The sequence below is a fragment of the Frigoribacterium sp. VKM Ac-2836 genome (assembly GCF_013248995.1).
Classification (GTDB): Bacteria; Actinomycetota; Actinomycetes; order Actinomycetales; family Microbacteriaceae; genus Frigoribacterium.
On sequence record NZ_JABRPK010000004.1, the window covers coordinates 1 to 217,709 of the forward strand.

Here is a 217,709-nt window from a genome sequence, read left to right on the forward strand (position 1 = left end):
GTGAAGGCGTTCATGGTGAAGCTCCTTGTCTGTTGGTCCCGGTGGGGATGTACAGGGTTCGCCACCGTCACCGAAAAGGATTGGAACGCATCGAATTCGTTACCCCGCCGTGACCTTCATCCCGGCGATCTTCCTCAGCCGGCGAGGAATTCGTCGGTGTCGTCGGCGATCCGTCTCGACTGCGTGTGGTGCAGGTAGTGCTCTCCGTCGAGTGCGACGACCTGGCCGCGGTCGACGCTCGCGGCCTGGATCTCGTGCAGCTCGAGCCAGCCGCCGGCGTCGGGGTCCGCCTCGTCCTGCGCGACGAAGAGGAGGACAGGCAGGTCCGCCGGGAACGTCTCCCCCCTGACCGAGGCGAAGTTGCTCGCGGTGGCGTCCATCTCGTCGAGCAGGGTCGGGGCGGTCGAGTTCTTCGTCGTCAGGAGGCGCATCTGCTCTTTGGTGGCCTCGTCGTACGGCAGTCCGGCGTAGGCGTCGCCGGCGACCGCGGACGCCACGCGGAGCAGACCGAGGTCGCGGAGCGCGACGAGCCCGTCGGTCGGCGTGGGCTCCTCGGCGCCGGGCTGGTCGGGGACGCTGCTGTCGATCCCGATGAACGCCGTGACCTCGCTCGCAAAGAGGTGGCTGTACGCGAGGGCGTAGATGCCCGAGATCGAGTGCCCCATGAGCGCGTAGCGGTCGATGCCCAGCTGTCGCAGCGCGTCGTGCACTTCGCCCGCGATGTTCTCCGCCGTGCGGGGGGAGTCGGTCTGGTCGCTCAGCCCGGTGCCGAACGGCTCCACGGCGACGACGCGATGGGTGTCGTCGAGCTCGGAGACGAGCGGCTGGAAGTCGAGGCCGGGAGCCGCCGTACCGAGACCCGGCAGCAGGACGATCGTGTCCGCTCCGGACCCGCTGACGACGACGTTCATCTCTTTGCCGTCGACGGACACGAGCTCGCCGTAGGACGTGATCTCCGCGAGATCCGACGTCGTGGCGACGACGTTCACGATCGACGTCGTCACCAGCGTCAGGGTGGGGAGGGCCACGAGGGCGCCGATCGTCCACAGGGTGATCTTCAGGGGTTTGCGCACGGCATCTTCTTTCCGGGGGTGCGGGTCGGGGCCGCACGGTCTCCCAGGATCACACCCGAGATCGGCGGCCTCGAGAAGTGCCGAGGTGTCACCTCCTCCCGTGACGGATGTCACGACGGAGTCGCCTCCGCCCCCTCGGCCGGCGTCCTCCGTTGCTTTCGTCGGGTGATGAACTCTCGTGGCGCCCGTTCGCTGGACAGCCGTGGACGGACGATGGTCGACCCAGCGGCGTGAGACGTACGACCGCGGAAACGGGGCGACGATCCTCCTGTTCGACCCGCGGCGCGGCACGATGGGGCGTACGCCGACCCGACCGGGTCGACGCACGCACACACGAGAAGGGCACGACCATGGCCGACGCCGGGTTCAGCACAGAAGAGAAGGCCGCCATGAAGCAGCGCGCCGCCGAGCTGCGGGCCGAGGCGAAGCGTCAGAAGCTGGCCGACAAGTCGGCCGCCGAGGCGCAGGACGCCGCGGACGCCATCGCGGCCATGACCGACGTCGAACGGCCGATCGCCCAGATGGTGCACGAGGTCGTCGCCGAGCACGCCCCGAACCTCGCCCCCAAGACCTGGTACGGCTTCCCCGCCTATGCGAAGGAGGACGGCAAGGCCGTGGTCTTCTTCCAGCCGGGCGCCAAGTTCGGCACGCGCTACTCGACCCTCGGGTTCCAGGACGGCGCCCGGCTCGACGACGGCACCCTCTGGCCCACCTCGTACGCCGTGACCAGCGACGACGACGCCACCCGCGCCTCCGTCGCCGCTCTCGTCCGGAAGGCCGCCGGGCTCTGACGCCGGCCGGGGGCGGCGCTATGATCGTCTCCACAACACACGGGAGTCCGGTGAGCCGGGCTGAGAGGAAGCGAACCACGCTTCGACCGTCGAACCTGATCTGGGTCATGCCAGCGCAGGGAGGAGAAGAACAGATGTCCACGTCCACGCCCGAAAACCGTTCCACGGCGGCTCGCGACAGCTCGACCGGCTTCACGCCGAAGGCCCGTACCACCCCGACCCGCCGGTGGCGGGTCGTCGACATCGTCGTCGCCAGCGTCATCGGCGTCGCCGCCGGCGTCGTCTTCTGGGCCTGGGGTCTGGCCTACACACCCATCGACAGCGTCCTGAGCTTCTCCGGCGGCTTCGAGGGCATCCTCAACGGCGGCTGGCTCTTCGCCGGCGTGCTCGGCGGCATCGTCATCCGCAAGCCCGGTGCCGCCGTCTACACCGAGGTCGTCGCGGCCGTCGTCTCGATGCTGATCGGCACCCAGTGGGGCTTCTCCGTGCTCATCTGGGGCATCGTCCAGGGCCTGGGCGCCGAGATCGTGCTCGCGCTCTTCCTCTACAAGTCGTGGCGGATCGGCACGGTGCTGCTCGCGGGCGCCGTCGCCGGCCTCGCCGTCGGCCTGATGGACACCAGCTTCGCCTCGGCCGCCGCCTATGCGAGCGGGTCCAAGACGATCTACATCGTGACCTCGGTCGTCTCGGGCACCGTCCTGGCCGGTCTGCTCTCGTGGCTCGCCGCCCGCGGCCTCGCCCGCACCGGGGCGCTCTCCCGGTTCGCCTCGGGGCGCTCGGCGGACGCCCGGATCTAGGCGCGCCTCCTCGTGTCCCACGCGATCAGGCGACCTCGCGACGGGGCCGGTGAGGCCGGCGCCGTGGGTGGTGCCCGGGTGACCGCTCGCGGCTGGGGATGGCGGCACGCCGGCCGCCGTCTGCCCGCCGTCTCCCAGCTCGACCTCGACGTCGCCCCCGGCGAGCGCGTGCTGCTGCTCGGCGCGTCCGGGGCCGGGAAATCGACCCTCCTCGCCGGTCTCGCGGGCGTGCTCGGCGGCGACGACGAGGGGGACGAGGCCGGCGACCTGCTGGTCGATGGTCGCGTACCCGCCGACCAGCGCGGCCGGGTCGGCCTCGTGCTGCAGGACCCCGACTCGCAGGTCGTCCTCGCCCGCGTGGGCGACGACGTCGCGTTCGGCTGCGAGAACCTCGGCGTGCCGCGCGACGAGATCTGGCGCCGTGTCGGGCACGCTCTCGAGGCCGTAGGTCTCGACCTGCCGCTGAGCCACCCGACCTCCGAGCTGAGCGGTGGCCAGAAGCAGCGGCTGGCGCTCGCCGGGGCCCTCGCCATGCGGCCGGGGCTGGTGCTGCTCGACGAGCCGACGGCCAACCTCGACCCCGCGGGCGTCGTCGAGGTACGCGACGCCGTGGCCCGGGTCGTCGCCGACACCGGGGCGACGCTCGTCGTCGTCGAGCACCGGATCTCGGTCTGGCTGCCCGTCGTCGACCGGGTCGTCGTGCTCGACGCGGGCGGGGGAGTCCTGGCCGACGGACGACCCGAGGACGTGCTGCGGGCCGAACGCGACCGCCTCGTCGACGCGGGGGTGTGGGTTCCCGGCGCCGCGCCTCCTGCGCCCGTCCGGTCGCGCGCGGCCGGTGACCTATTGCTCACGGCGTCGGGCCTCGAGGTGGGGCCCAAGGGGCCCGGGGGTCGCACGGTCGCCGCCGGCATCGACCTCGCCGTCACCGGAGGGCGCGCGCTCGCCGTCACGGGCACGAACGGTTCGGGCAAATCGACACTCGCCCTCACCGTCGCGGGACTGCTCGCGCCCGTCGGGGGATCACTCGAGGCCAGACCGGCGTTCGCCGCCGGTGCGGGCTCCTCGCCGATCCGCTGGAAGCCCCGCCAGCTGCTCACGCGCGTCGGCACGGTGTTCCAGGATCCCGAACACCAGTTCTTGACGGCGACCGTCCGCCGCGAACTCGCGGTGGGTCCGGAGGCGCTGGGCGCGCCGCCGACGGAGGTCGCATCACGCGTCGACCACCTCCTCGACCGGTTGCGGCTCGACCACCTCGTCGGGGCGAACCCGTTCACGCTCTCGGGAGGCGAGAAGCGCCGACTCTCGGTCGCGACGGTGCTCGCGTCACGCCCGTCGCTGCTCGTCCTCGACGAGCCGACCTTCGGGCAGGACGCCCGCACCTGGCGCGAGCTCGTCGCCCTGCTGGCCGACCTGCTCGACGAGGGGCGGGCGGTCGTCGCCGTGACCCACGACGCCGAGTTCGTGTCGGCCCTCGCCGACGACGTGCTCGACCTCAGCGCCCACGCCCGCCACTCCGACCCTGCCGTGGCGCGCCGATGAGCGTCCTGACCCCGATCGAGGCGACCGGCGCGGTCGGTCGCGTCAACCCGGTCGCGAAACTGCTCGCCGCCGTCGTGCTCGCCGTGGCCCTGCTGCTCTCCATCGACTGGGTGTCGGCCGGCACAGCGCTGGTGCTCGAGGCGTTGCTGCTGCCGTTCGCAGGGCTCTCGCCGCGGCAGCTGCTGGCGCGCACGGCACCGCTCTGGATCGCCGCCCCGACGTCGGTCGTCGCCATCGCCCTCTACGGACGCGACGACGGGGCGGCGGTGTTCGACCTGGGCGTGCTCTCGGTCACCGAGGGGTCGCTCGCCCTGGCCGGGGCGATCGGCCTGCGCATACTCGCCGTGGGGGTGCCGGGCATCGTGCTGTTCGCCACGACCGATCCGACCGACCTCGCCGACGGCCTCGGTCAGGTCCTGCGGCTGCCGGCGCGCTTCGTGCTGGGCGGCCTCGCCGGGTTGCGCCTGGTGGGGCTGTTCATGGACGACTGGCGGCAGCTCGCCCTGGCCCGCCGTGCCCGAGGCGTCGCGGACTCGGGCGGGCCGATCGGGGCGCTGAAGCGCTTCGGGCAGCAGGCCTTCTCGCTGCTGGTGCTGTCGGTCCGACGCGGCAGCAAGCTGGCCACCGCGATGGAGGCCAAGGGCTTCGGCAGCGACACCCCGCGCACGTGGGCCCGTCCGTCGTCGTTCGGGCTGCGCGACGGCGTGCTGGTCGGCCTCGGCGTCGTCGTCGCCGCCGCCGCGGTGACCACGGCCGTCCTGGCCGGCACGTGGGAGTTCGTCCTTGCCTGATCGCGTGGCCGTGGACGACGCAGTGACCGACCTGCTGCGCCGAGCAGAGGAGGCGCGGGTCGGGTCGCGTCGCGTCGTCCTGCTGATCGACGGCCGGTCGGGTTCGGGCAAGACCACGCTCGGTCGTGCGGTGGCCGCCGCGTGGCCCGTCGCTCGCCTCGGCCCGGTGCGTCTGGTCCACCTCGACGACGTCTACCCCGGCTGGCACGGCCTCGAGGCGGCGTCCCACGTCGTCGAGACGTCCGTGCTGTCGACCACGGCCCCCGGATGGCGGCGGTGGGACTGGCAACACGGTCGTGCGGGGTCGTGGGAGGCGCTCGACCCGGCCGTGTCGCTGATCGTCGAGGGGGCCGGGGCGTTGACCCGCGCCTCCTCGTCGCTCGCCGACGTGCGTGTCTGGCTCGAGCTCGACGCGGAGACCCGACGCAGGCGGGCCCTCGGCCGCGACGGCACCGCTTTCGAGCCGTGGTGGGAGGTCTGGGCCGCTCAAGAGGAACGGCACCTCGCCCGGTGGTCACCGAGGGGCCTCGCCGACGTGCTCGTCGAGGCCCGCTAGTCACCGCGGCCTCAGAGGACCCCCCGCGCTCGCAGCAGCTCGCCCAGCACGGGCGAGACGGCGACGGCGAACGCCATCGTGAGGTGCACGCGGTCTTGCTTGACGGGGACGTCGCCGACGAACGCGGGGCAGAGGTCGTCGACGCAGGTCAGCCTCCGCAGGTCGACGAACGTCCCTCCGACGGCCTCGAGGACCGTGCGGTCAGCCGCTGCGCGGTCGAGCCACGTGGGCGACGTCCGCGAGATGCAATCGACCGGGCTCCCCCCACGCCGGAAGCAGGACGCGATGTCGGCGTCGTCCGGAGGAGGCGTGAGGAGGACGACGGACCCGGTGGCTTCGGCCACCCGGCGGGCGTAGGCCCCGAACCCCTCGGCCCAGCGGTCGGGGGTGACGGGGCCCGAGCCGTCCTCGCTCATCTCCTGGTACGAGTTCGTGACGAGGACGACGTCGGGGTGTGTGCCCTCGATGAGCGCGAGGGTCTCGTCGTTGTGCGCCCGGCAGCTGTCGATGATGCCGGCGACGTCGTTCTGTACTCGGATGTCGACGAACGGGCAGGCGAACTTGGCCCGGTTGACGAGGGTGAAGCCGCCGTCGGGAGCCTCGGCCAGGGGGGTGAGGGCGTCGAGCTCGTGCATGGCCGTCGAGTCGCCGACGAGCATGACCGTCGTGGTCGCCGAAGGAGAGGTCCACGTGCACTCGTCCTGTGTCAGCCCCTTGGCCTCGGCGTCCCCGCAGGCGAGACGCGGACTGCCGCCGCTCGTCCCGTCGAGGACGGATTCGATGTCGGGGTCGAGGTCGGGCCACGACGTGGCGGAGAGGGCGCGGGCCACCTCGGTGGACCACTCGTCGAGCGCCGGGACGTCGGGACCGTCGGTGCCGTCCGACCCACCGGCGTCGTTCCCGTCGCCCTCCGACCCGTCGCCGGGGCGTCCGTCGGCCGCCGCAGGGGGCGGGACGGGAGGAACCGCCGTGGGCTGCACGGCGTCCGCGGCGAGGCCGGTGGCCGTGAGAGCGGCCACCGCGAGCAGCGCCACCCCGCCTCGTCGATAGGTCCGCCGGTGCTCTCGTCGCCATCGCCGCCAGGCGTGCCTGGCCGATCCCCGTTCGAGGAGGGGCGACGCGATGAACGGCCGCTCGATGAGGTGGTAGCTCAGAGCGGACAGGGCGAGCGTAATCGCGAACACGGCCGGCCAGAGCTTCGTCGGCTTGTCGCCCAGCAGGGACGTGCCGATCACGAGCACGACGAAGTGCCAGAGGTAGATCGAGTACGAGAGGTCGCCCACGATCGTCACGGGCCGGCTGGCGACGGGACCGAGCCAGGGAGTGCCCGTGCTCCCGGTGCCGGCCACGAGGACGAGCAGCGTGGCGATCACGGGCAGGAGTGCCCCCGGAGCCGGGAAAGGCACGGCGGTCGTCGTGATCCACGCCGACGCCACGACGCCGCCGAGGCCGGCCCATGACAGAACCGGCCGGAGCGCGGCGGGGAGTCGGCCGACCAGGGGCGATGCCGTCGCGAGGAGCGCCCCGAGGGCGAGCTCCCACGCGCGGGCGATGCTCGAGAAGTAGGCGACGGTCGGCATCGCCGTGGACTGCCGCCAGGCCACGGCGAACGACGCCGCCGCGACGATCGCGAGGAGAACGCCCATCGTCACCCGCGGGACGGGGCGCCCCCGCCGGGCGGCGACAGCGACGGCCGCGACGACCACGAGGGGCCAGACGAGGTAGAACTGCTCTTCGACGGCCAACGACCAGTAGTGCTGGAAGGGCGACTCGGGGCCCTGGGCCGCGAAGTAGTCGGTTCCGACGGCCGCGAAGTGCCAGTTGGCCAGGGACGCGACGGACCACAGGGCGTCCACGGCGGCCGAAGCCCCTCGGGCCCGACCGATGGCGAGCCAGGTGACGACAGTCCCCACCAGGAGGACCACGACGCTCGCCGGAACGATGCGCCGGATGCGCCGTCGCCAGAAGTCGAGGATCGAGACCCGACCGTGCCCCTCGGCCTCGCGCAGCAGCAACCCGGTGATCAGGAACCCGGACACCACGAAGAAGACGTCGACCCCGACGAAACCGCCGGCCGGTCGGCCGGTGACGTGCTCGACCACGACCATCGTCACGGCGAGGGCCCGGAGGGCCTGGACGTCCAGTCGAAGGCTGCGGGGTGGGCCCGGCGCACGGGCCGCAGCGCCGGCGCCGCTCACGGCCTCGGTGCGACGTGGGGGACTGATGGTCGTGACGATGATGTGCTTCCGATCTTCCGACGACATTGTACCGGGCATATATTACCCAGGTACGTGTACCCTGGGTTAATGGGTGAACGAACGTCCGGATCGTCGGCCGGGTCCCGGCGCGGATTCCTCCTCGTCGGAGCGGCGGGCATCGCGGCTGCCGGCGCTGCGGCGGTCACGCCCGGCGGCCATCGGGCTCACGCCGTCGAAGCGCCCGCTACCGGTCCGGAGGGTCAGGCACCTGGCGCGTCGGTGCCGCCCTCTCCGCGGGTGGGGGTCGACGTGCGTGACCACGGGGCGGTCGCCGACGGGGTGACCGACGACACCGCCGCGTTCGTGAGTGCCGTCGAGGCGGCCGGCGCGGTTCGCGGCCGGGTGCTGGTGCCGGCCGGCACGTACGTCGTCGACTCGATCACGGTGCCTCTTCTGGTCGCGATCGAGGGCCTGGGGGCGGACATCAGTCGGTACGGGGCGTCGACGGACGGGGGCGTGAACCTCCGGCACCTGCCGCGGTCGACGAAGCCCATGATCGTGGTCGACGGCAACGGGGTCACGCTCGAGGGGTTGACCCTGCAGGGCAACGGGTCCTCGGCGCCCCTCGTGCAGGTCGTCAACGGGTTCGAGTCACGATTCGAGCGGGTGCAGTTGGCCGGTGTGGCCGGGACGGCCCTCCTCGTCGAGCGGGTCAACAACAATCTCTGGTCGGATCTCTTCGTCAACGACTGCGGGTCGGTCGACGAGGCCGCGGTCGTCGTCCGGTCGCCGGCCTCGGGCGGCTCCAACACGAACACGTTCACCTGTGTGAACCTGCACATCGAGGGCAGCGCGAACGTCGCCCTCGAGCTGGCGTGGGGTGCCGGTGCCGAGTACTTCGTCGAGTTCGTCCGGTTGATCGCCCCGCACATCGAGACGCTGCAGCGGGCGGGCTCGGGCACCGACGCGACCGTGCGCATCGGCAACGTCCGGCAGGTCGAGTTCGTCGCCCCGACGATCTACGGGGGGCCGGGTCCGCTGATCGAGCACGACGAGAAGCGACGCCGCGGCGTCGACATCGACGGCGGCATCAGACTGCTCGGTGGTGCCCTGCTCGGAGCCGACCCCGCCCGGGTCGGGGCGTCGAGCGTGCTCGTGCGGCTGACCAAGGGTGATGACTTCGCTCTCGTGGGCACCCGCCTTGGTCGGTTCACGACGTCGGGGGTCGAGTTGGCCGAGGGATACGGCTCGCGGTTCGCCGTCGACCCGACGACGCGGATCGCCACGACCGGATCGGCCGTCGAGATCGTCGACCGTCGCGAGGTCGAGGCCCGGCCGCTCTGGTCCTGGGGAGGCGACATGGCCGTGGGCCGGCGCTTGCTGGGTGCCCGCGGCGGCCCGTCCCCCGTGGCGTCGGCCATGGGGCGGAACGGCGACGGCGCACCGTCTCCGACCCTGTCAGGTTCCGACCTGCGGGGGACGGTCGCCTTCGGTTCGGGACGTGCGCGTCGTCGAGGCACCCAGGTGAGGGTCCGCTACTCGACGCCGTTCGAGACGGCTCCGGTGGTCTCGATCTGCCCGGCGTCGAACGCGGCGGCGTCAGCCGAGTACTTCGTCGTCTCGCGTCCCGACGCGTTCGACATCGAGATGGTCGGCCAGCTGCCGGAGGGCCTCCCGGCCGACGCCTACCGTTTCACCTACCAGATCATCGGGTGACCGCGGCCTTCGTCAGGCCCAGCCGAGTTCGTGAAGTTGATCGTCGTCGAGACCGTAGAAGTGGGCGATCTCGTGGACGAGGGTGATGTGGATCTCGTCGGCGAGTTGGTCGAGGTCCTCCACAGCGGCGAGGTGCGGCTCGCGGTAGAGGATGATGCGGTCGGGCAGCTCGCCGAAGCCGTACTGGCCTCGTTCGGTGAGGGCGACGCCGTCGTAGAGGCCGAGCAAGGCCAGCGTGCCGTCCTCGGGGCGGTCCTCGGTCACGAACACGACGTTGTCGAGACCGTCGACCATGTCGTCGGGCAGCAGGTCGAGTTGGGCGACCACCATGGCGTCGAACGCCTCGGGGTCCACCTCGGAGGGGTCGATGCCCGTCGGCCCGCCGTCGGCGTCCTGCTCGTCGTCACCGTTCTCGGGGGAGTCGTCCACCCGTCAACTCTCGCACGCCGAGGCGAGCCACTCCTGGGCGCGCTCGCGCATCTCGGACCAGAAGATGCCGGAACCCAAAAATCCCCTGCCCATCGGAGGGCAGGGACCCCTTCGTGACGAGCGCAGCGAAGTCGGGAACCGCGACGTCCGGGATGCGCTCGCGCATCTCGGACCAGAGGATGCCGGAACCCAAAAATCCCCTGCCCATCGGAGGGCAGGGGATCTCATTTGGGTGAGTAACGGGGCTTGAACCCGCGGCCTCCTAGACCACAACCAGGCGCTCTACCAGCTGAGCTATACCCACCATGCGCGACTGCCGAGGCGATCGCAACGAGAAGACTCTACTACAGCCGGGGAGCCCATTCGTCCACGACGGCCTTCGAGATCGCCTGGACGTCTTCGGTGGTGGGGCCAGGGTCGGCGACGAAGCCGGCGCGACGGTAGTACTCGAGTTCGCGAATGGATTCGAGGATGTCGGCGAGGGCGCGGTGGCCGCCGTGCTTCTGGGGGGCGTTGAAGTACACGCGGGGGAACCAGCGACGGGCGAGTTCTTTGATCGACGAGACGTCGACGCTGCGGTAGTGCAGGTGGCCGTCGACACGGGGCATGTACTTGGCGAGGAAGGCCCGGTCGGTGCCGATGGTGTTGCCGGCCAAGGGGGCGTGCTGTTCGGCCGGCACGTACTTGAGGATGTACTCGAGCACCTCGAACTCGGCCTCGGCGAGGCTGACGCCGTTCGGGATCTCGTCGATGAGCCCCGACGACCGGTGCATCTCGGTGACGAACTCGCCCATGTTGTCGAGCGCCGACTGGTCGGGCTTGATCACGATGGTGAAGCCCGGGTGCACCGGGGTCAGGTCGAAGTCGGTCACGACCACGGCGACCTCGACGAGTTCGTCTACCGTGAGGTCGAGCCCGGTCATCTCGCAGTCGATCCAGACCAGTCGGTCGTTGCTCGTAGCCATTCCGCGAGTCTAGCCCGGTGCTCTTCCGGCACCGCGCCTCCTGAACCGAGACCTGTGTCGAGATCAGGAGGCGCGGGTGCGGTCGCGGAAGATGGCCGGGCCTACAGGGCCTCGCCGGCCCCGATGGCTTCGGCCTCGACACGAGCCGGTTCGGGGCCGTCGTCCACCCGGCGCAGAGCCTTCCGGGCGGCGACCACGACGACGAACGCCACGGCGACGCTGGCGGCCGCGAAGACGTAGGCGGCGCTCGGTGCGATGGTGTCGGCGAGCAGGGTCGCGACGGGCGGGGCCACGGCGCCGCCGAGGAAGCGCACGCCCGAGTACGCGCTGGACGCGACCGAGCGGGGCAGGTCGGTGGCCTCCATGACGGACTCGGTGAGGACCGTGTTGAGGACGCCGAGCACGAGGCCGCCGACCACGACGCAGACCACGAGGGCGGCCGGTGTCCCGACGACGACGGCCGCAGCCACCAGGTCGAGTGCCAGCAGGGGCAGGGCGATGCGCAGCACGGTGGTCCGGCGGAGGCGTGCGGTGAGCAGCGGAGCGACCCACACGGATGTGATGGCCAGGCCGACGCCCCAGCCGAAGAAGGTGAACCCGATGCCGAGCGCACCGAAACCGAGCGGGTACGGCGTGTAGGCGAGCAGGACGAAGAAACCGATGTTGTAGAAGAGCGCGGTCGCGGCGAGGGCGCCGAGCGCCGGGCGGCCCAGGGCACGGAACGGCGCCGAGACCCTGGTCGGCGTGGGCTTCTCGATCGTGTCGCCCTTGAGGAAGAGCACGATCGCGATGAAGGCGATCGCCATCAACGTGGTGACGCCGAAGAAGGGGCCCCGCCAGCTGACCGAGCCGAGCAGGCCGCCGATCAATGGCCCGATGGCGATGCCGAGGCCGAGGGCTGCTTCATAAAGAATGATCGCGGAGGCCGTGCCGCCGGCTGCCGCGCCCACGATGGTCGCGAGAGCCGTCGAGATGAACAGGGCGTTGCCGAGCCCCCACCCCGCACGGAACCCGATGATCGACCAGACGTCACCGCTCGTGGCCGCGAGCAGGGCGAAGAGGACGATCAGGGCGAGCCCGATCAGCAGGGTCCGTTTCGCGCCGAGTCGGCTCGACACCCAACTGGTGAAGAACATCGCGACGCCGGTGACGGCGAGGTAACTGGTGAAGAGCAACTCGGTCTGGGTCGGGCTGGCTTCGAGGGAGTCGGCGATGGCGGGAAGGATCGGGTCGACGAGCCCGATGCCCATGAACGCGACCACGCAGGCGAAGGCGATGGCCCACACGGCGGTCGGTTGCCGGAGGATGCTCGGCTTCGGTTCGTGCGCGGTGCTTCCGGCGGCGATCATGCCGACACCGCCTCGGCGTCGGCGCGGAGGTCGGAGCGGGTGCCGACGCGGGACGCCAGCAGGCGGGAGGCGTGCTCGAGCACGGTCCACTCGTCGTCGTCGAGGTCGGCGAACAGCCCGCCCAACGAGTCCGCGAGCCGGCCCCGCCACTCGGTGAGGGCGGCCGTTCCTCGGCCGGTGATGGAGATGAGCCAGGCCCGGGAGTCGTCCGTGTCGGCGATGCGCTTGACCAGCTCGTCCTCGGCGAGACCACGGACGAGCTTCGTCATGGTGGGCTGCGAGACACGGCTGGCTCGGGCGAGGTCGCCGACGCGAAGGTCACCGTCGGTGGTCAGGATCGAGAGCGTGCGCCAGACGGCGGGTGATGTGGTGCGGCCGGTCTCCTGCGCGGCGATGCGCGTCAGGCGATGGGTCGACGTCAGGAGGGATTCCAGGATGTCTGTCGGCTGGGAGATCATCGGTCAAGTATATAGCCAAGCTATATAGCCCGGCTATTCATCTCCGCCACGGGAAGCTGGGCACTGACTCCGCGCCTCCTGGTAGACCTGTGGACATGACAGACAGCAAGCCCACCGTGGCCGAGGGTTCCGAGTACGTCGTCTTCTTCGACGGCGGTCCGAGCGACGGCTCCACCGACACCCGCATCAGCACCGACGGATCGTACGACGAGCAAATCACCGACTTCGTGCTGATCGACGGCATGGAGACCGGCATCGTCTACACCGCCACCGAGGCGAAGATGGTCGGTGAGCAGCTGCAGGTGCACTATTCGCTCGACGCGAAGGACAGCGACCCGGTCGACGACCCCGAAGACCGCAACGACGACCGCGACAACTGACGCCAGCGGCCCCGGCCGCGACGACGCACGAGACCGCAGGAGGCGCGGGGGAAGTTTCCCCCGCGCCTCCTCGTTGTGCACGACATGATGCTCGAGCTGTACACGTCCGCCTTCTGCGGTCCCTGCCACGCGGCTCGGGCGGTCGTGGCCGAGGCCAGGGCGCTCGTCCCCTCCCTCGTGGTCGACGAATCCGACGTCGCCACTCGACCGGAGGCGGCCGAACGACGGGACGTCCGCAGCACACCGACCATCGTCGTCACGAGGGACGACGGCGAGGTCGTCTTCCGCTCGCCGGGAGTGCCGACGCTCGATCGCCTGCTCGGGGCCCTCGCGCTCGCGGTCTGATCGTGGCACCCCCGTCATGGAGAGCTCATAGGACCTCTGCGGCTTTGCCATCGGCAGATGCGAGGCCGCTGATGGGCGGGCGATCGATCGTGGTCGCATGCCTGACACCGACATCTTGCGTCTCGACATCGTGGTACCCGTCTTCGACGAGGCGGCCACCCTCGAGGCCAGCATCACGAGCCTTCACGACCACCTGACCCGCCACGTCGCCGATACCTGGCGCATCACCGTGGCCGACAACGCCAGCACCGACGGCACCGCAGCGCTCGCCGACCGCCTCGCGCGACGCCTGGAGGGCGTGACCGCCGTCCACCTCGACGAGAAGGGCCGCGGCCGTGCCCTCAAGCAGGTCTGGGCGGCTTCACCCGCCGAGGTCCTGGTGTACCTCGACGAGGACCTCTCCACCGACCTCTCGGCACTCGGCCCGCTCGTGGCGCCGCTGCTCTCCGGCCACTCCGACCTCGCCATCGGCACCCGGCTCAGTCGCTCGTCGCGGGTGGTCCGCGGCGGCACGCGCGAGTTCGTCTCGCGCAGCTACAACTTCCTGCTGCGCCGCACGATGGGCGTCGGCTTCAGCGACGCCCAGTGCGGCTTCAAGGCGATCCGGCGCGAGGCCGCCGAGCGACTGCTGCCCCTCGTCGAGGACACCGGCTGGTTCTTCGACACCGAGCTGCTGATCCTGGCCGAACGTTCCGGCCTGCGCATCCACGAGGTGCCGGTCGACTGGGTCGACGACCCCGACAGCTCGGTCGACATCGTCTCGACGGCCGCCGCCGACCTCAAGGGGATGCTGCGGGTGGGCACGGGCATCGCCCGGGGCACCATCCCGGTCCAGGCGGTGTACGACGCGATCGGGAGGCGTCCGTTCGAGCCGCCTGCGCCTCCGACGTTCTTCTCGCAGGTCGTGCGGTTCGGCGTGGTCGGGGTCGCCTCGACCGCGGCGTACGCGTTGCTCTACCTCGTCGCTCAGCAGGTGATGTCGGCCCAGGCGGCGAACTCCGCGTCATTGCTCGTCACGGCCGTGCTCAACACGGCCGCCAACCGGCGCTTCACGTTCGGGGTGCGCGGAGCATCGGGCGTGGCTCGACACCAGCTGCAGGGGTTGATGGTCTTCGTGCTCGCCTGGGTGCTGACGTCGGGGTCGCTCGTCGCGCTGCACGCGGCGGCTACCGCGGCCGGAGCACACGCGGAGCTGCTGGTCCTGACCGTGGCGAACCTCGTCGCGACCGTGCTGCGCTTCGTCCTGCTGCGCGTCTGGGTCTTCCGCTCACAAGCGACGCACGTGACGCCGGGGCTGGCGGACGATCGGGTTTCCGCGGACGGGCGAGGTCCCGCCCCCGACCCCGTGTCCGACCTCACCACCCGCTTCGCCGCCGTGTCCGGCGACGACGACGTCGCGGCTGCCCGGCGATGAGCGCGGGCACGACGCCGGCGGCGCTGACCGACCGACACTCGCCGTCCGTCTCGGCCGGCCAGCGCCTCCGTGCGCTCGGTCACCGTCTGGTACGCGGGCGCGAGGACGCGGCACGGTGGGAGCGGCCGGCGTTCCTCGCCCTGCTGGTCGCCACGGGGGTGTTCTACCTGGTGAACCTCTCGGCGAACGGCTGGGCGAACTCGTTCTACTCGGCCGCGGTGCAGGCAGGTTCTCAGAACTGGGAGGCGTTCCTCTACGGCTCGTCCGACGCCGCGAACTCGATCACGGTCGACAAGCCGCCCGCGAGCCTGTGGGTCATGGCGCTGTCGGTCCGGCTGTTGGGGCTGTCCTCGTTCAGCATCCTGCTGCCCGAGGCCCTCATGGGCGTCGCGACGGTCGGCCTCGTCTGGGCGACGGTGCGGCGTCACTTCTCGGCAGTCGCGGCGTTCGTGGCCGGGGGAGTGCTGGCCCTGACCCCCGTCGCCGTGCTGATGTTCCGATTCAACAACCCCGACGCGCTGCTCGTGCTGTTGCTGACCCTCGCCACGTACCTGACCCTGCGGGGCATCGAGACGGGCCGCGTCCGCTGGGTCGTCTGGGCCGGCGTGGCGATCGGCTTCGGCTTCCTCACCAAGCAACTGCAGGCGTTCGTCATCCTGCCCGTGCTGGCCGGGGTGTACCTCGTCGCGGCGCCCGTCCTGCTCCGCACGAGGGTGCTGCACCTGCTGGCGGCGCTCGGGGCGGTCGTGGTGTCGGCCGGCTGGTGGGTCGCCCTCGTCGAACTGGTGCCGTCGAGCATGCGGCCGTACGTCGGCGGCTCGCAGACGAACTCGTTCCTCGAGTTGACCTTCGGTTACAACGGCCTCGGGCGGCTCACGGGTGACGAGACCGGCAGCGTGACGGGCGGCGGTGGCGGCACCGGTGCGGCCACGACGGGCATGTGGGGCGAGACCGGCATCACCCGGCTCTTCACGGGCGAATTCGGCGGACAGATCACCTGGCTGCTTCCCGCCACCCTCGTCATCGGTGTCTCGGCGCTCGTGCTGTTCGGCTGGCGACACCGGACCTCGGCCCGTCGAGCGACCCTGCTGCTGTTCGGTGGCTGGACGGTGCTGACCGCCCTCGTCTTCAGCTTCATGTCGGGGATCTTCCACGCTTACTACACGGTGGCGCTCGCCCCGGCGATCGCGGTCACCCTCGGGACCGCGGCCGACGTGCTGTGGCGGCGCCGGGCCCGGCTGTGGGTGCGGATCGTCCTGGCGGCGTCGGCCCTGCTCACGGGCGTCTGGGCCTGGGTCCTTCTCGGTCGGGCGGAGTCCTGGCAACCGTGGCTTCGGTACGTCGTGGTCGCGTTCGCCGTGACGGGCGCCGTGCTCGTGGTGCTGCCGCGACGGGGACGCGCGCTGACGGCGGCCACGCTCGCCGTGCTGGTCACGGGCGGGTTGTTGGCTCCGGCGGCCTACTCGATCGAAACCGTGTCGACGGCCCACAGCGGCTCGATCGTCACGGCCGGGCCGACCGTGTCGAGTGGCGCGGGCGGCATGGGTGGCTTCGGCGGCGGCGGCGGCGGCGGCGGCGGTGCCGGTGGGACCGGTGGGTTCGGCGGTACACCTGGGGCGGCCGGTGGCGGGCCCGGTGGCACTGGTGGCGGCACGCTCCCGCAGCTGCCGGGCGGCACCGGCGGGGCCGCGGGCAACGGCAGCGGCGCGGGGACGGGAACCGCAGGAGGCGCGGGTGCGGCCTCGACGGGACGCCCCGGTGGCGGGGGCGGAGCCGGCTCGTTGCTCGGCTCGGGCTCGGTCAGCGACGAGCTCGCCGCCATGGTGGGGGCGGACGCCGACCGGTACACCTGGGTCGCCGCGGCGGTCGGATCGAACGGCGCCGCGGGCTACCAGCTCGCGACCGGCGACCCGGTCATGGCGGTCGGTGGATTCAACGGCAGCGACCCGTCTCCGACTCTTGCGCAGTTCGAGCAGTACGTCACCGACGGGCAGATCCACTGGTTCGTCGGCGGTACCGTCGGGCAGTCGAACGGCGGCAGCTCGTCCTCGAGCGAGATCGCGGCCTGGGTCGAGGCCAACTTCTCTTCGACCGAGGTCGACGGGGTCACGCTGTACGACCTGACCAGCCCGGTGGGGTGAGCGGTGCCGTGCCCGACCCGGCTCGACGGGCCGGGCACGGTATCGTGGACGGGTCCGCCCCCGTAGCTCAGCGGATAGAGCAGGAGCCTTCTAATCTCTTGGTCGCAGGTTCGATTCCTGCCGGGGGCACCCTATTCATCCCCCCACCGTCCCGACATGACGAAGCGCCCCCGGCCGAGGCCGGGGGCGCTTCGTCGTCAGGGCGTCAGCCGTCCGTGCCGGCGGGGGCCGTGCGACGGCGGACCTGACTCGCACTCACCGGTTGCTCGAAGCGCTCGTCGTCCATGGGGTCGTCACGGGTGTCTGCCTCGGACGAGTCGTCCTCTGGGGCGGGCGCCTCGGGTGCGGACACGGGCGACGGTCCAGCGAGAGGGGCCGAGGCCTCGGGTGCGCGGTACGCCTCGTCGCCACGGACGACGGTCTCGTCGAGTGCTGCGGGTCGGAGGGTCGCCGAGGGGGTCGTCGTCTCGAGCCGCATCGACTGGGCGGGTCGGCGCTCGGCCGCTGCCGATGCGCGCTGTTCGGCTTCCCACGCTTTCTGCTTCGCGTCCGTGTCGCGGTCGACGTCCGCCTCTTCGTACTTCCATCTGGCGAGATCGTCGCGGAACAGCTTCTTGGCGCGGTTCGGGCGGTTCTGCCACTCGATCAGACGGTCGCGCAGTTCACCCAACGTCTGCTCGGCCTGGAAGCTGAAGGATGCCGAGTTGCGCTTGATCTCGGCCATCTGGTGGGCCGCCCAGTCCGCGGCGAGAGTGCTACCGGTCGCGGGCAGCAGGCGGAGGCGGACGTCGGCCTCGTGACCGAGGTGGTCGGCGTAGGCACGCTCCTCGACGCCGAGCGAGCTGTGGACGGCAGCCTTGCGAGCGGCCGAGACGAGGGCCGCGACCGCTGCCGCCTTGGCCTCGTCCTCGTGTGACGTCACGGCCCGCCGCGTGCTCGCGCGCCCGATGAGGGCTGCGACGACGCCGGCCACGACGATGGCGATGAAAGGGATGACCGCATCGGTGACGACGCGCCATCCGTTGTCGGACGAGAGCCATTCGATGAAACTGTTCCACCACTGCATGGGGCGAACACTACAGCCGAGGTCGAAGGTTGCACTGCTGCGACATGCCTGCCGAGGCGGGAGCGGTCGGTGGGCCGTCACCCGCCGCCGGGCAGCTCACGATCAGGCGAAGCGGAAGCAGTCGGTGGCGTCGTCGCGGCTCCAGAACTCGCCGATCTCGACGAACCGACGTTGGCGGGGCAGGAATCTCTTGGCGCGGTAGCGATCACCCTGCGGGTCGTCGAAGCGTTCGACATAGCCCACGATCTCGCCGCCGGGTCGCGTCACGCGAGCGAGGTCGTCGTGCACCTGCACGAGCTGGAGGCCGCCGCGGGTCGATCGCAGCGCGGGCAGCGGGATGGCCGTGTGCGCGTGGGGGGTAGAGGGGACGATCGCGTGGTCGATGGTGCTGCTGGTCATGAGGTGCTCCTGAGGTCATCCGGCCGATGCTGTCGAGAACACCCCCGACGCTAGGTCCGACCACCGACATCCCCGCCGGACGTCCTCGGAGGGCGCGGCGCCGGTGAGGTCCGGCACCGCGCCGTCCGCTCAGCGCCCGGTGCCGTCGACCGCCAGCGGCTCGATGGCCGCGAGTTCGTCCTCGGTCAGGTCGGCACCGTCGAGCGCGTCGAGGCTGTCGTCCAGCTGGGCCACGGAGGACGCACCGATCAGGGCGGTCGTCACGGCGGGCTGCCGCAGCACCCAGGTGAGCGAGAGCTGCGCGAGCGACTGGCCCCGCGCCTCCGCGATCTCGTTCAGTCCGCGGACGCGGGCGAGGTAGGTCTCGTCGAGGGCGTCCTCCGAGAACCATCGCCCCTCGGCCGCCCGCGAACCCGCGGGCGCCTTGCCCGAGAGGTAGCGGTTGGTCAACAGGCCACCGGCCAGGGGCGAGAACACGATCGAGCCGACGCCGCGGGCGAGCAGGGTGTCGAACAATCCGCGCTCGGGGCGACGGTCGAACATGTTGTAGCGCGGCTGGTGGATCAGCAGCGGCACGCCCTCGGCCTCCAGCGCGTCGATGGCGGCTTCCGTCTGCGCCGGGTCGTAGTTCGAGATGCCCGCATAGAGGGCCTTGCCCTGCCGGACGGCCGTGGCGAGCGCTCCCATCGTCTCGTCGATCGGGGTCTCGGGGTCGGGTCGGTGCGAGTAGAAGATGTCGACGTGGTCCATGCCGAGACGTCCCAGACTGGCCTCGAGCGAGTTGAGCAGGTACTTGCGCGAGCCACCGTCGCCGTACGGTCCGGGCGTCATGTCGTAGCCCGCCTTGGACGAGACGACGATCTCGTCGCGATAGGGGAGCAGGTTCGCCGCGGCGATGCGGCCGAACTGCTCTTCGGCCGAGCCGTAGGGCGGGCCGTAGTTGTTCGCCAGGTCGAAGTGGGTGACCCCGCGGTCGAACGCGCGCAGCACGATGTCGCGCTGGGTCTCGAGGCCGCGGTCCGAGCCGAAGTTGTTCCAGAAGCCGAGCGAGATGCGGGGCAGCTTGAGTCCACTCCGCCCCGTGCGGACGTAGTCGAGTCGTGAATACCGTGCGTCGTCGGCGACGTAGGGCGTGAAAGGTGATCTCATTCGGTCAGCCTAGGGGCGGCCGCGGGGACGGGAGTAGGTTCACGGGCATGACGACATTCGTTCTCGCCGGCGGTTGCTTCTGGTGCCTCGACGCGGTCTACCGCACCCTCGACGGCGTCACCGAGGTGGTCTCGGGCTACACGGGCGGAGACACGGTGGACCCCAGCTACGACGACGTCTGCTCGGGCCGCACGGGGCACGCCGAGGCGGTGGCGGTCACCTTCGATCCCGAGAAGATCCCGTCCGACGTCGTCCTCGACGTCTTCTTCACGCTGCACGACCCGCGCCAGCTGAACCGGCAGGGCGCCGACGTCGGCACCCAGTATCGCTCGGCGATGTTCTTCGCGGACGACGAGCAGAAGGTGCTCTTCCAGGCGGCGCGCGACCGAGCCTCCGAGGCCTGGGACGGCGGCGTCGTCACGACGATCGAGCCGCTGCCCACCTGGTACGACGCCGAGCAGTACCACCAGGACTTCTTCGCCAAGAACCCCGGCCAGGGCTACTGCACCGCCGTGGCCCTGCCGAAGGTCAACACGATCCGCAAGTCGTACGCGAAGTACGTGCTCGCCTCGTAGACGGGCCGCGCCGTCCGGCGCGGCCGACCGAGAAAGAGGAAAGGGGCGCTCGACGATGAGTGACCAGAACACCTTGCACCGACAGACCTGGGTGGCCGTGGGCCCGGCAGGCACGGTCGGCACCATCCTGCGGACCGACGGCGGCTTCACCGTGCGTCTGTCCGCGAAGGGCACCGACGGCGGCGTCTACCCGACCCTCGCGGTGGCCAAGAGCGCCCTGTTCGCGGCACTGGGGCCGGGAGCCGACTACCCCGAGTTCCACGAACACTGACGCACGGTCACCGGCGGACCCCCGTCCGTCGCCTCGTCCCCCGGGCGGCCCCCGTCGTCCTCTTCCACAAGGAGGCGCGGGGGCCGTCGTGACGTTCGCCCGCTTTCGCGAGACTCCCGTCATGACAGACACCATCACCCTCACAGGCATCATCGCGACCGACCCGCGGGCCCTCGTCACGCAGACCGGCCTCTCCATCACGAGTTTCCGACTCGCCTCGACGCAACGGCGCTACGACCGTGTCACCGGCGTGTGGGTCGACGGCGAGACGAACTGGTACACCGTCACGGCGTTCCGCCACCTCGCCGACAACGTCCTGGCCAGCCTCCGGAAAGGGCAACGCGTCGTCGTCACCGGGCGCGTGCGCATCCGGTCGTGGGAGTCGGGCGAGCGCAGCGGCATGACGGTCGAGGTCGACGCCGACGCGATCGGCCACGACCTCGTCTGGGGCAGGTCGATCTTCGAACGGCGGGTCGTGTCCTCCACGGCGGACCGTCAGGGGACGACGTCGGGCGCGGGCGTCGTCGATCCCGCGACGGCCCATGACCAGGGCGAGACGGCACCCGGGGCTCGGCCCGATGGCGGGGGTGCTGACGACGCCCCGTCGGACCCTTCCACGACGGACGCGTCCTCGTCGGACGCGGGCGGCTCGGCGACGCCGGCCGAGGCCGCGGACTGGGGGGCCCCTCCGGCGGTCGGCGCCGACGAGGTGCTCGCTCCGTTCTGACCGCCGCGGGCGTCGACGTGCTCCTGGTCCGTGGATCGGCACGCCCTAGACTCGACGCGGCTCGCCGACCCGCGGCCGCCGCCAGCGACGAAGGGCCCCCGTGATCGGTTCGAGACCCCCGCGAGGCCCGGCGCCCGCCGCGATCCTGGTGGCCCTGGCGGTCGCTCTCGTCGGGTGCACGTCGTCGCCCGACCCCGCGCCGACGACACCGCCGGCCACAGCGTCGACGGACGCGCCTCCGTTCTCGTCCGAGTCGACGACGCCCGAGGCGATGGCCCACTTCGACGAGGTGAACACCGCGACCGTCGCGGCGAACGCCCGGCCGGGTGGGCGTGCCGTCGTCGACGCGCTGGTGGGCGCGGGCTTCGACAAGTCGACCATGCAGGTCACCGCCGACACGACCTCGATCGGCCGCGACGCCGACAGCGTGCAGTTCTCGGTCCTCTGGGGTCAGGACTGCCTGATCGGGCAGGTGTCGGGCGCCGGCTACTCGAGTCAGACGGCACCGGTGCTCGGCACGGGGGCGTGCCTCGTGGGGTCGACCCGAGCCATCGACTGGTGACGTCGGGGGCGGGGCCCCGCCCGATAGACTCGCTCCCATGGCCGAATACATTTACTCGATGGTGCGCGCCCGCAAGGCGGTCGGCGACAAGCTGATCCTCGACGACGTCACCATGTCGTTCATCCCGGGGGCGAAGATCGGTGTCGTGGGGCCGAACGGCGCCGGCAAGTCGACGATCCTCAAGATCATGGCGGGTCTCGACACCCCCAGCAACGGCGAGGCGAAGCTCAGCCCCGGCTACTCGGTCGGCATCCTGATGCAAGAGCCCGAACTCGACGAGACGAAGACCGTCCTCGAGAACGTGCAAGAGGGCGTCGGCCCGATCAAGCAGAAGCTCGACCGCTTCAACGAGGTCTCGGCCGCGATGGCAGAGCCCGACGCCGACTTCGACGCGTTGCTCGCCGAGATGGGCACCCTGCAAGAAGAGATCGACGCCGCCGACGCGTGGGACCTCGACTCCCAGCTCGAGCAGGCCATGTCGGCCCTGCGCACGCCTCCGGGCGACGCCGAGGTCGCCAATCTCTCCGGTGGTGAGAAGCGCCGCGTCGCGCTGTGCAAGCTGCTGCTGCAGAAGCCCGACCTCTTGCTGCTCGACGAGCCCACCAACCACCTCGACGCCGAGAGCGTGCTGTGGCTCGAGCAGCACCTCAGCAAGTACCCCGGCGCCGTGCTCGCCGTGACACACGACCGGTACTTCCTCGACCACGTCGCCGAGTGGATCGCCGAGGTCGACCGCGGTCGCCTCTACCCCTACGAGGGCAACTACTCGACCTACCTCGAGAAGAAGGGCGAGCGTCTGCAGGTCCAGGGCAAGAAGGACGCCAAGCTCGCCAAGCGTCTCGCGTCCGAGCTCGAGTGGGTCCGCAGCAACGCGAAGGGCCGCCAGGCCAAGTCGAAGGCGCGTCTGGCCCGCTACGAAGAGATGGCGAACGAGGCCGAGCGCACGCGCACCCTCGACTTCGAAGAGATCGTGATCCCCGTGGGACCGCGTCTCGGTTCGCAGGTCATCGACGCGAAGAAGCTGCACAAGTCGTTCGGCGAACGGGTGCTCATCGACGACCTGTCGTTCACCTTGCCCCGCAATGGCATCGTCGGCGTGATCGGCCCGAACGGCGTCGGCAAGACCACCCTCTTCAAGACGGTCGTCGGCCTCGAGCCGCTCGACGGTGGCGAGTTGAAGGTCGGCGAGACCGTCGACATCTCGTACGTCGACCAGAGCCGCGGGGGCATCGACCCGAACAAGAACCTGTGGGAGGTCGTGTCCGAGGGGCACGACTACATCCAGGTGGGCAAGACCGAGATCCCGTCCCGCGCGTACGTGTCGCAGTTCGGCTTCAAGGGCCCCGACCAGCAGAAGAAGGCCGGTGTGCTGTCCGGTGGTGAGCGCAACCGTCTGAACCTGGCGTTGACCCTCAAGCAGGGCGGCAACCTGCTGCTGCTCGACGAGCCCACCAACGACCTCGACGTCGAGACCTTGGGCAGCCTCGAGAACGCGCTTCTCGAGTTCCCCGGCTGCGCCGTGGTCATCACCCACGATCGGTGGTTCCTCGACCGCATCGCGACGCACATCCTCTCGTGGGAGGGCCTGAACGACGACGGGACCCCCAACTGGTACTGGTTCGAGGGCAACTTCGAGGCATACGAAGAGAACAAGGTCGAGCGCCTCGGGGCCGACGCGGCGAAGCCGAGCTCGGCGACGTACCGCAAGCTCACGCGCGACTGACCGGCTCCGCACCGTCATGACCCGCCTGCACGTGCCGACCCGAGTCCGCTGGAGCGATCTCGACGGATACCGTCACGTGAACAACGCGTCGATGCTGCGCCTCCTCGAGGAGGCGCGCATCGACGCGTTCTGGTCGGCCGACGGGGCGATCGACGAACGGTCCTCGGCCGCCGTCCTCGACGGCAGCCCGAACGCCACGACGATGACGCTCATCGCGCGGCAAGAACTCGAGTACCTGATCCCCATCCCGTACCTGCGGGCACCACTCGACGTCCAGATCTGGGTCGGGCGTCTCGGCGGCGCGAGCCTCGAGGTCTGCTACGAGGTCTGGTCACCCGAGGGGGTCGACCCTCGGCAGCTGTTCACCAAAGCCGCCACGACCATCGTGCTGGTCGACTCCGCGACGAATCAGCCACGGCGCATCTCCGATGTCGAACGAGATGCCTGGTCGCCGTTCGTCGAGGAGCCACTGGCCTTCCGCCGCCGCTGACCAGAGGCGGTCGCTGTCGAGTCAGCCGCGCGGAACGCGCACCATGCCCTCTTGCGCCACGCTCGCCACGAGAATGCCGGCACGGTCGTAGATGCGTCCGAGCGACAGCCCGCGGCCACCGACCGCGTTGGGGCTCTCTTGCACGTAGAGCAGCCACTCGTCGACCCGAGCGGGGCGGTGCCACCACATGGCGTGGTCGAGGCTCGCGGCCTTGAGACCAGGGGTGACGAACGCCACACCGTGCCGGCGGTAGATCGGCTCGAGCAGCGTGTAGTCGCTGGCGTACAGCAGGGCGGCGCGGTGCAGGTCGGCGTCGTCAGGCAGCGGGCCGGTGGCCTTGAGCCACACGGCCTGGTGGGCGACGTGGTCGCCCTCGACGCTGAAGAAGACGGGCGAGGGCACGTGACGCATGTCGAACGGGCGCCGCGCCCACGACCGGGCCACGGGATTGTCGACGGCGGACAGCAACTCCGCGTCGCTCGGCACGTCCTCGGGTTCGGGCAGGCCGGTGGGCATGTCGACCTGGTGGTCGAGACCCTCGTCGGGGGTCTGGAACGAGGCGATCATCGAGAAGATCGGCACTCCGTCCTGTGAGGCCTGGGTGCGACGGGTCGCGAACGAGCGGCCGTCGTGGATGCGGTCGACCGTGAAGGTGATGGGGATCGTCAGGTCGCCCGGCCGAAGGAAGTACGAATGGAGCGAGTGGACGTCGCGTCCGGCACCGACGGTGCGCTGTGCGGCGACGAGGGCCTGGGCGGCGACCTGACCGCCGAACACCCGGCCGAGCGGCTCGGGTTGCGAGCCACCGGTGAAGACGTCCTGTCCGCCGACGTTACCCGCCGATGCCAGGTCGAGGGTGGACAGCAGGCTCTGCAGCGGATCGTCGGTCACCCGATGTAGTTTAGGGGGCCGATGAACGACGCATTCACCCTCCCTGACTCCCTGTCCCTCAGCGATCTCGCGACCTATCTCGGGCGCGCCGGCCGGGTGGAGGACGGCTCGGTCCGACTCATCGCCGGTTCGGGGGTGCTCGCCGTCTACGTCGCCGTGTTCTACCCGATGGGCCTGCTCGACTCGAGCCCGACGGTGCTCGGACTTCGAACGTTCCAACTCGACGACCGTCCCGAGTTCGACGCCGTGGTGCCGGTGCGGTCCTTGAAAGAGCGCCTCGTGCGACTCCAGAACGACGTCGTCGATCCGACGGCGTCGGTCACCGTCTCCGTCCCCGCCACGGTGAACACCGTGACCTGGGCCGCCATCTCCCCTCCACGGGGCGGCTGGGCGAGGCTCGAGCCGATCGAGGCCGCCCGGCTCCGCGCCACGGCCGAGTCCGGCATCGCCCGGGTCGCCGAGGCCATCCCGGAGGGCACCGGCGAGCAGATCGTGCACCGGGTGCGGGCCGACGTGTGGTCGGCCCCGGTCGAGGGTGCCGAGCAAGTCCCGGCCGGCGCAGGTTTCGGGGCCCTCAGCCTGGGCTTCCTTGACGGAGAGGACGAGGTCACGATCTTCGAGACCGGCACCTGGACGCGCCTGACGACACCCAAGGGGCACGTGCTGGTCAAGCGCCGCTCGTCCCTGCTCTGAGGCCGACCGTCAGCGGTCGAAGGTGTTGACCATGGCCTGGGCGGCCCGGTCGAGGTAGCCCCAGAGCATGGCATCGTCGAGCGGGGCGAGTTCGAGCTCGTCGACGGCGACCCGCATGTGCTGCAACCAGCGATCGCGTGCCTCCGGGGTCACACGGAACGGCATGTGACGCATCCGCAGACGCGGGTGCCCGCGCTCCTGGCTGTAGGTGGTGGGCCCACCCCAGTACTGCTCGAGGAATCCCGTCAACCGTTGAATGGCGCCCTCGAGATCAGCCTCGGGGTACATCGGCCAGAGCACGTCGTCGGTGCGGACGCCGTCGTAGAAACGGCGGACCAACTTCTCGAAGGTCGGCCGCCCACCGATCTGCTGCCAGAAATTGCCCTGGGCGGCGTCGTCGCCGAGCCCACGCCGGACGGTGACCGGCACGGCTCCGGGCGGAGGGGATGTGGGCTGCTCGCCCGTCGGTCGTGGCGTCAGCGGGATGTCGGTCACTTGCGCTTCCCTCGGGGGACGTGCGGCGTCGGGACGGTGCGTGGAGCCCGGGCGCCCTGGACCGAGGAGGCGCTGTCGAAGCCGGTCAGGACGACGCTCGTCAGCGACGGCAGCACGATGTCCATGCCGTCCAGGGTCTTCTTGAGGCGTGCCCGCAGTTCACGGTCGACGTTGTCGCGGTCGGACGATCTGGTCTTGGCCACGATGCGGATGACCACGTGCTCCTCGGCGATGGACTGGATGCCCCACACCTCGGGCTGATCGATCATCGCGCGCTTCCATTTGGGGATCGCCGCGAGCTCGTTGGCCGTGTTCAGCATGGCGTCCTGGACCCGGTCGACGTCGGCGGAGTACGGCACGGCGAGGTCGATGATCACGCGCGTCCAGCCCTGCGACATGTTGCCCACCCGCAGGATCTCGCCGTTGCGGACGAACCACAGCACGCCGTTCACGTCCCGGATCTGGGTGACCCGGATGCCGACCGCCTCGACCACACCGGCGGCGGGCCCGACGTCGACGACGTCGCCCACGCCCAGCTGGTCTTCGGCGACCATGAAGATGCCGTTGAGCATGTCTTTGACGATGTTCTGGGCACCGAAGGCGAGACCGGCCCCGACGACACCGGCCGCGCTGACGATGGCGACGATGTTGAACTTGAGCTCGCCCAGGATCAGCACGAGCGCGATGGCCGCCACGACGACGGTGACCACGTTGTTCAGCACGCTGCCGAGAGTGCGGGTGCGCTGGACGACCCGGACGGCTTGAAGGGGCGACGCCATGAGGGCTTGGGTGTCGTCCACGTTCTGCTTGCGCTTGATGCCGTTGACGACCTGGTCGACCACCCGGCGGATGGTGAAGTGGAGGGCGATGCGCAGCAACACCGCGACGAGCAGGATCGCGACGATGCGGATGGGAACCCGCCACATCGTCCAGAAGGCGTCCCAGTCGAAGGCGATCGGGGCGGCGGGGTCGGTGGCGGCAGCGAGGAGAAGGTCCATAGGAGCGACAAGTCAAGCACGCTCCCGCAAGCCCACCCGAGAGCGGCCTGGATGCCCGGACGGCGGGCCCTGTGAGAGGGCCCGCCATCGGGTCGGTCATCCGGTCGTCTCGCGACCTCGGGGCACCACTACCGCAGGTCGACCGCCTGCACTCGCAGGGCCCGCTCGACGCCCGCGACGCTCTCGCTGACGATGCGACGCAGCGCCGGTGTCTCGGGATTGGCCTCGAGCCACGCATACGACGCGTCGACGAGCGCCTGGTCGGCGAGACCGGCCGGGTAGAGCCCCGAGACGAGCGTGTCGGCGATGTGGTAGCTGCGGGACTCCCAGATGCCCGTGAGCGACGAGAAGTATCGCTCGACGAGCGGCTGCAGGATCGCCGGGTCGTTCGTGTGCTGGAACCCGAGGGTCGTCGCGCGCACGATGGCGTTGGGCTGCTCGGCGCTGTCGACGACCGATGCGAAGGCGGCGAGCTTGCCCTCGGTGGTCGAGATGGTGGCCCGGGCCCGCGCGGCCGCCTGGGCACCGTTCGCCGTGTTGTCCTCGGCCAGGGCGGCGTCGATCTCGGCCTCGCCGGCACCGCCGACGAGCACGAGGCCCTCGAGCAGCTGCCACCTCAGGTCGGTGTCGACGGTGAGGCCCTCGAGGGCGAGGGAACCGTCGAGCAGACCGGCCAGCGCCTCCTTGTGGGCCTCGGTCGACGCGATCGCGGCGAAGAAGGTCACGAACTGGAACTGTGCGTCCGACCCGGCTTCGGCGCCCTGGGCCAGGGCCCAGAGGCCGTCGCCGACCTCGGTGATCGTGGAGGCACGGCGTGCGGGGGCCACGTAGCTGCGGGCGGTCTGCAGCAGCTGCGACAGCGTGGTGCGGATCGTCGTCGACTCGGTCTCGGTCGTGATGTTGTCGAGCACGAGTCGCACGTAGTCCGAGGCCGAGGTCTCGGCGTCGCGCGTGGCGTCCCAGACCGAGCCCCAGACGAGGGCACGGGCGAGCGGGTTCGAGATCTTCGACAGGTGTGCGATGGCGGTGGCGAGTGAGACCTCGTCGAGGCGGATCTTCGCGTAGGCGAGGTCGTCGTCGTTGATCAGCACGAGGTCGCCGCGGTTCAGGCCGACCAGCTCGGGCACCTCGGTGCGGGTGCCGTCGACGTCGATCTCGACGCGCTGCGTGCGCACCAGGGAGTCGCCCTGCAAGGCGTAGAGGCCGATCGCGAGACGGTGCGGGCGGATCGTCGGGTAGTCGGCGGGGGCCTCTTGCAGGACGGCGAAGGACGTGATGACGCCCGCGTCGTCGACCTCGAGTTCGGGACGCAAGGTGTTGACGCCCGCGGTCTCGAGCCAGAGCTTCGACCAGCTGGTGAGCTCGCGACCCGAGGTCGCCTCGAGCTCGACGAGCAGGTCGCTCAGCTCGGTGTTCGAGTGGTGGTGCTTCTTGAAGTACGCCCCGACGCCCGCGTAGAAGGCGTCGATGCCGACCCAGGCCACGAGCTGCTTCAGCACCGAACCGCCCTTGGCGTAGGTGATGCCGTCGAAGTTGACCTGGACGTCCTCGAGGTCGTTGATCGTGGCGACGACGGGGTGCGTCGACGGCAGCTGGTCCTGGCGGTAGGCCCAGCTCTTCTCCATCGCCTGGAAGGTGGTCCAGGCCTCGGTCCACTCGGTCGCCTCGGCCGTCGAGATGGTCGACGCCCACTCGGCGAACGACTCGTTCAGCCAGAGGTCGTTCCACCACTTCATGGTGACGAGGTCGCCGAACCACATGTGGGCCAACTCGTGCAGGATCGTGACGACGCGGCGCTCCTTGATGGCGTCGGTCACCTTGCTGCGGAAGACGTAGGTCTCGACGAAGGTGACGGCACCCGCGTTCTCCATCGCGCCGGCGTTGAACTCGGGCACGAAGAGCTGGTCGTACTTCTCGAACGGGTAGGCGTAGTCGAACTTGTCCTCGTAGTACGCGAAGCCCTGACGGGTCTTCTCGAAGATGTAGTCGGCGTCGAGGTACTCGGTGAGCGAGCGGCGCGTGAAGATGCCCAGTGGGATCGTGCGGCCGTCGGAGCTGGTGAGGTCGCTGCGGACCACGTCGTACGGGCCGGCGATGATCGCCGTGACGTAGCTCGAGAGCACGGGCGTGGGGGAGAACGTCCAGGTGCCGGTCTCGCCGTCGACGACGGGCTCGGGGGTCGTCTGGTTGCTGACGACCTGCCAGCGGGCCGGCGCGGTGACCGTGAACCGGAAGGTCGCCTTGAGGTCGGGCTGCTCGAAGACCGCGAAGACGCGGCGGCTGTCGGGCACCTCGAACTGCGAGTAGAGGTAGACCTCGCCGTCGACCGGGTCGACGAAGCGGTGGAGGCCCTCGCCGGTGTTGGTGTACTCGGCGTCGGCGACGACCTCGAGCACGTTCGACTCGGCCAGGTCGGCGAGCTGGATGCGCACGCCGTCGTTCACCGCGGCGACGTCGAGCGCCGTGCCGTTGAGGGTGATCGAGTGGACCGTCCGGGTCAGCGCGTCGATGAAGGTCGACGCGCCGGGGGTGGCGGTGAAGCGCACGGTGGTCGAGCTGCCGAACACCTCGTCGCCGCGGGTCAGGTCGAGGGCGATCTCGTACGACTGCACGTCGACGACGTTCTTGCGCTCTTGCGCCTCGACGCGGGTGAGGTTCTCTCCGGGCACGCTGGCTCCATCCGTCTGGGGGGTGAGGGGGGACTCGTGGTCCGCTGAAAGCCTAGACCGGCTGTACGACACCGGGGTGTTGACTGTGGGCATGACCGACACCCCTGCCCCCGCGCCCCACACCGTCGTCGACTTCTGGTTCGACCCCTCGTGCCCCTGGGCCTGGATGACCAGTCGCTGGGTCGACGAGGTCGCGAAGCACCGCGACCTCGACGTCACCTTCCACGTCATGAGCCTCGCGGTGCTCAACGAGGACAACGACGTCAGCGACGAGTACAAGGCGAACTTCGCCCGCATGCTGCGCTACACACGCCTCGTCACGGCGGCCGGCGAGTTGCACGGCCAGCAGATCGTCAAGCCGCTCTACGACGCCCTCGGCACCCGCATCCACCACGAGGGCGAGAAGGACGGTGACGTCGTGATCGCCGGCGCGCTGGCCGAGGTGGGCCTGCCCGCCGACCTCGCGCGGCATGCCGACGGCGACGAGTACGACGAGCAGATGCGCGCCAGCCACTTCGACGGCATCGGTCGCGTCGGCCAGGACGTCGGGACCCCCGTCATCGCGGTCGACGGCGTGGCGTTCTTCGGTCCGGTCATCTCACCGGCGCCCAAGGGCGACGAGGCCGTCCGCCTGTGGGACGGCGTCGTGGCCGTGGCGTCGTACCCCGGCTTCTTCGAGATCAAGCGCACCCGCACGGTCGGGCCGATCTTCGACTGACCCGGCCGTAGGATCGATCTCATGCGCATCCACGTGGCGACCGATCACGCCGGCCTCGACTTCAGCACGACCGTCATCCAGCACCTCACGGACGCGGGCCACGACGTGACCGACCACGGTCCGGCGAGCTACGAGCCACTCGACGACTACCCGTCGTTCTGCATCGCGGCCGCCCGGGCGACCGTGCGCGATCAGCGTGCCGGCCACGACGCACTGGGTGTGGTCTTCGGCGGCTCGGGTAACGGCGAGCAGATCGCCGCGAACAAGGTCGAGGGCGTCCGAGCGGCGCTGGTCTGGAACGACTCGACCGCGAGGCTCGCCCGTCAGCACAACGACGCGAACGTCATCGCCATCGGTGCTCGTCAGCACACCGAGGCCGAGGCGCTCGCCTTCATCGACACCTTCGTCGCCGAGCCGTTCAGTCACGACGAACGCCACGTGCGCCGCATCGCGCAGGTCGGCGAGTACGAGACCACCGGTGCGATCGCCGGTCACCCGGTCGACTGACGACGTAACGTCGAGGGCGGCGAGATCCCGACGGGGGTCTCGCCGCTCCGTCGTCTCCGCCGCCGCCGCGCGAGATCGTCCCACCGACCACCGAGAGAGGTGCCGCCGTGCCCGAGGGCCATTCCGTCCACCGCATCGCCAACCAGTTCGAGCAGAGCTTCGTCGGCCATCGTGTCGAGGCGAGCTCGCCGCAGGGTCGGTTCGCCGACGGGGCCACCCGGCTCGACGGCGCCACGATGGTCGATGCCAAGGCCGTCGGCAAGCAGATGTTCCTCGAGTTCGACAACGGACTCTGGTTGCACGTGCACCTCGGGCTCTACGGTGCGTGGGATTTCGCCGGTGAGATCGCCACGGGCCACTCGATGGCCGAGTCGCGCACGCGCCGGTCGGCCACCCGCAAGGCCGAGAACGCCCCGGACGACGACGGCGAACACTCGATGTCGAGCATCGGAGCGCCCCGGCTGTCCCGTGTCCGCATGGCCGAGCAGGAGAAGACCGAGGACGACGTCGACTCGTTCCCACCCGAGCCCGTCGGTCAGGTCCGCGTCCGGCTGCTGACCGACACCGCCGTCGGCGACCTCCGCGGCCCGACCAAGTGCGAGGTCCTGGACGCGGCCGGGGTCGACCTGGCGATCTCGAAGCTCGGGCCCGACCCCTTGGTCGACTCGCCGAAGAAGGGCAGTGACCGCTTCGTCACCACCGTCCGCAAGAAGCGCACGCCGATCGGCCTGCTGCTGATGGACCAGAGCGTGGTCAGCGGCATCGGCAACATCTACCGCGCCGAGCTGTTGTTCCGGGCCCGGCTCGACCCGCACACGCCCGGCAACCAGGTGCCCGAGGACGTCCTGCGCTCCCTCTACAAGGACTGGACGAAACTGCTCAAGAGCGGCGTCGAGCTCGGTCAGATGATGACCATGGACGGCCTGACCAAGGCCCAGCACGCCAAAGCGCTGCGCAGCCGGGCCGATCGGCACTGGGTGTACCACCGTGAGGGTCTGCCCTGCCGGGTCTGCGGAACCAACATCGTGATGGAGATGGCAGCGGGTCGCAAGCTGTACTGGTGCCCGACCGACCAGACTTGAGCGCATGCGGCACACCCCCACGTTCGTCCTGTCCGACGTCGACGAGGTCAAGCGGCTGATCCGCGAGAACCCGTGGGCCACGATCGTCTCGCACACGTCCGACGGGCTCGTGGCGTCGCACTACCCCGTCGTGCTCGAGCCGGACGAGATCGACCCCGAGGCCATCGTGCTGGTCAGCCACGTCGGGCGCCCGGACGAGCGCTCGCACGAGCTGGGCCGGCACGAGGTCCTGGTGGTCGTCCAGGGCCCGCACGGCTACGTCTCTCCCGGCTGGTACCCGTCCGAGCAGATCATCCCCACCTGGAACCACGTCACGGCACACCTCTGGGGCACTCCCGAGATCCTCACGGACGACGAGAACTTCCGCGTGCTGGGCGAGCTGGTCGACCATTTCGAGCGAGTCATGCCCAACCCGTCGACCCTGACCCTCGACGAGCAGGGCTCGAGACGGGTCGCGAAGGGCACCGTGGGCATCCGTCTCCGGGTCACAAGGTTCGACGCCCGCGCCAAGCTGAGCCAGAACAAGGCACCCGAGGTCGTCGACGGCATCGTCGACGAGCTCGAGCACGGCGAGCACTACGCGCAGCCGGCGCTCGCCGCCGAGATGCGACGGGTGCGCGACCGATGACGGTCGTCGCCGGCACCCGAGCCGAGGAGGCGCGGCGCACGCTCCTGAGGAACGTCCGCCTGGTCGGTGCGGGGCCCGCCCCCGTGGACGCCCTGCTCGACGGTGGCCGCGTCGTCGCGCTCGCGTCCGGCCTCCCCTCCGAGGACGCCGAGGTGCTCGACCTCGGCGGCCGCTGGCTCGCTCCGGGCCTCTGGGACTCCCACGTCCACATGGACCAGTGGGCCCTCGTGCGCAGACGGCTCGACCTGTCGCAGGCACGGTCGGCAACTCAGGCGGCCTCGATCGTGGGGGAGAGGTTGCTCTCCGAGCCGGTCGGCGCGGGCGGCACCCTCGTCGGCTACGGCTTCCAGGACGCCTTGTGGACGGACGCCCCGACCAGGGCCCTGCTCGACTCGGTGGCCGGCGACGTGCCGGTCGTCCTGGTCAGCAACGATCTGCACTCGGTCTGGCTCGATTCGGCCGCCCTCGCCCTGCACGGTCGCTCCGACCATCCGACCGGACTGCTGCGCGAGCAGGACGCCTTCGACGTGAGTGCCGCCGTGAGCGTCGTCCCGGACGAGCAGCTCGACTCCTGGGTGGGCGAAGCCGTCGAGGCGGCCGCCGCTCGCGGCGTCGTCGGCATCGTGGACCTCGAGATGACCTTGTCGCTCGACTGCTGGACGCGCCGCGTTACCGGGGGCACACGGGGACTGCGCATCCGCGCCGGGGTCTACCCGCGCGACCTGCAGACCGTCATCGCGCGAGGCCTGCGCACGGGTGACGTCGTGCCCGGTACCGACGGTCTCGTCACCATGGGGCCGTTCAAGATCATCACCGACGGGTCGCTCGGCACCCGCACGGCGTTCTGCCACGACCCGTACCCCGGGCTCGAGAGCGACCCCGCGGCACGGGGTCTGTGCATCTACGAGACCGACGAGCTCGTCGAGTGGCTGCGCCGCGCCTCCTCGGCAGGGCTGGTGCCGGCCGTGCACGCGATCGGGGACGCCGCGAACGCCCAGGCGCTCGACGCCTTCGAGCAGGTCGGTTGCCCTGGCAGCATCGAGCACGCCCAGCTGCTCGACGCCGCCGACGTCGCCCGGTTCGCCCGGCTCGGCATCGTGGCCAGCGTCCAGCCCGAGCACGCCATGGACGACCGCGACGTCGTCGACCGGCTCTGGTCGGGACGGTCCGAGCGTGCCTACGTCTTCGAGAGCCTGGCTGCGGCCGGTGTCCGGCTGCAGCTGGGTTCGGACGCACCCGTGGCTCCACTCGACCCCTGGGTGGCCATCGCGGCGGCGATCTCGCGGTCGCGGGACGGACGCGAGCCCTGGCACCCCGAGCAACGCCTCGTCGCCTCCGCGGCGCTCGCGGCGTCGACGGGAGGTCGCGCGAGCGTCGAGGTCGGGTCGGAGGCCGACCTCGTGGTCACCGATCTCGACCCGCTCGTCGCGTCCGACGACCAGCTGCGGGCCATGCCGGTCACCGGAACGCTGCTCGGCGGACGCTGGACGCACCGCGACCTGTGACCCGCACGGCGAAGGCCGCCACCCCCTGAGGGGCGGCGGCCTTCGCCGTCTGGTGTGGTGCGTCAGCCCGCGACGTGGGCCGCGAGGAACCAGCGGTCCTTCTCCAAGCCGCGCGAGATCTCGATGGCGACGTCCTGGCTCGAGGCGTCGAGTTCACCGAGCTCGTCGATGGCCTCTCGGACGGCGACCAGCGAGGCGTCGATCTGGGCGACCAGCTCGGCGATGGTGACGTCGATCTGGTTGAAGCCGGGGGAGGTCGGGGGGATGACCGTCTTGGCCGCGACGGTCTCGATGCGACCGTCGACCGGCAGTCCGAGGGCGACGACGCGCTCCGCGGCGAGGTCGGCCCATTCGCGGGCGTGGTCGACCACCACGTCGATGAGCTCGTGGACGGCGACGAACGCGATTCCGCGCACGTGCCAGTGTGCCTGCTTGCCGTTGACCGACAGGGCCGTCATGTCGGTGACGATCTGGCTGAGGAACTGGGCGACGCCGGCGGCGACGTCGGGATCGACGGAACCTTGGGGGACGGTGCGGGTGATGTCGGTCATGACGTGGTCCTTTCCTAGACGATGGAGGCAACGCTAGACGTCTGGGAGGATTCCGCAAGCAAGCTGAGGCTGCGCTCACCTAGGTCAGCCTCACCTCATGCGGGTCGTCACGGGGGATAACCCCACCGGCGTTCCGGGCGCTGGCACCATGGGGTGGACACCTCGCGCAGACCAGGCTCGAAGGCATGATCCAGGAGGCCACCATCACCGCCGCGAACCCCTACCTCTCCCCACCGGCCCGCCCGGGCGGCTACCGACGTCGGTGGCGCGAGCTACCTCGCGAGCTCGGCTACGTCGCCCTCTCGGCCGTCCTCGTCGTCATCGTCTCGGCGGCGGCCTCGCTCTTCCTGCACACGGTCAGCGGGTCGAGCGACTCGCTCTTCACGCTGGTGTTCCTCGCGGTCGTCGTCTTCGCGGGTCTCTGGATCGCCCGCTGGTTCGGCACCTTCGAGGTGCTGCGCCTCCGGTGGGCCAGCGATCGTCCGATCCGTCCGGTCGACTGGACGCCGAACACCGCGTGGGGCCGGTCGACCAACCGCTTCGTCCGGGCGGTGTCGGTCTTCGCCAACCCGCATTACTGGCTCTACCTGCTCTACGGCGTCGTGGTCTTCCCGATCGTGGCGGGTTTCACGACCTTCGTCCTGGTGGGCCTGCTGGCCGGCCCGGTCCTGGCGATCCTGGGGGTCGTGGTCATGTTCGGCGCCCTGCCCCAGTTCGACACCTCCCACTGGGCCTCGGTGATCGGTGCCGGTGGCGGCGCGGTGCTCGTCATTCTGGCTCTCGCCCTCTTCGCCGCGGTCGTGCTGGTCTATCCGTACGTCGTGCACGGCTTCGTGGTGATGCACCAGGCGATCGCCGCCGCGATGCTCGGCGGCTTCCGCAGCGACCAGCTCGAGGTCGAGCTCGCCGACCGCGAGATCTCGCGGACGGCCGCTTTGTCCGCCGAGGGCACGGCCCTCCGACGCCTCGAGCGGGACATCCACGACGGTCCGCAGCAGCGCCTGGTGCGCCTGCAGATGGACCTCGCGGCGGCGTCCCGCGCCGTCGACACCGATCCCGCGAAGAGCAAGACCCTCATCGAGGAGGCGCGGGTGCAGTCCCGCGAGGCCCTCGAGGAGCTGCGCGCCCTGTCACGTGGCTTCGCGCCTCCGTTGCTGTTGGATCGCGGTCTGGTCGCCGCTCTCGAGTCGCTCGTCGACCGCTCGGTCGTGCCCACCACGATGCTGAACCGGGTACCCGGACACGTCGTCATCCCGACCGACATCGAGCGCAACGCGTACTTCATCGCGTCCGAGCTCGTGACGAACACGGGCAAGCACGCCCAGGCGGCCAGTGCGGACCTCGTGCTGCGCACACGTCAGGCTCCCGACGGCATCGGCACCCTGCTCGAACTCGTCGTGACCGACGACGGACACGGCGGCGCGGGTCTGCGGGACGGTCACGGTCTCGCCGGCGTGCAAGAACGTCTGGTGGGTCTCGGTGGCTTCCTCGACATCAGCAGCCCGCAGGGCGGGCCGACCATCGTCACGGTGAGCATCCCGATGACGATCGACGTACCGAGCAGTGTGACGCTTCCCCTGCCGACCGAGCCGCTGCCGCCGTTCTCGTCGACCGCCGTGACCGAGCCGCTGACCGGCACGGCACTGCCCGACGGGCCGCTCGATCCGCCGGCCGGACCGCCGAGGCGACCGTAGCCGGTGGGTCGCGCCCGTAGTCTGGACGGGTGAGTCTCGAGAGCCCTTCCCGTCAGCCCCTCCGTGTCGTCGTCGCCGACGACTCGGTGCTGCTGCGGGAGGGGCTCGTCCGTCTGCTCGACGAGATCGGGGTCGAGGTCGTCGGTGCCTACGGCGACGCCGACTCGCTGCTGGCCGACCTCGACGAGGTCCGCCCCGACATCGCCGTCCTCGACGTGCGCATGCCGCCGACGCACACCGACGAGGGCGTCCGGGCCGCGATCGAAGCTCGGCGTCGTCGGCCCGATCTCGGCATCCTGCTGTTGTCGCAGTACGTCGAGGTGGCCTACGCGCGGGATCTGCTCGAGGCCGGCTCGGGCGGGGTCGGTTACCTCCTGAAGGACCGCATCGCCTCGTTCGACGAGTTCGGAGACGCGCTCGGCCGGGTGTCGGACGGTGGGACGGTCCTCGACCCGCAAGTGGTGTCGCAGTTGTTGGGGCGTCGGAGCGATCCGCTCGCCGCCCTGACACCCCGCGAGCGAGAGGTGCTGACTCTCATGGCCGAGGGGCGCACGAACGCCGCCATCGCGGCAGAACTGGTCATCGGGACGGGCGCCGTCGAGAAGAACGTCACCTCGATCTTCCAGAAGCTCTTGCTGGAAGACAGCGGTACCGACCATCGCCGGGTGCTGGCCGTGCTCGCGTTCCTGCAGCGCTGAGACCCGGTCGTGGTGAGGCCGCGTCGGGTCTCGACGTGCGGGCCGTCAGCTCGTGGCCTGGGCGCCGTCGGTGGCCGTGTCCACCGGTGAACCTGCCTGCGGGGCGCTGACCCGCGTGCCGGCCACGTCGAGGACGGTGTCGCGGAGTGCGTGGCCGAGTGCCTCGTAGCCGGCCGTCGTGGGGTGGATGCCGTCGACGGTCGTACCGGCGGCGAAGACGTCGCCCGCACGCGCGAATCCCCAGGGGTCGGTGAAGGTCCACCCCCGGTCGGCGACGAAGCGCTCGAGTCGAGCCTCGTAGTCGGCCGCTGCACGGGGCGCACGGTCGTAGGGCGGGATCGCGGCCACCACGACGTGTTTCGCGTGGATCGTGTCGACGATGGCGTCGTACGAGGCAGCGGAGTCGCCGAAGCTCAACCCGAGCCGTACGTCGTTGGTGCCCGACATGAGCACGAGGACGTCGACGTCGCCGACGGGCCGCACCGCCGCGGCCTGCTCTTGCACGGTGGATCCGCCCTTGGCGTAACCGCCCACGTAGTCGACGCCGTCACCCTGGGCGTAGGTCATCCACGTGTCGGCGGTGAGGCCGTCGCTCAGCAGGCGACCGCCCCCTGCGGTCAGCGAGTCGCCGACGATGGCGACCCGCACGCCGCCCGAGTTCGGGGCCGTGGCCACGCCGGGCGCGGGGGCAGCCTGCGCGATCGTGCCGGACCCGGACCCGGAGGCGCTCGTCGAGTGGACCGGGGGAGCGGCACACCCGGCCGCGAGGGTGGCCACGACCGCACCGACCAGCGCGACCCGGGCGAACGTCGCACGATCCATGTGGCCATCTTGGGTCACGCCGCGCCAGGAAGAATCATCCGCCAGCACGACTTCTGGCCCGGCCGGCTCGGAAGTCCCTGAAAGAACTCCCGCCGGCGCCGGAGTGGCGCGCGCGGAGAAGATTTCATTCAAGGCGCCGACCGGCGCCGACGCCGGAGGCGTCGAACGAACAGAGAGGGGATGACGGGAATCGAACCCGCGTGATCAGTTTGGAAGACTGAGGCTCTACCATTGAGCTACATCCCCGTGAGCGGCCGAGCCGCACGGTGAGACCAGCATAAGGCATCCGTAGGCGTCGCTGAGTCACGGGGCCTCGCTGTCGGCTAGACTCGACGCGGCCTTCACGTACCCGACCTCAACGGGACTCACGCGTGCCGGCCGGTTCCAGGCTGATACACGGGGCGTAGCGTAGTGGCTAGCGCGTCCGTTTTGGGGGCGGAAGATCGCAGGTTCGAGTCCTGTCGCCCCGACGATCGTCTACCTGCTGTCTCGGATGTGAGTTCAGCACCACCAACACAGGAGAAGCCCCACATTGGTCCAGACCACGGTTGAGAAGCTCAGCCCCACGCGCGTCAAGCTCAACATCGTCGTGACCCCCGACGAGCTCAAGCCCAGCGTCACGCACGCCTACGGTCACATCGCCGAGTCGGTCAACATCCCCGGTTTCCGCAAGGGCAAGGTGCCGCCGCCCATCATCGACCAGCGCGTCGGTCGTGAAGAGGTGCTGAACCACGCCGTCAGCGAGAGCCTCGACAAGTTCTACCGCGAGGCCGTGACCGAGACCGAGATCCGCGTCCTCGGTCGTCCCGAGGCCGACGTGGTCGAGTGGCCGAACGTCAAGGACTTCTCGGGCGACCTGAAGATCGCCGTCGAGGTCGACGTGCGCCCCGACTTCGACCTGCCCGAGTACGACGGCCTCGAGTTGACGGTCGACACGGTCGACATCACCGACGACGAGATCGCCGAAGAACTCACCAACCTGCGTACCCGTTTCGGCACGCTGGTCACCGTCGACCGCCCTGCCACCACGGGTGACTTCGCCCAGATCGACCTGACCGCGACGATCGGCGACGACGTCGTCGACACCGCCAAGGGCATCTCGTACGAGCTCGGCTCGGGCGAGCTGATCGAGGGCATCGACGAGGCCCTCGAGTCGCTCACCGCCGGCGAGAGCACCACGTTCGAGTCGAAGCTGCTCGGCGGCGACCGTGAGGGCGAGACCGCCCTCATCGCCGTCGACGTGACTGCCGTCAAAGAGCGCGAGCTCCCCGAGGCCGACGACGACTTCGCCCAGATCGCCAGCCAGTTCGACACCATCGACGAGCTCAAGGGTGACTTGAAAGAGCAGCTCGCGAAGTCGAAGACCTTCGGTCAGGGTGCTCAGGCACGCGACCAGGTCGTCGAGAAGCTGCTCGAGGCCGTCGAGATCCCCGTCCCCGAGAAGCTCGTCGAGGACGAGGTGCACCGTCACCTCGAGCAGGAGAACCGCCTCGAGGACGAGGAGCACCGTGCCGAGGTCAAGGAGAGCAGCGAGAAGGCCTTCCGCAACCAGATCCTCCTCGACGCCATCGCCGAGAAAGAGGCCGTGAAGGTCGAGCAGGACGAGTTGACCCAGTACCTCATCCAGGGTGCGGCCCAGTACGGCATGGAGCCCGGCGAGTTCATCAAGGTCCTCGACCAGAACGGTCAGATCCCGGCCATGGTCGGCGAGGTCGCCCGCAGCAAGGCCCTCGCGGTCGTGCTCAGCAAGGCGAAGGTCGTCGACGGCAAGGGTGACTCGGTCGACCTGTCCGCCTTCACCGCGACCGCGGGGGTCGGCGGAGACGACGACGACCACGCCGGTCACGACCACGCGTAGGCGGCAGGGTCGGGTCAGCTGACCCGTCACGTCGAGAGGGCCGGGTGCGAGTGCGCACCCGGCCCTCCGTCGTTCCCGGCGCCGCACCTCCCGGGCTCTCGGGTGCGCCCACGGGGCCGGGAAGGCGCGGTATCTGCCGTGGGCGAACAGCCCGGAACCCGTGCGTTGGCTCCGATAGATTCGACGACAAGCGACAACGAATGGGAGCTCCACCATGGCCGACGTGACACTGCCCAACAGTGTTTTTGACCGACTGCTCAAAGACCGGATCATCTGGCTCGGCTCTGAGGTCCGCGACGAGAACGCCAACGAGATCGCCGCGAAACTGCTGCTGCTCGCTGCGGAAGACAGCGAGAAGGACATCTACCTCTACATCAACTCGCCCGGCGGGTCGATCACGGCGGGCATGGCGATCTACGACGCCATGGAGTTCGTGCCGAACGACATCGTCACCGTCGGCATCGGCATGGCCGCGTCGATGGGGCAGCTGCTGCTGACCGCCGGCACCAAGGGCAAGCGCTACATCACGCCGAACGCGCGCGTCCTGCTGCACCAGCCGCACGGCGGGTTCGGTGGCACCTCGTCGGACATCCAGACGCAGGCGCAGCTCATCCTCTCGATGAAGCGTCGTCTTGCCGAGATCACGGCGGCACAGACGGGCAAGACCGTCGAGCAGATCAACGAAGACGGCGACCGCGACCGCTGGTTCACCGCTGAAGAGGCCCTCGAGTACGGCTTCGTCGACCACATCCGCGGCTCGGCCACCGACGTCGTCGGCGGCGCCGGCACCGACCAGGCCTAGGCCCTTCGCCCCTTCGTCAGAACGAGAAAGAGAAGAACTCATGGAACTCCCGATGATGGGTGGCGCGGGTCGAGTGCAGACCCCCAGCTCCCGGTACATCCTGCCCAGCTTCGAAGAGCGCACGGCCTACGGCTACAAGCGCCAGGACCCGTACGCCAAGCTGTTCGAAGACCGCATCGTCTTCCTCGGCGTCCAGGTCGACGACGCCTCGGCGGACGACATCATGGCTCAGTTGCTCGTGCTCGAGAGCATGGACCCCGACCGCGACATCACCCTGTACATCAACTCGCCCGGTGGTTCGTTCACGGCCATGACGGCCATCTACGACACGATGCAGTACATCCGTCCCGAGATCCAGACGGTCTGCCTCGGTCAGGCGGCCTCGGCCGCGGCCGTCCTCCTCGCCGCGGGTCAGCCGGGCAAGCGACTGGCCCTCCCCAACGCCCGTGTGCTGATCCACCAGCCCGCGACCGGTGGGAGCAGCGGGGGCCAGGCTTCCGACATCGAGATCCAGGCGGCCGAAGTCCTGCGCATGCGCACCTGGCTCGAAGAGACGCTGTCGAAGCACTCGAACAAGACGCCCGAGCAGGTCAACCGCGACATCGAGCGCGACAACATCCTGGGTGCCCAAGAGGCTCTCGAGTACGGTCTGGTCGACCAGGTACTCGGTTCGCGCAAGAACCAGCCGGCTGCGCTCACCCGCTGACCACGCGATGACGACGAAGGCCCCGGGCACTCGCCCGGGGCCTTCGTCGTGCCGATGGTACGGCGACCGGTCGGTCGACCCGACCGTGTCGTCGACGGATGTGCCCGCGCTGCCCGGGTCGGTCCGTGAGTGTCGGTGGATCGGGTTAGGCTCGGTTCACACGACGACCGGTCCCGGTCGATGACCTCAGCCAATCAGGGAGGCCGAGCATGGCACGCATAGGTGAGAGTGCCGATCTGCTCAAATGCTCGTTCTGCGGCAAGAGCCAGAAGCAGGTCCAGCAGTTGATCGCCGGTCCCGGTGTCTACATCTGCGACGAATGCGTCGAGCTCTGCAACGAGATCATCGAAGAGCGTCTCGCCGAGGCCGGTGACGAGCCGACGAGCGAGTTCGACCTGCCCAAGCCGCGCGAGATCTACTCCTTCCTCGAGGAGTACGTCATCGGCCAGGACGCAGCCAAGCGTGCCCTGTCGGTGGCCGTCTACAACCACTACAAGCGCATCCGGGCCGCCTCGACGCTCACGGCCGCCGAGTCGCTCGCCGACGAGGTCGAGATCTCGAAGTCCAACATCCTGCTGATCGGCCCCACCGGCTGCGGCAAGACGTACCTGGCCCAGACCCTCGCCAAGCGGCTCAACGTTCCGTTCGCCGTCGCCGATGCGACGGCCCTCACCGAGGCGGGCTACGTCGGTGAAGACGTCGAGAACATCCTGCTCAAATTGATCCAGGCGGCCGACTACGACGTCAAGCGGGCCGAGACCGGCATCATCTACATCGACGAGATCGACAAGATCGCCCGCAAGGCCGAGAACCCGTCCATCACCCGCGACGTCTCGGGTGAGGGCGTGCAGCAGGCCCTGCTCAAGATCCTCGAGGGCACGGTCGCCTCGGTGCCCCCGCAGGGCGGTCGTAAGCACCCGCACCAAGAGTTCATCCAGGTCGACACGACCAACGTCCTGTTCATCGTGGCAGGCGCCTTCGCTGGTCTCGAAGACATCATCTCGAACCGCGCGGGCAAGCGCGGCATCGGATTCGGTGCCCCGTTGCACAGCAAAGAAGACGAGGCGGCGCTCTTCAGCGAGGTCCTGCCCGAAGACCTCCACAAGTTCGGCCTCATCCCCGAGTTCATCGGTCGCCTGCCCGTGGTCACCACGGTCACGCAACTCGATCAGCCCGCCCTGATGCAGATCCTCACCGAGCCGAAGAACGCCCTCGTGCGCCAGTATCAGCGCATGTTCGAGATCGACGGGGTCGAGCTCGAGTTCGACCGGGGGGCCCTCGAAGCGATCGCCGACCTGGCCGTCCTGCGTCAGACCGGCGCCCGCGGGCTCCGCGCCATCCTCGAAGAAGTGCTCGGACCGATCATGTTCGACGTGCCCTCTGACGACACGGTCGGGCGAGTGGTCGTCACCCGCGCCTCCGTGCTCGAGAACGCGGCGCCGACCATCGTTCCGCGCGTCGTCGAACAGCGCACCGAGAAGTCCGCCTAGCAGCGGCGACAGAGCGCCCCGGCCGGTTCGGCCGGGGCGCTCTCTTGTCAGGCCAGGCCGCGGCGGGCGAGGAGGGGCTCCACCCGAGCGTCGCGACCGCGGAAGTCGCGGTAGGCCTCGAGGGGGTCCTTCGACCCGCCGACCCCGAGCAGTCGCGATCGGAAGCGGTCGCCGTTCTCGCGTGTGGGCCCGCCGTTCTCCTCGAACCACTGGACGGTGTCGGCGTCGAGGACCTCGCTCCAGATGTACGAGTAGTACCCGGCGTCGTAACCCCCGGCGAAGGTGTGCGCGAAATACGTGCTCGAATAACGGGTGGGGACCGCCGCGAGGTCGAGGCCGACCGCGGCCAGCGCCTCCTGTTCGAAGGCCTCGACGTCGGTGACGGCCGCCGCCTCGGCGGACGAGAGGGCGTGCCAGGCCTGGTCGAGCAGAGCCGCCGCGAGGTACTCGCTCGTCTCGAAGCCCTGGCCGAAGCCCTGCGACGCGATCAGGGCGTCGACCAGTCGCTGGGGCAACCCCTCGCCGGTTTCGTGATGGACGGCGTAGTTCGCGAGCACCTCGGGCCAGAGCATCCACATCTCGTTCACCTGGCTGGGGAACTCGACGAAGTCGCGGAAGACGTTCGTGCCCGAGAAGGTGGGGTAGGTCACCCGGGCGACGAGCCCGTGCAGGGCGTGCCCGAACTCGTGGAAGAGCGTCGTCACCTCGTCGAGGGTCAGCAGGGTCGGCCGGCCGGCCGGCGGTTTCGGCACGTTGAGGTTGTTGACGACGACGCTGGGCAGGCCGGTGAGCGCCGATTGCGAGACCAGCGGGTTCATCCAGGCGCCTCCGCGTTTGCTGTCGCGCGTGTACAGGTCGAGCACGTAGAGCCCGACCTCGCCGCCGGCGGCGTCCGTGACCTCGAAGACCCGCGCCTCGGGGTGGTACGCGACCAGGTCGGGGCGCTCGGTGAACTGCAGCCCGTAGAGCGACCCCGCAGCGAAGAAGACGCCGTCGTGCAGCACACGCTCGGCCTCGAAGTACGGCCGCATCGCCGCCGTGTCGACGTCGTGCTTCTCGGTGCGGACGAGCTCGGCGTAGAAGGCCCAGTCCGAGGCCCGGATCGGCCGGCCGGCGACACGCTCGAGCTCGGCCTGTTCGGCGCGGGCGTTGCGGGCGGCAGGAGGCGCGAGTCGCCCGAGCAGATCGCTCACCGCCTCGGGAGTGCCCGCGGTCTCACCCGCCGTGACGGAGGCCGCGTGCGACGCGAACCCGAGCAGCTCGGCCCGTTCGGCCCGCAGGCGGACGATCTCGAGGACGAGCTCGCGGTTGTCGTGGTCGCCCCCACGACGCCCACGGGTGAGCGACGCCTGCATGATCCGCTCGCGCAGCGCCTCGTTCGTCAGGCTCGCCAGGTAGGGGTGACCGCTGAACAGCACGAGCGTGACGACGTATCGGCCGTCGAGTCCGCGGTCTCGGGCGGCCTCGGCCGCGGCGGCGATCGCGCCGGCGTCGAGACCGTCGAGCTCGGTCGGGTCGTCGACCACGACGGCCAGGTCGTTCGTGTCGGCCAGCAGGTTCTTCTCGAATCGCGTGGTCAGGGTCGACAGCCTGCCGTTGAGGTGGCGCAGGCGGACCTTGTCATCGTCACCGAGCGCAGCACCCGACCGGGTCGCCTCGTCGACGAGGCGCTCGACGAGGTGCCGCTGCTCGGCTGACAGATCGAGGGCGTCCCGACGCTCGTATACGTGCCGCAGGCGGGAGAACAGGCGCGGATCGAGCCTGATGGCGTCGGCATGGGCCGCGAGCCGCGGGGCGAGCTCGAGCTCGAGGGCGTCGGTGGCCTCCGTCGAGTCCGAGGAGGTCTTGTTGAAGAAGACGTGCTCGACGCGGGTGAGCAGCGCACCGCTGCGCTCGAGAGCGGCCACCGTGTTCTCGAAGGTCGGCTCGGCCGGGTCGGTCGCGACGGCCTCCACCTCGGCCAGCTGCTCGGCGAACCCGGCGGTGAAGGCTGGGCCGTAGTCGTCGTCCCCGATGCTCGCGAAGGGCGGCAGCGAGTACGGCAGCGTGCTGGGGGAGAAGAACGGGTTCGTCATCAGCCCACACTAGGAGGCGCGCTAGGGTCGCCGCATGAGCGAACGCCCCGAGACGCCCGCCCGGTACACCCATGGTCATCACGAGAGCGTGCTGCGCAGCCACTCGTGGCGGACGGTCGAGAACTCGGCCGCGTACCTCGAGCCGCACCTCGTGCCCGGGGTCAGCGTCCTCGACGTCGGGTCGGGGCCGGGGACCATCACCGTCGACATCGCCGGACGGGTCGCCCCGGGTCGGGTGATCGGCATCGACGCCGCCACCGGTGTCGTCGAGCAGGCGACGTCGCTCGCGGTCGAGGCCGGGCTGCACAACGTCCACTTCGAGACGGCCGACCTGTTCGCCCTGCCGTTCGCCGACGACGCGTTCGACGTCGTGCACGCTCACCAGGTGCTGCAGCACGTCGGTGATCCGGTGGCGGCCCTCCGCGAGATGCGGCGCGTGACCCGCCCCGGGGGAGTCGTGGCCGTCCGCGACGTCGACTACCACGGCTGCGTCTGGGCTCCCGAGAACCCCGGACTCGACCGGTGGATGGACGTCTACCAGGTCGTGCACCGTGGCAACGGCGGTGAACCCGACGCGGGGAGGCGCCTGAAGGGATGGGCGCTCGAGGCGGGTTTCGTCGACGTGGCGAGCAGCGCCTCCGTGTGGTGCTTCGCGTCCGACGAGGACCGCACCTGGTGGGGCGACAGCTGGGCGGCCCGGGCGACCGAGTCCGCCTTCTACGCCGACGCCGTCGAGAAGGGCGCCGCGACCCCGGACGAGCTGCACGCGATCGCCGATGCCTGGCGCAGATGGCGCGACGCCCCGGACGGATGGCTGATCATGCCGCACGGCGAGGTGCTCGCCCGCGTCTGACCGGGGCTAGTCGTCGTCGCCCTCGGCGTCGACGGGCTCGTGGACGTGCGCCTCACCGGTGACCGCGTCGACCCGGATCACCGTGCCGTCGTCGAGCTCGACCACGGGGCGTCGTTCGAGCCAGGTCAGCGTCCAACGCCACGTCGTCGCGTCGACGCCCTGGTCGGCGATCTCACGCTCGACCTGGGCGACCGCCCCGAGGACGGGAGCGGAAAGCTCCGCCGGAGCCGCGCCTCCCACGCTCCACCGCGTGCCGAGCTGCATCAGGCACCTGCCGTCGGGGCCGGAGCGGCACCGGCGCCGGCGTCGGCCGGCACCTCGGCGAACACGATGTCGCCGACCGCCAGCTCGTCGCCCTCGGCGAACGACAGCTCGGCGATCTTGCCGACCGCCGCGAGGTCGCCCGCCGCGAGCTTCACGAGCTCGAGCTGGGCCGCGGGGCCCGTGATGACCGCAGACGCCACCGGGGTCTTCTGCGAGGCCTTCGCGTCGGATTTCGCCCGGCGCACGAAGATGAGCGCCTGCCCCACGAGGCCGACGAGGCCGGACGAGGCCTCGCCCTCGGCGAGGTCGAGCTCGGCCACCGACGGCCACGCGGCCCCGTGTACCGAGTCGTCGTGCGTCCACGACCAGACCTCTTCGGTCGCGAACGGCAAATAGGGCGCGAGCAGACGCAGCAGGCCTTCGAGCACCGTGCGCAGCGCGAGCACGGCCGAGGCCTGTTCGGCCGGCGTGGTGGCACCGTAGGCGCGCTCCTTCACGAGCTCGAGGTAGTCGTCGCAGAACGTCCAGAAGAACTTCTCGGTCGTCTCGAGCGCGCGAGCGTGGTCGTAGCCCTCGAGCGCCTCGGTCGCGGTCTCGATCACCGCGGCGAACGACGCGAGCAGGTCGCGATCCAGCGGCTGCGTGATCTCGAACTCACCCGAGGGCAGCTCGAACGAGTACACGAACTTGGCCGCGTTCAGCACCTTGATCGCCAGACGACGCCCGATCTTGATCTGCTTCGGGTTCTGCGGGTCGAACGCCGCGTCCGTGCCGAGCCGACTCGACGCCGCCCAGTAGCGCACCGAGTCCGAGCCGTGGTCGTCGAGCATGGCGGCCGGGGTGACCACGTTGCCCTTCGACTTCGACATCTTCTTGCGGTCGGGGTCGACGATGAAGCCCGAGATCGAGGCGTTCTTCCACGGCACGGTGCCCGACTCGAGCTGCGAGCGCAGCATCGTCGAGAACAGCCAGGTGCGGATGATGTCCTGCCCCTGGGGGCGCACGTCGTAGGGGAACACGAGGTCGAAGAGTTCGGGGTCGCGCTCCCACCCGCCGGCCAGCTGGGGGGTGAGCGACGAGGTCGCCCAGGTGTCCATCACGTCGACCTCGCCGACGAAGCCGCCGGGCACGCCGCGTCGTGACTCGTCGTAGCCGGGGGCGGCCTGCGAGGCCGGGTCGATCGGCAGCTGCGCCTCGGTGGGCACGATCACCTGGTCGAAGACCGGGTTGCCGTCGCCGTCGAGCGGATACCAGACCGGGATCGGCACGCCGAAGAAGCGCTGGCGCGAGATCAGCCAGTCACCGTTCAGACCGTTGACCCAGTTGTCGTAGCGCACGCGCATGAAATCGGGGTGGAACGCCACCTCGCCGCCTCGTTCGAGCAGGGACCCCTTGAGTTGCTCGTCGCGGGCTCCGTTGACGATGTACCACTGGCGGGTCGAGACGATCTCGAGGGGCTTGTCGCCCTTCTCGAAGAACTTGACCGGGTGCGAGATCTTGCGGATCTCGCCCACCAGCTCGCCGGACGCGGTCAGCTGCTCGACCACGGACTGCTTGGCGCTGAACACGGTCTTGCCGGCCAGTTGGGCGTAGGACGCGCGCCCCGCCTCGGAGGTGATCGCCTCGGGCGCCTCGCTGACGAAGCGGCCGTCGAAGCCGATGACGGCACGGTTCGGCAGCTGCAGTTCGCGCCACCAGACGACGTCGTTGGTGTCGCCGAAGGTGCAGACCATCGCGATGCCCGAGCCCTTGTCGGGCTGCGCGAGGTGGTGCGCCACCACGGGCACCTCGACGTCGAACAGCGGTGAGCGCACGGTCGTGCCGAACAGGGCCTGGTAGCGCTCGTCGTCGGGGTGTGCGACGAGGGCGACGCAGGCCGGCAGCAGCTCGGGCCGCGTCGTGTCGATCAGCACGTCGCCCTGGCCGTCGGTGCGGTGGAAGGCGAGCTTGTGGTACGCCCCGGGCATCTCTTTGTCCTCGAGTTCGGCCTGGGCCACCGCCGTGCGGAACGTGACGTCCCAGAGGGTGGGGGCATCGGCCTGGTACGCCTCGCCGCGGGCCAGGTTGCGCAGGAACGCCTTCTGGGCGATCGCCTGCGAGTCGTCGTCGATGGTGCGGTAGCTCTGCGTCCAGTCGACCGAGAGGCCGAGCTTGCGCCAGACGTCCTCGAACTGCTTCTCGTCCTCGACGGTCAGGCGTTCGCACAACTCGATGAAGTTGCGGCGCGAGATCGGCACCTGGTCGGCGGCTTTGGAGGACTTGTTGTCGCCGCCCTCGAAGGGTGGCGTGAAGTCGGCGTCGTAGGGGAGCGACGGGTCGCAGCGGACGCCGTAGAAGTTCTGCACACGACGCTCGGTCGGCAGGCCGTTGTCGTCCCACCCCATGGGGTAGAACACGCGCTTGCCCCGCATGCGCTCGAAGCGGGCCTTGACGTCGGTGTGGGTGTAGCTGAACACGTGGCCGATGTGCAGGCTGCCCGACGCGGTCGGCGGGGGGGTGTCGACCGAGAACACGGAGGCGCGGGTGGCGTCGGTGCGGTCGAAGCGGTAGGTGCCGCTCGCCTCCCAGGCCTGACCCCAGCGGGCCTCGAGTCCTTCGAGGGCGGGCTTCTCGGGCATCGCTGACGGCATGGTCTTCTCCGGTTCTGTGGACGGCACCGTGTCGGTGGGGAGGTGCCTGGATGTGGGACTGCGACCAGTGTACGCACCCGGGCGAGGGGTCCTCGGGAACCTTGCCGCGCCTCCTGCGCGATGCGGTCACCGCACTGCTGCACACGCTGCACTGGTACTGACATGGCGGTCTGTTAGGCTCGTCCGGTTTTTTGCCGACGCTGGGGTCGACTGCATCTGCCCGACGACCTGGAGGCCTCACCCGATGTCAGCCAAGAAGAACGACCGCACGACGGTCGCCCGACGATCACTCACCACCGACGACGTCACCGTCGTCGAAGAGGGTCTGCTCAAACGTGCGGTCAGCGCCGCCGCGCTCGGCAACGCCATGGAGTGGTTCGACTTCGGCGTCTACGCCTACATCACGACGACCATCGCCCAGGTGTTCTTCCCGCCCGGCAACGACGCGCTGAACATCCTGTTCACCTTCGGCACCTTCACGGCGGCGTTCATCGTGCGTCCGATCGGTGGTGCCTTCTTCGGCCCCCTGGGCGACCGCATCGGCCGGCAGAAGGTGCTCGCGCTGACGATGATCCTCATGGCGGCGGGGACGCTCGCCATCGGCCTGATCCCCTCGTACGCGACCATCGGCCTCTGGGCGCCCGTCCTGTTGCTGCTGGCGCGCCTGTTGCAGGGCTTCTCCACGGGCGGCGAGTACGGAGGCGCGGCCACGTTCATCGCCGAGTACTCGCCCGACAAGCGCCGTGGCTTCATGGGGTCGTGGCTCGAGTTCGGCACGCTCGCCGGCTACGTGCTCGGCGCCTCCCTGGTCACCGGCCTGCAGCTCGGCATGAGCGAGGAGGCGCTGCTCGCGTGGGGCTGGCGCATCCCGTTCCTGATCGCCGGGCCGCTCGGCCTGATCGGGCTCTACCTGCGCCTCAAGCTCGAGGAGACCCCGGCGTTCCAGAAGCAGCAAGAAGAGGCCGCCGGACGCGAACACGTCAAGGTGCCGTTCGTGAAGCTCTTCGCCGAGAACTGGCGTGCGCTGATCGTCTGCATCGGCCTCGTGCTGGTGTTCAACGTGACCGACTACATGCTGCTGTCGTACATGCCGACCTACCTCACGAACACCCTCGGCCGCAGTGCGACGTCCGGGCTGCTGCTCGTCATCGTCGTGATGGTCCTCATGATGATCGTCATCACGTTCAGCGGGCGCCTGAGCGACCGGTTCGGTCGCCGTCCCGTGCTGTTCGCCGGTTGCGTCGGGTTCCTCGTGCTGTCCTGGCCGGCGCTCAAGCTCGTGCAGTCCGAGAGCACGCCGCTCGTCTTCGTCGGCCTGCTGGTGCTCGGTCTCGTGCTCGTCACCTTCACCTCGACCATGCCGTCGACGCTGCCCGCGCTCTTCCCGACGATCATCCGGTACGGCGCCCTGGCCATCGCCTTCAACGTGTCCGTGTCGTTGTTCGGTGGCACCACGCCCCTCGCGGCCGAGGCGTTGGTCGTCTGGGCCGAGGGGCGGGGCTTCTCGTGGGCCCACGACATCCCGGCGTTCTACCTGATGGCCGCGGCCGTGATCGGGCTCGTCGCCGTCTGGTTCACCAAAGAGACGGCCAACGAGCCGCTGCTCGGGTCGGGTCCGTCGGTCGCCACCGACGACGAGGCGCGTGAACTCGTCGAGGCGTACGCCGACGAGTCGAGCGAGGTCGCGAGGTCCGACTGGGCGCTCGAGTGGGCGCAGTCCGGACTGATCGACGTGGTCGACCCGAAGGCCGCCGAGGCCGACGCCACCCGCCGTCGCGGCTGAGCGCGCCCACCGCGCCCGGTCACGGGCGGGTGGCGATCAGGGCGCGGGTGTGCTCGTGTCGCGGGGCGCCGAAGACCTCCGCGGTGCGGCCCTGCTCGACCACCCTGCCGTCGTGCATCACGGCGACGTGGTCGGACATGTGCTCGACGACGTCGAGGTCGTGCGAGATGAAGAGGTAGGCGAGCCCGTCCTGACGCTGCAGGTCATCGAGCAAATCGAGCACCTGGGCCTGGACCGAGACGTCGAGGGCCGAGACGGGTTCGTCGCACACGATCACCCGGGGTCGCGGTGCCAGGGCGCGGGCGATGGCCACCCGTTGGCGTTGACCGCCGGACAACGTGTCGGGGCGTCGCCCCACCGTGTCGGCGCCGAGCCCGACCCGTGACAGCAGGGCGACGACCTCGGGCTCGACGGCGCCGAGGCGCGTGCTGCGACCCGAGGTCAGCGCGTCGGCCAGCAGGCGTCCGACCGTGAGACGCGGGTCGAACGAGCTCGTCGGGTCTTGGTAGACCGCCCCGAGGTCACCTCGGCGGGGTCGTCGATCGCGCTCTCGTGCCGGTGCCCAGGGCGCCCCGAGCAGCTCGACCGTGCCGGCGTCGGGCTCGTCGAGACCGAGCAGCAGGCGTGCCGTGGTGGTCTTGCCCGAACCCGAAGCACCGACGAGGCCGAGCGTCTCTCCGGCCCGCAGACTGAGGGAGACGTCGTCGACGGCGACCCGGTCGGGGCCACGTCCACCCCTGAAGACCCGCCGGAGACCGGCGGCGACGAGGACGGGTGCCGCCGGGGGACTCGTCGTCGTGACCCGGGTCGCCGAGTCGAGCGAGCCTCCTGGTGAGGATGCGACGGCGGCCGTCGCGGGGTGCCCCTCCCGCGCAGGAGGGTGTTCTCGCGGGGTCGGCGCCGAGAGGCGCCGACCCCGCGGTGCCCCGCCGGGCAGGGCGGCGACGAGCATGCGCGTGTAGTCGGCCCGCGGGGCGTCGAGCACGGTCGCCGTGGGGCCCTGCTCGACCACGCGCCCGTCGCGCATCACGACGACACGGTCGGCCAGCCGGCGCACGACCCCGAGGTCGTGACTGATCGCGAGGACGGCCGTGCCGCCGTCGCGGAGGGCCGCGAGCCGGTCGACGACCAGACGCTGCACCTCGGCGTCCAGGGCGGTGGTGGGCTCGTCGGCGACGATCACACCGGGCTCCAGGGCGAGTGCCGCGGCGATGAGTGCCCGTTGTCGCAGACCACCCGACAACTCGCCCGACCGGAGGCCGCGACGCACCTCGGGGTCGGGCATCCCGACCTCGGTCAGCACCTCGAGCACGCGGGCGCGGCGGGCAGTCGGCGTGAGCCGCGTGTGCAGCCTGAGGGCGTCGTCGATCTCGCGGCCGACCGGGCGAAGGGGGTCGAGCGAGACCAGGGCGTCCTGCAGCACGAGACCGACGCGTGGACCCCGTACCCCACGCCAGCGGCGTTCGGTCAGCGTCAGCAGGTCGTCACCGCCGAGCCGCAGTTCGTCGGCCGTCACGGTGCCGCCGGTCAGCCCGAGCACGGCCCGGGCGGTCACGCTCTTGCCCGAGCCGGACTCGCCGACCAGGGCCACGCACTCGCCCGGCCGCAGCGTGAACGACACGTCGTCGACGGCGGTCACCCCGTCGAACGCGACGTGCAGGCGGTCGACGACGAGGTCGTCCGAGGAGGGGCGGTGCCGGTCGTCCGGAGCGGAGTCGGTCGGCCGCGGTGTCGGCGTCATCGCGACCCTCCTCGTCCGCGGCGGGCCAGGCCGCGACCCAAGACGGTCGCGGACGCGGCGGTCACCACGACGGCCAGGCCGGGGAACACGGTCATCCACCAGGCGACCGCGAGGTACGTGCGACCGGCCGAGAGCATCGCTCCCCACTCGGGTGCCGGGGGTGGCGACCCCAGCCCGAGGTAGCTCAACGACGAGGCCCACACCACGGCCTGACCGAGGCCCAGCGTGGCGAGGACCACGACGGGGGCGAGGGCGTTCGGCAGGACGTGACGCAGCAGCACGACCCCGGGGTGGCGTCCGAGCACGACCGCCGCCTCGACCATCGGTGAGCGGCGGACGGTCGCCACCTGGCTGCGGACGATGCGGGCGTAACCAGGCGCGGTCGCGAGTCCCACGGCGATCGTGGCCGGTACGGCGCCGGGCCCCGTGAACGCGATGACGACGAGCGCGAGCAACAGGCCGGGCAGGGCGAAGAGCACCTCGAGCAGGCGGCTGACGCCGGCGTCCGTGACGCGGCCGGCGCGGCCTCGACCGCCGAGACCGGCCAGGACGCCGAGGGCGACGCCGAGCCCCGTGCCGATCAGGGTCGCGACCAGGCCGATGGTGAGCGAGGCGCCGGCCCCGTGGACGACGCGCGTCCACACGCCGCGTCCCGACTCGTCGGTGCCGAACGGATGGGCGAGCGACGGGCCGGCGAACGCGTCGGTCGGCGACACGGCGAGCGGGTCGGCGGGGGCCAGCAGGCGCGGGGCGACGGCCATCACGACGACGAGCAGCAGCAGTGCCGCCGCGACGAGTTCGGCCGGACCGAGCGACGGCAGCCGTCGCCGGGTGGCACGGGGCGAGGAGGTGCGGGTCGTCTCGGTGCCCCGGGGCAGGCCGGGCAGCGTGGTCATGCCGCCCGTCCTCTCGGGTCGACCGCCCGCTCGGCCAGGTCGCCGAGGGCGACCACGACCACGTAGGCGAGAGCCGACACCAGGGCGACACCGGTCACGAGTGGGATGTCGCGCAGTGTGACCGCCCCGAGCAGCGTGCGGCCGAGGCCCGGGCGGGCGAAGACCGACTCGACGACGACGGCGCCGCTGAGCAGCGAGCCGAACGCCCAGCCCGACAGGGCGAGCCCGGGGAGGGCCGCGTGGCGCAGCAGGTGACGGCCGAACAGGCCCGTCGGGCTCTCGCCTCGGGCCCGTGCCGAGAGGGCGAACGGGGTGGCCGCCGCATCGAGCAGCGAATCGCGGGTGACCTGGCCGAGGAACCCCGCGACGGGGATCGCGAGGGTGACGACCGGCAGGACGAGCCCTGCAGGGGTGCCCGTGCTCACCGGGGGCAGCAGCCCGAGCTCGGTGCTGAAGACGAGGATCAGCAGGCTGGCCAGCCAGAAGTGGGGCACGGCCGAGGCGACCACCTCGAGAGCGGACGACACGGCCGAGGCGACGCGACCGCCGAGGGTCGCCCACCAGGCCGTCGCGATCGCGAGCAGCCAGGCCGCGACGAGGGCCGACAGCGCCAACCCGATCGTGCCGGGCAGCTGGTCGAGCAGGAGCCGACCGACGTCGGTGCGGAGCGAGTACGAGGTGCCGAGATCGCCGGTGACGAGCCTGCCGAGCTGGGCGAGGTACTGCACGAGCAGGGGCCGGTCGAGGCCGTACTGTCGACGGACCGCGTCGAGCGCTTCCGCCGACGCCTGCGAGCCCGGACCGCCCAGGATCGCCTCGGCCGGGTCACCGGGGACGAGGCGGATCGCGAAGAAGATCAGCGTGGCGACCGCCCAGAGCACGAAGACCGCGCCGAGCAGGCGGCCGACGAGCCACCGCCCGGCCCGTCGCCAGCGCCCGGGAGGCACCCGGTCAGCTCGCCTTGTACGCGTCGTACATCGTCGGCGCCTGGACCGTCGGCAGGGCTCGGACGCCCTCGACGGCCGAGCGCACCAGGTAGTGGTTCTGCTGGTCGTAGAGCGGAAGGACGTGCCACCCCTCGAGGATGATCTGCTGCGCCTGCTGGTAGAGGTCGGCGCGCTCGTCGGCATCGCTCGTCTCGGAGGCGCGGGTCAAGAGGTCGTCGAGGGCCGGGTCGTCTGTCTGCGACAGGTTGGCGAAGTAGCCGCTGGGAGCGGGGGTGATGCCATCGCTGTCGTAGAGGATGCGCAGCACGTCGGGGCCGACCTTCGTGTACGGCGCGCTGACCAGGTCGTACTCGTTCGCCGCGAGGGCGCCGTACCAGCTCGAGAGGTCGAGGGGTTCGAGGGTGACGTCGAAGCCCAGGCTCTTCGCGCCGGCCTGGACCTGCTCGAACAGCGACTGTTCGGCCGGTATCGACTGGTTCGTGCTGACCGGGAAGGTCGCCGCGAGGCGCACGCCGTCCTTCGTGCGGAAGCCGTCGGCGTCGCGGGCGGTCCACCCCGCCGCGTCGAGCAGGTCGTTCGCCGCATCCGTGTCGACGTCGAAGAGGGATTCGTCGGAGAAGGCCAGCGGCTCGACGCTCGACAGGGGACTGTACGACCGCTTCGCCGTGCCGAAGAACAACGAGTCGATGCCGGAGTCGACGTCGACGCCGCGGATGAACGCCTCTCGGACGGCCGGGTCGTCGAACGGAGCCTTGCCGGCGTTGAGCTCGATGCGGTTCGAGGCACCCGGGCGCGGGGCGTCGATCTCGTCGAGGGAATCGTCCTTCGCGGCGGCGACCAGGGTGTCGGGCTGGGCGTTGTCGATCACGTCGACCTGACCGCCCTGCAGGGCGGCGTAGCGTGACGCCGAGTCGGGGATGAACCGCCAGACGATCTCGTCGAGGTAGGCAGGGCCCTGGTGGCCGGCGTCCGCCGGGGGAGAGGTGTAGTCCTCGTTGCGGGTGAGGACGACCTGCTGTTGCTTGGTCCACGACTCGACCACGAACGGCCCCGTCCCCACCGGCGACTCGCAGTTGACCTCCTGGCTGCGGGTCAGCGCCTCGGGTGACTCCATGGCCAGCCACGGCTGCGACAGCGACTCGAGCAGGGCGCTGTCGGGCTCGCTGAGGTCGAAGCGGGCCGTGCGGGCGTCGAGCGCCTCGACGCCCGTCACCTTGCCGAGGGCGAGGTAACCGGTCGACGACAGGGTCGTGGGGTCTTGCAGGTGGGCGACGTTGGCGGCCACCGCAGCGGCGTCGAAGGCGGTGCCGTCGGTGAAGGAGACGCCGTCCTTCAGCGTGAAGGTCCAGCTGAGGCCGTCGGATGCCTCTTGCCACGAGTCGGCGAGCCACGGGACGATGTCACCGGTGGAATCCTTCGACACGAGCGACTCGAGGTACTGGGTCGACACGAGGGCCTGGGGGTAGTTGCCCCCGACGTGCGGATCGAGGCAGGTCGGTTCGGCATCGCCCGAGGCATAGGTCAGGGTGCCCCCCGAGACCGGCGTGGACGAGACGTCGGGCTCGCCGCCGCTCGTGCAACCGGCGAGCACGAGGCTCGCGACGGCGGTGGCGGCGATCAGGGTGGGCAGGCGGCTGCGCATGGGGCTCCGGGCGTGAGGGGTGACGGGACGTCGAGTGTGGTCCGCTGAACCCGAGGGGGAGGCGGCATTCGTGGACCGGGTGCAACAAGTGCGCCGTCGAGTCTAGCGGCATGATGGTGGCCATGTCAGATGGACCAGGCCAGACCCGTCCCCGGCGGCCGGTCGGCCGACCTCGCCGCTCGTCCGCGGAGATGCTGGCCGACGCCGCCGCCGAGCTGTTCCTCGAGAACGGCTACGCCGGCACCACCGTCGACGACATCGCGAGGCGGGCCGGCGTCAGTCGGGGCACCTTCTTCAACTACTTCGAGGCCAAGTCCGACCTCTTCTGGCTCGACCTCGACCAGAGCCTCGCCGGACTCGGCGACCTGCTGCGCGCCTCCTCGGACCTCTCTCCCGTCCGAGCGGTCGAGGCCGCGCTCGTCGCACTGGCGGACTCGCACGACCCCGAGCGCGTGCCGTGGGCGCTGACGCAGTCCGAGGCCATGGCGCTCGGCGATGACCTCGTCGCGTCGGCCGCGGTCAGGTTCGTACGACAGCAGGGGGTCGTCGCGTCCTACGTCGCCGAGCGATCGGGCCGCGACCGTTCGGACCTCACGGCCCAGGTGGCCGGGTCGACCCTGGTCGCCGCCGCGGCCGCCGCGATCGCGAACTGGGCCCGTGCCGGGGTGTCGCGGGGCGCTCTCGGTCCGGTCGTCGAGGCCGCCGTCGGACCGGTCGCGGACGGACTCGACGCCCGGGAGGCGCGCTCGGACTAGACGGTGGGCGTCGACGAGGTCGACGGGGACGTGGGCGAGAGGACGTCGACGAGCTCTGCGCGCTTGGGGAAGACCCACTTGTTCATCGCCCAGTATCGAAAGACCATGGCGAGCATGGTGCCTATGATCGGCCCGCTGACGAAGTCGGCGATCTCTTGGGTGGCACGCGATACGTTCGGCACCTCGAGGCCGAGACCGTAACGGGACAGGTAGGCCGGAGCCGAGTTGATGGCGACGCCGACGATGCTGACGATCACGAAGAGCAACATCTCGTGGGCGGTGTGGCGCTCACCCCGGTCGTCGAACGACCACTTCTTGTTCATCCAGTAGGAGAAGACCGTCGCGACGATGATGCCCAGCGCGAGGGCGGTGACCGGGTGCTGAGGGATGACGAACAGCTTGAGCCCGTAGTTGATCACCATGGTGATCACGAAGCCGATGCCCCCGACGACGAGGAACCTCGCCGCGGAAGGATGCTCTCTCACGAGCTTGATGACTGCATGCACTGCATCACGATAGCCGGACGCACCCGGAAACGGCTGACAGAAGCGGATTCGCGTGTCATGACGCGCCTCGGGGAGGAGACCGACCGGGCGATCCCTGTCGGGGGGAGGAGGTGGTCTCACCCCTCGGGATGACCTTCGATCACGGACCGGTCACGGCATGAGGAATCGTCGTGACGCATCACTAACGTCGTGCTCGTCGGACCGGATGCCCGGGACGACGACCGGTCGCCCGGGGGTGGGTCAGGGCGACCGGTCCACCCCGACTCACTGAAGAGGACAACACTCATGAAGAAGACCGTGTCGACCGTCACCGCGCTGTCGACGGCCATCGTCATCGCCCTGGGGGGCATCGCGCTCGGCGGACAGGCCGCCGCCGCCGCACCGGCACCGGCACCGGCACTGCTCGATCCTGGGACGTCGGCCCCGTCGGAGGTCGAGGCGTCGCCCCCGACGGAACCGACCACGGTCGTCCCTCCCGCACCGCAGGAGGTCGTCCCCGGGGCGGCGGCGTTCTCCGTCGAGAGCCCTGCGGACGGAGCCGTCTACCCGACCCTGGGCTACCCACTGACGATCGACACGACCGAGGCATCGTTCTCGTACGAGGTCTTCGACACGGCCGGCCGGTCGGTCCAGGCGGAATCGGGCGTGACGGGTCCTCGTGCCACCCGGGACGTGCACCTGACCGGCGACGCACCCGCCGACCAGTCGGTGATCGTGGTCGTGACGGGTGCGAACGGGATCGTCCTGGGCTCGGAGACGCGATCGTTCCGGGTAGAGGTCCCGACCTCGCCCGCCGTCACCATCAGCTCTCCCCGTCAGGGTCAGGTCCTGCCGACGTCGTCGACGACCTGGGCCGGTGGTGGCTCCTTCGTCCTCGAGGGCACCGGAGTCGCCGGCTCGTGGCTGCGCTACTCGTTCGAGGCGCTGTCGGGGCAGTCGGGATGGGGTCATGACTACGACGCCCCCGTCGTCCCCTCCGACGGCACCTGGGCGATCGACGAGGCCCTGCCCTACGGGTCGTGGCGGGCCACCGTGCAGCAGTACGTCGGGGGCGGAGATCCGGCCTCGGGAGGCGTACCGCAGCTGGCACGGAGTCGCCCGTCGGCACCCGTGACCGTCGACTTCACGCTGGCCCCGCCCGTGCCCGCACCCGCACCCGCACCCGCACCCGCACCTGGGGCCACTCCGGACGCACCCGTGGTCCTGCCCGTCGTGGCGCAGGCGGCCGCGCCGACCGCCGCCCGACTCGTCCCCGTCGCGCAGCGTGCTGCCCTCGCCTCGACGGGCCCCGCCGAGTCGACGCCATGGGTCGGCCTCGCCGGCCTGGTGCTGGTGGGTCTCGGGGTCGGGACGATCCTCGTCGCCCGGCGCCGCACCTCCGCAGGCTGAGCCCCCACCGCCAGGTCAGCGACGAGCCGAGTCGGGTGCCTTCCGGGGCGTCAGGCTCGGCTCGTCGGGCGTCGAGAGGGTGAGGACCGCTTCTTCGACGGCGTCGTGGTCCTCGAGCTCTCGCTCGACGCGGCGCAGGGCGACGGCGACGTGCTCCTCGCTGTCGTCTCCCGTCATGTCGACGGCGGCCACCAGGTAGAGACGGCCCGGACCGACGAACTCGGTGTGCAGGTAGGTGACCCGCTCGATCTCGGGCCGGGCGAGCAGTCGCTCGAGAACGGTGGACTCGAGTTCGTCCGACGGGCTCTCGCCGACGAGGAACCTGCGGTTGCGGTCGACCAGCACGAGAGCCACGACGCCGAGCAGCACGCCGACGGCGATCGACCCGATCGCGTCGAACACGGCCGACCCGGTGACCTGGTGCAGGAAGATGCCGAGGAACGCGATGAGCAGCCCCACCAGGGCGGCCGCGTCCTCGGCGAAGACGGCCCGGAGGGTCGAGTTCGAGCTGCGCAGGACGAAGCGCAGGGTCGGGGTGCGCCGCTCGCGGGCCGAACCCCTGGCCTGACGGAAGGCCTGCAAGAACGACGTGCCCTCGAGGACGAAGGCGATCGCGAGCACGACGTAGTTGATCAGGTAGTTCTCCGCCTCCTCCTCGGCGGTCAGCTGCGAGATGCCGTGCTGGATCGAGACGACCGCCCCCACGGTGAACAGGCCGAAGGCCGCGAACATGGACCAGACGTAGGTCTCCTTGCCGTAGCCGAGGGGATGGGCGTCGTCCCGCCGCTTGACGCCGCGCTTGTCGGCGATGAAGAGGAAGACCTCGTTGCCCGTGTCCGCCCACGAGTGCGCGGACTCCGCGACCATCGAGGCCGAGCCGGTCAGGAAGGCGGCCACCGTCTTGGCGACGGCGATCAAGAGGTTGGCGAGGAACGCCACGATCACGGTGACCGTGCTCTCGGGCTTGGCCGGTGGCTCGGAGGGGGTGGAGGACATGGCCTCGATCCTGCTCCTCGCGACGGCCTCGCGCCTCCTCGGCTCTGACGGTAGGATCGACCACGCGTCGATCCGGCCATCACCGGGGAGCACCCGGAAGAAAGCGACCCGCGGGCCCAGGCCCGGTGGTCGTCGGTAGAACCGGGCGGGGCAGGCCCGTCACAGCCGCAGCAGAGCGGTCGCGGTCACCGTCCGAGAGGGCGGGGGCGGCGGCAAGCGGGGTGGTACCGCGCCACCCGGGTCGAGCACCCGGACGGCGTCCTCGTGGTCAGAAGGTCCCTCGGCCAGTGCAGCGGAGGCGACCCACCGCACGACCTGGAGAACCGATGACCTACCCCAAGGGTTCCGACGCCACCGGCGTCCCCGCCTCGCCGCGTTTCCCCGAGATCGAGACCGGAGTCCTCGCCTTCTGGAAGCGCGACGACACCTTCGCCGAGTCGATCCGGGCACGCGAGGGCTGTGACGAGTGGGTCTTCTACGACGGCCCGCCGTTCGCCAACGGCCTGCCGCACTACGGCCACCTGCTGACCGGCTACGCGAAGGACGTCTTCCCGCGGTACCAGACCATGCGCGGCAAACAGGTCCACCGTCGCTTCGGCTGGGACACCCACGGCCTGCCGGCCGAGCTCGAGGCCATGCGCCAGCTCGGCCTGACCGAGAAGCACGAGATCGACGACATGGGCATCGACGTATTCAATGCCGCCGCTCGTCGGTCGGTGCTGCAGTACACCGACGAGTGGCAGCAGTACGTCACCCGGCAGGCGCGCTGGGTCGATTTCGACCACGACTACAAGACCCTCGACGTCGATTACATGGAGAGCGTCGTCTGGGCCTTCGAGCAGCTGCACGAGAAGGGCCTGGCCTACGAGGGTTTCCGCGTCCTGCCCTACTGCTGGCACGACCAGACCCCCTTGTCGAACCACGAGCTGCGCATGGACGACGACGTCTACAAGAACCGTCAGGACCAGACGGTGACCGTCGCCTTCCCACTGGTCGGCGCCAAGGCCGAGGCGCTCGGCCTGACGGGCGTCGAGGCGCTCGCCTGGACGACCACCCCCTGGACCCTTCCGACCAACATGGCGCTCGCCGTGGGCCCGGGCATCGACTACGTGGCCGTGCCCCACGCGCTGCTGCCGGGTGAGCGGACCGGCGACCAAGAGCTGCTGACCGGCAGCGTGTTCCTGCTCGCCGCCGACACGCTCGGCGCCTACGCGCGCGACCTCGGCTACGAGTCCGCCGAATCGGCCGAGGCCGCCGTCACCGCGACCTTCACCGGTGCCGAGCTCGAGGGCGTCGAGTACGACCGCATCTGGGACGTCTACGCCGACACCGAGGCCTGGGGCACCGAGAACGCCTGGCGCCTGCTGGTCGCCGACTACGTCGCCACGGGCGAGGGCACCGGCATCGTCCACCAGGCACCGGCGTACGGCGAGGACGACCAGTTGGTCTGCGCCGCCGCCGGTATCCCGGTCATCGTCAGCGTCGACGACGGCGGACGCTTCCTGCCGATGTTCGACGAACTGGGCGTGGCCGGGCTGCAGGTCTTCGACGCCAACAAGCCCCTCGTGCAGCGGCTGCGGGCCGACGGTCGTCTGCTGCGCCTCGCCAGCTACGAGCACAGCTACCCGCACTGCTGGCGCTGCCGCAACCCCCTCATCTACAAGGCGGTGTCGAGCTGGTTCGTGCGCGTCACCGAGTTCCGCGACCGCATGGGCGAGTTGAACCAGCAGATCACCTGGGTGCCCGACAACGTCAAGGACGGCCAGTTCGGCAAGTGGGTGGGCAACGCCCGCGACTGGTCGATCTCGCGCAACCGCTACTGGGGTTCGCCGATCCCGGTGTGGAAGAGCGACGACCCCGCCTACCCGCGCGTCGACGTCTACGGTTCCCTGGCCGAGATGGAGGCCGATTTCGGCCGTCTGCCCCTGAACGCCGACGGCGAGCCCGATCTGCACCGGCCCTACATCGACGAGCTCACCCGCCCGAACCCCGACGACCCGACCGGGCAGAGCACGATGCGTCGTATCGAGGACGTCCTCGACGTGTGGTTCGACAGCGGGTCGATGCCGTTCGCCCAGGTGCACTACCCGTTCGAGAACCAGCAGTGGTTCGACGAGCACAGCCCCGCTGACTTCATCGTCGAGTACATCGGTCAGACCCGGGGCTGGTTCTACACGCTCCACACGCTGTCCACCGCGCTGTTCGACCGGCCGGCCTTCTCGAACGTCGTGAGCCACGGCATCGTGCTCGGCTCCGACGGCCAGAAGATGTCGAAGAGCCTGCGCAACTACCCCGACGTCAGCGAGGTCTTCGACCGGGACGGAGCCGACGCGATGCGCTGGTTCCTCATGTCGAGCTCGGTGATCCGCGGCGGCAACCTCGTGGTCACCGAAGAGGGCATCCGCGAGGGCGTCCGACAGTTCCTGTTGCCGCTCTGGAGCACCTGGTACTTCTTCTCGCTCTACGCCAACGCCGCATCGGGAGGCGCGGGTCGACATGCCGCCCCCGGGTACGAGGCGCAATGGCGAACCGACTCGAGCGACGTCCTCGACCGCTATCTGCTGGCGAAGACGCGCCTCCTCGTCACCGACGTCGAGTCCGCGTTGGACGCCCTCGACACTCCGCTCGCGACCGCGACGCTGCGCGACTTCGCCGACGTCCTGACCAACTGGTACGTCCGTCGCTCGCGGGATCGGTTCTGGTCGGGCGACGACGTCGATGCCTTCGACACCCTGTTCACGGTGCTCGAGACCCTCACCCGGGTCGCCGCCCCGCTCGCCCCGCTCGTCGCCGACGAGGTCTACAAGGGCCTCACCGGGGGCCGTTCGGTCCACCTGACCGACTGGCCCGACGCCGCGGCGTTCCCGGCCGACGATGCTCTCGTCGACGCCATGGACGCCGTGCGCGCCGTCGCCTCGAGCGGTCTCGCACTGCGAAAGGCCCAGGGGTTGCGCGTCCGGCTGCCCTTGGCCCGCCTGACGGTCGTCACGCCCGACCCGGCGGGCCTCGAGGCGTTCGCCGACATCGTGCGCGACGAGCTCAACGTCAAGCAGGTCGTCGTGACCCGCCTGACCGAAGAGAGCCTCGGCGAGTACGGCGTCACCCGCAAGCTCACCGTCAACGCCCGCGCCGCAGGCCCGCGCATCGGCAAACAGGTGCAGCAGGTCATCCCCTCGGCGAAGAAGGGCGACTGGCAGCCCGCGGGCGAGAACGTCGTCGTCGGCGGTGTCGAGCTGTTGCCGGGGGAGTTCACCCTCGAGCTGGCCGTCGCGGACGCGTCGAGCGCCCTCGCGTTCGTCGGCGACGGCGGCTTCGTGCTGCTCGACACGGCGACGACCCCCGAGCTCGAGGCCGAGGGACTGGCCCGCGACGTCGTCCGCGCCGTGCAGCAGGCCCGCAAGGTGGCCGACCTCGACGTGTCCGACCGCATCACGACGACGTTGACGACCGACGCCGCCGCGGCTGCCGCGGTCGAGGCCCACCGTGAGCTGATCTCTCGAGAGACCCTGACCACCGAGCTGATCGTCGACGTCCACGAGGGCGTCGGCGAGAACGCCGAGAAGACCGTCGTCGGATCGGGCCCCGGCTCGGCCGTCGTCGTGGAGGTGCGACGCGCATGACCCCGAAGAAGGACGACCAGCCGGGTGAGGGTCCCGACGGCCGCGGAGGTGAGTTCGCGGACGCCGCGCAACGCGTCTACGACGACCTGCTCGCCCGCATCGGCGAACAGGCGCCGCAACCCCGGCTCGAGCCGACGCGACGTGCGGTCGAGCTGCTCGGTGATCCGCAGCGGGCCTACCCGGTGATCCACCTCACCGGCACGAACGGCAAGACGTCGACGAGTCGCATGATCGAGAGCATCCTGCGGGCGCACGGCCTGCGGACGGGGCTCATGACGAGCCCGCACCTCGTGCGCCTCAACGAGCGCATCGTCGTCGACGGCGAACCGATCAGCGACGAGCGCCTGGTCGCGAACTGGGACGACATCCAGCCCTACCTGACCATGATCGACACCGACCTCGAGGCCTCGGGCGAGCCTGCCCTGACCTTCTTCGAGGCCCTGACGGTTCTCGCCTTCGCCTGCTTCGCCGACGCCCCGGCCGACGTCGTCGTGCTCGAGGTCGGCATGGGAGGCGAGTGGGACAGTACGAACGTCGCCGACGGCCAGGTCGCGGTGTTCACCCCGATCGCGCTCGACCACCAGAACCGGCTCGGCTCGACCGTGGCCGAGATCGCGCGCACCAAGGCGGGCATCGTGAAGCCCACGGCGGCCGTCGTCTCGGCAGCGCAGACCCCCGAGGCCCTGGCCGAACTCGAACGCGCCGTCGAGCTCAGCGAGGGCTCGCTCGCGGTCGAGGGCACCGGCTTCGGCGTCGAGTCGACCACCGTGGCAGTGGGCGGTCAGGTCGTCACGATCCGCGGGCTCGCAGGCCGCTACGACGACCTGCTGCTGCCCCAGTTCGGCGACCACCAGGCCCAGAACGCGGCGGTAGCCGTCGCCGCGGTCGAATCCTTCCTGGGCGGTGGTGCGCAGCCGCTCGACCACGAGGTGCTCGCCGAGGGGCTTGCGAGCGCGACCTCGCCCGGTCGTCTGCAGATCGTGGCCAACGAGCCGACGATCCTGGTCGACGCCGCACACAACCCGCACGGCGCCCGTGCCCTCGCCAAGGCGCTCGACGACTACTTCCAGTTCGGAGGTGTCGTCGCGGTGATCAGCGTGTTGGCCGACAAGGACGCGGCGGGCATCGTCCGCGCCCTGGCGCCCACGGTCACCCAGTTCGTCGTGACGAGCTCGCAGTCCGACCGGGCCATCGACGCCGACGAGCTCGCGGCCATCGCCGTGGGCGTCGTGGGTGCCGATCGCGTCGTCGTCGAGACCGATCTCGTGTCGGCCTTGCGCACGGCCCGCGACCTGGCCGACGAGGTCGAAGGAGACGAGCCCGGCGGAGTCGTGGTCACGGGTTCCATCACGCTGGTCGGTGACGTCATCGCCCTGTCGCAACAGCCAGAGGGCCTCTCGTGACCGCGGCCGCGCCTCCACCGGGACAGACCGGACGCGCACCTCGGCCACGGCGTCGTCGTGGTGCGGCGGAGAGCCTGCTCTCGATCGTGCTCGTGCTCGAGGCCATGACGTTGTTCTTCGTCACCCTCGTCGTCTTCGGGCGGCAGCTGCTGCCGGCCGGAGTCGCCTGGGGCGGCGGCCTCGGCGCGATCGTTCTGACGCTGCTGATCTCGCAGACCCTGCGGTGGCGATGGGGTGTCGCCCTCGGCTGGCTCGTCCAGCTCGGCCTGGTGGCGTGCGGCTTCCTCGACCCGGTCATGTTCGTCGTGGCCGCCCTGTTCGTGGCCATCTGGACCTACTGCCTCGTCAAAGGAACGCAGCTCGACCGCATGAACGCCGCACGGTCGCGTGACATCCCGGGCGACATCGCCTGAGCCCCGCACCCACCACCCGTTCGTCGGGCCTCCGCCCGCGAGCCACCCGCCACCCACCGAAAGAGGAGCAATGTCCGTTCTCGAAGAAACCCTCGTCCTCGTCAAGCCCGACGGCGTCGCCCGCGGCCTGACCGGCGAGATCCTGCGCCGCATCGAGGCCAAGGGGTACTCGCTCGTCGACGTCCGCCTCGTCCAGGCCGACCGCGACCTGCTCGCGAAGCACTACGAGGAGCACGTGGGCAAGCCCTTCTACGAACCCCTCGTCGAGTTCATGCAGAGCGGCCCGACCGTGGCCCTCCGCATCGCAGGCGACAGTGTCATCGCGGGCTTCCGTTCGCTGGCCGGCACGACCGACCCGACGACCGCGGCGCCCGGCACGATCCGCGGCGACCTGGGTCGCGACTGGGGACTGAAGGTCCAGCAGAACCTGGTGCACGGCAGCGACAGCGCCGAGAGCGCCGCGCGCGAGCTGGCTCTCTGGTTCTGAGCCACCGGCCGGCGTGACGCCGGAGTACGACCGAGCCCGCGCCTCCTGAATCGATCAGGAGGCGCGGGTTCGGTCGTGTCGACGGCTCGCGTCGTCAGGGGGTCGGCGTCGCCGTCGAGCCCTCGGGGTCGCCCGTGCCGGCGTCGCCGGTCGGCGCGCCGTTCTGCACCTCGGCGACGAACTGCGCGAAGGCGCTCGCGTCGGTCAGCGAGCCCTGGTACTGCTGACCGTTCACCAGGACGAGCGGGGTGCTGGCCAGCTTGTCGAGCGACGAGTTCGGGATCGGGTCGTTCAACGCGCGTTGGGTGGCCGAGGCGACCCAGTCCTCGAAGTCGCCACCCGTGATGCACGAGGGGATCTGGTCGTCGGTCGCGCCGGCACCCTGCACCGCCGTGACGAGCTCGTCGTTCGTCAGGCCTCGGGTGTTCTCTTCGGGTTGTTGTGCGAAGAGGGCCGTGTTGACGTCGAGGGCCTTGTCGGGCTGGTAGTTCGCGACGCAGGCGAAGGCGTTGGCGGCGCGGGTCGAGTATCGGCTGCCTTGCGAGGCGTTGTCGAGGAACCCGATGGGGTGCAGCTCGAGGGTGGCGGCACCACTCGAGACGGCTTCGGTGAGTTGCTCGGCGTTGGTCGTGTCGAACTGGCCGCAGAACGGGCACATGTAGTCGAGGTAGACCACGATCGACGGCACGGAACCGGAGGCGCTCGGGGCCGGGGTCGGGGTGGCGTCGGCGGCCAGGGCACCGCTCGAGACGGCGGTGACCGCGCCGTTCGAGCCCTCGAGGAGCAGGCCGTCGCTCGCCATGTTCGCCGGGCCGGGCCCGGCCGGCTTGATCGACTGCGTGACGACGAGCGCGACGACGGCGAGCACGGCGACGACGCCGACGATCAGCCCGCCCTGCAGGAGCCACTTGTTGCGTCGTCGCCGTCGGGCCTCGGCCTCACGGGTGATGCGTGCCTTCTCGCGGGCCGCCTCGCGGCGCTCTTTCTTGGTGGCGGGGGAGTCGCTGGGTGGAGTCATCAGTCCTCGTCGTGGTCCAGGGGTCGTCAGGACAGCGTGGCGAGGTCGCCCTCGATTCTGCTGGGAGCAGCCTGTGTGCGGAATCCGCCGACGGGCGGAAGCGACGCGAGGAGGCGCGGGTCAGCCGAACATCGTCGGCAGCAGCAGCGGGAACGCCACGACGATCGTGGTCGCCACCACGACGTAGTTGAGCACCGGCAGCACCCACGAGTACGGCAGGAACCGTGCCGCCGCCCGTTGGACCGGCCCCTCGGGGACCGTGACACCCCGAGCGAGGCCCCACACCGTGAAAACCCAGAACAGCGGGATGGTGACGAGCCAGACGAGCATGCACCACGGGCACAAGGCCCCGATCACGAAGACCGTCTGCGTGAAGAGCCAGGTGACGAACACCCAGGCGAGGACGAGCCCGACCTCGAACGCCAGCCAGAACCACCGCGCGAAGCGGGCACCCGCCAGGAGTCCGAGGCCCACGGCCACCGGAGCGGCGAAGCCGATGAGGCCGAGGATCGGGTTGGGGAAGCCGAAGAGCGACGCCTGCCAGCTGTTGATGACCGGGGAGCAGCCCACGAACGGGTTGACGTCGCAGCCGAGCGCCGCGCCCGGGTTCTCGAGCAACCGGAACTTGTCGAGCGTGAGGGCGAAGGCCCCGACCAGGCCGCCGAGACCGGCGACGACGAGCAGCACGGCCGCGACGTACGGGGTGCGGCCGGTGGGCAGGGTCACGGCCCGAGGCCTCTCGACGGTCACGGTCAGCAGTATCGCACGGGCCCTCGGGGCGTCCGCTTTGACCCCGGACGGGCGCGGGCGTGCGATAATCGAGCCAGTCGTGGGGCCCAGGCCCCGAGATCCAGATTTACCGGGCAGTGCCGGCCGTCGTGCCGCGAGAGATCGCGGGGTCGACCAGGTCGAGCGGAAACCGGGCCAGAGCGCAGGCGCTCATCGTCGGATGGCCAGTTCCGAACCAGCAAGACGATTACGAAGAACAGCACGTCGACGCTCGGCTCGAGGAAGACGACCGCAGGTCGGTCGACACCCCGGGTGACCGAACGTGACGTGTCCGACAAGGCGCGCCGTGAGAGGACGCGGTGGTCAGGGGCAGGTGCCACGTCACCGCCCGGCCACGACACGAGAATTCCTGCCGACGGCATGGCCTCGGCGGGGCGAGGAGCGCACCGCAAGTGGTGAACGACAACACAGACAACGACGGACGTCCGAAGAAGAGAAGGGGATTGTTCGCAGGCCTCAGGGCTCGCCAGGCGGCGCTCGACGCCGGCCCGGTGACGAGCCCCGACACGCAGCAGAGAGCACTCCCTTCACCCGTCCGGACGACAGACGACGCCCAGGAGGCATCACCCGTGACCCACGAGACCGAGACCACCGACGAGCAGGTCGCGGCCCAGGCCCCGACCTCCGACGTCGTCGCCACCGACGCGGTCGCCGAGGCGTTCGTCGCCGGGGCGACCGAGCCGGCGCCCACCGACGAGGCCACGACCGACGCATCCTCGTCGCCGATCCCGGCGAACCTGACGACCACGTCCCTCATCTTCCACGCCCCCGAGATCAGCGTCCTCCCGGCGCGCCCCGGTCGTCGGCAGCGTGACGACCGCGACGACCGATACGACGCCGACGACTCGTGGGAGCACGACCGCGAGGGCGACGACGACCGCGACGATCGTGACGACCGCGAGCAGCAGCCGGCCTCGCGTCGCCGCCAGCGTGGCCGCTCGCAGGACCGCGAGGAGCGCGATTCCGAGACCCGTGGGCGCGAGCGCGCCCCGCGCCAGGCCGAGCTCATCACGGAGCCCCAGCGCATCAAGGGCTCGACGCGTCTCGAGGCGAAGAAGCAACGCCGCCGCGACGGCCGCGACGCCGGACGCCGACGCACCGTCATCACCGAGGCCGAGTTCCTCGCCCGCCGCGAGAGCGTCGATCGCAAGATGATCGTCCGTTCGTCCGGCGACCGCATCGAGATCGGTGTGATGGAAGACGGCACCCTGGCCGAGCACTACGTCGCCAAGGCCCAGAACGTCTCGCTCATCGGCAACGTGTACCTGGGACGCGTGCAGAACGTCCTGCCCAGCATGGAAGCCGCCTTCGTCGACATCGGACGCGGTCGCAACGCCGTCCTGTACTCGGGCGAGGTCGACTGGGACTCGCTGTCGTCGGGCAACCAGCCCCGCCGCATCGAACTGGCTCTCAAGCCCGGCGACCGCGTGCTCGTCCAGGTCACGAAAGACCCGGTGGGCCACAAGGGCGCCCGTCTCACGAGCCAGATCTCGTTGCCGGGCCGCTACCTCGTGTACGTCCCGAACGGCTCGATGAACGGCATCAGCCGCAAGCTGCCCGACACCGAGCGCGCACGCCTCAAGAAGATCCTGAAAGAGGCCCTGCCCGAGAACACCGGCGTGATCGTGCGCACGGCGGCCGAAGGGGCGACCGAAGAGCAGCTGACCCTCGACGTCAAGCGCCTCACGAACCAGTGGGCCGACATCGAGAAGAAGGTCGCGGCGGGCAACGCCCCGAACCAGTTGCACTCCGAGCCCGATCTGCTGATCAAGATCGTGCGCGACGTCTTCAACGAGGACTTCCACGAGATGGTCATCGACGGTGACGAGGCCTTCGAGACGCTGCAGTCGTACCTCTCGGCCGTGGCCCCCGACCTCATGGACCGGGTGAAGCGCTACGAGGGCGACAAGGACGCGTTCGACGAGTACCGCCTCAACGAGCAGATCGAGAAGGCACTCGACCGCAAGGTCTGGCTGCCCTCTGGCGGCTCGCTGGTCATCGACCGCACCGAGGCGATGACCGTCGTCGACGTCAACACCGGCAAGTTCGTCGGCTCGGGCGGCAACCTCGAGGAGACCGTCACCAAGAACAACCTCGAGGCCGCCGAGGAGATCGTCCGTCAACTCCGTCTGAGGGACATCGGCGGCATCATCGTCGTCGACTTCATCGACATGGTCCTCGAATCCAACCGCGACCTCGTGTTGCGTCGCCTGGTCGAGTGCCTCAGCCGTGACCGCACCAAGCACCAGGTGGCCGAGGTCACCTCTCTCGGACTGGTGCAGATGACGCGCAAGAAGCTGGGCCTCGGCCTGGCCGAGTCGTTCTCCGAGGCCGGCAGCGCCGCCCGTGTCCAAGAGCAGCAGCCCCGCAAGGGCGGCCAGCAGGGCGACCGCCGACGCGGCGGCCAGGCCGGGGGCCCGGGCAAGTCGGGTGGCAACGCGCACAACACGGGCGCCGGCGCCGGCACCGCTCCGCAGTCCGGTCGTGGCGGTCCCTCGTCGCCGACCGGTGGGGCGCACCCGACGACGGGTACCCACGCCATCACCGACGACGTCAAGAACGCCCTCTCGCGCATCGCGGCGAGCACCATCGCCCACGCCGAAGAAGGCAGTCCCAAGGACGACGACGCGGCCAGCCAGGCCGCGGCGGCCGTCGAGGCCGCCATCGACGCCGCCGCCGCGAGTGCCACCAAGGCCGAGCCGGCCGCCGAGGCGTCCACCGACTCGGGCGACGAAGGGCGTCGTGGTCGTTCGGGTCGCAAGGGCCGTCGTGGTTCGTCGCGCGCCCAGCGCGAGGCCGGCGAGACGGCCGACGAGGCGGCACCCGCCGCGTCGGCCGCCACCGACGCGACCTCCGGTGTGATCGAGGTCCCCGCCGCGGCACCGGCCGAGCGGACGGCCGCTCCCGTGACCGCGCCCGCCGACGAACCCACGGAGGCGCGGGTCGAGAAGACCACCGAGCGTCGCCGCTCCTCGGCCACGGTCTCGACCCCGGACGCCACGGTCGCGATCCTCGACATCCCGGTGGCGACCACGCAGCGCGAGCCGCGTCGCATCAGCAGCCAGGACGCCGAGCAGCTCCTCGACTCGGTGCTGGGCGCGCTGCCCGAGCCGAAGCAGCCCGGTCAGGGACGCTCGCGCTCGCGCCGGGCCTCCAGCCAGGGCACGACCGCGGCGGCTCCTGCCGAGCCGACGACGGCCGGCGAGTCCGGTCCGTTCATCCTCGGCGTGGGGGTCAGCTCCGACGATCTCTGAGTCGTCTAGGGTGACTTCGTGCCTCTGACCCAGCCCGGAACTCCGACCGTCAGGTCGAGGTTCCGGGCTGTGTCCGTCTCCGTCTCGGGGCCCGAGGGGCGTGAGCGTCTGCTCGTCGCGGCCACGGCACTCGTGGTCGTGCTCGTCGCCCGCTTCGTCCTCGGACTCGTCGCGCTGGTCGGCTCCGCCGTCGGGTTCTCGGTGACGGCGTTCCCCAGTGGGTTCGTGGCGACGCCCGTCGGGCAGTTCCTCGGCAGCTTCGTGCTCTACCCCTTCCCGTTCTACGTCGCCGCGTTCGTGGTGCTCGCCGCCGTCCGCCCGCTCACGCCGCGGTCCGACCTTCGCAGTGTGGTCCGCCACGCGGTGGTCGCCGGTGCCGTCGGCACCGTCGCGCTGGCGGTCGTCGGCATCGTGCCCGGCATCGTGCTCTCGATCAGCGGTGGCACCTGGGTGAACCTGGCGCTCTACCTCACGACCGTCCCGCTCTCGGCCGGCATCGTCGACACCGCTCTGCTCGTCGCCGGTGCGGTTCTCGCTCGATCGTGGCTGGGTGGCGGGGGCGGCGACGAGGTCTGGGCGGCCGAACCCGCACCTCGTGCCGCCGAGGCCGAGCCGGTCGACGACGCGACCGACCTCGTCGACGACGCCGCGCCTCCTGTCGGCGGCGTGCGAGCCGGCCGTGTCCCGACGGTCCTCGACACAGGGCCGTCGGCACCCGTCGCCCCGCCCGAACGTCCCGTCGTGCCGGCGCATCCGGCGCCCGCCCCCGCCGACTGGTCACGCTTCGCGCCCCCGACCGGTCAGAGCGAGGACGAGCGGTGAGCGCTCCCGTCCGGGAGCACACCGGCCACGCCGGGCACGGCGCCGGCCGGGCTGCGCGCCCGGCGCCGTCGCGCGTGCCGTTGCTCGTCGCGGGCGGACTCGTGCTCGCCGTGCTCGTCGTGGTCCGTCTCGCCTCGCCTCTGCTCGGCCCCGGTCTGTTGCCGAACGCCCTGCAGGACTTCGTCACGCTGACCGTCAGCGTCATCGTCGAGTCGATGCCGTTCGTCCTGCTCGGCATCGTGCTGTCGATCATCGTGCAGGAGTGGCTGCCGCAGGCGTTCTTCTCGTCGTGGCTGCCGAGACGGGGAGTGCCCCGTCGGGCCGTGATCTCGTTCCTCGGGATGTTCCTGCCCGTCTGCGAGTGCGGCAACGTGCCGCTGGCGCGCGGCCTCGTGCTCAAGGGCTTCACGGTGTCGGAATCCATGACGTTCCTGCTGGCGGCGCCGATCCTCAACCCGATCACGATCATCACCACCCACCAGGCCTTCGGATGGGACAACGGCATCCTCGTGGCCCGGCTGATCGGCGGGTTCGTCATCGCGAACCTGATCGGCTGGCTGTTCAGCAAGCACCCGAACCAGCAGAGTCTGCTCACGTCCTCGTTCGCGGCCGAGTGCCGCGTCGACGACGGGCACGGGCACGGGCGGGGTCGCACGGCGAAGAGCGTCGACCTGTTCCGTCGCGAGATGTCGACGATGATGCCGGCGCTCTTCATCGGCGCGGCGATCGCCGGTGCGATCCAGACGATCGTGCCGCGGTCGGTGCTCGTGACCCTCGGCAGCAACCCGGTCTGGTCGGTGCTGGCGATGATGGTGCTGGCCTTCGTCATCTCGATCTGCTCGAACGTCGACGCGTTCTTCGTGTTGCCGTTCGCCTCGACCTTCATGCCCGGCGGCATCGCCGCCTTCCTCGTCTTCGGTCCGATCATCGACGTCAAGATGCTCGCCCTGCTGCGGACGACCTACACGCCCAAGGTGCTCGGGCAGGTCACCCTCGTGGTGGCCCTGACGAGTGCCGCGATCGGACTGGTGGTCAACTATGTCGCCTAGCCCTGCTCCCCGCCCCTGGCGCCGACTGCTCGACCGGTGGCAGGGGGTGCTGCTGACTCTCGTCGTCGGCGTCGCCACCCTCTGGCTCGCCGCCACCGGCCAACTCGTGCTGTACATCCACCCCCGGTACGACGTCTTCACCGTCGTGATGATCGTCATCGGCATGCTGCTGTCGCTCGCCACGCTCGCGTTCTCACCCGTCAGGGGCGAGGACGAGGGCGACCACGCGGGCCACGACCACGCGGACCACGACCACGACGGGCGGCTCGAGACGGCCGCCGTGCCTGCGGTCGAGGACGGCCTCCGCCCGCGACGACGCCGTCCGCTGGCCACCGGCGTCCGGCGCCTGGCCTTCTCGGCCGGTCTCGTCGTCACGACCGCCATCGCGATCGCCGTCGTCGCCGTGCCGCCGGCCACCCTCACCAGCGCCACCGCCGGGCAGCGCGACGTCAACTCGTCGACCGCGGCGCTCGACCGCACCTCCGTGGCCGACGCGACCAGCGCCTCCTCGGACGCCTACCGCTCGTTCAGTGTGCTGGACTGGGCCGGATTGCTGCGCCAGACCACCGACCTCGCGTTCTACCAGGGCAAGACCGCCGACGTCGTCGGGTTCGTCACGCCGTCGGACACCGACCCCGACGACGTGTTCTACGTCTCGCGATTCGTGATCACGTGCTGCGCGGTCGACGCCCAGCCCGTCGGCGTCCCCGTGTACCTGCCGGGTTGGCAGGACCAGGTCGCCGCCGACGACTGGGTCGAGGTGACCGGGGGCTTCGACACGAACCGCAGCAGCTCGAGCCAGGACCCCGTCGCCCTCGTGCCGGACGACGTCACCACCGTGGGACAGCCCAGTGACCCGTACCTCTACTGAGGGCGGGCGGGGCCAGGGGGCGACGGCACGGACCACGTCGGACCCGTTCGCCTCGGACCCCGTGTTCCTCACCGAGGAGGACGCCCGCGACGCGCAGGCTCGCTGGCGCGTCCGGTGGATCGCCGTCGTCACCGTCCTCGCGGTGGTCTGTGCCGCCTTCGTCGGGCTGACGTACTTCCAGGGGCCGAGGACGTCGGACACGCAGGTCGACGCCACCGCCGCGGTCGAGCGGCCGGGCCAGCAGCTGAGGGTGTTCGCCAACCAGGCGCTCGCGCACGTCGACCCCTCGCAGGTGGTCGTGACCCCCGCGACGGCGTTCACGGTCCAGACCTCCGGTGACGTGGTCGCGGTGACGTTCACCGACCGGCTCGACTACGCCACCGAGTACCACGTGCGCATCGACGGGGTCTCGAGCGTCTACCAACGCCAGACCTCGACCCTGGAGGCCCGGTTCAGCACGCCCCCGGCCACGCTGTACCGGCTCGTCCGGGGCACGGGCGGGGCCGAGGACCGCATCGAACGGGCCGGGCTCCGGGGCTCCGATCGCACGACCGTCTGGTCGGCTCCACGCATCCAGGCCTACGAGGTGTTCGATTCGGCGGTCGCCGTCGTCACGGACGACGGGACGCAGAGCAGCCTGAGCCTCGTGTCGCTCGACGGGGCCGCCGTCGAGACCCTGCCCGTCCCCGACCGGCCCGGCCTGATCACGCGCTTCGCGGCCGACCGCGCCACCACGACGCTGGCGTTCTCGTTCCGGCCGACGGGCTCGGACGTCGAGACGCTCTACACGCTCCCGCTCCAAGGGGAGCGGGCCGTGACACCGGTCCTCGCGCTCTCCGGACAACCCGTCGAACCGGCCGACTGGGCGTTCGTCCCCGGCGAGGACGACGTCGTCGTGCAAGCCCTCGACGACTCGGTGAGCGTCGTCGACCTCTCGGGCGTCGACCCCGTGCGACCCGTGGGCACGTACTCCCTGCTGCAGGGCGTCTCGCTCGACGGGACGACCCTGGTCGCCGCGTCGAGCATCGCGTCGATGGTCGTGGACCTCGCCACCGGCGACGAACGCCCTCGGGCACCCGCCCCGGTGGACGGGGTCCTGCCCTTCGCCGGGCCCCTCGTGGCCCTCGACTCGGACCACGTGGTGCAGCAGGTCTCGGTGCCGTCGGACGACGGAGCGACCTACCGCACCCTGGTCGTCGCGGACGACGGCGCCACCTCGCGGACGCTCTGGCAGCCCCCGAGCGCGTCCGGGGTCATCGAGGGATTCGATGTCTCCCCGAACGGGCAGTACCTGGCGGTGCAGTCGGTCGGGGACGCCACGACGCCGACGGATTACTCGTACACGATCGATCCCGTCGCCGATGGGGTCACGACCACGATCGTCGACATCGCATCGGGCGCGGTGGTGGCCAGTTACGAGGGCTTCGACACGACCTGGTGACCGCCCGGGGCGGTGTCGTCCGAGCGCGCCGGTCGATCAGGCGGACAGGCCGCGTTTGACCCGCTGGGACACCCGTAGTCCGCTGCGCTCCAGGCGGCGGGCCAGATCGAGGCCCGTGACGGCGACGGCGCCCCCGGCGATCAACTCGGCGCGTCGCGACTCGGGCACGTCGTAGTGGTCGTGGTCGAACCCGCGGCGGGGGATGCCGTGACGGGCGGCGAACGTGTGCAGCTCGTCGTAGGAGTCGTCACTCACCAGGTGGGCCCACAGTGTGTCGTGGGCAGGCCAGACGGCCTCGTCGATCAGGATCACGCCCTGGATCGTAGTCGTCGGCCCGGCTCCGGGCGCGTTGACGACCCCAGCGGCCCCCTGTACGATGAGCGGCTGGTGCGCTCTGGCTCGAGGCCGCGTCGTGCCTGAAACCCCCAACTCGTGAAGGAACAGACATGGTCTACGCAGTCGTGCGCGCCGGTGGTCGGCAGGAGAAGGTCGAGGTCGGCACGATCGTCACCCTCGATCGGCTCAAGGCCGCCGAAGGCGACGCCATCACCCTCCCCGCCGTGCTGCACGTCGATGGCGACACCGTCACCTCGGCCGCCGACGCCCTGGCGAAGATCACGGTGACCGCCGAGGTGCTGAACGACCTGCGCGGCCCGAAGATCGTCATCCAGAACTACAAGAACAAGACCGGTTACAAGCGTCGCATGGGCTTCCGTGCCGACCTGACCCGCGTCAAGATCACCTCGATCAACTGAGCTAGGGGCTGAGAACACATGGCACACAAAAAGGGCGCATCGTCCACCCGCAACGGTCGTGACTCGAACGCACAGCGCCTCGGCGTGAAGCGCTTCGGCGGCCAGGTCGTCCTCGCCGGCGAGATCATCGTCCGCCAGCGCGGCACCCACTTCCACCCCGGCGTCAACGTCGGCCGCGGCGGCGACGACACCCTCTTCGCCCTCGCCCCCGGCTCGGTCGAGTTCGGCAACAAGGGCGGCCGCAAGGTCGTCAACATCGTCGCCTCCGCGACGGCCACGGTCTAGAGAGACCACGCGGCGTCGGCACACGACCCGCACCGGCGGCCCCTCGAGGGTCGCACCGTCTGGGGCGAGCATCCTGCTCGCCCCAGACGTGTTTGACCCGGGCAGCTCGCACCGGCACGCACAGACAAAGAGATCAAGCACCTCATGGCCACATTCGTCGACCAAGTGACCCTCCACCTCCGCGCCGGAAACGGCGGCAACGGCTGCGTGTCCGTCAAGCGCGAGAAGTTCAAGCCCCTGGCCGGTCCCGACGGCGGCAACGGCGGCCACGGCGGGGACGTCGTCATCGTCAGCGACACCGGCGTCACGACGCTGCTCGGCTTCCACCGCGCACCGCATCGGTCCAGTGACAACGGCGGCTTCGGCATGGGCGACCACCGCGCCGGCACCAACGGCGAGACCCTCGAGCTCGTCGTCCCGGTCGGTACCGTCGTCAAGTCCGCCGACGGCGTCGAGCTGATCGACATGGTCGAGCCGGGCATGCGCTACGTCGCCGCCGAGGGCGGCATCGGTGGCCTCGGCAACGCGGCCCTTTCGTCGACCAAACGCAAGGCCCCCGGGTTCGCCCTCCTCGGCACCCCCGGCTGGGCCGGGGACGTGTTGCTCGAGCTCAAGGTCGTCGCCGACGTCGCCCTGGTGGGCTACCCGTCGGCCGGCAAGTCGAGCCTCGTCGCCGCCCTCTCGGCCGCGAAGCCCAAGATCGCCGACTACCCCTTCACGACGCTGCACCCCAACCTCGGCGTCGTCGAGTCGGGTGACACGCGGTACACGGTCGCCGACGTCCCCGGCCTCATCGAGGGCGCCAGCGAGGGCAAGGGGCTCGGGCTCGAGTTCCTGCGCCACGTCGAGCGCTGCTCGGCCCTGCTGCACGTGCTCGACTGCGCGACCCTCGATCCGGGCCGCGACCCCCTGACCGACCTCGACGTCATCCTGCGCGAGCTCGAGGCCTACCCCGTCCCCGACGGTCAGAAGCCGTTGCTCGAACGCCCGCAGATGATCGCGTTGAACAAGGTCGACGTGCCGGACGGTCGTGAGCTGGCCGACTTCGTCACCCCCGAGCTCGAGGCCCGCGGCTACCGCGTCTTCGAGATCTCGGCGGTGAGCCACGAGGGCCTGCGCAACCTGTCCTTCGCGCTGGCCGAGGTCGTCGAGGCCAGCCGGGCCGAGATCGCCGCGCGCCCCGCGCCTCCTCGCATCGTCATGCGTCCCCGCGCCGTCAACGAGAAGCCCTTCGTCATCCGGGTCGAGGGCGGCACCTACGGCAACGTGTACCGCATCCTCGGTCAGAAGCCCGAGCGCTGGGTCGTCCAGACCGACTTCAACAACGAGGAGGCCGTGGGTTACCTGGCCGACCGACTCAACGCGATCGGCGTCGAGGACGCCTTGTTCAAGGCCGGCGCGCAGGCCGGTTCGACGGTCGTCATCGGCCCCGAGGGCGGCATCGTCTTCGACTGGGAGCCGACCCTCACCTCGACGGCCGAACTCATGACGAGCGCCCGTGGCACCGATCCGCGTCTGATCCAGAACGACCGCCCGACCCGCAACCAGCGTCGTGAGGAGTACTTCGAGCGCATGGACGCCAAGGCCGAGGCCCGCGCGGAGCTGCAGCGCGAGCGCGCCGCCGGTCTGTGGACCGACGACGAGGGGTTCCTCGTGAAAGAGGGCGACGACGCCGAAGGCGACGAGCGGGCGTGACCGGGGGCGTCGTCGACCGCGCCGGCCTCGGCACGGCCCGTCGCATCGTGGTCAAGGTCGGCTCGTCATCGATCAGCGGTGTGAACGCGGGCCAGATCGACCCGCTGGTCGAAGCCCTCGCCGCGACGTACGGTCGGGGCGCCCAGGTCGTCCTCGTGTCGTCCGGGGCCATCGCCACGGGCCTGCCGCACCTGCGGCTCGACGCCCGGCCGACCGACCTCGCGACGCAGCAGGCGGCCGCCGCGGTCGGACAGAACGTCTTGATCTACCGCTACCAGCAGAGCCTGCGCCGCTACGGCATCGTGGCCGGGCAGGTGCTCCTGACCGCGGGCGACATGCAGAACCCGACGCACCGCAGCAACGCCCAGCGCGCCATGGAACGCCTCCTCGAGCTGCGCATCCTGCCGATCGTGAACGAGAACGACACGGTCGCCACCCACGAGATCCGTTTCGGTGACAACGATCGGCTCGCGGCGCTGGTGTCGCAGCTGATCGGCGCCGACGCTCTCGTGTTGCTGAGCGACGTCGACGCCCTGTACACCCGGCCGCCGCACGAGCCGGGTGCCGTCGCGATCCTCGACGTCCCGTTCGGCGACGACCTCGCCGGGGTCACGTTCGGTGCCGCCGGTGAGGCCGGCGTCGGCACCGGAGGCGCGGGGACGAAGGTCGCGGCCGCCCGGTTCGCGGCCGAGGCCGGCACCCCCGTCCTCGTGACGAGCACCGGCAACGTCGCCCGTGCCCTCGCCGGCGAGCACGTCGGCACCTTCTTCGAAGCGGCGGGAGCCGCGGGATCGGGATCTGCGGCGGCGGGCGCCGGGCGCTCTGCCGAGCGCCCGGCCTGACCCGCGCCTCCCGGGGCGTCGTCCGAGCGACCGCCGCCCCGCCGCCGCCCGCGGTCGGCTCTCGCGGGACGGGGGACCGGCGCATAGGCTTCGTGCATGTCGCTCATCGATGCCCCGGCCCCGTCGCTCACCGACAAGCTGACCGCCGCGAGAGCCGCCTCGCGCGTACTCGCGACGACGACGGCCGATCGCAAGGACGCGGGGCTCCGCGCCATCGCCGCAGCCCTGGTCGCGAACGTCGACCGCATCGTCGTGGCCAACGAGCTCGACCTGGCGAACGCGCGCGAGAACGGTGTCGGCGCCTCATTGCAGGACCGCCTGCGGCTCGACTCCCGTCGCCTGTCCGGTCTCGCCGAGGCCACCGAGCTGGTGGCCTCGCTCGTCGACCCGGTGGGCGAGTCGGTGCGCGGCAAGGTGCTGCCCAACGGGCTGCGACTCGATCAGGTCCGCGTGCCGTTCGGCGTGGTGGGCGCCATCTACGAGGCCCGCCCCAACGTGACGGTCGACATCGCGGCGCTCGCCCTGAAGAGCGGCAACGCGGCCGTCCTGCGGGGTGGCAGCGCGGCGCAGGAGTCGAACCGCGTGCTCGTCGAGGTCATGCGCGAGGCCCTGGACGAGGTGGGCCTGCCCGCCGACGCCGTCGTGACGATCGACGAGTTCGGACGGGACGGGGCGGGCGAGCTCATGCGGGCTCGCGGGCTCGTCGACGTGCTCATCCCGCGGGGCAGCGCCGAGCTGATCGACACCGTCGTGCGTCAGTCGACGGTGCCCGTCATCGAGACCGGTGCCGGGGTCGTGCACGTGTTCCTCGACGCCAGCGCCGACGAGGGCTGGGCCGTCGACATCGTCCGGAACGCCAAGGTGCAGCGGCCGAGCGTGTGCAACGCGCTCGAGACCCTGCTCGTGCACCGGGACGCCGCGGACCGCCTGCTGCCACCGGTGCTGGGTGCCCTGCGCGCCTCCGGCGTCACGATCCATGGTGACGAGCGCACGCTCGAGGTCTTCCCCGACGGGGTGCCGGCCACCGACGAGGACTGGGCCGCCGAGTACATGGGGCTCGACCTCGCCGTCCGCGTCGTGGCGGACGTCGACGAGGCCATGGCGCACATTGCGCGGTGGTCGACCCATCACACCGAGTCCATCGTGACCAACGACCTGGTGACCGCCGAGAGGTTCCTCGCCGAGGTCGACAGCGCCGTCGTCATGGTCAACGCCTCGACGCGGTTCACCGACGGTGGCGAGTTCGGCTTTGGTGCCGAGGTCGGCATCTCGACCCAGAAGCTCCACGCCCGCGGACCCATGGGGCTCCCCGAGCTCACCAGCACCAAATGGGTCGTGCGGGGCCAGGGCCAGGTGCGCGGGTAGACTCGTCCACGATCGTCACCGCCTGAACGGGAGAACCCATGCTCGACGCCTCGCTGCTGCTCGCCGAAGCCCACGAAGAACTCGCACCGCTGATCGCGCCGGCCCCGGTCATCGCTGGCGTCTTCGCCATCGCGTTCCTCGTCCTCGGCTACGTGGTCTTCAGCTACCGGGACGTCGCCAACCGGTCGCTGCGCAAGGCGAACAAGCTCGACCACCACGACGGCCCGATCGACGAGTTCGGTCACCCCGAGAAGCACTGACCGTCGAGGCCAGCGAGATGGTCGTTGCGGGGGCGACCGTGCCCGACGGCGAGGGGGTCAGGCGTCCCCGGGTCGGCATCATGGGTGGCACGTTCGACCCGATCCACCACGGGCACCTGGTCGCGGCCAGCGAGGTCGCGCAGTCGTTCCACCTGGACGAGGTCGTGTTCGTGCCGACCGGCCAGCCGTGGATGAAACCCGAGGTCAGCGAAGCCGAGCACCGTTACCTCATGACGGTCATCGCCACGGCGTCGAACCCGACCTTCACGGTCAGCCGTGTGGACGTCGACCGCGACGGGCCGACCTACACGATCGACACCCTCCGCGACATCAGGCGGCTCCGTCCGACGGCCGAGCTCTTCTTCATCACCGGCGCCGACGCCGTCGCCCAGATCCTCGACTGGAAGGACGTCCAAGAGCTGTGGGACCTCGCCCACTTCGTCGCCGTCTCGCGGCCGGGGCACGACCTCAGCGTTAGCGGTTTGCCCGAGAGCGACGTAAGCTTGCTCGAAGTCCCCGCACTGGCCATCTCGTCGACCGATTGCCGCGCCCGGGTGGGTCGAGACTTTCCGGTGTGGTACTTGGTCCCCGACGGCGTCGTCCAGTACATCTCCAAGCACCATCTGTATCGGAGCGTTTCATGAGCACGTCCGACGGTCAGCCGCCCCTCACCCGGCGACAGATCCGCGACCTCGAGCGAGCCCGCGAGGCCGGCCAGGCCATCACCGGAGCCGTGCCCGTGGTACCTGCCTCGACGTCCACACCCGGTCCTCGACCGGCGACGGCTTCTCCGGTCGACCTCCAGCTCCCGACTCCCGTGCCCTCGTCGGCCGCACGGCGCGACGTCCCGCCCCCCGCGCCGGGCTCGGTCGTCGACCCCGGCACCGGCCTGACCCGCCGCCAGATGCGCGCCCTGCGTGACGCCAGCCAGACTCGCGACGCGTCTCCCGTGCCCCTCCAGGCTCCGGCTCCCGAGCCCCGCCGCCCGCTCGCCGACGCACTGAACACCGTCGACGAGATCGCCCCCGTCGCCGACCGACCGGCCTCGGCACCGGGGGCTCCGGCTGCTGCGGCCGTCCGCCCCACCTCGCCCCCCGTGCCCTCCGACGCCCCGGCCGACGACGACTCGTCGGACGACGTGCCCGGGCCCCGCCGGACGGGTTCGCCCCCCACGAACGCTCCGACGCCCTCGACGCCCGCGCCGGCGTCGACCCCCACGGTCTTCCCCTTCGCGCTGTCCGACGAGCAGGGACGCAGCGGTCAGGGCTCGCCCAGCGCGCCTCCCGCCCCGTCCCGTCCCGTCGCGTCATCGCCCCGCACCTCCGGTGTCGGTTCGTCGCCCGAGCAGGGCGGCGAGTCGTCCGGCGCGGTGCCGATCCTGCCGTCCGGGCACTGGTCGACCCAGTCCGACGAGCCCGACGCGCAGTCCGTCCCGGGTCGTCAACTCGGCACCAGCACGGGTCAGCAGAACGCGCTGATCCTCACCGACGCGCAGGTCGCCGACGTGACCGGAGCGCTCAACGCGACCGGCGAGATCATCATCACCGGCTCGATCGACCTGCCCCGCAGCCTGGCATCCACCGGCTCGCAGGCCCGCATCGACAACTCCGACATGGACCGCATCCTCGAGCAGGGCGACGCCGAGCAAGCGTCCAGCGACGCCGAACCCGTCCGGGCCAGTCGCGCCATCAGTACGCACACGTCCACGCGGGCGGTGGTGCTCGCCGCATCGCAGCCCAAGGGCAACCACCTGCCGCTCATCCTCGGCATCTCGGGCGGAGTCGTGGGTCTCGGTATCATCGGCCTGATCATCGGTGGCTTCGCCACCGGGGTGTTGGGCTGAGGCCCTCTGCACCCGAACCGACTCCGGTCGGTCCGCATCACCACCTACCCCCTAAGGAACACGTGACAGCCACCCCTCGTGCCATCGAGCTGCTGCAGATCGCCGCACGCGCGGCCGACGACAAGCAGGCCGACGACCTCGTCGCCCTCGACGTGTCCGGCCCCCTGCCCCTGACCGACGTCTTCCTGCTGGCCACGGGCCGCAGCGAACGCAACGTGGTCGCCATCGCCGGCGAGATCGAAGACAAGATGCTCGAGGCGGGCGTCAAGACGCTTCGTCGCGAAGGTCGTGCCGAGGGCCGCTGGATCCTCCTCGACTTCGGCGACGTCGTCGCCCACGTCTTCCACGACGAGGACCGTCAGTACTACGCGCTCGAGCGACTGTGGAGCGACTGCCCCACGATCCCGCTCGACGTGGTGACCGAGTCGGCGACCGCGCCGGCCGAGGCTTAGTCGGCCCGCGCCTCCTCTATTTCGCCGCGTCGGCGAGATGTCACGACATGCCGCTCACCTCTGGAGGTGAGCGGCATGTCGCGTCTTCTCGGCGGCCCGCGATGGGGGCCCGAGTCGGGGTGAACTTGCGAGCTCGAAAAATGTAGTAATGTAGACGAGTTGCTTCCGACGGGGTGAAAACTTGACAGGGGCAGCAGTTCTGGGTCTGTGGCGCAGCTGGTAGCGCACCTGCATGGCATGCAGGGGGTCAGGGGTTCGAGTCCCCTCAGATCCACCAGAACGGGTTCGACAGAACCGCCCGAAGGCCCCTCCTCGAGAGGGGCCTTCGTGGTTGCGGGGCCTTCGTGATGGGGTGAGGCGCGGGTCGCCTCAGACGCGCGAGCGCAGTTCCGCGGACGCGCGGGCCGCGCCCTCGGCGAGCAGACCCTGATCGGCGTGCACGAGCTCGCCCTCCGCGACGACCGTGTCGCCTCCGACCCAGAGCCGGGCCAGCGGAGGCATCGAGGCCAGCCCGAGCGCGGCCACCGGGTCGGCGATGCCCGCGAACTCGACCCCGTCCACGCGCCAGAGGGCGAGGTCGGCCAGCTTGCCGACCTCGATCGAGCCGAGGTCCGCGTCGCGACCGAGCACGCGGGCGCCCCCGATCGTCGCCAGGCGCAGGCCCTGCCGGACCGAGAACGCGTCCGCGCCCGATCGCAGGCGACCGAACAGCACCGCCTGCCGGATCTCGGTGCCGAGCTGACCGGACTCGTTCGAGGCGGCACCGTCGACCCCGAGCCCCACGGGAGCACCCGCGCGCAGCAGCGAGGCGATCGGGGCGACTCCCGCGGCGAGACGACCGTTCGACGAGGGGCAGTGCGCCACGCCCGTCCCCGTCGCCGCGAACCGTCCGATCGCGTGGTCGTCCAGGTGGACGCAGTGGGCCATCCAGACGTCCTCGCCGAGCCAGCCGAGGTCCTCGAGGTACTGGGTGGGCGTGCGGCCGAAGCTCTCGAGGCAGAAGGCGTCCTCCTCGACGGTCTCCGAGCCGTGGGTGTGCAGCCGGACGCCGAGCTGCCGTCCGAGCACGGCTGACTCGCGCAGCAGGTCGGACGTCACCGAGAACGGCGAGCAGGGCGCGATCGCGATCTGGACCCGCGCGTCACCGGAGGGGTCGTGGAACCGGGCCACCGCCTCCTGACCGGCGCGCAAGGCGGCGTCCGTCGTCTCGACGGCGAAGTCCGGGGGCAGGCCGCCCTGCGACCGACCGAGGTCCATCGAGCCCCGGGTGGCGTGCAGGCGGACGCCGACCGTGGCGGCGGCCCGGACGAGGCCGCCCAGCAGGTCTCCGGCTCCGGCCGGGAAGACGTAGTGATGGTCTCCGACGGTCGTGCAGCCCGACCGGGCGAGCACGGCGATCGCGGCGGAGGCCCCGGCCTCGACGAGCGACTCGTCGATGCGCGCCCAGGTCGGGTAGAGCGCGACGAGCCAGTCGAACAGGATGGCGTCCTGCGCGACGCCACGGGTGAGCCACTGGTAGAGGTGGTGGTGCGTGTTGACCAGACCCGGGGTCAGCAGGTGGCCGCGGCCGTCGACGCGGTCGACCGGGATGGGCGCGGCATCCGGCGCCGCCGCCCCGGGAGCCGACCCGGGTGGGGCCAGCCCGGCGGTGCACCACTCGGGGGCGGGCCCGGGCCCCACGGCCACGATGCGCGATCCGTCGGCCACGACGTGCCCGTCGACGTACTCGGTGTCGTGGGCGTCGACCGTCGCGACGTGGGTGCCCTCGACGACCAGCCGCCGGACGGGCGCGGCCGAGGCGAAGCGGGAGGCGATCACGCCGCGAGCCACGCCGCGATCTCGTCGGCGGCCCGACCCTTCAGCTCGTCGCTCGCCCCCGAGCACTCGATCGAGCTCAGCGCGCAGGTGGCGAGCTGCTCGTCGGACAACCCGAGGGTGGTCCGGGCCAGCTCGTACTCGGCGAGCACGCCGGGCCCGAACAGAATGGGGTCGTCGGCGTTGATCGAACATCGAACGCCCGCCTCGACGAGGCGCTTCAGGGGGTGGTCCTCGATCGTGGGGATCACCGAGAGCAGCACGTTCGAGGTGAGGCACACGTCGAGGCAGACGCCCTCGGCGGCCAGGCGGGCCATCAGGGGCTCGCTGTGCACGGCGGTCACGCCGTGCAGCACGCGGTCGGCGCCGAGCACGTCCAGCGCCTCCTCGATCTGGTCCGGCCCGGCGAGCTCACCCGCGTGCGGCGTCGAGAGCAGGCCCGCGTGCTTGGCGATGCGGAACGCCTCCTCGTAGCGGGCCGCGGGGTTGCCCCGCTCGTCGTTGGCGAGCCCGAGAGAGACGACGCCGCGGTCGGCGTAGGCAGCGGCCAGGTGGGCCAGGTCGTTCGCGGCCTCGACGCTTTCGGTGCGGTCGACGGTGATCATCAGGCCGACCTCGACCCCCCATCGCGCTCCGCTCTCGGCGCAGGCGGCGAGCATCGCGCGCAGCGACGCGTCGAGCGATCCGAAGGTGGTGACGTAGAACTGCGGGCTGGCCCCGAACTCGACGTAGGCGACGCCCTCGACCGCGCAGTCCTCGATCGCCTCGTCGATCAGACGGAAGAGGTTGTCGCGCTCGGCGAGGACGACGAGCATGCCCTGGTAGGTCGCGCTGAACTCGCTGAAATCACCGAAACTGGTCGGCATCGGGACGACGACTCCCGACGCGGCCGCCATGTCGGCGAGCGAATCGGGTCGGATCGCGGCCTCCATGTGCAGGTGCAGGTGGCCCTTGGGCAGGTCGCGCAGGTCACGCACCCCGGCGTCGGCGGGCGAGTGGGAGGTCACCGAGGGGGCACGGGTGGCGTCGGCGGGGGAGGTGGTGGTCACGAGCGGGCTCCGTGGATCAGGGCGTCGACGAACGACGGCAGGAAGAGGTCGGTGTGGACGGCGGTGACCGCCGTGGTGTCGGTGGACGGGTCGCGGGGCGGCAGGGGGCCGTCCGGGTGCCAGTCGACCGCGGCGCCGTCGGCCGTGCGCATCACCCGGCCGCGGGTCGCGAAACCGTCGTGGGTGATGCCGACCGGCCCGGTCACGCTGTCGGCGATCCACTCGGGGTGCACCATCAGCGCGGCGGCGAGGCCGTCGTGGACGGGGCTGACCCGGCGGCCCCAGGCGTTCCGGTAGAAGTCGAGGTAGGTCGCGAGGACGTCGGCGGCGAACGTGCCGGTCGGGGTGCCCGAGTCGCGCAACGCGGCGAGGTGTGACTCGTCGGTGATCACCTGCGACGTGGCGTTCACGCCGACCATGAGGCGTGAGGTCGCCGGGGCGGCGAAGACCTCGCGGGCGGCCACACCGTCGTTCTGCACGTTCGCGTCGACCATGTCGGTGCGGCCGAGGGCCGGGAAGGGCCCGCTGCCGCCCATGATCGTCACCGACCGGAAGAGGGTCAGGAGGCGCGGTTCGGCTCTCAGCGCCAGGGCCACGTTCGTGAGCGGCCCCAGGGTGAGCAGGTCGATCTCGCCCGGGGACGCCCGGGCGACCTCGACGAGGTGCTCGGCCGCCGGGGTGTCGAGCAGCACGCGGGGGAGCGGCCGTACGGCGACGACGTCACCCAGACCGTCGTGACCGTGGACGTAGTGCGCGATGTGCGCCTCCGCCTCGAGCGGCCCCTCGGCGCCGCGGGCGACCGGCACCTCGTCGCGTCCGACGAGCTGCAGGACGTGTCCGACGTTCCGCAGGGCGTCGTCGACGACGCAGTTGCCGTAGACGGCGGTGATGCCCACGATGTCGACGTCGGGCTGCGCGGCGAGCCAGAGCAGGGCGAGGGCGTCGTCGATGCCGGTGTCGGTGTCGACCAGCACGCGGCGGGTCATGCTGCCGCCGGTCATGACGCGGTCGCCTTACCGGCGTTGGGGCCCCACTTCGCGAGCACCGCCGTCTCGACGAAGGTCGTGATCGTGTACAGCACGATCGAGACGAGGGTGATCAGCACGACGATGGCCCAGATCTCGCCGTATTGCGACTGCGACTTCGCCGCCGTGATCGCGGCACCGAGGCCCTCGTAGGTGAAGAGCCACTCGTAGAGCATCGCGCCGGTGATCGCGCCCGGCACGGCGATGCGCATCGAGGCGAAGAAGTACGGCAGGGCCGTGGGGAACGCGACCTTGCGCATGATCGTCCAGCGGCTTCCGCCGTAGACCCGGATGAGGTCGACGGACTGGGCGCTGACCGACCGGAAGCCGAGGGTCAGGTTGACGAGCAACGGGAAGAACACGACCACGCCGCCGATGAACCCGGCGGTGACGATGCCGTTGCCGAGCACGAGGTAGATCACGGGGGCCATCGCGAGCAGCGGCACGGTGCGCAACAGCATGGCGATCGGCATGAACATGAACTCGACCGGCCGGATCAGGGTGAACACGACGGCCACGACCAGCGAGCCGCCGACGCCGAAGACGAAGCCGATCGCGGCGTGCCAGAGGGTCACCCCGAGCAGGCCGGCGATGTGCACGCGGTTCTCGGCCGCCGTGGTCTGGCTGAGCTCGGAGTCGACGAAGAACCAGCGGAACACGTCGGCCGGGGTCTTCGCGATGAACGCGTTGGCCTGCAGCACGACGATGGCGAGGTTCCAGAGGATGCCGAGGATGACCGCCGAGATCGCGATCGTCAGCACGGTGCGGCCGATGCGCCGCAGGACGAACCGGGCCGTCGAGGAGGCGCTGGTCGAGACCGCGGGAGCGGTGACGCGGGTGCCGGTGCCCGTGGGCAGGGTCGTGGCCATCAGAACCCCTCTCCGGCGCGGCTGTCGCCGGCCGACCAGGGCGTGACCAGTCGGCTGATCCGCCCGATGACGAAGTAGGCGACCCCCGCGATGCCGCCCGAGATCAGGGCCAGTGCCCAGAGCTTGACCGACGCCGCCGTGGCCTGCGCGGCGAGCAGCAGGATGCCGAGGCCCTGGTCGACACCGATGAGGAAGTACTCGCCGAGGACCGCGCCGAGGAACGCGGCGGGTGCCGCCAGCTTGAGCGCCGCCAGGATGCTCGGCAGGGCGGCGATCAGTCGGACCTTGACCAACTGCGTCCAGCGAGAGCCGCCGTAGGCCATGATGACGTCGAGTTGGGTCTCGCTCGCGGCCCGCAGGCCGAGCAGCGTGCCGATCACGGTGGTGAAGATCACGCTCAGCGCAGCCAGGAAGATCGACGTCGTCCGGCCGCCGGCGGGCGACATGAGCGTGACGATCGGCGCGATGGCGGTCAGCGGGATGCACGAGCAGACCACGGCGAGCTGGGTCGAGAGGCCTTCGAACCACGGCACGAGCAGCACGGCGAAGGCCAGCGCGAACGCGATCAGGTTGCCCCAGAGGAAACCCCACGCCGCGCTGCCGGCGGTCGCGCCGATGGCGCGCCAGTAGACCAGATCGCTGAGGTCGGTGACGAGCTGGACGAACACCTGGCCGGGCGGGGGCACCGAGCCGGTCACCGAGAAGAGCGTGACGGCCACGACCTGCCAGATCGCCACGATCAACACGATGCCGACGAGGGCACCGACCCACGGCGGGGCCGCCGCCATCGAGCCGAGCACCGACCGTCGCTCGCGTCCCCGGGCGGTCTCGGCCGGCAGCGCCACGCTCCGGCCGGCCTCGACCTCGACCTCGCGCTCGGCCGTGTCGCGCGGCGACGTGTGCAGATCAGTCATCCGTCGCCGCCCCGTGCGAGCCGAAGAGGATCTCGGAGATCCGGTCGACGTAGGCGTGGAACTCCGGGGTACGGGTCAGTTCGGGCAGACGTGGTCGGGGCAGGTCGATCTCGACCACCTCGGCGATGCGGCCGGGCCGGGCGCTCATCACGGCGACGACGTCGGACAGGAACACGGCCTCGCTGATGCCGTGCGTCACCATCAGCGTGGTGGCGGGCTTCTCGCCCCAGATCCGCAGCAACTCGACGTTCATGCGCTGCCGGGTCATGTCGTCGAGTGCACCGAACGGCTCGTCGAGCAGCATGATGGTCGGCTGCACGGCGAGGCAGCGGGCGATCGAGACGCGCTGCCGCATGCCGCCCGACAGTTGCGCCGGCTTGGCCTTCTCGAAGCCCTTCAGACCGACGAGGTCGATCAGGTCGTCGATCAGGCCGGCCGGGGGAGTCAGCCCGGCGACCTCGAGCGGCAACCGGATGTTGTTCTCGACGCTGCGCCAGGGCAGCAGGGCCGAGTCCTGGAACGCGATGCCCGTCTCGTGGCCGCGTTGCACCTCGGCCGCGGTCTTGCCGTTGATCACGACGCTGCCCGAGGTGGGCGTCTCGAGCCCGGCCAGGATGCGCAGGATGGTCGACTTGCCGCAGCCCGAGGGTCCGAGAAGGCTGAGGAACGAGTCCTTCTTCGTGCCCAGGTCGATCTGCGTCAGGGCCTGCACGCTCTTCCGGCCCAGGGAGAACGACTTGGTCAACCCCTGGATGTTGATGCCCGTGGCGAGCTCGGGTCGACCGGCGGGGTCGCCCGTGGCCGTGGTGAGTGCGGTCGTGGTGCCGTCCGTCATGGTCATGCCGTGGGGATCGTGAAGGTCATGATGAGCTCGGGGTTCTCGTCGTAGACCTCTTTGATGATGCTGAGGTCGAAGAGGTCGTCGGCCGACACGTCGGTGCCCATGGCCTTCAGCGAGGCGATGTTCTCGGCGACCAGCTCGTCGGTCATCGTGAACAGGCCGTTGGCGTTGACGTCCTCGGTGAGGATCAGCGTGTTCTGCGCCTCGGCCTCGGCGGTCTGCTCCTCGACGTCGAGGTCCTGGTCCTTGCCGTACTTCTCGGCGGCGTACTTCGCGCTCTGCTCCGGGTCCTTGACCGCGTCGGTCCAGCCCTTGATCTCGGCGACCAGGAAGGCCTTGAGCATGTCGCGCTCGTTGTCGATGGTGTCCTGCGTGACGGTGAAGGTCTCGGCGACGAACGGCAGCCCGTTGTCGGCGAAGCCCAGCACGACCGGGGTGAAGCCGTCCATCTCGGCGAGGATCGGCTCGTTCGTGATGTACGACATGTGCGCGTCGTAGGCGTTCGTCTCGAGCGGGGCGATGTCGTATTGCGTGGCGACGAGCTCGACCTCGTCGAGACTCATGTCGTTGGCCTTGAGGAACCCCTCGAAGATTGTCTGGTTGCCGCCGGACTGCACGCCGATCTTCTTGCCCTTGAGGTCGGCGAGGGTGCGGATCGGCTCGCCCTCCTCGAGCGAGAGCAGGCAGAACGGGTTCTTCTGGAAGGTGGTGCCGATGATCTTGAGCGCCGCGCCCTGCGCGACCGAGGGGCCGGTGAGCGAGGCCGACGACAACCCGACCTTGGCCTGTCCGGCGAGCAGCGCCTCCTCGGCTCCGGTCTGTCCGCCACCGGCGAGCAGCGTGACCTCGCTGAAGCCCGCGTCGGTGTAGTAGCCCTTCTCGGTGGCGAAGTACTCGCCCGCGAACTCGATGTTCTTGATCCACGAGAGCTGCACGGCGATGGTCCCGAACGATCCGCCCGAGGCCGCCCCGCCGGTCGCCGCGCCCGTTCCGGCCGACGAGTCGGTGCACGCGGCGAGCAGGGCGGTCGTGCCGACGACGAGGGCGGCCGAGCCGCCCAGGCGCAGGAACCCGCGCCGATCGAGCGACGTGGTGCGGAACGCGGGAGGTACGGAGAGGGGGCTCATGGGGGTCTCCTGGAAGGTCGTTCGGGTGAGGTGTCGAAAAGCTAGACCCGGACTGTTTCATCGTCGTTTCGGTCGTGTTGCCGTCATCACCGACCTCGCGGCAGGTTAGTTTCGGGGGCATGGCCACGCGCGAGTCGTCCGACAAGAAGGCCGACTTGCTCGAGCGCGTCGTCGATCACGTGCTCGAGAACGGCATCGGCCAGCTCACGCTGCGCGCCCTCGCGACGGCGGTCGGCTCGAACAACCGCATGCTGCTGTACTACTTCGGCAGCCGGGAAGAGTTGGTCGCCGCGGCCCTGCACGGCGCCGAACGGCGGTTCCCGGGCATCGTCGGCGTCGTGGACCACCTGGCCGGGCCCGACCTGCCGCTCGACCGGCGCCTCCTGGCCGTCTGGCACACGGTGTCCGACCCCGTCAACCAGCCCTTCAACCGGCTGTTCTTCGAGGTGTTCGGCCTCGCGAGCTTCGACCGCGAGCGCTACGCCTCGCTGCTCGGCGACATCGGCACCGAGTGGGTGGGCCAGGTGGCGGCGGCTTACCGCGCCGAAGGCGTCGAGGAGGCGCGGGCCGAGTCGCTCGCGCACGAGACGGTGGCGCTCTGGCGCGGCTTCCAGGCCACGGTGCTCAGCGCCGGCTGGAGCGAGGCGGTCGACCGCGCGGCGGTCGATGCCACCGAGGCGCTCGTCGCTCGGGTCCGCGTCGCCGCGTCCGCCTCCTGACCGCCGAGGCGCATGCATCCGGACCCTGCGGCAGGTCCCCGCCCGTGTTAAGACCTTGTTTCGGGGCTGGACTCCCGGTGAACCGTCCGGTTCACTGGCGGCATGAAGCAGATCCGTCTCGGTGTGTTCGAAGTCGCCGGCCCCCAGGTCGGCGGCACCCTCAGCTGGTCCCACCCGCGCAGCGACTCGCTCGGCTACCACGGGCTCGACCTGTGGATCGGCATGGCGAAGCTGCTCGACCGCGCCGGCTTCGACTTCCTCTTCTTCGCCGACGGCTTCGGCTACCCGTCGATCGACGGTGACCTGCCCGAGACCGCGGCCCGCGGCGGCATCAACTTCCCCGGCATGGACCCCGCCCTGCTGATCCCGACCCTGGCCCGCGAGACCGAGCGCCTCGGCTTCGTCGTCACCTCGTCGACCGGGCTCGACCACCCCGTGCAGTCGGCTCGCCGCTTCGCCACGCTCGACCACCTGACCGGCGGCCGCATCGGCTGGAACATCGTCACGGGCGCCTCGCAGAACACCGTCGCGGAGGTGTTCGGCCACGACGAGATGCGCGGTCACGACGCCCGCTACGACCAGGCGGACGAGTACGTCGATCTCGCCATGACGCTCTGGGAGGGGTGCTGGGAGGACGGCGCCTTCCGTGGTGACGCCGAGGCGGGCGTCCTCGCCGACCGCGATCGCATCCACCGCGTCGAGTTCGCCGGCGAGCACTTCCGGTCGTCGGGCTACTTCACGGTCGCGCCGTCGCCGCAGCGGACGCCCGTCCTCTTCCAGGCCGGCACGTCCGACCGGGGTCGCGCCTACGCCGCGCGCAACGCCGAGTGCGTCTTCGTCCAGGGGACGACGGTGCCCAAGACGGCCGCGAACGTCGCGGACATCCGCGCGAAGGCGGCTGCCCACGGTCGTGACCCCGAGTCGGTCAAGATCATGGTCGGCTTGACCGTCACGGTCGCCCCGACCCACGACGAGGCCGTCGCCCTGCGGAAGGAGTTCGACGACCTGCAGACCGACGAGGTCGTCGCCGTCCTCTACGCGGGCAACACCGGCATCGACCTGCTCTCGCTCGACCCCTCACGCGACCTGACCCAACTGCAGGACGACGGGGGGCCCGCCGGTCAGATGGGGCAGAGCAACATCGACCGCTTCCTGCCGAAGGACGGCTCACCGGCCCCGACCGTGCGCGAGATCCTCGACGATCTGCGGGGCAAGGGCACCCGGGGGCTGCAGGTGGTCGGCGATCCCGTCGAGGTCGCGGACGAGCTCGAGCGCCTGGTCGACGAGACCGATCTCGACGGGTTCTTGCTCGAACCGATCTTCGGCACGGCCGACCTGGCGGACTTCGCCGAGCTCGTCGTGCCCGAACTGCGCCGCCGCGGCCGCATGCCGGCCGAGCCCGCCACGGGCACCTTGCGCGAGCAGATGCTCGGTCGTCCCGGCCCGCACCTCTCGGCGGACCACCCGGGCGCACGCTTCGCGGTGGTGCCGACGACGGTCTGACACCGACGTCGCGACGGCGGGTGCGCCTCCTCGAGGGGGTGGCGCCCCGGAGGCGCGGCGGGGCTCAAGAGGCGCGGGTCGCCCAGGCGCGGATCGCCGGGTACAGCTCGGGCAGCGTCGGCGCCCGGTGCGTCGGGCGCGCGTCGGGGGCCGGGAAGCGTTCCACCAGCGCCGTCGGTGATCCCTGGGCCGCGGCCGGCTCGAGGTCGTTCGCCCAGATGTCGCCCACGCTGAGCAGTCGGTCGGGCCGGTCGTCGAGACCTGCGTCGGCCCGCAGTCGGTCGAGCACGGCGGGCAGCCCGGACGGCTTGCGCGCGTCGGTGACGATCGCGTCGACGCGATCGGCGAGGCCGAGGCGCTCGAGCGGCTGCACGACGCCGTGCTCGGGCGAGTTCGTGACGAGCACCACGTGCACGCCGTCGGGCAGGGAGCCGAGCAGCTCGGCGAGCCCCTCGGGGGCCGTGGTCTCGAGGCGGCCGTCCGCGAGAGCCGCACGGGCCCCGGCGTACGCGGCCGAGCGGGTGTCGTCGTCGATGCCGAGGGCCCGCGAGACCCGCTCGGCGACGACGTATCCGTCGGGGGAACCGTCCGCGAGCGCGACCGCCTCGTCGACCCCGGTCGGCTCGTCGTCGAGCGGGCTGCCCACGAACCGGGCCAGCACGGCCTCGACCAGCCGGGGCGGGTGCCGTGGGTCGGTCTCCGCGAGCGCCTCGTCGAGGAGGCGCGCGTAGGTCAGCACGGGACCGTCACCGAGACAGACGGTCCCGTCGAAGTCGAGCACGAGGACGTGGGTGGTGGTCATCCGTCGATCCTGCCGCACGGGGCCGGAGTCGGCGAGGGGAGTCGTGGTGGCACGGGCCGGGACGGGGAATGCGCCGAAGAATGCTGTGTGCCGTCTGTGCATTCCCTCCGCGCCGACGCGGGCGCGATAGAACGGGAACATGAGCAACGAGCAGGACACCACTCCCACCCCCGACGACCGCCCGCGTCCCGCGTACGGCGAGTACGCGCCGCAGACCGCCGGGCAGCAGCACGCACCCGATCAGGGCCAGCAGGCCGGTCAGACTGCCGGTCCGTCGGGCCCCGTTCCGGGGCAGGGAGGGCAACCGGGCGCACCCTACGGCCAGCCGGGTTACGGTCAGCCCGGGCCGCAGTCGACCCCGACGACGGGAACGCCCGGCCCCGGTGGCATCGGTGCCTTCGCCGGCGCGGGCTATCCGCAGGTCCTGGCCTCGTTCACGAAGTACGAGGACGCCCAGTCGGCCGTGGACCTGCTGTCCGACGAGGGGTTCCCGGTCGAGAGCGTGTCGATCGTCGGCCACGACATCCGCACCGTCGAGAACGTCTCGGGTCGACTGACCTCGGGCAAGGCCGCCGGTCGCGGCGCCGGTGGGGGCGCCTGGTTCGGTCTGTTGTTGGGTCTGCTCTTCGGCATCTTCGCCCCGTCCGGTGCCTGGATCGGCGTGCTGCTCGTCGCCGTCGGCCTGGGTGCGCTGTGGGGGGCCCTGTGGGGCTTCGTCGGTCACAAGATGCTGCGAGGTCGTCGGGACTTCTCGTCGGTCCGCACCATGGAGGCCGGTCGGTACGAGGTGCTCGTCCGCGGTGAGCTCGCCGCCCGGGCGCACCAGACGCTGGCGCAGGGTCGCAAGGTCGCCTGACCGTCGCCACCCGCGCCTCCTCGGTCCAACCGGCCCGCGCCCGCCTCGTCCACCGAGGCGGGCGCGGTCGTGCGTCGGGTTCTGTGCTTGTCGTTGGGGCACCAATCATTGGTAGGCTCACGATCATGAGCGAACCCGGGCGGCACCACGACCACGGCAGCAGGTTCGGCGACCTGGTCGAGCGGATGAACGCCCGGCTGCGGCCCTACATCGGTGGTGCACAGCTCGGGCTGAAGAACGAGGCTCCGGCCGTGGCCCCGCAGCACGGCGGTGTCTGCCCCCTCTGCGGTGCACCGATGGACGAGCACGTCGTCGACCGGACGGGCGTCCGCACCATGGTGCACTGCCCGGTGCCTCGGGCGTGAGCGCCTCAGGTGCCCCGAGCGCGGGGGGTACGGCCGCCGTGGCCGTCGACCCGCTCGATCTCGAGAGTCAGATCTGCTTCGCTCTCTCCGTCGCGTCACGCAGCGTCGTGGCCGCCTATCGTCCGGTACTCGAACCGCTCGGTCTGACGCACCCGCAGTACCTCGTCATGTTGGCTCTCTGGCAGCACGCCCCGCTCTCGGGCCGTGAGCTCAGTCGTCTGCTGCGGCTCGATCCGGGCACCCTCAGCCCTCTGCTGAAGCGACTCGACACCCAGGGGCTGGTGACCCGTCGACGGCGGGTCGACGACGAGCGGGCGTTGGCGATCGAGCTGACCCCGGCAGGGGTCGCGCTGAGGCGCGAGGCCGAGAGCATCCCGGGCCGCATGATGGCGCGGCTCGGGGTGCAGCACGACGAGCTCGTCGTGCTGCACCGCACGATGACCGCGTTGATCGTCGCGGCCGACGCCGAGGGCGAGGGCGACGCCGACGCCGAGGCCGAGGGCGACTGACCGCGTCCGGGGCCGCCGCCCCTCAGCGGAGCGGTGCCGGCACGGTGGCCGACCGCGACCACACGACGTCGACGGTCCGTCCGAGGACGCGGGTCGCGATCTCGCCGGCGAGCGCCTCCCGGAAGTGCGTCGCGGCCCGCTCGTCCGAGACCACGACGTCGACCCGCAGACCGGCGAGCTCGTCGGTCACCAGGGCGGGGCCGTCGGCGAAACGGACGAGGTACTGGTGGTCTTTCACGGGGACGTTCTCGTAGTGGTCGCGGAGGCTCTTCTCGAGAAGGCGGACCGAGTGGATTCCGTCCTTCGGTTTCACGAGGGCGCTGAGCGAGATCATGCGACGATGCTCCACCCCGGGGGCGACCGGAACGTGAACGGGACGTGACGGGCGTCTGTGCGATCACCGCGCCTCCTCGGTGTGTCCGCCGTGCGCGCCGCGCGCGCCGAGAGGGTGTGGCGCCGCGTCACGTCCCGGCCGGGTCGAGCCGAGCCGATCGCGACCGGCCAGGCGGCCCGCGTCGTACCAAATTCGACAAGGACGGGCCGACGCGCCGTCGGAGAGACGCCCGGGACGGCGTGTCGTCGTCGACGTGTCGCGAAGTGCACAGTGGCGGCATGCAGGGGGTGGCGGGCGGCGCGGGTCGGCGGCGTGCGCAGGAGGCGCGGGTCAGTGGGCGGGGGAGCCACCGGACTCGGCGACGAACTCGTCGACGGTCGTGTCGATGAGTCGCCACGAGCGGGAGAAGGCCGCGTCGGCGTCGCCGTCCCGGATGGCCAGCGCGAGGTCGAGGTGCAGTCCGGCCGCCGCCGGCGTGTACTCGGTGATGGTGAACCGGCGTTCTTCGGTCCGGGTGCGCAGCAGGGCCTCGACGGTCGAAGCGAAGTGACCGATCACGTCGTTGCCCGAGCCGCGCAGCACGGCGCTGTGGAACGCGACGTCGGCCTCGAGGTAGGCGCGCCCGTCGCCTGAGGCGGCCGCCGCGACCATCGTGCGGGCCGCGTCCTCGACGGCGGAGGCCTGATCGGGTGTGAAGGTCTGCGCGCTCAGCCGCGCCGCCACCGGCTCGAGACCGAGTCGCAGCTCGAGCAGCTCGCGCATCTGGACGAAGTATTCGGGGCTGCGCCCCCGCCAGAGGATGATCTGGGGATTCATGAGGTCCCACGACGTCCGGGGGAGCACCTGCGTGCCGATGCGTTGACGTGGCTCGACCATGCCGAGGGACTGCAGCACCCGCAGAGCCTCGCGCAGCACCGATCGGGAGACGGAAAAGCGGAGGGCGAGATCGTCGAGGTTCAGGACGGAGCCCACCGGGAGTCTGCCGTCGACGATCTCGGTGCCGAGGACGTCGACCACCCTGGCGTGGAGGCCGCGTTCTCGTGACGCTGCGAGACCGGAGGTCATCGTCGACTCCTAGGGGAAGAGGGGGAACGGGCGAGGGTGGCGCGGTCGTGCCGACTATGGCACACTCCATAAGTCTGATTATTCACACTAATCGGATTCGTCCGTGAGACAAGACTGCCAGACTTCCGTCAGGCACCGTCGGGCGACAATTTCCGGGCTTCGGCCCATGACGAAGAGGTCGCAGGGACGCGTCCTCGGAAGGATGCGACCGGATGCATCTCCTCGCTGCGGCCACCGCCGCCCCCACGCCCTCGGGCACCGATGCGCAGTTGATCATCGCGGCCCTCGCGGGCATCGTCGTGATCGTCGGCCTCATCACCTGGCTCAAGGTCCACCCCTTCCTCGCGCTGCTGCTCGGCGCCGTCGGGGTCGGCATCGGCGCGGGTCTCGCCCCCGGTGACGCCGTCACGAGCTTCGGCGCGGGCTTCGGCTCGACGATGACGAGCGTCGGCATCCTCATCGGCCTGGGCGCCATGTTCGGCAAGCTGCTGAGCGATTCCGGCGGAGCCGACCGCATCGTCGACACCCTGATCTCGCGCTCCTCGCAGAAGGCGCTGCCCTGGGTGATGGCCCTGATCGGCGCGCTGATCGGCCTGCCGATGTTCTTCGAGGTCGGCCTCGTGCTGCTGATCCCCGTGATCGTGCTCGTCGCCCGCCGCTCTGGCCTGCCGCTCATGCGCATCGCGATCCCGGCGCTCGCCGGGCTCTCGGCGATGCACGCCCTCGTGCCTCCGCACCCCGGCCCGCTGCTCGCCGTCTCGACCGTCGGTGCCGACCTCGGCCTGACCCTCGGTCTCGGCGTGCTCGTGGCCATCCCCACCGTGATCGTCGCCGGCCCGCTGTTCTCGAAGCTCGCCGCGAAGTGGGCGCCCGTTCCGGTGCCCGACCTCTTCGTCTCGAAAGAGGAAGACGGCGGCGAAGGCTCTGCCCGCAGGCGCCCCAGCTTCGTGAACGCCCTGGTCGGCATCCTGCTGCCCGTCGTGCTCATGCTCGCCCGGTCGATCCGCGAGGCGGCGCTGCCGACGGCCACGGGCACCTGGGTCGACCTGCTCGAGTTCCTCGGGACGCCCATGGTCGCGCTGACGGTGGCCGTGCTCTACGCGATGGTCTTCTACGCCCGGGCCGGGGGCATGGACAAGGCGGCCGTCTCGAAGACGCTCGGCTCGTCGCTGCCCGACGTCGCCGGCATCCTGCTGATCGTCGGGGCCGGTGGCGGGTTCAAGCAGGTGCTGATCGACACCGGCATCGGCACGGTGATCGGCGATGCCGTCTCGGAGTCCGGCGTCAGCGTCCTGCTCGTCGCCTGGGTCGTCGCGGCCCTCGTGCGTGTCGCCACCGGTTCGGCCACCGTCGCCACGGTCACGGCCGCCGGGATCATGGCTCCGCTCGCCGCCGACATGTCGACCCCCGAGGCGTCGCTCCTGGTGCTCGCCATCGGTGCGGGCTCGGTCTTCCTGTCACACGTGAACGACGCCGGTTTCTGGCTCATCAAGGAGTACCTCGGCACCACCGTCGGTGAGAACGTCAAGACCTGGAGCCTGATGGAGTGCGTCCTCAGCCTCACGGCCCTGGCCGGGGTCATGCTCGCGAGCGTGTTCGTCTGATGAGCGTCCTCGAGAACACCGGTCGCGCCTCCTCGGCGCCCGGTGTGATCGCAGGAGGCGCGGTGCCGGCGGGCGGGTCGTACGCCGCCGACCCCGTGCTCGTCGTCATGGGCGTGTCGGGTTCGGGCAAGTCGACGGTCGCGGCCCTGCTCGCCGAACGGCTCGGCTGGGACTCGTACGAGGGTGACGACCTGCACCCCGACGAGAACGTCGCCAAGATGGCGGCGGGCACCCCGCTCGACGACGACGACCGGGCACCGTGGCTCGACACGGTCTCGTCGTGGATCGTCGAGCACGCGATGGCGGGCGTTCCGGGCGTCATCACCTGCTCGGCGCTCAAACGGAAGTACCGCGACGTGCTGCGCGAGCACAACGTCGTCTTCGTCTACCTGCGCGGCAGCCGAGCCCTGCTGGGCGATCGCATGGCGGCGCGCGAGGACCACTTCATGCCGACCACGCTGCTCGACTCGCAGGTCGCCACGCTCGAACCACCCGAGGCGGACGAGCGTCACGTCGTGGTCGACGTGGGCAGGTCGCCCGACGACGAGGCCGACGACGTGATCCGGGCGCTGGGCCTGACGCCGATCGCCTGACCCGGCCCGCGCCTCCTTCGCTCTGGCCGGAGCTCGTGACCGGTGCGCGAGTGGGCAGGAGATGCTGGTCACGCGGGGCGCGACCGCATCTTCCGCCCACTCGACGGTCGGGTGCGTTCACCGGGTGGACGCCTCGAGTTCGCCGAGCCGCCACCCGCCCTGCCTAGGGTCGTGGCGTGCACCGAAGGCCGGGTGCGAGGGGTTGGGGACGATGTCGAGGGCGACGCAGGCGGGGCGGCCGCGGATCGACCCGATGCGACCCGTTCTCGACGGCCACGACGTGTGCCTCGACCCGCCGGCGACGGCACAGGTCTGGCTCGGCACCGGGGTCGGAGGCGGACACGGCTTCAGCGAGATCGCGGTGCCCGGCGTGCGCCTGGCGCGCGGGGACGCCCTGGTGGCCGTCGAGCTGGCCGCCTTCGGCCCGGACGAGGTGCTCGCCCTCGTCGGCCGTGGTGCGGCGTCCCTGCCCGTGGTGCCGGGCGGTTCGGCGGTCGGGCGGGTCGTCGAGGCCGACGAGCACGCCCGGGCGCACGACGGTCGTCGGCTGCGGACCGGCATGCGCGTGGTCTGGTCCGGCACGGTCGCGTGTGGGCGGTGCGTCCCGTGTCATCGCGGTCTGGCCTCGGCCTGCGTCTCGGGCGAGCGGTACGGCGGGGAGCGCACCCGGCGCAGCTGGCAGTTGTCGGGCACGATCGCGAGCCACGTGCACCTGCGCCGGGGGACCACCGTGGTGGTCGTCGCCGAGGACGTGCCCGCAGCCGTGCTCGCCCCGGTGGCGGGCGCGATCGCGACGGCCGCCGAAGTGCTGCACCGCGCCTCCTCGCTGCTCGGGCTCTCGGGGGTGCCGTCACTCGCGGGCCAGGTCGCCGTCGTGTCGGGGGCGGGGGCCGCCGGACTGGTCGCGACGGCGATGGCCACCGACGCCGGGGCGCGCGTCGTGGTCGTCGACCCCGAGGAGGCGCGGCGTGAGCGGTCGCGGGCCTTCGGTGCCGTCGCCCTGGCCGACCCCAGGGCGTCGACCGGGTCGCACGCCCTGCCACGGGTGCTCGCGTCGGTCGACCGGTCGGGGCGCCACCGCACGGTCGGGTTCGCGTTCGACGGGGGCACCGGGGTGTCGGCCCTGGTCGATCAGGTGGCCGTCGGGGGAGTCGTGGTGCTCGGGGGCGCTGCGTCCGCGACGGGTACCCCTGCGGGTGGGCGCACCGTGTCGCGTGGGCGTGACCTCGTCGTGGCGAGTGGCCGGCTCGTGGAGGGGCTCGTCACGCTGACCGGCACGCAGGACGCCGCACCCGAGCGGCTGGCGTCGGCCGTCGCGTGGTCGTCCGATGCCTGGCAGAGGTGGCCGCTCGAGTCGCTCGTGGGCCGGACGATCCCGCTGGCGGAGGTGGGCGGGGCGCTCACCGGGGTGGGGGCGGGGGCTGGCGACGGGCTGATCGGCGTCCTCGGCGGGCAGCTCGGCGTCGGTCAGGAGGCGCGGCTAAGGCGGTAGAGGACGTGCGGCCGCAGCTCGTGGCCGGGCGGCAGCGCGGGGTGGCCGAAGTCGTCGGCGGGGTCGTGCGTCATGCCGAGCCGCCGCATCACGCGGCGCGACGGTTCGTTGACCGCCGCCGTGAAGCTGATCAGGGCGGTCAGGTCGGCCCCCGACGCGTCGAACGCGTACCGGACCACCTCTCGGGCGGCCTCGGTGGCGAATCCGTGACCCCAGGCATCGCGGCCGAGTCGCCAGCCGATCTCGACCTGCTCGGCGAGCCGGGGTCGAACGACGGGCGGGACAGCCCGACGAACCCGATGAAGGCCCCCGAGTCGCGCCGCTCGACGGCCCAGAGCCCGAAGCCGTCGGCCTCGATCGCGGCATCGAGCCGGTCGACCATCGCGTCGCTCTCGGCTCGCGTGCGGGTCGAGGGGAAGTACCGCATCACCTCGGGGTCGGCGTTGAGGGCTGCGAACGGTTCGCGGTCGGAGTCGCGCCAGCGGCGCAGCAGCAGGCGGTCGGTCGAGAGCACCCCGCGACGGTAGCAGCGGGAGCGTGTCGCACGCGGATGCAGAGCGTTGACCCGACGAAGAACCCCGTATCGGACGATGAACCCGGAAGAAACTGGGTGCATCGTCCGATACGGGGTTCGAGGGCGAGGCCCAGCGTGGCGCGGCGCGGTGCGTCAGCCCCGGTCGCGGGGGCGACGCAGCCGCAGGGCGACTCCGAGCGCCACGATCAGGAAGGCCGCGACGGCGATGCCGATCCACTCGCCCGAGCCGGTCCACGCGAGCCCGGCCGGCGACGCCACGACGGTGCCGCCCGAGCCCGAGCCCGAGCCCGAGCCGCCGCCCGGTCCGGCCCCACCAGGCGTCCCGGGAGTGCCCGCACCGGGAGTGCCCGCACCCGGCGTCCCCGGGTCACCGGGGTCCGCCGCGGCGAGCACCGTGAGCGTGGCTCGGGCGATCTGCCCCGACCCCTCGAGTTCGACGACGTGCGCCCCCGGCTCGAGATCGGCCGGCACGACGAACCGCAGCACGCCGACGCCGGCCGCCGTGGCGGTCGCCTCGCCGATCGACTGCGGCTCCGAGAACACGGTGCCCGCGAGGCTCTCGCCGGCGACGAATCCCGTCGCCGTGATCGACACCGTGTCGCCCGGTCGGGCGGTCGCGGGATCGAGCGTCCCCGGCACGACGGCCTTCGTCGGTTCGACGACGCCCAGGTCTATGCCGAGCACCGAGGCGAACCGTTCGAGCGCCACGTCGGGCAGCCCGCGCTGCAGCGCGTTCTCGGCGTCGGCGGTCGAGGCCGCCGACCCGTCGACCGCGCTGCCCTCGACCATCGCCGCCTGGGCGAGGTCTCGGGCGACCGAGACGAGGTCGTCGGCCGTGGCCATCGTGCCGAGGTCGGTGCCGCCGAACGGTGCCACCGCCGCGAGCAGGAGGCGCAGGGCCGTGCGCGCGTCGGTCACCGTTCCGTCAGCGTCCCAGACGTCGGCGTCGAGCACGGCCTGGACCGCCGCACGGGCCGCGCCCTCGGGCAGGGAGGCGACCAGCGCCTCCAGACGCCCGCGGACATCGTCGGTGCGCAGACCCCAGCCGTACGGGAAGAGCGGTTCGTAGTCGGCGTCACCGACGTTGATCGGCACCTGGTCGGCGCTCGCCGCCCAGGTCACGGGCAGGCGCCCGGTGAAGGGACGGTCGCCGAACAGGACGTCGGCGACGCCGGCGCCCTCGGAGCCGGGCAGCGACGAGGCGACGACCGCGTCGGCCACGCTCACGACGTCGCCGAGCAGCTGCGGGCGGCCCGAGACGACCAGCACCACGCACGACTCCGTGGCGGCGCAGACCGTGTCGACGATCGCCTGGTCGGACGCCGTCAGGGACAGGCTCGAGCCGTTGTTCGGCACGTCGCCCTGGCCCTCGGCGTACGGGCGTTCGCCCACCACCACGACACCGGTCTGACCGGCGCCGATCGGTGCCGACGCATCCGGGCTGAGCGTGACCGAGGCCCCGGGAGCGACCTCGCGGATGCCCTCGGCGATGCTCGTCCCGGTCGTCGTGTCACCCGAACCGCCCTGCCAGCTGATCGTCCAGCCGCCCATCTGGCGGCCGAGGTCGTCCGCGGTCGATCCGGCCACGTACAGGTCGGCGTCTGCGGCCAACGGCAGCGCGCCTCCCTGGTTCTTCAGCAGCACCTGCGACTCGCCGGCGGCCTGACGGGCCACGGCGCGGTTCTCGGCCGAGCCGACCCCGTCGACGTTGGTCCGGTCGGCGAACGGCTGCTCGAACAGGTTGAGGTCGAACTTCTGGGTGAGGATGCGCCGCACGGCGTCGTCGACCCGTGACTCGGCGACGTCGCCCGAGCGGACGGCCGCCACGATCGCGTCGATGAAGGCGCCGTAGTTGTAGGGCGCCATCGCCATGTCGAGACCCGCGTTGACCGAGCGGACCGCCTTGTCGGCGTAGCTGCCGCCGGGCAGCTTGTCGATGCCCTCCCAGTCGCTGATGAGGAAGCCCTGGAACCCCAGGTCGCCCTTCAGCAGGTCGGTGTTGAGCGCCGCGTTCTCGTGCATCCGCACCGGCCCCTCGCCCAGGTCGACCGCCGAGTACGACGGCATGATCGTGCCCACGCCCGCCTCGAGTGCCGGCAGGTACGGGTCGACGTGCAACCGGGTGAAGTCCTCGAGCGAGTCGGCGTGCGTGACACCCTGGTCGATCGGGTACGCACCCGTGCCGGCCGCCGAGTCGTCGTAGCTCGTGCCACCGTCGCCCGCCCAGTGCTTGGCGGTGGCGAGCACCTCGTCGGCACCGCCGATGTCGGTCGGGTCGTCTCCCTGCAGGCCGATCACCGAGGGGGCGGCGAAGGTGCGCACCAGGTCGGGGTCCTCACCGAACGACTCGTAGCTGCGACCCCAACGTTCGTCGCGGGAGACGCAGAGGCAGGGGGCGAAGGTCCACGGCACGCCGGTGGCCCGCACCTCGGTCGCCGTCACCCGGGCGATCTGCTCGATGAGGGCCGGGTCACGGGTCGCGCCGAGGCCGGTGTTGTGCGGGAAGATCGTCGCACCCACCACGTTGCTGTGGCCGTGCACGGCGTCGACGCCGTAGACCATCGGGATCTGCAGCCGGGTCGACAGGGCCTCACGCTGGTAGGCGTCGACCATGTCGGCCCAGGCCACCGCGGTGTTGCCCTCGGGCACCGAACCGCCGCCGCTCAGCAGCGAGCCGAGCGCGCGCCCGCTCACGTCCTGGGGCGACGACAGGCCGAGCCGCTCGGCCTGCGCCATCTGACCCACCTTCTCGTCCAGCGTCATGCGGCCGAGCAGGTCGGCCACGCGGTCGGCCGTCGGCAGCGACGGGTCGAGGTACGGCAGATCGTGCGCGCCGATCACGACGCGCGGACCGTCGCCGACCTTCGCCGCGGTCGAGGCCAGCGAGACCGCGAACTCCTTCGACTCGGCGGCCCCCGAGGAGGCGCGGGTCGTCACGGTCACCGGCTGGGCCGTCCCCGAGGCGGTCCCCGCCGCGAACGTCACGGTGCCCGAGGCCGCGTCGTAGTCGGCGCCCTCGACGGCCGTGCCGTCCGCGGTCGACCAGTCGACCGACACGTCGGACGCGAGCGGCTCGTCACCGGCCGTCGTGACCGTCAGCGGGATCTCGACCGAGCCGCCGGCCTCCACCAGGTAGACGTCCTGCGACGGGTCGACCGTGACCGAGGCGGCGCTCGCCGGGGTGCCGTAGAGCTGCGTGTCGTCGATGGCGTAGCCCACCGGTGCGGGCGTGCCCGGGGTGAAGGTGAACGAGTAGCCGAAGGCGCTCGTCAGGTCGAGCGTGCCGTTCGTCGTCGCCGCGTCACCCGGCTGATAGCCCGACGGGGTGAACGCCGAGAACGGCAGCTCGACGAGCTTCCAGCGGCTGGTGCTGCTGCCCCAGTTGTCCTTGAAGGTCGTCGCCCACAGCTCGCTGGTCTCGGCGGTGCTGCCACCGGCCGGGTTGCCGTCTTTGATCTCGACCTTGATGTCGGCTCCCGCCGTCGGCGAGGCCGGGTTGTTCGCCTGCGAGGCGTACCACCAGAAGCGCAGGCCCTGGTAGCTCGACCAGTCCTGGCTGTCGGCGAGGTTGTGGCTGAGCCCGCCGTAGCCACCGGCCGGGATCGACGAGGTACCGCTCAGCACGTGGTTGTCGGCGCGGCCGTCACGCTCCTGCACGGTGACGTCACGGCTGATCGTGGGCTCGAGCGGGGCGGGGGAGCCCCAGGTGAAGAAGCCGACCGGGTCGGTGGTCGTGCCGAGCGGCACGTCGCCCTCGAAGTCCTCGATCATCGTCGCCCGGTCGAAGAGGGCGACGTCGTCGAACTGCCACGCCCCGGCACCGAGACCGGTGAGGGTGACGGCGAAGCCGGTCGAGGCCGAGGGGTCGAAGCGCAGGTCGCTCGACGGCTGGCCCTTCTGCCGCAGGTCGGCGAACAGCACGCTGACCTGCTTCCAGTCGGCGCTGTCGTCGACGACGGTCTGTTCGAAGAGGGCGCCGTCGCCGTTCTTCAGCTCGTAGTGCAGGGGCAGGTCCGAGGCGGTGCCCCGGAACCAGAACGAGAAGCCGTCGTGGTCGCTCCAGTCGGTGGCGGGGACGTCGTGCGAGAACCCGAACCAGCTCTCGGCGGTGGTCGGGCCGGCGACGGTGGCACGCAGTGCCTGGACTCCCGTCGCCCCCTCACGCTGCGCCTCCACGGTGTCGAGCGCCGGGGTGACGGCGGGGCTCTGGCCCCAGCCGAAGTATCCGGTCGGCACGCCGCCCTCGAAGTCGTCGAGAACGGTCGTCGCGCCGACGTTCGGCAGGGCGCCTGTCGGGGTGAGCGTCACGGTGAGCGTGGCGCGCGTGCCGACGACGGTCGGAGAGCTCGGTTCGGACGCGGTCAGCTCGATCGTCTTGCGCGGGCTGAGTGCGCCCGTCGACGTCGTGACCAGGTCGACGGAGGCGCTGGTCTCGCCCGGTGCGAAGGTCACGGTCTCGTCGAGGGCCGCGAAGTCGGTGCCGGCCGTGGCCGTGCCGCCCGTCGAGCGCACGCGGACGGTGACCGGCTCGTCGCTCGGACCGGTCAGGCCGAGGCCCGCGGTCAGGGTCTGGCCGGCCGCGACGCTGGCGGTGGACCGGTCGAAGGTGACCGAGCGCGTCTGCGCCTCGCCGAAGACCTGCAGGCCGTAGGCCGAGTAGCCGTACCAGTGGGGTCGGCTGGCGTCCCAGGTGGCGGCCGAACGCTGCAGCATGCTGATGCGGACGTACCGGGCGTCGGTCGGGGTCGAGAGCGCGACGTCGTCACGTCCGCCGTCGCTCGTGACCGTCTGCGCCGTGGTCCAGCTCTGGGGCAGGCCGGGGTCGCCCGACGTCAGGTCGACCGTGTAGTCGGTCGCGTACGAGGCCTCCCAGTCGAGGCCGATCGCGTCGACGCGGGCGGTGCCGCCGAGGTCGACGATCACGGAGGCGGTGAACTCGACGTCCTCGTCGGGCCCGTTGCCACTCGCCCAGCGGGTGACCGCGTCGCCGTCGATCAGCGCCTCGGCCGGGAAGGTCCCGTCGCCGTCGGCCTGGCTCGCCGAGGCGGTGACCGTGCCGAAGCGGGCGAGGTCGACCGGAGCGGCCTGGGCGGCGATCGCCGGCAGACCGCTGAGCAGCAGAGCCGTGGCCGCGGTCGCGGCGGCGAACCCGAGACCGCGGCGCGGAGGACGGGCCCATCGCGATCGAGGGGTCGAGGAGGAGCGGGCAGGGGCAGCGGACACGATTACTCCCTTGTAATCACGGCTGTCTCACGACAGAGCTGGAGCCACCCCCGAACGAGGGCGGCTCACGTCTGGCTCATCGTAGGGTCACAGGCGACTCAGGGCAATGGGGCCTCCCGGCTCGGCGGACGGGTGGCCGGTGGGTCAGGCCGGCGCGGCCCCGGAAGCGGCCCCGGGTGTCCGGCCGCTCGCGGCCCGGGCCCGCGCGGTGTCGCTGCGCGGACCGACCGGCACCGACCGGGTCGCCTGGGCCAGCCCCGAGGGCGCCATGCCGACGTACATGCTCTCGGCGCGCTCGACCACGAAGGTCTCGTGCCAGATGCCGACGGCCCCCGGTGCCTTGCGTGCCCGGCGGTTGAACGCCGTCCAGGCCGGCCGGTGCGCCTGCTGCGGCGAGCTCGCGTAGGCGTAGAGCTTCTCGAGTGAGGTCCAGTACTGCACGAGCACCGGCCCGCCACGTCCGAGCGTCAGTCTCATGCCCACCAGACCGCTCTCGGGATCACGGAACAATTCGGTGAGCATCGGCCCCATCGCCGCGAACACGGGTCCCCACTGGTCGGGCCGCCACCAGCGGTTGACGGTCATGCCGATCAAGAAGACGACGAGTTCGCCCTCGTGCTCGTGCGTGGTGCGGCCCGGGTTGACTCGCGACATGATGTCTCCTTAAATGGATAGTGGCGCTCTCTAATATTGGAGAGTCTCGCTATCCAATGTCAAGGGGCAATCCGTGCGCATCTCTCAGCTCGCCGAGACGACCGGGGTACCGGTCGCCACGATCAAGTACTACCTGCGCGAGGGGTTGCTGCCCGAGGGCGAGCGCACCAGCGCCACCCAGGCCCGGTACGGCGACGACCACGTGCGTCGGCTGCGCCTCGTCCGCGCGCTGCTCGGCGCGGGCGGGCTCAGCGTCGCCGGAGCCCGGGCGGTCCTCGGGCAACTCGACGGTGAGCACGAGACCGTGGCCGAGGTGCTCGGCGTCGCCCAGTCGGCCGTCACGGCGACCGCGTCCGAGGGCGTCGACCTCTCCCGCGCCGAAGCACTCGTGGCGGGTTGGGGGTGGACGATCGACCCGGGGTCGGTCGACGTGCTCGCCGCCCTCGAGGTCGCGGTCGACGGACTCGAGGCGGCGGGCTTCGCACTGCCCGACGAGACCCTGGACGGCTACGCGCGGTCGATGGCCGAGGTCGCCGAGGCCGAGATCGCGGGCATCCCCGTCGATTCCGTGGACGCCGCGGTCCAGTACGTCGTGCTCGGCACCGTGTTGGTCGAACCCCTGCTGCTCGCCTTGCGGCGCCTGGCCCAGCAGGACGCCTCCTGGCGCCGCTTCGGGCCCTGACACCGCGCCTCCTGAAAACCGTGTCGCGGTGGCGACCTCAGGAGGCGCGGCCGCGGTCGCGCAGACCGACGAACGACACCAGGGCGCTCACCCCGAGCAGCACGGCGACCACGATCACGACGCGGTGGAACCCGCTCACCGTGAGCGCGCCTCCGGCGATGACGCCCAGGAAGGCGACGGCGACCAACCCGGCCACCCGCGAGATCGCGTTGTTGACCGCGGACGCGATGCCCGACTGACCGGCGGGGATCTGCGACAGCACCGTCGAGGTGAGCGGAGCCACGGTCACCGACAGGCCGAACCCGAACAGGACCACGCCGGGCACGACCTGCCACCAGACGTCGATCGGGTCGGCGACCAGCAACATCCAGAGGAACCCGCCGGCCGTGACGAGCGGCCCGACCGTCATGAACAGGCGCGGGCCGTGGGTGGCGGCGAGCGTGCCGAACAGGGTCGAGAACGCCAGCGACACGATCGTCGTCGGCAGGGTGACGAGCCCGGCCAGTGTCGCGGGCAGCCCGGCGAGCTCTTGCACGACGAGCGGGATCGTCAGGGTGCCGAGGCTCAAGGCCGCGTAGATGCCGACCGTGGCCAGGTTGCCCACGGTGAAGGCGCGGGTGCGGAACAGCGTCAGCGGCATCATCGGGGCGGGTGTGCGGCGCTCCCACCAGACGAAGGTGCCGAGCGCGGCGAGGCCGACCACGAGCGGGGTGACGACGAACCAGGTGCCGAACCCGACCCGCTGCCCCTCGATCAGCGCGAAGACCGGGCCGGCCAGGCCGACCGCGGCCAGCACGGCGCCCACGACGTCGACCCGCGGGGGAGCGCCGTCGCCTCCCCGGTGCGCGTCGCCGGGCAACCGGGTCATCAGCACCAGGGTGAGGACGACCGGTACGACCACGACCGCGAACACCCAGCGCCAGCCGAGCGTGTCGACGAGTGCGCCACCGGTCAGCGGGCCGATCAGGAACGCGACGCCGGTCCAGGCCGTCCAGCTGCCGATGGCCTTGCCCTGCGCGGGGCCGGTGAAGGTCGAGGTGATCAGGGCGAGGCTGCTCGGCACGAGGAGGGCCGCGGTCACGCCCTGCAGGGCCCGGGCGGCGATCAGTAGACCCGGGTCGGGGGCGAGGGCGGCGAGCACGCTCGTCACGGCGAACCCGACCAGGCCCGCGCGCAGCACCCGCACCCTCCCGAACGTGTCGCTGAGCGAGCCCGCCACGAGCATGAGCGACCCGAGCGTCAGCAGGTAGGCGTCGACCACCCACTGCTGCAGGGCGAGGCCGGCGCCGCCTGCCCCGGCCGTCCCGCCGTCTCCGGCCGTACCACCGCCGAGCTCGCGGGCGATCGCCGGCAGCGCGACCGTGACGATCGACCCGTCGAGGAACGCCACGAACGAGGCCAGTACCGCGACCACGAGCACGACCCGTCTGCCGCGCAGGGTGGCGGCATCGATCGGGGCCGGGGCGGGTGGAGGTGTGCTCATGCTGCACTCAACACCCGACGGGCCCAGACCGATACCCCCACGCGAAGTGCGCGGCTTCACCCCTCGCGGACGACGTCGTCCGGCGACTTGTCGGGCCGCCACCCGCGCCACGACGGCTGTCGCAGCCGCCCGGTCGAGGTCCACTCGGCGATGGACACCTCGCCCACTCGCGACGGGGTCACCCAGTGCGCGTCCCTCGCGTCGACAGCGGGCACGCCGACGAGCGGGCTGGTCTTCCGCTCGGTTGCCCGCAGCGAGGGCAGCAGCTCGTCCAGCTCGCGATCGGTGAACCCGGTGCCGACCCGGCCGACGTAGTGCAACCCGTCGTCTCCGGGCACGCCCATCAGCAGCGAGCCCACACCGCCCGCCCGCCGACCCGCACCCGGGCGCCAGCCGGCGATCACGACTTCTTGCGTCTGGTGGTGCTTCATCTTGATCCAGGCCCGCGAGCGTCTGCCGGCGCTGTAGGTCGCGTCGCGCCGCTTGGCGACCACACCCTCGAGTCGGAGGTGCTTCGAGGTCGTGACCGCCGCCTCCAGGTCGCCCTCGAACGCCGGAGGCACGTCGATCGGGCCGCCGATCTCGACGATCCGCTCGAGCACCTCGCGTCGGTCGTCGTACTCGTCCTCGACGAGCGAGCGCCCTTCGGCCCGCAGGACGTCGAACAGCAGCAGCTTCACCGGGGCGCCCGTGGCCGCCCGGGCCACGTCGCGGGACCGCGTCAGTCCCATGCGCGTCTGCAGCAGCCCGAAGTCGGGGCGACCCTTCTCGTCGACGGCCACGATCTCGCCGTCGAGCACCGCGCCTCCTTCGCTCTCGACCCGCTCGGCCAGCACCTGCAGCTCGGGGTAGGCCGGGGTCAGGTCGTTGCCGTTACGGCTGGTCAGCGTGACCGCGCCGTCGTGGACGATCGCCACGGCGCGGATGCCGTCCCACTTCATCTCGAACGCCCAGTCGCCCTCGGACACGTCGTGCGCGTCGCCCGTCGTCGCCAGCATCGGGGCCACCGGGTCGGGGGCGGGCAATTCCTGCTTCCTGTCGCGAGCCGAGGAGGCGCGGCCCGATCCGTCGGGGGAGCCGCCGGCTGGGCGCGTCGTGCGTGAGGAGTTGCCGACGCTCGACTTCGCGCCACGGCCGCCCGCGCCGTTCCCGCCCGCGCCGTGCCCGCCGTCGCTGTCGTCCTTCATCCGGTGGATCAGCCAGTTCGACGCGGCCCGTCCACCGCCGTGCCCGGTGTGGATCAGCGCCACGCGCCGGGTGCCGCGCTGTTCGCCGTGCAGCACGACGATCACCTCTTTGCCCTCGCGCCACTTCTCGAGGTCGTACTCGCCCGAGTCCCAGATCGTGACCTCGCCCGCGCCGTACTCGCCCTTCGCGATGGTGCCCTCGAACGTGCCGTACTCGAGCGGGTGGTCCTCGGTCTGCACGGCGAGGTGATTCGTGCCCGGGTCGTCGGGCTCGCCCTTCGGCAGAGCCCAGCTGACGAGCACGCCGTCGTGCTCGAGGCGGAAATCCCAGTGCAGTGAGCTGGCGTGGTGCTCCTGGATCACGAAGCTGGTGCCGTCGGTCGAGGCGGGGGCGTCGGCGGGTACGGGCTCGGCGGTCTTCGACGCGTCGCGTTTCGAGCGGTAGACCTCGAGGCGGTCGCGCGTCGTCGAGGTCGGATCGTGGTCGGGGGCCTCGGTGTTGCGGAAGTCCTCGCCCAGCTCGCCGGACGGCACCGGCACGTGGGCCGACACGTCGGCCAGGGGGTCTCCGCGTCGCTTCAGGCGCGACAGCACCTCGGTGTACTCCAGCTGAGCCAGGGTCTTCGAGGCGAGCTCTCGCCAGGTGCGCGGCATGGCCACGGTCGGTCGCGTCCGGCCGCGCAACGAATACGGCGCGACCGTGGTCTTGTTCCCGTTGTTCTGCGACCAGTCGAGCAACACCTTGCCCCGACGATCGGCCTTGCCCATCGTGCTGAGGACGAGGTCGGGGTGGTCGGCCTCCATCGCCCGGGCCAGCTCGTGGGCCACCTCGCCGACCTGCCCACTGCTCTGCTTCCCGTCGAGCCGGGCGTACAGGTGCACGCCTTTGCTGCCGCTCGTCACGGGCATCAGTTCGAGGCCCATGCCCTCGACGACCGGTCGCAGCAGGTGGGCGACGGCCACGCATTCGGCGAGGCCGACGCCCTGGCCCGGGTCGAGGTCGAGCACCAGCCGGTCGGGATTGCGCTGTGCACCCTTCGGCCCGAACCGCCACTGAGGCACGTGCACCTCGAGCGCCGCGACCTGTGCCAACCAGGTGAGGGTCGCCACGTCGTTGACCATCGGGTAGACGTTCGCGTGGTCCTTGTGCTCGATCGTGTGTCGGGCGACCCAGTCGGGTGCGGAGTCGGGCAGGTTCTTCTCGAAGAACACCTCGCCGTCGACGCCGTTGACCCAGCGCTTGCGCGTGGCCGGGCGACCCTCGACGTGCGGCAGCATCCACTCGGCGACGGCGGCGTAGTACCCCAGCACGTCGGCCTTGGTCGTACCCGTGTCGGGGTAGAGCACCTTGTCGAGGTTCGTCAGCTGCAGCCGGTGCCCGCCGACCTCGACGGTCTCGCCACGTCCCTTGCCCGCCATTGCGCGCCTCCTCGTGTCGTGTGTTTCTCGTTCTACCCGGCTGCGGCGGGTCCGTGTCCTCGGCGCCGGGTCGGCGCGGACCCGCTGCCGAGGACGGCAACCCGCCGCATCGACCACGGCCCGCCACCCCGCGCGAACGGGACGACGGGCCGCGGTGTCGTCAGGACGACGGCGCCGAGGAGGCGCGGGGTCAGACCGCAGGCATCGCGCCGGCGATCGTGATGGTCGCGCCCGAGGTGTAGCTCGACTCGGGGCTCACCAGGTGCACGTAGGCGGCGGCGAGCTCGGCGGGCTGGCCGGGGCGGCCGAAGGGCGCCTGGCCACCGAACTGCGACACCGTCTCGGCGTCGTCGGAGCCGGGCTGCAGGGGAGTCCAGACCGGGCCGGGCGAGACCTGGTTGACGCGGATGCCCTTGGGGGCCAGCTGCTGCGCGAGACCCGAGGTGAAGACGCCGATCGCACCCTTGGTCAGGGCGTAGTCGATCTTGTCGGGGCTGGGCTGCGTGCCCTGCACCGAACCGGTCGTCACGATGGACGAGCCGGGCTCGAGGTGGGGGATCGCGGCCTGGGTCAGCCAGAACAACGAGTAGACGTTGGTCTTGATGGTCGAGTCGATGTCCTCGGTGGTGAGCGTGAGGATGTCGTCGTTGCTCTTCATGCGTCCGGCCACCATGACCAGGGTGTCGAGCCCACCGAGCTCGTCGACGGCCTTCTGCACGAGGTCCTTGCAGTACTGCTCGTCCGAGATGTCGCCGGGGACGAGGACGGCCTTGCGACCCTCGCCTTCGAGCAGGTCGCGCACCTCCTCGGCGTCCTTCTGCTCGCTGGGCAGGTAGCTGAGCACGAGGTCGGCACCCTCGCGGCTGAGCGCGATCGCGGCGGCACGACCGATGCCCGAGTCGGCCCCGGTGATGACGCCGCGGAAGCCGGTGAGGCGCTCCTTGCCGACGTAGCTGGTCTCGCCGTGGTCGGGCTTCGGGTCCATCTTCCAGGCCTCGCCCGGCAGCGACTGCTCCTGCTTCGGGAACGGCGGTGCGGGGTAGAGGTCGACCGGGTTCTTCTTGTCGTATTGGCTCATGTCTCCACGGTGCCCGCGCCGCACCTCCCCCGCTCGGGGGTCTGTACCCCGCAGACGGTCATTCGGAGCGCACGCGGAGAAAGATGAGCGTCATGCGATCGATCTGGAAGGGCGCGATCACGTTCGGGCTCGTCAACGTGCCCGTCAAGCTGTACAGCGCCACCGAGGACCACGACGTGTCCCTGCACCAGGTGCACGACGCGGACGGCGGGCGCATCCGGTACCAGCGGAAGTGCGAGATCTGCGGCAAGGTCGTCGACTACGAGCACATCGACAAGGCCTACGACGACGGTGACCGCACCGTGGTGATCACCGGTGACGACCTCAAGTCGCTGCCCGAGGAGCGGTCGCGCGAGATCGACGTGCTCGAGTTCGTGCCGAGCGACCAGGTCGACCCGATCATGCTCGACCGCAGCTACTTCCTCGAGCCGGACGGCACCTCACCCAAGGCCTACGTGCTGCTGCGCCGCACCCTGGAAGAGACCGACCGGACCGCGATCGTGCACTTCTCGCTGCGGCAGAAGACCCGGCTGGCCGCTCTGCGCGTCCGCGGCGACGTGCTCATGCTGCAGACCCTGCTCTGGGACGACGAGGTACGCGAGGCCCGGTTCCCGGCGCTCGAGAAGCCGACGCGCATCAGCGACAAGGAGCTCGACATGTCGTCGTCGCTCGTCGACTCGCTGAGCGACGACTTCGAGCCCGCCGACTTCAGCGACGACTACCAGCACGAGCTACGAGAGCTGATCGACGCCAAGCTGGACGAGGGGGAGTCTCTCGACACCGACGCCACCTTCGGCGAGGCACCCGAGGACGAGGACGGCGAGGGTGGCGAGGTCATCGACCTGATGGAGGCGCTGCGCCGGTCGGTCGAGACGAACCGGTCCGGTGGTCACCGCAAGCCGACCAAGAAGCCCGCCGCGGCGACGACGACGTCCTCGACGAAGAAGCCGGCTGCGAAGAAGTCGGCCTCTGAGAAGCCGGCTGCGAAGAAGTCGACGTCAGGAGGCGCGGGTTCCGCCGCGAAGAAGAAGCCCGCCTCGTCCGCCCCCGAGAAGAAGGCGGCCCCCCAGAAGAAGGCGGCCCCCCAGAAGAAGGCCGGCTGACCCTCTGACGTCGCGTCGGGTCACTGCCCCTCCATGTGGTCGGTACTGCCCTCGCGGCCCATCTCGTCGATGGTGATCGCGGCGTTGACGAGAGCGAGGTGACTGAGGCCCTGCGGCAGGTTGCCGAGGAACTGCCCGTCGTCGGCGCTGATCATCTCGGTCATCAGACCCAGGTCGTTCGGTTGCTGCACGAGCTGGTCCATCAGCTCGACCGCCTCGTCCTGTCGGCCGACGCAGGCCAGGGCGCTGGCGAGCCAGAAGGCGCAGGCCACGAAGGTGCCTTCCTCTTGGTCGACCTCGCTGTAGCGGAACACGAGGGGCCCGGCACCCAACTCCCGCTGGATGGCGTCGATCGTGCGCGACATGCGCTCGCCGCGGTCGAAGCCGCTCGGAGCATGGAGCAGCACCGACGCATCGAGTTTCTCGCTGCCCGGGTACATGACGTACGAGCCGATCTCGTCGTTCCAGCCGTTCTCGGCGACCCAGTCCTTGATCAGGTCGCGGTTCTTCTTCCAGAAGACGACGTCCTCGGGGTCGGGGTGCATCTGGCCGACCTCAGCGAGGTGCAGGGCGGCGTCGATGGCCTGCCAGCAGCCCATCTTGCTGCTGACATAGTGCTGCTCGTCGGCGAGCTCCCACATGCCGGAGTCCTTCTCCTGCCAGCGACGGCAGGCGTCGTCGGCGAAACCGGCGAGCAGGTCGCCCGTCGACTCGTCGAGGATGTTGCCGTCGGCCGCGTACTGGCTCATGATCGCGAGGATGTCGGCGTAGGTGCCGAGCTGCAGCTGCTCGCCGGCGGGGTTGCCCTTGTAGACCGGACCGATGCCACGCCAGCCCTCGGAGCCGGTCTCGTGGGTGCCGTCCGGCACCGAGCCGTCGAGGTTGAGGAAGATGTGCATCGTGCGGCCGTTGGCCTTGAGCGCTGAGAGCAACCACGAGACGGCCGCCTGGGTTTCTTCGCGCAGGCCGAACCGGACGAGCGCGTTGACCGTGTAGGCCAGGTCGCGCACCCACGCGAAGCGGTAGTCCCAGTTCTTGTCGCCGGTGAAGTTCTCGGGCAGAGCGGCCGTGGCGGCGGCTGCGATCGCGCCGGTGGGACTGAAGATGAGCAACTTGAGCGCCAGGGCACTGCGTTGCACGGCATCGGACCACGGGCCGTCCCAGTGGAACTCGTCCGACCAGGTCTGCCAGTTGCGCACCGTGCGGTCGATGCCCTGGTCGACCACGTGCGGGTCGGGCAGGTGCAGGGGCTCGTCCTCGACACCGCAGAGGCAGATCATCGAACGCGACCCCTCGTGGGTGGAGAACTCGCCCCAGAACCGGTGCGGGCCGCCATGGGCCTCGCCGTCGCCGGGTTCCACCGAGTCGAGTCGGCCGTGCTCGAAGCCGACCAGCGCCAGGTTGATGTCGGCCGCCCGCAGGACCGGACCGTGCAGGGTGTCGACGCGACGGATCGGGTGAGTGCCGAACGTGTTACCTGGGATGACCGCCCAGCGCATGTCGACCGACCCGGTGATGCCGTCGACGCGACGGGCGAGTTCGGCCCAGGGCAGGCGTCCGGCGATGCCTGTCACGAGCGCATCGGTGACCTGCACCACGCCGGTGGCGGTGCGGAAGCGGGTGACGAGGACGTTCGTGTTCTCGACGTACTCGCGCTGGACCTCGAAGTCGTCGTCGACGGGGCGCAACTCGATGCGTCCGCCCCTGCCCGAGTCGACGATGCCCGAGAACACGGGGTCGCTGTCCATGTTGGGCATCGGCAGCCAGTCGATCTGCCCGTCCCGGGCGATCAGGGCGACGGTCCGACCGTCGCCGATCGCACCGTAGGAGCGCAGCGGCACATAACCGTCGTCACGGGGATCGGGGCGGTGCCATTCGCCGCGGGCGGCCGTGGTCGCGCCGAAGTGCTCGGCCTGGATGTCGTCGGTGGTCTCGAGGGTGTCCGTCACTCCTCCTACGGTGGCCCAGCGCGCCTCCTCGTGCCCGTCCCTCGCAGTGTTCTGTGTGCAAGGACCGGGCTCCGTACCCCTGTGGACGAGGCATGGAGCCGCCGGACATGCCGGGCGCGTAGACCGGTCGGATGCATCTTCCGACCGGAACCACGTCCGAACCCCGCCTCTTCCTCGACGCCAGGGCCACGCTCGGCGAGAGTCCCGTCTGGGACGTCGACACCCACGAGCTGGTCTGGACCGACATCACGTACGGCCTCCTGCACCGCACCTCGGCCGACGGCACGCGAGACACGACGGTCCTCGTCGACCCACCGCTGCCGAGCTTCCAGCGTCGTCGCGGGGGCGGACTCGTCGCGGCCCTCGACGACACGGTGGTCGTCATGGGCGACGACGGGAGCGAGCAGCGGACGATCGCCACGGTCGACCACGCCGATGAGCGCCTGCGACTGAACGAGGGCAAGTGCGACCCGTTCGGCGCCTTCGTCGTCGGGGCCACCGACCCCGAGGGCAGCCCCGTCGCCGGCCTCTACCGCGTCGCCCCCGACGGCACGCTCACCCAGCTGCGAGACGACTTCGCGACGACCAACGGGTTCGAGTGGAACGACGACGGCAGCGAGATCTACCTCGCCGACACGGGTGACGACACGATCTACCGTGCCTCGTGGGACGCCGAGGGCACCCTCGGCGAGCTCGTGCCGTTCTCGTCGCAGGGCGCACACGACGGCCTGGCCCGCGACGAACGCGGCGAGTTCTGGGGGGCCATCTTCGGCGAGGGCACCGTGGTGCACCTCGACGCCGACGGCGCCCTGGTCGACGAGATCGCCTTCCCCGTGCCCAACCTGACCGGCATCGGGTTCGGAGGCGACGATCTTCGGACGCTCTTCGTGCTGTCGGCCCGGGAGGGGCTCAGCGACGAGCAGCTCGAGGAGTTCCCGCTCAGCGGTGGCATCTTCGCCCTCGAGCTCGACCGTGCGGCGCGCCCGCCGTTCCTGTTCGGCTGACCCCCGAGACGACGACGCCCGCCCGATCAGGTGATCGCGCGGGCGTCGTCGTGTCGTCGTCGACGCGTCAGATGCGGCCCACGAGCTCGTCGCGCGGCGTGACACCGGCCGCGACCACGGCCCGGGCGGCGTCACGGGCCTCGTCGACGTTCCACAACAGCACGCCCTCGACCGCCCCGTCGTCGCCCAGGTAGTACGCGACCGCGCGCCCGTCGCCCTTGTCGTCCACGACCGTCTCGAGCGACGCGTCGAGCGTGCCGACCGCCTCGTACGAGATGTCGAACACCTTCGAGTAGTAGTAGGGCGTGTGGTCGTAGACCTCGTCGGCTCCGGTCATGTTGCGACCGACGACGGGGCCCTGCGACTTCGCGTTGTCGACGTGCTCGACGCGGCGGCGCCCGAGGATGGCGTCGGGGTACGACGCCACGTCGCCGGCCGCGAACACGTTCGGGTCGCCGGTGCGGAGGTGCTCGTCGACCACGATGCCGTCGTCGACGGTCAGACCCGCGTCGGCCGCGAGCTGGTCGTCGACCGAGATGCCGAGACCCACCACGACCGCGTCGGCGTCGAGGGTGGAGCCGTCGTCCAGCCGCAGGTGGACGCCGGCGTCGTCGGCCGTGCCGCTCTCGACGCGACGTCCGCGGGCCAGCTCGACCCGCGCCTCCTGGAACGTCTTCTCGAAGGTCGATGCGATCGACGCCGGGAAGACCGACCCGCCGAGCACGTCGTCGGGAAACACGAGGGTCACGCGGGTGTCGTTCTGTACGAGGGCCGCCGCGAGCTCGGTGCCGATGTAACTGCCGCCCACGACGACGACGTGCCGGCCGCCGCCCGAGAGCGATCGGAGGCGGCGGTAGTCCTCGGCGGTGCGGAAGTACACGACCCGGTCGTCGTCGGGCAGATCGAGTGCGGTGGGGCTGCCGCCGGTGGCGAGCAAGAGGGCGCCGTATCCGATGACGTCGCCCGTGCTGGTGGTGACGGTCCGGGCCTCCCGGTCGATCGACTCGACGAGGGTGCGCAGGCGGATCTCGGCACCCGAGTCGGCCACGGTCCCGAGGTCGTTGTCCGCCTCGGTGTACTCGGGGTCGGTCCAGAGCTTCTTCGACAGCGCGGGGCGCGTGTAGGGCGCGTCGACGTCGGCGCTGACGATCAGCACCGTGGCGTCGGGCGTCGCCTCGTGGATCGCCTTCGCGGCGGCATCGGCGGTCATGCCGCCGCCCACGATGACGTGGTCGAACGATTCGGTCATGGGATGGTCCTCTCGACGAGAGAGGGCACCGCCCGGGAGGCGCGGGTCGCGCGGTCCCGGACGGTGCCCTCGAGTGGTGGTCGGGTCAGTTGGCGACGGCGCCGACGCGGTCGAGGCCCTCGGTCGCCGCGTCCTCGTCGCGCTGACGCGTCGAGTCCTGGCGGGCGTCCGTCTCGGGGTGGCGGTTCTCGGCGCCGGTCATCCAGGCCAGCTGCTCGAGGCGCTCGAGGATGCTGTGCAGCACGTCGGCCGTCGTGGGGTCCTCGTCGTCGACGTCGTCGTGGACCGTGCGCATCGTGCCCGTGACGGCGTACATGCGGTCGACGATCAGGTCGACCACCGCGGTGGTCTCGACGGGGCCCGCGGGGAACTCCGGCAGGCTGGTCTCACGGGTCACGGTCGAGGTGCGGCCGTCCGGGATCAGGTAGACGGCGCGCATGCGCTCGGCCACCTCGTCGCTGAACTCGCGGGCCGCGTCGACGATCTCGTCGAGCTGCAGGTGGAGGTCACGGAAGTTCGAGCCGAGCAGGTTCCAGTGGGCCTGCTTGCCCTGGACGTGCAGTTCGATGAGGTCGACGAGGACCTTCTGCATGTTGTCGCGGAGTTGGTCGGATCCCTGGAACATGATGTCTCCCGTTCGTCGTGGGTTCGTGCGGAGTCGTCGCACCGGTGGGTGCGTCGTGGACGGTAGACCGTGGGCCTCGGCGGTGGCTCAGTCTTCGGGGGACATCTGCGCAGGAGGGCGGTGCGAGGCGTGGTGCTCGACGTCGGGGCGGAGGCGTCAGCGTGCTCGTGGCCGCGCTCGCGGCCGTGACCGAGTCGTGATCGAGAGCGATGGAGGCCGGACCGTACTGGATGGTATGTTCGCCTGCATCGGCGTCGATGCCGATGCCCGGCCGCGGGTACCCGATCCGTGGCCATGCTCTGAGGGGGGCTGACATGGCACGAGCGGTACCCGGACGCGCCGACCGTCCCGGATTCGACGTGATCGAGATCACCCGGTTGCGGCGCGAGATCGAGAGCGCCTGGGGGGCGTTCGACGACATCGAGCAGATGGACTTCGCCCATCGCGTGCGGGTCGTCCACGGTCTCGCCGATGCCCTGCCCGATGCGGCGAGTGCGGCGGCCCGGGCCGGTTTCGGCGATCTCGCGCTCTCGCTGCTCGACGACGCGGCGGCCTTCCCGCCCCCGTGGGCGTCGATCTGCGGCCGGTGGGACCTCACGCTCGAGATGGCCCGCGAAGCGGTCGAGTCCATCGCCTGGCCCGAGGGCGAGCCCTGGGGCGAGTTGCCCCTGGTGGGCACGGCCGCCTGACGCCGCCTAGCGTGGCGGTATGAGCTCCACACCGTCGCGCGGGCACGGACGTCGTCGGGTCGGCCTCTGGCGGTTCGTCCGCACCATCGTGCTGGACTACCGCTACGTCTGGTGGGTGCACCTCGTCACACGGTCCGGTCGGGTCGTGCCGAGGCGCTATCGAGTCGGCGACCGCGAACCGGTGCTCTTGTTGCCGGGCGTCTACGAGACCTGGCGGTTCCTCCGGCCGGTCGCCGACCGGCTGAACGATCTGGGGCACGCGATCGTCGTCGTGCCGGGCATGGGGCACAACCGTCGCCCGATCGCCGCGACCGCGGAGCTCGCCCAGCGCATCCTGGACGCGCACGACCTGCGGGACGTCGTCGTGCTGGCCCACAGCAAGGGCGGACTGGTCGGCAAGACGATGATGGTCTCGACGGACCGCGACCGGCGCATCGCCCGCATGGTCGCCGTGAATAGCCCGTTCTCGGGCACGCGCTGGTCGACGGTGCTGCCGAACAAGACGCTCAGGGTGTTCTCGCCGCGCGACGCCGAGCTGCGCCGGCTCTCGGACCGACGAGACGCGAACCGGACCATCACGTCGATGGCGTCGCGATTCGACGCCCACGTCACCGAGGGCAGCGTGCTGCCGGGGGCGGTCAACATCGAGTTCCCCGTCGACGGGCACTTCCGGCCGCTGGGTCACGCTCGGTGCGTGGCGATGATCGTCCGCGAGGTCGAGGGCGGGGCGTCCTAGCCCTCGATCCAGCCCAGTGCCCGGAGGGTCGCGTGGGGCCGTTCGACGTGAGCGAAGTGGCCGCAATCGGCGAGCAACGTCGTCCGGGCGTGCCGCACGACCGCCGCCAATCGGTCGAGGTCGGACGTGCGCGCGAAGACGTCGTCGGCCCCGCTCACGGCGGACACGTCGCAGTCGATGGCCCGCCAACGCGAGGCGTCGTACCCCTGACCCGACCGCGAGGCCGAGAGGAAGCCCCGGGGGCGTAGCTCGGCGACGAACGCGCTCAGCACCGACCTCGGGACGCGGTCGACGTGACGGAACACGGGTGAGGACAACACGCGCAGCAGTCCGATGCGGGAGGCCCCCCGCAGCAAGGACACGGAGGCGCGGGGCAGCACCCCGAACGCGGCCCGCAACAAGGTGAACGCCGGCAACCGCACGAGCCCCCGCACCGGGTGGGTGACGGCGTCGATCGCCGAGAAGGACGTGGCCGACACGACCGAGACGCTGAGGACGAGGTCGGGTCGGATCGCGGCCAGGTGCAGGGCGACGAAGGCACCCATCGAGTGACCGACGAGGTCGAATTCGGTGACACCCAGGGCCTCGGCGACCTCGACCACCACGGCGGCGGCCGACTCGACGTCGAGGCCGGGCTCGGGGTCGGGCGAGTCGCCCCAGCCGGGCAGGTCGACGAGCACCGGTCGCGAGACGACGGCGTCGACCTCGCGGGCGGCCTGCAGCAGGGGAGTCCAGGTCGTCCACGAGCCGGCGGCCCCGTGCAGCATCACCGTCGCCCGCCGTCGGGCGGACGGGTCGGCCGGCGACGCCGCGTGGTGCACGACGGTCGAGCCGTGCGCCGTCTCGATCGTCTCGCGGGCGAGTCCGAGCACTCGGGGATCGGTCACCAGGTCGAACGGGGCGTACCGGTCGACGGCAGGATCGACCACCCCTGTCGCCCGGCCCCGTCGCATCGTCGGATGCTACCCGATGATCTCTTCCCGCACGCGTCGCAGGTCCTCGAGCAAGGAGCCGACCAGTACCCAGTTGTCCGGGTCGGGCCGCAGCACCCTCACCGGCGACGCCAGTGCCGGGCCGTCGTCGTGCCCGACGCCCGTCGCGTGCCCGTCGGCGGAGTCGGGGACGCGGGAGGCGCGGCCGGCCGGGAGCGCCTCCTCGGTGGTCCGCGCCAGCAGGCGCACGTCGTGGGCGGCTCGACGCAGGTCTTCGGCGATGCTCTGCACCACCGGGTCGTCGGCCAGACCCGGGTCGTAGTTGTCGTGGACCGACCGCACCATGCCCACGACGCGGTTGACGAGCACGGTCAGGCGGCGCAGCAGTGCCGCGTCGGCCTCGAGCACGCTGCGGTTGCGACTCGCGCGGGGGTTGAGCTGCAGGCTCTCCTCGCCTGCGGTGACGGCGTCGACGGCTCGGGCCTGGCTGGCCCGCAGATCGCGGGCCCTCGTCAGTCCCATGGTCAGCCGGGCCGCATCGACCGGCTCGTCGAGCACGGCGGCGGTCTCGTCGAGCACGGACGCGACGTCGCGGGCCAACCGGCCGACCGCGAGGTGCGCCGGGGCCAGCGCGACGGGAGGCACGACGAGGGCGTTGATCGCCAGGGCGATGGCGGCGCCGATGATCGTCTCGAGCACCCGGTCGAGTGCGTAGTCCGGGGTCTGGGCGCCGATCGCCAGCACGAGCATGGCCGAGATCGGCACCTGGTTCGCCGAGCTCGGCGTCAGCCGGAACGCCCACGCCACGAGCAGGCTCACGACGACGATCGCCAGCACGATCCACGTCGCGTCGCCGAACAGCTGTCCGGCCGCGAACGCGATCAACACGCCGGCGACGACTCCGACGCTGCGCTCGAGGCCGCGCACGAACGACTGGTTGACGCTGGGCAGCACCACGAGCAGGGCCGCGATCGCCGCGAAGATGGGCAACGGCTGCTGCAGCAGGCCGACCGACGCGAACCAGGCGGCCATGACCGCGACGCTCGTCTTCACCACCTGCAGCAGGGGCGTGCGTCTCGTCTGGCGGATGCGCGAGACGATCTTCACGACACCCAGGGTAGACGGGGAGGCGCGGCGTCGGTCGCGACGTCGGGTCAGGTCACGAATCGGTCACCCCGCCCGCGCCTCCCCGCCGATCGGGTCGTGTGCTGGTTGACTGCGTCCCCGTGTGGCCCAACTCCGCCGAGGTGCTCCCCGCCGCGTTCGCGAACTCGGGGTTGACCGTCGTCGCCTTCCGACCCCACTCGGTCGAGCCGTCCGGCGCCGGGTTCCTCTACGGCTACGAGGTCGACACGGTCGACCCCGCCGGTGCGACCTCGACCGTGCTGACCTTCATCGACACCGACACCCGGGCCGCCGACGGCTCGTCGGTGCTCACCCGCGATCCCGTCACCGGGCAGCTGCTCGCGGTCTGGGCCTACCCGGCCGACCCCATGCTGCCGGCACTCGCCGGGGCCACCTACCCCGACCGCGTGGCCGACGCGCTCGCGGCTCTGGGCGTCGTCGTGACCGAGCCGCGGCTGAGCGTCGCGGCGTACCGGCCGGGCAAGCGGGCCGTCATCCGCCTCGACGCGGCCGAGACGACCGTCTTCCTCAAGGTGGTCCGGCCCGACCGTGTCGGGCCGATCGTCGCTCTGCACGAGTCGTTCCGCCGGCAGGGACTGCCCGTGCCGGCAGTCCTCGCGTCACGATCGGACGGCCTGCTGGTGCTCGAGCGCGTCCCCGGTGTGCCAGCCGGCCAGCGTGTCGTCGAGCTGGCCGACGACCCCCGTTTCGTCGAGCAGATGGTCGACCTCGGCACGCGCATCGCCCGGGTCGACCTGAGCGCGCGGGCACAGTCCGACGCGCTCGACCACGGGGCCTGGCACCGTTCGACGCTGCGCGCCGCCCTGCCCGACCGGGAGGCCGAGATCGACCGTCTCTACGACGAGATCGACCGACGCCGCGCCTCCATCGCCTCGGACGCCCTGACCGTGATCCACGGCGACCTCCATCTCGAGCAGCTCTTCGTGCACCCGTCCGAGCCGTGGCGGGTCACCGGGCTGCTCGACGTCGACACCGCGGGGCTCGGGCACCCGGCCCGCGACGCGGCAGCCCTCGTCGCTCACCTCGTCGTCACCGGGCAGTGGCACCGGGGCAACGGAGACGAGGCCGAGGCCCGGGCCTGCGAGCGCCTCGCCGACGACGTCACGAGCGCCTGGGTCGACCGTATGCCCGGCCTGGCCGACCGGCTCGCGCCCGGTGTCGCGTCACAGCTGCTCGCCCACGCCGGCGGACAGGCCACGCTCGGCACCGACACCGGCCGCCGCAAGGCCGTGCAACTGATCGGCGCGGCCGCGGGCACCCTCGCCCGCCCCGCCTGACCCGCCCCCCGTTGCGCCAACGGCCCCCACCGGAGTCGGGTCCGGCGCGCGACGCCCGAGGGGCCTACCGTGGCGCGCAGCACCTACTCGCGCACCCGGAGGCCCCTCATGCCGTCACCCTGGCTCGACGCCGCGCCCGACGTCACGACCGACAGGATCGATCCCAAGACCGTCTACGACGACGTGATCGTCGGTGGCGGTCTGACCGGCCTGGTCACCGCCCTGTTGTTCGCGCGGCGCGGGCACCGCGTCGCCGTCCTGGAGGCTCGGTCGGTGGGCAGCGTCGCGAGCGGCAGCGGTTCGGCGTCGATGTCGCTCTTGCAGGGCAGACAGCTCCAACGCATCCGCACCAACACCTACCAGAGCGTCGTGGACGCCTACGTCGCGGGCAACCGGGCGGGCTTCGACTGGATGGTCGACTACCTGGACGAGGCCGGGGTCGAGGTCGAGCGCCGGGACGCCTTCAGCTACTCGACGACCCGGGGCGGCATCGCGGCCGTCGACGACGAGTACCTCGTGGCCCGGAAGGCCGGCCTTCCCGTCGTCAAGGAGTTCGGCCTCGACCTGCCGTTCGGCACCACGGGCGGCCTGCGGCTTCCCGACCAGGCGCAGTTCGACCCGATGCAGGCGATCGCAGCCCTCGTGGCCGACGTTCGGGCCCTCGGCGGCGTCGTCGTCGAGGGGGTGCGCGTGACGGGTGTCGACGCGTCGAGCCCGGTGGTGACGCACAGCGACGGCCTCGACGTCTGCAGCCGCAGGGTGCACGTCACGACCGGCAGCCCGGTCCTCGACCGTGGCCTCTACTTCGCCAAGCTCCGCAGCGAGCGGTCCTACGGCCTCGCCTTCGACGGCGCCGAGCACCTGCCCGAGGGCATGTACCAGGCGGTCGACGGTCCCACCCGGTCGTTCTCGGCGGTGGGCGACCGCCTCGTCACCGGCGGTAACCGACACGCGGTGGGCCGCGCCTCCTCGACCACCGCGCTGGTCGACGACCTCGTCGACTGGACCACACGCCACTGGCCAGGGGCCCGCCTGACCCACTCGTGGAGCGGTCAGGACTACGGCACGCCCCACCACGTCCCGTTCGTCGGCTGGCTGCCCCGCGGTCGAGGACGCATCTACCTGGCGACGGGCTACGAGCACTGGGGACTCACCAACGCGGTCCAGGCGGCGATGACCCTCGTCTCGGACGTGCTCGGCGACCCGGAGCCCTGGATGACCGCCCTGCACAAGCGCGTCACGACGCCGATCGCGATCGCCTCGGGCATCGGCATCAACGCCGCCGACGCCTGGTGGGCCGCCAAGGGCTGGGCCGGGGCGATGACCAACCGGCTGGTGGCCGTGGCACCGGCCGAGGGCCAGGGCGAGGTCGGACGCTCGGGCGGCTTCGCCCCCGTCGCGCGCTCCACCGTCGACGGCGAGGTGTGCACCGTGTCGGCCATCTGCCCGCATGTCGTCGGCATCGTCACCTGGAACGACGCGGAACGCTCGTGGGACTGCCCGGTGCACGGTTCGCGGTTCGCCTCCGACGGCAGCGTGCTCGAGGGCCCCGCGACCCGCGGGCTGCGTCGCCGCGGCTGACCCCCCGCCACCGAACGGTCGTCGGGTCCCGCCGTCACCCACCCATCGCGACCGGGCCACGAGACACGAGGAGGCGCTGGTGGCGTACCGGCGCGTCGTACGCGTAAACTGTCCCCAGCTTCACCGCCCGGGTGTTCTCCGGTCCGCGCCTCCTCCGGTGCGAGTCGACACCTCGGCGTGACGGGGCTTCGGGGCACGTGCCGTCGTCGGACTGCCCGCCACGAAGGTCGCCCGTCACGAAGCCGGTACAGCTGTCCACCGCGCGGCACCCCGCCCCGCACGCATCCGGCGCGACCGTCTCGGTCGCCGTCCGTCCGGGTCACCGAGCCTCTCGGTGCCCCGCGCAGCACCCACCGCCGACATGGCGGCACAGCACCGTCGACGTCCCGCGTCGACCACGAGGAGGAGCCTTGGCTCGACCAGGCCAGCGTCAATCGGGTGGCACCCGCACCGCCCAGCGTCCGAACCGTCGCCGCGAGGTCGACAACGACGGGCTGATCCCCGTCCTCGCCCGCGCCGTGCGCGAGGTCGAGGCCGCCGCCCAACGTGGTCAGGTGAAGCCGTCGAGTCGGACCAAGTTCCAGGTCATCGCGTTGCTCATGCGAGAAGAGCGGGCGCGGGTCAGGGTCGACAAGGCCATCAGCGAGTCCGAGCGAGCCGAGCAGATGAAGCGACTCGACGGGGTCGCCCAGATCCTCGCCAAGACCGCCGCCCGCGACACGTCGCTGATCACCCTGCTGGGTGAGGCGGCGACCGTCAGCGAGGCCGCCCGGACCCTCAAGCGCGACATGCAGATGTCGGCCGGGCTCGAGCTCGAACCCGAGCAGCAGATCATCGTCACCGAGGCCGCACCCGTGGCCGTGGCCTCCGACCGCCAGGTCGTACCGCAGTCGGTCGTCTCTCGTCAGCTCGCGAACCCCTTCCTTCCGCCCGATTTCGCACTCGCCGAGGTCGCTCGCGAGGCGCACCCGCGTCGCCTCGCCAACTGGGAGCTCTTCGGTCCGCTGTTCAAGTCGTTCGAATACGGCGCCGGCGGCGGCTCGGCCTGCATGCCGCTGCCCGAACCGACCACCGTCGACGCGCCCGCGGGCGCGACCCTCATGCACCACCAGGCTCAGCTCGTCGAGTCCGCCCGCCAGGGTCACCGCACCTACCTGCTCGCCGACGAGCCCGGCCTCGGCAAGACCGCGCAGGCTCTGCTCGCCGCTCAGGCGGCGGCCGCCTACCCGCTGCTCGTCGTCGTGCCCAACGTCGTCAAGACGAACTGGGCCCGCGAGGTGCAGTTGTGGACGCCGACGCGATCGGCGACCGTCATCCACGGTGACGGCGAGAAGCTCGACGCGTTCGCCGACGTCGTCATCGTCAACTACGAGGTGCTCGACCGTCACGTCGGCTGGCTCGGCGACCTCGGCTTCAAGGGCATGATCGTCGACGAGGCGCACTTCATCAAGAACAAAGAGTCGCAGCGCTCGCGCCACGTGCTGCAGCTCGCCCAGCGCATCCGCTCGCGCACCGCCCACCCGCTGCTGATGGCGCTGACCGGCACCCCGCTGATCAACGACATCGAGGACTTCCGCGCCATCTGGGAGTTCTTGGGCTGGATCGGCGACAAGAAGCCGAACGCCGAGCTGATGGAACGCCTCGAAGACGTCGGGCTGACGCCCGCCGACCCCGGATTCTTCTCGTCGGCCCGCGAGATCGTCATCGACCTCGGCATCGTCCGTCGCAAGAAGGTGGACGTCGCCTCCGACATCCCCGCCCGCCGCATCGCCGACCTGCCCGTCGAACTCGACGACGAGGTGGGCCGCTCGATCCGCGACGCCGAGCGCGAGCTCGCCCGCCGCATGGTGCAGAAGTACCGCACCGCGCTCACCACCCGCACGTCGGGCGTCCGGGTCGAGGGCATCGACCACGATCTCGTCCGCCAGGTCGCCAAGTGGGAGCTCGAGGACGCCAGCGCGTCGAGCACGGGCGAGAACGTGTTCAGCATGGTGCGCCGCATCGGTCAGGCCAAGGCCGGCCTCGCCGCCGACTACACGGCGCAGCTGGCCCGCAACGTCGGCAAGGTCGTGTTCTTCGCCAAGCACATCGACGTCATGGACGTCGCCGAGGCCACGTTCGCCAAGCGAGGCATCAAGTACGCCTCGATCCGCGGCGACCAGACCCCGGCCGTCCGCCAGCGTCAGATCGATGCCTTCGTCAACGATCCCGACGTCGAGGTCGTCGTCTGCTCGCTCACCGCGGCGGGTGTCGGGCTCAACCTGCAGGTCGCCTCGAACGTCGTGCTGGCCGAGCTGTCCTGGACCGACGCCGAGCAGACGCAGGCGATCGACCGCGTGCACCGCATCGGTCAGGCCGAGCCCGTCACCGCGTGGCGCGTCATCGCGGCACAGACGATCGACACGAAGATCGCCGAGCTGATCGACAGCAAGGCCGGTCTGGCCGCCCGTGCGCTCGACGGTGACGACTCCGAGGTCGTCGACTCCGTGGACGTCCAGCTCTCGGCCCTCGTCGCCCTGCTCACCGAGGCGCTCGAGGGCTGACCCGGCCCCCGTGTCACCCGGTCGACGGAGTCCCTCTCAGTCGAGGCGAGTTCGGTGGTCGGAGAACACCCGACCACCGAAGGAGCACCTCATGCCCGAACTCTCCGGCTACGCCCACGTCGCCATCACCGTCTCCGATCTCGACACCAGCCTCGCCTTCTACGAGAAGTTGCTCGGTGCCGGCCCCGTCGGCCGCATCGAGCTCGACGGCCTCGACCGCCGCATCTTCTCGGTCGGCAACGGGCAGATCCTCGGGGTCACGGCCTACACCGACGGATCGTCGGCGGTCTTCGACCCGACGGTCCCCGGGCTCGACCACATCGGTCTCGCCGTGACCGACCGCGACGGCGTCGTCGCCTGGCAGGAACACGCCACGTCGCTCGGCATCGAGTCCGACTTGCAGGACGCCGACTTCGGCCACGCCCTGATGATCAAGGACCCCGACGGCAACCAGATCGAGTTCTTCGCCCCGCCGGCCCAGAGCTGACACGGGCCGCCCGACGGCATCACCGGGAGTTTCGTGCACCGCGCCCCGACGAGATCGGGTGTGCTGCACGACACGCGGTGACGTGGTTCACCGCCTGAGGCCGCGGCCCGGGCGGCCTCAGCGGTCGCGGGCGGCGGCGATCAGGTCGCGTTCGTCGCCTGGCGTCAACCCCGCACCGTGGGGGCCGACCGGGCCGGGACGCGAGAGCTCCCAGGCGAGGACGTCGCGCAACGTCTCGTGCACGGGGCGCGGAACGAGGCCCGCGGCCCGACCCGCGCCTCCTGCCCGGGCACCGAAGCCCGCGTGCGTGGTGACGGGCACCCAGAGCGGCAGCGACCGGGGCCCCGCCCAGGGCGCCACCTCGTGTGCCTCGAGCCAGGTCTCGTCGACGGGGACGACCTCGCCCGTGTGGCCGGTGATCTGTCGAGCAGCCGCCAGGTGATCGGTCAGGGACTGCCGGTCGCCCACGGCGTCGTATGTGCCCGAGAGGCCTCTCTCGACCGACGCCACGATCCAGGCCGACAGATCGCGCACGTCGACGGGCTGCACCTCGAGGCCCGGAACGTCGGGCACGAGCACGGGATCGGCGCCGGACGACCCGGCGCCCCCGGCGAAGCGGAGCGGCCACCACCCCGTGCGACCCGTGTGGTCACCCGGGCCGCCGATCAGCCCTGCCCGCACGACCAGGGATCGGTCGACACCGAAGGTCTCGACGACGGCACGCTCACCGGCGACCTTGGACCCGCCGTAGTCCGACTCGTCGGCGTCGACGAGGGCGGCCGACTCGTCGGCCCCGGTCGTCGCGGTGTCGGCGTAGACGCTGACGCTCGACACGAACACGAAGGAGGCGCTGGCCGGCTCGAGCACCGCGACGGCCTCGCGGACGTGCGAGGCGTCGCGGCTCAGGTCGACCACCGCGTCCCAGCGCTGCCCGGTGGCCAGCACGGCGTCGTAGGCGCTGGGCGTGCCCCGGTCGGAGGCGACGAACCGTGCACCGTCGGGGACGGTGCCGGACGACCCGCGGGCGAGGCAGGTGACCTCGTGGCCCCGCGCGAGGGCGGCCGAGACGATCTCACCACCGAGCCACGCGGTCCCACCCAGCACGAGCAGGCGAAGGGCCGGGGGTGTCGCAGCGGACGAGACCGTCGCATCCGCCACGATCGTCAGAGGCCCAGCTTCGCCTGCACGTCGGCGAGCGACGGGTTCGTCGCCGTCGAGCCGTCGGGGTAGATGATCGTCGGCACGGTCTGGTTGCCGCCGTTGGCCTTCTCGACGATCTCGGCCGTGCCGGGCACCTCTTCGATGTTGACCTCGGTGAAGGCGATGCCCTGCTTGCCGAGCTGTTGCTTGAGCCGGGCGCAGTAGCCGCACCACGAGGTGCTGAACATGGTGATGCTGCCGGACTCGGGGACGTACGTGCTCGCGATGTCGCTCATGCACCCAGGCTAAGCCCGGTCGTCGGTGAGCGCCGGGGGAGTTGGCTGGGAGGCGTACCAGCACGCACCACGAAGGGAACACCATGGCAGACACGGTCGCGGACCAGATCATCGCCCAGCTCGTCACCGCCGGGGTCCGGCGCATCTACGGCATCGTCGGCGACAGCTTGAACCCGATCGTCGACGCCGTGCGTCGCACCGGTGGGTCGGCGAAGGGCGGGATCGACTGGATCCACGTCCGCAACGAGGAGGCCGCGGCGTTCATGGCCTCGGGTGACGCCCAGATGAGCGGCGAGCTCGCCGTCTGTGCCGGGTCGTGCGGGCCGGGCAACCTGCACCTGATCAACGGCCTCTACGACGCGAACCGCAGTCGCGCGAAGGTGCTGGCCATCGCGAGCCACATCCCGAGCACGATGATCGGCTCGGACTACTTCCAAGAGACGCACCCCGACCGCCTCTTCGTCGAGTGCTCGGGCTACAGCGAGATGATCTCGACGGCCGAACAGTCACCGATGGTCGTCGCGAGCGCGATCCGGCACACCCTGGCGGGTGAGGGCGTCAGCGTCATCACGTTGCCGGGTGACATCGCCGAGCTCGACGCGGGCGGCAAGGTACCTGCCTACGTCAGCGTCCGCCCGCCCGAGCTCGTGCCCGACCGGCACGACGTCCAGGCCCTGGCCGACGCGATCAACGAAGCCGACACCGTCGCGTTCTTCGTCGGTGAAGGCGGACGCGGCTCGCACGACGAGATCATCGCGCTGGCCGACCTCGTGGGGGCCCCGATCGGGCACAGTCTGCGCGGCAAGGACGTCATCCAGTACGACAACCCGTTCGACGTCGGCATGACCGGTCTGCTCGGCTACGGCGCCGCCCACGCCGGCATCCACGACGCCGACCTGCTCGTGTTGCTCGGAACCGACTTCCCGTACCCGCAGTTCCTGCCGGACGCCTCGAAGGTGACCATCGCGCAGGTCGACGTCGACGCCGCCGTCATCGGTCGTCGCGCCGACGTGCAGGTGCCCGTCCACGGCGCGATCGCCCCGACCCTCCGGGCGCTCATGCCGCTGGTGACCCGCAAGAAGAACCGCAGGTTCCTCGAGAAGACGCTCAAGAAGCACGACAAGCTGATGAGCGGTGCCGTCGGGGCCTACACGAAGAACGTCGAGAAGATGCGGCCGATCCACCCCGAGTACGCGGCCTCGCTGCTCGACGAGGTCGCCGCCGACAACGCGATCTTCACCGCCGACACGGGCATGGGCAACGTCTGGGCCGCCCGGTACGTCACGCCGACCCCGCGCCGTCGCATCTTCGGGTCGTACCTGCACGGTTCGATGGCCAACGCCCTGCCGCACGCGCTCGGCGCGCAGATGGCGTACCCCGACCGCCAGGTGGTCTCGATCTCGGGCGACGGCGGGCTCTCGATGCTGATGGGCGAGCTCGTCACGGCGCAGATGTACCAGCTGCCCGTCAAGATCGTGGTGTTCAACAACTCGACGCTCGGTCTCGTGAAGCTCGAGATGCTCGTCGACGGGTTCCCCGACTTCGGCGTCGACGTGCCGTACACGGACTACGCGGCGGTCGCGCGCGCCATCGGCATCCACGCCGTCCACGTCGACGATCCCCGCGACCTCCGAGCCGCGTACGAGGCGGCGTTCGAGCACCCCGGCCCGGCGCTCGTCGACATCGCGACCGACCCTCAGGCGTTGTCGCTGCCGCCCACGATCACGGGCGCCCAGGTGAAGGGCTTCTCCCTGGCCATGTCGAAGATCGTCATGAACGGCGGGGCGGGCGAGGCCGTGGCCATGGCTCGATCGAACCTGCGGAACGTCCCGCGCCCCTGAGTCGGCGGCCGCGCCTCCTGGTCCTCGCCCTCGGGGGATCAGGAGGCGCGGTGCCGGACGGCAGGGAGGAGCGGCCCCCTGCTCCGTCGGTTCAGCCGGCGGTGGGTGCGCTACGGGCCGCGAGGCGGGCGACGGCCGCGAGCGGGATGTCGATCCAGTCGGGCCGGTTGCGGCTCTCGTAGATGGCCTCGTACACGGCCTTGTCGATCTCGAACGCGTCGAGCAGCGCGCGGGCGGCGCGCACGTCGACGCCGGACGAGGCCACGTAGCCGTCGACGAACGCCCGACGCGCATCGTGTGCCCAGGACTTCGCGTCGACCGGAACCGCCTCTTGCGCCAGCGACCCGGCCACGTAATCGAACGACCTCAGCATGCCGGCGATGTCACGGATCGGCAGATCGGGGCGTGATCGCTCGGGCATGGGCCGCAGGGGCTCGCCCTCGAAGTCGATCAGCATCCAGCCGCGCTCGGGCGAGAGCAGGGCCTGACCGAGGTGCAGGTCGCCGTGGATGCGTTGCAGGTCGGGCCAGTGCAGGTGCTCGGCCGCGTCGTAGACGGCCTCGATCGCGGCGGCGTGTTCGGCGATCTGCGGCACCTCCCGCGCAGCCGTCGTGATGCGGCGGCGCATGCTCGTGAGGGCACCGGCGATCTCGTCGTCTCCGGCCGGGACCGTGCCGAGGTCGGCGGCGAGGGTCGCGTGCACCTCGGCCACGGCCACGCCGAGCGCGTGGGCCTCGGCGGTGAAGTCGGTACCGTCGGCCGCAGCGGTCAGGGCCACGCGCCAGGCGTCCTCGAGACCGGGCAGGAACTCCTGCGAGAAGGCGAGGTGCCCGGTGGCCGTGCCGCCCTCACGTCCCACGTCGGGCCAGGTGGCGCGCAGCGAGCCGAACGACGAGGGGACGTGCGTCGAGCCGCCCCGGGTGAGGGCGGCCTGGGTGGTGACGTCGGGGTTGTCACCGTGGTGCAGCACCCGGAAGACCTTCGCGATGACCTGGTCGACGGGGCCGCCCTCGACGTCGTACACGATGGACGTGTTCGACTGCTCGCCCGAGAGCACGCGCGATCGGCGCACCCGCCCGGGGTCGACGATGCGCGTGCCGTCGACCGTCACGTCGGCACCGACGACGTGGGACTCGTCGGTCATCGTGCGCAGCAGCTCACGGGCGTACGCCGGGTCGTGCGGTCCGTCGTAGAGGTAGCGACCGTCGGCCGAACCGATGAAGGCCGCGTCGCCGCCGGGCAGGGGAGTCGACCGGCTGACGAGCGGCACCTGGTAGAGGACGGGGACGTCCGCGGCCTCGTCGATGATCAGCAGCGTCATGGCGAGGGCGTCGTCCACCTCCGCCTCGAAGGAACCGATCACCCGCAGGGCGGGCGTACGACCCTTCGTCGCGTACCAGCGCTGACGCGCCATCCATCCGGCAAGACTCGGGGCCACGTCGCTCATGCGACGACCCTACGCCGGGCCGATCCGCGAGGCCCGGGAGGCGGCCCACCAGCCCCCTCGACTAGAACGGAGGACATGAGCACCGCATCCCCCCGCCGCACCGAACAGACCGAGATCGAGCGCAAGTACGACGTCCACGAGAGCGCCCGCGTGCCCGATCTGGTCGGTGCCGGCGGTGACGGCCACACCGAGGGGCTCGTCGTGGCCGCGGTCGAGCAGGACGACCCCGTCGAGCTCTCCGCGACCTACTGGGACACCGTCGACCACGCCCTGCTCGGGGCCCGGACGACCCTCCGGAGGCGCGAGGGCGGTGGCGACGCCGGTTGGCACCTAAAGCTGCCGCCGTCGGTCGGCACGTCCGGTCGTCGCGAGGTGCACTGGCCGCTCGGCGAACCGGACGAGAGGGTGCCGGACTCCCTTCGTCGGCTGGTCGAGGCCCGGTTGCGTGGCCGGTCCGTGCATCCCGTCCTCCGTCTGGAGACGACACGCACGACCACCCGGCTGATCGACGGCTCGGGTCGCGACATGGCCGAGCTGGCCGACGACGTCGTGCGGGCGTCGAACCCCGACACCGCCGTGTTGCGCACCTGGCGCGAGTGGGAGGTCGAGCTGGCGCCAGGAGTCGACGGTGTCGAGGGCGAACGACTGCTCGACGCGGTCGCCGAGAGACTCGAGGCCGTCGGGGCGTCCGTGTCGTCGTCGAAGTCGAAGCTGGCCCGCGGGCTGGGCTCGGAGCCGGCCGGCGACGGTACCCCGGCGGACGGCGGCACGGACGGGCTCGACGCGTCCACGTCCTCGTCCGCCATCGCCCCGAAGAAGAGCTCGGCCGCGGCCTTCGTCGCGTCCGCCGCGGCGGGCCTGCGTGACGAGCTGCTGGCGGTCGACGCCGCCGTACGCGACGACGAGCCGGACGCGGTACGCCGGCTCCGGACGGCGATGCGCCGTCTGCGCGCTCTGCTGACGGTGTGGGACGGTGTCCTCGACCCCGGGCTGGCCGCGACCGTCGTGGCGGGTGCCGCCCACGTCGGCCACGTGTCGGGGGCCGCTCGCGACGTCGAGGTGGGCCGGGGCCGGGTGGCGACCCGCGCCTCCTCGGCTCCGGCGGGCTTCGTGGCCGTCCAGGCCACGGGGCGGCTCGACGCCTGGCTCGGCGAACGCCTCGGCGAGGCCGTCGGTGACCTGCGGCGCCTGCTCGATTCGGGGGCCTGGTTCGACCTGCTGGACGCAGTGGACGCGCTCGTCGCGGCTCCGGCGACGGGGGAGCATGCGGCGGATCCGGCGGCCGAGCTCTCGGCGGCGAGGCTGCGGGCAGAGCGGAAGCGGACGAAGCGGGCCGTCCGGGCGGGGCTCGCGGCCCTCGACGCAACGGATCTCCAGAGCGGAGCGGACGCGGTCCCGGCCCTCGACGACGCCAGGAAGGCCGCGCGGCGGCTGCGGTACGCCCTCGAGGCCGACCGGCCCCGCGGCGGGTCCGGTCGCGGCCGTGCACGCCGGGCCGAGGCTGTGCAGGACGCCCTCGGCGAGCACCGGGACGCCCTGGCCGCGGTGCGGACGGTGCGCGAGGTCGCGGCGTTCGCCCACCGGTCCGGCGAGGACTCGTTCGGCTACGGCGTGCTGGCGACCCTCGAGACGAGGCGGGCCGAGAAGGCCCTCCGCCGCTTCCGCCGGGCTGCCCGACGACTCTGACCGCGCCGGACGCCGAACACGGGCGTGTCCGTGGCGGACGGTCGATGGCGCCCGCCCGCATCCGCCGGACTCGCCCGTCCTCGGGCGGGCCCTCCGACGCCGGGCGGGCCCTCCGACGCCGGGCGGGCCTGACCCGACCGTGCGTCCCTCCGGCGGCGGGCCGAACCCGACATCGGCCGCCCGACACGCCGCACCCAGGGAGACATGAGCGGCGTGTCGACGCCCGGTGGTCGCGATGTGCACAGGGAGTGCAGGCAGGGCAGGGCAGAGCTGGGGGTCAGGGGGCTCGGCGGGCGAGCAGTGCTTGCAGCTTGCGGACGGTGGCGTCGTTGCGGGCCGTGACCGGGGTCGGCAGTCCGCGCCACCAGGCGGCGGGCACCCGCGAGGAGAGGACGCCCGCCGGGAGCCACTGGTAGACGACGTCGGGCGAGACGACCAGTTCTTCGTCGCCCAGGTCGACGTCAGGAGGCGCGACCCCGCCGAGTGCGCCTGGCACCTCGGCGAACGCCACCGACAGCAGCTTCGGCTCGCGACCCCCGCGGCCGTCGGGCGCGTCGTCGCGGAGCGGGTTCTCGTCGGCCAGACGGGCGGCCACCTGACGCAGGTCGGCCATGGCCACGCGCTTGGCCGTGCCGACGTTGACGCCCCGCAGCAGCGCGACGTGGTCCACGACGGTCAGGCTCGCCCGAGCACGTCGAGCATCCAGGCGATCTCGAACGCCCGCTCCCGCCAGGACTCGTACCGCCCGCTGACGCCGCCGTGCCCGGCTGACATCTCGGTCTTGAGCAGCACCGGCGCGCCGACCTCTCGCAGTCTCGCCACCCACTTGGCGGGCTCGACGTACAGCACGCGGGTGTCGTTGATCGAGGTCACCGCGAGGATGCGCGGATACGACACGTCGTCCCGGACGTTCTCGTACGGGCTGTAGCCGCGCATGTACTCGTAGACCTCGGCGTCGTGCAGCGGATCGCCCCACTCGTCCCACTCGATCACCGTGAGGGGCAGGTCGGGGTCGAGGATGCTCGTCAGGGCGTCGACGAACGGCACGGCCGCGACGATGCCCGCGAACCGGTCGGGGGCGATGTTGGCGACCGCACCCATCAGCAGCCCGCCCGCGCTGCCCCCCTCGGCCACCATGAGCTCCGGAGTCGTGCGCCCCTCGGCGATCAGGTGGTCGGCCACCGCGACGAAGTCGGTGAAGGTGTTCTTCTTCGTCAAGGTCTTGCCGTCCTCGTACCACGAGCGGCCCAGTTCGCCCCCGCCGCGGACGTGTGCCACGGCGAACACGACACCACGGTCGAGCAGCGACAGCCGGGCCACGCTGAAGCCCGGGTCGATGCTGTGCTCGTACGAGCCGTAGCCGTAGAGGTGCAGCGGGGACGGTCCCTCGGTGGGGACGGCGTCCCGACGCCAGACGAGCGAGACGGGTATGCGCGTGCCGTCGGCCGCCGTGGCCCACTCCCGGGCCTGGTCGTAGTCGGCCGGGTCGTAGCCGCCGAGCACGTTCTGCCGTTTCAGCAGGTGACGCTCGCCCGTGCGCACGTCGAGGTCGTAGACCGTCGACGGCGTGACGAACGAGGTGTAGCCGAAGCGGACGGTCGGCTGCCCGAACTCGGGGTTGCCGCCCACACCGGCGGCGAACAGCGGCTCGTCGAAGCCGATCTCGGCGACCTCGCCGTAGCCGTCGGGGCCGAGCGGCACGACCGCGAACCGCGGCAGGGCGTCGCGGCGGTACTCGATCACGAGGTGGCCGGCGAACGCGTCGACCGTTTCGAGCCGGACGGAGGCGCGGTGCTCGACGATCACACGGCGGTCGGTGGTCGAGGTGGGGTCGTCGGCCGGCACGTCGACCAGCTCGAAGTTCTCGGCTCCGTCGTTGTGGACGATCAGCAGGCGGTCGCTGCCCGCGACGATCGCGTGCTCGACGTCGTACTCGACGCCCTCGCGCCGCGGCCAGACCACCCGGAACTCGCCGGTGGGGTCGGTCGCGTCGAGCAGCCACGTCTCGCTGGTGATCTTCGAGCCGACGTCGATGACGAGGTACTGACGGCTCCGGGTGAGGCCGACACCGATCCAGTAGCGGTCGTCGGTCTCGGTGAAGACCGTGACGTCGTCGCCGGGCTGCCCGACCTCGTGTCGCCAGATGGTGTCCGGCCGCCAGGACTCGTCGACGGTGGGGTAGAAGACGTAGCGGCCGGTGGCGTCGAACAGGGCGCCGGCGGCCGTCCCGGTGACCACGTCGTCGAGGTCGCGACCGGTCGCCAGGTCGCGGATGCGCAGCGTGTACCGCTCGTCGCCCTCGACGTCGACCGCGTAGGCGAGCAGCGAGCCGTCGGGGGAGACGTCGAAGCTGCCGATCGAGAAGAAGTCGTGGCCGTCGGCCTCGATGTTGCCGTCGAGGAGGACCTGCTCGGACTCGGCGGCCTCGCCCGCCTCGATCGACGGGGGCGTCCAGTCGTCGCGCCCCGAGATCGGGGCGCGGCAGTGGATGCCGTACTGCTGCCCTTCGGCCGTTCGCGAGTAGTACCACCACGAACCCTCACGGACGGGGACGCCGAGGTCGGTCTCTTGCACCCGGCCCTTGATCTCGTCGAAGACGGTCTGACGCAGCTCGGCGAGGTGCGCGGTCTCGGCCTCGGTGTGCGCGTTCTCGGCCTCGAGGTGTGCCACGACCTCGGGGTCGTCCTTCGCACGGAGCCACTCGTAGTCGTCGACGAAGTCGTGACCGTGGTGCGAGCGGGTGGCGGGCTTCTGGGGGGCGCGGGGAGCGGGAACGGAGGCCATCACCCGAGCCTAACGGCGGCTCAGATCGAGCGGTCGCTCGCCGTGATGCCGCCGAAGGCCGGCACCTCGGGGTACTCGTCCGACGCCACGTGCACGTCGGCCGGGTCGGGGGCCTCGCCCTCGCGGGCCTCGTCGATCGCCTGTTCGGGCGTGCCGGCCTTCTCGGCGGCCGATTCGGAGTGCGTTCCGGGGACGGTGTGGGTCGCGTCGACGTCGTGCCCGGCGGGGTCGGTCGCCGTGGACGTCTCGTCGCGGGGTGGCGTGCGGTCGGATGCCGGGGTCTCGTGGCGGTCGCTCATGTCGAGGACGTTACCCGCGCCTCCTCGGCGTCGTCCGACCCGACGGGCGGTCTACTCACGGTCAGTCGTCGACCGGCAAGGCCGTGGTCGGCGCGGTCAGCCCCTGGACGGTTGCTCCGAGGTGCGCCTCGCCCGGCTCGAGGTCGGAGATCGAGCGGCGGTCGGACCGCAGCCGCCGGACCGAGGCGTTCAGCCGCGCGTGCAGTTGCATGAGGTGCAGCCGGTAGCGCTCGGGGGCGTCGTCGCTGTCGTCGAGGAAGGTGTTGCAGGCGAGGGTCATCTCGTTGAGCACGGGCAGGGCCGACGAGCGCGGACGGAGGGCTCGCCGAGCACGACGGATCTCACCCCGCAGAGCCGAGATGGAATGGCGGGCCTGCTCGTAGACCGGGTCGAGCGCTCGGGGATTGGGACTGAGGCGTGGGGCCACCCGGCGCAGCACGCGCCGGAAGTGGATCTCGGTGATGAGCTCGTTCAGGGCCGACGCCTCACGGCGCCGCGACTCGATCAGTCGCACGAGCAGGTTCGACGCGAACGCCGCCCCGGCACCCACGAAGGCACCCACGGTCACGGTCACGACGTCCCACCAACTCATGGGGTCACGCTACGGCTCACCACCGACAACCGGGTCGGGGTGCGACGGTCAGCGCGAGGCGTCGTCGAGGCGCCCCATGAGCGACCAGACGGCACGCGACAACTCGGGGTGCCAGAGCGCGATGGTTCGCAGGTAGCCGAGCTCGTCGGCGAGCCCGAGCCCCGTCGCGGTCGGCACGCCGTCGGTGCCGAGGGCGTCGGCCCGCAACGAGATGACGACCTGTTCGTCGACCGTGGGTAACCCGGGGATGACGTCCCAGGGGTCCTCTCCGTTGCGGCACCGCAGTTCGATGAGCGCGGAGAGCTCGTCGTGGGCCTCGGCGCGCAGCACCTCGAGACTGCGACCGGCACCACGGAACTCGGGCCCGGGGCGTCGCTTCCCGCTCGATCGTGCTTCGGACATGACGACGAGCCTACGCGCGAGCTGCCGAGCCGTGCCCGGGGACGCGACCCGTGCCTCCTGAGGGCCGCCTCGAGGGCGAGACGGCAGCCGATAGCCTTCCGGCATGTCGGTCTACCGCGTCTGCGTCACCTACCTGTTGCGTGAGAACGAGGGGCGCCTCGAGGTGCTGTTGGGTCGGAAGAAGCGTGGACTCGGCACGGGCCACTGGGTCGGGCTCGGCGGCAAGCTCGAGCCGGGAGAACGGGTCGAGGAGGCGGCGGTCCGCGAGATCGCGGAGGAGAGCGGGGTCGAGGTGGTCGCCTCCGACCTCGACCGACGGGGCGATCTGCTCTACCTCTTTCCGCACCGTGAGAGCTGGAGCCAGCGGTCGACGGTGTTCGTGGCCACGCGGTGGCAGGGCGAGCCGGCCGAGAGCGACGAACTCGCGCCGCGCTGGTTCGGCCTGGACGAGCTGCCCCTCGACGAGATGTGGGACGACGCCTCGCGCTGGCTCCCCGGGGTGCTCACCGGGGGACAGATCGCCCGGACGTTCGTGTTCGCCGCGGACCTCGCGACGGTCGCCTCCGAGGGGCCGCTACCCGACGGACACGCTGGTCCCTGAGGCGTTCACGACTAGACGGTGCCCCTCGCAGAGGGGGGCGCGGCCGACGCGCGTTCCCTTTATCGTCGGACTCGAGACGGATTCCGGGGGACACCCCGCCGTCCGACAGGACTTCACGGGGGAACGACATGACCAGCTACGACGGCCTCACGACGACCTCGTTCACGGCGCTGGACGGGACCTCCCGGGCCGTTCGTGCCCGTGCGATGCCCGTGTGGCTGCCGGCCGTCGCCTGGGCCCTCGGCCTCGTCGTGGTCGTCGTGGCCGCGGCCTTCGGAGGCGCGCTGCTCGCCCTGTCGAGCCTGGGCGTCGTCGCACTCGTCGCCGGGATGGCCGCTACGGCCGCCCGGTGGCACCGCATCGAGCGACTCGCAGCCGTCGAGCTGGCCGAACGACGTGCCTCGGCCGCCGAGACACGTCTCGTCTGACCGTCCCTCGGTCAGGGGGCCGGCCTCTCGTCGAGGAGGCCAGTGCCCGGCAACGGCCCCGGCTCAGCGTCCGCGTCGAGCCCTGGTGCGGTTCAGTCCCGCGCGGACGAAGAAGTCGACGACGCCCGTGAGCACGGCACCGACCACCGCGATCCAGGCGTACCCCACGAAGCGCGCCGCGACGTCGGGACCACCCTGCGGCGCCAGCGTCACCGAGAGGACGTAGAGCGAACCGGCGGTGATCAGCAGCAGGACGACGAGGGCGACGAGCAGACGGTGCAGGGTGTTCGTGTTCACGAGGGTCGAGGGTACCGCGTCAGCCCTCGGCGCCGTGGTCACGACCGGGGTGCGCCACCTCGGCCCGGTCGGTCGAGACGACCCGGACGGGTCGCGTCGTGAGCTCCTCGTTCTCGAGTCCGCCGGGTGCGCCGAGGAACATGTCGCCTCGTTCCTCGGGGTCGCCGAGATCGTCGCGCTCGGCGGCCGGGATCGTGTTGATCGTGCCCGTGTCGGTGGCCACCAGGCCGTGCCGGGCGAGCACCTCGTCGCGCTCGGCCGTCAGGAACTCGCGGTTGGCGTTCTGGGCGTCGGCGAACATCGTGGTGCGGCCCGACACGATGCGGGCGATGCGTCGGTTCTCCCACCACCGCTTGCCGACGACCATCAGGACGATGCCGAGCGCGGCATAAGAAAGCATCATCGTGATGCCGCGGCCGTATCCGGGGCCCACGCCGTAGAGCACGCGCTTGAGCATCTCGGTGATGCCGCTGCCGACCACGACGGCGTTGAGCCACGCGAACGGTTGGGGCATGAACCATGCGGGGTAGGCGGCGCCCGAGGACGGCATGGACAGGAAGACGAACACGATCATCGCGGGCAGGGCGACGAATCGTCCGACGAAGTAGCTGATGCCGTTGACCGCGAGACCGATCGCGATGATCCAGGCCCAGGCGATGAAGAAGAGTGGCACGAAGTGCCCGTCGACTGCTCCGATCACCGGCCCGGCGAGCACGTTCGTCACGAGCGAGATGACGCCGCCGCCGACGCCGATGACGGTCATCCGGGTGCGGTGACGGAGCGGGGCGCCCATCAGACCGATGAACATGGCGACCATGTAGCCGCCGATGCACCACGACAGCATCAGGTACATCGACACCGTGCCGTACTCGTCGTTGGCGGGAAGGGGGGCCAGGTCGGTGACGGTGGGCGTGACACCCTGTGCCTCGAGCACCGGCGTGATCGTCGCGGGGATGAGGGCGGCGACCTGGTACTGGTGGGCGCTCGCGGTGTAGATCGTGGTGTCGCCCGGATCGTAGGCCACGGCGACGTGACCGGCGAGCACCGCCTGCTCGGCCTCGTCGGCCGAGCGGTAGGCGCGGACGTCGATCACACCGGGGCGGGCGTCGTCGAGGCCCGTCTGGAGGTCGGCGGCGGCCGAGGAGGATCCGACCACCGCCACGGGGACGTCGTGTGGGTGGGGCGCGTGGAAGGCCGCGATGTAGCAGAGGCAGAAGCCGACGATGAAGAAGAGCGGCAGCCAGAGCTGCAGACCGATCAACTGCAACGACGGGTGGAGGGTCGAGTACCACCGGCGGTAGCGACCGGGCTCGGGCTTCGGCGGTCCGCCCACGCCGCCGGTCGTCGCCTGGTTCGTCGTGGTCGCCACCGTCCCGTGCCCTCCTGCTGTCGCTCGTCTCACCGGGTCACCGTCTCGCCACCGGTGCGGGTCACGATACGCCGCGGCGGCGTCACGACCTCGTGCTCGTGAAGGCCGAGGTGTCCATGGCGAGCTCTTCGGCGTCCAGGCCGAGCAGCACGCGTCTCATGACCTCTTCGTCGAGGGCGCCGGCATCACGCTCGCGCAGCACCACCTCGCGTCGTTTGGCGAGCAGTTCGCGCCGGATCGAGCCGAGGGCCTGGGGTGCGGCACGACGGCGCGCGCGCTGGGCGGCGGTCGCCCCCGAGACGTCCCGTTCGTCGGCGTCGTCGAGGGCCGTGCGCTGCAGCGCCTCGTTCTGGCGCAACAGCCTCGTCGTCGAGAGCTGGACGGCGCGCTCGGTGAGCTCCGGCCCCCAGCGCTTCTCCCAGTCGGCACGACGCTCGTCGACGTACGCCATGGTCTCGTCGGTGCTCGTCGCGAAGATCGCCAGCTCGGCGGCGAGGTCGCGATCGTGTTGGGTGTCGTCGCGGACGCCGAGCACCCTGATGACGAACGGCAGCGTGAGCCCCTGCAGCAACAGGGTGCCGACCGTGACGATGAACGCGATGAGGAACATGGTGTCGCGCGCCGGCACGGGGATGCTCGACTCGGTGATCGCCGGGATCGACACGGCGGCGGCGAGGGTGACCACGCCCCTCATGCCGGTCCACGAGATGACGCTCAGCTGTCGCCAGTCCATGCGAGGCTGCGGGTGGTAGCGCACCGTCCGCAGGGCCGGTGCCCTGCGGAGTCGGCGGAGGACGGGCACGCGCCGGAGCTTCCTCAGCACCGGCGAGAGGAACAGGTACCGGCCGGCCCGGGCCGCGTAGTACGTGCCGAACACGAAGACCGGCCGCACGAGGACGACCACGGCCAGGACCGCGAGGGCGACGCCGACGCTCTGCCCGAGGCCGCGCTCGCTCTCGCTGACGTCGAGGACGACGGCTCGCAGCTGCAGGCCGATCAGCGCGAAGACGAAGCCCTCGAGCACGACGTCGGCGGCGGACCAGAACGGACGCTCCTGCAGGCGGGTCGCGTAGCCCGTCCGGGGTGAGTTGAAGCCGACGTACAACCCGGCGGCCACGACCGCGAGCACCCCGGAGCCGTTCAGCTCTTCTGCGGCGATGTAGGCGATGAACGGCAACAGCAGACCGATGACGTTCTCGACGACGGGGTCGTCGATGCGAATGCGCACACGGTGGGCGACGAAGCCGAGGGCCAGACCCACTGCCACGCCGACACCGATCGCGAGGCCGAAGATGCCGAGGTCGTCCCACAGTGTGAGGCTCGCGCCGCCCACGATCGCCAGGAACACCTTGACCAGGGTGAGCGACGCGGCGTCGTTGATCAGGCTCTCGCCCGACAGCACGGTCATCACCTTGCGCGGCAGCCCGAGCTTGCGGCCGATGGCGGCTGCCGACACGGCGTCAGGAGGCGCGACCACCGCCCCGACGAGCAGTGCGGCCGGCAGGGTCATGTCGGGGATCATCACGTAGGCGACGGCCCCGACGGCGAACGCCGTGACGACCACGGCCCCCACGCCCAGTCGTGCGATCTGGACCCGGCTCTCGCGGAAGTTCAGCAGGGAGACGTCGAGCGCCGCCGAGTAGAGCAGTGGCGGGAGGACGACGGTCAGGATGACCTCGGAGTCGATCTCGATGTCGGGCACGCCGGGGATCAGCGAGACGAGCAGGGCGACGCCCACCGTCAGGAGCGGGGCGGGCAGCCCGCGCCACCGGGCGAAGGCGGTCACGACGAGCGACCCGGTCAGGATGATCAGCAGCTCGCCGAGGTTCATGTGAGCAGGGCTCCGTCCAGTCGTCGCGGGCAGACGGGTGACGTGCACCCACTGCAAAGTTCACCCCATCTTCTCAGGCACCCCCTAGGAGAACGTCGGGTGAACGGCCCCGGTCCGTCGTCGGACCGGCCGTAGCATCGCTGCGTGACCGCACAGCTCCGGGCGACCGTCCCGGCCCCCGACCTCGTCCGCTCCACCCGCTCGGGCGAGGTCCGAGGCGTGCGGGAGCGCGGCGTCCTCGCCTGGCGTGGCATCCCCTTCGCGGCGCCACCCGTGGGGCGCCTCCGGTTCCGGGCCCCCGAGGCTCCCGCGTCCTGGACGGGCATCCGCGACGCCGGCCGATTCGGGCCGGCCGCCCCGCAGGACCGCGTGCAGTTCGTCGGCGTCGACGCGACCACCCCGCTCAGCGAGGACTGCCTCACCGTCAACGTGACGGCGCCGGACGGGACGACGCCGGGCGACGGACTACCCGTCCTCGTCTTCATCCACGGAGGCGCGTACAGCGTGGGGTCGTCCCGCGAGTTCCCGAGACAGGGCGAGACGCTCGTCCGCGAGGGCGGCATCGTCTACGTCAGCCTCAACTACCGGCTGGGCGCCTTCGGCTACCTGGATTTCAGCCACTGGGCGACCGAAGACCGTCCGTTCGAGTCGAACCTCGGACTGCGCGATCAGGTCGCGGCCCTCGAATGGGTCCGTGACAACGTCGCCGCGTTCGGCGGTGACCCCGATCGCGTCACCGTGTCGGGCGAGAGCTCGGGTGGCAACGCGGTGACGACCCTCATGACCGTGCCTCGCGCTCGCGGCCTGTTCCGCGGTGTCATCGCACAGAGTGCGCCGCCCAACGCGATCTACCCGCCGGACGTGACGCAGCGGTGGGCGGGGGAGTTCCTCGAACTGCTGACCCACGACCTGCACGACGACGACCTCGAGGCCACGAGCGTCGACGATGCGGCCGCGTTGCTCGCCGAGGCTCCGACGACGGCCATCGTCCGGGCAGCGAGTCGGCTGCAACTGCGCACCCCGGACGAGGACCCGGGCACGATCTGCTTCAGCCCGGTCATCGACGGCACCTTCCTGCCCGAACGACCGTTGGACGCCTTCAAGGCCGGCCGGGCCCACCCGGTGCCGTTGATCATCGGCACCAACGACCGCGAGGGGTCGGTGTTCACCGGTCGCCGCGACATCCTCGCGACCACCAAGCCGCGCATCCGGGCCATCTTCGCCGCCACCGAGAAGAAGGCCCGGAAGGCGATCAAGAAGCACTACCCGGGGCTGCCCGCCCGACCTGCGGCCCTCGACTTCGGAGGCGACTACGCGTTCTGGTTCCCGAGCGTCAAGGTCGCCGAACGGCACGCGCTCCACCAACCCGTGCGTTTCTACCGCTTCGACGCCACGACGCGCATCCTGCGCGTGGCCGGGGTCGATGCGTTCCACGGCCTCGAGCTCTGGGCCGTCTACGACCGCATGGGGTCCGCCTTCGGGTGGGCGATGAGCCTGCTGGGTGGCCGTCGGGCCTTCTTGCGCACGGCGGCACGGACCCGCTCGCGCTGGCTCGAGTTCGTCCGCACGGGAGCGGTGGCCGACTGGCCGACCTACGACCCGCACCGACGACGCACCCTGATCATCGACGCCCGCGACCGTGTCGAGCACGACCCACGGGGCGAGCGACGACGGGCGTGGCAGGACTTCGTGCCCCACGTCTGATCGGTGGTGCCACGGCGGCGTCGGGGCGGGCGTCACCTGTCGTCCACCGGGATGTACCCCGCTGGTCACCGTCGAGTTGACCCGCGTTCACCCACCTGTGACACTCAGGCCGGTGGACATCACACTCATCGTCGTCCTGGTCATCGCGCTGGCGCTCTTCTTCGACTTCACGAACGGGTTCCACGACACGGCCAATGCCATGGCGACCCCGATCGCGACCGGCGCGATGAAACCCAAGGTCGCCGTCACGGTGGCCGCGATCCTCAACCTGGTCGGGGCCTTCCTCAGCACCGAGGTCGCCAAGACCGTCTCGGGCGGCATCATCCGCGAGGGCGACGGCGGGGTGCAGATCACCCCCGAGATGATCTTCGCCGGCCTGATCGGCGCCGTCGTCTGGAACATGTTCACCTGGCTGCGGGGTCTCCCGTCGAGCTCGTCGCACGCCCTCTTCGGCGGGTTGATCGGCGCGGCCATCGTCGGCGCCGGCATGGGGTCGGTCGACTTCGGGGTCGTTCTGTCGAAGGTGGTGCTGCCCGCCCTGCTCGCCCCCTTGATCGCCGGGGTGGTCGGGTACACCGCCACGCGGCTCGCGTACACGATCACCCGACGCCGGGACGACAAGAGCGAGCGCGGCGGTTTCCGGTACGGCCAGATCTTCACGTCGTCGCTGGTCGCCCTCGCACACGGCACGAACGACGCGCAGAAGACCATGGGGGTCATCACGCTCACGCTGATCGCGGGCGGCCTGCTCACGCCCGACTCCGGCCCGCCCTTCTGGGTGGTCGTCGTCTGCGCTCTCGCCATCGCCCTGGGGACGTACACGGGTGGCTGGCGCATCATCCAGACGATGGGCGGCGGCCTGACCGAGGTCAAGCCCACGCAGGGCTTCTCGGCCGAGGCGTCGACCACGGCGACGGTCCTCGCGTCGAGCCACCTGGGCTTCGCGCTCTCGACCACGCAGGTCGCGAGCGGGTCGATCATCGGCGCCGGCCTCGGACGTCGAGGCTCGAAGATCCAGTGGGGCACGGCCGGCAAGATCGTCGTCGCCTGGTTCATCACCCTCCCCGCTTCGGCAGCCGTCGGTGCCGCGGCAGCCCTCGTCGCCACGCTCGGCGTCACGGGCCTCGTGATCGACGCCGCCGTCGGCGCGGCCGTCATCGCCGGCATCTTCGTCCTCTCGCGCCGCCGCCCGCACGACCAGGGGGCGGCCATCGAGGTCGACGTCGCCGCCACCTCGGTGCTCTCGCGTCGTCGTGCCCGGCGGGCCATCCGCAAGGGCCGGGTCGACACCCCGGCCTCCGGGATCGAGGCCCCCTTCGTCCGCATGGACGACCCACCCGAGCCCGTCCCCGCCCCCCGCGGCACGGCGCCGATCGACGACGAGGTGCGCTGATGATCGACTGGTCCGCGTTCGTCGTGGTGGCTCTCGTGGCGCTCTTCTCCGCAGCTGCCCTCGTGTCGCTCTACTCCCTCGGCCTGCGCCTCCTGACGGTCGAGGGACGGACGACCGTTCGCACCGCCGCCGGGTACGCCTGCTTCGTCGTCTGCGCGCTCGGGGTGCTGTACGGCATCTACCTGATCATCCCGGGCTTCCACCGCTGATCCGGCCCTGGCGCCTCGTCTCGTCCCCACGAACGGGACCGTCTCGGTCCGCCCCGACCGCGCCTCCTGCGCGTGCCCGGCCCGCGACCCCGCCGGTAGGCTCGACGGAAGCGTCCGGTCGACGACGACCGGGCCCCGACTGACGACGGAGGCTCACCACACGTGACGACCGAGACAGCAGCACCGACCCGCACCGAGACCGATTCGCTGGGCAGCCGAGAGGTGCCCGCCGAGGTCTACTGGGGCATCCACACCGCCCGGGCGCTCGAGAACTTCCCCATCTCGCAGCGGCCGATCTCGGTCTACCCCGACCTCGTCACGGCCCTCGCGCTCGTGAAGCAGGCGGCGGCCCGGGCCAACGTCGAGATCGGCGTCCTCGATCCGGTCAAGGCCGAGGCCATCGAACGGGCCTGCGAAGAGATCCGCGGTGGCGCGCTGCACGACCAGTTCGCCGTCGGGGTCATCCAGGGCGGGGCCGGCACGTCGACCAACATGAACAGCAACGAGGTCATCGCCAACCGCGCCCTCGAGTTGCTCGGCCACGCCAAGGGCGAGTATCGCCACCTGCACCCGATCGACGACGTCAACCGCAGCCAGAGCACCAACGACACCTACCCCACGTCGATCAAGATCGGGATGGTGCTCACCCTGCGTCGACTGCTGGTCGAACTCGACCTGCTCGCCGACTCGTTCGCCGCCAAGGGCGCCGAGTTCCACGACGTGCTGAAGGTCGGTCGCACCCAGCTGCAGGACGCCGTGCCGATGACCCTCGGTCAAGAGTTCACCGGATTCGCGCACACCCTCGCCGAGGACGTCCAGCGTCTCCGCGACGTCGTGCCGCTGCTGGGCGAGATCAACCTCGGGGCCACCGCCATCGGCACGGGCATCACGGCCGATCCGCTCTACGCCGACGCCGTCCGTCGGCACCTCAGCACGCTCTCGGGCATGGACCTCGTCACGGCCCCCGACCTCATCGAGGCCACGAGCGACACGGGCGTCTTCATGACCCTGAGCGGGGCCCTCAAACGCAGCGCCATCAAGCTCGCGAAGATCTGCAACGACCTGCGACTGCTGTCTTCCGGCCCCCAGGCAGGCATCAGCGAGATCACGCTGCCGCCGCGGCAGGCCGGGTCGTCGATCATGCCGGGCAAGGTGAACCCCGTGATCCCCGAGGTCGTGAACCAGGTCGCGTTCTCCGTCGCCGGGGCCGACGTCACGGTGACCATGGCCGCCGAGGCCGGGCAACTGCAGCTCAACGCCTTCGAGCCCGTCATCACGCATTCGGTCATGCAGAGCCTGCAGTGGATGACCTACGCCTGTCAGACCCTGCGGGTCAACTGCGTCGACGGCATCGAGGCGAACCGTGCCCGCCTGACCCAGCAGGTCGAGACGAACGTCGGCAGCGTGACGGCGCTCACGCCCTACATCGGCTACACGGCGGCGGCGGCCATCGCGCACACGGCCCTCACGACCAACGCGGCGATCGCACCCCTCGTGGTCGCCGCCGGTCTGATGACCGACGAGCAGGTGCGCAAGGTGCTCTCTCCCGCCCGTCTCTCCGGGCTCTCTCCGATCACCAGCGCGATCACCGTCATCGACGTCGACGACCCCGCCGCGGCCGTGGCCCGGGCGGCCAACACGACGGGCGCCCGCAACCCGGGCGACGAGACCGCCGGCTGACGCGACCACACGCAGGAGGCGCGGTGCCGGTCGACCGGCACCGCGCCTCCTGTGTGTCGGTGACGTCGAGGGCGCCTAAGAGGTCGAGGGGGCGTGGGTGTTCGGGTCGACTTGCTCGGCGCGCTGTGCGGCCTGCGGTCGCTCGTCGGCGGGCCGGTCGCGATCGCCCCTCAGGTGGACGCGCCGCAGGTCGTCCGGCTCGAGCACGCCACCGTTCTCGCGCAGGGCCCGCTCGCGGATGGCGCGGCCCACGCGGACGTCCCACGCGAGGTTGCGCGCCAGGATGTGGTTGCGCGCCGTGTCACGCAACGGCAGGGGGATGACCTCCTCGGCCTGCACCCCTCGACGCAGCTGGCGCATGCGTAAGATCTCGCTGTCGAGCTCGCCGCCGATCACGAGCACGAAGTTGCTGATGTAGGCGTAGAGCAGCACGACCACCACGCCGCCGACCCACCCGTAGAAGCGGTCGTAGTTCGACACCGTCGCGACGTAGACCGCGAAGCCCACCGTCGCGATCGCCCAGCCGCCGAGCGCGACCATGGCGCCGTACGACACCCAGCGCAGGCGGGGTGGCCGCACGTTGGGGGTGAAGAAGTAGAGCATCGCGACCGAGAGCACGGCCAGGGCGACGAGCACCGGCCATTTGAAGACGTTGTAGAGGTCGGTCCAGGGGCGGCCGATGCCGAACCGGGCGGCGACGGCGTCGCTCAGCGTGGGCGTCACGAGCAGGATCACGGCGATGACGGCGAACGACACCATCAACACGAGCGTGACGATCATCATGTGGCCACGGAACTTCCAGATGCGACGCCCCTCCTCGACCTCGTAGGCCGTGTTCATGGCCCGCCCGAAGGCCGTCGTGTACGCCGACAGCGACCACAGGGTGAGCCACAGGCCGATGCCGAAGGCGACGCCCGGGTTCGACAGGCTGAGCATCTGCTCGAGCGGCCAGCGAAGGGTGTCGATCGCGGCAGGGGTCAGGACGTACCGGGCCACCGAGAGGATCTCGTCCACGGCGTCACCGTCGTCGACGAAGAGCGCGACCCCCGAGACGAGGGCGAGGGCTCCGGGCACCAGCGCCAACATCGCGAAGAAGGTGAGTGATCCGGCGGCGTCGATGGTGCGGTGGCGCAGGAAATCGTGCCAGACCCGCATGATCACGTACCGGAACAGCGACGGGTCCTCGGGCAGGGAACGCGTCGGGGCCATGCTGCGAGATTACCGGCTGCCCGCGCCGGCACGGGCCTCGCACCGCGCCGACCTCGGTGCCAGCCCGTAGGGTCGGGGCATGACCTGGTCCGATCCCCACGGCGTCGGACACGACGCGTACGGGCGCCCGTTGACGCCCTACGCCGACCCGTACTCGGCGGGGCCGGCGGTGGGGGGCCGGTGGCCGGCCCACGGCCCGGCGGTCAACCCCGAGCCGGTCTGGTATCCGGTGCAGCCGGTCTTCGCGCAACCGGCCCCACGCCGTCGCGTCGCCAGTGCGGTGGCGCTCGCGGTCGGGTTCACCGTGATCGGCACCTTCGCCGCGGCCGTCGGCCTGTACTTCGCGATCTTCGTGCAGCCCGCCGTGCTGCTCGCGGGCAGCCTTCTCGCCTTCGTGCCGTTGGCGATCGTGTTGGTCGGCATCTGGCTGGTCGACCGGTGGGAGCCCGAACCGCGTGTGGCCCTGCTCTTCGCCTTCCTCTGGGGCGCGGCGGTGGCAGTCGGCACCGCGCTGATCGTCGACATCGCCCTGACGACGGCGAGATCGGTGCTCGGGGTCCGGTCGAGCGGACTCGACGACGTGCTCGGCGCGGTCGTCCAGGCGCCTCTCGTCGAAGAGGGTGCGAAGGGGCTCGGCGTCCTGTTGGTCCTGTGGATCTTCCGGCGACACTTCGACGGCCCGGTCGACGGCATCGTCTACGCGGCGACCGTGGCGGCGGGCTTCGCCTTCGTCGAGAACATCCAGTACTTCGCCCTGCAGGTCGGTGAGGACCTCGCGACCGGCAGTCGGGGCCTCGCGTACGTCTTCTTCGTCCGCGCGCTCATGTCCCCCTTCGCCCACGTGATGTACACGGCGTGCACGGGGTTCGCCCTCGGCCTCGCGGCTCGGAGGACCGGCCCCTACGGTGCGATCGGCTGGTTCTTCGTGGGGCTCGTTCCCGCAGCGGGTCTGCACGCGCTCTGGAACGGGGCGTTGTTCGTCGTCGGGGACGGCTTCTTCGTCTACTACCTGCTCGTGCAGGTGCCGATCTTCGCGGCGATGGTCCTGCTCGTGGTGTTCCTCCGGCGCAACGAGCGGAGGGTCACCCACGACCGGCTCGCCGAGTACGCCGCCGTGGGCTGGTTCAGTGCCGACGAGGTCGGCATGCTCTCGTCGAGCGCCGGCCGGCGACGTGCGAGGTCGTGGGCCGCGTCCCGCGGCATCCGACCCGCCATGACGGTCTTCATCTCGAACGCGACGCGTCTGGCCTTCACCCGTCAGCGGCTCGTCAAAGGGCGTCGTGCGCTCGACGAGGCGGTCCAGCGTGACGAGGCGGAGCTGCTCGACGCCCTCACGGCGAGCCGCGTCGCCCTGCAGGCCCCGCCGACCGCGTTCGTCGGCTACCCGCAGCACCCGGGCTGGCCGCCCCCGCTGCCCGGTCACGCCGGTCCGCCCCACTCGGGCCCCGGGTGGTGACGACCGCCACCGCGACGACCGCCACCGCGACGTTCGCCACCGCGACGACCGCCGTCGCCACCGCGGACGCGGGTCAGGGCGTCGGCGCCTCGGCGTCGTAGCGTCCGAACGCGGGGGTCAGCCGGGCCACGAGTGCGACGAGCGCCACGACGAGCAGCCCGCCCAGCAGGGGAGGCCAGAACACCGCGATCCCGGCGACGAGCCCGACGAACAGGTCGCCCACCCGGGGCCCGCCCGTGACCACCACGATGAAGATGCCCTGCAGGCGCCCCCGCATCGCGTCCGGTGCGGCCGATTGGAGGATGGTGGAGCGGAAGATCGAGCTGACGTTGTCGCTCGCACCGGCTCCGGCCAGGGCGAGGGCCGCCCCGCCGAGGGCGACGAGGTTCGCCTGGTCGAGGCCTGCCGTGACGGCGCCGCCGTGGGCCGGCGTCACGAGCAGCACCACGCCGAACGCCGCGATGCAGAGTCCGTAGGCGGTGATCGCCCACCGCACGGCGACACCTTGTCGCCGGACGTGGCCGAGGCGGCCCGAGAAGACGCTGCTCAACAGCGCCCCGACCGCGAACGAGGCGGAGAGGACGCCGACCGTCACCGCGCCTCCTCCGATGACGAGCGTGCCGACCACCGGGTAGAGCACGCGGGGCATCCCGAAGGTCATGGCGACGATGTCCATGACGAAGGTGGTCCGGATGTTCGGTGACCGCTTCAGGAACGCCAGCCCGAAGCGCAACGACTCCAGCCCCGGACGCTGTGTCTCGCCCTCCGGCCGGATCGGGGGCAGGGTGACGATGCCGAGGAACGCCGTCGAGAACAGCACCACGTCGACCGTGTAGGTCAGCGGGAACCCCACGCTCGCGACCAGCACGCCTGCCAGCGCGGGTCCGACGGTCAGCATCAGGCCCATGCTGATGCCGCTCAGCGCGGAGGCGGCCGGCAACAGCTCGCGGGGCAGGAGGCGCGGCACGATCGAGGCGCGCGAGGTCGCGATCATCGTGCCCGCCACGGCGTTGACCGTGGTCAGCAGGTAGAGCAGCCACACCTCGTGCAGCCCGAGGTAGGCGTGCAGCGCGATCGCCGCCGTCGAGAGCCAGGCGAAGACCGCGGCGACGAGCGCGACCTTCCGTCGGTCGAAGGCGTCGGCGAGCATGCCGCCGTAGAGCCCGGCCAGGATCATCGGCACGAGCGACACGACACCGACCAGGGCGACGGCGAAGGTCGAGCGGGTGATCTCGAAGATCTCGAGACCGACGGCGACGAGCGTCAGCTGCGTCCCGATGCCGCTGATCGCGCTGCCCGCGAACAGGCGGGCGAAGGCGGGGCTGGTGCGGAGCGGGGTGACGTCGACGAACAGCGGGCGACGGACCGGCGGCGCAGGGCGGGGCGACGGCGGTGGCGGAGGCGGGGTGGCGGTCAAGCTGCCATTCTTGCCGATCGTGCAGAATCCCGCAGGCTCGCGCGACCCGGCCGTCCCACTCGTCGCGGGGTGGGTGTCCGCCGGCCGATTTGGTGTCGCGGCACCGCCGGAGTAGCGTCCATGTGTTCGCATCGATGACGTGTTCTCGGTGCGGACGTCGGGTCGGCTTCTCGAGCCTCGCAGGGAGGACGCGAGCGGCCGGCCCGCCCCCTCGGCCCGGGGGTGGTTGGATGGTTCGCATGACTCACGACCCCCAGACCAAGCCCGAGATCGACGCCCCGACCGGCCCCGCCCCCACCGAGCTCGAGGTCACCGACGTGACCACCGGTGACGGCGCCGAGGCCCAGTCCGGCTCCACCGTCAACGTCCACTACCTCGGCGTCGAATACGACTCCGGCGAGGAGTTCGACTCGTCGTGGAGCCGCGGCGAGGCGATCAACTTCCCGCTGCAGGCCCTGGTCCGCGGCTGGCAGGAGGGCATCCCGGGCATGAAGGTCGGCGGACGCCGCCAGCTCGTCGTGCCGCCCCACCTGGCCTACGGCCCCGCCGGTGGCGGACACCCGCTCTCGGGCAAGACCCTCATCTTCGTCATCGACCTGCTCGGCGTCAGCTGATGTCGGCCGCCCCCTCGGTCGGCCTCAACGACGGGCGCACGCTGCCCCAGCTCGGCCTCGGCACCTACGGGCTGAACGGCGACGAGGGCACGGCGCAGGTCGTCCAGGCGATCTCGTCGGGTTACCGTCTGCTCGACACGGCGCTGAACTACGGCAACGAGGCGGCGGTCGGGGCGGCGATCCGTCAGAGCGAGGTGCCGCGCGAGGACCTGGTCGTCACGACGAAGCTCCCGGGCCGGCACCACGGCTACGACGCGACCTTGTCGAGCTTCGACGAGAGCCGGGCGAACCTCGGCCTCGACTTCGTCGACCTGTACCTGATCCACTGGCCCTTGCCCCGCGTCGACAAGTACGTCGAGACGTTCAAGGCATTCGTCAGGCTGCAAGAAGACGGGCTCGTCGGGTCGGTCGGCGTCTCGAACTTCACGGCCGAGCACCTGCAGCGAGTCGCCGATGAGACGGGCGTGGTGCCGGCGGTCAACCAGATCGAGCTGCACCCGTACTTCCCCCAGGCCGAGCTGCGCGCCGTGCACGAGAGCATGGGCGTCGTCACCGAGAGCTGGAGCCCCCTCGCGAAGCAGAGTGAACTGCTCCAGGAGGCGCGGGTCACCGAGATCGCGCGCGCCCACGGCAAGACGCCCACCCAGGTCGTCCTGCGCTGGCACGTGCAGCTCGGTGCGGTGCCCGTGCCGAAGTCGGCCGACGCAGGCCGTCAGCGGGAGAACCTCGACGTCTTCGACTTCGAGCTCACACCCGACGAGGTCGAGTCGCTCAGCGGCCTCGAGCGCGGTCGCCTGTGGGACGGCGACCCGCTGACCCACGAGGAGTTCTAGACCCGGCTCCGCCGCGACCACCCCAGGAGGCGCGCCCGTCCCGCCGAGGACGGGCGCGCCTCCTGCGTTCTCGTACGATTCCGGCCCTCGCCGTCGGTGGTCGGAAGGTAGACTGGCGTGCCGACTTTTCCCGAAGGGTACGAACACCTGTTGTCATCCGAGATCGACCGCGAACGCGCCTACGTGGGCACCCTGTACGACCGCCTCGACGAGTTGAAGGCCGATGCCCGCGTCCGCCTCGAACGCACCCGCCGCGAGACCGTCGGCGGCAACCACCAGAGCCGCAGCGAGCGTGACGCCTACGCGCGCCTGTACGAAGACACCATCGTCCAGCTGGGCTCGGTCGACGAGCGGCTCGCGTTCGGTCGACTCGAGCTCGAGACGCCCGACCTGCTCGGCCAGACCGGCGACGTCGACCGTCCGGCCGAGCCGGGCGAGGGCGGGCGCTACCGCTACATCGGCCGCATCGGCCTGCGCGACGAGGCCCACCACCCGATCCTGCTCGACTGGCGCGTACCGGGGGCCAGCGCCTTCTACCAGGCGACCGCCGCGACGCCCATGGGCGCCAGGGCTCGTCGTCACCTGACGCTCGACGGGCGGATCGTCACCCGTCTCGAAGACGAGGTGTTCGACCCCGACCTGCTCGACCGCGACGACGTGCAGCTGCAGGGCGAGGGCGCGCTCATGGCCGCGCTGACCGCCCAGCGCACCGGCCGCATGACCGACATCGTCGCCACGATCCAGGGCGAACAAGACCGCATCATCCGCTCGCAACTCGACGGCGTGCTCGTCGTGCAGGGCGGCCCCGGCACGGGCAAGACGGCCGTCGCCCTGCACCGGGCGGCGTACCTGCTCTACTCGCACCGCGACCGGCTCAAGGGTTCGGGCGTGCTGGTCGTCGGTCCGTCGCGGTCGTTCCTGCGCTACATCGAGCAGGTGCTGCCGTCGCTCGGCGAGAGCGGAGTCGTCCTGTCCAGCCTCGGCGGCCTCTACCCGGGCGTCGAAGCGCAGACCGACGACGCGCCCGACGTGGCCGCCCTCAAGGGGTCCGCCGAGATGGCGGAGCTCATGCGTCGTGCCGTCCGGTCGCGTCAGATCCGCCCGGCCGAGCCGACGACCATCGACATCAACGGCGAACGGCTCGTGGTGCGCCCCGAGCTCGTCGGCGAGGCGATGCGCAAGGCCCAAGAGCGCGGCAAGCCGCACAACGTGGCCCGGGTGACGTTCAACAAGGCGGCCCTCTCGGCTCTCACACGCCAGCTCGTCGAGCAGATGCGCGAGCACGGCACGACGGTCGACGAGTCCGACGAGGCCGTCCTGCGAGAAGACATCCGGCAGTCCCACGACGTGCGCGTGCTGCTCAACACGGCCTGGCTGCCGCTCAGCGCCGAGAAGCTCGTCGAGGACCTCTACGCCCGACCGAACTGGCTCGCTTCGATCACCCCGCGGTGGACGCCCGAGCAGCGTGCCCTGCTGCGGCGCGAGCGCGGGGCCGGGTTCACCATCTCCGACGTGCCGCTGCTCGACGAGGCGGCCGAATTGCTCGGCGAGTTCCAGGCGGGTGTCGACCCCGAGCGGCTGGCGCGCAAGGCCCAGCGCAAACGTGACATCGAGAACGCCGAGCGCGCCATCGAGAACATGGGCGTCGAAGGCATGGTCAGCGCCGAGCAGATCGCCGGCGGCTTCGCCGAGCGCGCCGCATCGATGACCACGGCCGAGCGGGCCGCGGGCGACCGCACCTGGGCGTTCGGGCACGTGGTCGTCGACGAGGCGCAAGAGCTCTCGCCCATGCAGTGGCGACTGCTCTCGCGTCGGTGCCCGCTGCGGTCGTTCACCGTCGTCGGTGACATCGCGCAGGCGTCGAGCCCGGCGTCGGCCTCCTCGTGGGACCGTGCCCTCCAGGCCCTGCTCGGTCGTCGTCGCGGCGGTGGCGCCCAAGGCACGTCGGCTCCCTGGCGGCTCGAAGAGCTGACCGTCAACTACCGCACCCCGGCGCAGATCGTGACCTACGCCGAGGGCGTCGCGACGGCGACCGGGCTGCAGATCACCCCGAGCCGATCGGTGCGCTCGAGTGAGTGGCCGGTGCGCGAGGTGACCGGCGCCTCCTCGAAGGACGACTTCGTCCGGGCCACGGTCGAGGCCGTCCGGGACGACCGGGCGATCGACTCCGAGGGAACCCTCGCGGTGATCGCGCCCGAACAGGCCGTCCTGACACTGGTCGAGGCGCTGTCCGCCGCGTTCGAGGGTCTGGTGGCTGCCGGTACGGCGTCGCTCACCAAGCCGATCTCGGTGCTGAGCCCCGCGACGTCGAAGGGGCTCGAGTTCGACTCGGTCGTCGTGGTCGACCCCGAGCGAGTGCGCCAGGCCGGCCGACGCGGCAACGCCAGCCTCTACGTGGCCATGACCCGACCCACGCAACGCCTCACGGTCGTCTCGTAGGCCGGGTCGCGGCATCCGGCGCTGCGTACCCGAGAATCGGGGGGCTCAGCGGTAGTCGGCCGGCCAGGTGAAGGCCGCGGGCGCGGTGACGGTCTCCCCGATCGGCGCGAGCACGAGGTCGATGCGCTCGAAGTCCCGCAGGGGGAGGCCGGCCGGGTCGGCCGTGTACGGGCTGCCCCCGACGAAGGTGTGCAGCTCGAGACCGTCGCCCTGCCCGAGCGACCCCACGCCCCGGCCGTCGAGTGCGACGTCCCATTCGCTGAAGAGTTGACCCAGCACGAACGTCTCGCGCGTGGGCGATTCGACGTGCACGATGCCGCTGGTGTCGTGGGTGTGGATCTCGGCGGCGAACTTCGTGGCTGAGTCGTGCCCGATGTCGCCGGGCACCGTCACCGCTCGTCCGTCCACGGTGATCGAGAGGTGCGTGTGCACGTGCATCGCGAGGTCCTGGCCCCAGACGTTCTCGAGGCCGGCGGCTGCCGCCCGGGTCTCGAGCTGGTCGGTCGAGGGGCGACCCCACGGAGGCGCGGTGGCGGCCCCGCGGACGTTCAGCGGGTTGCCGCTCTGCACCACGGCCACGCCGACCCCGCCCGCCACGAGGACGACGAGTGCGAGCAGCCCCGCCAGCACTTCGCCCGAGAGTCGACGCCGAGGTCGGCGCGCTCGGTCGCTCATCGCGTCGGACCGGCCTTCGCCTCGGCCTCGGAGGTGTCGCGGACACGGTCGACGAGCTCGCGCCACGGCCCCGTCACCTGCTGCTCGGGCAGCTTGGCCTTGCGGGTGGGGCGGGTCTCCGCCGTGATGACCCAGACGAATCGATCGGGCTGCACGGCCTGGGCGGCCGTCTGGGCCTGGGACCAGGGCACCTGGTCGATGAGGACGAGCCACGACTCGGTGTCGGGCTCGGAGTCGACGTCGACCGACCAGCTGCGGGTGAGGCCGGCGAACCCACCGGAGCGCGACACGGTGACCTTCATGGGCGAGATGCTACCCCTGCGATGTGCGGGGCAGCAGGGTCTCGCGCCGGCCGGCGTCAGAACGCCGGGGTGACCCCGACGCCCTCCCACCCGGCCGAGGTCGCCCGGGTCTCGTCGGAGTCCGCTCCGTACCGTGCCGTGGCCGCCTCCACGGTCGCCGCCGCGAACTGCGCGAAGGTCGCCTCGGTCGACAAGGTGCCTCCGGTCAGCGTGTCGTACCAGACCTGCCCGGCCCGCAGCCAGGCCTCGCCGCCCAGCGCCTCGGCGACGAGGTAGAAGGCCCGGTTGGGGATGCCCGAGTTGAGGTGCACCCCACCGTTGTCGTCGGTGGTCTCGACGTAGTCGTCCAGGTGCCCGGGTTGGGGGTCCTTGCCGAGGACGTCGTCGTCGTACGCGGTGCCCGGGGCCTTCATCGACCGCAGGGCCCGACCCTGCACCTCGGGCGTGAAGAGCCCCTCGCCGATCAGCCAGGTGGCCTGATCGGCAGTCTGACCGAACAGGTGCTGTTCGACGAGTGCCCCGAACACGTCGCTGACCGACTCGTTGAGCGCGCCTGACTGCCCCTGGTACGTAAGGTTCGCGGTGTACTGCGTGACGCCGTGGGTGAGCTCGTGCCCGATGACGCTGACCGAGGCCGTGAAGCGCTCGAACACCTCGCCGTCGCCATCGCCGAACACCATGCGCTCACCGTTCCAGAAGGCGTTGTCGTAGTCCTGGCCGTAGTGGATCGTCGCGTCGAGGGGCAGCCCGGCGCCGTCGATCGACGACCGCCCGTACACCTCGCGGAACAGGGCGTAGGTGGCGCCGAGGGCGTCGTAGGCCTCGGTCGCGGCGACGTCGTCGGTGGCGGGCTCGCCTTCACCCCGCACGCGGACACCCGGCAGCTCTTCGCTGCCCTGCGCGTCGAAGATCGTCCGTTCGAGCACGGCCCCGCCGCCGAGCGCCCCTTGGACCACCGGGGGAGTGGCGTTGCGGTCGACGGCCTCCATCGCGAGCAGACCGTTGCGCGCGGCCTGCGGCGCCCGGTGCAGACGGGGCGAGTCGGCCTCGGCGAGGTGAGCGAGCAGGTACGGGGGGACGATGAACCGCGACATGCGTGCACTCTCGCACGGGCCTCCGACATCGGTCCGGACTGTTCACACGATCGTGACGTGGACCCGGGGTGGGCCGTCCGCGCGACTACCGTTGACCCCATGACCGTCACCGATGCCTCCTCGTTCGTCGACAGCAAGATCGCCGTCGTCCCCGACTTCCCCAAGCCCGGCATCCTCTTCCGTGACGTCACGCCGCTCTTCTCCGACGCGGACGCCTTCGCCACCGTGACCACGGCCCTCTCCGAGCCGTTCGACGGCGGGTTCGTCGCCGTCGCCGGCATCGAGGCGCGGGGCTTCGCGCTCGCCGGGGCCATCGCGATCGAGCAGGGCGTCGGCGTGCTCACGGTGCGCAAGGCGGGCAAGCTCCCCGGCGAGGTGCTCAGCGAGAGCTACGCCCTCGAGTACGGCGAGGCCACGCTCGAACTGCGTCCGAACCAGATCCCCGCGGGGTCGAGCGTCCTCATCGTCGACGACGTGCTCGCGACCGGCGGCACGGTCGAGGCGACCATCACCCTGCTCGAACGAGCAGGTTACGTCGTGGCCGGCGTCGCGGTGCTGCTCGAACTCGACGGTCTCGACGGCCGGGCCCGCCTCGAGGGTCATGTCCCCGTGCACGCCCTCTCGTCCGCCCCCGCCTGAGCGCCCGCCCGTTCTAGCCGGCGGCGCGAGGCCTCTGGGTCCCTCCGACGATGATGATGACCACGCCCGCGACAAAGGTGACGACCGGCGCGTAGAGGGCCAGCCACGCCGTCCGGCTCATGTCGGATGTCACCTCGGCGCCTTCGTCGGCCGCGATACCCAGATTCACGAGGTGCACCGCAGCCCACACGCCACCGACCATGCTCATGAGCGTCAGCGCCGCGCCGAGCCAGATCAGGTTCTTCACCATCGCCTCTCAGTTGCACCGGTGGTTGACGACGTCAGTGTAATTCGCTCGACGCCACCACGTGTCGAGGTCGTACGTGGCTTTCACGAACGCCAACTGCTCTCGGTAGATGCAGCGGCATCGCAACTGCTGTGTGGAACATGTGGTATGAAAAACTCTGTCAGACGGTTGTGGTCACGTCAAGGGCGGCACTCGGCGGTCGGTGGTCGGCACCTTCGTGTCGCCGCTGCTGATCGAACCGGGCTCTGCGGGGCAGAACACCATCCGACTGTTCAGGCGAACGAGCGCGCGGCCTCAAGCGCCCCGGGGAAGAGCAGCCCCGCCCCGCCCAGCAGGCAGGCGAGGGCGACGAGCACGAACACCCCGACCCAGACCACGCCCGGCACCCGGGTCAGCCCGGCGAGCTGGTCGGCGTCCGATGCCGTAGAGCGAGAGCGACGTCGGCTGCGTTGCAGTTCGAGCGAGGCGCGCAGCGCCCCGAACCCCAGCACCGAGGTCACGACCAGCCCGAACACGGCCTGCCAGGTCGGCGACGCGAAGAACGTGACGACGACCACGAGGGCGGCGCCCAGCAGCACCACCCAGAGTCCGAACCAGTTGCGAATCTGCACGAGCATCAGCGCGAGCAGCAGAAGCAGCGCCCAGAGCAGCCCGGCCGCGTACCCCGCCGACAGCAACCACGCGGCGCCCAGGGCGGCGATCGCCGGAGCCGTGTAGCCGGCGAGCAGCGTGATGATCATGCCCGGCCCGGTCCGCGGCCCCTTCGACACCGTCAGTCCCGAGGTGTCCGAGTGCAGTCGGATGCCCGTCAGTCGTCGTCCGGTCAGCACCGCGGCGAGACCGTGCCCGCCCTCGTGCACGACGGTGACGGCGTGCCGCACCGTGTGCCAGGTGCCCGGCAGCAGCACGAGCAGCAGGCCGGCGGCCACGCTGGCGAGCAGCCACGAGCCGGGCAGGGGAGCGGCGAGTTGGCTGATGCGGGCCCAGAGGTCGGTGAGTGCGTCCACGCGACGAGCCTAGGAGGCGCGGTGTACGCGGTCGCGCACCGCGCCTCCTCGGCTCTGCCGCGGTCGCCCGCGGGGTGGGTCGTCCTCGAGGTTGATCTTCGGCCGTTCCGGGCGTCCTCCCACCGACCGGTGCCGCACGATGGACGGATGCGTCGCGCCGTGCTCCTCCTGCTCACCCTCGTCTACCTCGCCGGGGTCGCCTGGATGACCCTGCGCCCCAGCGTCTACGACGCGAACACGGGGGCGCTGCTCTGGCGGGCGCTCGACGTGTTCGCGCGGCACGACGAGACCGCGTGGATCACCTTCGCCCGGGTCGAGGCGGCCGCCAACGTGGCCATGTTCGTGCCGATGGGCATGTTCCCGGCGCTGCTGCTGCCCAAGCGGTTCTGGTGGGTGGGCATCCTGGTGGGCTTCGCCGCGACGGTGGGCATCGAGACCTACCAGGCGACGTACCTGTCGGCGACCCGCTTCTCCGACCCGCAGGACCTCGTGATGAACACCTTGGGGGCGGCGATCGGCGCGGCCTTCGTCGGACTCGTGCTTCCTCGGCGGCGGCGGGGGCGGGCCCGATCACGACAGGGCTCGACGTCGCCCGTCTGGTAGGCTCCTCAGGTTGCCGTCTGAACGGCCGCGGAGAAAGAGAGCTCGCACATCCGGTGACGAGCACCGCGCAACGAACTGAAAGGGGATCCACCTATGGCACTCGCACCTGACGTCAAGACCCGGATCATCGAAGAATACGCGACCCACCCCGGCGACACCGGATCCCCCGAGGTCCAGATCGCCGTGATGACGCAGCGCATCCTCGACCTCACCGAGCACCTCAAAGAGCACAAGCACGACCACCACTCGCGTCGTGGTCTGCTGCTGCTCGTCGGCCAGCGCCGTCGCCTCCTGGGCTACCTGTCCAGGGTCGACATCGAGCGCTACCGTACGCTCATCGGTCGTCTCGGCCTGCGCCGCTAGTCTTCGCGCTCCGAACGTCTCGACGACGGCCTCCTCTGTTCGCAGAGGGGGCCGTTCTCTCGTCCCCGGCGACACGGTCCGCCCGTCGCCCGTCGCCCGTGGCCCGACGGCCGGGACTCAGTACCAGTTGTTCGCGACCGAGTGCGCCCAGGCGGCGCACATCGTGCCGTAGCGGCCCTGGATGTAGCCGATGCCCCAGTTCACCTGGGTGCGGTAGTTCGTCTGCCAGTCGAGCCCGCTCGAGACCATCTTGTTGCCGGGCAGGGCCTGAGGGATGCCGTAGGCCCCTCCCGAAGGGTTGGTCGCGTTGGTGCGCCAGCCCGACTCCTTGTTCCAGAGCTGGACGAGGCAGGTGTACTCGGCGCCGCTGCCGACCTTCGTCGCGGCATAGGCCTTGGCGCCGGCCGGGTCGTTGACGGCACCGACCGGGGGAGTCGTGCCCCCGCCGCCCGCGCCGCCTGAGCCTCCGCTGCCCGAGCCTCCGCTGCCCGAGCCTCCGCCGCCGGCCACGGGCGCCGTGCCCCCAGACGATCCGCCGCCCCCGGACGGGCCAGAGGGTGTCTTCGCGCTGGTCGCGGCCTGCGCCTTCGCCGCCGCCTGCTGGGCCGCGTAGGCCTGCTGTGCGGCCACGCCGGCTCGGTACTGCTGTTCGAGATCGGCAGTCGAGTCCTTGAGCGCGGCGAGTTGGGCGTAGAGGTCGGTCGAGCGCTGCGTGGCAGTCGTGACCTCGGCGTCGGCGCTCGCCTGGGCGGAGGCCGCCTCGTCGGCCGTGGCCTGGGCATCGCGGGCGAGGGAGTCACGGCGGTCGGCGGCGGTCGTCGCCTGTTCACTGAGTGACGACACCGTGTTGCTCGCCGTCGTGGCGTCGGCCAGCACCGTCTGCCATCGATCGCCGAGCTGCGTCAGCGAGCCCAGCTGGTAGAGCGCGGCCCCGGGGTCGGGCGACGTGAAGAGGTCGGTGCCCATCGTCCGTGTGCCACCGGTTCGGAACAGGGTTCCGGCCAACTGGCCGGCCTCCTGCTTCGCGGTCTCGGCGCCGGCCCTGGCACGCTCCGCATCGGCGGCGAGTTCGTCCGCCCGCTGCGAGGCGGCCGCCAGGTCGGCTTGCGCCGCCGCGTTCGCCTGGTCTGCGAGCACGGCCTCGTCACTGCGGTCGGACGCGGTCTTCTCGAGGCTGTCGAGTGACGCCTCGATCAGGTCGACCTGCGCCTGGGTCGCCGCGGCGTTGCCCTTCGCGGCCTCGACCTGTGCCCAGGTCGGGTACCCCGCGGCGGTTGCGGCGGACGGCGCCACGAGCGCCGTCAGGACGAGAGCCAAGGAGGCGCCGGTCGCCACCGCGAGACGACTCGCGCGACGATCCCGGCCGGACCTGTCGTGAGCACGCATGGAGACGACCCTAACGCCGTCCTCCCGGCACCGCGCCTCCCCGTCCGGGCGACACCCGCTCTCCGCACCCGGCCGGAAGGGTGCGAGTGCTAGAGTCGCGCTCGGAGCAGGCCGGTACGGCTGCTGGTCACCGGTGGTGACAGGCGGAATGCCCCGACCGACGCCGAGCGTCCCGGTCGGGTGCGGGGTCCGACCGTTTCTACTGTTGGCCAGACGTGCCACCGCCTCCGTCGCGTTGTCGCACGTGCATGTCGCCATGCCGTCCACGCCGCCCGCTCCCGGTACACATCGATGCCCACACGGGGCCTCGATGCAAAACAAAGAGGAGTAGCCCCCACATGGAGGGTCCAGAGATCAAGTTCGGCGAAGCCGTCCTCGACAACGGCAAGTTCGGCAAGCGCACCATCCGATTCGAGACCGGTCGTCTCGCCCAGCAGGCTCAGGGAGCCGTCGCTGCCTACCTCGACGAAGACACCATGCTTCTGTCGGCCACGAGCGCCAGCAAGAAGCCGAAGGACAACTTCGACTTCTTCCCGCTCACCATCGACGTCGAAGAGCGTTCGTACGCCGCGGGCAAGATCCCCGGCTCGTTCTTCCGTCGCGAGGGTCGCCCCTCGACCGAGGCCATCCTGGTCTGCCGTCTGATCGACCGGCCGCTGCGTCCCTCGTTCGTCGAGGGCCTGCGCAACGAGGTCCAGGTCGTCATCACGGTGCTCAGCATCGCCCCCGACGAGTTCTACGACGCCCTGGCGATCAACGCCGCCAGTGCCTCCACCCAGATCTCGGGGCTGCCGTTCTCGGGCCCGATCGCCGGTGTGCGTCTCGCCCTGATCGGTGACCAGTGGGTCGCCTTCCCCAAGGCCAGCCAGCTCGCCGACGCCGTCTTCGACCTGACCGTCGCGGGCCGTGTCGTCACCGACGCCGCCGGCAACGAGGACGTCGCGATCATGATGGTCGAGGCCGAGGCCACCGAGCACGCCTGGGGTCTCATCCAGGGCGGCGCCACGAAGCCCGACGAGGCCGTCGTGGCCCAGGGCCTCGAGGCCGCCAAGCCGTTCCTCAAGCAGCTCGTCGACGCCCAGGCCGCCATGGCCGCGCAGGCCTCGAAAGAGATCGCCGACTACCCGGTCTTCCTGCCTTACACCGACGAGGTGCTCGAGGCCGTCACCGGCGCCGTCGGCACCGAGCTCGCCGAGGTCTACAAGATCGCCGGCAAGATCGAGCGCCAGGACGCCGACGACGCCCTCAAGTCCCGTGTGAAGGACGCCATCGCCGCCAAGGTCGACGCGGGCGAGCTGCCCGACACGGCCCTCGGCCAGGTCGGCGCCGCCTACAAGTCGGCGACGAAGAAGGTCGTCCGCGACCGCATCCTCACCGAGCAGATCCGCATGGACGGCCGTGGCCTCGCCGACATCCGTCCGCTCGACGCCGAGGTGCAGGTCATCCCGCGCGTCCACGGCTCCGCCATCTTCCAGCGTGGCGAGACCCAGATCATGGGCGTCACCACCTTGAACATGCTCAAGATGGAGCAGCAGATCGACTCGCTGAGCCCGGTCACCAAGAAGCGTTACCTGCACCACTACAACTTCCCGCCCTACTCGACCGGTGAGACCGGTCGTGTGGGTTCGCCGAAGCGTCGCGAGATCGGGCACGGCTTCCTCGCCGAGCGCGCCCTCGTGCCGGTGCTGCCCAGCCGTGACGAGTTCCCCTACGCCATCCGCCAGGTGTCCGAGGCCCTCGGGTCGAACGGCTCGACGTCGATGGGTTCGGTCTGCGCGTCGACCTTGTCGCTGCTCAACGCGGGTGTGCCCCTCAAGGCCCCCGTGGCCGGGATCGCGATGGGTCTCGTCTCCGACACGGTCGACGGTCAGACCCGCTACGCGGCCCTCACCGACATCCTCGGCGCCGAGGACGCGCTCGGCGACATGGACTTCAAGGTCGCCGGCACGAGCGAGTTCGTCACGGCGATCCAGCTCGACACCAAGCTCGACGGTCTGCCGACCGCCGTGCTCGACGCCGCACTCAAGCAGGCCAAAGAGGCACGCACCGCCATCCTCGGCGTGCTCAACTCGGCGATCGACGCCCCCGACGAGATGGCCCCGACCGCGCCCCGCGTGATCTCGGTCCAGATCCCGCAGGACAAGATCGGCGAACTGATCGGCCCCAAGGGCAAGACGATCAACGCCATCCAGGACGAGACCGGCGCCGACATCAGCATCGAGGAGGACGGCACCGTCTACATCGGTGCCGTCGACGGGCCGTCGGCCGAGGCCGCTCGCGCTCAGGTGAACGCGATCGCCAACCCGACCAACCCCGAGATCGGCGAGCAGTTCCTCGGCACGGTCGTCAAGATCGCGTCCTTCGGTGCGTTCGTCTCGCTCCTCCCCGGCAAGGACGGCCTGCTGCACATCAGCGAGGTCCGCAAGCTCGCCGGTGGCAAGCGGGTCGAGAACGTCGAGGACGTCCTCGGCGTCGGCCAGAAGATCCTCGTCGAGATCACCAAGATCGACGACCGTGGCAAGCTCTCGCTCGCTCCGGTCGTGGCCGACGAGGCCGACACCGACTCGAGCGGGGCGACCGAGCAGTCGTCCGACGAGTCGGTCGACGCGTAGTCACCACGCCACGAAGGGCCCGCTCCGACCTCGGTCGGCGCGGGCCCTTCGCCGTCGGTGCCTTTGCTCGGTCGGCGCGGGCCGACGAAGGGGCTCGCCCTCGGATCGGGGTGGCGACACGGCGTAACGATTGGGTGCGCCGGCGCGGGAAACCGGTCGCGTGGTCGTATTCTTGACCGTGGAGAGCGAACCATACCCCATGCGGTCGCACAGAGGCGCATCGGGGGTTCGCGACGAGAAGGGGACGGCGTGACCGAGACGACGGCGGAGCTCGCCCGTTCAGCCACGTCCGACTTCGCCGGTGCCGCAGCCGTCGCTGCTGCTGCTGCCCGTGCCGCGGCCGTGGCTGCTGCTGCCGCTGCCCGCGCCTCCGCCGCTCAGCCCACCGTGCCCGTCGACCTCGGCATCATCCAGCCTCGGCGGCGTCTCGGCGTCTCCGATCTCAAGGTCTTCCCCCTGGCCCTCGGTGGCAACGTCTTCGGGTGGACGGCCGACCAGGCCGAGACGACCTCTGTGCTCGACGCCTATTTCGACCTCGGGGGCAACTTCGTCGACACCGCCGACTCGTACGCAGGCGGCCGCAGCGAGATCATGATCGGTTCCTGGATGCGTACCCGTCGATCACGCGACGACATGGTCGTGTCCACCAAGGTGGGCAAGAGCGCCGACAACCCCGGCCTGACCCCGCGGGCGATCGAGCGGGCCGTCGATGCCTCGCTCGAACGCCTCGGCACCGACCGCATCGACCTGCTGTACCTCCACGTGGACGACACCGAGGTGGCGTTCGAGCGCACCCTCCTGGCGGTGGATCATCTCATCAGGGTCGGGAAGGTCCGCTGGTTCGGGGGGTCCCACCACTCGGGCAATCGCCTCTACGAGGCGCGCATCGCGGCGGGCATGCTCGGCATCGCCCCGATGGTGGCACTGCAGAACCAGTACAACCTGCTCGACCGTGTCGAGTACGAGAAGGGCCTGTCGCACGTCGCCGCACAGCAGCGTCTCGCCGTCATGCCGCGCTTCGCCCTCGCCAGCGGATTCCTCACGGGCAAGTACCGTTCGCGCTCCGACCTCGCGCACAGCCCGAGGCGTCGGGTGCTGGCGAAGTACCTGTCCAAGAGGGGCCTGAAGGTCGTGCACGAACTCGACCGCATCGCGTCCGTCCACGAGGTATCGAGCGCCGCCATCGCGCTCGCCTGGCTGCTCGCCAAGCCGAACGTCGTCGCGCCGGTGGCCAGCGCCACGAACGCGAAGCAGGTCTACGAGCTCGCCCAGGCCGCGCGGGTCCAGCTCACTCGAAACCAGGTACTCGACCTCGATCGCGCTTCGGCCTGATCGCCGGGCGAAGGGGCCGTCCGGTCGCCGGTCGCCCGTAGGGCTCCGCCGAGGCGGTGGTGACCTCTGCCTCCGATGTGCTCGCTCGGTGACTCAGGCGGCGAGCAGGCGTTCGGCCGTCCTTCGCAGGGAGGCTGCCGAGGCGATCGCGTCGCCGGCGTACGCGCCCACCTGGGCGCCGTCGAGGGCCAGCACGAGATCGTCGGCGGCATCGCCCGGCAGGGGATGACCCGCCGCCTTGAAGAGGGAGACCATCTCGCCCGTCAGCCACTCACGGTGCTCCGAGATGGCGAGGCGCACGGGGTGGGTCGGGTCGCTGAACTCCGACGCCGCGTTCGCGAAGGCCGAGCCTCGGAACGACACCGACTGCAGGCGACCGACCACGGCGTCGAGGTAGGCGACGAGGGTTGCTCGACCCCCGTCGTGGGCTTCGGCCAAGGCCGCCAGCTCGGAGGCCTCCAGGTCGTGGCGACCGGCGAGGTACTCGAGCACGAGTGTGTCCTTGGCGCCGAAGTGCTTGTAGAACGTCGCCTTGGTCACCGAGGACTCGGCGATCAGGCGATCGACACCCACGACGCGAACGCCTTCGTCGTAGAAGAGGCGATCGGCGGTCGTGAGGACACGGGACCGAGCACCGGGAACGGGTGAGTCGGCACGGGGGCGGCCAGGGAGACGCTGGACGGCCGGTTGGGGGGAATCGACCGTCACAGCGTGGCTCCTTGGGACGTCTCGGCTTGAAGCCGCGTGGGGGGACGCGCGCTCCGGACCTTCTGGCGACGTCCGATCAGCCGCCGACGACGACCGTCAGGGGGTCGAGTCGACGTCGGTGAGTACAGACTAACATCGATGAGGACAAACAGAGTTGTCTGTTTGTCCTCCTGATCGTCCCCCAGTTCGGGTGGCAGTCCCCCTGGAGCGACTCACGGACGACTGCAGGGGAGGTCGCCTAGGCTCGACGTGATGAACGGCCCTGTCTCCTTCCCCCTCGACGAGGTCGAGATCTCATTCCGCGCCACGGGCGACGCGCTCGTGAGGCGCACCGTCCTGCCCTTTGGCGTCCGAGTCCTGAGCGAGCGCATGCCCGGGGCTCGCAGCACGACCATCGGTCTCTGGGTGGCGGTCGGTTCTCGCGACGAGTCCGACGCCGAACGTGGCTCGACGCACTTCCTCGAACACCTCCTCTTCAAGGGCACGTCGATGCGCTCAGCCCTCGACATCGCGGTGTCGTTCGAGTCGGTGGGCGGCGAGCACAACGCGGCCACCGCCAAGGAGTACACCTGCTACTACGCCAGGGTGCGCGACGTCGACCTCGATGACGCGATCGACGTGCTCACCGACATGGTGACCTCCTCGACCCTCGATCCGCTCGAGTTCGAGACCGAGCGTGGCGTCATCCTCGAAGAGCTCGCCATGGCCGACGACGATCCCGCCGACATGGCCGGGGAGCGCCTCTTCGAGTCGGTCTTCGGCGATCACCCGCTCGGGCGTCCGATCGGCGGCTCGCCCGACAGCATCCGTGCTGCGACCCGTGACGACGTCGACCGGCACTACCGGGCGAACTACCGTCCCCAAGACCTCGTCGTGTCGATCGCCGGTGCCGTCGACCACGATCGTGCCCTCGACCGGTTGACGGCGGCACTCGATCGGGCCGGATGGCCCACCGCCGCGGCGGCGCCCGTGCCTCGTCGCGACGACACGCCCGTCGAACTGGTCGCGGGCGAACCGCTGCAGGTGATCCGGCGACCCCTCGAGCAGGCCACCGTGCTCCTCGGCCTGCCGGGCATTTCCGTCGGCGACGACGCCCGACCCGCATTGGCCGTCCTCAACTCGGTGCTCGGCGGCGGAATGTCGTCCCGGCTGTTCCAAGAGATCCGTGAGCGCCGTGGTCTCGCCTACTCGGTCTACTCCTTCGCCCCGAGCTACTCGGACGCCGGTCTCTTCGGCCTCTACGCCGGGTGCACCCCTGCCAACGCCGGTGACGTCGCGCGTCTCATGCTCGACGAGCTCACCCGTCTCGCCACCGACGGCATCACCGACGACGAGCGCCGCCGGGCTCTCGGCCAACTCGGGGGCGCTGCGGCCCTCGCCCTCGAGGACAGCGACACCCGCATGAACCGCCTCGGTCGAGCCGAGATCTCGACGGGCGAGTTCGTCGACCTCGACACCTCACTCGGTCGGGTCGAGGCGGTGACGTCCGACGACGTGCGCTCGTTGGCCACCCGGCTGCTCTCCGGCCCGCTGTCCACCGTCGTCGTCGGCGAGGTCGACGAGACGACCTTCCCCGTCCCGACGGCGACGTCGGGTGCGATCCCTCGATGAACCAGGAGACGACGGTGTCCCACTACCTCTACCTCGTCCGGCACGGCGAACAGCAGGACGCCGAGCACGGGCTGCCCGACGGTCCCCTCAGCGAACGGGGCAAGCGCCAGGTGCGCCTCCTCGCCGAGCGCCTCGGCGGCGTCCCGTTCGACGCGGCCTGGCATTCCCCGCTCGAGCGTGCCGAAGAGACGGCTGCCATCATGACCGAGCGCATGCCGGCGCTCGAGTCGCAACCGTCGACCCTGTTGTTCGACTGCGTGCCGTCCGGGCCGACGCCCGACATGCCGTCGTCCTACAAGCCGTTCTTCGGCGGTGTGACCGACGAGCAGATCGAGGCCGGACAGGCACAGATGGCCGACGCCGTCGCCGAGTGGCTCACCCCGGCCCGAGAGGATCGTCACGACCTGCTCATGACGCACAACTTCGTGATCGGCTGGTTCGTCCGCGAGGTGTTCGGAGCTCCCGACTGGCGCTGGATGGGCGTCAACCAGGCCAACGCCGGGCTGACCATCATCCGGGTGCGATCGGCCAAACCGCCCGAACTCGTGACGCACAACGACCTCGGTCACCTTCCGGTCGAGCTCCGTACGGGGTTGCCCGTCGAACAGCCCTTCTGACGCCGACTGCCCCCCGGCCGGCTCATCGCCCGGCCGTGCCGGTCTCCGTTCCACCCGTGACGGCCTTGCCGTACCAGGTCGTGGCGTTGGGGTTCGCGTTGTAGGGCTCGATCGTCGTGTACCCCGCGCTGCGATAGAGGCCTCCGGCCGCCGCCAGGCTGTCGTTGGTGTCGAGCACGATCTCGTCGGCGCCGAACGCGGCCGCCCGGCGTTCGAGCTCGTCGAGCAATGCCCGGCCGAGCCCCTGTGCCCGACCGGTGGGACGCACGTAGAGGTGCTTGACCTCGTACCGCACCGCGCCCGAGGCCGAGGGCGCGATGAGTCGGATGCCTCCGCACGCGCGAGGTCCGGACGCGGCGCCGGAGTCCGGGCCCGCCGGACCGTCGTCGACGACGACGAACACCCCGGTCGGTGGCACGAACGCCGTCGCGTCGGGCAGGGTCGTCGTGTACCTGCCCTGGGCCGAGGGGAACGTGCTCTCACGCTCGGCGAAGTACTCGGTCAAAAGGGCAGCGGCGTCAGGGGAGGAGACGTCCGTCTCGCGGAACCGGGGCATGCCCACCATGGTAGGTCGCGGCACCGCCCCCGTCCGGTCGCCCCGGTAGGTTGGACGACATGACTTCCCGCATCGCCGTGGTGGGAGCCACCGGCACCCTCGGCTCGTTCATCGTCGATCTCGTCGAGCGCACGCCGGGGCTCGAACTGCACGCCGGTCTGTCGTCGCGCGACGACCTGGACGACGTCCTCGGGGCCGACCTGGTCATCGACGTCACGCATCCCGCGGTCAGTCCTCGGATCGTCGAGCACGTCGTCCGCGCGGGCATCCCGGTCCTCGTCGGCACCTCGGGATACAACGCCGAGCGGCTGGCCCGGCTCTCGACGGTGGTCGCCGACGCGGCCGGTCCCGGAGTCCTGGTGGTGCCGAACTTCTCGATCGGTTCGGTGCTCGCGACGAGGTTCGCGACCCTGGCGGCTCGTTTCTACGAGTCGGTCGAGATCGTCGAGGCCCACCACGAGGGCAAGGTCGATTCGCCCTCGGGAACGGCGGTACGCACGGCCGAGCTCATCGCCGAGGCTCGTCGTGACCTCGGACCGGTGTCGGCTCCGCACGCCGACCAGCGGGCCAGGGGGCAGCAGGTGGCGAGCGTGCCGGTGCACAGCATGCGTCTCCGTGGCGTCGTCGCCAAGCAAGAGGTCGTGTTCGGGGGCGAAGGCGAGACCCTCACGCTCACACACGACACGCTGTCGCAGCGTGCCTACGAGCAGGGCCTCCGCGTCGCGATAGCGGCTGCTCCACACATCACCGGGGTCGTCGTGGGCCTCGACGCCGTGCTCCCCCTCGAACCGTGAAGGGGCGCACCGCGGCGCTGGTGATGGCGCTCCTGCTGCTGCTCTACGTCGCTCTGGTCGGCCAGAGGGCCGTCTTGTTCATGTCGACCGGCGAGCCCGTGGCGATCGCGCTCGGTGTCGCACTGCTCGTGCTTCCCCTCCTGGGTCTCTTCGCTCTGGTGGTCGAACTGCGCTTCGGTCTGCGCACCCAAGAGATCGTCCGTCAGCTCACGGCCGAGGGCGGATTGCCGGTGGACGACGTGCCGCGCCGCGCCTCCGGTCGGTACGACCGCGAGGCGGCGGACGCCGCGTTCCCTGCGTACAAAGAGGCCGTCGAGTCCGCCCCCGACGACTGGCGCGCATGGTTCCGGCTCGGTCTGGCCTACGACGCCTGCGGCGATCGTCGGCGGGCCCGGCAGGCCCTCCGCTGGGCCGTCAAGCTGCGGCGCGAGACGACCTGAATCGACGGGGTCGGGTGCGGCGGACGGTCAGAGGGCGTCGACGAACGCCGACAGGGCGTCCTCGACCGTCCGGTGTCGGAACACGAAGCCGTCGCGTTCGAGGGCCTCGGGCACGACCTGCTGACTGGGCAGCAGCATCTCCCGGCCGGCTTCTTGCATGGCCGTCGAGATGACGACCTCGGGCACGCCCAACAAGTAGGGGCGGTGCAGGTCAGAGGCCAGGGTCCGCGTGACGAGGTCGCTCGTCGCCGGTGTGGGCCCGACCAGGTTCACGGGTCCCGCCACGGACGACGTGAGAAGATGCACGATCGCGGCGGCTTCGTCATGCAGGCTGATCCAGGGCCAGAACTGGTCGCCGGTGCCGAGTCGTGAACCGAACCCCAGCTTGGTCAGGGGCAGCAGCGGCTTGAGCGCGCCTCCTCCGGGTCCGATCACGATCCCGGTCCGCAGCGTGACCACGCGTGTGGCCTCCGGGGCCTTGTCGGCGGCGGCCTCCCAGGCGACGACGACGTCGCTGAGGAACCCCTCGCCCCGGCCGCTCGCCTCGGTCAACCGCTCGCCGGGACGGTCGCCGTAGACGCCGACGGCCGAGCCGCTGAGGAACGTCGCGGGTGCCTTCGAAGCCGCCCTCATGCCGTCGACCAGCGTCGACGTCGCGGCCAGGCGTGACTCGAGGATGTCGCGCTTGTACCCGGCCGTCCACGGCAGACGACCCAAGGAGGCGCCGGCCAGGTTCACGACGGCGTCCGCGCGGGCGATCAGGTCGTGGTCGACGATGCCGGCACTCGGGACCCAGGTGTACTCGTCCTCGGCGCGGGGTTCGTGACGGACCAGGGAGAGCGGACGGTGGCCGGCCGCACGCAGCTGGCGGGTCAGTTCGGACCCGATCATGCCGCTGGCGCCGGAGATCAGGACGGTGAGTGCGTCGGTCATGGGGACACCGTATTCCGGCCCGCTGGGGGAGCGGCCGCCGGACCGTCGCGGTCTTCTCCTCGACCTGGCCTGCCGAGGTAGAGTCGACGCCGTGTCCGAGACCGAAGCCAACCCCGCCGTGACCTCCTCCAAGACCCCCGAGTTCCGCTCCGACGTCACCGTCGAGCTCGTCCGCTCGAGTGCCCACGACTCCGACGTGTTGTTCGCGGCGCGCGTCTCGACCATGGGCGAGTTGACCCTCGACGGCGCGCAGGCGTCGGCCGACGGTGCCCAGGCGACCAAGGGCGCCGGTCTGATCAACTACCTGATGCGCGACCGCCACGGCTCGCCGTTCGAGCACAACTCGATGACCTTCTACGTGCAGGCGCCGATCTTCGTGTTCCGCGAGTTCATGCGGCATCGCATGGCCAGCTACAACGAAGAAAGCGGGCGCTACCGCGAGCTCAACCCCGTCTTCTACGTACCCGCCGCGACCCGCAACCTGCAGCAGGTCGGCAAGCCCGGCGCCTACGACTTCCTGCCCGGCACGCCCGAGCAGTCCGCTCTCGTCGACGAGGCCACCCGAGCCGCCTCGACCCAGGCGTTCGAGGCCTACCAGCGCATGCTCGACGCCGGCATCGCGCGCGAGGTCGCCCGCATCGTCCTGCCGTTGAACATCTACTCGTCCATGTACGTGACGGTCAACGCCCGGTCGTTGATGAACTTCCTCAGTCTGAGGACGAAGCGTGAGGGCACGCACTTCCCGTCGTTCCCGCAGCGCGAGATCGAGATGTGCGCCGAGAAGATGGAAGACCTCTGGGCCGAGCTCATGCCCCTGACCTACGCGGCCTTCGGGGCGAACGGGCGCGTCGCCCCCTGACGCCCGTCCTCGGGAGGGCCCCCGCGCCTCCCGGCCGGGGTGTCGAAGGCCCTTCGGGGGGCCGGCCCGACGCGAGACAGTACGCTGGAGGGCGTGTCGAACATCAACAACCCCTTCGGTCAGGTCCTCGTCGCCCTCGTGACGCCGTTCACCGCTGACGGCGAGGTCGACTGGCCGGCCGTCGAGAAGCACATCGACGACTGCATCAGCGCAGGGGCCGACGGCATCGTCGTCACCGGAACCACCGGCGAGACCAGCACGCTCACCGACCCCGAGAAGCTCCGTCTGGTCGAGGTGGGCAAGTCGGTTGCCGCCGGTCGGGCCAAGATCATCACGGGCGGCGGGTCGAACGAGACCGCACACGCCATCCAGCTCTACAAGGCGAGCGAGAAGGCCGGCGCCGATGGCGTCATGATCGTCACGCCGTACTACAACAAGCCCACGCAGGCCGGTGTGCTGACCCACTTCCGCATGATCGCCGACGCGACCGACCTGCCGGTCATCCTGTACGACATCCCCGGCCGCACCGGCATCCCGATCAAGTACGAGACGTTGCTGCGTGCCGCCAAGCACCCGAACATCGTCGCCGTGAAGGACGCCAAGGGCGACTTCGCCGAAGTCAGCCGCGTCCTCAACCAGACCGACCTGCTCTACTTCTCGGGCGACGACGCGAACGTGCTGCCGCACCTCGCCATCGGCGCCTCGGGCCTGATCGGCGTCACCGCGAACATCGCCGCGGCGCCCTACCGAACCATCGTCGACGCCGTGAACGCGGGCGACCTGCACACGGCGACCGAGGCGCACCAGATGCTCGAGCCTCTCGTCCGCGCTGTCATGACCCACGTGCCCGGCACCGTCGCGGCGAAGTACATCCTGCACGGCCTCGGTCGCATCTCGAGCCCGCGGGTCCGCCTTCCGCTGGTGGGCCCCGAAGACAGCGAGGCCGCCCTGATCGAAGACGAGCTGTCGCACGTCGGCTCCATCCCCGGTCTCGACCTCGGCCGCTTCCGGCCCGACCGCAACGCCGCTGCCGGTGGTGCACTGCCCAAGGTGCACGGCACGACACGCTGACCTCCTGATTCCCGCCGACGACGACGCCGGCCACAGACCTCCCGCACACCGGGGCACGAGCCCCACCTCAACCGAAGGACCAGATGCCCACGACAATCCACGCTCCCCGAGATCTCGCCCCCGGCACGCTCCGCGTGATCCCCGTCGGCGGACTCGGCGAGATCGGCCGCAACATGACGGTCTACGAGATCGACGGCAAGCTGCTGATCGTCGACTGCGGCGTGCTCTTCCCCGAAGAGCACCAGCCCGGAGTCGACCTGATCCTGCCCGACTTCTCACCGATCCGCGATCGCCTCGACGACATCCTGGCCGTCGTGCTCACGCACGGTCACGAAGACCACATCGGCGCCGTGCCCTACCTGCTGCGTCTGCGCAAGGACATCCCGCTGATCGGTTCGCAGCTGACGCTCGCGCTCATCGAGGCGAAGCTCAAAGAGCACCGGATCACCCCCTACACGCTCGCCGTGAAAGAGGGCGGGCGTGAGTCCCTCGGGCCGTACGACCTCGAGTTCATCGCGGTGAACCACTCGATCCCGGACGCCCTCGCGGTCGCCATCCGCACCTCGGCGGGCACCGTTCTGCACACCGGCGACTTCAAGATGGACCAGTTGCCGCTCGACGACCGCATCACCGACCTGCGTGCGTTCGCTCGCCTCGGTGAAGAGGGCGTCGACCTGTTCCTGCCCGACTCGACGAACGCCGACGTGCCCGGGTTCACGGCACTCGAACGTGACATCGGGCCCGTGCTCGACGACGTCATCCGCCGGGCTCCCCGCCGCGTGGTCGTCGCGAGCTTCTCCAGCCACGTGCACCGCGTCCAGCAGGTGCTCGACGCCGCGCACGCCAACGGGCGTCGCGTCGCGTTCATGGGGCGCTCGATGGTCCGCAACATGGGTATCGCGGCCGACCTGGGCTACCTCAAGGTGCCGGACGGGGTCCTGATCGACGCCAAGAAGGCCAAAGACCTGCCCGACGACCGCATCGTGTACATGAGCACGGGATCACAGGGCGAGCCGATGGCCGTCCTCGCCCGCATGGCGAACCTCGAACACCAGATCGAGATCGGCGCCGACGACACGATCATCCTCGCGTCGAGCTTGATCCCCGGCAACGAGAACGCGGTCTACCGAGTCATCGACGGTCTCACGAAGCTCGGGGCCAAGGTCGTCCACAAGGGCAATGCCAAGGTGCACGTCTCGGGCCACGCCTCGGCCGGCGAGTTGCTCTACTGCTACAACATCCTCCGGCCGAAGAACGTCATGCCCGTCCACGGCGAGCACCGTCACCTCTATGCGAACGCGGCGCTGGCCGTTCGGACCGGCGTGCCGCAGAAGAACACCATCCTGGGTGAGGACGGCATCGTCGTCGATCTGCGCGACGGCGTCGCGAAGGTCGTCGGGCAGCTCGACATCGGCTACGTCTACGTCGACGGCTCGACCGTCGGCGAGATCACCGACGCCGACCTGAAGGACCGTCGCATCCTCAGCGAAGAAGGCTTCATCTCGGTCTTCATCGCCATGGACGCGTCCACGGGCCGTGTCGTCGTCGGGCCCGAGATCCAGTCGCGCGGATTCGCCGAGGACGAGAGGGTCTTCGACGCCGTCAAACCGAAGATCATCGCCGCCCTCACCGAGGCCGCCGAGAACGGCACGCGCGACACGCACGCCTTCAGCCAGGTCGTACGTCGCACGGTCGGCCGCTGGGTCAACACGCAGCACCGTCGTCGTCCGATGATCGTGCCGGTGGTCATCAGCGCCTGAGACACGCAGGCTCACGACGACGGCCCGCGGGGGAGACTCCGCGGGCCGTCGTCGTGTCCGTCCGGATGGGCGGCTCCGCGGAGCGCGGCGAGAAGAAATACGGCTCCCGGTCATCCTCAGGGGTGAGGCGGCGGTGTCCGGGGTCTCACTACGCTGATGTCTGACACGTCAGTACATCGACCGGGGGTAGCCGTGCGCATCGCCAAAGTCTGGGTCTTCCCGATCCTCCGCATCCTGATCTTCGTCGCCATCGCGGCGGCACTCGTAAAGCTCGCGTTCTTCGCGGTACCTGCGGCCGGCGATGACACGGTCGCCGTCCCGACCGGCGAACTCGTCGAACCGCAGGTCGCCGTCGCCGTCGGCACGATCACCAACGACGTGGTCGTCGACGCCACGGTTGTGGCCGACCCCGCGACACCCGTACCCGCGACGCTCGCGGGCACGGTCACCGGCGTAGACGTCGTCAAAGGGCAGGCGGTCGCTGCGGGGGACCGGCTCGCCACCCTCCGGTCCGAGACACCGCAAGAGCCGCTCGTGGCCGCCGACGGCACGGTGACAGAACGCAAGCCGATCGTCAAGACGGCAGTCATCACGGCACCCGTCGCAGGGACTGTCACATCGGTGGCCGTCATCAAAGACCAGACGGTCGTCGTGGGCGACGCGGTCGCGCAGGTCGCGCCTCCCACGTTCCACGTGACGGGCTCCCTCGCCGCGGCCCAGCTGTATCGGCTCGTCAGTCGGCCGACCGAGGGTTCCGTCTCGATCACCGGAGGGCCGGCACCCTTCCCGTGCACGGCGCTCAGCGTCGGGGGCAGCCCCGCCGCGCCCACCGGAACGGACGGCGGCGCGGACGCCACCTCCACCCCGGCGGGGGACTCCTCGGGTCAGAGCGTCTCCTGCGTCGTCCCGGGCGACGTCACCGTGTTCGGCGGTCTCGCCGCCAAGCTGACGATCCCGGCAGGAGTAGCCACCGACGTGCTCACCGTGCCCCTCACCGCCGTCGAGGGCGCCGCGGGCAAGGGTGTCGTCTCGGTCGTCGGGGCCGACGGTTCCGCCGAGAAACGCGAGGTCACGCTCGGCATCAACGACGGCACGACCGTCGAGGTCACGGACGGTCTGGCCGAGGGCGACCTGGTGCTCGAGTTCGTCCCGGGGGCCGCCGCGGCGCCGCAGGGCGACTGCGTCGACCCCGCCACGGGTGCGGACCTCTGCAGCTGATGGCCCTGATCAGGCTCGAGGCGGTCACCAAGACGGTGCCCCTCGCCGACGACCAGACCCTGGACATCCTCACGGGCGTAGACCTCGAGGTGGGTGCCGGCGAGCACGTCAGCATCGTCGGGCGCTCGGGATCGGGCAAGTCCACGCTACTCAACATCCTCGGCCTCATCGACGAGCCCACGACGGGGACGCATTGGTTCGACGACGTCGACGTGCGCTCGATCCGGCGAGGTCGACGTGATCGACTGAGAGGTGCCCAGGTCGGGTTCATCTTCCAGCAGTTCAACCTGTTGCAGGGACGCACGGCCCTCGAGAACGTCATGACCCCCCTCCTGTACTCCTCGGGCACCGAGTTCTGGCGCCGCCGATCCATCGCGGGCGAGATCCTCGAGCGCGTCGGCCTCGGCCACCGGGCCGATTCGATGCCTCACCGCCTGTCCGGCGGCGAGCAGCAGCGCGTGGCCATCGCGCGCTCGCTGGTCCGTCGGCCGCGCGTCATCCTCGCCGACGAACCCACCGGCGCGCTCGACGTCGAGACCGGCGCCGGGGTGATGACCCTGCTCGACGGGATCGCCACCGAGAACGAGGCCGCCCTGGTCACGATCACCCACGATCTCGCGGTCGCGGCCCGAGCCTCGAGGCACTACGAGCTCGACGCCGGTGTCCTCTCGGCGGCGGTCGACGGCGCTCTCGGAACACCGACGCCGACGTCGCCACCCGCTTCGTCGACGTCCTCCCTCGTGGGCGAGGTCGACGCGTGAGGCGCGCGCTGGCCGACGTGGTGGGTGCCTTCGCCGAGGCCTGGGCCGAACTGCGGGTCAACAAGCTCCGGGTGTTGCTCAGCCTGATCGGGGTGGCCGTCGCCGTCGCGGCCCTGACCGGCGTGGTCGCCCTCGGCGGGCTCGCCGAGCAGTCGTCTCGCGAGAACGCCGAACGGTTCGGCGGGCGTCCCGCGAACTACTCCGTCAGCGCGTACTCGAACGGTGCCACCTCACCGAGCGCCCAGGCGATCCAGGACGCCTTCACCACGACGACGGCGCGTTACGGCATCGAGCAGACGAGTCGGGTGGTCTACGGCAACCGTGCCGTCCAGCTGCCCGACGGCGTGACCGAGGTCGCAGCCGTCACGGTCGACGTCCCCTATGGCGAGATGCACCGGGTGGTGATGACCGAGGGGTCGTGGTTCAGCGATGCCGACGCGTTGCGGCTCGCACCGCCCGTCATCGTCAACGAGGTGCTCTGGCGGCAGCTCGGCTCGCCACCGTTGTCGTCGCATCCGACCGTGCTCGTGCGCGGGTCCGACTCCGTGACGCTCGTCGTCACGGGCGTCTCGGCCTCGTCCGAGTACGACGGCCCGCAGATGTACCTGCTGCCGATACCCGAGTACGACCTCGCCTTGGCGACGTACGGCGTCGAGACCCCGCAGTACGAGATGTGGCTTCCACCCGAGACCAGCGACGCCTTGAGTGCCCAGGTGGCATCCGACATGAGCGCCTCTCTCGGTGACGACGTGCAGGTCGATGTCTCACGGCAGGACTACGCGGCAGGCGGCGATGCCGACCCGTTCGGCCCCATCAAGCTGATCATCACCGGAGTCGGCGTGTTGGTGTTGCTTCTCGGCGGTCTCGGCTTGGTCAACATCGCCCTCGTCACCGTCCGTCAACGCATCCGCGAGATCGGCGTGCGTCGATCGTTCGGGGCCACGGCCCCTCGGGTCTTCTTCTCCGTCATGCTCGAGAGCGTCGTCGGCACGGTCGTGGCGGGGGTCGTCGGTGTCATGGTGGCCGTCCTCGTCGTCGAGAATCCGACGGTGCAGGGCTACATCGCCCAGGGTGCCGTCAGCGACCTTCCACCGTTCCCCGTCGAAGCGGCACTGATCGGTCTGGCGTCGGCCACGATGATCGGGGCCGTGGCCGGTCTCCTGCCGGCGCTCGTGGCGATTCGTGTGAAGGTGATCGACGCCATCCGCTACTGACACACACCGGACGGCCTCCGGCCACTGTCGGTGCTGAGAGGTACCTTGGAGCCCATGGCCACGCCCACCAAGTCGACTGCGCGCGCGCGTTCGTCGTCGCGAGCGTCGCAGACCTCCGGCGCCACGAAGGCGACCAAGAAGCTGCCCGCACCCCGCCAGCCCGACCCGGTCCGCGAGGGCCCCGGTCCGTTCGTCGCGGCATGGATGGGCCTCGCGCACCTCACCGGTGGCGCATTCCGCCTGCTCGGCAAAGAGTCGCTCGCCAAGGACGAGCGACGGGACGGCGTGCCGTTCCTGCTCGTGCTGCTCGCGATCGCCGGTGCCGTGGTCGAATGGCTGAACCCGACCAGCCCCGTCGCCGTCGGGTTCGACGCATACACGTTCGGCGGGCTCGTGGGGCGTGTCGCCTACGCCCTGCCCGTCATAATGATCCTCTTCGCGGGCTGGCTCTTCCGGCACCCGGCGTCCGTTCACGACAACACCCGCATCGGCATCGGACTCGGGCTCTCCATCGTCTCCATCAGTGCCCTGTGCCACATCTTCGGCGGACAACCCGACGCCGCGGCCGGGCTCCGAGCCCTCGCCACGGGTGGCGGCGTGCTGGGGTGGGTCGTCGCCTCCTGGCTGCTCGCCCTCGCCACCGAGTGGGTCGCGGTCCCACTGGTCGTCGTCCTGTTGGCCTTCTCGCTGCTCATCATCACCAAGACCCCGCCGAACCGCATCCACCGACGGCTCGGCGAGCTCTACGCGTACCTGTTCGGTGAGACGACCTCGGCCTCGGCCGGGGCCGAGGCCGATCCTGACCTGGTGGACGTCGCCGAGTCCGACTCGTTGCCCTGGTGGCGTCGCAACAAAGACCAGCGCGAAGACGACCCGGCGTACGACACCCCGTTGGTGAGCGCGGGCGAGACCTCACCGACCGAGACGCTCGGTCGCCGGCGCCGCAAGAAGCCCGTGTTCGAGGCAGGCGTCCACGACTCGGACACCGGTGCCGCCGAGGCCGGGTCCGCCGGGTTCGGTGCCACCGGGAGCGGTGTGCCACAGACCGCTCCGACCGACATCTTCTCAGCCGACCTCCTCGGCGAGCTCGATCGGGCCGAGGACGCCGTGCGGGCTCAGGGATTCGAGGTCCCGCCCGTCCAGCCGACCGCGTCGACCACGGTCATCCCGGCCGTGCCGGCAGAACCCGTGGGCGAGAGCGACGCGGCCGCCGACTTCCTCGCGGTCGACCCCGACGAACCCGCACCGCCCTCGCTCGACGCGGTCGACGACGGCGTCGAGAGTGCTCCGTACCGTCTTCCCGCTGTCTCGAGCCTGTCGGTGGGAGAACCCGCCAAGGCGCGCAGCGAGGCAAACGACGCGATCGTGGCCGCGATCAGCCTGGTCCTCGATCAGTTCAACGTCGACGCCAAGGTGACCGGCCTCAAGCGCGGTCCGACCGTCACGCGCTACGAGATCGAGCTCGGCCCCGGCGTCAAGGTCGAGCGGGTCACCGCCCTGACCAAGAACCTGGCCTACGCGGTGGCCTCCAACGAGGTCCGCATCCTGTCGCCGATCCCCGGCAAGAGTGCGATCGGCGTCGAGATCCCCAACACCGACAAAGAGATCGTCGCGCTGGGCGACGTGCTGCGATCCTCGGCGGCGAGCAAGAGCGTCCACCCGCTCACGATCGGCGTCGGCAAAGACGTCGAAGGTGGTTACGTCGTGGCCAACCTGGCCAAGATGCCTCACCTCCTCGTGGCCGGCGCGACCGGTTCGGGTAAGTCGAGCTTCATCAACTCGATGATCACCTCGTTGTTGATGCGGGCCAAGCCCACCGACGTGCGCATGGTGCTCATCGATCCCAAGCGCGTCGAACTCTCGATCTACGCCGGCGTCCCGCATCTCATCACACCCATCATCACCAATCCCAAGAAGGCCGCCGAAGCCCTGCAGTGGGTCGTCAAAGAGATGGACATGAGGTACGACGACCTCGCCAGCTTCGGCTTCCGCCACATCGACGACTTCAACCGCGCCGTCGTCGGCGGAGAGATCGTGCTCCCGCAGGGCAGCCAGCGAAAGCTCAAGCCCTACCCCTACCTGCTCGTGGTGGTCGACGAGCTGGCCGACCTCATGATGGTGGCGCCTCGCGACGTCGAGGACAGCATCGTCCGCATCACCCAGCTCGCCCGGGCCTCCGGAATCCACCTCGTCCTCGCGACACAACGGCCGTCGGTCGATGTCGTCACGGGGCTCATCAAGGCCAACGTGCCCTCGCGCTTCGCCTTCGCCGTCTCGAGCGTCACCGACTCCCGGGTCATCCTCGACCAGCCCGGGGCCGACAAGCTCATCGGTCAGGGCGACGGGCTCTTCCTGCCCATGGGGGCCTCCAAGGCCATGCGCGTGCAGGGGGCCTGGGTTCAAGAGAACGAGATCGCCCAGGTCGTCGCCCACGTCACGCGTCAGGCACGTCCCGACTACCGCCCCGACGTCGCCGCAGTGGTCGAGAAGCGAGAGATCGACGGCGACATCGGTGACGATCTCGAGTTGCTGCTCGCCGCCGCCGAGCTGGTCGTCAGCACGCAGTTCGGCTCGACGTCGATGCTGCAGCGCAAGCTCCGGGTGGGCTTCGCCAAAGCGGGCCGCCTCATGGACCTCATGGAGTCCCGAGACATCGTCGGCCCCTCCGAGGGATCCAAGGCTCGCGACGTGCTCGTCACCACCGAGCAGCTACCGGGCGTGCTGGCCAAGCTGCGCGGAGGCGACGCAGCGACCGAGTCCGCCGCTGGTCGTGCCTCCTCGGGTGCTGCCTCCGCCCAGCGGGTCGAGTCGGGGGACTACGACGACGATCCTGTCGAGGCCATGACCCGCGGCTACGCGGAAGACGACGACGCCGGCAGCGAAGACGCCTGGCACCTGACGGGCAGGGACTAGACCATGAGCCATCACGAGGCCTCCGACCCCGTCGCCCCACGCCCGGCCTCCTCGTTCCGCGGTCGCTTCGCGTCGAAGGGTCCGGGTCCCGCCAGCACGGCGAACATCGCGAACGTGATCACGGTGGTGCGCATCCTGATGGCGCCGGTGTTCATCGCCTGGCTGCTGATCGACGACGGGGCGGACGGCTCGCTCCGCGTCTGGGCCGCGGCACTCTTCGTCGTGGCGATCCTCACTGACAGCCTGGACGGCATGCTCGCGCGTGGTCTCGACCTCGTCACCGACTTCGGCAAGATCGTCGACCCGATCGCCGACAAGGTGTTGATCGGCGGGGCACTCGTGTCGCTGACCATCCTCGGCGAGCTGCCGTGGTGGGTCACCGCTTTGATCCTCGTCCGTGAGATCGGCATCACCGTCTACCGGTTCGCCGTCCTGCGCGACCGCGTGATCCCGGCGTCCCGCGGCGGCAAGATCAAGACCGTGCTGCAGGCCGTCGCGGTGACGTCGGCACTCTTCCCTCTCTGGAACGTCTTCGGCGAGGGCATGCACTGGGTCAACGGCGTGCTCATGACAGCGGCCACGGTCGCCACCCTCCTCTCCGGCGCGGACTACATGCGCGTGGCGCTCAGGCACGGCAAGGCCGACGCGTGACGCTGGCGGCGGACGTCGTGGCCCAGCTGACGCGCCGACGTCTGACGATCGCCGTGGCGGAGTCCCTCACCGGGGGTGCCCTGGTCTCCGAGCTCGTGTCCGTGCCGGGTGCCTCGGCCGTCGTCCGGGGCGGGGTGGTCGCCTACCAGACCGAGCTCAAGCACACCCTGCTCGGGGTCGACGCGAATCTGCTCGCGCGCCATGGACCGGTGCATCCCGACGTGGCGGCGTCCATGGCTACCGGGGTCCGCGACCGGCTCGCAGTCGACGGGCACCCCGTCGACATCGGTCTCGCCACCACCGGCGTCGCCGGCCCCGACCCGCAGGGCGGGCACGGTCCCGGCACCGTCTTCGTCGGTCTGGCGGTCCCCGGCGAGGTCCGTGTCGTCGAGCTCGCTCTCTCCGGTGACCGGCAAGCCATCCGATCCGGCACGGTCTCCGAATCCCTGGCGATGCTCGACCGGTGGCTCGCCGAGGCACGGGAATAGCCCGGGTTTCGGTCTCGTTACAACTCTCGAGTTCACAACAGGTGCACAGTCCCCGATGGCTACAGTCGTGGTCAGTCGGTCCGAGCACCACTCGTCGTCCCCCATCTGAAACCATCCCGTCAGATGGGTCGTCCCCGAAGGAGGGTCCCCCATGGTCCTGGTACGTCAAGAAATCGGCGACGTCCTTCGTGACTTCCGCCTGCAGAAGGGTCGTACGCTCCGCCAGGTCGCGAGCAAGGCGAGCGTCGCCCTCGGCTACCTCAGCGAGGTCGAACGGGGCCAGAAAGAGGCGAGCTCCGAGATCCTGGCCTCCGTCGCCGATGCCCTCGAGACCCCCATCTCGGTCATCATGCGAGAGGTCGGCGACCGCATGGCCGTCATCGAGGGGCTCAACCCCATCCCCGACACCCTGCCGGACGACCTCGTCGCCGAGTTCGACTCCGACCTCGCGGTCCGCTGAGCGGCCCGCATCGCTCCGAACGCCCCCGGCTCACGCCGGGGGCGTTCCTCGTTCGAGGTACCCTCGTCTGATGCGAAAGAGCGAGTTCGCCCGAGCCGTCGAGGACGAGTTCGGAGAAGCTTACGGCCGGGTGCTCATCCGAGACCTGGTCATCCAGTCGCTCGGTGACCGGACCGCCGACCAAGCCATCGCCCAGGGCGAGTCGCCTCGCGACGTGTGGCTGGCGCTCTGCGAGGCCGAGGGCGTCCCGGTCTCCCGTCGTCACGGTGTCGGGCTGCCCGAACCGACGAGCTGAGGCGTCGCTCGCTCGCGTGTGTGTTCGACACGCCGAGACCGATGGGTCGAACACGTGTTCGGACGGATGGTAGCGTCCTCCACAAGGACGTAGACGATCGAGTTCTGCACGTCGGGCCGCCACCGCCACCGCGATGTCGGAGGTGGCCCGTAGCGTTTCTCGCATCGACGTCCCGCGTCACCGGCACATGCCGGCGACACCAGCCTTGTCGTAGCGACGACGACCCTGCACCACCGGTCGGCGTCGACGCGACAGCCTATAGGCGCACGGACGACCACCACGAAGGAGAACGACATGCCCTCAGCCGAAAACCGCGAGAAGGCCCTCGAGACGGCTCTCGCCCAGATCGACCGACAGTTCGGCAAGGGCGCCGTCATGCGCCTCGGCAGCGACGAACGTGCTCCTGTGGCGGTGATCCCGACCGGCTCGATCGCCCTCGACGTCGCTCTCGGCATCGGTGGCATCCCCCGCGGCCGCATCGTCGAGATCTACGGTCCGGAGTCCTCGGGTAAGACGACCCTGACCTTGCACGCCATCGCCAACGCCCAGCGCAACGGCGGAATCGCCGCCTTCATCGACGCCGAGCACGCTCTCGACCCCGAGTACGCCAAGAAGCTCGGCGTCGACATCGACGCCCTGCTCGTGTCACAGCCCGACACCGGCGAGCAGGCGCTCGAGATCGCCGACATGCTCGTCCGTTCGGGGTCGATCGACCTCGTCGTCATCGACTCTGTCGCCGCCCTCGTGCCGCGTGCCGAGATCGAGGGCGAGATGGGTGACTCGCACGTCGGCCTGCAGGCTCGACTCATGTCCCAGGCCCTGCGCAAGTTGACCGGTGGACTCAGCCAGACCGGCACGACCATGATCTTCATCAACCAGCTACGCGAGAAGATCGGGGTCTTCTTCGGCAGCCCCGAGACCACGGCCGGTGGCAAGGCGCTCAAGTTCTACGCGTCCGTCCGCCTCGACATCCGGCGCATCGAGACGCTGAAAGACGGTACCGATGCGGTCGGCAACCGCACCCGCGTCAAGGTCGTCAAGAACAAGATGGCGCCGCCCTTCAAGCAGGCCGAGTTCGACATCCTCTACGGCGTGGGCATCTCGCGCGAGGGCAGCTTGATCGACTTCGGTGTCGAGCACGGCATCGTGCGCAAGTCCGGTGCCTGGTACACCTACGACGGCGACCAGCTCGGCCAGGGAAAAGAGAACTCGCGCAACTTCCTCATCAAGAACGCCGCCATCGCGCAAGAGATCGAGCAGAAGATCCTCGCCAAGCTCGGAGTCGGTGGCGTGAAGCCCGTCGAAGCGCCCGTGGAGTCGATCGAGGCGAAGATCGCCGCTCGAAAGGGCGCATGACCTCGCACGACGACGACGCCCCGGTGTCGGGTCCGTCCGATGAGGACGCCGACACCGGGCGACTCGCGCCCGTCACGCGCCTGTTCGGCGGCGAACGTGATTCACGGGACGCCGAGGCGACGGGCAGGTCGTCATCGCCTGATGGTTTGGCTCAGGGTGCCGAGGCCGTACTGACGGCCATCAGTGCCCATTGGGGCGAGCGATCAGCAGTCTCGGCTTCCGAGGCCGGCCATCCTTCCGTTCGGGCTTCACGGGCCGGGGCCGCTGGCCGACCCAAGGCGTCCGGTCTGGGCGATGAGCCGGACGACGGGCCCGAAGACCTCGAGGCGCAGCAGCGGCGCGCCGAGAACGTCAGTCTGCATGCCCTCTCGCGTCGAGGCGTGTCCTCTCACGAGATGGAGAAGCTCCTGCTCTCACGCGACCTCGACGCGTCGGTCGTGGCCGACGAGATCGCGCGACTCGAGAGGGTCGGTCTGCTCGACGACACCGAACTGGCCGCCATGCTGATCCGATCGAAGCAAGAGCGCAAAGGTCTCGGCCGGGGTGCCGTGACGTCCGAACTACGGGCCCGGGGCATCGACCCGTCGGTCATCGACGAGGCCCTGTCCGACACCGACGACGACGAAGAGCAAGAACGGGCCGACGAGTGGGCACGCAAGCGGGCCGGCTCGTTGCGCGGCCTCGACCGCGAGACCGCCGAGCGCCGTCTCAACGGGTACCTGATGCGTCGGGGGTACCGTTCCGAGGTCGTGCGCCGTGCGATCGAGAAGGCCCTACCCCGTGGGGGCAGCGGCCGAGGCGGTGTGCGCTTCGAGTGACCGTCTCATGGGTGGTGTCGATCTACACTGAATCACCATGACGACGGTCGCCACCCCTCCTGACCTCTCGCCCGTCGATGACCGGGCCCGTACCTACGAAGTGCGCACCTTCGGGTGTCAGATGAACGTCCACGACTCGGAGCGTCTCAGTGGTTCGCTCGAGGCGGCCGGTTACGTCCCCGCCGACGGGGCCGAGGCAGACATCGTCGTCATCAACACCTGTGCGGTCCGAGAGAACGCCGACAAGAAGTTGTACGGGACGCTGGGCACGCTCGCGGGTCGGAAGAAGAAGCACGAAGGTATGCAGATCGCCGTCGGCGGGTGCCTGGCCCAGAAAGACAAGGCCGTCATCCTCGACAAGGCTCCCTGGGTCGACGTGGTCTTCGGCACGCACAACATGGGTGCCCTGCCCACACTGCTCGAACGAGCACGCCACAACGACGAGGCCCAGCTCGAGATCCTCGAGTCCCTCGACGTGTTCCCCTCGACCCTGCCGACCAAACGCGACTCGACCCACAGCGGTTGGGTCTCCATCTCGGTCGGCTGCAACAACACCTGCACCTTCTGCATCGTGCCGTCACTCCGGGGCAAGGAGAAAGACCGCCGACCCGGCGACATCCTGGCCGAGGTTCAGGCATTGGTCGACGACGGTGCCGTCGAGGTGACGCTGCTGGGGCAGAACGTCAACTCGTACGGTGTCGAGTTCGGTGACCGCTTCGCCTTCGGCAAGTTGCTGCGTGCCGTCGGAACGATCTCCGGGCTCGAACGGATTCGGTTCACGAGCCCCCACCCGGCGTCCTTCACCGATGACGTCATCGCCGCGATGGCCGAGACCCCCGCGGTCATGCCGCAGTTGCACATGCCCCTGCAGTCGGGTTCCGACCGAGTGCTGCGAGCCATGCGGCGCAGCTACCGTAGCGAGAGATTCCTCGGCATCATCGACCGTGTGCGTTCGGCCATGCCAGAGGCCGCCATCAGCACGGACATCATCGTCGGTTTCCCTGGCGAGACCGAAGAGGACTTCGCCGAGACCCTCCGGGTGGTGGAGCAATCGCGGTTCGCGTCCGCGTTCACCTTCCAGTACTCGGTACGCCCCGGGACGCCCGCGGGCGAGATGGCCGACCAGATCCCGAAGGCCGTCGTGCAAGAACGGTTCGAGCGGCTCACGGCCCTGCAGGACCGCATCTCCGCCGAAGAGAACCGTCGGCAGATCGGCCGGACGGTCGAGGTTCTCGTGGCCACCGACGAGGGCAGGAAGGACGCCTCCACCCACCGTCTGTCGGGGCGTGCGGAAGACAGTCGTCTCGTCCACTTCGAGGTCCCGACGGCGCGCCCGGTTCCGCGCCCCGGCGATGTCGTCCGCGTGCGGGTCACCGACGCCGCGCCGTTCTACCTCCTCGCCGATGCGGTCGACGGCCTGGAGCCCGTGTACGAAGTCCGTCGCACGCGCGCGGGTGACGCCTGGGACGCCGCGCAGGCCACCTCGTGCGGGGCGCCGTCCGAGTCCGGCGCGACCCGCGCCTCCTCGGGTCGACCCTCGAGGGTGAGCCTCGGTCTGCCCACGCTGCGGGTGGCGACGACTCCCATCTACAGCACGACCGACGACCTCCGCTGACGTGCTGGTCGCTGTCGTCGGGGCGACCGGCACGGGCAAGTCGGCGTTCTCGCTCGACCTCGCCGAGGCGCTGGCCACCCGAGGTGAGGCCGTCGAAATCGTCAACGCGGACGCCATGCAGCTCTACCGCGGCATGGACGTCGGCACCGCCAAGCTCGCCACTGCCGAGCGGCGAGGTGTCCCGCACCACCTCCTCGACGTCCTCGACGTCACCGACGAGGCGAGCGTCGAGTGGTACCAACGCGCGGCCAGGGCGCTGATCGACGACATCGCGGCGCGGGGAGCCGTGGCGGTCCTCGTCGGCGGGTCGGGGCTCTACGTCTCGAGCGTGTTGTTCGACTTCCGGTTCCCCGGTACCGATCCCGTGATCCGGGCGCGGTACGAGGCGATCGCCGACGAACGCGGGCCCGGGGCCCTGCACGATCTCTTGGCGGAGCGCGATCCAGCGTCCGCCACGTCGATCGGGCGTCACAATGTGAGGCGCCTCGTCCGGGCACTCGAGGTCGGAGACCTGACCGGACGCCCCTTCTCGGGCACGTTGCCCGAGAAGTCGTCGCCGTGGCGGCCGTCGACCGTCTTCGGCGTGGCGGAAGAGCGCCCCGTGCTCGTCGAACGTCTCGATCGTCGCGTCGAGCAGATGTGGCGGTCCGGTCTCGTCGACGAGGTGCGGGGCCTCCTCCCGCTGGGGCTCGAGCGGGGGATTACGGCCGGCCGGGCGATCGGATACGCCCAGGCCGCGGCCCAGATCCGGGGCGAGCTCACCGAGGCCGACGCGATCGACGCCACGGCGTCCCTCACCCGCCGTTACGCGCGCCGTCAGGCCAGCTGGTTCCGTCGGTACGACGGCGTGGAGTGGTCCCGCTCGGGCGATGCCCAGGCCATCGACCGGGCCGTGGCTAGACTTCTCGAGTGACCACCACGCTGCAGTTCACCAAGGGTCAGGGCACCGGAAACGACTTCGTCCTGTTCACCGATCCCGACGCGAGCACCGACCTGTCGCCCGCGATGATCAGGGCTCTGGCGGACCGTCGCTTCGGGGTGGGTGCCGACGGTGTGATCCGCGCGGTCCGGACGGCGGCGCTGTCCACCGAGGCGGCCCTGCTGCAGGTCGAGCCGCGGGCCGAGTGGTTCATGGACTACCACAACGCCGACGGCAGTCCGGCAGAGATGTGCGGCAACGGAATCCGAGTCTTCGCGCGGTACCTCGTCGAACGGGGTCTGGTCCAGTTGGGCGACGACGACGTCCTCGTCGTCGGTACCCGAGCCGGCGCACGAGAAGTACGACGTGACGGCACGGGGTTCCGAGTCGACCTGGGGCCTTGGCGTCTCGGCGATGACGACCCGGTCGTCCGGGCACGCGAACTGCACGCCGCCCGTCCGGGCCTGCCGATCTCCGTCGGCAACCCCCACGTGGTGGTGGCCCTCGCCGGCGACGACGAACTCGACGGTCTCGACCTGACGTACGTGCCGATCATCGACCCGGCTCCGGCCGACGGGGCGAACGTCGAGTTCGTGGTGCCCGCCGACCCGCTCGTGGTCGACGGCCTCGGTCGCATCCGCATGCGCGTTCACGAGCGCGGCAGCGGCGAGACCCTCTCGTGCGGTACCGGTGCGGCAGCGGCCGCCCTCGCCACCCGCCACTGGGCCGGGGCCTCGGCACCCGAGGCCTGGCTGGTCGACGTCCCCGGTGGGGTCGTCGGCGTCTCGATCAGCCACCACGACGACGGCGAACACGTCTCGCTCAGCGGGCCTGCCGAACTGGTCTTCACGGGCGCGCTCGACCTCTGAGGCCCTCCGGGTACGACGTCGGGCTCGTGTGGGGCATCCTGTCAATCGGCGTCGGTCAGACGCTCGGCGCGCAAGATGCGGTACCCCTTGCTGGTGGAGGCGCGGGTCACGTCCACGACGTCGGTCATCGTCTCGTTCATCCAGCGCTGCAACGAGTCGGCACCGAGGTTCTTCTGGACGACCAGCCAGGCCTCCGAGCCCTGATCGAGTCGGGGGAGCCATCGTTCGAGCAGGGAGTGCAGCTCGCTCTTGCCGACCCGGATCGGCGGATTCGACCAGATCGTCGCGAAGCGCAGGTCGTCGGGAACATCGTCGGGGGTGACGGCGTTGACGTTGTCGAGGGCGATTGACCGCGCATTCTCGCGCACGAGGTCGAGCACTCTCTCGTTCACGTCGACGGCCCAGACCGTCGCGTCGGGTGACGACAGCGCGAGGCTCAGTGTGATGGGGCCCCACCCGCATCCGACGTCCAGCAGATGACCCGCCCGGGGCGGCGTCGGCGTGCCCGCCAGCAGCACCGAGGTTCCTGGGTCGACCCGACCGGGGCTGAAGACCCCGGCAGCCGTGGTCACCGTCAGCTCGCGGCCCGCGAGGACGACCTCGATGGTCCTGGGCTTGGCCGCGCTTCCGGGCTGAGGGGAGAAGTAGTGCTCGCTGGCCATGCTCGCCAACTTACCGAACATCCGCCGGGGTGCCGTTCCCTGCTCCCGGTCCACCGAAAGGGTTAGTATCACCCCGATGACAGACCACACCACGACACCGCTCGACTCCGAGCGGAACGACCAGCCCGACGACGTCGTCGCGCGCGTCCTCGATCGTGCGGCCCAGCGTGCCTCCGGCTACACCGTCTTCTCGCCGGCTCAGGCCATCCAGACCCGTTCGCTGCGCGATGACGGCTCCGACGGGGACCAGTCCGAGCGGGACGACCGCCAGGCCCTCCGCCGTGTCGCGGGCCTCTCGACCGAACTGCAAGACGTCACCGAGGTCGAGTACCGCCAGCTGCGTCTCGAGAACGTCGTCCTGATCGGCGTCTACTCGCAGGGCTCGATGTCCGACGCCGAGAACTCCCTGCGCGAGTTGGCGGCCCTGGCCGAGACGGCAGGGGCCGTCGTCCTGGACGGGCTGCTGCAGCGACGACCGAACCCTGACCCGAGCACCTACCTGGGCAAGGGCAAGGCCGAAGAACTCCGCGGGACGGTCGCGGCCCTCGGCGCCGATACCGTGATCGCCGACACCGAACTGGCCCCGAGCCAGCGACGCGCCCTCGAAGACGTCGTCAAGGTCAAGGTCATCGACCGCACCGCCGTGATCCTCGACATCTTCAGCCAGCACGCCAAGAGCCGCGAGGGCAAGGCGCAGGTCGAACTCGCCCAGCTCGAATACCTGCTGCCCCGCCTCCGAGGATGGGGCGAGTCGATGTCGCGCCAGGCCGGTGGTCAGGTAGGAGGCGCGGGTGCCGGAATGGGCAGCCGTGGGCCCGGTGAGACCAAGATCGAACTCGACCGACGCCGCATCCACACCCGCATGGCCCGGCTCCGGCGTCAGATCAAAGAGATGAAGCCGGCCCGCGACGCCAAGCGGGCCAACCGTGACCGCAACGAGGTGCCGACGGTCGCCATCGCGGGCTACACGAACGCGGGCAAGTCCAGCCTGCTCAACCGTCTGACCAGCGCAGGCGTCCTCGTCGAGAACGCGCTGTTCGCGACGCTCGACGCGACGGTCCGTAAGAGCTTGACGGCGGACGGTCGTCCCTTCACGTACGCCGACACCGTCGGATTCGTGCGCAACCTGCCCCACCAGCTGGTCGAGGCGTTCCGGTCGACGCTCGAAGAGGTCGAGGCGGCCGACGTGATCGTGCACGTGGTCGACGGCTCACACCCCGACCCGGCTGCGCAGCTCGCCACGGTCCGCGACGTCATCGCCGAGGTCGACGGTCGCGACATCGCCGAGATCGTCGTCTTCAACAAGAGCGATCTCGTCGACGACGACCAGCGTCTCGTCCTGCTCGGGCTCGAACCGACGGCGATCTTCGTCTCGGCTCGAACCGGTGAGGGCATCGACGAGCTCCTCGCCCGCATCGCCTCCGTGTTGCCCGAACCCGAGATCGAACTCGACCTGTTGGTGCCGTACGACCGGGGTGACGTGGTCTCGCACCTGCACGACTCCGGGCGCATCCTCAGCACGGACTACGTGGAACAGGGCACTCGAGTGCACGCTCGGGTCTACCCGAGCGACGTCGCCGGGCTCGCCCCCTACGTCGCACCGGTCGGCGTCGGGCGCTGACACCGGCCCGCTCGTCCTGACACGACGAAGCGCCGACCACCCAGGGGTGGTCGGCGCTTCGTCGTGGCGGGGAGGGCAGGGCAGGGCCCGAGCGTTACACGAAGGTCAGACGGAGCGCAGCACGGCGACGACCTTGCCCACGATCTGGGCGTGGTCGCCGACGATGGGCTCGAAGGCACTGTTGCGCGGGAGCAACCAGGTGTGGCCGTCTCGCTGGCGGAACACCTTGACGGTGGCTTCGTCGTCGAGCATGGCCGCGACGATGTCGCCGTTCTCGGCGTCCTGCTGCTGTCGCACGACGACCCAGTCCCCGTCGCAGATGGCGGCATCGATCATCGAGTCGCCGACCACCCGCAGCATGAACAGTTCGCCCTTGCCGACGAGTTGACGCGGCAGGGGCATCACGTCCTCGATCTGCTGTTCGGCCGTGATGGGGATGCCGGCGGCGATCCGCCCGACCATGGGGACGTGAGCGGTGGCACCGTCGTCGCTGGTGGTGAAGACGGTTGCCGGGGGAGTGACCGGGGCCGTCGCGTCCACGAGGACTTCGAGGGCTCGGGGTCGGTTCGGATCACGGCGGATCTTGCCGGCCAGTTCGAGCTGGTTGAGCTGGTGCGTGACGCTGGAGAGTGACTTGAGGCCGACCGCGTCGCCGATCTCACGCATGCTCGGCGGGTACCCCCGGTGCCCGATGCTCTCGGTGATCGCGGCGAGGATCGACGACTGTTTGGCCGTCAACTCCTTTCGCGGGAGGAGACCGGTGTCTACCCGACGGGGTGCGTCGGGGGCCGCCTGCGGGGTGCGCTTCGGGTCGCTCATGGATCTCCTGCCGTCGATGTCGGTGGTCCCTGTTTGACTCCTACCACCGATCGAAACCGTATCCGATCGGGCGGTGTCGACAAAACACATGTTCGAGTGTGTCGCGTATTCGCTTCCCGATCCTGGTCGATTCCCCCTCGGTTTTCCTCCCTCAGGGGTTGAAAGCACAAAGAATCGAATGTATGTTCGGAACACGTCTTCGTGCTCGGCATTCCCGGCCGAGTGCCGGGCACGAACGCGTCCCTCGTCTTCCCGCAGTGAAAGGACCACCTCATGAGCGTCACGTCAGCATCAGCAGTTGCGTCCCCCGTCGACTCGACCCCAGTCGTGCGCACGCGTCTGCGCATCACCCGACGAGGCCGCGCGGTCGTCGCCGCATTGGTCGCCGTCCCGCTCGTCCTCGTGGCAGGCGCGGTCGTCCTCAACGGGGGTGGGGCAGTAGCCTCCGACACGTCGAGTTCCGCCGAGTTCCAGCACGTGACCGTCGACGGTGGCGAGACGCTGTGGCAGGTGGCGGCCGAGATCGATCCCAGCGCCGACCCTCGCGACGTCATCGCCGACCTCGTCTCGCTCAACAATCTGCCGAGCGCCGAGGTCTCAGCGGGCCAGAGCCTCGCCGTGCCCGCTCAGTACGTACGCTGAGTCCTCGGCGGGGGTGCCGGCACCGGCCCGCCCGTACCATGGAGGGGTGTCCTTCAGTCTCGACGACCTGCCCATCCGTGATGACCTCCGGGGTCTGACGCCGTACGGCGCCCCTCAGAAGAAGGTCCCCGTCGCGCTCAACGTCAACGAGAACACGCATCCCATCCCCGAAGACGTCGCCCGAGACATCGTCGAGTCCGTGGCTCGAGCGGTTCTCGAGGTCAACCGCTACCCAGATCGCGAGTTCACCGAACTGCGCGACTCGCTGGCGGCTTATCTCGGGCACGGGCTCACCCGCGACAACGTCTGGGCCGCGAACGGCTCGAACGAGGTCATCCAGCAACTCCTCCAGGCCTTCGGTGGTCCGGGCCGTTCCGTCCTCGGTTTTCCTCCTACGTATTCGATGCACTCCACCATCGCCACGGGCACCGGTAGTCGTTGGATCGAGGGGCGCCGCGACGAGGGGTTCCGCATCTCGCCCGAGACCGCGGTCTCCGAGATCGAACGCACGCGTCCCGACATCGTCTTCTTCTGCGGGCCCAACAACCCCACCGGCACGCCCCTCGATCTCGCCACCATCGAGGCGGCATACGACGCCACCGATGGCATCGTCTTCGTCGACGAGGCCTATGCCGAGTTCATGCCGGCCGATCAGCCCACGGCACTGACCCTGCTCGCCGGTCGTGAGCGTCTCGTCGTGTCGCGCACGATGAGCAAGGCGTTCGCCTTCGCCGGCGCCCGGGTGGGGTACCTGGCCGCGCACCCGGCCGTGTCCGACGCGCTGCGTCTCGTGCGCCTTCCTTACCACCTCTCCTCCCTGACGCAGGCAGCGGCGGTCGCCGCGCTCTCGCACGCGAACGAGATGCTCGCGATGGTCGACGACATCAAGGCCCAACGTGATCGGATCGTGCACGAACTGACCGAGCTCGGGTACGAACCGTGGCCCACCTGGTCGAACTTCGTCCTCTTCGGTGGGGTCGACGCCCCGAGCGACGTCTTCGCACGCCTGCTCGAACGGGGGATCATCGTCCGTGACCTCGGCATCCCGAACCACCTGAGGGTCAGTGCGGGCACCGAGGCCGAGACCACCGCGTTCCTCGAGGCGCTTCGCGACATTAGGCTCTCTTCGTGACCGAGACGACCCGCGCCGCCCGAACCGCCTCCCTCTCGCGTGCGACGAGCGAGTCGAGCATCACCCTCGCCCTCGACCTCGACGGGTCGGGCCACTCGTCCGTCGACTCGTCGGTGCCGTTCTTCGACCACCTGTTGACCGCCCTGTCGAAGCACTCGTTGATCGACCTCGAGGTGGCAGCGACGGGCGACACCCACATCGACGTGCACCACACGGTCGAAGACATCGGCATCACCTTCGGTACGGCGCTCAAGCAGGCCCTCGGCGACAAAGCCGGCATCTCGCGTTACGGCGATGCGCTCGTCCCGCTCGACGAGGCCCTGGTGCAGGCCGTCGTCGACGTCTCGGGTCGCCCGTACCTCGTGCACTCGGGCGAGCCCGAAGGGTTCGAGTACCACCTCATCGGCGGGCACTTCACGGGCTCCATGGTCCGTCACGTCTTCGAAGCCATCACCTTCCACGCCGGCATCACGGTGCACGTCCGCGTGTTGGGTGGACGCGACCCGCACCACATCGCCGAGGCCGAGTTCAAGGCGTTCGCCCGGGCACTCCGTCAGGCCGTCGCGCCCGACCCGCGCGTCAGCGGGATCCCGTCCACCAAGGGTGCCCTGTGACGGGCGTCCGTCCGTCGGTCGTCGTCCTCGACTACGGCAGCGGTAACGTCCACTCGGCCGTCAAGGCGCTCGAGCTCGCCGGTGCCGACGTCGAGCTGACGGCCGACCGGGCCCGGGTTCAGGCGGCCGACGGGCTCTTCGTCCCCGGCGTCGGTGCCTTCGCCGCCGTCATGAGCCAGCTCGAGTCCGTGCGTGGCGGAGAACTGATCGACCGGCGGTTGGCCGGCGGACGCCCGGTCATGGGCATTTGCGTCGGCATGCAGGTCTTCTTCGAAGGCGGGGTCGAACGCGGCAACAGCACCGGAGGCCTCGGTGCTTGGCCCGGGGTGGTCGACGAACTCAAGGCCGACGTCCTGCCTCACATGGGCTGGAACACCGTCGACGTACCCGAGGGTAGCGTGCTGTTCGACGGCGTTGCCGACGAGAGGTTCTACTTCGTCCACTCCTTCGCGGCTCAAGAATGGTCGCTCGACGTGATCCGCCCCTTCACCGAGCCGCACGTCACCTGGGCCGATCATGGCGGTCGCTTCGTCGCCGCCGTCGAGAACGGCCCGCTCTGGGCGACGCAGTTCCACCCCGAGAAGTCGGGGCGGCCGGGCATCCGGTTGCTCTCGAACTGGCTCGGCACCCTCTGACCCCGACGCGACCGACCCGATCGCGCCTCCTGACCCTGCGGTGTCCCGACGCCGTAAGAAAGACGACATGAGCGAGTTCTGCACCACCCCCGCCCTGACCCTGTTCCCCGCCGTCGACGTGGCGGGCGGTCAGGCCGTGCGCCTGACCCAGGGCGAGGCCGGCAGCGAGACGAACTACGGCGATCCGGTCGCCGCGGCGGACGACTGGGCGAGCCAGGGCGCCGAGTGGCTGCACCTGGTCGACCTCGACGCGGCGTTCGGGCGCGGCGACAACCGTTCGGTGATCAAGAAGGTCATCAAGCAGGTGAAGGGCGTCAACGTCGAGCTCAGCGGTGGCATCCGGGACGACAAGTCCCTCGAAGACGCGCTGAGCACGGGCGTCAAGCGCATCAACCTGGGCACCGCCGCCCTCGAGAACCCCGAGTGGGCCGCCCATGTCATCGCCGAGTACGGCGAGGCGGTGGCCGTCGGGCTCGACGTCCGGGGCACGACCCTGGCAGCGCGGGGCTGGACCGAAGAAGGCGGTGACCTCTGGACGGTCCTGGCCCGACTCGAGGAGGCCGGCTGCGCCCGCTACGTCGTGACCGACGTCACGAAGGACGGCACTCTCCAGGGCCCGAACGTCGACCTGCTCCGTCAGGTGATGGAGCACACCGATCGTCCCGTGATCGCGTCCGGAGGCATCTCGAGCCTCGATGACCTCGCGGCCCTCCGCGAGCTCGTGCCGCAGGGTCTCGAGGGTGCCATCGTCGGCAAGGCGTTGTACTCGGGTGCCTTCACCTTGGCCGCGGCCCTCGACGTCGCCTCGAACTGATGACCGGCGCGCCCGGCGGATCGGGGCACGCACACGACGGCGTCGGCCCTGAGGCCGACAGTGCGGGTCGTCCCTGGGCCGGACGTACCTTCGACCACCACGACACGGCGCACGCGGGGGACGACGGCTCCGCCGATCCGCGCCTCCTGGACGCCCTCCTCGGATTCCGCGAGGGGCGACTCGGTGAGGGCGACGTCGTCGACGCGTTCCGCCCGGCACGCCTGCTCGTGCCGCTGGTCGCGGTGGCCGGTGACGAGGGTCGTGACGACCACGGCCGCCGCGTCGACAAGACGCAGGAACTCTCGATCGTGACGGTCTCGGGGCCCGACGGTCGTGACGTGCTACCGGTCTTCACGTCGGTCAAGACCTTGACCCAGTGGCGTTCCGCGGCCCGACCGGTGCCCGTGGAGGCCCGCCGGGTGGCCCTCGCCGCCGTTTCCGAATCCACCGACCGCATCGTGCTCGACCCCGGGTCGATCACCGAGTTCGGTCTGCGTCGACCGGCCGTCTGGGCGGTCGCCCGAGACCTGCCCTGGACGCCGAGTCATCAGGACGAACGGGTCCTCCGCGCGTTCCTCGACGCGTCGCGGGACGAGGAGGCGCTGGTCAGCCTCGTCGTCGCTCCCGGGTATCGAGACGCTCGACTCGGTGCACCCGAGATCGTGGTGCAGCTGGGGGTGGCGCCCGGCCTCGACCGGGACGCCCTGCAGTCCCTGCTGCGAAGACTGCAGGCAGCTTGGGCCGCCGACGCGGTGATCGTCGACCGGGTCGACAGCATGTCGGTCAAGGTGGTCCCGGGCTGAGCCCCTCCGTGCTCGTCGGGGCGAGCTGCGGCCGAGGTGCCGGTTGCGTTCGACCTCCGGTCAGTTGACGGGGCCGGTGTACTTCTCGCCGGGGCCCTGACCGATGGCGTCGGGGATGGCCGACGCCTCGCGGAAGGCCAGCTGCAGCGACCGCAGACCGTCGCGGAGCGCACGAGCATGCTGGTCACCGATCTCGGGTGCGCTGGCCGTGACGAGCCCTGCCAGAGACGTGATGAGCTTGCGGGCTTCGTCGAGGTCGGTCTGATTTTGCGGGTCGTCCGCGAGCCCCACCTTGACCGCCGCCGCGCTCATGAGGTGGACACAGACCGTGTTGATCACCTCGACGGCGTTGACGTCGGCGATGTCCCGAGCGGCGTCGTCGCCGAACCGGAGGTCGTCCTCGAACCGGCTCGTCCCCGATGCCGGGTCGGGGGGTGTCGCCGGGACGGCACCGCCGAAGCGGGCGTCGGGTGTGGGTGCGTCGTCGGGGGAGTGGCTCACGAACTGATCCTCTGCTAAACTCGTCCAGGCTCGGAGCGTCTGCTCCGTGCGAAAGTGGAGATTCTCCCACCCGCGCTTGACCGTTAGACAAGGTTACCGGGTTGTTGGCACCCCGTTCGATCAGCACCACCGTCCCCCAGGGGCCTCGAAAGAGGCAGTAGGTGGGCAGGGATCGAGCAGCCAGGGTGCAGTGCGACGCGTTGCAGATGACGCCCGCACGAAACTCCTCTTTCTCTGGTGGGGCCGCCCGGTCCCGACAGATGCAGAAGAAACGACAGAGGAGTTCCGCATCAGCGATCCCCGTACGAACGACCGTATCCGCGTCCCCGAGGTCCGCCTCGTCGGGCCTGGCGGAGAACAGGTCGGTGTCGTCCCCATCGCCATGGCCCTGCGTCTCGCCGCAGAGGCCGAACTCGACCTGGTCGAGGTGGCCCCCAACTCGAAGCCTCCCGTGGCCAAGATCATGGATCACGGAAAGTTCAAGTACGAGGCTGCGCAGAAGGCGAAAGAAGCTCGTCGCAACCAGGCGAACACGATCCTCAAAGAGGTCCGTTTCCGCCTGAAGATCGACAAGCACGACTACGAGACGAAGCGCAAGCGCGCCGAGGGCTTCCTCCAGGGTGGCGACAAGGTCAAGGCCATGATCCTGTTCCGTGGGCGCGAGCAGTCGCGTCCCGACCAGGGCGTGCGTCTGCTCCAGCGCTTCGCCGAAGACGTCGCCGAGTTCGGCAGCGTCGAGTCGACCCCGACCATCGACGGCCGCAACATGGTCATGGTGATCGGCCCGCACAAGAACAAGTCCGAGGCCAAGGCCGAGGCCGAGGCTCGCAAGGCGGCTGCCAAGCCCCCGAAGCACCCGACGTCCGACGAGGTCCCGGCCGATGCACCGGCCGACCGACCGACAGAAGAAAGTAAGTAAGACATGCCCAAGCAGAAGACCCACTCCGGCGCCAAGAAGCGCTTCAAGGTCACCGGTTCCGGCAAGATCATGAAGCAGCAGGCCGGCATGCGCCACAACCTCGAGGTGAAGAGCGCCAAGCGCAAGGCTCGCCTCAACCAGGACCAGGTGCTCGCGCCCGCCGACGCCAAGGTCGCCAAGAAGCTTCTCGGTCACTGACCGCTGACACGAACGTAGAGGAACAAGAAAATGGCAAGAGTCAAGAGAGCGGTCAACGCCGCCAAGAAGCGTCGCGTCATCCTCGAGCGTGCCGAGGGTTACCGCGGTCAGCGTTCGCGCCTGTACCGCAAGGCCAAGGAGCAGGTCACCCACTCGCTCGTCTACTCGTACCGTGACCGTCGCGCTCGCAAGGGCGAGTTCCGTCGCCTGTGGATCCAGCGCATCAACGCCGCGTCGCGTGCGAACGGCCTGACCTACAACCGCCTGATCCAGGGCCTGTCCCTGGCCGGCGTCGAGGTCGACCGCCGCATCCTGGCCGAGCTGGCCGTCAACGAGCCCGCCACCTTCGCGTCGCTCGTCGCCACCGCCAAGGCAGCCCTGCCTGCCGACACCTCGGCCCCCAAGGTCGCCGCGTAGACGCACTCGCATCATCCTCGAGGCCCGACGGCCCGACACCCGTTCCGGTGTCGTCGTCGGGCCTCGTGCATGTCCGGCGCCCGTGCGCGGGCTGATTCTCTGCCCGTCCACCCGTTCGCCGGTCCCCCCGGGTACGGCATCATGGACGGGTGCCCCACGACTCCCTGCTCGACAACCCCCGATCGCCCCGAGTCCGAGCGGTGGCGAAGCTCTCGAAGCGCGACGCCCGCACCGAGACCCGCACCTTCTTGCTCGAGGGGCCGCAGTCTGTCGGTGAGGCCCTGGCCTTCCGACCCGAGCTGATCGTCGAGCTCTTCGGCACCCCGACCGCCCTCGAGCGCTACCCCGAGGTGTCGGTCGCTGCCGAGGCCGCGGGCATCGACATCCAGTTCGTCACCGAGCCGGTGCTCGAGGCCATGGCCGACACCGTCACGCCCCAGGGCATCGTCGCCGTCTGTCAACAGTTCCCCACGTCGGTCAAGGACGTCTTCGGAGCCGAGCCGAAGCTCATCGTGATCCTCGAGGAGGTCCGCGATCCGGGCAACGCCGGCACCATCATCCGGGCCGCCGACGCGGCGGGGGCCGACGCCGTCATCATGACCGGCCGGAGCGTCGACCTCTACAACCCCAAGGTCGTGCGGTCCACGACGGGATCGCTGTTCCACGTGCCGGTCGCCGTGGGTGTCGAGCTGCCGGCGATCGTCGACCGGTGCCGTGAGGCCGGCCTGCAGGTGATCGCTGCCGACGTCAAAGGCGACGACCTGCTCGACGCCAGGACCGAGGGAGTGCTGGCCGAACCGACCGCGTGGCTGTTCGGCAACGAGGCCCGAGGTCTCACCGACGCCGATCTGGCGCGTGCCGACCGCGCCCTGGTCGTGCCCATCTACGGTCATGCAGAATCGATGAACCTCGCCACGGCGGCCTCGGTGTGCCTCTACGAGAGTGCCTTCGCCCACCGCAGCTAGCGCCTCCTCGTCCGCCAGGAGGCGCGGTTCTGGTCGGGCGAGGACGTCGCGACCAGACGCGTCGTTTCGTTTTCATTAAGAATCGTCTGTGAATTTGACCCCGACCTGGGGGTCTGTTTGTGTGGGCGCATGGAACCCCTCGTCGTGGTCGACCACGTCAACAAGCACTTCGGTGACCTGCACGTCCTGAAAGACATCACCACGACGGTGGGCAAGGGTGAGGTCGTCGTCGTGATCGGCCCCAGCGGCTCAGGCAAGTCGACCCTCTGCCGGGCCATCAACCGTCTCGAGACCATCGACGACGGTGTCATCACGATCGACGGCACGCGTCTGCCCGAAGAGGGTGCAGAACTCGCACGCTTGCGCGCCGATGTCGGCATGGTGTTCCAGAGCTTCAACCTCTTCGCGCACAAGAGCGTGCTCGAGAACGTCACCCTGGGGCAGGTGAAGGTCCGCAAGCGGAGCAAGGCCGAGGCCGAGAAGCGCGCGATGCAACTCCTCGAACGCGTCGGAGTGGCTGACCAGGCCCAGAAGATGCCGTCGCAACTCTCCGGAGGTCAGCAGCAGCGCGTCGCCATCGCGAGAGCCCTGGCCATGGACCCCAAGGTCATGCTGCTCGACGAGCCGACCAGCGCCCTCGACCCCGAGATGATCACCGAGGTGCTCGACGTCATGGTCCAGCTCGCGCAGGACGGCATGACGATGATCGTCGTCACCCACGAGATGGGCTTCGCCCGCAAGGCGGCCGACCGCGTCGTCTTCATGGCCGACGGCGAGATCGTCGAGGAAGCCACGCCCGAACGGTTCTTCACGGCCCCGGCCTCCGACCGGGCCCGCGACTTCCTCTCGAAGATCCTCACGCACTGAGCGACGCCGTCGTCGCCGTGTCCCAGGGCACGGCCCCGGAACCCCCGTCCGCCGTTCGGCGCCCGGGCCACACAGCAAGGAGAACAGAATGCGACTCAGCAAAGGATTCGTCGCCGTAGCCGCAGCCGCCGTCACGGTGCTCGGCCTCTCGGCCTGCACCGACTCGGCCGCGCCCTCGAGCTCCGTCGAGGTCGACGAGGTGGCCGACTTCGAGGACGGCACGACGATGGCGCGACTCGCCGAGGCCGGTGAGATCACCATCGGCACCAAGTTCGACCAACCCCTGTTCGGGCTCGACGACGGATCGGACAACCCGCAGGGCTTCGACGCCGAGATCGGCAGGCTCGTCGCGGCCAAGCTCGGCATCCCTGCCGACGGCATCACCTGGGTCGAGACCGTCTCCGCCAACCGCGAGCCGTTCATCCAGAACGGCGACGTCGACCTCGTCATCGCGACGTACACCATCAACGACGCTCGCAAGCAGGTCGTGTCGTTCGCCGGCCCCTATTACGAGGCGGGCCAGGACCTCCTCGTCCTGGAGGGCAACCCGGACGGCATCGAGGGCGCCGATGATCTCGCGGGCAAGGCCGTCTGCACGGTCAGCGGCTCGACGAGTGAAGCGAACGTCGCCGAGTACACCGACGACATCATCGCCACGGACACCTACTCGAACTGCCTCGAGCCGCTCCGCACCGGTGCGGTCGCGGCCGTGACGACCGACAACGTCATCCTGGCCGGCCTCGCCGACCAGAACGAGGGCGAGTTCGAGGTCGTCGGGGCGCCCTTCACCGAGGAGCCCTACGGCATCGGACTGGCACTCGACGACACCGACTTCCGCATGTTCATCAACGACACGCTGCAGGATGCCGAAGACGACGGCACCTGGGACGAATTGTGGGAGAAGACGGCCGGCACGGTGTTGGACACCCCGACCCCGCCCACGATCGACCGTTACTGAGCACCGCGCGGGCACCCGGGGCGACCTGCTCCGGGTGCCCGCGTCACGAGCCCTGACCGAAGGACCCCGTTGAATCCCTTGGACGTCATCCCCGGCTTCGACGCCGTGACCGACAACTGGCCCCGTTTCTGGGACGGCTTCGTCACGACGCTGCAGCTCCTCGCGCTGTCCGGCGTCGGCGCGATCGTCATCGGGTTCGTCGTCGCCGCGCTGCGGATCTCGCCGGTCGCGTCGTTCCGTGTGTTCGCCACCACGTACACGGAGGCCATCCGCAACATCCCGTTGACGCTCGTGCTCTTCTTCTGCGCGTTCGTGCTGCCCTACCTCGGCGTCGGCATCGGCTACTTCACGCTGGCGACCATCGGACTCACGGTCTACACCTCGCCCTTCGTCGCCGAGGCCGTGCGGTCCGGGGTCAACGGGGTGCCGGTGGGCCAGGCCGAGGCGGCGCGCAGCATCGGTCTCGGCTTCGGCCAGACGCTCACGCTGGTAATCCTGCCGCAGGCGTTCCGCATGGTGATCCCTCCATTGATCAACGTCGTCATCGCGTTGACGAAGAACACGTCGGTCGCGGGCGGGTTCTTCGTCGCCGAGCTCTTCGCCGCCGGCAAGTTCATCGCCAACGACCGGGGTGACGCGGTGATCACGGCACTGTTGTCGGTGGCCGTGTTCTACCTCGTCGTCACCATCACCCTGGGTCGTGTCGCGGCCTTCGTCGAGAAGAAGGTCGCGGTCCTGCGATGAGCACGAACGTCCTCTACGACGCCCCTGGCCCCAAGGCCCGCCGTCTATCGCGCATCATCTCGGTGGTCGGCGTCGTGCTGGTCCTCGCCCTCGTCGGCTACGTCCTGTACCTCCTCGGTCGCCCCCGCGTCAGCGCCAACGGCGCCGTCACGGCTAGTGTGCTCGACCCGTCGCGGTGGGACATCCTGCTCGACCGGAACCTCTGGCGGAACATCGGTGCCGGGTGGCTCGCGACCATCCGTGCGGCGGCAGTGGCCTCGGTCCTCGCCGTGGCCGTCGGGGTGCTCTTCTCGTTCCTGCGGACGGCCCGCACGGCGTGGGTCCGGGTGCCCACGACGATCGTGCTCGAGTTCTTCCGTGGCATGCCCGTGCTGCTGATGATGCTCTTCATCCTCCTGGTCTTCTCGACAGGAGCGTTCTGGGCCGTCGTCCTGGCGTTGGCGGTCTACAACGGCGCGCTGATCGGCGAGGCCTTGCGGTCGGGCATCGCCGCCCTGCCGCGCGGTCAGCGCGAAGCCGGTCTCGCCATCGGGCTCTCGCCGGTGCGCACCCGCTTCGCCATCGAGTTCCCCCAGGCGTTCCGGCAGATGCTGCCCGTGATCCTGGCGCAGCTCGTGGTGCTGTTGAAGGACACCTCACTCGGTTACATCGTGGGGTACGTCGAGTTGACCCGCCGGGGGTTGAACCGGCTCGGGACTTCGTACGGCAGCACGTACACCTTCACGTTGTTCGCGGTGGTCCTGGTCGTGTACCTGCTGACCAACCTCCTGTTCTCGTACGTCGTGCGCGTGGCGGATCGCCGCACCGGTCGTCGTGGAGTCCTCGCCCGATCGCGCCGTCGTCGCCCCGCGGGGGGTCCTGGACTGCCGACCTCCGACGACGACTCACGACGGACCGCGCCGTCCGAGGGCGGGCGAGATCCCAGACCCTGAGCCGGTGGTGGTCTGCAGACCTCCGACGGCGACGGCATCCCGTGTGCGGGAGGCCGTCGCCGTTTGGTGTCCGCGTGTCACGTCCGCATCACGCGGTCGTGCAGAAGCGCGCCACCTCGCTTCCGGGGACGAAGGGCGTGAAGTCGAGGCTGACGATCCCTCCCGAGAAGCAGTACTGGGTCCCGCTGACGTCACGGGGCACGGTCGCCGCCCCCGTGCAGGTGCTCGTCGTGAAGCAGGTGTTGGTGGCCGCGAGCAGGTCACCCGACCCCGCCTGCAGCGTGCCGTTCACCCCGATGGTCACGAGGTCGCCTCGTCCAGAGCAGGTCACCGTGGCGCGTCCCACCACGGTGATGTCTCCGACGGTCAGTGTCGCGGTCTGCGAGCAACTGAAGTCCTGCACCCCGTCGTTGTACGTGAAGTTGGTGGTCCGGGTCTGGGTCGCTGCATTCGCCGGGGCGGCCACGGCCATGCTCGTCAACACCAACACGAAAGCTGTACCTAGGGTGGCTGCGAGTTTCTTCATCATGTCTCCTTCGGTGAGGAGTCCTCCGCGTCGAGGACTCGGATGCTCCACGCTATACCCGACAAATCATCATGTTTGTGATGGAGTAGAAGTATCGACCGGTGCACGTTCAGGAGGCGCGGGTCGCCTCCGAGCGATCGCTAAGCTTGGTTCTCGTGTCAGACTCCGTGCCCCTCTCCGAAGACGCCGTCGCGTCGGCCGTCGATGCCGCCCTCGCGGCGATCGCCACGGCCGCCACCGTCGCCGAGCTCAAGACCGCGCGTGCACAGCACGTGGGCGAGGCCTCGGTGCTGGCACGCCTGAACGCCGGTCTCCGCGACCTGCCGAACGATCAGAAGGCCGCGGCGGGCAAGCTCGTCGGCCAGGCCCGCGGTCGTGTCGGCCAGGCGGTGGCCACACGGGAGGCCGAGTTGGCCGTCCTCGAGGAGGACGCCCGGCTCGAGGCCGAGGCCGTCGACGTCACGGCCGTGCCGTCGCGCCGCCGCGCGGGTGCTCGACACCCCCTGGCGCTGTTGCAAGAGCGCATGGCCGACCTCTTCATCGGCATGGGGTGGGAGGTCAACGAGGGCCCCGAGCTCGAGCACGAGTGGTTCAACTTCGACGCGCTGAACTTCGACGCCGACCACCCGGCACGGGCCATGCAAGACACGTTCTTCGTCGACCCGGTCGACCGCCACTTGGTGCTTCGCACGCACACGTCGCCGGTGCAGATTCGCACGCTGCTCTCGAAAGAGCTGCCGGTCTACAACGTCGCGCTCGGCCGGGTCTTCCGCACCGACGAGCTCGACGCGACGCACACCCCCGTCTTCACCCAGCTCGAGGGAATCGCCGTCGATGAAGGGCTGACGATGGCCCACCTGCGCGGCACCCTCGAACACCTCGCGAGGTCGATGTTCGGCGCCGAGGCGCAGATCAGGCTGCGCCCCAATTACTTCCCGTTCACCGAGCCCAGCGCCGAGATGGACGTCTGGCAGCCGAACGCCAAGGGCGGCGCGCGGTGGGTCGAGTGGGGCGGCTGCGGCATGGTCAACCCGAACGTGCTGCGGGCGGCGGGCATCGACCCCGAGAAGTACCAGGGCTTCGCGTTCGGCATGGGCATCGAACGCACCCTCCAGTTCCGCAACGACCTGAACGACATGCGCGACATGGTCGAGGGCGACGTCAGGTTCAGCGAGCAGTTCGGGATGGTGGTCTGATGCGGGTTCCGTTGAGTTGGCTCGGCGAGTTCGTCGACCTGTCCGATGACGTGTCGCTCGAGGGCGTCCATGCCGCCCTCGTGTCGGTCGGATTCGAAGAAGAAGACGTCCACGTCGGTGACGTGACCGGTCCGCTCGTCGTCGGGCAGGTGCTCGAGTTCACCCCCGAACCACAGAAGAACGGCAAGACGATCAACTGGTGCCAGGTCGCCGTGGGTCCGAACGCTGCCACCGATCCCGACGACGTCCGCGGTATCGTCTGCGGCGCTCACAATTTCGTGGTCGGCGACAAGGTCGTCGTGTCGTTGCCCGGTGCGATCCTTCCTGGGCCGTTCCCCATCGCCGCTCGCAAGACCTATGGGCACGTCTCCGACGGCATGATCGCCTCGACGCGCGAACTCGGCCTCGGCGACGAGCACGACGGCATCCTCGTGCTCTCCTCGCTCGGCCTCGACCCCGAGGTCGGCACCGACGCGATCGCACTGCTCGGCCTCGACGAGGCCGCGGTCGAGATCAACGTCACGCCCGACCGGGGCTACGCCTTCAGCATCCGCGGGGTGGCCCGCGAGTACTCGCACGCCACGGGGGCGACCTTCCGTGACCCCGCGTCGCTCGTCTCGCCGACCCCGTCCTCGGGCTTCCCCGTCGTCGTGGACGACGAGGCGCCCCTGCGTGACCGCGTCGGCGTCCGGACGTTCACCACCAAGGTGGTCCGTGGCATCGACGCGACCCGTCCCACCCCTCCGTGGCTCGCGTCGCGCCTTCGGTTGGCGGGCGTCCGCAGCATCTCGCTGCCGGTCGACGTCACCAACTACGTCATGTTCGAGCTCGGCCAGCCGATCCACGGCTACGACATCGACAAGGTCAGCGGTGGGCTCTCCGTCCGCCGGGCGGCGCCGGGTGAGCGCCTCGAGACCCTCGACGGCCAGGTGCGCGACCTGCACGCCGAAGACCTCGTGATCGCCGACGAGTCGGGCGCCATCGGCCTGGCCGGTGTCATGGGCGGCGCCTCCACCGAGATCGGTGCGACCACGACCGACGTCCTCGTCGAGGCCGCGACCTTCGACCCCACGTCGATCGCGCGGACCGCCCGCCGCCACAAGCTGCCGAGCGAGGCGTCGAAGCGCTTCGAGCGCGGTGTCGATCCGCAGGTGGCCGAGGCGGCCGCCCAGCGCGTGGTCGACCTGCTCGTCGAGCTCGCCGGCGGCACGGCCGACACACTCGGGTCACGGTGGGACGAGTCCACCCCGCCCGAGACGATCACCCTGCCTGCCGACCGTGCCGCGCGCCTCATGGGCGTCGACTACACCGACGACGAGGTCTCCGGCGCCCTCACGGCCATCGGGGCGAGCGTCGAGCGTTCCGGTCACGACTGGCTCGTGACCCCGCCGACCTGGCGGACCGACCTGGTCGACTCCGCCTCGCTCGTCGAAGAGGTCGCCCGCATCACGGGGTACGACCGCATCCCCTCGGTGCTGCCCGTCGCCCCGGCCGGTCGCGGCCTGTCCCGCGAGCAGCAGCTGCGTCGGCAGGTGTCGAACGGGCTCGCCGCCGCCGGCTCCACCGAGGTCGCCGCGTACCCGTTCGTCTCGTCGGCCCAGAACCTCGCCTTCGGCTCGGCCGACGGCAGCGCACTGCCCGCCGTACGACTCGCGAACCCTCTCGACTCGGCTGCGCCCGAGTTGCGCCGTTCTCTGGTGCCGGGTCTGCTCGAGGTCGCCCGCCGCAACCACGGTCGTGGTGTCGTCGACCTCTCGGTGTTCGAGGTGGGCACGGTCTTCCTGCCCGCCGAGGGCGTCACCTACGGCACCGACGAGGTCCCGTTCGGGGCCGCCCGCCCCGACGAGGCGACGTTGGTCGCCCTCGCCGCGGCCCTGCCTGCTCAGCCGCGACACCTCGCCCTGTTGTCGGTCGGCACGGTCGTCGACCGCGCCCCGGGGCAGCCCGCCGTCACGGCATCCCTCGCCGACGTGCTCGACGCCGTGCGCGTCGCCGCATCCGCGGCCGCCGCCCCGGTCACCTTCCGTCAGGCCCGTCACGTGTCGCTGCATCCCGGCCGCACGGCCGAGGTGCTGGTCGGTGACGAGGTCGTGGGCATCGCGGGCGAGCTGCTGCCGAGCGTCGCGACCGACCTCGACCTGCCCCGCGTGGTCGCCGTGGCCGAACTCGACCTCGACCGGCTGATCGCCCTCGCCGTCGTCGAACCGGTCACCTCCGCCCTGTCGTCCTACCCTGCGGCGACACAAGACCTGTCCCTCGTGGTGGGCACCGACGTCCCCGCGGGCGACGTGCTCGACACGGTGCGCGAGGGCGCCGGCCCGCTGCTCGAGAGCGTCCGGCTGGTCGACGACTACAGGGGTTCCGGGCTGCCCGACGCGTCGAAGTCGCTCACCTTCGCATTGCGTTTCCGGGCCGATGACCGCACTCTCACCGCCGCCGAGGCCTCCGAGGCCAAATCCGCTTCGGTCCGCCTGGCCGGCGAGCGATTCGGGGCGGCGCTCCGCGACTGACACTCGCCCGGCGCCGCCGCCCCTGATCCCAGGCCGATTCGAACATTAGGGTGGACGCATGCCTTTCTCCGTTGCCGTGGCCGGCGCGAGTGGTTACGCCGGTGGTGAGCTGTTGCGCTTGCTCGCCGAGCATCCCGACTTCGAGGTGCACACCGTCACCGCGTTCCAGAACGCCGGTCAACGTCTCCTCTCGGTCCAGCCGCACCTCCGCTCCCTCGCACACCTGACCCTGGTCGAGACGACGCCCGAAGTCCTTGCGGGCCACGACGTCGTGTTCCTCGCCCTGCCCCACGGCAAGTCCGGGGCGATCACGGCTCAGTTGCCCGACGACACGCTCGTCGTGGACTGCGGAGCCGACCACCGACTGACCGACGAATCCGCCTGGCAGGCGTTCTACGGTGGCGAGTTCTACGGGGCGTGGTCGTACGGCCTCCCCGAACTCGTCCTCGGCGACAGATCGGGCCGTCAACGAGACGCCCTGGTCGGGGCCACGCGCATCGCGGTACCCGGCTGCAACGTCACGGCCGTCACCCTGGGTCTCGCGCCGGGGGTCCAGGCAGGCGTCGTCGAGACCTCGGACATCGTCACCGTGCTGGCCGTGGGCCCGTCCGGGGCGGGCAAGGCGTTGAAGACGCACTTGTTGGCCAGCGAGCTGATGGGGTCGGCGTCCGCCTACGGCGTGGGCGGCAGTCACCGTCACGTCCCCGAGATCCAGCAGAACCTGCGCGCGGCCGGCGCGACCGAGGTGAACGTCTCGTTCACGCCGGTGCTGGTGCCCATGTCTCGGGGCATCCTCGCGACGACGACCGCCCGTCTGGCGCCGGGGGTGACGGCCCACGACGTCCGGTCGGCCTGGCAGCAGGCCTATGCGAACGAGCCCTTCGTGCACCTCCTGCCCGAGGGAGAATTCCCGCGCACGGCCGACACGATCGGGGCGAACACGGCCTTGATCGGTCTCGCCGTCGACGAGGCCGCCGACCGCGTCGTCGTCGTCACCGCGATCGACAACCTCGTCAAGGGCACGGCCGGCGCCGCCGTCCAATCCGCCAACATCGCCCTCGGCCTGCCCGAGACCACCGGCCTCGGCCAGAACGGAGTCGCCCCGTGAGCGTCACCGCAGCAGCCGGGTTCGAGGCTTCCGGCGTCGTCGCCGGCCTCAAGAGCACGGGCGCGCCCGACGTCGCCCTGGTCGTCAACCGTGGTCGCAGCACCGCCGCGGCGGCCGTCTTCACCAGCAACCGGGCGAAGGCGAACCCCGTGCTCTGGTCTCAACAGGTGGTCGCCGACGGTCGTGTCGACGCGGTCGTCCTGAATTCCGGAGGCGCGAATTGCTTCACGGGTTCGTTCGGCTTCCAGACGACCCACTCCACGGCCGAGACCGTGGCTGCGGCTCTCGACCTGTCGGCGACGGACGTCCTCGTCTGCTCGACGGGCCTGATCGGCGTCGGGGACCAGACCTTCCGTGACAAGGTGCTCGCCGGGTCCACCGCCGCGGCCGGTGCTCTGTCGGCCGACGGTGGGCTCGACGCGGCCACGGCCATCATGACGACCGACACCAAGCCCAAGCAGGCGATCGTCGCGGGCGACGGCTGGGTGGTCGGTGGCATGGCCAAGGGTGCCGGCATGCTCGCTCCCGGCCTCGCCACGATGCTCGTGGTGCTCACGACCGACGCCGAGGTCGACGCGTCGGGTCTCGACTCCGCGCTCCGAGAGGCCACCCGGGTCACCTTCGACCGCCTCGACTCGGACGGGTGCATGTCGACGAACGACACCGTCGTGTTGCTGGCCAGCGCCGAGTCCGGTGTCGCGCCTCCTGCCGACGACTTCGCGGCGGCGGTCACGGCGCTGTGTGCCGACCTCGCCGAACAGCTGCAGGCCGATGCCGAGGGCGCCTCGCACGACATCCGCATCGAGATCGTGGGGGCGGCCTCCGACGACGACGCCGTCGAGGTCGGTCGGTCCATCGCGCGCAACAACCTGTTCAAGGCGGCCGTCTTCGGCAACGACCCCAACTGGGGTCGGGTGCTCGCGGCGATCGGCACCACCTCGGCCGAATTCGACCCCTATGACGTCGACGTGACCATCAACGGCGTCCGGGTCTGCCACGCCGGTGCTCCCGACCGACCGAGCGACGAGGTCGACCTCACCCCGCGGGCGGTGCACGTGCTCGTCGACCTCAAGACGGGCCCGGTCGAGGCGACCATCCTGACCAACGACCTCACACACGACTACGTGCACGAGAACAGCGCGTACTCCAGCTGATGGGCGTCCACACGAACACCGGCGCCACGGCGGCCGACGAACAAGAGCTGGCTGCGGTCAAGGCCTCGACGCTGATCGAGTCCCTGCCCTGGCTGAAGCGCTTCTCGGGCAAGGTCGTCGTCGTCAAGTTCGGCGGCAACGCCATGGTCGACGACGCCCTGAAGCAAGCGTTCGCCGAAGACATGGTGTATCTGCGGTACGCCGGGCTGCACCCGGTGGTCGTCCACGGTGGGGGGCCCCAGATCTCCGCCGCTCTCGACGCGGCCGGCATCGAGAGCGAGTTCCGGGGTGGCTACCGCTACACGTCGACCGAGGCGATCTCGGTCGTGCGTGACGTCCTGGCCGGTGAGGTCAACCGCGAAATCGTCGACCTCATCAACGAGCACGGCGATCTGGCCCGGGGCGTCTCGGGTGAGGGCTCGACCTTGTTCGAGGGTCGCAAGCGCGGTGTGGTGGTCGACGGCGAGACCTTCGACCTGGGCCACGTGGGCGATGTGACGCATGTCGACCCGTCCTCGGTGCTGGCCGAGGTCGAGGCGGGGCGCATCCCCGTCGTCTCGTCGATCGCGACGAACCCGGTCGAGCCGGAGCACGCCCTCAACGTCAACGCCGACGCCGCGGCCGGAGCTCTGGCCATCGCCCTCGGTGCGGCGAAGCTCGTCGTCCTGACCGACGTCGCGGGGCTCTACGCCGACTGGCCGAACCGCGACTCGCTCGTCGAGGCCATCACGGTCTCGGCCCTCACCGACATGCTGCCGACCCTCGAGTCGGGCATGATCCCCAAGATGCGCGCCTGCCTCGACTCGGTCGTGGGCGGCGTGGGCGGGGCGACCATCATCGACGGTCGCATCCCGCACTCGATCCTCCTCGAGGTGTTCACCCAGCGTGGGTCGGGCACCGAGGTGGTCCCCGACGACCGGGCGGCGTCCACCGGCGCCCCCGTCGTCACCTCGTTCGGCACGTCCGCCGGCGAGATCGTCACCACCGGGGGCACCGCCCCGGATGGCCCTGCCGCGAGCGGCACCGACACGAAAGGACAGTCGTGACCATGATCCAGACCCAAGGCGGTACCTGGCAGCGCCGATTCGGCGACTCGATGATGCGCTCGCTGTCCACTCCGAAGGTGATGCTCGACCGCGGCGAGGGCTGTCAGGTGTGGGACGTCGACGGCAAGCGCTACCTCGACTTCCTGGCGGGCATCGCCGTGAACGCCCTCGGACACGCCCACCCGGTGCTCGTCGAGGCGCTCACCGAGCAGGCGAGCAAGCTGATCCACGTCTCCAACTACTTCGCGACGGCCCCTCAGGTCGAGCTCGCCGAGCGGCTGACCCGTATCAGCGGCGCGGGCGAGCGTGGGCGTGTCTACTTCGGCAACAGCGGAGCCGAGGCCAACGAGGCCGCGGTCAAGCTGGCGCGTCTCAACCGCGGCGACGGCACCCGCACCCGCGTCCTGGCCCTGCAGAACTCGTTCCACGGGCGCACCATGGGATCGCTCGCCCTGACCGGCAAGCCGGCCCTGCGCGAGCCGTTCGAGCCGATGATGCCCGGGGTCGAGCACATCGACACGACCGTCGAGGCCCTCGAGGCGGCCCTCGACGGTACGGTGGCGGCCCTGTTCGTCGAGCCGATCAAGGGGGAGGCCGGCGTCGTCGACCTGCCCGAGGGTTATCTCGAGCGCGCCCGCGAGCTCACCACGAAGCACGGGGCCCTGCTGATCCTCGACGAGATCCAGACCGGCATCGGCCGCACCGGCTCGTGGTTCGCCTTCCAGCAGCACGACATCGTCCCCGACGCCATCACCGTCGCCAAGGGCATCGCCGGGGGAGTCCCCATCGGTGCGCTCATCACCTTCGGTGACGCGTCCGACCTGTTCGAGGCCGGGCAACACGGCAGCACCTTCGGCGGCAACCCCCTCGCCACGGCCGCGGCCAACGCGGTGCTCGGCGAGATCGAGGCGAGCCAGCTCGTGCTCAACGCGATCGTCCGCGGTGACCAGCTGCGGGCCGCAGTCGGGTCCATCGGTTCGCCCCTCGTCCGCGAGGTCCGGGGCAAGGGCCTCCTGATCGGCCTGGGGCTCGCGAAGCCCGTCGCGGCCCGGATCGCCGCCGACGCCCTCGAGGCCGGCCTCATCGTCAACGCACCGAACGACTCGAGCATCCGCCTCGCGCCTCCGCTGATCGTCGGCGACGACGAGATCGCCGAGTTCACCCAGATCATGACCACCGTCCTGAAAGGCCTCGAATGACCCGCCACTTCCTCCGGGACGACGACCTGACCACGGCCGAGCAGCTCGAGGTGCTTGACCTCGCCGACGAGCTCAAGCGCGATCGTTGGTCGCAGCGCCCGCTCGCCGGTCCGCAGACCGTCGCCGTCATCTTCGACAAGTCGTCGACGCGGACGCGGGTGTCGTTCGCGGTCGGCATCGCCGACCTCGGCGGCAGCCCGTTGATCATCGCGACGGCGAACAGCCAGCTGGGTGGCAAAGAGACCCCGTCCGACACGGCACGCGTGCTCGAGCGCATGGTGTCGGCCATCGTCTGGCGCACCTACGCCCAGGCCGGGCTCGAAGAGATGGCGGCCGGGACGACCGTCCCCGTCGTCAACGCGCTGAGCGACGACTTCCACCCGTGCCAGCTGCTCGCCGACCTGCAGACCATCCGCGAGAAGAAGGGCACGCTCGCCGGGCTCTCGGTCGCCTTCGTCGGTGACGGCCGTTGCAACATGGGCCAGTCGTACCTGCTCGCCGGTGCGACGGCCGGCATGCACGTCCGCATCGGCGCCCCCGAGGGCTTCCTGCCCGATCCGACCGTCATCGCCGACGCCGAGGCGATCGCCGCGCGCACGGGCGGTTCGGTGCTGGTCACGACCGACGCGATCGAGGCCGTCTCCGGCGTCGACGTGGTCGTGACCGACACCTGGGTCTCGATGGGCAAAGAAGACGAGAGGGACGAGCGCGTCGCCGTCTTCGGGTCGTTCAAGGTCGACGAGGCGTTGATGGCCAGGGCCGACGACGACGCGATCTTCCTGCACTGCCTCCCCGCCGACCGCGGGTACGAGGTCACGGCCGACGTCATCGACGGCCCGACCAGCGTCATCTGGGACGAGGCCGAGAACCGGCTCCACGCCCAGAAGGCGCTGCTCACCTGGCTGCTGGCCCGCTGAGCAACCCCACCACCTCACACGTAGACACACCCACACCACACAAGGAGAACCATGGCGGAACGCGTCGTCCTCGCATACTCAGGAGGCCTCGACACCTCGGTCGGCATCGGCTGGTTGGCCGATGCCACCGGAAAAGAGGTGGTCGCCCTCGCGGTCGACGTCGGACAGGGCGGTGAGGACATGGAAGACATCCGTCAACGCGCCCTCGACTGCGGTGCCGTCGAGTCGGTCGTCGTCGACGCCAAAGAGGAGTTCGGCACCGACTACCTGATGCCGGCCCTCAAGGCCAACGCGCTGTACCAGAAGACCTACCCCCTCGTCTCGGCCCTCAGCCGCCCGCTGATCGCCCGCCACCTCGCGTCGGTCGCCAAAGAGCTGGGCGCGAACAGCGTCGCCCATGGCTGCACCGGCAAGGGCAACGACCAGGTCCGCTTCGAGGCGGCCGTCGCGGCCCTCGCGCCCGACCTCACGAGCATCGCCCCGGTCCGCGACCTGGCCCTCACCCGCGACAAGGCGATCGTGTACGCCGAAGAGCACAACCTGCCCATCCGCCAGAGCGCCAAGAACCCCTACTCGATCGACAAGAACGTCTGGGGTCGGGCCGTCGAGACGGGCTTCCTCGAGGACCCGTGGAACGCTCCGATCGAGGACCTCTACGAGTACACACAAGATCCGGCGGTCGTCAAGGACGCCGACGAGGTCGTCATCACGTTCGAGGCCGGCGTCCCGACCGCGATCGACGGCGTGGCGTTCACCCCCCTCGGCATCGTCGAGCGCATGAACGAACTCGCGGGCAAGCACGGTGTCGGTCGCATCGACGTCGTCGAGGACCGCCTCGTCGGCATCAAGAGCCGCGAGGTCTACGAGGCCCCCGGCGCGATGGCCCTGATCGCCGCACACGAGGCGCTCGAGGCCCTGACGATCGAGCGCGATCTCGGCCGCTACAAGCGCGGGGTCGAGGCCGAGTGGTCGAACCTCGTCTACGACGGTCTGTGGTTCTCGGGCCTCAAGCGTTCGCTCGACGTCTTCATCGACGACACGCAGAAGTACGTCTCGGGTGAGATCCGCCTCAAGCTGCAGGGTGGCCGTGCCGTCGTCACCGGTCAGAAGAGCGATGCGAGCCTCTACGACTTCGACCTCGCCACCTACGACACGGGTGACACCTTCGACCAGTCCCTGTCCAAGGGCTTCATCGAGATCTGGTCGCTGCCCAGCAAGATCTCGGCTCGTCGCGATCTGGCCCACGGGGCGTGACCGAGGGCATCGGGTTCGGCGACGGGCCCGGCAAGAACGAGCGCGCGGGTGAGGCGGGCGCCCTGTGGGGCGGCCGCTTCGCCTCCGGGCCGTCCGCCGAACTCGCGGCGCTGAGCAAGTCCACGCAGTTCGACTGGCAGCTGGCCTCGTACGACATCGCGGGGTCCCGGGCGCACGCCCGGGCCCTGGCGGCGGCCGGGTACCTCGACGGTTCGGAGCTCGACGCGATGACCGCGGCACTCGACCGGCTCGAATCGGACGTCCTGGACGGCTCGTTCACCGCGGCCGAGTCCGACGAGGACGTGCACTCCGCGCTCGAGCGAGGGTTGATCGGCATCGCCGGCGTCGAACTCGGAGGCAAGCTCCGGGCAGGGCGCAGCCGCAACGACCAGATCGCCACGCTCGTGCGCTTGTACCTGCGCGACCACGCCCGGGTCATCGGTAAGCAGGTCGTCGATCTGGTCGACGCCCTCGCGGGGCAGGCGACGGCCCACCCGGCGGCGGTCATGCCCGGCCGCACGCACCTCCAGCACGCCCAGCCGGTCCTGCTCGCGCACCACCTGCTCGCCCATGCCTGGCCCCTGGTGCGTGACCTCGAGCGCCTGCGCGACTGGTCGCGCCGGGCCGGCGCCTCGCCCTACGGTGCGGGTGCCCTGGCCGGCAGCTCCCTCGGGCTCGACCCGTTGCTCGTGGCGACGGATCTCGGCTTCGACCGGACGACCGAGAACTCGATCGACGCGACCGCCAGCCGCGACGTGGTGTCCGAGTTCGCTTTCGTCATGGCCTCCATCGGCATCGACCTCTCCCGGCTCGCCGAAGAGATCATCCTCTGGAACACTCGCGAATTCGGCTTCGTCCGTCTGCACGACGCGTTCTCGACCGGGTCGAGCATCATGCCGCAGAAGAAGAACCCCGACATCGCCGAGTTGGCCCGAGGCAAGTCCGGTCGCCTGATCGGCAACCTGACGGGTCTGCTCGCGACGCTCAAGGGGCTGCCCTTGGCGTACAACCGCGACCTGCAAGAAGACAAAGAGCCGGTGTTCGACTCGGTGTCGCAGCTCGAGGTGCTGTTGCCGGCCTTCACGGGCATGGTGGCGACCCTCGACTTCGACGAGCAGCGCATGGCCGCTCTCGCGCCGCAGGGGTTCTCGCTGGCGACCGACGTCGCCGAGTGGCTGGTCCGACAGGGCGTCACCTTCCGCGACGCGCACGAGATCAGCGGTGAGCTGGTCCGCTTCTGCGAGCAGCACGACCTCGAGTTGCACGAGCCCAGCGACGAGCAGTACCGGTCGATCTCGGCGCATCTGACGCCCGAGATCCGCCCGGTCCTGACGGTCGAGGGGTCCATCGGCAGCCGTCGGGGCGTCGGCGGCACGGCTCCCGAGCGCGTGGCCGAGCAGCTCACCCAGCTGACCGAGCAGATGCGACTCCTCGTGCAGGCAATCGACCCGGTGGCGACGTGAGCTCTCGTGGACCAGGGTCTCGTGACGACCGGCCGACCCGTGCCTGGATCGTGCCGGTCGTCATCGCCGTCGCCGTGGCGGTCCTGGTCGCCGTCGTCGTGATCGCCCTCGTCGAGGGGCAGCGCTTCTTCTGAGCGCCACCGATCCGGGGACGGGGGAGCGGTGACCCCGACACCCGCTGACGACGCGCTCGCGTCCCTGCTGGCCGGACCGGCGCTGGAGGTCGCGCCGCGCCTCCTCGGCTCGATCTTCTGGTCGGGCCCCGTGGGCGTGCGCCTGACCGAGGTCGAGGCTTACCACGGTCAGGGGCAGGACCCCGGCTCGCATGCCCACCGCGGACGCACGGCCCGTAACGGCAGCATGTTCGAGGGTGGCGGGACGCTCTACGTGTACCTGTCGTACGGCATCCACCGTTGCGTCAACATCGTGTGCGGGCCCGACGGCTACGCATCCGGTGTGCTGTTGCGCGCGGGTGAGGTCGTCGAGGGGGTGGACGAGGCGACCGTGCGTCGGGCGACGTCGCGGACGCCGTCCGATCTCGCGCGTGGTCCCGGCCGGCTCGGGTCCGCTCTCGGCATCGAGTTGGGTGACGACGGCTCGCGTCTGGTCGCCGACACCCCCGGTCAGGGGGCGCGGTTCCGCTTGCGCCTCCCGTCCGAACCGGTCGGCCCGATCGCCGCCGGCCCGCGTGTCGGTGTGTCGGGTCATGCGGGCGGGGACGCCTTCCCCTGGCGGTTCGCGCTCGAGGGCGATCCCACGGTCTCCCCGTACCGCGCCGCCGTCTCGCGACGGCGCGGAGGGGCGTGAGGGCCGCGACGGTCGCCGCTGGTAGCGTTTCGCGGGTGACCAGTGAAACGACCGCAGACGTCCTGGCCGCCCAGCGCAACGATCCCTCGTTCGACGACGTGTGGGACGAATTGCAATGGCGTGGCCTGGTGCACGTCTCGACCGACGCCGATGCCCTGAAGGCCCTCCTGGCCGGCCCACCGATCACGTACTACTGCGGCTTCGATCCCACGGCGCCCAGCCTGCACCTGGGCAACCTCGTGCAGTTGCTCACCATGCGTCGGCTCCAACTCGCGGGTCACCGGCCTCTGGGTCTCGTGGGTGGGTCGACCGGTCTCATCGGTGATCCGCGTCCGACGGCCGAGAGGGTGCTCAAGACGCCCGAGCAGACGGCCGAGTGGGTCGACCGCATCCGCGTCCACGTCGAGAAGTTCCTCTCGCCCGAGGGTGTCAACGGGCTCCGAGTGGTCAACAACCTCGACTGGACGTCACCGCTCAGCGCCATCGAGTTCTTGCGTGACATCGGTAAGAACTTCCGCGTCAACACGATGCTGAAGAAAGACGCCGTGGCCGCACGGTTGAACTCCGACGCCGGCATCAGCTACACCGAGTTCAGCTACCAGATCCTTCAGGGTCTCGACTTCCGCGAGCTCTACCGCAGTCATGACTGCGTCCTGCAGACCGGCGGCAGCGATCAGTGGGGCAACCTCACGAGCGGTACCGAGCTGATCCGCCGCACCGAGGGCGTCTCGGTGCACGCGATCGGCACGCCGTTGATCACGAACACCGACGGTACGAAGTTCGGCAAGAGCGAGGGCAACGCCGTCTGGCTCGACGCCGAGCTGACCAGTCCCTACGCCATGTACCAGTTCTGGCTCAACACCGACGACGCCGACGTCGTCTCGCGACTCAAGGTGTTCACGTTCCTCTCGCGCGACGAGATCGAGCGCCTCGAACGGGCAGCGGCCGACGAACCCTTCCGTCGGGAGGCGCAGCGAGCCTTGGCCTGGAACGTCACGTCCCTGGTCCACGGCACCTCGGCCACCCGGTCGGCCATCGACGCCGCCGCGGCCCTCTTCGGTCAAGGCGACCTCGCCGCCCTCGACCAGCAGACGCTCGCCAGCGCGGTCGCCGAGTTGCCGTCAGCCACGGCGGACGCAACGACGACCATCGCTCAGGCGCTGGTCGAGACGGGACTCGTCTCCTCGCTCGGTGCGGCTCGCCGAGCCACGGCCGAAGGCGGCGTCTACGTCAACAACGCTCGCGTCGAGAACGGTGACGACCTCCTGGCCGACCACCGGCTCGGCGGGGGAGTGGTCGTGCTGAGGCGCGGCAAGAAGACGCTGGCCGGCGTGACCGTGACGGCCTGATCACGGGTATACCCAGCCGCCACGAAGCCCGCTCTCCTCGTCGAGGGAGCGGGCTTCGTCGCTGTCCAGGTTCGGCTCGTGGGGCCCAATCCCTGATTTTCCGGGCCTTGCCGAGGCGACACGCCCGGGATGCGCGAGGATTTGGGGGTGGGGCCGAGGCCCTGTGTAAAGTAATCCGAGTCAGCCCAAAGGTGCGGCGGAGCGGCCAGGACAGCGACTAGAAATGGTCCAGATCCGGAGCTTACCGGCCTCAAGCGGTGACATCCTCCCCGAAGCCAAGTCGTTTACGACTTGAGAATCGTGTGGTAGGGTTTCAAATCCATCCTCTGGTTCACACCAGGCGCTGGTCTTCACCAGGTGAAGATCGGAAATCGAGTCAGTTTGACTTGGTCCACCGGGATGGTATGGTTCCACAGCAGCTTCGAGCAAAGGTCTTACAGACCGGGACTCGAGTGCGTTTGGTCCTTGAGAACTCAACAGCGTGCACATTGTCAAATGCCAAATTATACCCTGGCATTGCTTGTCGCTTCATCTTTTGGTGGGGTTGTGAGTGGTGTTTAGGTTTCTTTGAGATTGATGGACAACAACAATCGTCAGATTGTTTTGTTCTTTAGTCAGCATCAAATTCAGCAGTCATGGCCTATTCCGGTTGTGCTGTTTTTTCTTTTACGGAGAGTTTGATCCTGGCTCAGGACGAACGCTGGCGGCGTGCTTAACACATGCAAGTCGAACGATGAACTGGAGCTTGCTCCAGGGATTAGTGGCGAACGGGTGAGTAACACGTGAGTAACCTGCCCTTGACTCTGGGATAAGCGCTAGAAATGGCGTCTAATACCGGATACGAGCTTCAGCCGCATGGCTAGGA

At 70.5% G+C, this 217,709-nt stretch carries 204 protein-coding genes, 5 tRNA genes, 1 rRNA gene, 1 pseudogene and 1 riboswitch; of the genes and pseudogenes, 135 read left to right on the forward strand and 76 right to left on the reverse strand.

Translation table 11 applies throughout. The features are described 5' to 3' along the window. Positions 1 to 134: 134 nt before the first annotated feature. Entirely contained in the window at positions 135 to 1,073 is a 939-nt protein-coding gene (locus tag HRF36_RS12595; RefSeq protein WP_173210445.1) for an alpha/beta fold hydrolase, read from the reverse strand. 350 nt (positions 1,074 to 1,423) lie between these two features. Between HRF36_RS12595 and HRF36_RS12600 the strand changes: the two genes are divergently transcribed. The 5 genes from HRF36_RS12600 to HRF36_RS12620 all read left to right on the forward strand — a co-directional run bounded on the left by HRF36_RS12600 (position 1,424) and on the right by HRF36_RS12620 (position 5,550). Beyond that, entirely contained in the window at positions 1,424 to 1,864 is a 441-nt protein-coding gene (locus tag HRF36_RS12600; RefSeq protein ID WP_173210447.1) for a hypothetical protein, read from the forward strand. A gap of 30 nt (positions 1,865 to 1,894) precedes the next feature. Then, a riboswitch (TPP riboswitch) is annotated at positions 1,895 to 2,003 on the forward strand. Then, complete coding sequence (locus HRF36_RS12605; protein ID WP_173210449.1) at positions 1,999 to 2,661, forward strand: ECF transporter S component; 663 nt, start codon at positions 1,999 to 2,001, stop codon at positions 2,659 to 2,661. It overlaps the preceding riboswitch by 5 nt. Positions 2,662 to 2,673: 12 nt before the next feature. Then, a complete protein-coding gene (locus HRF36_RS12610) occupies positions 2,674 to 4,203 on the forward strand; it encodes an ABC transporter ATP-binding protein (RefSeq protein WP_371740158.1) in 1,530 nt (509 codons plus the stop codon). Further along, positions 4,200 to 4,994, forward strand: a complete 795-nt coding sequence (locus tag HRF36_RS12615; RefSeq protein ID WP_173210451.1) for an energy-coupling factor transporter transmembrane protein EcfT — start codon at positions 4,200 to 4,202, stop codon at positions 4,992 to 4,994. Before HRF36_RS12610 ends, HRF36_RS12615 begins: the two co-directional genes overlap by 4 nt. 4 nt (positions 4,995 to 4,998) lie before the next feature. Further along, positions 4,999 to 5,550 (forward strand): ATP-binding protein, encoded by a 552-nt coding sequence (locus tag HRF36_RS12620; protein WP_371740159.1) that lies wholly within the window; start codon positions 4,999 to 5,001, stop codon positions 5,548 to 5,550. Between the two features lie 11 nt (positions 5,551 to 5,561). Here HRF36_RS12620 and HRF36_RS12625 read toward each other — a convergent pair whose 3' ends face one another. Then, positions 5,562 to 7,814: an acyltransferase family protein gene (locus tag HRF36_RS12625; RefSeq protein ID WP_173210453.1), complete on the reverse strand. Its 2,253-nt coding sequence runs from the start codon at positions 7,812 to 7,814 to the stop codon at positions 5,562 to 5,564. Positions 7,815 to 8,057: 243 nt separating this feature from the next. Between HRF36_RS12625 and HRF36_RS15540 the strand changes: the two genes are divergently transcribed. Beyond that, positions 8,058 to 9,464 (forward strand): glycoside hydrolase family 55 protein, encoded by a 1,407-nt coding sequence (locus tag HRF36_RS15540; RefSeq protein WP_217271287.1) that lies wholly within the window; start codon positions 8,058 to 8,060, stop codon positions 9,462 to 9,464. Between the two features lie 12 nt (positions 9,465 to 9,476). Here the strand turns inward: HRF36_RS15540 and HRF36_RS12635 are convergent, their stop codons facing one another. The 5 genes from HRF36_RS12635 to HRF36_RS12655 form a co-directional block, all read right to left on the reverse strand. Continuing rightward, a complete protein-coding gene (locus HRF36_RS12635; protein ID WP_173210750.1) occupies positions 9,477 to 9,794 on the reverse strand; it encodes a metallopeptidase family protein in 318 nt (105 codons plus the stop codon). Positions 9,795 to 10,124: 330 nt separating this feature from the next. Continuing rightward, positions 10,125 to 10,197, reverse strand: a tRNA-His gene (locus tag HRF36_RS12640). A 40-nt stretch (positions 10,198 to 10,237) separates the two neighbouring features. Further along, the gene (gene orn, locus HRF36_RS12645) at positions 10,238 to 10,858 is read right to left on the reverse strand and encodes an oligoribonuclease (RefSeq protein WP_173210455.1); all 621 of its coding nucleotides are present in this window, start codon (positions 10,856 to 10,858) and stop codon (positions 10,238 to 10,240) included. Positions 10,859 to 10,959: 101 nt separating this feature from the next. Further along, on the reverse strand, positions 10,960 to 12,207 hold the full coding sequence (locus HRF36_RS12650; protein ID WP_173210457.1) for an MFS transporter: 1,248 nt from the start codon (positions 12,205 to 12,207) through the stop codon (positions 10,960 to 10,962). Beyond that, the gene (locus HRF36_RS12655; RefSeq protein ID WP_173210459.1) at positions 12,204 to 12,665 is read right to left on the reverse strand and encodes a MarR family winged helix-turn-helix transcriptional regulator; all 462 of its coding nucleotides are present in this window, start codon (positions 12,663 to 12,665) and stop codon (positions 12,204 to 12,206) included. The genes HRF36_RS12650 and HRF36_RS12655 overlap by 4 nt, the downstream gene beginning before the upstream one ends. Positions 12,666 to 12,760: 95 nt before the next feature. Here HRF36_RS12655 and HRF36_RS12660 point away from each other — a divergent pair, with 95 nt between their 5' ends. The 5 genes from HRF36_RS12660 (at position 12,761) to HRF36_RS12680 (ending at position 17,074) form a co-directional block, all read left to right on the forward strand. Next, complete coding sequence (locus HRF36_RS12660; protein WP_043597121.1) at positions 12,761 to 13,045, forward strand: hypothetical protein; 285 nt, start codon at positions 12,761 to 12,763, stop codon at positions 13,043 to 13,045. Between the two features lie 84 nt (positions 13,046 to 13,129). Further along, positions 13,130 to 13,390 carry a thioredoxin domain-containing protein gene (locus tag HRF36_RS12665; protein ID WP_173210462.1) on the forward strand — a complete coding sequence of 87 codons (261 nt, stop codon included), beginning with the start codon at positions 13,130 to 13,132 and terminating at the stop codon, positions 13,388 to 13,390. A 97-nt stretch (positions 13,391 to 13,487) separates the two neighbouring features. Continuing rightward, a complete protein-coding gene (locus HRF36_RS12670; protein ID WP_173210463.1) occupies positions 13,488 to 14,804 on the forward strand; it encodes a bifunctional glycosyltransferase family 2/GtrA family protein in 1,317 nt (438 codons plus the stop codon). Then, positions 14,801 to 16,945 (forward strand): glycosyltransferase family 39 protein, encoded by a 2,145-nt coding sequence (locus HRF36_RS12675; protein WP_173210465.1) that lies wholly within the window; start codon positions 14,801 to 14,803, stop codon positions 16,943 to 16,945. The genes HRF36_RS12670 and HRF36_RS12675 overlap by 4 nt, the downstream gene beginning before the upstream one ends. A gap of 56 nt (positions 16,946 to 17,001) precedes the next feature. After that, positions 17,002 to 17,074: transfer RNA gene (locus HRF36_RS12680), tRNA-Arg, on the forward strand. Between the two features lie 76 nt (positions 17,075 to 17,150). On the opposite strand, the gene HRF36_RS12685 is transcribed toward HRF36_RS12680, so the two are convergent. The 3 genes from HRF36_RS12685 to HRF36_RS12695 form a co-directional block, all read right to left on the reverse strand. After that, positions 17,151 to 18,011 (reverse strand): hypothetical protein, encoded by an 861-nt coding sequence (locus tag HRF36_RS12685; RefSeq protein ID WP_173210467.1) that lies wholly within the window; start codon positions 18,009 to 18,011, stop codon positions 17,151 to 17,153. A gap of 102 nt (positions 18,012 to 18,113) precedes the next feature. Further along, positions 18,114 to 18,410 (reverse strand): hypothetical protein, encoded by a 297-nt coding sequence (locus HRF36_RS12690; RefSeq protein WP_254281332.1) that lies wholly within the window; start codon positions 18,408 to 18,410, stop codon positions 18,114 to 18,116. Positions 18,411 to 18,539: 129 nt separating this feature from the next. Next, positions 18,540 to 19,559: an aldo/keto reductase gene (locus tag HRF36_RS12695; RefSeq protein ID WP_173210469.1), complete on the reverse strand. Its 1,020-nt coding sequence runs from the start codon at positions 19,557 to 19,559 to the stop codon at positions 18,540 to 18,542. Positions 19,560 to 19,606: 47 nt separating this feature from the next. Here HRF36_RS12695 and msrA point away from each other — a divergent pair, with 47 nt between their 5' ends. From msrA to HRF36_RS12725, 6 genes are all read left to right on the forward strand, one after another. Continuing rightward, positions 19,607 to 20,134, forward strand: coding sequence for a peptide-methionine (S)-S-oxide reductase MsrA (msrA, locus tag HRF36_RS12700; RefSeq protein WP_173210471.1), 528 nt, complete (start codon positions 19,607 to 19,609; stop codon positions 20,132 to 20,134). A gap of 55 nt (positions 20,135 to 20,189) precedes the next feature. Beyond that, on the forward strand, positions 20,190 to 20,405 hold the full coding sequence (locus tag HRF36_RS12705; protein ID WP_173210472.1) for a methyltransferase: 216 nt from the start codon (positions 20,190 to 20,192) through the stop codon (positions 20,403 to 20,405). 121 nt (positions 20,406 to 20,526) lie between these two features. Beyond that, positions 20,527 to 21,132, forward strand: coding sequence for a single-stranded DNA-binding protein (ssb, locus tag HRF36_RS12710; RefSeq protein ID WP_173210474.1), 606 nt, complete (start codon positions 20,527 to 20,529; stop codon positions 21,130 to 21,132). 100 nt (positions 21,133 to 21,232) lie between these two features. Then, positions 21,233 to 21,694, forward strand: coding sequence for a hypothetical protein (locus tag HRF36_RS12715; RefSeq protein ID WP_371740162.1), 462 nt, complete (start codon positions 21,233 to 21,235; stop codon positions 21,692 to 21,694). Between the two features lie 37 nt (positions 21,695 to 21,731). Beyond that, positions 21,732 to 23,417, forward strand: a complete 1,686-nt coding sequence (ettA, locus tag HRF36_RS12720) for an energy-dependent translational throttle protein EttA (RefSeq protein ID WP_056048420.1) — start codon at positions 21,732 to 21,734, stop codon at positions 23,415 to 23,417. 16 nt (positions 23,418 to 23,433) lie between these two features. After that, positions 23,434 to 23,907 carry a thioesterase family protein gene (locus HRF36_RS12725; protein ID WP_123520198.1) on the forward strand — a complete coding sequence of 158 codons (474 nt, stop codon included), beginning with the start codon at positions 23,434 to 23,436 and terminating at the stop codon, positions 23,905 to 23,907. Positions 23,908 to 23,928: 21 nt separating this feature from the next. Here HRF36_RS12725 and HRF36_RS12730 read toward each other — a convergent pair whose 3' ends face one another. Next, positions 23,929 to 24,798, reverse strand: a complete 870-nt coding sequence (locus HRF36_RS12730; protein WP_173210476.1) for an acyl-CoA thioesterase II — start codon at positions 24,796 to 24,798, stop codon at positions 23,929 to 23,931. A gap of 21 nt (positions 24,799 to 24,819) precedes the next feature. On the opposite strand from HRF36_RS12730, the gene HRF36_RS12735 reads away from it, so the two are divergent. Continuing rightward, positions 24,820 to 25,491, forward strand: a complete 672-nt coding sequence (locus HRF36_RS12735) for a hypothetical protein (protein ID WP_173210478.1) — start codon at positions 24,820 to 24,822, stop codon at positions 25,489 to 25,491. 9 nt (positions 25,492 to 25,500) lie between these two features. Here HRF36_RS12735 and HRF36_RS12740 read toward each other — a convergent pair whose 3' ends face one another. The 3 genes from HRF36_RS12740 to pepN form a co-directional block, all read right to left on the reverse strand. After that, positions 25,501 to 25,920 carry a globin gene (locus tag HRF36_RS12740; RefSeq protein ID WP_371740189.1) on the reverse strand — a complete coding sequence of 140 codons (420 nt, stop codon included), beginning with the start codon at positions 25,918 to 25,920 and terminating at the stop codon, positions 25,501 to 25,503. Between the two features lie 62 nt (positions 25,921 to 25,982). Next, on the reverse strand, positions 25,983 to 26,984 hold the full coding sequence (locus HRF36_RS12745) for a mechanosensitive ion channel family protein (protein ID WP_254281333.1): 1,002 nt from the start codon (positions 26,982 to 26,984) through the stop codon (positions 25,983 to 25,985). Between the two features lie 128 nt (positions 26,985 to 27,112). Next, entirely contained in the window at positions 27,113 to 29,653 is a 2,541-nt protein-coding gene (pepN, locus tag HRF36_RS12750; RefSeq protein ID WP_173210483.1) for an aminopeptidase N, read from the reverse strand. A 91-nt stretch (positions 29,654 to 29,744) separates the two neighbouring features. Between pepN and HRF36_RS12755 the strand changes: the two genes are divergently transcribed. The 5 genes from HRF36_RS12755 (at position 29,745) to HRF36_RS12775 (ending at position 34,093) form a co-directional block, all read left to right on the forward strand. Further along, on the forward strand, positions 29,745 to 30,371 hold the full coding sequence (locus HRF36_RS12755) for a DsbA family protein (protein WP_173210485.1): 627 nt from the start codon (positions 29,745 to 29,747) through the stop codon (positions 30,369 to 30,371). A 21-nt stretch (positions 30,372 to 30,392) separates the two neighbouring features. Beyond that, a complete protein-coding gene (locus tag HRF36_RS12760) occupies positions 30,393 to 30,878 on the forward strand; it encodes a ribose-5-phosphate isomerase (protein WP_173210487.1) in 486 nt (161 codons plus the stop codon). A 107-nt stretch (positions 30,879 to 30,985) separates the two neighbouring features. Next, entirely contained in the window at positions 30,986 to 31,960 is a 975-nt protein-coding gene (locus HRF36_RS12765; protein WP_173210489.1) for a DNA-formamidopyrimidine glycosylase family protein, read from the forward strand. A 4-nt stretch (positions 31,961 to 31,964) separates the two neighbouring features. Then, positions 31,965 to 32,588 (forward strand): FMN-binding negative transcriptional regulator, encoded by a 624-nt coding sequence (locus tag HRF36_RS12770; protein ID WP_173210490.1) that lies wholly within the window; start codon positions 31,965 to 31,967, stop codon positions 32,586 to 32,588. Further along, positions 32,585 to 34,093 carry an amidohydrolase gene (locus HRF36_RS12775; protein WP_173210492.1) on the forward strand — a complete coding sequence of 503 codons (1,509 nt, stop codon included), beginning with the start codon at positions 32,585 to 32,587 and terminating at the stop codon, positions 34,091 to 34,093. Before HRF36_RS12770 ends, HRF36_RS12775 begins: the two co-directional genes overlap by 4 nt. A gap of 62 nt (positions 34,094 to 34,155) precedes the next feature. Here the strand turns inward: HRF36_RS12775 and HRF36_RS12780 are convergent, their stop codons facing one another. After that, positions 34,156 to 34,644 (reverse strand): Dps family protein, encoded by a 489-nt coding sequence (locus HRF36_RS12780; protein WP_043597026.1) that lies wholly within the window; start codon positions 34,642 to 34,644, stop codon positions 34,156 to 34,158. Between the two features lie 185 nt (positions 34,645 to 34,829). Here HRF36_RS12780 and HRF36_RS12785 point away from each other — a divergent pair, with 185 nt between their 5' ends. Both HRF36_RS12785 and HRF36_RS12790 read left to right on the forward strand, forming a co-directional pair. Then, on the forward strand, positions 34,830 to 36,338 hold the full coding sequence (locus HRF36_RS12785; RefSeq protein WP_173210494.1) for a histidine kinase: 1,509 nt from the start codon (positions 34,830 to 34,832) through the stop codon (positions 36,336 to 36,338). A gap of 29 nt (positions 36,339 to 36,367) precedes the next feature. Continuing rightward, positions 36,368 to 37,036: a response regulator transcription factor gene (locus HRF36_RS12790; RefSeq protein ID WP_173210496.1), complete on the forward strand. Its 669-nt coding sequence runs from the start codon at positions 36,368 to 36,370 to the stop codon at positions 37,034 to 37,036. 45 nt (positions 37,037 to 37,081) lie between these two features. Here HRF36_RS12790 and HRF36_RS12795 read toward each other — a convergent pair whose 3' ends face one another. Together HRF36_RS12795 and HRF36_RS12800 are read right to left on the reverse strand one after the other, a co-directional pair. Next, positions 37,082 to 37,858: an SGNH/GDSL hydrolase family protein gene (locus HRF36_RS12795; protein ID WP_173210498.1), complete on the reverse strand. Its 777-nt coding sequence runs from the start codon at positions 37,856 to 37,858 to the stop codon at positions 37,082 to 37,084. A 175-nt stretch (positions 37,859 to 38,033) separates the two neighbouring features. After that, positions 38,034 to 38,104: transfer RNA gene (locus tag HRF36_RS12800), tRNA-Gly, on the reverse strand. A gap of 151 nt (positions 38,105 to 38,255) precedes the next feature. On the opposite strand from HRF36_RS12800, the gene HRF36_RS12805 reads away from it, so the two are divergent. The 5 genes from HRF36_RS12805 (at position 38,256) to clpX (ending at position 42,714) form a co-directional block, all read left to right on the forward strand. Next, positions 38,256 to 38,328, forward strand: a tRNA-Pro gene (locus HRF36_RS12805). 62 nt (positions 38,329 to 38,390) lie between these two features. Continuing rightward, positions 38,391 to 39,716 carry a trigger factor gene (gene tig, locus HRF36_RS12810; protein ID WP_173210500.1) on the forward strand — a complete coding sequence of 442 codons (1,326 nt, stop codon included), beginning with the start codon at positions 38,391 to 38,393 and terminating at the stop codon, positions 39,714 to 39,716. Positions 39,717 to 39,930: 214 nt separating this feature from the next. Continuing rightward, entirely contained in the window at positions 39,931 to 40,518 is a 588-nt protein-coding gene (locus HRF36_RS12815) for an ATP-dependent Clp protease proteolytic subunit (RefSeq protein ID WP_043597035.1), read from the forward strand. A 40-nt stretch (positions 40,519 to 40,558) separates the two neighbouring features. After that, positions 40,559 to 41,224: an ATP-dependent Clp protease proteolytic subunit gene (locus HRF36_RS12820; protein ID WP_043597037.1), complete on the forward strand. Its 666-nt coding sequence runs from the start codon at positions 40,559 to 40,561 to the stop codon at positions 41,222 to 41,224. 209 nt (positions 41,225 to 41,433) lie between these two features. Continuing rightward, complete coding sequence (clpX, locus tag HRF36_RS12825; RefSeq protein WP_173210502.1) at positions 41,434 to 42,714, forward strand: ATP-dependent Clp protease ATP-binding subunit ClpX; 1,281 nt, start codon at positions 41,434 to 41,436, stop codon at positions 42,712 to 42,714. A gap of 47 nt (positions 42,715 to 42,761) precedes the next feature. On the opposite strand, the gene HRF36_RS12830 is transcribed toward clpX, so the two are convergent. Then, positions 42,762 to 44,789, reverse strand: a complete 2,028-nt coding sequence (locus tag HRF36_RS12830) for a M3 family metallopeptidase (protein WP_173210504.1) — start codon at positions 44,787 to 44,789, stop codon at positions 42,762 to 42,764. 34 nt (positions 44,790 to 44,823) lie between these two features. Here HRF36_RS12830 and HRF36_RS12835 point away from each other — a divergent pair, with 34 nt between their 5' ends. Continuing rightward, entirely contained in the window at positions 44,824 to 45,642 is an 819-nt protein-coding gene (locus tag HRF36_RS12835) for a methyltransferase domain-containing protein (RefSeq protein WP_173210506.1), read from the forward strand. A 6-nt stretch (positions 45,643 to 45,648) separates the two neighbouring features. On the opposite strand, the gene HRF36_RS12840 is transcribed toward HRF36_RS12835, so the two are convergent. Beyond that, complete coding sequence (locus HRF36_RS12840) at positions 45,649 to 45,906, reverse strand: hypothetical protein (RefSeq protein WP_173210508.1); 258 nt, start codon at positions 45,904 to 45,906, stop codon at positions 45,649 to 45,651. Continuing rightward, entirely contained in the window at positions 45,906 to 48,524 is a 2,619-nt protein-coding gene (valS, locus tag HRF36_RS12845; RefSeq protein WP_173210510.1) for a valine--tRNA ligase, read from the reverse strand. Before valS ends, HRF36_RS12840 begins: the two co-directional genes overlap by 1 nt. Before the next feature lie 256 nt (positions 48,525 to 48,780). On the opposite strand from valS, the gene proP reads away from it, so the two are divergent. Next, a complete protein-coding gene (proP, locus tag HRF36_RS12850; RefSeq protein ID WP_173210512.1) occupies positions 48,781 to 50,319 on the forward strand; it encodes a glycine betaine/L-proline transporter ProP in 1,539 nt (512 codons plus the stop codon). 19 nt (positions 50,320 to 50,338) lie between these two features. Here the strand turns inward: proP and HRF36_RS12855 are convergent, their stop codons facing one another. From HRF36_RS12855 to HRF36_RS12870, 4 genes are read right to left on the reverse strand one after another with little or no spacing between them, the layout of a single operon-like run. Further along, positions 50,339 to 52,060, reverse strand: coding sequence for an ABC transporter ATP-binding protein (locus HRF36_RS12855; RefSeq protein WP_173210514.1), 1,722 nt, complete (start codon positions 52,058 to 52,060; stop codon positions 50,339 to 50,341). Beyond that, the gene (locus HRF36_RS12860; protein ID WP_173210516.1) at positions 52,057 to 52,956 is read right to left on the reverse strand and encodes an ABC transporter permease; all 900 of its coding nucleotides are present in this window, start codon (positions 52,954 to 52,956) and stop codon (positions 52,057 to 52,059) included. Before HRF36_RS12860 ends, HRF36_RS12855 begins: the two co-directional genes overlap by 4 nt. Beyond that, the gene (locus HRF36_RS12865; RefSeq protein ID WP_173210518.1) at positions 52,953 to 53,903 is read right to left on the reverse strand and encodes an ABC transporter permease; all 951 of its coding nucleotides are present in this window, start codon (positions 53,901 to 53,903) and stop codon (positions 52,953 to 52,955) included. The genes HRF36_RS12860 and HRF36_RS12865 overlap by 4 nt, the downstream gene beginning before the upstream one ends. A gap of 4 nt (positions 53,904 to 53,907) precedes the next feature. After that, a complete protein-coding gene (locus HRF36_RS12870; RefSeq protein ID WP_173210520.1) occupies positions 53,908 to 55,545 on the reverse strand; it encodes an ABC transporter substrate-binding protein in 1,638 nt (545 codons plus the stop codon). Between the two features lie 122 nt (positions 55,546 to 55,667). On the opposite strand from HRF36_RS12870, the gene HRF36_RS12875 reads away from it, so the two are divergent. Continuing rightward, the gene (locus HRF36_RS12875) at positions 55,668 to 56,300 is read left to right on the forward strand and encodes a TetR/AcrR family transcriptional regulator (RefSeq protein WP_173210522.1); all 633 of its coding nucleotides are present in this window, start codon (positions 55,668 to 55,670) and stop codon (positions 56,298 to 56,300) included. Here HRF36_RS12875 and HRF36_RS12880 read toward each other — a convergent pair. Next, complete coding sequence (locus HRF36_RS12880) at positions 56,297 to 56,806, reverse strand: GtrA family protein (RefSeq protein ID WP_199738816.1); 510 nt, start codon at positions 56,804 to 56,806, stop codon at positions 56,297 to 56,299. The two genes, HRF36_RS12875 and HRF36_RS12880, sit on opposite strands and share 4 nt — an antisense overlap. A 285-nt stretch (positions 56,807 to 57,091) precedes the next feature. On the opposite strand from HRF36_RS12880, the gene HRF36_RS15545 reads away from it, so the two are divergent. Continuing rightward, complete coding sequence (locus HRF36_RS15545; protein WP_217271289.1) at positions 57,092 to 58,195, forward strand: LPXTG cell wall anchor domain-containing protein; 1,104 nt, start codon at positions 57,092 to 57,094, stop codon at positions 58,193 to 58,195. Positions 58,196 to 58,210: 15 nt separating this feature from the next. Here the strand turns inward: HRF36_RS15545 and HRF36_RS12890 are convergent, their stop codons facing one another. Next, positions 58,211 to 59,191, reverse strand: a complete 981-nt coding sequence (locus HRF36_RS12890; protein WP_173210524.1) for a cation diffusion facilitator family transporter — start codon at positions 59,189 to 59,191, stop codon at positions 58,211 to 58,213. Between the two features lie 326 nt (positions 59,192 to 59,517). On the opposite strand from HRF36_RS12890, the gene ileS reads away from it, so the two are divergent. The 4 genes from ileS (at position 59,518) to ndk (ending at position 65,114) form a co-directional block, all read left to right on the forward strand. Then, positions 59,518 to 62,811: an isoleucine--tRNA ligase gene (ileS, locus tag HRF36_RS12895; protein WP_173210526.1), complete on the forward strand. Its 3,294-nt coding sequence runs from the start codon at positions 59,518 to 59,520 to the stop codon at positions 62,809 to 62,811. Further along, complete coding sequence (locus HRF36_RS12900) at positions 62,808 to 64,214, forward strand: folylpolyglutamate synthase/dihydrofolate synthase family protein (RefSeq protein ID WP_173210528.1); 1,407 nt, start codon at positions 62,808 to 62,810, stop codon at positions 64,212 to 64,214. The genes ileS and HRF36_RS12900 overlap by 4 nt, the downstream gene beginning before the upstream one ends. Then, positions 64,211 to 64,627, forward strand: a complete 417-nt coding sequence (locus tag HRF36_RS12905) for a DUF4233 domain-containing protein (RefSeq protein ID WP_173210530.1) — start codon at positions 64,211 to 64,213, stop codon at positions 64,625 to 64,627. Before HRF36_RS12900 ends, HRF36_RS12905 begins: the two co-directional genes overlap by 4 nt. Before the next feature lie 70 nt (positions 64,628 to 64,697). Beyond that, a complete protein-coding gene (gene ndk / locus HRF36_RS12910; protein ID WP_173210532.1) occupies positions 64,698 to 65,114 on the forward strand; it encodes a nucleoside-diphosphate kinase in 417 nt (138 codons plus the stop codon). 94 nt (positions 65,115 to 65,208) lie between these two features. Here the strand turns inward: ndk and HRF36_RS12915 are convergent, their stop codons facing one another. Beyond that, positions 65,209 to 66,132 (reverse strand): thioredoxin domain-containing protein, encoded by a 924-nt coding sequence (locus tag HRF36_RS12915; RefSeq protein WP_173210534.1) that lies wholly within the window; start codon positions 66,130 to 66,132, stop codon positions 65,209 to 65,211. A gap of 120 nt (positions 66,133 to 66,252) precedes the next feature. Next, positions 66,253 to 66,882 carry a vitamin K epoxide reductase family protein gene (locus HRF36_RS12920; protein WP_371740167.1) on the reverse strand — a complete coding sequence of 210 codons (630 nt, stop codon included), beginning with the start codon at positions 66,880 to 66,882 and terminating at the stop codon, positions 66,253 to 66,255. A gap of 608 nt (positions 66,883 to 67,490) precedes the next feature. On the opposite strand from HRF36_RS12920, the gene HRF36_RS12925 reads away from it, so the two are divergent. The 5 genes from HRF36_RS12925 to HRF36_RS12945 all read left to right on the forward strand — a co-directional run bounded on the left by HRF36_RS12925 (position 67,491) and on the right by HRF36_RS12945 (position 74,358). Further along, a complete protein-coding gene (locus HRF36_RS12925; RefSeq protein WP_371740168.1) occupies positions 67,491 to 70,175 on the forward strand; it encodes an Rne/Rng family ribonuclease in 2,685 nt (894 codons plus the stop codon). A 69-nt stretch (positions 70,176 to 70,244) separates the two neighbouring features. Continuing rightward, positions 70,245 to 70,997, forward strand: a complete 753-nt coding sequence (locus tag HRF36_RS12930) for a hypothetical protein (RefSeq protein ID WP_173210538.1) — start codon at positions 70,245 to 70,247, stop codon at positions 70,995 to 70,997. Next, entirely contained in the window at positions 70,994 to 72,046 is a 1,053-nt protein-coding gene (locus HRF36_RS12935; RefSeq protein ID WP_173210540.1) for a permease, read from the forward strand. Before HRF36_RS12930 ends, HRF36_RS12935 begins: the two co-directional genes overlap by 4 nt. Further along, positions 72,036 to 72,917, forward strand: a complete 882-nt coding sequence (locus HRF36_RS12940) for a TIGR03943 family protein (protein WP_173210542.1) — start codon at positions 72,036 to 72,038, stop codon at positions 72,915 to 72,917. The genes HRF36_RS12935 and HRF36_RS12940 overlap by 11 nt, the downstream gene beginning before the upstream one ends. A 61-nt stretch (positions 72,918 to 72,978) precedes the next feature. Then, positions 72,979 to 74,358, forward strand: a complete 1,380-nt coding sequence (locus tag HRF36_RS12945) for a hypothetical protein (protein ID WP_173210544.1) — start codon at positions 72,979 to 72,981, stop codon at positions 74,356 to 74,358. A 36-nt stretch (positions 74,359 to 74,394) separates the two neighbouring features. Here HRF36_RS12945 and HRF36_RS12950 read toward each other — a convergent pair whose 3' ends face one another. Beyond that, positions 74,395 to 74,670 (reverse strand): DUF4031 domain-containing protein, encoded by a 276-nt coding sequence (locus HRF36_RS12950; protein WP_371740169.1) that lies wholly within the window; start codon positions 74,668 to 74,670, stop codon positions 74,395 to 74,397. A 134-nt stretch (positions 74,671 to 74,804) separates the two neighbouring features. On the opposite strand from HRF36_RS12950, the gene rplU reads away from it, so the two are divergent. The 10 genes from rplU (at position 74,805) to HRF36_RS13000 (ending at position 82,132) form a co-directional block, all read left to right on the forward strand. Beyond that, a complete protein-coding gene (gene rplU, locus HRF36_RS12955; protein ID WP_123520240.1) occupies positions 74,805 to 75,113 on the forward strand; it encodes a 50S ribosomal protein L21 in 309 nt (102 codons plus the stop codon). Positions 75,114 to 75,131: 18 nt separating this feature from the next. Then, positions 75,132 to 75,398, forward strand: a complete 267-nt coding sequence (gene rpmA / locus HRF36_RS12960) for a 50S ribosomal protein L27 (protein ID WP_123520241.1) — start codon at positions 75,132 to 75,134, stop codon at positions 75,396 to 75,398. Between the two features lie 144 nt (positions 75,399 to 75,542). Beyond that, the gene (obgE, locus tag HRF36_RS12965) at positions 75,543 to 77,093 is read left to right on the forward strand and encodes a GTPase ObgE (protein ID WP_173210546.1); all 1,551 of its coding nucleotides are present in this window, start codon (positions 75,543 to 75,545) and stop codon (positions 77,091 to 77,093) included. Then, on the forward strand, positions 77,090 to 77,935 hold the full coding sequence (gene proB / locus HRF36_RS12970) for a glutamate 5-kinase (RefSeq protein WP_173210548.1): 846 nt from the start codon (positions 77,090 to 77,092) through the stop codon (positions 77,933 to 77,935). Before obgE ends, proB begins: the two co-directional genes overlap by 4 nt. Positions 77,936 to 78,031: 96 nt before the next feature. Then, positions 78,032 to 79,300 (forward strand): glutamate-5-semialdehyde dehydrogenase, encoded by a 1,269-nt coding sequence (locus HRF36_RS12975; RefSeq protein WP_173210550.1) that lies wholly within the window; start codon positions 78,032 to 78,034, stop codon positions 79,298 to 79,300. A gap of 38 nt (positions 79,301 to 79,338) precedes the next feature. Beyond that, complete coding sequence (locus HRF36_RS12980; RefSeq protein WP_043597092.1) at positions 79,339 to 79,560, forward strand: hypothetical protein; 222 nt, start codon at positions 79,339 to 79,341, stop codon at positions 79,558 to 79,560. A 17-nt stretch (positions 79,561 to 79,577) separates the two neighbouring features. Beyond that, positions 79,578 to 80,204 (forward strand): nicotinate-nucleotide adenylyltransferase, encoded by a 627-nt coding sequence (nadD, locus tag HRF36_RS12985; protein WP_173210552.1) that lies wholly within the window; start codon positions 79,578 to 79,580, stop codon positions 80,202 to 80,204. Further along, positions 80,201 to 81,403, forward strand: a complete 1,203-nt coding sequence (locus HRF36_RS12990; protein ID WP_173210554.1) for a hypothetical protein — start codon at positions 80,201 to 80,203, stop codon at positions 81,401 to 81,403. The genes nadD and HRF36_RS12990 overlap by 4 nt, the downstream gene beginning before the upstream one ends. A gap of 62 nt (positions 81,404 to 81,465) precedes the next feature. Continuing rightward, positions 81,466 to 81,855, forward strand: coding sequence for a ribosome silencing factor (gene rsfS / locus HRF36_RS12995; RefSeq protein WP_173210556.1), 390 nt, complete (start codon positions 81,466 to 81,468; stop codon positions 81,853 to 81,855). Positions 81,856 to 82,056: 201 nt separating this feature from the next. Then, positions 82,057 to 82,132: transfer RNA gene (locus HRF36_RS13000), tRNA-Ala, on the forward strand. Between the two features lie 92 nt (positions 82,133 to 82,224). Here HRF36_RS13000 and HRF36_RS13005 read toward each other — a convergent pair. Genes HRF36_RS13005 through HRF36_RS13030 form a run of 7 tightly spaced genes read right to left on the reverse strand, consistent with a single transcriptional unit; the run spans position 82,225 to position 89,495 of the window. Further along, entirely contained in the window at positions 82,225 to 83,673 is a 1,449-nt protein-coding gene (locus tag HRF36_RS13005; protein ID WP_217271291.1) for an 8-oxoguanine deaminase, read from the reverse strand. Beyond that, positions 83,670 to 84,719, reverse strand: coding sequence for an adenosine deaminase (gene add / locus HRF36_RS15550; RefSeq protein ID WP_217271292.1), 1,050 nt, complete (start codon positions 84,717 to 84,719; stop codon positions 83,670 to 83,672). The genes HRF36_RS13005 and add overlap by 4 nt, the downstream gene beginning before the upstream one ends. Beyond that, the gene (locus HRF36_RS13010; RefSeq protein ID WP_173210560.1) at positions 84,716 to 85,720 is read right to left on the reverse strand and encodes a nucleoside hydrolase; all 1,005 of its coding nucleotides are present in this window, start codon (positions 85,718 to 85,720) and stop codon (positions 84,716 to 84,718) included. The genes add and HRF36_RS13010 overlap by 4 nt, the downstream gene beginning before the upstream one ends. Continuing rightward, on the reverse strand, positions 85,717 to 86,613 hold the full coding sequence (locus tag HRF36_RS13015) for an ABC transporter permease (RefSeq protein WP_173210562.1): 897 nt from the start codon (positions 86,611 to 86,613) through the stop codon (positions 85,717 to 85,719). The genes HRF36_RS13010 and HRF36_RS13015 overlap by 4 nt, the downstream gene beginning before the upstream one ends. Next, positions 86,613 to 87,527 (reverse strand): ABC transporter permease, encoded by a 915-nt coding sequence (locus HRF36_RS13020; protein ID WP_173210563.1) that lies wholly within the window; start codon positions 87,525 to 87,527, stop codon positions 86,613 to 86,615. The genes HRF36_RS13015 and HRF36_RS13020 overlap by 1 nt, the downstream gene beginning before the upstream one ends. Then, positions 87,520 to 88,368, reverse strand: a complete 849-nt coding sequence (locus HRF36_RS13025; protein WP_254281334.1) for an ABC transporter ATP-binding protein — start codon at positions 88,366 to 88,368, stop codon at positions 87,520 to 87,522. The genes HRF36_RS13020 and HRF36_RS13025 overlap by 8 nt, the downstream gene beginning before the upstream one ends. After that, positions 88,365 to 89,495, reverse strand: coding sequence for an ABC transporter substrate-binding protein (locus tag HRF36_RS13030; protein ID WP_173210565.1), 1,131 nt, complete (start codon positions 89,493 to 89,495; stop codon positions 88,365 to 88,367). Before HRF36_RS13030 ends, HRF36_RS13025 begins: the two co-directional genes overlap by 4 nt. A gap of 119 nt (positions 89,496 to 89,614) precedes the next feature. Here HRF36_RS13030 and HRF36_RS13035 point away from each other — a divergent pair, with 119 nt between their 5' ends. Continuing rightward, on the forward strand, positions 89,615 to 90,214 hold the full coding sequence (locus tag HRF36_RS13035) for a TetR/AcrR family transcriptional regulator (RefSeq protein WP_173210567.1): 600 nt from the start codon (positions 89,615 to 89,617) through the stop codon (positions 90,212 to 90,214). 102 nt (positions 90,215 to 90,316) lie between these two features. Beyond that, entirely contained in the window at positions 90,317 to 91,717 is a 1,401-nt protein-coding gene (locus HRF36_RS13040; RefSeq protein WP_173210569.1) for an NtaA/DmoA family FMN-dependent monooxygenase, read from the forward strand. 64 nt (positions 91,718 to 91,781) lie between these two features. Here HRF36_RS13040 and HRF36_RS13045 read toward each other — a convergent pair whose 3' ends face one another. Continuing rightward, positions 91,782 to 92,519 (reverse strand): HAD family hydrolase, encoded by a 738-nt coding sequence (locus tag HRF36_RS13045; protein WP_173210571.1) that lies wholly within the window; start codon positions 92,517 to 92,519, stop codon positions 91,782 to 91,784. A gap of 139 nt (positions 92,520 to 92,658) precedes the next feature. On the opposite strand from HRF36_RS13045, the gene HRF36_RS15935 reads away from it, so the two are divergent. The 3 genes from HRF36_RS15935 (at position 92,659) to HRF36_RS13060 (ending at position 94,249) form a co-directional block, all read left to right on the forward strand. Beyond that, complete coding sequence (locus tag HRF36_RS15935) at positions 92,659 to 93,375, forward strand: general stress protein (protein WP_254281335.1); 717 nt, start codon at positions 92,659 to 92,661, stop codon at positions 93,373 to 93,375. A 125-nt stretch (positions 93,376 to 93,500) separates the two neighbouring features. Continuing rightward, a complete protein-coding gene (locus HRF36_RS13055; RefSeq protein WP_173210573.1) occupies positions 93,501 to 93,740 on the forward strand; it encodes a hypothetical protein in 240 nt (79 codons plus the stop codon). Continuing rightward, entirely contained in the window at positions 93,737 to 94,249 is a 513-nt protein-coding gene (locus HRF36_RS13060) for a MarR family transcriptional regulator (protein ID WP_173210575.1), read from the forward strand. Before HRF36_RS13055 ends, HRF36_RS13060 begins: the two co-directional genes overlap by 4 nt. A 22-nt stretch (positions 94,250 to 94,271) precedes the next feature. Here the strand turns inward: HRF36_RS13060 and HRF36_RS13065 are convergent, their stop codons facing one another. Continuing rightward, entirely contained in the window at positions 94,272 to 94,583 is a 312-nt protein-coding gene (locus HRF36_RS13065; protein WP_043596011.1) for a hypothetical protein, read from the reverse strand. A gap of 330 nt (positions 94,584 to 94,913) precedes the next feature. Beyond that, positions 94,914 to 95,648, reverse strand: a complete 735-nt coding sequence (locus HRF36_RS13070; RefSeq protein ID WP_173210577.1) for a FadR/GntR family transcriptional regulator — start codon at positions 95,646 to 95,648, stop codon at positions 94,914 to 94,916. A gap of 212 nt (positions 95,649 to 95,860) precedes the next feature. Here HRF36_RS13070 and HRF36_RS13075 point away from each other — a divergent pair, with 212 nt between their 5' ends. From HRF36_RS13075 to HRF36_RS13085, 3 genes are all read left to right on the forward strand, one after another. Continuing rightward, positions 95,861 to 97,252, forward strand: coding sequence for a GntP family permease (locus HRF36_RS13075; protein ID WP_173210579.1), 1,392 nt, complete (start codon positions 95,861 to 95,863; stop codon positions 97,250 to 97,252). Between the two features lie 107 nt (positions 97,253 to 97,359). Further along, on the forward strand, positions 97,360 to 97,845 hold the full coding sequence (locus HRF36_RS13080) for a gluconokinase (protein WP_254281347.1): 486 nt from the start codon (positions 97,360 to 97,362) through the stop codon (positions 97,843 to 97,845). A gap of 253 nt (positions 97,846 to 98,098) precedes the next feature. Continuing rightward, complete coding sequence (locus HRF36_RS13085; protein WP_173210583.1) at positions 98,099 to 99,337, forward strand: alcohol dehydrogenase catalytic domain-containing protein; 1,239 nt, start codon at positions 98,099 to 98,101, stop codon at positions 99,335 to 99,337. On the opposite strand, the pseudogene HRF36_RS16340 reads toward HRF36_RS13085, so the two are convergent. The 3 genes and pseudogenes from HRF36_RS16340 to HRF36_RS13100 all read right to left on the reverse strand — a co-directional run bounded on the left by HRF36_RS16340 (position 99,313) and on the right by HRF36_RS13100 (position 105,749). Then, positions 99,313 to 99,953, reverse strand: a pseudogene (locus tag HRF36_RS16340) (GNAT family N-acetyltransferase). The gene HRF36_RS13085 and the pseudogene HRF36_RS16340 overlap by 25 nt on opposite strands. 51 nt (positions 99,954 to 100,004) lie before the next feature. Further along, on the reverse strand, positions 100,005 to 105,095 hold the full coding sequence (locus tag HRF36_RS13095; protein WP_173210585.1) for a glycoside hydrolase family 3 N-terminal domain-containing protein: 5,091 nt from the start codon (positions 105,093 to 105,095) through the stop codon (positions 100,005 to 100,007). A 144-nt stretch (positions 105,096 to 105,239) separates the two neighbouring features. Beyond that, positions 105,240 to 105,749, reverse strand: a complete 510-nt coding sequence (locus HRF36_RS13100) for a DUF4188 domain-containing protein (RefSeq protein WP_173210588.1) — start codon at positions 105,747 to 105,749, stop codon at positions 105,240 to 105,242. A 73-nt stretch (positions 105,750 to 105,822) separates the two neighbouring features. Between HRF36_RS13100 and HRF36_RS13105 the strand changes: the two genes are divergently transcribed. Beyond that, the gene (locus HRF36_RS13105; protein WP_173210589.1) at positions 105,823 to 106,431 is read left to right on the forward strand and encodes a MerR family transcriptional regulator; all 609 of its coding nucleotides are present in this window, start codon (positions 105,823 to 105,825) and stop codon (positions 106,429 to 106,431) included. Between the two features lie 37 nt (positions 106,432 to 106,468). Here the strand turns inward: HRF36_RS13105 and HRF36_RS13110 are convergent, their stop codons facing one another. The 3 genes from HRF36_RS13110 to HRF36_RS13120 all read right to left on the reverse strand — a co-directional run bounded on the left by HRF36_RS13110 (position 106,469) and on the right by HRF36_RS13120 (position 111,598). Further along, a complete protein-coding gene (locus HRF36_RS13110; RefSeq protein WP_173210592.1) occupies positions 106,469 to 107,914 on the reverse strand; it encodes an MFS transporter in 1,446 nt (481 codons plus the stop codon). A gap of 56 nt (positions 107,915 to 107,970) precedes the next feature. Further along, positions 107,971 to 110,520, reverse strand: a complete 2,550-nt coding sequence (locus HRF36_RS13115) for an ATP-dependent DNA ligase (RefSeq protein WP_173210594.1) — start codon at positions 110,518 to 110,520, stop codon at positions 107,971 to 107,973. Between the two features lie 190 nt (positions 110,521 to 110,710). Continuing rightward, positions 110,711 to 111,598, reverse strand: coding sequence for an SDR family oxidoreductase (locus tag HRF36_RS13120; protein ID WP_173210596.1), 888 nt, complete (start codon positions 111,596 to 111,598; stop codon positions 110,711 to 110,713). Positions 111,599 to 111,690: 92 nt separating this feature from the next. Between HRF36_RS13120 and HRF36_RS13125 the strand changes: the two genes are divergently transcribed. Continuing rightward, on the forward strand, positions 111,691 to 112,701 hold the full coding sequence (locus HRF36_RS13125) for a Ku protein (RefSeq protein WP_173210598.1): 1,011 nt from the start codon (positions 111,691 to 111,693) through the stop codon (positions 112,699 to 112,701). Between the two features lie 20 nt (positions 112,702 to 112,721). Here the strand turns inward: HRF36_RS13125 and HRF36_RS13130 are convergent, their stop codons facing one another. Further along, a complete protein-coding gene (locus HRF36_RS13130; protein ID WP_371740191.1) occupies positions 112,722 to 114,542 on the reverse strand; it encodes a glycoside hydrolase family 15 protein in 1,821 nt (606 codons plus the stop codon). 239 nt (positions 114,543 to 114,781) lie between these two features. Here HRF36_RS13130 and HRF36_RS13135 point away from each other — a divergent pair, with 239 nt between their 5' ends. Further along, positions 114,782 to 115,654 (forward strand): SMP-30/gluconolactonase/LRE family protein, encoded by an 873-nt coding sequence (locus tag HRF36_RS13135; RefSeq protein WP_173210600.1) that lies wholly within the window; start codon positions 114,782 to 114,784, stop codon positions 115,652 to 115,654. 67 nt (positions 115,655 to 115,721) lie between these two features. On the opposite strand, the gene HRF36_RS13140 is transcribed toward HRF36_RS13135, so the two are convergent. Both HRF36_RS13140 and HRF36_RS13145 read right to left on the reverse strand, forming a co-directional pair. Further along, positions 115,722 to 116,903, reverse strand: a complete 1,182-nt coding sequence (locus HRF36_RS13140; protein WP_173210601.1) for an NAD(P)/FAD-dependent oxidoreductase — start codon at positions 116,901 to 116,903, stop codon at positions 115,722 to 115,724. Between the two features lie 85 nt (positions 116,904 to 116,988). After that, positions 116,989 to 117,528, reverse strand: a complete 540-nt coding sequence (locus HRF36_RS13145) for a Dps family protein (RefSeq protein WP_173210602.1) — start codon at positions 117,526 to 117,528, stop codon at positions 116,989 to 116,991. A gap of 314 nt (positions 117,529 to 117,842) precedes the next feature. On the opposite strand from HRF36_RS13145, the gene HRF36_RS13150 reads away from it, so the two are divergent. Both HRF36_RS13150 and HRF36_RS13155 read left to right on the forward strand, forming a co-directional pair. Continuing rightward, positions 117,843 to 118,217: a hypothetical protein gene (locus HRF36_RS13150; RefSeq protein ID WP_173210603.1), complete on the forward strand. Its 375-nt coding sequence runs from the start codon at positions 117,843 to 117,845 to the stop codon at positions 118,215 to 118,217. A 19-nt stretch (positions 118,218 to 118,236) separates the two neighbouring features. Further along, positions 118,237 to 118,953 carry a triacylglycerol lipase gene (locus HRF36_RS13155; RefSeq protein WP_173210604.1) on the forward strand — a complete coding sequence of 239 codons (717 nt, stop codon included), beginning with the start codon at positions 118,237 to 118,239 and terminating at the stop codon, positions 118,951 to 118,953. On the opposite strand, the gene HRF36_RS13160 is transcribed toward HRF36_RS13155, so the two are convergent. Together HRF36_RS13160 and HRF36_RS13165 are read right to left on the reverse strand one after the other, a co-directional pair. After that, entirely contained in the window at positions 118,950 to 119,906 is a 957-nt protein-coding gene (locus tag HRF36_RS13160) for an alpha/beta fold hydrolase (RefSeq protein WP_173210605.1), read from the reverse strand. The genes HRF36_RS13155 and HRF36_RS13160 overlap by 4 nt on opposite strands. 9 nt (positions 119,907 to 119,915) lie before the next feature. Beyond that, positions 119,916 to 120,992 carry an FUSC family protein gene (locus HRF36_RS13165; RefSeq protein ID WP_173210606.1) on the reverse strand — a complete coding sequence of 359 codons (1,077 nt, stop codon included), beginning with the start codon at positions 120,990 to 120,992 and terminating at the stop codon, positions 119,916 to 119,918. Positions 120,993 to 121,111: 119 nt separating this feature from the next. Between HRF36_RS13165 and HRF36_RS13170 the strand changes: the two genes are divergently transcribed. The 4 genes from HRF36_RS13170 (at position 121,112) to HRF36_RS13185 (ending at position 126,919) form a co-directional block, all read left to right on the forward strand. Further along, a complete protein-coding gene (locus HRF36_RS13170; RefSeq protein WP_173210607.1) occupies positions 121,112 to 122,308 on the forward strand; it encodes an aminoglycoside phosphotransferase family protein in 1,197 nt (398 codons plus the stop codon). Between the two features lie 69 nt (positions 122,309 to 122,377). After that, positions 122,378 to 123,889: an FAD-dependent oxidoreductase gene (locus HRF36_RS13175; protein ID WP_371740174.1), complete on the forward strand. Its 1,512-nt coding sequence runs from the start codon at positions 122,378 to 122,380 to the stop codon at positions 123,887 to 123,889. 410 nt (positions 123,890 to 124,299) lie between these two features. Continuing rightward, complete coding sequence (locus tag HRF36_RS13180) at positions 124,300 to 126,432, forward strand: DEAD/DEAH box helicase (RefSeq protein ID WP_173210608.1); 2,133 nt, start codon at positions 124,300 to 124,302, stop codon at positions 126,430 to 126,432. Positions 126,433 to 126,523: 91 nt separating this feature from the next. After that, complete coding sequence (locus HRF36_RS13185) at positions 126,524 to 126,919, forward strand: VOC family protein (protein WP_173210609.1); 396 nt, start codon at positions 126,524 to 126,526, stop codon at positions 126,917 to 126,919. A 117-nt stretch (positions 126,920 to 127,036) separates the two neighbouring features. On the opposite strand, the gene HRF36_RS13190 is transcribed toward HRF36_RS13185, so the two are convergent. Together HRF36_RS13190 and HRF36_RS13195 are read right to left on the reverse strand one after the other, a co-directional pair. After that, complete coding sequence (locus tag HRF36_RS13190) at positions 127,037 to 128,077, reverse strand: NAD-dependent epimerase/dehydratase family protein (protein ID WP_173210610.1); 1,041 nt, start codon at positions 128,075 to 128,077, stop codon at positions 127,037 to 127,039. Between the two features lie 5 nt (positions 128,078 to 128,082). Continuing rightward, positions 128,083 to 128,355, reverse strand: coding sequence for a mycoredoxin (locus tag HRF36_RS13195; protein ID WP_043596421.1), 273 nt, complete (start codon positions 128,353 to 128,355; stop codon positions 128,083 to 128,085). 83 nt (positions 128,356 to 128,438) lie between these two features. Between HRF36_RS13195 and HRF36_RS13200 the strand changes: the two genes are divergently transcribed. Then, a complete protein-coding gene (locus tag HRF36_RS13200; RefSeq protein WP_173210611.1) occupies positions 128,439 to 130,196 on the forward strand; it encodes a pyruvate dehydrogenase in 1,758 nt (585 codons plus the stop codon). Between the two features lie 91 nt (positions 130,197 to 130,287). Here HRF36_RS13200 and HRF36_RS13205 read toward each other — a convergent pair whose 3' ends face one another. Further along, positions 130,288 to 131,643 carry a phosphotransferase gene (locus HRF36_RS13205; protein WP_173210612.1) on the reverse strand — a complete coding sequence of 452 codons (1,356 nt, stop codon included), beginning with the start codon at positions 131,641 to 131,643 and terminating at the stop codon, positions 130,288 to 130,290. 75 nt (positions 131,644 to 131,718) lie between these two features. Here HRF36_RS13205 and HRF36_RS13210 point away from each other — a divergent pair, with 75 nt between their 5' ends. Beyond that, positions 131,719 to 133,329, forward strand: coding sequence for a CYTH and CHAD domain-containing protein (locus tag HRF36_RS13210; RefSeq protein WP_173210613.1), 1,611 nt, complete (start codon positions 131,719 to 131,721; stop codon positions 133,327 to 133,329). Positions 133,330 to 133,606: 277 nt separating this feature from the next. Here HRF36_RS13210 and HRF36_RS13215 read toward each other — a convergent pair whose 3' ends face one another. The 5 genes from HRF36_RS13215 to HRF36_RS13235 form a co-directional block, all read right to left on the reverse strand. Then, a complete protein-coding gene (locus HRF36_RS13215) occupies positions 133,607 to 133,999 on the reverse strand; it encodes a DUF1697 domain-containing protein (protein WP_173210614.1) in 393 nt (130 codons plus the stop codon). A gap of 5 nt (positions 134,000 to 134,004) precedes the next feature. Further along, complete coding sequence (locus tag HRF36_RS13220; protein WP_173210615.1) at positions 134,005 to 136,113, reverse strand: S9 family peptidase; 2,109 nt, start codon at positions 136,111 to 136,113, stop codon at positions 134,005 to 134,007. Positions 136,114 to 136,133: 20 nt separating this feature from the next. Further along, positions 136,134 to 136,412 carry a hypothetical protein gene (locus HRF36_RS13225; RefSeq protein WP_173210617.1) on the reverse strand — a complete coding sequence of 93 codons (279 nt, stop codon included), beginning with the start codon at positions 136,410 to 136,412 and terminating at the stop codon, positions 136,134 to 136,136. Positions 136,413 to 136,473: 61 nt separating this feature from the next. Beyond that, on the reverse strand, positions 136,474 to 137,004 hold the full coding sequence (locus HRF36_RS13230) for a hypothetical protein (protein WP_043596432.1): 531 nt from the start codon (positions 137,002 to 137,004) through the stop codon (positions 136,474 to 136,476). Positions 137,005 to 137,052: 48 nt separating this feature from the next. Then, positions 137,053 to 137,406 carry a hypothetical protein gene (locus HRF36_RS13235; protein WP_254281336.1) on the reverse strand — a complete coding sequence of 118 codons (354 nt, stop codon included), beginning with the start codon at positions 137,404 to 137,406 and terminating at the stop codon, positions 137,053 to 137,055. Between the two features lie 103 nt (positions 137,407 to 137,509). Here HRF36_RS13235 and HRF36_RS13240 point away from each other — a divergent pair, with 103 nt between their 5' ends. After that, positions 137,510 to 138,007, forward strand: coding sequence for an 8-oxo-dGTP diphosphatase (locus HRF36_RS13240; RefSeq protein WP_173210619.1), 498 nt, complete (start codon positions 137,510 to 137,512; stop codon positions 138,005 to 138,007). Positions 138,008 to 138,135: 128 nt separating this feature from the next. Next, positions 138,136 to 138,435 (forward strand): hypothetical protein, encoded by a 300-nt coding sequence (locus HRF36_RS13245; RefSeq protein ID WP_173210621.1) that lies wholly within the window; start codon positions 138,136 to 138,138, stop codon positions 138,433 to 138,435. A 63-nt stretch (positions 138,436 to 138,498) separates the two neighbouring features. Here HRF36_RS13245 and HRF36_RS13250 read toward each other — a convergent pair whose 3' ends face one another. The 3 genes from HRF36_RS13250 to HRF36_RS13260 are packed head-to-tail and all read right to left on the reverse strand — an operon-like array spanning position 138,499 to position 141,932. Then, a complete protein-coding gene (locus HRF36_RS13250) occupies positions 138,499 to 138,732 on the reverse strand; it encodes a hypothetical protein (RefSeq protein WP_173210623.1) in 234 nt (77 codons plus the stop codon). 19 nt (positions 138,733 to 138,751) lie between these two features. Then, a complete protein-coding gene (locus HRF36_RS13255; protein WP_173210625.1) occupies positions 138,752 to 140,134 on the reverse strand; it encodes an ABC transporter permease in 1,383 nt (460 codons plus the stop codon). 49 nt (positions 140,135 to 140,183) lie between these two features. Continuing rightward, the gene (locus HRF36_RS13260; RefSeq protein ID WP_173210627.1) at positions 140,184 to 141,932 is read right to left on the reverse strand and encodes a sodium:proton antiporter; all 1,749 of its coding nucleotides are present in this window, start codon (positions 141,930 to 141,932) and stop codon (positions 140,184 to 140,186) included. Positions 141,933 to 142,076: 144 nt separating this feature from the next. Here HRF36_RS13260 and HRF36_RS13265 point away from each other — a divergent pair, with 144 nt between their 5' ends. The 4 genes from HRF36_RS13265 (at position 142,077) to HRF36_RS13280 (ending at position 146,918) form a co-directional block, all read left to right on the forward strand. Next, positions 142,077 to 143,636, forward strand: a complete 1,560-nt coding sequence (locus tag HRF36_RS13265) for a carboxylesterase/lipase family protein (RefSeq protein ID WP_173210629.1) — start codon at positions 142,077 to 142,079, stop codon at positions 143,634 to 143,636. Between the two features lie 112 nt (positions 143,637 to 143,748). After that, a complete protein-coding gene (locus HRF36_RS13270) occupies positions 143,749 to 145,029 on the forward strand; it encodes an inorganic phosphate transporter (RefSeq protein WP_173210631.1) in 1,281 nt (426 codons plus the stop codon). Further along, a complete protein-coding gene (locus HRF36_RS13275) occupies positions 145,029 to 145,238 on the forward strand; it encodes a hypothetical protein (protein WP_173210633.1) in 210 nt (69 codons plus the stop codon). Before HRF36_RS13270 ends, HRF36_RS13275 begins: the two co-directional genes overlap by 1 nt. Before the next feature lie 162 nt (positions 145,239 to 145,400). Continuing rightward, complete coding sequence (locus HRF36_RS13280; RefSeq protein ID WP_173210635.1) at positions 145,401 to 146,918, forward strand: aspartate ammonia-lyase; 1,518 nt, start codon at positions 145,401 to 145,403, stop codon at positions 146,916 to 146,918. Between the two features lie 75 nt (positions 146,919 to 146,993). Here the strand turns inward: HRF36_RS13280 and HRF36_RS13285 are convergent, their stop codons facing one another. Beyond that, positions 146,994 to 148,127, reverse strand: a complete 1,134-nt coding sequence (locus HRF36_RS13285) for a YihY/virulence factor BrkB family protein (RefSeq protein WP_173210637.1) — start codon at positions 148,125 to 148,127, stop codon at positions 146,994 to 146,996. A 79-nt stretch (positions 148,128 to 148,206) separates the two neighbouring features. Here HRF36_RS13285 and HRF36_RS13290 point away from each other — a divergent pair, with 79 nt between their 5' ends. Then, positions 148,207 to 149,583, forward strand: coding sequence for a PrsW family intramembrane metalloprotease (locus HRF36_RS13290; protein WP_173210639.1), 1,377 nt, complete (start codon positions 148,207 to 148,209; stop codon positions 149,581 to 149,583). Between the two features lie 73 nt (positions 149,584 to 149,656). Here the strand turns inward: HRF36_RS13290 and HRF36_RS13295 are convergent, their stop codons facing one another. Beyond that, positions 149,657 to 151,000 carry an MFS transporter gene (locus HRF36_RS13295; RefSeq protein WP_254281337.1) on the reverse strand — a complete coding sequence of 448 codons (1,344 nt, stop codon included), beginning with the start codon at positions 150,998 to 151,000 and terminating at the stop codon, positions 149,657 to 149,659. Between the two features lie 239 nt (positions 151,001 to 151,239). Here HRF36_RS13295 and HRF36_RS13300 point away from each other — a divergent pair, with 239 nt between their 5' ends. The 3 genes from HRF36_RS13300 to HRF36_RS13310 all read left to right on the forward strand — a co-directional run bounded on the left by HRF36_RS13300 (position 151,240) and on the right by HRF36_RS13310 (position 154,886). Next, the gene (locus tag HRF36_RS13300; protein WP_173210643.1) at positions 151,240 to 151,614 is read left to right on the forward strand and encodes an FKBP-type peptidyl-prolyl cis-trans isomerase; all 375 of its coding nucleotides are present in this window, start codon (positions 151,240 to 151,242) and stop codon (positions 151,612 to 151,614) included. Next, positions 151,614 to 152,447 (forward strand): aldo/keto reductase, encoded by an 834-nt coding sequence (locus HRF36_RS13305; protein WP_173210645.1) that lies wholly within the window; start codon positions 151,614 to 151,616, stop codon positions 152,445 to 152,447. The genes HRF36_RS13300 and HRF36_RS13305 overlap by 1 nt, the downstream gene beginning before the upstream one ends. A gap of 117 nt (positions 152,448 to 152,564) precedes the next feature. Next, a complete protein-coding gene (locus HRF36_RS13310; protein WP_371740175.1) occupies positions 152,565 to 154,886 on the forward strand; it encodes a UvrD-helicase domain-containing protein in 2,322 nt (773 codons plus the stop codon). 45 nt (positions 154,887 to 154,931) lie between these two features. Here HRF36_RS13310 and HRF36_RS13315 read toward each other — a convergent pair whose 3' ends face one another. Genes HRF36_RS13315 through HRF36_RS13325 form a run of 3 tightly spaced genes read right to left on the reverse strand, consistent with a single transcriptional unit; the run spans position 154,932 to position 156,957 of the window. Then, positions 154,932 to 155,561, reverse strand: a complete 630-nt coding sequence (locus HRF36_RS13315) for a hypothetical protein (protein WP_173210647.1) — start codon at positions 155,559 to 155,561, stop codon at positions 154,932 to 154,934. After that, a complete protein-coding gene (locus HRF36_RS13320; protein ID WP_173210649.1) occupies positions 155,558 to 155,863 on the reverse strand; it encodes a protealysin inhibitor emfourin in 306 nt (101 codons plus the stop codon). The genes HRF36_RS13315 and HRF36_RS13320 overlap by 4 nt, the downstream gene beginning before the upstream one ends. Before the next feature lie 56 nt (positions 155,864 to 155,919). After that, positions 155,920 to 156,957: a M4 family metallopeptidase gene (locus tag HRF36_RS13325; RefSeq protein ID WP_173210651.1), complete on the reverse strand. Its 1,038-nt coding sequence runs from the start codon at positions 156,955 to 156,957 to the stop codon at positions 155,920 to 155,922. A gap of 99 nt (positions 156,958 to 157,056) precedes the next feature. On the opposite strand from HRF36_RS13325, the gene HRF36_RS13330 reads away from it, so the two are divergent. Then, complete coding sequence (locus HRF36_RS13330; RefSeq protein ID WP_056262805.1) at positions 157,057 to 157,596, forward strand: adenine phosphoribosyltransferase; 540 nt, start codon at positions 157,057 to 157,059, stop codon at positions 157,594 to 157,596. Between the two features lie 13 nt (positions 157,597 to 157,609). Here HRF36_RS13330 and HRF36_RS13335 read toward each other — a convergent pair whose 3' ends face one another. Together HRF36_RS13335 and HRF36_RS13340 are read right to left on the reverse strand one after the other, a co-directional pair. Beyond that, positions 157,610 to 157,846: a hypothetical protein gene (locus tag HRF36_RS13335; protein WP_173210653.1), complete on the reverse strand. Its 237-nt coding sequence runs from the start codon at positions 157,844 to 157,846 to the stop codon at positions 157,610 to 157,612. A gap of 269 nt (positions 157,847 to 158,115) precedes the next feature. Continuing rightward, complete coding sequence (locus HRF36_RS13340; RefSeq protein WP_173210655.1) at positions 158,116 to 158,850, reverse strand: M50 family metallopeptidase; 735 nt, start codon at positions 158,848 to 158,850, stop codon at positions 158,116 to 158,118. A 147-nt stretch (positions 158,851 to 158,997) separates the two neighbouring features. On the opposite strand from HRF36_RS13340, the gene HRF36_RS13345 reads away from it, so the two are divergent. After that, positions 158,998 to 159,453: a VanZ family protein gene (locus tag HRF36_RS13345; RefSeq protein WP_173210657.1), complete on the forward strand. Its 456-nt coding sequence runs from the start codon at positions 158,998 to 159,000 to the stop codon at positions 159,451 to 159,453. Between the two features lie 93 nt (positions 159,454 to 159,546). Continuing rightward, positions 159,547 to 159,816: a 30S ribosomal protein S15 gene (gene rpsO, locus HRF36_RS13350; protein ID WP_123520309.1), complete on the forward strand. Its 270-nt coding sequence runs from the start codon at positions 159,547 to 159,549 to the stop codon at positions 159,814 to 159,816. A gap of 117 nt (positions 159,817 to 159,933) precedes the next feature. Here rpsO and HRF36_RS13355 read toward each other — a convergent pair whose 3' ends face one another. Next, positions 159,934 to 161,202, reverse strand: coding sequence for a lytic transglycosylase domain-containing protein (locus tag HRF36_RS13355; protein WP_173210659.1), 1,269 nt, complete (start codon positions 161,200 to 161,202; stop codon positions 159,934 to 159,936). Positions 161,203 to 161,540: 338 nt separating this feature from the next. Between HRF36_RS13355 and HRF36_RS13360 the strand changes: the two genes are divergently transcribed. Further along, positions 161,541 to 163,814 carry a polyribonucleotide nucleotidyltransferase gene (locus HRF36_RS13360; protein WP_173210661.1) on the forward strand — a complete coding sequence of 758 codons (2,274 nt, stop codon included), beginning with the start codon at positions 161,541 to 161,543 and terminating at the stop codon, positions 163,812 to 163,814. Positions 163,815 to 164,063: 249 nt separating this feature from the next. Next, a complete protein-coding gene (locus tag HRF36_RS13365; protein WP_371740177.1) occupies positions 164,064 to 165,146 on the forward strand; it encodes an aldo/keto reductase in 1,083 nt (360 codons plus the stop codon). A 93-nt stretch (positions 165,147 to 165,239) separates the two neighbouring features. Here the strand turns inward: HRF36_RS13365 and HRF36_RS13370 are convergent, their stop codons facing one another. After that, complete coding sequence (locus HRF36_RS13370; RefSeq protein ID WP_173210663.1) at positions 165,240 to 165,854, reverse strand: TetR/AcrR family transcriptional regulator; 615 nt, start codon at positions 165,852 to 165,854, stop codon at positions 165,240 to 165,242. 252 nt (positions 165,855 to 166,106) lie between these two features. Here HRF36_RS13370 and HRF36_RS13375 point away from each other — a divergent pair, with 252 nt between their 5' ends. Together HRF36_RS13375 and HRF36_RS13380 are read left to right on the forward strand one after the other, a co-directional pair. After that, on the forward strand, positions 166,107 to 167,465 hold the full coding sequence (locus HRF36_RS13375) for a pitrilysin family protein (protein ID WP_173210665.1): 1,359 nt from the start codon (positions 166,107 to 166,109) through the stop codon (positions 167,463 to 167,465). Between the two features lie 14 nt (positions 167,466 to 167,479). After that, entirely contained in the window at positions 167,480 to 168,082 is a 603-nt protein-coding gene (locus tag HRF36_RS13380; protein ID WP_173210772.1) for a histidine phosphatase family protein, read from the forward strand. Positions 168,083 to 168,104: 22 nt separating this feature from the next. On the opposite strand, the gene HRF36_RS13385 is transcribed toward HRF36_RS13380, so the two are convergent. After that, positions 168,105 to 168,638 (reverse strand): N-acetyltransferase, encoded by a 534-nt coding sequence (locus HRF36_RS13385; protein WP_173210667.1) that lies wholly within the window; start codon positions 168,636 to 168,638, stop codon positions 168,105 to 168,107. 59 nt (positions 168,639 to 168,697) lie between these two features. Here HRF36_RS13385 and dapB point away from each other — a divergent pair, with 59 nt between their 5' ends. Further along, positions 168,698 to 169,432: a 4-hydroxy-tetrahydrodipicolinate reductase gene (gene dapB, locus HRF36_RS13390; protein WP_173210669.1), complete on the forward strand. Its 735-nt coding sequence runs from the start codon at positions 168,698 to 168,700 to the stop codon at positions 169,430 to 169,432. After that, positions 169,429 to 169,872 (forward strand): tetratricopeptide repeat protein, encoded by a 444-nt coding sequence (locus HRF36_RS13395; RefSeq protein ID WP_371740179.1) that lies wholly within the window; start codon positions 169,429 to 169,431, stop codon positions 169,870 to 169,872. The genes dapB and HRF36_RS13395 overlap by 4 nt, the downstream gene beginning before the upstream one ends. Before the next feature lie 27 nt (positions 169,873 to 169,899). Here HRF36_RS13395 and HRF36_RS13400 read toward each other — a convergent pair whose 3' ends face one another. Next, a complete protein-coding gene (locus HRF36_RS13400; RefSeq protein ID WP_173210671.1) occupies positions 169,900 to 170,805 on the reverse strand; it encodes a TIGR01777 family oxidoreductase in 906 nt (301 codons plus the stop codon). Positions 170,806 to 170,896: 91 nt separating this feature from the next. Here HRF36_RS13400 and thyX point away from each other — a divergent pair, with 91 nt between their 5' ends. The 16 genes from thyX (at position 170,897) to dapF (ending at position 188,072) form a co-directional block, all read left to right on the forward strand. Continuing rightward, positions 170,897 to 171,664, forward strand: a complete 768-nt coding sequence (gene thyX / locus HRF36_RS13405) for an FAD-dependent thymidylate synthase (RefSeq protein WP_371740181.1) — start codon at positions 170,897 to 170,899, stop codon at positions 171,662 to 171,664. Positions 171,665 to 171,757: 93 nt separating this feature from the next. Then, positions 171,758 to 172,735, forward strand: coding sequence for a 4-hydroxy-tetrahydrodipicolinate synthase (gene dapA / locus HRF36_RS13410; protein WP_173210675.1), 978 nt, complete (start codon positions 171,758 to 171,760; stop codon positions 172,733 to 172,735). 83 nt (positions 172,736 to 172,818) lie between these two features. Next, a complete protein-coding gene (locus HRF36_RS13415) occupies positions 172,819 to 174,495 on the forward strand; it encodes a ribonuclease J (RefSeq protein WP_173210677.1) in 1,677 nt (558 codons plus the stop codon). Positions 174,496 to 174,687: 192 nt separating this feature from the next. Continuing rightward, positions 174,688 to 175,713 carry an HlyD family efflux transporter periplasmic adaptor subunit gene (locus tag HRF36_RS13420; RefSeq protein ID WP_371740183.1) on the forward strand — a complete coding sequence of 342 codons (1,026 nt, stop codon included), beginning with the start codon at positions 174,688 to 174,690 and terminating at the stop codon, positions 175,711 to 175,713. Next, positions 175,713 to 176,474 carry an ABC transporter ATP-binding protein gene (locus HRF36_RS13425; RefSeq protein ID WP_173210681.1) on the forward strand — a complete coding sequence of 254 codons (762 nt, stop codon included), beginning with the start codon at positions 175,713 to 175,715 and terminating at the stop codon, positions 176,472 to 176,474. Before HRF36_RS13420 ends, HRF36_RS13425 begins: the two co-directional genes overlap by 1 nt. Beyond that, complete coding sequence (locus HRF36_RS13430) at positions 176,471 to 177,688, forward strand: ABC transporter permease (protein WP_173210683.1); 1,218 nt, start codon at positions 176,471 to 176,473, stop codon at positions 177,686 to 177,688. Before HRF36_RS13425 ends, HRF36_RS13430 begins: the two co-directional genes overlap by 4 nt. Before the next feature lie 54 nt (positions 177,689 to 177,742). After that, positions 177,743 to 180,601, forward strand: coding sequence for a DNA translocase FtsK (locus HRF36_RS13435; protein ID WP_173210685.1), 2,859 nt, complete (start codon positions 177,743 to 177,745; stop codon positions 180,599 to 180,601). 3 nt (positions 180,602 to 180,604) lie between these two features. Next, positions 180,605 to 181,252 carry a CDP-diacylglycerol--glycerol-3-phosphate 3-phosphatidyltransferase gene (pgsA, locus tag HRF36_RS13440; protein ID WP_173210687.1) on the forward strand — a complete coding sequence of 216 codons (648 nt, stop codon included), beginning with the start codon at positions 180,605 to 180,607 and terminating at the stop codon, positions 181,250 to 181,252. After that, a complete protein-coding gene (locus tag HRF36_RS13445; protein WP_173210689.1) occupies positions 181,249 to 181,740 on the forward strand; it encodes a nicotinamide-nucleotide amidohydrolase family protein in 492 nt (163 codons plus the stop codon). Before pgsA ends, HRF36_RS13445 begins: the two co-directional genes overlap by 4 nt. 151 nt (positions 181,741 to 181,891) lie before the next feature. Continuing rightward, complete coding sequence (locus HRF36_RS13450; protein WP_043596680.1) at positions 181,892 to 182,200, forward strand: helix-turn-helix domain-containing protein; 309 nt, start codon at positions 181,892 to 181,894, stop codon at positions 182,198 to 182,200. Between the two features lie 70 nt (positions 182,201 to 182,270). Next, positions 182,271 to 182,495: a DUF3046 domain-containing protein gene (locus HRF36_RS13455; RefSeq protein ID WP_173210691.1), complete on the forward strand. Its 225-nt coding sequence runs from the start codon at positions 182,271 to 182,273 to the stop codon at positions 182,493 to 182,495. A gap of 294 nt (positions 182,496 to 182,789) precedes the next feature. Next, positions 182,790 to 183,851 (forward strand): recombinase RecA, encoded by a 1,062-nt coding sequence (gene recA, locus HRF36_RS13460; RefSeq protein WP_173210693.1) that lies wholly within the window; start codon positions 182,790 to 182,792, stop codon positions 183,849 to 183,851. 380 nt (positions 183,852 to 184,231) lie between these two features. Then, positions 184,232 to 184,669 carry a regulatory protein RecX gene (locus HRF36_RS13465; protein ID WP_173210695.1) on the forward strand — a complete coding sequence of 146 codons (438 nt, stop codon included), beginning with the start codon at positions 184,232 to 184,234 and terminating at the stop codon, positions 184,667 to 184,669. A 37-nt stretch (positions 184,670 to 184,706) separates the two neighbouring features. Next, positions 184,707 to 186,284, forward strand: coding sequence for a tRNA (N6-isopentenyl adenosine(37)-C2)-methylthiotransferase MiaB (gene miaB, locus HRF36_RS13470; RefSeq protein ID WP_173210697.1), 1,578 nt, complete (start codon positions 184,707 to 184,709; stop codon positions 186,282 to 186,284). A 1-nt stretch (position 186,285) separates the two neighbouring features. Then, on the forward strand, positions 186,286 to 187,197 hold the full coding sequence (miaA, locus tag HRF36_RS13475; RefSeq protein WP_173210699.1) for a tRNA (adenosine(37)-N6)-dimethylallyltransferase MiaA: 912 nt from the start codon (positions 186,286 to 186,288) through the stop codon (positions 187,195 to 187,197). Further along, positions 187,194 to 188,072, forward strand: a complete 879-nt coding sequence (gene dapF, locus HRF36_RS13480) for a diaminopimelate epimerase (RefSeq protein WP_173210701.1) — start codon at positions 187,194 to 187,196, stop codon at positions 188,070 to 188,072. Before miaA ends, dapF begins: the two co-directional genes overlap by 4 nt. Positions 188,073 to 188,113: 41 nt before the next feature. Here the strand turns inward: dapF and HRF36_RS13485 are convergent, their stop codons facing one another. Next, positions 188,114 to 188,734 carry a class I SAM-dependent methyltransferase gene (locus HRF36_RS13485; RefSeq protein WP_173210703.1) on the reverse strand — a complete coding sequence of 207 codons (621 nt, stop codon included), beginning with the start codon at positions 188,732 to 188,734 and terminating at the stop codon, positions 188,114 to 188,116. Positions 188,735 to 188,810: 76 nt separating this feature from the next. Here HRF36_RS13485 and hflX point away from each other — a divergent pair, with 76 nt between their 5' ends. Then, positions 188,811 to 190,355, forward strand: a complete 1,545-nt coding sequence (gene hflX / locus HRF36_RS13490) for a GTPase HflX (protein ID WP_173210705.1) — start codon at positions 188,811 to 188,813, stop codon at positions 190,353 to 190,355. Between the two features lie 105 nt (positions 190,356 to 190,460). Here hflX and lexA read toward each other — a convergent pair whose 3' ends face one another. Further along, positions 190,461 to 191,174 carry a transcriptional repressor LexA gene (gene lexA / locus HRF36_RS13495; protein WP_173210707.1) on the reverse strand — a complete coding sequence of 238 codons (714 nt, stop codon included), beginning with the start codon at positions 191,172 to 191,174 and terminating at the stop codon, positions 190,461 to 190,463. Between the two features lie 273 nt (positions 191,175 to 191,447). Between lexA and HRF36_RS13500 the strand changes: the two genes are divergently transcribed. From HRF36_RS13500 to HRF36_RS13525, 6 genes are all read left to right on the forward strand, one after another. Then, positions 191,448 to 191,816, forward strand: a complete 369-nt coding sequence (locus HRF36_RS13500) for a hypothetical protein (RefSeq protein WP_173210709.1) — start codon at positions 191,448 to 191,450, stop codon at positions 191,814 to 191,816. A gap of 46 nt (positions 191,817 to 191,862) precedes the next feature. Then, the gene (locus tag HRF36_RS13505; protein ID WP_173210711.1) at positions 191,863 to 192,948 is read left to right on the forward strand and encodes a histidinol-phosphate transaminase; all 1,086 of its coding nucleotides are present in this window, start codon (positions 191,863 to 191,865) and stop codon (positions 192,946 to 192,948) included. Then, complete coding sequence (hisB, locus tag HRF36_RS13510) at positions 192,945 to 193,562, forward strand: imidazoleglycerol-phosphate dehydratase HisB (protein WP_173210713.1); 618 nt, start codon at positions 192,945 to 192,947, stop codon at positions 193,560 to 193,562. Before HRF36_RS13505 ends, hisB begins: the two co-directional genes overlap by 4 nt. Then, positions 193,559 to 194,197, forward strand: a complete 639-nt coding sequence (gene hisH, locus HRF36_RS13515; RefSeq protein ID WP_173210715.1) for an imidazole glycerol phosphate synthase subunit HisH — start codon at positions 193,559 to 193,561, stop codon at positions 194,195 to 194,197. Before hisB ends, hisH begins: the two co-directional genes overlap by 4 nt. 67 nt (positions 194,198 to 194,264) lie before the next feature. Further along, positions 194,265 to 195,011 carry a bifunctional 1-(5-phosphoribosyl)-5-((5-phosphoribosylamino)methylideneamino)imidazole-4-carboxamide isomerase/phosphoribosylanthranilate isomerase PriA gene (gene priA, locus HRF36_RS13520; RefSeq protein WP_173210717.1) on the forward strand — a complete coding sequence of 249 codons (747 nt, stop codon included), beginning with the start codon at positions 194,265 to 194,267 and terminating at the stop codon, positions 195,009 to 195,011. Continuing rightward, on the forward strand, positions 195,011 to 195,814 hold the full coding sequence (locus tag HRF36_RS13525; RefSeq protein ID WP_173210719.1) for an SseB family protein: 804 nt from the start codon (positions 195,011 to 195,013) through the stop codon (positions 195,812 to 195,814). Before priA ends, HRF36_RS13525 begins: the two co-directional genes overlap by 1 nt. A gap of 60 nt (positions 195,815 to 195,874) precedes the next feature. Here HRF36_RS13525 and HRF36_RS13530 read toward each other — a convergent pair whose 3' ends face one another. Then, complete coding sequence (locus HRF36_RS13530) at positions 195,875 to 196,177, reverse strand: DUF1844 domain-containing protein (RefSeq protein ID WP_173210776.1); 303 nt, start codon at positions 196,175 to 196,177, stop codon at positions 195,875 to 195,877. A gap of 427 nt (positions 196,178 to 196,604) precedes the next feature. Here HRF36_RS13530 and infC point away from each other — a divergent pair, with 427 nt between their 5' ends. The 8 genes from infC (at position 196,605) to HRF36_RS13570 (ending at position 202,315) form a co-directional block, all read left to right on the forward strand. Then, positions 196,605 to 197,234: a translation initiation factor IF-3 gene (infC, locus tag HRF36_RS13535; RefSeq protein ID WP_123520340.1), complete on the forward strand. Its 630-nt coding sequence runs from the start codon at positions 196,605 to 196,607 to the stop codon at positions 197,232 to 197,234. A 3-nt stretch (positions 197,235 to 197,237) separates the two neighbouring features. Then, on the forward strand, positions 197,238 to 197,432 hold the full coding sequence (gene rpmI / locus HRF36_RS13540) for a 50S ribosomal protein L35 (protein WP_043596704.1): 195 nt from the start codon (positions 197,238 to 197,240) through the stop codon (positions 197,430 to 197,432). A 30-nt stretch (positions 197,433 to 197,462) separates the two neighbouring features. Further along, positions 197,463 to 197,849 carry a 50S ribosomal protein L20 gene (gene rplT / locus HRF36_RS13545; protein ID WP_043596706.1) on the forward strand — a complete coding sequence of 129 codons (387 nt, stop codon included), beginning with the start codon at positions 197,463 to 197,465 and terminating at the stop codon, positions 197,847 to 197,849. Between the two features lie 164 nt (positions 197,850 to 198,013). Beyond that, positions 198,014 to 198,814, forward strand: a complete 801-nt coding sequence (locus tag HRF36_RS13550) for an RNA methyltransferase (protein WP_173210777.1) — start codon at positions 198,014 to 198,016, stop codon at positions 198,812 to 198,814. A 129-nt stretch (positions 198,815 to 198,943) separates the two neighbouring features. After that, complete coding sequence (locus HRF36_RS13555; RefSeq protein WP_173210721.1) at positions 198,944 to 199,681, forward strand: amino acid ABC transporter ATP-binding protein; 738 nt, start codon at positions 198,944 to 198,946, stop codon at positions 199,679 to 199,681. An 88-nt stretch (positions 199,682 to 199,769) separates the two neighbouring features. Continuing rightward, positions 199,770 to 200,639 carry a glutamate ABC transporter substrate-binding protein gene (locus tag HRF36_RS13560; protein WP_173210723.1) on the forward strand — a complete coding sequence of 290 codons (870 nt, stop codon included), beginning with the start codon at positions 199,770 to 199,772 and terminating at the stop codon, positions 200,637 to 200,639. Positions 200,640 to 200,717: 78 nt separating this feature from the next. Then, complete coding sequence (locus HRF36_RS13565; protein WP_173210779.1) at positions 200,718 to 201,383, forward strand: amino acid ABC transporter permease; 666 nt, start codon at positions 200,718 to 200,720, stop codon at positions 201,381 to 201,383. Continuing rightward, positions 201,380 to 202,315, forward strand: coding sequence for an amino acid ABC transporter permease (locus HRF36_RS13570; RefSeq protein ID WP_173210725.1), 936 nt, complete (start codon positions 201,380 to 201,382; stop codon positions 202,313 to 202,315). The genes HRF36_RS13565 and HRF36_RS13570 overlap by 4 nt, the downstream gene beginning before the upstream one ends. An 88-nt stretch (positions 202,316 to 202,403) precedes the next feature. Here HRF36_RS13570 and HRF36_RS13575 read toward each other — a convergent pair whose 3' ends face one another. Beyond that, positions 202,404 to 202,841, reverse strand: coding sequence for a hypothetical protein (locus HRF36_RS13575; RefSeq protein ID WP_173210727.1), 438 nt, complete (start codon positions 202,839 to 202,841; stop codon positions 202,404 to 202,406). A 155-nt stretch (positions 202,842 to 202,996) separates the two neighbouring features. Here HRF36_RS13575 and pheS point away from each other — a divergent pair, with 155 nt between their 5' ends. From pheS to HRF36_RS13640, 13 genes are all read left to right on the forward strand, one after another. Continuing rightward, a complete protein-coding gene (pheS, locus tag HRF36_RS13580; protein ID WP_173210729.1) occupies positions 202,997 to 204,037 on the forward strand; it encodes a phenylalanine--tRNA ligase subunit alpha in 1,041 nt (346 codons plus the stop codon). Continuing rightward, positions 204,037 to 206,547 (forward strand): phenylalanine--tRNA ligase subunit beta, encoded by a 2,511-nt coding sequence (gene pheT, locus HRF36_RS13585; RefSeq protein ID WP_173210731.1) that lies wholly within the window; start codon positions 204,037 to 204,039, stop codon positions 206,545 to 206,547. Before pheS ends, pheT begins: the two co-directional genes overlap by 1 nt. A 58-nt stretch (positions 206,548 to 206,605) precedes the next feature. Beyond that, positions 206,606 to 207,655, forward strand: coding sequence for an N-acetyl-gamma-glutamyl-phosphate reductase (argC, locus tag HRF36_RS13590; protein ID WP_173210733.1), 1,050 nt, complete (start codon positions 206,606 to 206,608; stop codon positions 207,653 to 207,655). Beyond that, positions 207,652 to 208,809 (forward strand): bifunctional glutamate N-acetyltransferase/amino-acid acetyltransferase ArgJ, encoded by a 1,158-nt coding sequence (argJ, locus tag HRF36_RS13595; RefSeq protein WP_173210735.1) that lies wholly within the window; start codon positions 207,652 to 207,654, stop codon positions 208,807 to 208,809. Before argC ends, argJ begins: the two co-directional genes overlap by 4 nt. Further along, positions 208,809 to 209,855: an acetylglutamate kinase gene (argB, locus tag HRF36_RS13600; RefSeq protein WP_173210737.1), complete on the forward strand. Its 1,047-nt coding sequence runs from the start codon at positions 208,809 to 208,811 to the stop codon at positions 209,853 to 209,855. The genes argJ and argB overlap by 1 nt, the downstream gene beginning before the upstream one ends. Before the next feature lie 2 nt (positions 209,856 to 209,857). Next, positions 209,858 to 211,054 carry an acetylornithine transaminase gene (locus HRF36_RS13605; protein ID WP_173210739.1) on the forward strand — a complete coding sequence of 399 codons (1,197 nt, stop codon included), beginning with the start codon at positions 209,858 to 209,860 and terminating at the stop codon, positions 211,052 to 211,054. Continuing rightward, positions 211,051 to 211,971 carry an ornithine carbamoyltransferase gene (argF, locus tag HRF36_RS13610; RefSeq protein WP_173210741.1) on the forward strand — a complete coding sequence of 307 codons (921 nt, stop codon included), beginning with the start codon at positions 211,051 to 211,053 and terminating at the stop codon, positions 211,969 to 211,971. Before HRF36_RS13605 ends, argF begins: the two co-directional genes overlap by 4 nt. 51 nt (positions 211,972 to 212,022) lie before the next feature. After that, a complete protein-coding gene (locus HRF36_RS13615) occupies positions 212,023 to 213,225 on the forward strand; it encodes an argininosuccinate synthase (RefSeq protein ID WP_043594141.1) in 1,203 nt (400 codons plus the stop codon). Then, positions 213,222 to 214,688, forward strand: coding sequence for an argininosuccinate lyase (gene argH, locus HRF36_RS13620; RefSeq protein ID WP_371740186.1), 1,467 nt, complete (start codon positions 213,222 to 213,224; stop codon positions 214,686 to 214,688). Before HRF36_RS13615 ends, argH begins: the two co-directional genes overlap by 4 nt. Continuing rightward, positions 214,685 to 214,822, forward strand: a complete 138-nt coding sequence (locus HRF36_RS13625) for a hypothetical protein (protein ID WP_173210742.1) — start codon at positions 214,685 to 214,687, stop codon at positions 214,820 to 214,822. The genes argH and HRF36_RS13625 overlap by 4 nt, the downstream gene beginning before the upstream one ends. A 28-nt stretch (positions 214,823 to 214,850) precedes the next feature. Then, a complete protein-coding gene (locus tag HRF36_RS13630; RefSeq protein WP_173210744.1) occupies positions 214,851 to 215,495 on the forward strand; it encodes a DNA-3-methyladenine glycosylase in 645 nt (214 codons plus the stop codon). Positions 215,496 to 215,530: 35 nt separating this feature from the next. Beyond that, on the forward strand, positions 215,531 to 216,844 hold the full coding sequence (gene tyrS / locus HRF36_RS13635; protein WP_371740188.1) for a tyrosine--tRNA ligase: 1,314 nt from the start codon (positions 215,531 to 215,533) through the stop codon (positions 216,842 to 216,844). 665 nt (positions 216,845 to 217,509) lie between these two features. Then, positions 217,510 to 217,709: ribosomal RNA gene (locus HRF36_RS13640) — 16S ribosomal RNA — on the forward strand; the annotation flags it as partial.

Bases quoted from the DNA above. Each gene is read 5' to 3' on its own strand.
- HRF36_RS12600 (WP_173210447.1), top strand. From the start codon at position 1,424: ATGGCCGACGCCGGGTTCAGCACAGAAGAGAAGGCCGCCATGAAGCAG.
- HRF36_RS12605 (WP_173210449.1), top strand. From the start codon at position 1,999: ATGTCCACGTCCACGCCCGAAAACCGTTCCACGGCGGCTCGCGACAGC.
- HRF36_RS12615 (WP_173210451.1), top strand. From the start codon at position 4,200: ATGAGCGTCCTGACCCCGATCGAGGCGACCGGCGCGGTCGGTCGCGTC.
- HRF36_RS12625 (WP_173210453.1), bottom strand. From the start codon at position 7,814: ATGTCGTCGGAAGATCGGAAGCACATCATCGTCACGACCATCAGTCCC.
- HRF36_RS12635 (WP_173210750.1), bottom strand. From the start codon at position 9,794: ATGGTGGTCGCCCAACTCGACCTGCTGCCCGACGACATGGTCGACGGT.
- orn (WP_173210455.1), bottom strand. From the start codon at position 10,858: ATGGCTACGAGCAACGACCGACTGGTCTGGATCGACTGCGAGATGACC.
- HRF36_RS12650 (WP_173210457.1), bottom strand. From the start codon at position 12,207: ATGATCGCCGCCGGAAGCACCGCGCACGAACCGAAGCCGAGCATCCTC.
- HRF36_RS12655 (WP_173210459.1), bottom strand. From the start codon at position 12,665: ATGATCTCCCAGCCGACAGACATCCTGGAATCCCTCCTGACGTCGACC.
- HRF36_RS12660 (WP_043597121.1), top strand. From the start codon at position 12,761: ATGACAGACAGCAAGCCCACCGTGGCCGAGGGTTCCGAGTACGTCGTC.
- HRF36_RS12665 (WP_173210462.1), top strand. From the start codon at position 13,130: ATGATGCTCGAGCTGTACACGTCCGCCTTCTGCGGTCCCTGCCACGCG.
- HRF36_RS12670 (WP_173210463.1), top strand. From the start codon at position 13,488: ATGCCTGACACCGACATCTTGCGTCTCGACATCGTGGTACCCGTCTTC.
- HRF36_RS12675 (WP_173210465.1), top strand. From the start codon at position 14,801: ATGAGCGCGGGCACGACGCCGGCGGCGCTGACCGACCGACACTCGCCG.
- HRF36_RS12685 (WP_173210467.1), bottom strand. From the start codon at position 18,011: ATGCAGTGGTGGAACAGTTTCATCGAATGGCTCTCGTCCGACAACGGA.
- HRF36_RS12690 (WP_254281332.1), bottom strand. From the start codon at position 18,410: ATGACCAGCAGCACCATCGACCACGCGATCGTCCCCTCTACCCCCCAC.
- HRF36_RS12695 (WP_173210469.1), bottom strand. From the start codon at position 19,559: ATGAGATCACCTTTCACGCCCTACGTCGCCGACGACGCACGGTATTCA.
- msrA (WP_173210471.1), top strand. From the start codon at position 19,607: ATGACGACATTCGTTCTCGCCGGCGGTTGCTTCTGGTGCCTCGACGCG.
- HRF36_RS12705 (WP_173210472.1), top strand. From the start codon at position 20,190: ATGAGTGACCAGAACACCTTGCACCGACAGACCTGGGTGGCCGTGGGC.
- ssb (WP_173210474.1), top strand. From the start codon at position 20,527: ATGACAGACACCATCACCCTCACAGGCATCATCGCGACCGACCCGCGG.
- ettA (WP_056048420.1), top strand. From the start codon at position 21,732: ATGGCCGAATACATTTACTCGATGGTGCGCGCCCGCAAGGCGGTCGGC.
- HRF36_RS12725 (WP_123520198.1), top strand. From the start codon at position 23,434: ATGACCCGCCTGCACGTGCCGACCCGAGTCCGCTGGAGCGATCTCGAC.
- HRF36_RS12735 (WP_173210478.1), top strand. From the start codon at position 24,820: ATGAACGACGCATTCACCCTCCCTGACTCCCTGTCCCTCAGCGATCTC.
- HRF36_RS12745 (WP_254281333.1), bottom strand. From the start codon at position 26,984: ATGGACCTTCTCCTCGCTGCCGCCACCGACCCCGCCGCCCCGATCGCC.
- HRF36_RS12755 (WP_173210485.1), top strand. From the start codon at position 29,745: ATGACCGACACCCCTGCCCCCGCGCCCCACACCGTCGTCGACTTCTGG.
- HRF36_RS12760 (WP_173210487.1), top strand. From the start codon at position 30,393: ATGCGCATCCACGTGGCGACCGATCACGCCGGCCTCGACTTCAGCACG.
- HRF36_RS12770 (WP_173210490.1), top strand. From the start codon at position 31,965: ATGCGGCACACCCCCACGTTCGTCCTGTCCGACGTCGACGAGGTCAAG.
- HRF36_RS12775 (WP_173210492.1), top strand. From the start codon at position 32,585: ATGACGGTCGTCGCCGGCACCCGAGCCGAGGAGGCGCGGCGCACGCTC.
- HRF36_RS12780 (WP_043597026.1), bottom strand. From the start codon at position 34,644: ATGACCGACATCACCCGCACCGTCCCCCAAGGTTCCGTCGATCCCGAC.
- HRF36_RS12785 (WP_173210494.1), top strand. From the start codon at position 34,830: ATGATCCAGGAGGCCACCATCACCGCCGCGAACCCCTACCTCTCCCCA.
- HRF36_RS12795 (WP_173210498.1), bottom strand. From the start codon at position 37,858: ATGGATCGTGCGACGTTCGCCCGGGTCGCGCTGGTCGGTGCGGTCGTG.
- HRF36_RS12815 (WP_043597035.1), top strand. From the start codon at position 39,931: ATGGCCGACGTGACACTGCCCAACAGTGTTTTTGACCGACTGCTCAAA.
- HRF36_RS12820 (WP_043597037.1), top strand. From the start codon at position 40,559: ATGGAACTCCCGATGATGGGTGGCGCGGGTCGAGTGCAGACCCCCAGC.
- clpX (WP_173210502.1), top strand. From the start codon at position 41,434: ATGGCACGCATAGGTGAGAGTGCCGATCTGCTCAAATGCTCGTTCTGC.
- HRF36_RS12830 (WP_173210504.1), bottom strand. From the start codon at position 44,789: ATGACGAACCCGTTCTTCTCCCCCAGCACGCTGCCGTACTCGCTGCCG.
- HRF36_RS12835 (WP_173210506.1), top strand. From the start codon at position 44,824: ATGAGCGAACGCCCCGAGACGCCCGCCCGGTACACCCATGGTCATCAC.
- HRF36_RS12840 (WP_173210508.1), bottom strand. From the start codon at position 45,906: ATGCAGCTCGGCACGCGGTGGAGCGTGGGAGGCGCGGCTCCGGCGGAG.
- valS (WP_173210510.1), bottom strand. From the start codon at position 48,524: ATGCCCGAGAAGCCCGCCCTCGAAGGACTCGAGGCCCGCTGGGGTCAG.
- proP (WP_173210512.1), top strand. From the start codon at position 48,781: ATGTCAGCCAAGAAGAACGACCGCACGACGGTCGCCCGACGATCACTC.
- HRF36_RS12855 (WP_173210514.1), bottom strand. From the start codon at position 52,060: ATGACGCCGACACCGCGGCCGACCGACTCCGCTCCGGACGACCGGCAC.
- HRF36_RS12860 (WP_173210516.1), bottom strand. From the start codon at position 52,956: ATGACCACGCTGCCCGGCCTGCCCCGGGGCACCGAGACGACCCGCACC.
- HRF36_RS12870 (WP_173210520.1), bottom strand. From the start codon at position 55,545: ATGCGCAGCCGCCTGCCCACCCTGATCGCCGCCACCGCCGTCGCGAGC.
- HRF36_RS12875 (WP_173210522.1), top strand. From the start codon at position 55,668: ATGTCAGATGGACCAGGCCAGACCCGTCCCCGGCGGCCGGTCGGCCGA.
- HRF36_RS15545 (WP_217271289.1), top strand. From the start codon at position 57,092: ATGAAGAAGACCGTGTCGACCGTCACCGCGCTGTCGACGGCCATCGTC.
- HRF36_RS12890 (WP_173210524.1), bottom strand. From the start codon at position 59,191: ATGTCCTCCACCCCCTCCGAGCCACCGGCCAAGCCCGAGAGCACGGTC.
- ileS (WP_173210526.1), top strand. From the start codon at position 59,518: ATGACCTACCCCAAGGGTTCCGACGCCACCGGCGTCCCCGCCTCGCCG.
- HRF36_RS12900 (WP_173210528.1), top strand. From the start codon at position 62,808: ATGACCCCGAAGAAGGACGACCAGCCGGGTGAGGGTCCCGACGGCCGC.
- ndk (WP_173210532.1), top strand. From the start codon at position 64,698: ATGTCCGTTCTCGAAGAAACCCTCGTCCTCGTCAAGCCCGACGGCGTC.
- HRF36_RS12915 (WP_173210534.1), bottom strand. From the start codon at position 66,132: ATGACTCCACCCAGCGACTCCCCCGCCACCAAGAAAGAGCGCCGCGAG.
- HRF36_RS12940 (WP_173210542.1), top strand. From the start codon at position 72,036: ATGTCGCCTAGCCCTGCTCCCCGCCCCTGGCGCCGACTGCTCGACCGG.
- rplU (WP_123520240.1), top strand. From the start codon at position 74,805: ATGGTCTACGCAGTCGTGCGCGCCGGTGGTCGGCAGGAGAAGGTCGAG.
- rpmA (WP_123520241.1), top strand. From the start codon at position 75,132: ATGGCACACAAAAAGGGCGCATCGTCCACCCGCAACGGTCGTGACTCG.
- obgE (WP_173210546.1), top strand. From the start codon at position 75,543: ATGGCCACATTCGTCGACCAAGTGACCCTCCACCTCCGCGCCGGAAAC.
- HRF36_RS12975 (WP_173210550.1), top strand. From the start codon at position 78,032: ATGTCGCTCATCGATGCCCCGGCCCCGTCGCTCACCGACAAGCTGACC.
- HRF36_RS12980 (WP_043597092.1), top strand. From the start codon at position 79,339: ATGCTCGACGCCTCGCTGCTGCTCGCCGAAGCCCACGAAGAACTCGCA.
- nadD (WP_173210552.1), top strand. From the start codon at position 79,578: ATGGTCGTTGCGGGGGCGACCGTGCCCGACGGCGAGGGGGTCAGGCGT.
- HRF36_RS12990 (WP_173210554.1), top strand. From the start codon at position 80,201: ATGAGCACGTCCGACGGTCAGCCGCCCCTCACCCGGCGACAGATCCGC.
- HRF36_RS13010 (WP_173210560.1), bottom strand. From the start codon at position 85,720: ATGACCGGCGGCAGCATGACCCGCCGCGTGCTGGTCGACACCGACACC.
- HRF36_RS13015 (WP_173210562.1), bottom strand. From the start codon at position 86,613: ATGGCCACGACCCTGCCCACGGGCACCGGCACCCGCGTCACCGCTCCC.
- HRF36_RS13020 (WP_173210563.1), bottom strand. From the start codon at position 87,527: ATGACTGATCTGCACACGTCGCCGCGCGACACGGCCGAGCGCGAGGTC.
- HRF36_RS13025 (WP_254281334.1), bottom strand. From the start codon at position 88,368: ATGACCATGACGGACGGCACCACGACCGCACTCACCACGGCCACGGGC.
- HRF36_RS13030 (WP_173210565.1), bottom strand. From the start codon at position 89,495: ATGAGCCCCCTCTCCGTACCTCCCGCGTTCCGCACCACGTCGCTCGAT.
- HRF36_RS13035 (WP_173210567.1), top strand. From the start codon at position 89,615: ATGGCCACGCGCGAGTCGTCCGACAAGAAGGCCGACTTGCTCGAGCGC.
- HRF36_RS13040 (WP_173210569.1), top strand. From the start codon at position 90,317: ATGAAGCAGATCCGTCTCGGTGTGTTCGAAGTCGCCGGCCCCCAGGTC.
- HRF36_RS13045 (WP_173210571.1), bottom strand. From the start codon at position 92,519: ATGACCACCACCCACGTCCTCGTGCTCGACTTCGACGGGACCGTCTGT.
- HRF36_RS15935 (WP_254281335.1), top strand. From the start codon at position 92,659: ATGAGCAACGAGCAGGACACCACTCCCACCCCCGACGACCGCCCGCGT.
- HRF36_RS13055 (WP_173210573.1), top strand. From the start codon at position 93,501: ATGAGCGAACCCGGGCGGCACCACGACCACGGCAGCAGGTTCGGCGAC.
- HRF36_RS13065 (WP_043596011.1), bottom strand. From the start codon at position 94,583: ATGATCTCGCTCAGCGCCCTCGTGAAACCGAAGGACGGAATCCACTCG.
- HRF36_RS13070 (WP_173210577.1), bottom strand. From the start codon at position 95,648: ATGACCTCCGGTCTCGCAGCGTCACGAGAACGCGGCCTCCACGCCAGG.
- HRF36_RS13075 (WP_173210579.1), top strand. From the start codon at position 95,861: ATGCATCTCCTCGCTGCGGCCACCGCCGCCCCCACGCCCTCGGGCACC.
- HRF36_RS13080 (WP_254281347.1), top strand. From the start codon at position 97,360: ATGGGCGTGTCGGGTTCGGGCAAGTCGACGGTCGCGGCCCTGCTCGCC.
- HRF36_RS13085 (WP_173210583.1), top strand. From the start codon at position 98,099: ATGCGACCCGTTCTCGACGGCCACGACGTGTGCCTCGACCCGCCGGCG.
- HRF36_RS13100 (WP_173210588.1), bottom strand. From the start codon at position 105,749: ATGTCGCGAGTCAACCCGGGCCGCACCACGCACGAGCACGAGGGCGAA.
- HRF36_RS13110 (WP_173210592.1), bottom strand. From the start codon at position 107,914: ATGAGCACACCTCCACCCGCCCCGGCCCCGATCGATGCCGCCACCCTG.
- HRF36_RS13115 (WP_173210594.1), bottom strand. From the start codon at position 110,520: ATGGCGGGCAAGGGACGTGGCGAGACCGTCGAGGTCGGCGGGCACCGG.
- HRF36_RS13120 (WP_173210596.1), bottom strand. From the start codon at position 111,598: ATGAGCCAATACGACAAGAAGAACCCGGTCGACCTCTACCCCGCACCG.
- HRF36_RS13125 (WP_173210598.1), top strand. From the start codon at position 111,691: ATGCGATCGATCTGGAAGGGCGCGATCACGTTCGGGCTCGTCAACGTG.
- HRF36_RS13135 (WP_173210600.1), top strand. From the start codon at position 114,782: ATGCATCTTCCGACCGGAACCACGTCCGAACCCCGCCTCTTCCTCGAC.
- HRF36_RS13140 (WP_173210601.1), bottom strand. From the start codon at position 116,903: ATGACCGAATCGTTCGACCACGTCATCGTGGGCGGCGGCATGACCGCC.
- HRF36_RS13145 (WP_173210602.1), bottom strand. From the start codon at position 117,528: ATGTTCCAGGGATCCGACCAACTCCGCGACAACATGCAGAAGGTCCTC.
- HRF36_RS13150 (WP_173210603.1), top strand. From the start codon at position 117,843: ATGGCACGAGCGGTACCCGGACGCGCCGACCGTCCCGGATTCGACGTG.
- HRF36_RS13155 (WP_173210604.1), top strand. From the start codon at position 118,237: ATGAGCTCCACACCGTCGCGCGGGCACGGACGTCGTCGGGTCGGCCTC.
- HRF36_RS13160 (WP_173210605.1), bottom strand. From the start codon at position 119,906: ATGCGACGGGGCCGGGCGACAGGGGTGGTCGATCCTGCCGTCGACCGG.
- HRF36_RS13185 (WP_173210609.1), top strand. From the start codon at position 126,524: ATGCCCGAACTCTCCGGCTACGCCCACGTCGCCATCACCGTCTCCGAT.
- HRF36_RS13195 (WP_043596421.1), bottom strand. From the start codon at position 128,355: ATGAGCGACATCGCGAGCACGTACGTCCCCGAGTCCGGCAGCATCACC.
- HRF36_RS13200 (WP_173210611.1), top strand. From the start codon at position 128,439: ATGGCAGACACGGTCGCGGACCAGATCATCGCCCAGCTCGTCACCGCC.
- HRF36_RS13205 (WP_173210612.1), bottom strand. From the start codon at position 131,643: ATGAGCGACGTGGCCCCGAGTCTTGCCGGATGGATGGCGCGTCAGCGC.
- HRF36_RS13210 (WP_173210613.1), top strand. From the start codon at position 131,719: ATGAGCACCGCATCCCCCCGCCGCACCGAACAGACCGAGATCGAGCGC.
- HRF36_RS13220 (WP_173210615.1), bottom strand. From the start codon at position 136,113: ATGGCCTCCGTTCCCGCTCCCCGCGCCCCCCAGAAGCCCGCCACCCGC.
- HRF36_RS13225 (WP_173210617.1), bottom strand. From the start codon at position 136,412: ATGAGCGACCGCCACGAGACCCCGGCATCCGACCGCACGCCACCCCGC.
- HRF36_RS13230 (WP_043596432.1), bottom strand. From the start codon at position 137,004: ATGAGTTGGTGGGACGTCGTGACCGTGACCGTGGGTGCCTTCGTGGGT.
- HRF36_RS13235 (WP_254281336.1), bottom strand. From the start codon at position 137,406: ATGTCCGAAGCACGATCGAGCGGGAAGCGACGCCCCGGGCCCGAGTTC.
- HRF36_RS13240 (WP_173210619.1), top strand. From the start codon at position 137,510: ATGTCGGTCTACCGCGTCTGCGTCACCTACCTGTTGCGTGAGAACGAG.
- HRF36_RS13245 (WP_173210621.1), top strand. From the start codon at position 138,136: ATGACCAGCTACGACGGCCTCACGACGACCTCGTTCACGGCGCTGGAC.
- HRF36_RS13260 (WP_173210627.1), bottom strand. From the start codon at position 141,932: ATGAACCTCGGCGAGCTGCTGATCATCCTGACCGGGTCGCTCGTCGTG.
- HRF36_RS13275 (WP_173210633.1), top strand. From the start codon at position 145,029: ATGATCGACTGGTCCGCGTTCGTCGTGGTGGCTCTCGTGGCGCTCTTC.
- HRF36_RS13285 (WP_173210637.1), bottom strand. From the start codon at position 148,127: ATGGCCCCGACGCGTTCCCTGCCCGAGGACCCGTCGCTGTTCCGGTAC.
- HRF36_RS13290 (WP_173210639.1), top strand. From the start codon at position 148,207: ATGACCTGGTCCGATCCCCACGGCGTCGGACACGACGCGTACGGGCGC.
- HRF36_RS13300 (WP_173210643.1), top strand. From the start codon at position 151,240: ATGACTCACGACCCCCAGACCAAGCCCGAGATCGACGCCCCGACCGGC.
- HRF36_RS13305 (WP_173210645.1), top strand. From the start codon at position 151,614: ATGTCGGCCGCCCCCTCGGTCGGCCTCAACGACGGGCGCACGCTGCCC.
- HRF36_RS13315 (WP_173210647.1), bottom strand. From the start codon at position 155,561: ATGAGCGACCGAGCGCGCCGACCTCGGCGTCGACTCTCGGGCGAAGTG.
- HRF36_RS13320 (WP_173210649.1), bottom strand. From the start codon at position 155,863: ATGAAGGTCACCGTGTCGCGCTCCGGTGGGTTCGCCGGCCTCACCCGC.
- HRF36_RS13325 (WP_173210651.1), bottom strand. From the start codon at position 156,957: ATGTCGCGGTTCATCGTCCCCCCGTACCTGCTCGCTCACCTCGCCGAG.
- HRF36_RS13330 (WP_056262805.1), top strand. From the start codon at position 157,057: ATGACCGTCACCGATGCCTCCTCGTTCGTCGACAGCAAGATCGCCGTC.
- HRF36_RS13335 (WP_173210653.1), bottom strand. From the start codon at position 157,846: ATGGTGAAGAACCTGATCTGGCTCGGCGCGGCGCTGACGCTCATGAGC.
- HRF36_RS13345 (WP_173210657.1), top strand. From the start codon at position 158,998: ATGCGTCGCGCCGTGCTCCTCCTGCTCACCCTCGTCTACCTCGCCGGG.
- rpsO (WP_123520309.1), top strand. From the start codon at position 159,547: ATGGCACTCGCACCTGACGTCAAGACCCGGATCATCGAAGAATACGCG.
- HRF36_RS13355 (WP_173210659.1), bottom strand. From the start codon at position 161,202: ATGCGTGCTCACGACAGGTCCGGCCGGGATCGTCGCGCGAGTCGTCTC.
- HRF36_RS13360 (WP_173210661.1), top strand. From the start codon at position 161,541: ATGGAGGGTCCAGAGATCAAGTTCGGCGAAGCCGTCCTCGACAACGGC.
- HRF36_RS13375 (WP_173210665.1), top strand. From the start codon at position 166,107: ATGAACGGCCCTGTCTCCTTCCCCCTCGACGAGGTCGAGATCTCATTC.
- HRF36_RS13385 (WP_173210667.1), bottom strand. From the start codon at position 168,638: ATGCCCCGGTTCCGCGAGACGGACGTCTCCTCCCCTGACGCCGCTGCC.
- dapB (WP_173210669.1), top strand. From the start codon at position 168,698: ATGACTTCCCGCATCGCCGTGGTGGGAGCCACCGGCACCCTCGGCTCG.
- HRF36_RS13400 (WP_173210671.1), bottom strand. From the start codon at position 170,805: ATGACCGACGCACTCACCGTCCTGATCTCCGGCGCCAGCGGCATGATC.
- HRF36_RS13415 (WP_173210677.1), top strand. From the start codon at position 172,819: ATGCCCACGACAATCCACGCTCCCCGAGATCTCGCCCCCGGCACGCTC.
- HRF36_RS13425 (WP_173210681.1), top strand. From the start codon at position 175,713: ATGGCCCTGATCAGGCTCGAGGCGGTCACCAAGACGGTGCCCCTCGCC.
- HRF36_RS13435 (WP_173210685.1), top strand. From the start codon at position 177,743: ATGGCCACGCCCACCAAGTCGACTGCGCGCGCGCGTTCGTCGTCGCGA.
- pgsA (WP_173210687.1), top strand. From the start codon at position 180,605: ATGAGCCATCACGAGGCCTCCGACCCCGTCGCCCCACGCCCGGCCTCC.
- HRF36_RS13450 (WP_043596680.1), top strand. From the start codon at position 181,892: ATGGTCCTGGTACGTCAAGAAATCGGCGACGTCCTTCGTGACTTCCGC.
- HRF36_RS13455 (WP_173210691.1), top strand. From the start codon at position 182,271: ATGCGAAAGAGCGAGTTCGCCCGAGCCGTCGAGGACGAGTTCGGAGAA.
- recA (WP_173210693.1), top strand. From the start codon at position 182,790: ATGCCCTCAGCCGAAAACCGCGAGAAGGCCCTCGAGACGGCTCTCGCC.
- miaB (WP_173210697.1), top strand. From the start codon at position 184,707: ATGACGACGGTCGCCACCCCTCCTGACCTCTCGCCCGTCGATGACCGG.
- HRF36_RS13485 (WP_173210703.1), bottom strand. From the start codon at position 188,734: ATGGCCAGCGAGCACTACTTCTCCCCTCAGCCCGGAAGCGCGGCCAAG.
- hflX (WP_173210705.1), top strand. From the start codon at position 188,811: ATGACAGACCACACCACGACACCGCTCGACTCCGAGCGGAACGACCAG.
- lexA (WP_173210707.1), bottom strand. From the start codon at position 191,174: ATGAGCGACCCGAAGCGCACCCCGCAGGCGGCCCCCGACGCACCCCGT.
- HRF36_RS13500 (WP_173210709.1), top strand. From the start codon at position 191,448: ATGAGCGTCACGTCAGCATCAGCAGTTGCGTCCCCCGTCGACTCGACC.
- priA (WP_173210717.1), top strand. From the start codon at position 194,265: ATGAGCGAGTTCTGCACCACCCCCGCCCTGACCCTGTTCCCCGCCGTC.
- HRF36_RS13525 (WP_173210719.1), top strand. From the start codon at position 195,011: ATGACCGGCGCGCCCGGCGGATCGGGGCACGCACACGACGGCGTCGGC.
- rpmI (WP_043596704.1), top strand. From the start codon at position 197,238: ATGCCCAAGCAGAAGACCCACTCCGGCGCCAAGAAGCGCTTCAAGGTC.
- rplT (WP_043596706.1), top strand. From the start codon at position 197,463: ATGGCAAGAGTCAAGAGAGCGGTCAACGCCGCCAAGAAGCGTCGCGTC.
- HRF36_RS13555 (WP_173210721.1), top strand. From the start codon at position 198,944: ATGGAACCCCTCGTCGTGGTCGACCACGTCAACAAGCACTTCGGTGAC.
- HRF36_RS13560 (WP_173210723.1), top strand. From the start codon at position 199,770: ATGCGACTCAGCAAAGGATTCGTCGCCGTAGCCGCAGCCGCCGTCACG.
- HRF36_RS13570 (WP_173210725.1), top strand. From the start codon at position 201,380: ATGAGCACGAACGTCCTCTACGACGCCCCTGGCCCCAAGGCCCGCCGT.
- HRF36_RS13575 (WP_173210727.1), bottom strand. From the start codon at position 202,841: ATGAAGAAACTCGCAGCCACCCTAGGTACAGCTTTCGTGTTGGTGTTG.
- pheT (WP_173210731.1), top strand. From the start codon at position 204,037: ATGCGGGTTCCGTTGAGTTGGCTCGGCGAGTTCGTCGACCTGTCCGAT.
- argC (WP_173210733.1), top strand. From the start codon at position 206,606: ATGCCTTTCTCCGTTGCCGTGGCCGGCGCGAGTGGTTACGCCGGTGGT.
- argB (WP_173210737.1), top strand. From the start codon at position 208,809: ATGGGCGTCCACACGAACACCGGCGCCACGGCGGCCGACGAACAAGAG.
- HRF36_RS13605 (WP_173210739.1), top strand. From the start codon at position 209,858: ATGATCCAGACCCAAGGCGGTACCTGGCAGCGCCGATTCGGCGACTCG.
- argF (WP_173210741.1), top strand. From the start codon at position 211,051: ATGACCCGCCACTTCCTCCGGGACGACGACCTGACCACGGCCGAGCAG.
- HRF36_RS13615 (WP_043594141.1), top strand. From the start codon at position 212,023: ATGGCGGAACGCGTCGTCCTCGCATACTCAGGAGGCCTCGACACCTCG.